Genomic DNA, 228,324 nt, shown 5'->3' with positions numbered 1-228,324 from the left:
CCGCAGCCCGCAACGGCATCGACGCCCGGCTGCACTGGCCGGGCCGCGGCCCCGGACTGAGAGAGGTGACGGCGACCGCGCTGGTGCTGGACACGTTGCTGCCGATCGCGGACGAGGGGCTGCGCCGCTGGGGCGTGGACGCCGACGTGCGGGACCGCTTCCTCGGGGTCATCGAGGCCCGCGCCAGGACCGGCCGCAACGGCGCCAGCTGGCAGGTGGCCACCGTGCGCGCGCTTCAGGACGGCGGGATGGCAAGGCCGGCCGCCCTGGCCGAGATGCTGCGCCGGTACTGCGCGCACATGCACGCCAACGAGCCGGTGCACACCTGGGAGTCCTGAGCGCGGGTACGTTGAAGTCATGACGGGTGATCAGGTCATGGACTGGGACAGCGCATACCGCGAGCGGGCGCACTTCGAGGGCCCGCCACCGTGGAACATCGGTGAGCCGCAGCCCGAGTTGGCCGCGCTGGTGGCGGCGGGGAAATTCCGCAGCGACGTGCTGGACGCCGGGTGCGGGGTCGCCGAACTGTCGTTGGCGCTGGCCGCCCAGGGCTACACGGTGGTCGGGGTCGACATCACGCCGACCGCCGTCGCGGCGGCCACCGAGGCCGCCCGGGAACGCGGCCTGACGACGGCCAGCTTCGCACAGGCCGACATCACGTCGCTGGGTGGCTACGACGGACGGTTCTCCACCGTGGTCGATTCCACGCTGTTCCACTCGCTGCCGGTCGAGGGCCGCGACGGCTACCTGAGCTCCATCCATCGCGCGGCGGCACCGGGGGCCAGCCTGTTCGTGCTGGTGTTCGCCAAGGGCGCGTTTCCCGCCGAGATGCAACCGAAGCCCAACGAGGTCGACGAGGACGAACTTCGCGCCGCGGTCAGCAAGTATTGGGAGATCGACGAGATCCGGCCGGCCTTCATCCTGTCCAACGTCGTCGAAATCCCCGATGCGCCTTTCGAATTCCCGCCACACGAGCGCGACGAGAAGGGGCGGATGAAGATGCCGGCCTATCTGCTGACGGCGCACAAAGCTAACTAGTGGCAGCGCGCTAAACAGACGTCGCCGCGGTCGCGGCGATCAGCGCCTCGGCGAAGGTCTCCAGATCGTCGGCCGTGGTGTCGACGTGCGGCGAGATCCGCAGGCGTGGCCCGGCCAGCTCCAGGGGTGCCCGCTGCACGCCGACGAAGGTGGTCAGGATCCGCCGCTCGGCGAGCAGCCAGGACCGCACCGCTTGCGGATCGGCGCCGTCGACCGGGGCCAGCGTGGTGATGGCGCTGGGCTCGTCGACCTCTTCGACCACAGCCCAGCCGGCCACATCGGCCAACAGCCGCCGGCTGGTGGCGCCCAGCTCGGCCAGCCGCGCCCGCACGGCCTGCGGCCCATACGCCAGATACTCGCCCAACGCCAGCGAAAAACCCACGCGCGCAGCAATATTGGCCTCGCCGAACTCCAGCTGCTGGGCGACCGTGAACGAGCCGGCGAGCCAGTCGGGGGCGGCCAGCCTCGGGCGCAACCCCTCCAGCAGCTCGCGGCCGGCGGCCAGCGCCCCGACACCGCGCGGCCCGGCGATCCACTTGCGCGACGACGCGTAGGTCACGTCGGCGCCGACCGCGCAATCCACCTGGCCCAGCGCCTGGGCGGCGTCGACGACCAGCGGCAGCCCCAGCTCGCGGCACAGCTGCGCGATCATCGCCAACGGTTGCACCACCCCGCTGTGACTGCCGACCGCGGTCAGGTGGACCAGGCCGGGCGGATCGGCCTCCAGCTCCAGCGCGGCGTCGTCGAGCGCGACCCGGCCGTCCTCGAGCGTCGGCAGCAGCCGGCGGTCGAATCCGTGGGCGTTCAGCAGCGCCAGGTTGGGGCCGTATTCGCCGGGTAGACACGCCACCGTGCGCCGGTCTGCCGGCCACGCGCCCAGCAGCAGATCCAGTGCGTTCAGCGAGCCGGTGGTGAACACCACCTCGGCGTCGGGCATGCCGGCCAGCGCGGCGAACGCCACCCGCCCGGCGTCCAGCGCGGGCGCGGCCGCCTCCGCCGCGACGTAGCCGCCGACCTCGGCTTCGTTGCGGGCGTGCAGGGCGGCGGCCTCGATCACCGCGAGGCTCTGCCGCGAGCAGGCGGCGCTGTCCAGGTGCAGCCCGGCCACCGGCGGGCGCACCGCCCGCCAACGTGCGGCCAGCGAGTCCCCGACCGTCACTTCACGGCCAGCGACAGCCCGAAGTCGCCCGCGGCGTCCGTCCACCACCGGGTGCGGCGCAGTCCCGCTGCGGCCAGCTCGGCGCTCACCCCGTCCGGGTGGAACTTGCACGACACCTCGGTGAGCATCTCCTCGCCCGCCGCGAAATCGACGGTCAGGTCGAGCGCATCGACGCGGACCCGTTGGGGCCGGCCGGACCGCAACCACATCTCGATGCGCTCCTCCCCGGCGTTCCAGCGCGCGACGTGCTGATAGGCCTCGACGTCGAAGTCGGCGTCGAGTTGCCGGTTGATCACCGCCAGCACGTTGCGGTTGAACGCCGCCGTCACCCCGGTCGGGTCGTCGTAGGCGCGCACCAGCCGGCCGGTGTCCTTGATCAGGTCCGTGCCCAGCAGCAGGCTGTCCCCCGGTCGCATCTGGGCGGACAGGCTCGACAGGAACTCCGCGCGCGGGCCGGCAGTGAGGTTGCCGATCGTCGCCCCCAGGAAGGCGAACAGGCGCCGCCCGCCGGTGGGGATCTCGGTCAGGTGCTCCTCGAAATCGCCGCAGACCGCGTGGATTTCGACGCCGGCGTATTCCTGCTGGATGGCCGCGGCGGCCGTCGACAGGATGCCGGCGTCGACGTCGAAGGGAACGAACCTGCGCAGCGATCCGCGTTCACGCAGCGCGTCGAGCAGCAGCCGGGTCTTCTCGGACGTTCCGCTGCCCAGCTCAACCAGGGTGTCGGCCGCGCTGGCCCCCGCGATCTCAGCCGACCGCGCGCGCAGGATCTCGGCCTCGGCGCGGGTCGGATAGTATTCGGGCAGCCGGGTGATCTGGTTGAACAGGTGGCTGCCCAGCGAATCGTAGAACCACTTGGGGGGCAACGACTTCGGCGTCCGCCGCAGGCCGTCGAGCACGTCGCGGCGCAACGCGCGGTCGGCGGAGTCGGCGGCCAGGTGGTTGGACAGGGTCAGCGTCATCGATAACCTTCCGATTGATCCAGCGGGGTCAGCGCGACACCCGTCGCGGTGACCTCGACGAGGTGGCGGTCCGGCACGTCCTCCCAACCGGAGTCGTTGTCGTAGGGCTCGCTGGCCAGGACGACGCCGTCCGGGCGGCGCAGGATCGACAGGGTGTCTCCCCAGGTGGTCGCCAGCAGGCGAGCGCCGTCGGCGGCCAGGATGTTCAGCCTGGCGTCAGGGTCGGCCGCCGCTATCCCGGTGATGGTGTCGCCGAGCGCGTCGAGGCCGCGGTCGAAGATGGCGGCCGCCAATAACGCGCTGTCACAGACCGATTCGGCCTGGGCTGTCACGGGCAGCACCGCCCTGTCGACCACCCCGTTGTGCGACAACAACCACCGGCCGTCGGTGAACGGCGCCGTCGCGCTGACGTCGATCGGCATCCCGACCGTCGCCGAGCGCACCGCGGCCACCACGCAGTGGCTGCGCAGCGCCGGGGCGACGGAGTCGAACGACACGTCACCCCACAGCGGGGCCCGGCTGCGCCAGCGCCGGGGCACCGTGCCCGCCGAAGAGACGTCGAAAAACCCGACGCCCCAACCGTCGGCGTTGAGCAGGCCGTGTTTTTGCCGGCGCGGGGCATACGACTGCACCCGTAGCCCGCACGGCGGATCCAGCACCAGCGACGAAACGGTGACGCCGGCGCCGAGCCAGCCGAGGTGACGGCACATCAGGCGAAATCCTCGACGTCCCAAGCCAACCGGACACCGGAAAAGATCTGGCGCCGGATCGGATGATCCCAGTTGCGGAAGCTCGGCCGCACGATGGCGGGCTCCACGGCCCACGAGCCGCCGCGCAGCACCCGGTAGTCGCCGTCGAAGAACGGTTGCGAGTAGCGCTCGTAGATCATCGGGACGAAACCCGGCCACGGCCGCAGCGGCGAGGAGGTCCACTCCCACACGTCGCCGAGCATCTGCTCCGCCCCGTACGCCGAGGCGCCGGCGGGATAGGCGCCGACGGGCGCCGGGCGCAGCGCGGCGCCACCCAGGTTGGCGAAGGCGTCGGTCGGCGCCTGCGCCCCCCACGGGTAGCGGCGCCGACTGTCGGTGGCCGGATCCCATGCGCAGGCCTTCTCCCATTCCGCCTCGGTGGGCAGCCGCGCGCCGGCCCAGGCGGCGTAGGCCTGTGCCTCGAAGTAGCTGACATGCTGCACGGGTTCGTCGGCGGGAATGTCCTCGACGTGGCCGAACCGGGTGCGCGTCTGCCGGTCGGAACTCCAGAATTGCGGCGCGGTCAGGCCCGCCTGCCGGCGATGCTCCCAACCGCGCTCGGACCACCAGCGCGGGTCGGAGTACCCGCCGTCCGCCATGAAGTGCCGCCATTCGCCGTTGGTGACCGGTACCCGGCCGATACGGAATGCGGGCAGGTCGACGACGTGGGCGGGGCGCTCGTTGTCCAACGAGTACGGCTCGCTTACGGCGTCCACGCCGAGCACGAACGGGCCGGCGGGCACCAGCACAGAGGTGCCGGCCAGGCCGGGCCGCCCGGTCGGCAACGCCGCGGTGTCGCGCAGCAGCGGCGCGCCGCTCCGCAGGTTCAACGCCTGCAACATCGTCTCGTCGTGCTGGTTCTCGTGGCTGATCACCATCGCGTACACGAAGCTGTCGGCGTCGTCGGGCAGGGCGTCGAGGGCGTCCAGCGCGGCGGCACGCACGGTCGCGCAGTACGACCGCGCGCGGTCCGGGGACAGCAGCGGCAGATCGACCCGGCTGGCGCGGGAGTGCACGAAGGCGTCGTAGAGGCCCTCGACCGCCGGCGGGAGCATGCCGGGCCGGCCGGGGTCACCGCCGCGCAGCAGCCAGAACTCCTCTTGCTGGCCGATGTGCGCCAGGTCCCACACCAGCGGGCTCATCAGCGGGTCGTATTGCCGGTACAGTTCGGCGTCGTCGAACTCGACCAGCCGCAGCGTGCGCGCCCGCGCCCGCGCCAGATCGTCGGCAAGACTTCCGCGGAAAGTCACAGCCCCCCTCGTGCGGGTCGCGCCGCCCTGGAGACCGTGGCCGCGATGCCGTGCCGGATCACCTGGTCGGCGAAGTCGTCGCCGGGACACCGGCCCCGCTGCACGGTGTCGACCAGCCGCTGCATCGAATCGGCGAGTTCGGGCGGTGCCAGCTCGGCGGCGATGGCCACGCACTTGTTGGCCGCGGCGTACAGCCGCCGGTCACGCAGACCAGCCTGGGCCGCGGTGTCCCAGGCGGTGGCCACCGGCTCGACCGCCTCGGCCGCGACACCCGCCGCCACCGGGTCGTCGAGGAGCGCCACCAGGGTGAACACCAGGGCCGGCCAGAAGACGTCCGGCGCGCTGTCGAGATAGCGGATTTCCAGCCACTGCCTGGGCCGCACCGGCGGAAACAGGGTGGTCAGGTGGTATTCCAGGTCGGCGATGGTGGGGCGGCGATCGCCGAGCAGCACCCGGCCGTCCACCCAGTCGGCAAACGGCACCCAGTGGGTGACCGCCGCGGCGTCCGGCGAGTTGACCAGCATCACCGGGGCCTTGAGCGCATAGCGCGCCCAGTCGGTGCCCGGGTCGTCACCGCTGACGCCCAGGATGGGACCGCACCGCGCCGAGTCCATCTGGCCCCACACCCACTGCCGGGTGGAGGCCCAGCCGGTGAACTCGCCGCGCAGCATCGGGGAGTTCGCGGCCATCGCGATCATGGTGGGCCCCAGCGCGTGCGCCAACCGCACCCGGTCCGCCCAGCCGGCCCGCGGCCCGGCGTCCAGGTTGACCTGAATGGAGGCGGTGGACGTCATCATCGCCGCACCCGCCTCACCCGAGCGGCTGGACGCGAAGAACTGCTCCATGGCGCGGTAGCGCCCGCCGGGATTGATGCGCTTGGGCGGCCGCAGCGGGTCCGCCCCGAGGAACACCAGCCCGAGCCCGGCGTCGGCGAACGCCGACCGCAGCACGGCCTGGTCGCGGCGCATCGCGTCGATGGCGGCCACCACGCCGTCGGCGGGCGGACCGGACAACTCCACCGCACCGCCGGGTTCCACCGTGACCCGGCTGCCACCGGGTAACGCCGGCAGCGACGCCAGCACTTCGGCGATCTCGTTCCAGGCGGGCCTGCGGTGCGGATCGGACGGGTCGTGGCAGTGGGCCTCCACCTCCAGCCCCACGCGGCCCAGCGGGCCGTCCGCCAGGCAGCCGTCGGCGATGTAGTGCGCGGCGGCTTTGGAATCGGCCATCTCCGAGCCTGCGGTAGTGATAGCGGCAGACGTCATATCACTATCCCTTCGGGCCTGGACCAGCCTGAGCACGCGCCAGCGGTCCACTTCCCTGCATAGCTGAGGCAACGGTAACCGCCACTACTTCATCTAACAGATGGCTCCGACATATTCCCGCTCGCGCCCAATCTCAAGCATGCCCGACCCGGCCCGACGACCCGGCTCACTGGCCCAGCGCGTTCTGCATCGCGCCTGCCAGCACGTTGACCGCAGGCCCGGCGTTGCCAGACTGGCAGACCTTGGCCTGCAGCAACACATTTTCGCGCAGCCTGGTTTGATTGAAACACCGCCGATCGGTGCCGGCCTCCTGCTTGGTCCAGTTCGCGTCGGCAGGGCCCGGCGGCCCGCCGTCGAACGACCATACCTGCGTGATGCCGTTGTCCAGGTGCATCGCGGTGGTCTGGCCCGAGCAGCCCACCGTGCGATCCACCACGCGGTGGAAGGCACGATCGGCAGCGTCGTTGGTGGCAAACACCCCGACGGCCTGCTTGACGAAGTGGGTCTGGTCGCTGGCCGACGTCTGGGTGACGGCGCCGTTGAACGACGCCAGGTCGGGGTCGTTGTACACCTCGGGCAACCCGATGTCGGCCCAGTTGTTGCACACCGGGACGTCCACCCAGTCGCCCTGCACCGGTTGGGTGAACACCGACTCCCACCCCATGGGGCCGCCGACGATGTTGCCGACCGATCCCTTGCCCAGGACCGCGTAGTTCACCACCCCGGGGTCCGACGGGTGCGCGGCGGCAACCGGAAGTGCGACCGCGCCCTCGATGGCCAGGCCGATGGCGAGCGCCACCGCGCGAACCAGCATGGTCATTCAAGCGATCATGCCAGGCACGTGTCCTGCGGTCAGCCCCCGTTTGCCCGGACGCCCTCCTCGACCAACTTGCCGAGGTCGGGGTCGACGTTGCGCCAGTACTCGAACACCCGCGACAGCACCGGCTCCTTGACGCCCTTCGAGACGTGCCCAATGATGTTGTGCGCCAATCGGTCCCGGGCCGCATCGTCGAGGACTTCGCGGACCATGGTGCCGGCCTGGCCCCAGTCGTCGTCCTCGGGGTGCAGCGTGTACGCGGCGCGGACCATGTCGCCGTCAGCGTGCCAGCGCACCTCGGCGGCGCGCGCCGGGTCGGCGTGCGGGCCGCCGTAGGAGTTGGGCGCATAAACGGGGTCGGAGACGTTCTTCATCCGCATCGCCCCGTCCTTGGAGTAGCTGTTCACCTCGACCTTCGGTTCGTTGACCGGGATCTGCCGGTAGTTGGTCCCCAGCCGGGCGCGATGCGCGTCGGAGTAGGAGAACCCGCGGGCCTGCAGCATCTTGTCGGGGCTCAGCCCGGTGCCGGGCACGGTGTTGTTCGGCTCGAAGGCGGCCTGCTCGATCTCGGTGTGATAGTCGGTGACGTTGCGGTTCAGCGTCATCTTGCCGACGTCGATCAACGGATAGTCGCCGTGCGGCCACACCTTGGTCAGGTCGAACGGGTTGAACCGGTAGTTGCGGGCCTCCTCGTACGGCATGATCTGCATCTTCAGCGTCCAGCTGGGGTGGTTGCCGCCCTCGATCGCCTCGTAGAGGTCGCGCTGGTGGTAGTCGCCGTCCTCGCCGGCCAGCCGGTCGGCGTCCTCCTGGGGCAGGAAGTCGATGCCCTGGTCGGTGATGAAGTGGTACTTCACCCAGAAGATCTCGCCCGCGGCGTTGATCCAGCTGTAGGTGTGGCTGCTGTAGCCGTTCATGTGCCGCCATGTCTTGGGGATTCCGCGGTCACCCATCAGCCAGGTCACCTGGTGCGCCGACTCCGGTGAGAGCGTCCAGAAGTCCCACTGCATGTTGTGGTCGCGCAAATTCGTTGCCTGCATGCGTTTTTGCGACCGGATGAAGTGCTGGAACTTCAACGGGTCGCGCATGAAGAAGACGGGCGTGTTGTTGCCGACCAGGTCGAAGTTGCCCTCGCTGGTGTAGAACTTCAGCGCGAAGCCGCGCGGGTCACGCCAGGTGTCCGGGCTGCCGCGCTCGCCGGCGACGGTGGAGAACCGGGCGAGCATGTCCGTCTTGGTGCCGGGCTGGAAGACCGCGGCCCTGGTGTACTTGCTGACGTCGTTGGTGACCTCGAAGGTGCCGAAGGCGCCGCCGCCCTTGGCGTGCGGCTGACGCTCGGGGATGCGCTCCCGGTTGAATTGGGCCATCTGCTCGATCAGGTAGTGGTCCTGCAGCAGGATCGGCCCGTCCGGGCCGACGGTCAACGACTGGTCGTCGCTGGGCGCAGCGATCCCGGCGTCAGTGGTGGTGAAACGCTCCGTCATGTCGCTCTCTCCTCATTTGCTGGGCTCGGCTTTGACGACGAAAATTCCCGCGCGCCAATAACTGTGCGCGCGCACCCGTTACGGACGGGGCGCGGGTGCGATCGGCGTCGGGCTGGCCGGCGGCCCACCGGGACCGCTCAGGCCGGGGCCGCCCGCCGGACCGCCGGGTCCGCCCGGGCCGCCGGGGGGCATGGGCACGATCAGACCGGGCCCGCCGGAATTCCAGGGGCCGCCAGGGCCGGGCCCGCCGGACCCCCACGGCCCGGGGCCGTATCCCGGTCCCCACGGCCCGTTGCCCGGTCCGGGGCCGCCTGGGCCACCCCCGGGTCCGAACATCTGGCCGTGGTGGTGGCAGTGGTGGTAATACCCGACGACGAAGGCGCCGGCGAAGAACACGGTGGAGATGATGAAGACGACCCCGGCGACGATGACCACCCACGCCGCGGCCAGGTAGGCACTGGTGCGGGCGGCGGGGTCGGCTGAGGTTCGGGTGTCTCGCTCATGCCTTGAATGATGCCCAGGGGCGCGGCGGGCATAACAGGTTCGGCACCACAAACTTGCTGTGAATCCCCGGCGCCGACCCGACGAAGGGCAGCCCGGTGCTCTGCTGAGCACCGGGCTGCTGGTGGTTCGGTGAACGGATTGGACTACCTGGCCGGGGCGACCGACGACGGGATCTGGCTGGGGCCGGGGGCGCCGGGGGTCGCCGACGCGGGTCCGCCCTGCTGGACGCCGGCCGGTCCGCCGGCGCCCGGGCCGCCCGGACCGCCCATGCGGTGCGGGTGCATGAACGCCGCGTGGTGCTTGTGGTGGTGGTGACCGTGGTGGCCGCCGCGGTGGCCGAGGATGAAGCCGGTGAAAAAGACGACCGCGACGATGAACACGATCCCGGCGACGATGGCGACCCATGCGGCGAACTGGAAGACCCGCGGGGCGCGGTATGCCGCCGCGGCTTCCGCGGCGACCGGTGCAGTTGCGGTGGCGGACCGCACAGTGGGGGTTTCAGGTGTTTCACTCATGAGACAAATGATGAAGCCGTTAACACTAGTTGCGGCTATGCGCTCCTTATGTAGCAGCTGTGAGGTCAAACCCGGTCTTCAGCTGGTCAAACGCGCCGATCTCACACCCGGATGCGCGTCAGCCGCCCGAGCCGGCCCGGGCCGGCTCGGACAACATGAAGCGGTGCCCTTCGGGGGACCTCAGCGCCATCTCCCGCCTGCCCCACGGCTCGGTCCGCGGGGGTTTGATGACCTCGGCGCGCTCCGCCAGGGCGCGCCGGTGGTAGTCGTCCACACCGACGACGGTCAGGTACGCCAGGTAACTGTGGTCGCCGAGCTCGGATGCGGGTAGGGCGTCTGGGCATCGGCCGAGCCGGAAGGTCACGGGTCCCGCGGTGCAGAAGATCCAATTGCCGGGGTCCGGCTCGGTGATCGTGCACCCGAGCACCTTGCGGAACCACCGGGCGGCCTGCTCGAGGTCGTGCACGGCCAGGACCGGGTCGGCGCTGACGAATTCCATGGCAGCAGTGTGACCCCACGATTGGCGTTCCGCGCCGCGGACCCACTAATTTCCCTGACGTGATGTTCTCAGCTGCCGGCGCGGTCGCGCGCTGGATCGGCCCCCTGCTCACGGTTGCCGCCATCGGCCTTCTCGCCGGCCCGCCGCACGCCGGCCCCGCGCCGGCGGTGCGCCTGGCCGACGATGCGAACCCGTTGGCCGGCATGCCGTTCTACGTCACCCCCAACTCGGCGGCGATGCGCGCCGCGCAGCACACCGACCCGCCGAGCCCGGAGTTGACCGCGATCGCCAACACGCCGCAGGCGTACTGGATCGTCCCCGGCTCCTCCGCGGCCACGATCGCGAAGTACACCGGCGACGCGCAGGCCGCCGGCGCGATCCCGGTGCTGGCGATCTACGGGATCCCGCACCGCGACTGCGGCAGCTTCGCCGCGGGTGGGCTCGCGACCGCCGACGACTACCGCGGGTGGATCAGCGGCATCGCCAACGACGTCGGCGGTACCCGAACGGCGATCATCCTGGAACCCGACGCGCTCGCCATGGCCGACTGCCTGTCCGCCGACCAGCGCCAGGAACGCTACGACCTGATCCGCTACGCCGTCGACACCCTGACGCGCAACCCGGCCACGGCCGTCTACGTCGACGCCGGCCACCTGCGCTGGCACAGCCCCGAAGACATGGCGGCCAGGCTCAACCAGGTCGACGTCGGCCACGCGCGGGGTTTCAGCGTCAACACCGCGAACTTCTACACCACTGCGGATGAAATCGGTTACGGCGAAGCGATTTCCGGGCTGACGAACGGTTCGCACTACGTGATCGACACGTCGCGCAACGGCGCCGGACCGGCGCCCGACTCCAGGCTCAACTGGTGCAACCCCAGCGGCCGAGCACTGGGCACCCCGCCCACCACGGCGACCGCGGGCGCGCACGCCGACGCCTACCTGTGGATCAAGCGTCCCGGTGAATCCGACGGAACATGCGACAACGGTGACCCGCCGGCGGGCACCTTCGTCAGTCAGTACGCCATCGACCTGGCCCAGAACTCGGGCCACTGATCACGGCTGGAACGGGTTGACCGCGAACCCGCGTTGAACGGGTAGCACTTCGTGGCACTGAGACGCGCGGGCGCAGCGCCGCCGGCGGCTCCGGCAGCATGTTGAAATTGGCGCGCAGCACCCCCCGGTCGGTGACTTAGGATGGCACTTGGTAGCGGCCGGCGCGCCACTGCACCGCCCGCATGACCGGCACGACGAGAGGGATGGTCAGTGGCTGCACCGTGTTTGGCCGCTGGTTGCCGGAGGGTCGTGTCCACCCGCGAGCATCGATACTTCGCGGCGTCACCGGTTGCCGACCCGCCGGATTGCTGTGCCGCTTCCACCAGCCGCGGAAATGCCCACGAACAGTCGCCCCCCTGGACATGACGCAACCCGCGAGAGTCGCTTCAGCACAAGGAGATTGAGCCGATATGACGCAGACGCTGAACGTCGAATATCAGGAACTCATCGCGCGCGCTGACGAACTCGAGCAACCGCTGCCGACCGTCCCGTCCACCAACCCTTCAGGGCCGTGCAACCTTTCGTTCATCCACGATACTGCTGCACGACTCGCACTCACCGCGGACACCTTTCGGACGTACCTCAAAGGGTGCGAACGGGAATGGAAGGCTTTGGCGAAATCGCTGAGGAACGCGGCAAAGGCGTATGAGGAGGTCGACACCGCGGCCGCGGAGGACATCAACAAGATCCTGACCGACGGCGCTCCCGCCGCGGGCATTGCGCCGGCGAATCTGGCCGCGGAGGAGGAGCCCTGGACGCCGCCGGGGCCAGCGGCAGCGGCGGCGCCATTCGAGTACCCCTATTACGAAGTCAGGCAGGCGGCGGCCGACATCGAGGCCGGTGATCAGGGAACCTCGTTCAGGGCGTTCGCACAGGAATGGGAAACGTTTCAACGGGCGTTTCGGGAGGAAACCAATCGGTTCCGGCTCTTCAACACCTGGGAGGGCGAAGCGACTGCGCAGGTCGAACAGAATTTCCAGCGGCAAAAAGAGTGGATCTATTCGATGGCGAAATTGTGCGGTGACCTGGCGCAGCAGGCCAACAGGGTTGTCGACGTGCACAAGAAAGCCACCGCGACCACCGGGTACAACAACCAGCACGCCCTGGATGGCGCGCATCCCACTTCATATGAAGTATCGCAATGCGATTATTGGTACCGGCGTTATGTGGAATCGAACAACCAGTACTATGTGTCTGTAGCCATTCAATGGTATGAAAAGCTGCAGGCAACTTCGGAATCAGCGTTGAAGTATTACATCCAGTATGCGAACTTACCGCTGAAAGCGCTCACCCCGGATACGCCCCCCAAGGCGACGGTCATCAAACCGCCCGACAAAACGCCGAAGCCCAACCCGGACGATCCCAACGCGGAAAATCCCAACCCGGACGGCCCCGACGCGAGTCCCAAGCCGGAGCCGACGCCCACACCGGGCGGGACGACGCCGGCGCCCATCCCGACCCCGGCGCAGATCGGTCAGCTCGCGGGAAACCTGTCGGACGGTGTGCAGGGTCTGTCACAAGGGATGCAGGGGGTGCAGGGCATGATGCAGGGCGTCCAGGGCTTCGCGCAGGGCGGCGGCTCGATGCCGGCTTCACTCGCCTCGGACACCACCGCGATCGACCCGCAAGTGGACGAGGAAAAGAAGGACGACGACAAGAAGGACGACGAGGAGACGCAGGACCCGGCGACACTCGTCGACGGCGCGGCCGCGGGCGATCAGGCGTCGGGAAGCGCCCCCACCGGGTCACCGCCTGCCGGCGGCCAATCGGGGTCGACGCCTTCAGGAGTGGTGCTCTAACCAGCCCGCGCCGCCCGGCGTCTCTGGCCCGTGATCACGGTTTGAACGGGTTCACCGCGAACTGGATCACCCGGTACGGCGCCGCGACCCGGGCCCGAGTGTCCCACTGGCTCACGAAGATTCGCAATTCGTCGAGGGTCGAGCCGGGCGAGATGTACCCGCCGTACGGTTGCGCGAGCCGGTTGTCGTAGGGCGGCGGCAGGCTCTCCGCGGGATCCGGCCACTCGTCGTGCTGCACCACCGTGGTCACCGGCGCGTCGCCGAGCCCGGTCGGGTCGTCGGCGACGCGGACCTCCATGTTGCCGGTGACGGCGTTGAAGTACGACAGCACGGCCTTGCCGTCGATCTGCCGGATGCACAGCTCGCCGACGGCGTCCGGCCACAGCGGGGTGGGCGGCTTGCCCCAGCCACCGTGCGGGCCGGCCGCCCAGCCCTGCCAGCGGGACCGGTCGGTGAACGTCTGCGGGGTGGCCCGGTACAGCACGACGGGGTCCCTGCGGGTGAAGCTGTCCGCGACGACGTACACCCACCCGGTGGGCGAGTCCGGGGTCGGGATCGGGTCGTAGTAGCCGCTGATCTGCGTCTGCGAGCCGCCCTGATACGAGGCGGCCCGTCGCGATCCGGCGATGGTCTGCCACCCCGCCCGCGCGGGCTCGGCCGTCACCAGCCGTGAGCTTTGCGGCTCAAGGTTTTTCGTCGTCGTCACCATGACGTAGTTGCGCCGGTTGATCTGGACCACCCCGGCGGGCAGCTGCGAGGCGCCCGGCGGGGTGGGATCGGCGAGCAGCGGATTGCCGATCCCGGTGACGCCGGTGTAGCGCACACCGGCCGGGTCGTCGACGGACGCGGTGTCCACGTGCAGCGCCACCGGCGCGTACCAGCCGCCGAACCCGACGCCCTGGCCGGCGAAACTGTCGCCGCAGACCTGCAACAGTTCGGTGGGGAACTCGACGAACTCACAGAGGTCGGTCGCCCCGATGCCGTAGTCGCCGGTGGGCGTGCCGGTACCCGCCGTGGGGCCGATCCGCAACACCTGACCGGGTGCCAGCGGACCCACGATGGGCTCCGGGGCCGGTGCCGGCGGGTCGGCGCGGGCAACCGAAAACCATTGCGGCGCAAACAGAGTCAGTGCAAGCGAGCACCGCGCGACCAGCCGGGTATGCGCGGTCCTCACCCGCGGATCACAGCTGGGCGGCCAGCAACTCGGCGATCTGGATGGTGTTCAGCGCCGCCCCCTTGCGCAGATTGTCCCCCGACACGAACAGGGCCAGGCCGCGCCCGTCGGGCACGCCCGGGTCGTGCCGGATGCGGCCGACCAGCGACTCGTCGACGCCGGCGGCCGCCAGCGGGGTCGGCACGTCGACCACCTTCACGCCGGGCGCGCCGTCGAGCAGTTCCCGCGCGCGCTCGGGCGACAGCGGCCGGGCGAATTCGGCGTTGATCGACAGCGAGTGGCCGGTGAACACCGGCACCCGCACGCAGGTCCCGCTGACCGCCAGCTCGGGGATGCCGAGGATCTTGCGGCTCTCGTGCCGCAGCTTCTGGTCCTCGTCGGTCTCGCCGGATCCGTCGTCCACCAGCGAGCCGGCCAGCGGCACCACGTTGAACGCGATCGGCGCGACATACGTTGTGGGAGTGGGGAACTCGACCGCGGAGCCGTCGTGCACCAACCGCTCGGCGTCGTCGATGACCGCGCGCGCCTGCGTCGCCAGCTCCGCGACCCCGGCCAGGCCGCTGCCCGACACCGCCTGATAGCTCGACACCACCAGGCGCACCAGCCCGGCCTCGTCGTGCAGCACCTTGAGCACCGGCATGGCGGCCATCGTGGTGCAGTTGGGGTTCGCGATGATGCCCTTGGGCCTGCGATGCGCGTCCCGCTCGAAATTGACCTCGGACACCACCAGCGGCACGTCCGGGTCCTTGCGCCAGGCCGACGAATTGTCGATCACCGTCACCCCGGCCGCGGCGAACCGCGGCGCCTGCACCAGCGACATCGTCTTGCCCGCGGAGAACAACGCGATGTCCAGCCCGGTCGGGTCCGCCGTCGCCGCGTCCTCGACCTCGATCTCCTGACCGCGGAACTCCAGCTTGCGCCCCTGCGAGCGCGCGGACGCGAAGAACCGCACGGACGTGGCGGGGAAGTCCCGCTCGTCGAGCAATTTGCGCATCACCTGGCCCACCTGGCCGGTGGCGCCTACAACGCCTATTGACACCCGATTAGCGCCCATATCTACCTACCGGTCCCCGCATACACCGTCGCCTTCTCGTCCCCGCCGAGCCCGAACGCCTCATGCAACGCCACGACGGCCTTGTCTAGTTCGGTGTCGCGGCACAGCACCGAGATGCGGATCTCGGAGGTGGAGATCAGTTCGATGTTCACGCCTACGGCGGCCAGGGCCTCACAGAACGTCGCGGTGACGCCCGGGTGGCTGCGCATCCCCGCGCCGATCAGCGACACCTTGCCGATGTGGTCGTCGTAGAGCAGCTGGGTGAAGCCGATCTCGTCCTTGAGCGCGTCCAGCTTGGCCACCGCGGTGGGTCCGCTGTCCCGCGAGCAGGTGAAGGTGATGTCGGTCTTGCCGTCCTCGACCTTGGAGACGTTCTGCAGCACCATGTCGATGTTCACGTCGGCGTCCGCGACGGCCCTGAACACCCGGGCCGCGTAGCCGGGGATGTCGGGGATGCCGACGACGGTCACCTTCGCCTCGCTGCGGTCGTGCGCGACTCCGGTCAGGATGGGGTCTTCCATGGCTATGTCCTTGATCGATCCGACGACGACGGTGCCCGGCTTGTCCGAGTACGACGAGCGGACGTGCACCGGGATGTTGTAGCGGCGGGCGTATTCCACGCAGCGCAGCATCAGCACCTTGGCGCCGCACGCCGCCATTTCGAGCATTTCCTCGAAGGTCACCCTGTCCAGCCGGCGCGCGTTGTGCACGATCCGCGGGTCCGCGGTGAAGATGCCGTCCACGTCGGTGTAGATCTCGCAGACGTCGGCGTGCAGCGCGGCGGCCAGGGCCACGGCGGTGGTGTCCGAGCCGCCGCGGCCCAGCGTGGTGACGTCGCGGGTGTCCTGGCTGACGCCCTGGAATCCGGCGACCAGCACGATGCGCCCCTCGTCGAGCGCCTCCTGCAACCGGCCCGGCGTGACCTCGATGATCTTGGCGTTGCCGTGGGTGCCGGTGGTGATGACGCCGGCCTGTGAACCGGTGAACGACCGCGCCTGCGCGCCCAGCGATTCGATCGCCATGGCCACCAACGCGTTGGAGATGCGCTCCCCGGCGGTCAGCAGCATGTCGAGTTCCCGCGGCGGCGGGGCCGGGCACACCTGCTGGGCGAGGTCCATCAGGTCGTCGGTGGTGTCGCCCATCGCGGAGACCACCACGACGACGTCGTTGCCCTGCTTCTTGGTCGCGACGATGCGCTCGGCGACGCGGCGGATCCGGTCGGCGTCGGCCACCGAGGATCCGCCGTACTTTTGCACGACGAGCGCCACGTTATTGTTCCCGCATTCTTCCCGCCCTTGGGCACGTTCTGGGTCCAGAACAGAATACGTGGCTGCACATAGCGGTTTACGCCGCGATACCGGCCGCCCCGACCTGCGGTTTTCGCCGAGTTGTCGCGCAATTTTCGCTCGGGGTGCCGAGCGCGGTAGAGTTTTCGGCGTGCAGCGGGTGCTCCTCCTCGGACGCCGCGACGGGGTCTGATCCAGACCGGCTTCCCGTCGCGGGTGTTCGCGATGCGCCGGTCTGAGGTTCCTTCTGACACCCCCGGAGCAACTACCGTGACTTCCAACCCCGACGCCTACACCTCGGCGCGAACCATCACCCAACCCGCGGGACCGCCCCGGCCGGGCCAGCCCGCCTGGAATCCCCAGCGGGGCTCGGCGATGCCGGTCAACCGGTACCGGTCCTTCGCCGAAGAGGTCGAACCCATCCGGCTGCCCGACCGCACCTGGCCCGACCGCGTCATCGACCGCGCGCCGCTGTGGTGCGCGGTGGACCTGCGCGACGGCAACCAGGCGCTGATCGACCCGATGAGCCCGACCCGCAAGCGGCGCATGTTCGACCTGCTGGTGCGGATGGGCTACAAGGAGATCGAGGTCGGCTTCCCGTCGGCCAGCCAGACCGACTTCGATTTCGTCCGCGAGATCATCACCGACGGCGCCATCCCCGACGACGTCACCATCCAGGTGCTGACGCAGTGCCGCCCCGAACTCATCGAGCGCACCTTCGCCGCGTGCGAGGGCGCGCCGCGGGCGATCGTGCACTTCTACAATTCGACGTCAATCCTGCAGCGCCGCGTGGTGTTTCGCGCGGACCGGGCCGCGGTGCAGGCGATCGCCACCGAGGGCGCGCGCAAGTGCGTCGAGGAAGCCGCCAAATACCCTGGCACACAATGGCGTTTCGAATATTCGCCGGAGTCCTACACCGGAACCGAGCTGGAATACGCCAGGCAGGTGTGTGACGCCGTCGGCGAGATCATCGCGCCGACCCCGGACAACCCGATCATCTTCAACCTGCCCGCCACGGTGGAGATGGCCACCCCCAACGTCTACGCCGACTCGATCGAGTGGATGAGCCGCAACCTGGCCAACCGGGAATCGGTCATCCTGAGCCTGCATCCGCACAACGACCGCGGAACGGCCGTCGCCGCAGCCGAATTGGGCTACGCCGCCGGCGCCGATCGCATCGAGGGTTGCCTGTTCGGCAACGGCGAGCGCACCGGCAACGTGTGCCTGGTGACGCTGGGGCTCAACCTGTTCTCCCGCGGCGTGGACCCGCAGATCGACTTCTCCAACATCGACGAGATCCGCCGCACCGTGGAGTACTGCAACCAGCTGCCGGTGCACGAGCGTCACCCCTACGGCGGGGACCTGGTCTACACCGCGTTCTCCGGCAGCCACCAGGACGCCATCAACAAGGGCCTGGATCAGATGAAGATCGACGCGGACGCCGCGGACTCCGACGTCGAGGACATGCTCTGGCAGGTCCCGTATCTGCCGATCGACCCCAAGGACGTCGGGCGCACCTACGAGGCCGTGATCCGGGTCAATTCGCAGTCCGGCAAGGGCGGGGTGGCCTACATCATGAAGTCCGACCACGGCCTGGCCCTGCCGCGGCGGCTGCAGATCGAGTTCTCCCAGGTGGTCCAGAAGATCACCGAGGGCGAGGGCGGCGAGGTGTCGCCCAAGGAGATGTGGGACGCGTTCTACGAGGAGTACCTGGCCCCGGTGTGGCCGCTGGAGCGGATGAAACAGCGGGTCGAGGCGTCGGAAGAGGACAGCGGCAGCACCACGATCGTGGCGACGGTGAAGGTCAACGGGGTCGAGTCCGAGATCAGCGGCACCGGCAACGGCCCGCTGGCGGCGTTCGTCCACGCGCTGGGTGACGTGGGGTTCGACGTCGCGGTCCTGGACTACTCCGAGCACGCGATGAGCGCCGGCGACGACGCGCAGGCGGCGGCTTACGTCGAGGCCTCCGTCGACGGCAAGACGGTGTGGGGCGTCGGCATCGCGCCGTCGATCACCACCGCGTCGTTGCGGGCGGTCGTGTCCGCGGTCAACCGCGCGTCGCGTTAGACCTCCGCGCCCGACGGCTGGCGCTTCCGCGGCGCGGCGGAGCGGGGCGGCCGGGCCCGCATGTGGTCGCGGGTGCGGCTCATGATGTCGCCCAGCGTGCGCACGTCCCGGTCGGACAGCGGGTCGAACAGCAGGCCGCGCACGACCTCGATGCGACGTCCGGCGGGAAGACGCTGTCGGTCAGAACAGCGCGAGCTGCTGATCCACCGCGGCGGTGTCGGTGAATTCCTCCATGCTGGTGCCGCCGACGACCGCGCGGATGGAGTCCATGAACTGGGTGTCGGAGATCACCGGGATGCCCAGCTGGCGGGCCAGGTAGGCCTTGCCCTGGTCGGGGGCCGGGTCGTTGCAGATCACCAGCGACGTCTCCCCGTCGACGGCGTCGCTGTAGGCCAGCCCGGCGTGCAGGATCCGCTCGACGAGCTCCTCGTGGGTCCGCCCGACCTCGGCCGCCAGGGCCACCCGCATGCCCTGCACCAGCGGCCTGCCACAGACGTAGTGGCCGGGGTTGAGATACGGGCAGGGCATCCGCGAGGCCAGCACCTTCAGCGGGCGCAGCTCGTCATGGGTGACGCGGCCGTTCGGCCACCGGCGCCGGGTCACCGGATGCACCGGCAGCCAGATGTCGCGCTCACGCGCCCGCTCGAGCGCCGACGCCAGCACCCCGGTGAGCACCAATGCGTCGTCGAAGGCGTCGTGCGGTCGTTCCTGGGTGACGCCCCAGTGCGCGGCGAGGGTCTCCAGCCGCAGGTTGTCGGTGCCCAGGTCCAGCCGCCGGGCCAGCTCGACCGTGCACATCACCGAGTCGACGGGGAGTTCGGCCTCAGCGAGCTCGGCCTCCGCGGCCAGGAACGCGTAGTCGAACGCGACGTTGTGGGCCACCAGCGTGCGGCCGTCCAGCACCTTGACCACGTCGTCGACGACATCGGCGAACTGCGGTTGGTCTTCCAACATGGCGGCGGTCAGACCGTGCACGTGGGTGGGGCCCGGGTCCACGCCGGGGTTGAGCAGGCTGACGACCGACTGCTCGACGCGGCCGTCGTAATCGAGGCCCAGCACCGCCAGGCTGATCACCCGCGCCTGACCCGGCCGGAAGCCCGACGTCTCGACGTCGATGACGGCCCACCCCCCGACCGGCTCGGCGGCCGGCCGACCCCAGGACATGCCGTTCATGACTTGAGAATGGCACGTCCGACCGACATCGCCGGGTCGCTTCGCGGCCGTGTCGGTCGGTAATCTGCGCGGGTGATCACCACCCGCGCACGCCTGGCCCTCGCCGCGGGAGCGAGCGCGCGCTGGGCGTCGCGGGTGACCGGACGCGGAGCCGGGGCAATGATCGGCGGACTGATCGCCATGACCCTGGACCGATCGGTGCTGCGCCAGCTCGCTGCCGGACGGCGCACCGTCGTCGTCACCGGCACCAACGGCAAGTCCACCACCACCCGGATGACCGCGGCCGCGCTCGGCACAATGGGCCCGGTGGCCACCAACGCCGAGGGCGCCAACATGGACGCCGGCCTGGTCGCGGCGCTGGCCGCCAATCGCGAGGCGGCGCTGGCGGCCCTCGAGGTCGATGAGATGCACGTGCCGCACGTGTCGGATGCCGTCGACCCCGCGGTCGTCGTGCTGCTCAACCTGTCGCGCGACCAGCTGGACCGCGTCGGCGAGATCAACGTCATCGAGCGCACGCTGCGGGCGGGGCTGGCGCGGCACCCGAAGGCGGTCGTCGTCGCCAACTGTGACGACGTGCTCATGACGTCGGCGGCCTACGACAGCCCGAACGTGGTGTGGGTGGCCGCGGGCGGCTCGTGGGCCAACGACTCGGTCAGCTGCCCGCGCAGCGGCGAGGTGATCGTCCGCGAGAAGGGCCACTGGTATTCCACCGGCGCGGACTTCAAGCGGCCCAGCCCGCAGTGGTGGTTCGACGACGAGACGCTATACGGGCCCGACGGGCTGGCCCTGCCGATGCGGTTGGCGCTGCCCGGCGCGGTGAACCGCGGCAACGCCGCCCAGGCCGTCGCCGCGGCCGTCGCGCTGGGCGCCGACCCGGCCCGGGCCGTCGCGGCCGTCAGCCGGGTCGACGAGGTCGCCGGACGCTACCGGACCGTCCACATCGGCGACCACGAAGCGCGCATCCTGCTGGCCAAGAACCCCGCCGGATGGCAGGAGGCGCTGTCGATGGTGGACAAGCACGCGGCCGGGGTGGTCATCTCGGTCAACGGCCAGGTGCCCGACGGGGAGGATCTGTCCTGGCTGTGGGACGTGCGGTTCGAACACTTCGAGAAGACCGCGGTCGTCGCCGCCGGGGAACGCGGCACCGACCTCGCGGTGCGCCTCGGCTATGCGGGCGTCGACCACACCCTGGTGCACGACACCCTGGCCGCCATCGCGTCCTGCCCGCCCGGGCGGGTCGAGGTCGTCGCCAACTACACCGCGTTCCTGCAGCTGCAACGAGCGTTGGGGCGTCATGGCTGACACATCGTCCTTTTCCAAGGTGCGCATCGGCCTGGTGCTGCCCGACGTGATGGGCACCTACGGTGACGGCGGCAACGCGCTGGTGCTGCGCCAGCGGCTGCGGTTGCGGGGCATCGCCGCCGACATCGTCGAGATCACGCTGGCCGACCCGGTGCCGGACTCGCTGGACCTCTACACCCTGGGCGGCGCCGAGGACTACGCGCAGCGGCTGGCCACCAGGCACCTGATCAAGCATCCGGGGCTGCAGCGGGCCGCGGAACGCGGCGCGCCCGTGCTGGCGATCTGCGCCGCGGTCCAGGTGCTGGGCCAGTGGTATGAGACGTCGGCGGGCGAACGGGTCGACGGCGTCGGCCTGCTCGACGCGACCACGTCGCCGCAGGAGGCCCGCACCATCGGCGAACTGATCACCAAGCCGCTGCTGCCCGGCCTGACCCACCGGCTCACCGGTTTCGAGAACCACCGGGGCGGCACCGTGCTCGGCCCCGCCGCGTCGCCGCTAGGCGCGGTGACCAGGGGCGCCGGCAACCGGGCGGGCAACGGCTACGACGGCGCGGTGCAGGGCAGCGTCGTCGCCACCTACATGCACGGGCCGTGCCTGGCCCGCAATCCCGAGCTGGCCGACCTGCTGCTCCGCAAGGTGGTCGGTGAGCTGGCGCCGCTGGAGCTCCCGGAGGTCGACCTGCTGCGCCGGGAGCGACTGGCCGCCCGCTGACGGCCGGCCACCCGTTCCCGTTGCTCCACGACGGTCCCCCGACCCCAAGGATCCTTTGAGGGCCGTCGCTCAGCCTTGGCCCATGGCAAACACCAGCACCAAGATCGCCATGGCGCTCGGCGCGGCCGCCGCGGTGGCCGTCGCGCTCGCCGGCCCCGCCCACGCCGCCCGCGACGGGATGCACGGCGACCCGGCCGCCGCCGCGCCCTACTGGCGCTACCAGCAACAGGATTTGGACTGCGGGGAGATGGCGGTGGCCGACGTGATCGGCCAGCTCAGCGACCACCAACCCACCGAGGACGAGATCACCGCCGCCGCCGGCAACATCCCCAGCGTGAGCCATTCCGGGCCGATCTACCGCCCCGGCGGCAGGACCAGCAACAGCGACCTGGCGGTGCTGCTGGCGCACTACGGCATACCGGCCACCGGGGTGCACACCGACACCGATGCCCTGGCGCAGGACCTGGACCGGGGCCAGCGGGTGATCGTCGGACTCAACGACAAGATCATCTGGGACGAACCCGGCAACCGCACCCGGGAGAACCACTTCGTCGTCGTCACCGGCATCGACACCACGGCTCGGGTGGTGCACCTCAACGACAGCGGCATCAAGGCCGGCCGGGACGAGCAGGTAGCGCTGACGACCTTCGAGCAGGCGTGGGCCACCAGCGACAACTTCGCCGTCGTGACCGCGTGACGGTCCGTGTGCGACCGCGCTCCAGGCATGTGGTCAACGCCGGATTTGATAGCGCATGCGCTATCAAATTTGACGGTCGCCTATCCCTACCGAGAGCTTCCTGACGGGCTGTGCGTCAGACCATCGCCCGGCGGCCGGCGAGGGCGCGGCCCAGCGTCAGTTCGTCGGCGAACTCCAGGTCGCCGCCCATCGGCAGGCCGGAGGCGATCCGCGTCACGGTCAGCCCGGGGATATCGCGCAGCATCCGCACCAGGTAGGTGGCGGTCGCCTCGCCCTCGGTGTTGGGGTCGGTGGCGATGATCACCTCGGCGATGTCCACGTCGTCGACCCGCTCCCCGATCCGGCTCAGCAACTCGCGGATCCGCAGCTGCTCGGGCCCCACCCCGGAGAGCGGATCCAGCGCACCGCCCAGCACGTGGTAGCGGCCGCGGAACTCGCGGGTGCGCTCGACGGCCTGGACATCCTTCGGCTCCTCGACGACGCACACCAGGGAGCCGTCGCGGCGGGGGTCTGAGCAGATCCGGCAGCGCTCGTTGTCGGAGACGTTGCCGCACACCGCGCAGAACCGCACGCCGTCGCGGACCTTACCGAGCGCCGCGGTCAGCCGGTCGATGTCCGGGGGTTCGACGGACAACAGGTGGAACGCGATGCGTTGCGCGCTCTTGGGCCCGATGCCCGGCAGCTTGCCGAGCTCGTCGATCAAATCCTGGACGGGTCCTTCAAACATGTCGGCGGAGTGTCTAGAGCTCCGGCGCCGGGGCCGGAGGCTGGCCCGGGGGCGGGCCGCCCAAGCCGCCGGCCAGCGCGCCCAGCCGTTCCTGCGCCATGCGGGTGACCTGCGTGGAGGCGTCGGCCATGGCGCCGACGATCAGGTCCTGCAGCGTCTCGACGTCCCCGGGGTCGACGACCTGGGGATCGATCCGCACCGCGACCACCTCGCCGCTGCCTTTGACCGTCACGTTGACCAGGCCCCCGCCGGCCTGCCCGTGGATCTCGGCGTTGGCGAGCTGTTGCTGGGCTTCCATCAACTTCTGCTGCATCTGCTGCGCCTGGGCCAGCAGCGCCGACATGTCGCCTCCGGGTTGCATGACAGTCCCCTCGCATCTTGGTCTCGAGTTGGTTTCGCCTGCGGGTGTCCGGCGATTCGAAACACCCAGCGTAGACCGCGCGAGGCTACCTTTGCGCCGTGGACCTACGAGTGAGCAGGCGTGTCGGCGTCAGGTTGGTCATCGGTGTGCTGGTCGCCGCTTCGACGGCGATCACCCCGGCCGCGTGGGGTGTCCCCTCCAACATCGCCGGGATGGTGGTCTTCATCGATCCCGGCCACAACGGCGCCAACGACGCGTCCATCAGCCGTCAGGTGCCCACCGGCCGCGGCGGCACCAAGGACTGCCAGGCGAGCGGGACGTCGACCAACAGCGGCTATCCGGAGCACACCTTCACCTGGGACACCGCGCTGCGGGTCCGCCAGGAGTTGAACGCCCTGGGCGTCCGGACCGCGATGGCGCGCGGGAACGACACCGGGTTGGGGCCGTGCGTCGACGAGCGCGCCAACATGGCCAACGCGCTGCACCCCAACGCGGTCCTGAGCATCCACGCCGACGGGGGGCCGGCGTCGGGCCGCGGATTCCACGTCAACTACTCGGCCCCGCCGCTCAACCAGGTGCAGGCCGGGCCGTCCGTGCAGTACGCGCGAATCATGCGCGACCAGATGCAGGCCTCCGGCATCCCGCCGGCCAACTACATCGGCCAGGGTGGGCTGTACGGGCGCTCGGACCTGACCGGCCTGAACCTGGCGCAGTACCCGTCCATCCTGGTCGAGTGCGGCAACATGAAGAACCCCGCGGATTCGGCGCTGATGGAGTCGGCCGAGGGCAGGCAGAAGTACGCCGACGCGATGGTCCGCGGCGTCGCCGGCTTCCTGGCCTCGCAGGGCCAGGCGCGCTAGTTAGGCCGAGCCTTCCAATTCGTTCTTCAGGTTGGCCAGCACCTCGCCCTGAATCCTCTTCAGCCCCAACGGCGCAAAGGTCTTCTCGAAGAACCCCTTGATGCCGCCCGCACCGGTCCAGGTGGTCTTCACGGTGACGCTGGACCCGGGTCCGGCGGGGGCCACCGTCCAGTTGATGATCATCGACGAGTTGGCGTCCTTCTCGATGACGGAGTGGCCGGCGACGTCGACGTCGACCTGCACGTCGCGGACTCGGGATTTGGTCGCCTGCAGCTTCCATTTGGCCACCGTGCCCGCGCCCTGGCCACCCTGCAACACCTGGTAGTCGCTGTACTGAGGGGACAGAATCTTCGGGCGCACCGTCTGATAGTCCGCGACGGCCGCCAGGGTGGCGGCCGGCTCGGTATTGACCAAAATCGTGCTGGCAGCACTCACCTGTCCCAAGACAAACTCCTGAAGCTATGCCGCCCGCGCGCGGGTGCACGGGCTGTGGTCGAAGACTAGGGTATATGTGGTGCCTGCCTCAGGATCTGCACTCTCGGCGCACAAGTCGGGCGTTGACCGGTTGATGGCGAGTTATCGATCCATCCCCGCAACGTCCGCCGTCCGGCTCGCCAAGCCGACCTCAAACCTGTTCCGCGCCCGCGCTAAACGCGACTCCCCTGGCCTCGACACGTCGGGGCTGACCGGCGTGCTGAGCGTCGATCCCGAATCCCGCACCGCCGACGTGGCCGGCATGTGCACCTACGAAGATCTGGTCGCGGCGACGTTGCCGTACGGCCTGTCGCCGCTGGTCGTCCCGCAACTGAAGACCATCACCCTCGGCGGTGCGGTCAGCGGCCTGGGGATCGAGTCGGCGTCGTTCCGCAACGGCCTGCCGCACGAATCGGTGCTGGAGATGGACATCCTCACCGGCGCCGGCGAATTACTCGCCGCGTCGCGCACCCAGCATCCCGACCTGTTCCGCGCCTTCCCCAATTCCTATGGCACGCTTGGTTATTCAACCCGGCTGCGCATCGAGCTGGAGCCCGTCGCACCGTTCGTGGCGTTGCGGCACATCCGGTTCCGCTCGCTGCCGGCGCTGATCGCGGCGATGGAACGCATCATCGACACCGGCGGGCAGGGCGGCACCCCGGTGGACTATCTCGACGGGGTGGTGTTCGGCGCCGACGAGAGTTACCTGTGCATCGGCCGGCGAACCACCACCCCGGGCCCGGTCAGCGACTACACCGGGAAGGACATCTACTACCAGTCGATCCGGCACGATTCCCGTGGTGTGGAAGCCACCAAGGACGACCGGCTGACGACGCACGACTACTTCTGGCGCTGGGACACCGACTGGTTCTGGTGCTCGCGCGCGTTCGGCGTGCAGAACCCCCGGATACGGCGGTGGTGGCCGCGGCGCTACCGGCGCAGCAGCGTCTACTCGAAGCTCGTCGCCATGGACCAGCGCTTCGGTGTCGCGGACCGGATCGAGAAGCGCAACGGCCGGCCGCCGCGGGAGCGGGTGGTGCAAGACGTCGAGGTTCCGGTCGAACGGACCTGCGAGTTCCTCGAGTGGTTCCTGGACAACGTGCCCATCACCCCGATCTGGCTGTGCCCGCTGCGGTTGCGCGACGACGAGGGCTGGCCGCTGTATCCGATGCGGCCGGACCACACGTACGTCAACGTCGGGTTTTGGTCCTCGGTGCCGGCGGGCGCCACGGAAGGTGAAACCAATCGGACGATCGAAGCGAAGGTGAGCGGACTCGACGGGCACAAGTCGCTGTATTCCGACTCCTACTACACCCGCGAGGAGTTCGACGAGTTGTACGGCGGCGAGGCCTACAACACCGTCAAGAAGACCTATGATCCCGATTCCCGTCTCCTCGACCTCTATGCAAAGGCGGTACAGCGGCGATGACGACCACCCAAGAACCCCACCGCGCCACCACCGGAAAAATGAGCATGGCGGAGATCCTGGCGGTCTTCGCCGCGACCGGGCGGCATCCGTTGAAGTTCACCGCCTACGACGGCAGCATCGCGGGCAACAAGGATGCCGAACTGGGCCTTGACCTTCGGACCCCGCGGGGCGCCACCTACCTGGCGACCGCTCCCGGCGAACTCGGCCTCGCCCGCGCGTACGTGGCGGGCGACCTGGACCTGTACGGCGTCCACCCCGGAGACCCGTACCAACTGCTCAAGACGTTGACCGACCGCGTCCAGTTCAAGCGGCCGCCCGCGCGGGTGCTCGCCAACGTGGTGCGTTCGATGGGTCTGGAGCGGCTGGTGCCGATCCCCCCGCCGCCGCAGGAGACCCCGCCGCGGTGGCGCCGGATCGCCGACGGGCTCATGCACACCAAGACCCGCGACGCCGAGGCCATCCATCACCACTACGACGTGTCCAACACCTTCTACGAATGGGTGCTCGGCCCGTCGATGACCTATACGTGCGCGGTCTATCCCGACGCCGACGCGACGCTGGAAGAGGCCCAGGAGAACAAGTACCGGCTGGTCTTCGAAAAGCTGCGGCTGCAACCGGGCGACCGGCTGCTCGACGTCGGCTGTGGCTGGGGCGGCATGGTGCGCTTCGCCGCGCGACACGGGGTCCGGGTGATCGGTGCCACCCTCTCGGGTGAGCAGGCGAAGTGGGCGCAGCGCGCGATCGAAGACGAAGGGCTCACCGACCTTGCCGAGGTCCGCCATTCGGACTACCGCGACATCGGCGAGCGCGGCTTCGACGCCGTGTCCTCGATCGGGTTGACAGAACACATCGGCGTCAAGAACTACCCGGCCTACTTCGGGTTCCTGAAGTCCAGGCTGCGCACCGGCGGCCTGTTGCTCAACCACTGCATCACCCGCCACGACAACAAGTCGACCTCGTTCGCGGGTGGCTTCACCGACCGGTATGTCTTCCCCGACGGGGAGCTCACCGGTTCCGGGCGCATCATCACCGAGGTGCAGGACGTCGGGTTCGAGGTGCTGCACGAGGAGAACTTCCGGCATCACTACGCGATGACGCTGCGGGACTGGTGCCGCAACCTGGTCGAGCACTGGGACGAAGCGGTCGAGGAGGTCGGGCTGGCCACCGCCAAGGTCTGGGGTCTCTACATGGCGGCCTCGCGGGTGGCGTTCGAGCAGAACAACCTGCAACTGCACCACGTGCTGGCGGCCAACGTCGATTGCCGGGGCGACGACCAGCTGCCGCTGCGGCCGTGGTGGACGCCCTAGCCCACTAGCCCCCGTCGATCCGGCGCGCGCCCAGCTCGTTCTGTAACAGCTCCAGCGCGACCTCCTCCGGATCGCGCCGCGGCCCCGACGCCTCCGTGCGTCCGGCCTCGGCGAGCATGTGTTCCTCTTCGTCGTCGCGCCGGGCCACGTCGGGCGCCGGCTCCTCGACCCGCGTGGGCGGGGGCGCCGCCTCGACGGGGGCGGCGGCGCCGCCCTCGCAGCGCACCCGCCAGTTGACGCCCAGCGCGTCCTTGAGCGCTTCGGCGATGACGTCGGCGTTGCGCTGTTCGCACAGCCGCTTGGCCAGCGGCGCCGACGAATGCGTCAACACCAGCGTGTTCTCCTCGAGGGCGCGGACGGTGGCACCCGCCAGCATGACCTCGGTGGTGCGGCTGCGCTGGCGCACCTTGTCGCGCACCGTGGGCCACATGGTTCGCACGGCGGCCGCATTGAGTTCGCCCGCGGCGGCGGCCGGTTCGGCGATCGGCGCGGCGGCCGGTTCGGGCGCCGGGGGCGCCGGGACCGGTTCGGGGACCGCCTCCGGCCTGGGAACGGGCGGAGCGGACCTGGGCGGGACGCGCTCCTTGGGCGGGGCCGGCTCCCTGCGCGGCCGCGCCGGCGTGGCCACCGCCGGGTGCGGCGGGTGCGCGGCGGCCGCCTCCGAGGCGGGGATGGACATGTCGAGGCGGGTCTCGATCCGCTCGACGCGCTGCAGCAGGGCCGACTCGGTGTCGCTGGCCGAGGGCAGCAGCAGCCGCGCGCAGACGACTTCGAGCAGCAGGCGGGGGGCCGTCGCGCCGCGCATCTCGCCGAGTCCGGCCTGCACGACCTCGGCGTAGCGGGTCAGGGTGGCCGGCCCCAGGCGGGTCGCCTGGTCACGCATGCGGTCGAGCACGTCCTCCGGCGCATCCACCACCCCGCGGCTGACCGCGTCGGGAACCGCCTGCATGAGAAGGAGGTCGCGGAACCGCTCCAGCAGGTCGGTGGCGAAGCGCCGCGGGTCGTGGCCGGAATCGATCACCGACTCCACCGCACTGAACAACGCGGCGGCGTCGCCCGCCGCGAGGGCGTCCACGGCATCGTCGATCAGCGCGACGTCGGTGGCGCCGAGCAGCCCGAGCGCCCGCGGGTACGTCACGTGGGCGCCCTCGGCACCCGCCAACAGCTGATCGAGCACCGACAGCGTGTCGCGCGGGGAGCCGCCGCCGGCGCGGATCACCAGGGGGAACACCGCGTCGTCGACCGCGACGCCCTCCTGCTCGCAGATCCGCCCGATCAGCGACCGCATGGTCTTCGGCGGCAGCAGCCGGAACGGGTAGTGGTGGGTGCGCGAGCGGATCGTCGGCAGCACCTTCTCCGGCTCGGTGGTGGCGAAGATGAAGATGAGGTGCTCGGGCGGCTCCTCCACGATCTTGAGCAGCGCGTTGAACCCCGCGGTGGTCACCATGTGCGCCTCGTCGATGATGAACACCCGGTAGCGCGACTGCGCCGGCGCGTAGAACGCGCGGTCCCGCAGCTCCCTCGTGTCGTCCACGCCGCCGTGGCTGGCTGCGTCCAGCTCCACCACGTCGATGCTGCCGGGGGCGTTCGGAGCCAGCGCCGTGCAGGACTCGCAGACGCCGCACGGGGTGGCCGTCGGCCCCTGGGCGCAGTTCAGCGACCGGGCCAGGATGCGCGCCGACGACGTCTTGCCGCAGCCGCGCGGACCGGAGAACAGGTAGGCGTGGTTGATCCGGCCGGCTTCCAGGGCGATCGACAGCGGCTCGGTGACGTGCTCCTGCCCCACCACCTCGGCGAAGGTTGCCGGTCGGTACTTGCGGTAGAGGGCCACGCTCAGCAGGCTACCGGCGCCGGCCGACCAGAGCTCGGCTGGCAGGGCCCGCTGTGGGGCACCTCCCGCTTGCGGGGAAACGTCGGACCGAAAACGTGGTGACTAAAGCGCGGCGGCTTTTGAGGGTGCATCAGCGGCTTCGAGTGTGCGGGCAAGGCTTTGGGCGTGCGTCCAGGGTGGGATTTCGCCAGATTCTCCGCCCTCAGCGCACACAGAAAGCCGTCAGCTCACGCTGGATGCGGCGGAGACGAGCAGCGACTCCGACGCCGCCAGCAGCGCGCAGGTGGCCAGCCCGTCGACCGCGTCGCGCAGGTCGGGCAGCGACGGGAAGGTGGGCGCGATCCGGATGTTCTTGTCCTCCGGGTCTTTTCGGTACGGGAAGGACGCTCCCGCCTCGGTCACGGCGATGCCGGCGTCCTTGGCCAGGGCCACGGTCCGGCGCGCCGTTCCGGGCAACACGTCGAGGCTGATGAAGTAACCGCCCTGAGGTTCGGTCCAGGACGCGATCTTGGAGTCGCTCAGCCGCTTGTCCAGGATGTCCAGCGCCAGCTCGAATTTCGGCGCCAGGATCTGCTGGTGACGCAGCATGTGCAGGCGCACCCCGTCGGCGTCGCGGAAGAAGCGCAGGTGCCGCAGCTGGTTGACCTTGTCCGGGCCGATCGACTTCTTCCCCGCGTATTGCAGGTACCACGCGATGTTGCCCAGCGAGCCGCCCAGGAAGCTCACGCCCGCACCGGCGAAGGTGATCTTGGAGGTGGACGCGAACACATAGGGCCGGTTGGGGTTGCCGGCCTTGGCCGCAAGCCCCAGCACGTCGATCTGGCGGATGAACTCGTGCGTCAGGGTGTGCACCGCGTACGCGTTGTCCCAGAACAGCCGGAAGTCGGGCGCCGCCGTGCGCATCTGGACCAGCCGGCGCACCGTCTCCCACGAGTAGGTGATGCCGGTGGGATTGCCGAAGACCGGCACGGACCACATGCCCTTGATGGCGGGGTCGACGGCGACCAGCTCCTCGATCAGGTCGACGTCGGGGCCGTCGGCCAGCATCGGCACCGGGATCATCTCGATGCCCATCGTCTCGGTGATCGCGAAGTGCCGGTCGTAGCCGGGAACGGGACACAGGAACTTGACGCTCGGTTCGTCCTTCCAGGGGCGCTGGGAGTCGACACCGCCGTAGAGCATCGAGAAGGCGACCAGGTCGTGCATCAACTCCAGGCTGGAGTTGTTGCCGGCGATCAGGTTGGGCACGCCGATGCCGAGCAGCTCGCCGAAGATGGCCCGCAGCTCGGGCAGCCCGTGCAGGCCGCCGTAGTTGCGGGTGTCGGTGCCCTCGCTGTCGCGGTAGTCCTCGCCGGGCAGGCTCAGCAGCTGGTTGGACAGGTCGAGCTGCTCCGGCGCGGGTTTGCCGCGGGTCAGGTCGAGGGCCAGCTTCTTGGCCTGCAGGTCGGCGTAGTCCTGCTGGTTGCGCGCGTGCAGGGCCGCCAACTCTTCGGGGCTGAGGGAATCGAAAGACACCACGGGCCCTTTCGCTGCTCATAGTGGCGATCGCGAGCGCGGCGGAGCCGGGCGCAGCGGGTCGCCACTGATCGAACCTAGTGCGATCGCAAGCGCGGCGGAGCCGGGCGCAGCGGGTCGCCACTGATCGAACCTAGTGCGATCGCAAGCGCGGCGGAGCCGGGCGAAGCGGGTCGCCACTCTATGGATATAGGGGACCCCGCGCACCCGACAGAGCCCATTGACCCTTGCTGCCTTCCGGCCCTGGGGGAGTTCACAGGATAGACGCCGCGCGGGGTCCATCGCGAGTGTAATACCCGGCGCGACGGTGCCGCCGAGCGCGTGGCGGCGGCTACGGCGGCCTCGGTTACCATGGCCACGGAGGATTCGCCTAGTGGCCTATGGCGCTCGCCTGGAACGCGGGTTGGGTTAACAGCCCTCGCGGGTTCAAATCCCGCATCCTCCGCAATTGGTCCGCCATGCGGACGTGCACGAATTGGTTGGGATTCGGGTTGGCCGCCTTTAGGCTGGCGTGAACTCACCAGCACGAGGAGGGGTATGGGGCGCAAGATCGCCGTGCCGTGGCACCTGCTGTTCTCCCTCGCTGCCGGCGCCCTCTACTTCTTCTTCGTGCTGCCCCGCTGGCCGGAGCTGATGGGTGACACCACGCGGACGTTGGGGACGGCGCTGCGGATCACGGCGGGTGCGCTGATCGCGCTGGCCGCCCTGCCGGTGGTGTTCAACCTGTTGCGGGTGCGCAAGCCGGAGCTGGGGACGCCGCAGATGGCGCTGAACCTCAGGGTCGCCTCGATCGTGTGCCACGTGCTGGCGGGCGTGCTGATCATCGGCACGGCGATCAGCGAGATCTGGCTGAGCCTGGACGCCGCCGGCCAGTATCTGTTCGCGATCTACGGCGCAGCCGCCGCGATCGCGCTGCTGGGATTCTTCGCGTTCTACCTGTCGTTCGTCGCCGAGTTGCCGCCGCCACCGCCGAAACCGATCAAGGCGAAGAAGCCCAAGAAGCGCCGGCGCCGCAACGAGGGCGACGAGGCAGAAGACGCCGAAGCCGAGGCCGCCGAGGAATCGGAGGCGGAAGAGGCGGAAGAGGCCGAGGAGCCTCAAGAGGCCGAGGCCGAAGAGCCGGAGGAGACCGAGACCGTCAAGGCCGAGGGCTCCGAAGCCGCGGAGGAAGAGCCGGCGGCCGCGCCGGCAGCGTCCCCCGCTGAGTCCGAGGACGCGGGAGCGGCACAGGCCGGGCTGCGCAACCGCCGCCCGACGGGCAAGGGCTCGCATCGGATGCGGCGGCGCACCCGGGGCGGCGTGGCCGTCGAAGACGCCGTCGACGAGGACTGATCAGCCGCGTCGCCGCAGTCGCTCGACGTAGGCGGCGATCCGGTGCAGCGTCTCCTCCGCGCCCCACATCCGGCGGACCTCGTCGTCGATAGCCCGGCCCTCGCGGATCCGCGCCATCGTCGGGGCCCGCAGCTGGGTTTTTGTCTGGCGGTACGCGCCGGCCGGGATGCCGGCGAGATCGGACGCCTCCGCCAGGGCCACCTCCACGAGGTCCTCGGTGACCACCCGGTGGGCGAGCCCGCGGGCCACGGCGTCGGGCCCCCGGTAGCTGAGCCCGCCCAGCAGCACTTCCTCGGCGGCGTCGCCGCAGGCGTAGCGCATCACCTCGAGCGCGGCGACCGGGAAGGGCACCCCGACGCGCACCTCGGCCGCCCCGATCTGCGCCTGCGGGCCGATCAGGCGGCGGTCGCAGGCACACGCGAGCACGCATCCCCCGGCGATGGCGGCGCCGTTGATCGCGGCGACGGTCGGGCCCGGGTAGGCGAACATCGCCTCGAACGCCGCAGACAGCGCCGGGACCAGCCGATCGGTATAGCCGGAGCCGCCCTCCACCACCCGGTTGAGGTCGACGCCCGCGCTGAACGCCCGGCCGGCTCCGGTGACGACCAGCGCGCCGGCGTCCGAACGCCCCAAGTCACGCACCGCCAGGGTCAGCTCGTCGAGCAGTTCAACGTCCTGGGCGTTGACGGGACCCGACGACAGGGTCAGCACCTGAACGGTTCCCACCGTCTTGACGTCGATCATGGTCGCCTCCCGGTCAGCGGCTCACGGCCGCGATGACGACCGGGATGTCGGTGTTCTCGTCGGTGTGATAGCTCGCGCACACGCGGTGGTAGCCGTCGGCGATCTGCAGCGGGACACCGGTCGTGAAGTCCCCGCGCACCAGCAGGATGGGCGACAGCGGTTGACCCTTCTCGATTTTGGTCAGGTCGGCGGCGACGTGGGGGTTGTCGGGCGGCAACAGTCCCAACTGCGCCGCGCGCAGGATGTCTTTGGCCTTCCTGTGCGTGACCGTTCCGGCCTTCAGCTTCTTGAGCACCTTCTTGACGGTGTTCGCGTCCGCGAGCATGGTGAGGTAGTCGGCCGCCGCCGGAAAGTCATGGGCCTCAGGCTTTTCCAGCCACTTCACGCTCAGCATCGCGTGTCTCCCTTCCTCAGCGCCGACCTCGACGCAGCCTACCGGCTCGGTGCCGCCGAATTTGGGATCGGTAGCGAATCCAACGTCCTGTACTTGCGCCATGGCGACGCCATCGGGGCGGCGCATGAAGGAAGGGAACCGGAAGTGAAACGTCTTCTCGCGGCTGCGATTGGGACACTGGGCGCCGCATCGGTGCTGGTGGGGTGCTCCAGCGGTGGCCACACGACCAGCCCGGCATCCAGCACGGCCCCCAGCGTCGCCCACGGCGGCGGCGCCCAGGTCAAGGTCGGCGGCGCCGACCTGGCGGGCCTGGACCCGGCCTCGGTGACGTGCGTCCGGACGGGCGGAAAGATCGACATCGGCAGCGGTTCCGGCGGCGGGCGGCAGGCGCTGGCGGTCGTGATGACCGACGAGGCCACCCCGAAGGTCGAGTCGCTGGCGATGGTCGTCGACGGCAACGCCCTGTCGGTCAGCAACAACATGGGCGCGAAGGTCGGTTCGGCCGACGTGGCGGTGGACGGTAAGACCTACACCATCACGGGCCAGGCGCAGGGCGCCGACCTGAAGAACCCGATGGCCGGAATGATCACCAAGGACTTCAACATCAAGGTGACCTGCGGCTGATGGTTGCGGCCGGGCGGCGGACGTCCCTGAACCACGCGTCCGCCGCTCGCCGCTTTCGCATGTCGGGACGACATCGGCGGACTTATGATGCAGCCGTGTCGATCCCCGAGGAGTTGGACAACGCGCGCCGCCTGGCGTTCGCGTCCGACGAAGCCGGGGCCCGCGACCTGTTGCTGTCCCTGATTCCGCGCATACAGCGGGAGGACCGCGGCGATCTGATGCTGGAAGTCCTCGCCCAGCTGGGCGAGATCTACCTCGGCCGCGGCGCGAATGACGGGGTGCGCGAATCCATTCGGCGCATCGAGGACTGCGTGGCGATCTACGCGGGCATGCCCGGCGACGCCGGCATCGCGCAGATGATCCGGCGGTACTCGCGGCGGGCTCGGTTCCTGCAAGCCGGCCTGGCCGCGGCGATCGGGGACCACGAGGGCGCGGCGGCCGCGCTGGCGGTGCTGAATGACGAATCCGACACGGACTTTCCGTCGCTGGCGGACGAACACGCGCGACTGCGCATCCATGCGGCGGTATTGTGCGCGACCGCGCTGTGCGACGACGACCTGCATGTCCGGTCGGTCCCGCTGTGGGACAACGTGGTTCGCGCCCTCGAAGACCATGCCGGCAAGGGTGAGGCCGCGGACCACGTTCGGGTGGTCGCCGGCATCGGCTACGGCAGGTTCTGCGTCGAGACCGGCCGGCTGTCGGAGGCCGATCCCTGGTTACGGCGCGCGGAAGCCCGCGCCCAGGCCAACGGTTGGGCACTGTCCACGGCGCGAGCGCAGTTGGAGCGGGCGACGGCGTGCTGGGCGGCGAGCGACCACGCCGGCACCGAGCGGCTGGTGTCGGAGGCCTACCCCGTGATCGCCCGCCACGCCCGCGCGCACGACGTCGCCCGCTGCTGGCTGTACCTTGGCCTCGCCCGGCTGGGGGCGGGGGCGCTGGAGGCCGCCGACGAGTGCTGGGAGCACGCCGAACGGCACTGGCGGGAATTGGGAAAGCCGCTGTACCTGCACCGTATCTTGTTGCAGCGCAGCTGGATCGCGATCTTCTGGGGCCGCTTCGCCGACGCGGTCGAACTGATCGCCCAGGCCCGCGAACTGCTCGACTCGTCGCCGCGCAGCAGCTGGCTGCAGTACGCGCTGCTGGACAACCAGCTGGGCACGGTGTGGCGCGCGGACGCGTTGGCGGACCTGGGTTTCGACAGTTCGGGCGATCCCGACGAGACGCTGCAGGAGACCGAGGCGCGGCAGGCGCAGGGACTCGGCATCCTGCACGGCGAGATCGGCACCGAAAAGTATTGGCGCGGCATGGCCAAACTGCAGCAGGCCGCCGAACTCAAGGTGCCGGCGGCCCTCGCGGTCGACTCGGTGCGGTATTCGATCGCCGACGCCGACGCGCGATCACGATGGGCGCGCAGCATCGCGGCGCCGGTCCTGGCCGGCGCCTTCGCCGTCGCCTGGGAATGGGAGAACACCGAACTGATCAGTGAGCTGGTCGAATACCACAGCGCGCGAGGGACGTTCGGTACGGGCGCCGAGCGGCCACAGTCCGGCGAATGGGCTTCGACGGCCACGGCACCAATCCCCGTCGACACCGAGCTGGAGCCGGGCCCGGCGCTGGCGGCGGCCGGCTCGTCGCCTCCCGGTGGCGCATCGCTGACCCGCCTCGGGCCGCTGCCGCCGTTGCGCATGCAGCCCGACGCCGGGCCGATCCTGAGCCACTATCGCGCGCTCGCGCAGCAGCGCTATGGCCGCGACGTCACGGCGGCCGAGCCCGCCTGGTCGACCTGGCCGTGAGCGCCGGCCGGACCACCCTGATCCTGCGGTACGCCGACGTGGGGATCGCCACCTACGCCAGCTTGCGGATCGTCGGGCAGCCGTCGCGAACCGTCAACTGGGTCATCGAAGAGCCGCTGCTGCTCGCCGCGCTGGAAGAGCTGGCGAACGCCTTGCCGGAGCCGCACGGCTCCGAGGACCGGCGGGACGCGATCGAACGCGCCCTGACCACCGGTCCGTTCGCGGCGGCGGAGGCCGAGCTGACGCTCGCCTACATCCTCGGGGTGTTGCTGATCGGCGCCCCCGGCTGGCAGCTGCTGACCGAGTGCGTCGCCACGCCGCGGGCGGTGCTGTTCGTCTCGCCCACCGCGCGGCTGGCGCGGATCCCGTGGGGGCTGCTGGCGCTGCCCAAATCGGGGCCCGGCAAGGAGGAACTGGTGCGCGCCCGTCAGGAGGCGATCACCGCCAGCGGCCGCGCCGCGGCCCGGATCCCCTGGCAGCTCGCCGACATCGCTCAGCACACCGACGGCCACCGGCTGATGGAAATGGTCGACGTCCTGATGGCGGTGCCGCCGAACATCGTCCATTCACCGCGCGTCCCGGCGGCGTGGGACGCCAGGAAGGCCGGCCCCCCGCTGCTGGTCCTCGACCCCCGGGTGCCGGGGCAGCGCCCGGACTCCGCGCTGGGTTCGGTGCTCGGCAGGCCGTCCCCCGAGACCCCGTTGGCGCGGCACTTCACCGAGTTGCTTCGGCACCGGCCCGTGCTGCCGGTGATTGAATCCCCGGCCGCCGCCATCGACCTGTTCCGCCGCCGGGACGCCGATCGCACGTGGCTGGCCAAGCTGCTCGCCCAGGCCCCGAGCCGGCTGCTCTACGTCGGGCACGCGAGTTCAGCCGACGGCCAGGCGGATCGCGCCGCGCTGCACCTCGCCGATACCGCAGAGGTCCCCGGCGACGCCGACCCGATCGGTGATCACCGCCCCCTGACCGCCTCGGATTTGATGGCCCTGCAACTGCCGATGCCGCCGCGGGTGGCCCTGCTCGCGTGCGGGTCGGGCGGGGACTATCGATTCGACGAGGCCACCGGGCTGGTGGCGGCGATGATCCTGGGCGGCGCACAGCTGGTGACGGCCACCCTCTGGTCGCTGCCCACCACCGCCGCGTATCGCCAATTCGCCCAGGCGGCCGCCGATCCGATGGCCGACATCGTGGCCGCCGTGGACCGCGCCCACGACGCCGAGACCGACGCCGGCTGCGCGGTGAACCGCTGGCAGCGCGACCGGATGCGGCGCTGGCGCGACGGCGACGCGACGGCCAGCCCGCTGTACTGGGCCGCGGTGGTCAGTTTCGCCGTGGACGGCGCGCGCTAGTGCTCACCGCGACCCCACGAACGCCGCGTGCACCGCCAGCACGTCGTCGGGCAACGAAAGCTCTTCGCGCGCAGCGGGATCGAACGCCACCAGGACGACCAGGCCGGGGCGCAGCATCGACACATCGAAATCCTCACCGCAGCGCGCCAACTTGCCGATGAACGTCTCCCCGGACACCGCGACCACCTCGATGAACACCTGACGCGCGACCGTGCGGACCGTGCCGACCCCGACCGCGGCGTCCGCCGCGCCCCGGGTCCGCGGACGGCCGAGCCGGTGCACCAGTGCCAACAGCTTCTTCATGCGCCCAGGGTGGGACGGCCGGCAGGCTACCGAACCCAAGTTTTCCGCTGCCGCGCTTCGCGCGATGCCCCTATTCTGTGCAGATGAGCGCGGATTCGCAGCTGGCCGTCGCGGTCGGCCAGCCTCGCCGGTCGGTGATCGACGCGGCCTGGCGGGCGATCGGCCCCGGCGTGGAGGTGCTCAGCAGCGACGACGGCGGGCCGTTGACCCGCACCGTCAAACGCATCATCGATCCGCTGGTGCTTCGGCTGCGCTCGAACCCGCAATACTCCGCCCCCGTCGTCGCGCCCGAGACCGCCGCGGCCATGCGTGACCTGATTGTCGCCAGTGCCGACGAATTACGTTCGGCCGCAGCATGGTTCGAGGTTCTCAAACAGGAGCGCCGCAGGCAACGCATCCGCAGCGGAAACGCCCAGGAACTGTACTTCCCCGTGTGCTTCGAGCTCGCGGTGACGAAAGGCCTACCGGCACCGCAGGATCGCGAGACGGCGGCCGCGGTTCTGGCCGACATTCACCAGGGTCGCGACCGCACCGCGATCGAGGTGCTGCACCGGTACGTGGCCGATCCCGAAGCGGTCGCCAAGCTGGCCGACCAGCTCGACCGCAGCTGGCGCGACGTGCGGGCCGCCGGTGACACCGTCATCGAGCCGTTCCTGGCGGAGCTGGCCACCGTGCTCGGACCGGCCAACAGCCACCGCACCGCGACGGCCCGGCAACGCGTCTGGTCGGCGATGATCGCCGACGCCACCCCGTACAACCTGGGGGCGTTGGCCCGGGTCCAGGCGGCGGAGCTGCCGTGGTCAATCGTGGGTCTGGGCTTGAGTGCGGTTGCACCGCAACGGCCCCCGCAGGTGGTCGGCGGCGCCGACGGCGACCGCCCGCTGGACCGCAGCGTGGTGGACCGGGTGCGTGCGACGTTGCGCCGCGCGCTGGACCGCGACGCGCTGCCCGATATCCCCTTGCTGTGCGAGGAGGAGGTCGACCGGGCCTGCGCGCCGTGGGGGTTGCTGGCCGAGGACAAGCAGGCCACTCTCGTGGCGGGCATCGAGGTCGCGGTCGAGCTGGCCCCGCTGGACCCGTCCGCCGCCGGCCGCTATGCCCTGGCGGCGCAGATCCAGGCGCGGCTGCGCAAGGAGGCCTATGTGCTGCACGCCCGGCGCTACCTCGCCGAGGGCGGCCCGATCCATCCGCGCCAACGGCAGGTGGTCGACGACCTCGCCGCGTACGCGCAGCCCTACCTGAGCCGGCTGTGGGCGCGGCTGCACGGCCGCGACGTGTGGCAGGAGCCCTGCGACGACGTCGATGACGTGCGGTCGCTGCTCGAGGGCGTGGCGCGGTCGGTGAGCCTCGATCACCGGCAGCGGATCAAGGCGATGCTGGAACTGCAGGTGGCCGGATGAGATTGGTCGCCGATTCGGGGCTGTGGAGCACCGGACCCGCCAGCGAGGCCACGCCGCTGGCCGCGGTGCTGGAGGTCAGTGGCGCGGTGCTGTCGTGGACCCTGGACGCACCGGGCGAGCCCGACGGCGCCGCCACGCACATCACGTTCACCGATGTCGGCCGCGCCGACTGGCTTTGGCGGGTGGTCGGCGAATCCGGCCATGTCGCGCTGGCTTCCGCGGTGGCGTCGGCGGACGAACCGCGCGGCGTCGACCTCGCCGGCGTGGACATCCTGCCGGGCTCGCTGGAGACGCTCCGCAGGCTGGCCGTCGGCCATTGGCTGCGGCGCTGGTGGCCGGCCAGCCGGCACGAGGGCATCGTCGGGCTGGACCGCGCACTGTTGGACCTCGAGGTCGCGGTGCTGACCGCGGGCGCGCAGGGCTTCTTCGCCGACGACACCTTCGATTCCGATGTCGCGGACCTGCTGGCGCCGCACGCCGCCGCCCTGGCCGGGCATGCCGCGGAAGGCGACCCGCGGGCGCTGGACCTGATCCGGGCCGGCGCCGCGCTGGCCGACGAGGTCGGGGTGGACGGCCCCGGCTGGCCCGAACTGTCTGCCGCCCTTGATGATTCGGAGCCGTTTTGGGTGCCGTCGAGCGGACGCCGAGACGACTACGCCTTGGCCGCCGGCGCGGGCGCGGGCCCGCGCGCCGCGGCCCCGATCGCCGACGGCGTCGCGTCCGTCAACTGGGGTGGCGTTCCGCCAGGCATCTTCGACGCCGGCGAGGACACCGTCGACTGGACGGTGGAGGCGGCCGGAACGGAGGTCGTCGCCCGCGTGCGGGTGGCGGTCATCGGCCCGGACGCGCCCACCGGCGTCGCGGTGCGGCTGACCTCCGGGAGCATCTCCGGCGCGGGCGCGCTGGACGCCGGCGGCCGCGCGACCCTCGCCCTGGCCGACGGCACCCAACGTCCGCTCACGGAATCGGCGGCATGGAACCACGATTGGTCGGCGACGTCGGTCCTTGTCGGGGCCGTGACGATGGAGTCGGCCGAAACCCGGGAGCGCGTGCGGCGCTGGGCGCGGGCACGGCTGGACCGGCCGGCCGTCGACGCCTACCTCGCCGAGATCCTGGCCGCCGAATCCGCCTACTAACGGCGGCACCCATTCCCTATGCTGAGCGAGTGCCAAACACCTATCGAGTGGTTCAGTGGAACACCGGCAACGTCGGCAAGAGTTCGCTGAAGTCGGTCGTCGCCAACCCCACGCTGGAACTGGTGGGCTGCTATGCGTGGTCGGCCGAGAAGGTCGGCCGCGACGCCGGCGACCTTGTCGGGATCGCGCCGCTGGGCGTGGCGGCCACCAACGACGTCGGCGCGCTGCTCGCGCTGAAACCCGACTGCGTGGTCTACAACCCGATGTGGATCGACGTCGACGAGCTGGTCCGCATCCTGTCCGCGGGCGTCAACGTGGTGACGACGGCGTCCTTCATCACCGGGGGCAACCTCGGCGACGGGCGGGACAAGATCGCTCAGGCCTGCGAGAAGGGCGGCGCCACCATCTTCGGGTCCGGGGTGAGCCCGGGTTTCGCCGAGCTGCTGGCCATCGTGTCGGCGATGGTGTGCAACCGGATCGACAAGGTCACGGTCAACGAGGCCGCCGACACCACGTTCTACGACTCACCGGAGACCGAGAGGCCGGTGGGCTTCGGGCAGCCGATCGACCACCCGGGGCTGCAGGCGATGGCGGCGAAGGGCACGGCCATCTTCGGCGAGGCCGTCCGGCTGGTGGGCGACGCGCTGGGCGTCGAACTCGACGACGTCAAGTGCGTGGCCGAGTTCGCCCAGACCACGGCCGACCTCGAGATGGCGTCCTGGACCATCCCCGCCGGGTGCGTGGCGGGGGTGTACATCAGCTGGCAGGGCATCGTCGGCGACACCACCCTGATCGACCTGAACGTCCGGTGGCGCAAGGGCCAGACGCTCGAGCCCGACTGGAAGATCGACCAGGACGGCTGGGTCATCCAGATCGACGGGCAGCCGACGGTCACCACCAAGGTCGGCTTCCTGCCGCCGCCTTACTTCGAGGCCACCACGATCGAGGAGTTCATGGACCTCGGCCACATCATGACCGCGATGCCCGCGATCAACGCGATCCCGGCCGTTGTCGCCGCGCCGCCGGGCATCGTCACCTACACCGACCTTCCGCTGACGCTGCCCCGTGGGAACGCCTGTGTCAGCATGAAGCGATGAGTGTGAAGCGCATCGTCGTTGCCGTTGTGGCCGTGGCGAGTTGGGTGGTGCTGGGCGGGGCGCTCAACAACCCGGCCGCTCATGCCGACCCCTGCCCCGCCGTCGAGGTGGCGTTCGCCCGCGGCACCGGCCAGCCCCCGGGGGTCGGCAGTGTGGGCCAGGCGTTCATCGACTCACTCGGGTCCCAGATTTCCGGGCGTTCGATGGGTGTCTACCCGGTCAACTACCCCGCGACCGAGGCCTTCGCCGCGAGTGCCCAGAACGGTGCCGACGACCTGGTTGCCCACGTACAGGACATGATCGGTCGCTGCCCCAACACCCGAATGGTGCTTGGCGGGTTTTCGCAGGGTGCCGGCGTGATCGACTTGGCCACGCCGGCCATGCCACCCCGGGCGGTCGACCACGTCGCGGCGATCGCCGTCTTCGGCAACCCGACAAGCGCCCTCGCGAATCGGTTGTCCGGCACCGTGTTCCCGCCGATCGCCCCGCCGTACGCCGCGAAGACCGTCGACATGTGCGCCGCCGGCGACCCGGCGTGCTCGGATGGCTCCAACATCAACGTCTTCGCCCACGCCTCGTACGTGCAGTCCGGCATGACGACCCAGGCCGCGAACTTGGTCGCCGCGCGATTGTAGGGCGGCCCGCCCCTAGCCGGGCGGCTCCGGGGGCTCGGGTCCCGGCGGTGGCGCGGTCGGCGAGTCCCTCAGGTACCTGCGCAGCCGCAGCAGCTGGTTGATCACCATGCCGATGCCGAGCAGCATCAGCCCCACCACCACTGCCACCACGATCGCGGCGCTCACAACCACCATGATGGCAGGCTCGGGGTTTCAACTGCTCCCTTTGCTGGGTAGCCACACCGGCATGAGTAACGAGGACAAGCTGAAGAACAAGATCGAGGACCTGGGCGGCCGGGCCAAGGAGGCCATCGGCAAGGCGACCGGGGACCACGAAACCAGGGACGAGGGCCGGGCGGACCAGGCGAAGTCCAGCCTGAAGGACGCCGGCGAAAAGGTGAAAGACGCCTTCAAGAAGTGAGCAAGCTTGCCCCGCTGCGTCGGCTGCCTGCGCTCGTCGGACTGGCGGCGCTGGCGGCCGGCGCGCTGGTCTCCAGTGCGCCGAGTCCGTCCGCGTCCGCGGACCCGTGTCCCGATGTCGAGGTGGTGTTCGCCCGCGGATCGGGTGAGCCGCCCGGTGTCGGCGGCATCGGCGGGTCCTTCGTCGACGCGCTGCGCTCGCAGATCGGCTCCCGATCGTTGAGCGTCTACGCGGTCAATTACCCGGCCAGCACGGACTTTTCGAACCCCAACTTCCCGCAGACGGTCGTCGACGGCATCCGTGACGCCAGTTCGCACGTCGAGGCCACCGCCAAGAACTGTCCCAACACCCGCGAGGTGCTCGGCGGGTATTCGCAGGGCGCGGCGTTGGCCGGTTACGTCACCTCGGCGGCCGTACCGTCGGGCGTGCCGGCGTCCGCCGTGCCGTCACCGATGCCGCCCGACGTGGCTAACCACGTCGCCGCGGTCACCCTGTTCGGGACGCCGTCGGGCGACTTCCTGCAGAAGTACCACGCCCCGCCGCTGGCCATCGGCCCGCTGTATCAGCCGAAGACCCTGGAGCTGTGCGCCCAGGGCGATCCGGTGTGCGGCACCGGCACCGGGAACGACTTCGCCGCGCACGTGTCCTACGGCGTGAACGGCATGACCGGCCAGGCCGCCAACTTCGCCTCCAGTCACCTGTAGGCCGGACGGCCCTGCAAAGATCGCACCATGCGCGTTCTGATCACAGGCGGTACGGGATTCGTCGGCGGGTGGACGGCAAAGGCCATCGCCGACGCGGGGCACTCCATCCGGTTCCTGGTGCGCAACCCCGGCAAGCTGCAGACTTCGGTGGCCAAACTGGGCGTCGACGTGTCCGACTTCGCCGTCGCCGACATCACCGACCGGATGGCGGTGCGCGAGGCGCTGGACGGCTGTGAAGCCGTCGTGCACAGCGCCGCCCTGGTCGCCACCGACCCGCGCCAGACCACCCAGATGCTCACCACCAACATGCAGGGCGCGCAGAACGTCCTCGGCCAGTCGGTGGAGCTGGGCCTGGATCCGATCATCCACGTGTCGAGTTTCAGCGCGCTCTTTCATGCCGGCCTGGAAGAGCTGTCGGCGGACCTGCCGGTCGTCGGTGGGGCGGACGGGTACGGCACGTCCAAGGCGCAGGTCGAGATCTATGCCCGCGGCCTGCAGGATGCGGGTGCGCCCGTGAACATCACCTACCCCGGCATGGTCATCGGCCCACCGGTGGGTGACCAGTTCGGCGAGGCCGGCGAGGGCGTCAAGGCCGCCCTGCAGATGCACGTGATCCCGGGTCGGAGCGGGGCCTGGTTGATCGTCGACGTCCGCGATTTGGCGGCGTTGCACGCGGCGCTGCTGGAGCCCGGCCACGGCCCGCGCCGCTACATGGCGGGCGGCCATCGCGTTCCGGCGGCGGAGTTGGCGAAGATGCTCGGCGAGGTGTCCGGGTCGGCGATGGTCTCGGTCCCGATTCCCGATACCGCCCTGCGCGTCGCCGGCGCGGTGATGGATCGCGCCAGCCGTTTCGTACCCTTCGATACGCCCTTCACCTGGGCCGGGATGCAGTACTACACGCAGATGCCGGCGTCCGACGATTCACCGAGCGAACGCGAACTCGGCATCAAGTACCGGGATCCACAAGAGACCCTGGCCGACACGTACGAAGCCCTTCGCGCGCTGAGCTGAGCGGGCGCCTCGCGGCTGAAAGAGCCGGCACCCGCGGGTCCGAATTCGACCACCGTGTAGGAGGATCGACGGATGAAGAGCGTGACCTGCACCAACGCAAAGCTCGAAGTAGTCGACGCCCCGACGCCGACCCCCACCAAGGGGCAGCTGTTGGTCGAAGTCCTCAGGTGTGGCATCTGCGGATCCGACCTACACGCTCGTCACCACTGCGACGAACTCGCCGACGTCATGGCCGAATCCGGCTACGACGCGTTCATGCGATCGGACCAGCACGTCGTCTTCGGTCACGAATTCTGCGGCGAGGTATTGGATTACGGGCCGGGCACGCGCAAGGCCCCGCGACCCGGCACCCGGGTCGTGGCCCTGCCGCTGCTGCGGCGCGGCAAAGAGGTGCACGGGATCGGGCTGTCGACCATGGCACCCGGGGCCTACGCCGAACAGCTCCTCGTCGAGCAGTCGCTGACGTTCGCGGTGCCGAACGGGTTGTCCCCGCAGATCGCCGCGCTGACCGAGCCGATGGCCGTCGCGTGGCATGCCGTCCGACGCGGCGAGGTGAAGAAGGGGGACGTGGCGATCGTGATCGGCTGCGGGCCAATCGGTCTGGCCGTGATCTGCATGCTCAAGGCGCACGGCGTGCGCACGGTGATCGCCAGTGACTTCTCTGCGGGCAGGCGCGCGCTGGCGACGGCCTGCGGCGCCGACATCGTCGTCGACCCCGCACACGACTCGCCCTACGCGACCCGGGCCGGCCGCAAACATCTGCAAGGGATTCTGGAGGCGTTCGACCTCGCAGTCGGCACGATCGAGAAACTGCAACGGCTGCGGCTGCCGTGGTGGCACGTGTGGCGCGCCGCCGAGGCCGCCGGCGCAGCAACCCCCAAGCACCCGGTCATCTTCGAATGCGTCGGTGTCCCAGGCATCATCGACGGCATCATCGCCGGCGCACCGCTGTTCTCGCGCGTCGTCGTCGTGGGTGTGTGCATGGGCGCCGACCACATTCGGCCCGCGATGGCGATCAACAAGGAGATCGACCTGCGGTTCGTGCTCGGCTACACCCCTCTCGAGTTCCGCGACACCCTGCACATGCTGGCCGACGGCAAGGTCGACGTCACACCGCTGATCACCGGGACGGTCGGGTTGTCCGGCGTCGAAGCCGCGTTCGATGCGCTCGGCGATCCCGAGGCGCACGCGAAGATCTTGATCGATCCCAAGAGCGACGCTAGCCAGCCGGTCTGATCTCGAGCCCCACGTGGACCTTGTCGATGCCGCCCCGGACGATCGAGTGCGCATAGAACCACCAGGCGTGGTACCAGTAGCGCCTGAGCACGGCGTTGTAGACCCGCCGCGTCTCGGCCTTCGGCAGCACCCGGGCGACGCCCTCGACCTCTTCGCTCTTGGGTTTCCCCAACGCGGCGCTCTTGGCGATCGTCACCCGGGGCGTGTTGTTGATCCGCCTGGTCTTCCACGACCCGTCGTCGGTGATGACCAGCAGTTTGTCGCCCTCGGGCACGCCCCAGATCGGCGTGGGCTTGGGGCGGCCGTCCTTGGTGAACGTCGTCAGCAGCAGGTACTTGGATTGGATGACGTCGGAGAAACTGGGAGCCATGGAAGATATTGTTCCTTCACTTTCTGAACGGTTCCCGTGAACCATTCCCCGCACCTCAATCCTCTAACCAACAGCCTTTGTTGATTCTTGGCGACCGCCCAAATTAGGGTCCGGTGATGGCCAGGGACTCGACGACCCGGGACCTGCTGATCGACGCGACGGTTCACGTCATGGTCGAGGAGGGGTACGCTGCGGCGACCTCACGCCGAGTGGCCGCCCAAGCCGGGGTCAAAGCCGCGCTGGTGCACTACTACTTCCCCACGATGGATGAGCTCTACCTCGACGTCTTCAGGCGCGGGGCGGCCGCTTACCTCGATCGCCAGAAGGCGGCGCTCGCGTCCGACCGCCCCCTGCACGCCCTGTGGGACACCCTCGTCGCACCCAAGGATGCCCGGTTGCTGCAGGAATTCATGGGACTTGCCAACCACCGCAAAAAGATCCGCGCCGAGATCGCGGCCTGGTTCCAGCGGTGGCGCGACATGCAGATCGCCGCGCTGGACGAGATCGTCCGCGAGAACGGCCTCGACGCAGCCGAATTCCCGCCGGCGGGTCTCGCGGTGGTCATCGCCGCGATCGGCCGCACCGTCATCTTGGAGGATTCCCTCGGTGCCACGCGCGGTCACGCCGATGCCATCGCGCTGGTCAACCGACTCATCGACCGATACGAGGCGCCCGCCTGACTCAGGGCAGCACCACCTGTAGCCGCTCCCAGCCCCTGACCGTCGACGTCGGCGCCAATCTCGCGGTCTCGTAGTCGATTCCCCATTCCGGCCATCGGTTGAGGATTTCGTCCAGCGCGACACGGCCCTCGAGGCGGGCGAGGTTGGCGCCGAGGCAGTAGTGCACGCCCTTCCCGAACGTGATGTGCGAGATGTTGTCACGACGGATGTCGTAGGTGTCCGGATCGGTGTAGCGGCGGTGGTCGCGGTTTGCGGCACCGAATAGCAGCAGCATGGCACTACCGGCCGGAACCGTGGTGCCGTAACACTCGAAATCCTTTGCCATCCAACGGGCCACGTGCGGTCCCGTCGGTTCGAATCGCAGCGTCTCGTCGACCGTGCGGGTCAGCAGCGACCGATCTTCGTAGACCGCGCGCCGCTGGTCGGGATGCTCGGCGAGCACCTTGGCCAGCCAGCCGATCAGCCGGCCCGTCGTCTCGTTGCCCGCCCCGGCGACCACCTGCGTGTAGTGCAGCACCTCCTTGCGGGTCAGCTTCCGGTGCACACCGTGCTCGTCGTCGAACTCGACGTTGAGCAGCGTCGTCATCAGGTCGTCGGAGGGATTCTTGGACCGCCATTCCACGTAGTCGGCGTAGATCCGGCCGTCGGCGATCGAGTCGGCGTCGGCGACCTTCAACGGTGCACCCGGTTTGGTGCGCAGGTTGGCTTCGTTGGCGTCGCGCACCGAAACCTGCTCGGACTCGGGGATTCCCAACAGCATGCCGATCACCCGCATCGGCATCATCGAGGCCAGCTCGGCAATGATGTCGAAGCCCCCGGAACCGACCAGCGGATCCAGACACCGCACGCAGTATTGGCGAATCTGGTCCTCGAGCGCGGCCATCCGGCGCGGGGTGAACACGCGCGACATCAGCCCGCGCAACCTGGTGTGCTCCGGCGGATCCTGGAACATCATCACCCCGCCGGGCATGTCGAACTTCGACTGGATGAGCTCGAGGATGTCGCTGCGCTTGTTGGAGAACGTCTCCCAGTCGGCCAGCGCCCGCTCGACGTCGGAATACCGTGACAGCGCCCAGAAGTCGTAGCGCTCGTTGTAGTAGATCGGCGCCTCTTCGCGCAGCCGCGCGTAGGTCGGGTACGGGTCGGCGATGATTCCGGTGTCATAGGGGTCGTAGTAGACGTCCGTGCCGCTGGTGGCCGTCATTTCACCTCCACTTTGGGCGATCGCCCAAATCCATGACGCACCCATGTCTAGCAGCGCGAAGCCTGGCAGTCAAGACGCCGCCGCGCCCCGACCTCACGCCCAGTGTTCCGAATCTGTGAAGATTTGCCCCCCGGGTGTGAAAGCTTCGTTAAGAGCGCGGCACGCCCGCGATCCGACCGGCACCGTGGAGGGATGACGCTCTTCGAGCTGCTGCCATCGCTGAGGCACGGGCTGAACCCGCACCTCGATCGTGCGGTGTGGCCGCTGAGCGCCTACGTCGACGACCGGGGCCGGCTGTGCGTGGGCGACGTGGCCGCCGACGATATCGCCGCCGAGTTCGGCACCCCTACCTACGTGGTGGATGAGGAGGACTTCCGGGCCCGCATCCGCTGCTACCGCGCGACGCTCCCCGACGCCGAGCTGATCTACGCGGGCAGGGCGCTGTTGAGCGTCGACGTCGCACGCTGGGCCGCGGACGAAGGGGCCGGCGTGAATGTGTGCTCGGCCGGCGAGCTGGCCACCGCGCTGGCCGCCGACGTCCCGCCGGCACAGATCATCCTGGACGGCGTGATCACCGCGGCCGAGCTCTACGACGCGGTCGCCGCCGGCGTCGGACGGATCGTCATCGACACCCCCAGCGAGGTCTCGCTGCTCGCCTGCCGGGTGCGTCAGCCTCAGCGTGTCCTGGTCGGTGTCATCCCCGATGTGGGGGCCATCGACCAGAAATTCGGGTTCGCACTGTCGGGAGGCCAGGCTGCGGGCGCCCTCAGGCGCGTCCTGGACCAGCCGTGGCTGAACCTGGTGGGGCTGCACTGCCGGCTGGGGTCACAGCTCACCGACGCCTCGCACTACGGTGAAGCGATTCGCCAGATGATCGGCGTGATGGCCGAGGTCCGCGACCGCCATCAAGTCGTGCTCACCGAACTCAACCTCGGCGGCGGACACGCGGTCCCCTACCTTTCCGGTGACCCGGAGCTCAACCTCCGCTCGCTTGCGGCCACCATCGGGGCTGCACTGGAATCCGCCTGCGCGGAGCACGAATTCCCGCGCCCGACGATCGTGATCGAACCGGGCCGGGCTATCGCCGCGCGGGCCGGGATGATGCTGTGCCGCGTGATCGCCGTCAAACGCCAGCCGGGCGGGCACACCTTCGTCGCGGTGGACGGCGGCACCGGCGACATTCACAGCCCCGAGCGGCCCGACACGAAATACACGGTGGGATTGGCCAATCGGCACGTGCCGACCGCGACCGCACCCGTCACCGTCGTGGGCCGGCATGGCGACGGCGACGAGATCGCCCGCGACGTCGAGTTGCCCGCGGACGTCCGGCCCGGAGACCTGCTGGCGGTGGCCTGCACCGGCGCCTATCAGCACTCGACGGAGTCGAGTCGCAGCCTGGTGGGCCGCCCGCCGCTGGTCGCGGTCTCCGGCGGCCGGTCCCGCGAGCTGGTGCGCCGGGAAACCGTGGCCGACCTCCTGGCCCGCGACCGCGGCTGGAACGGCCGATGACGGTATCCGACACCCCCGGTCGGCTGCGCGCCGACCGGTTGCGGGTCACGGCGGCATACGCCGTCCTGCTGCTCGCCGTCTCGGTGACCCTGACGGCCCTGGGTTCACACACCCGCGCCACGGTCGTCAGCGAGATGAGCACCAACCTGCACAACCTGGCGCACGGCCACCTGGGCACCTTGGTCGGGAGCGCATTCGTCAGCGACGGCGGTGACGTCTATCTCTGGTTGCCGGGGCTGGTGTGCTTGCTGGCGCTGGGCGAACTCATCTGGCACGGCCGGGGTTTGCTGATCACCTTCGCGGTCGGCCACATCGGCGCCACCTTGATCCTCGCGGTCGGGCTGGTCGCCGCGGTCGAGACCGGTTTGCTGCCGTTCTCGGTTGCGCGCGCCACCGACGTGGGGATCAGCTACGGCGCGGCATGCGTGCTGGGCGCCTTGACCGCGTCGATCCCGTTGCGCTGGCGGGCGGCCTGGGTGGGGTGGTGGCTCGGCATCGCGATGGTGGCGACTTTCGACGCGGACTTCACCGCGTTCGGTCACGTCCTGGCACTGCTGCTGGGCATGGGCCTGTCGTTCCGGCTGCCGTCGATCACGCGGTGGACGCCCCCGCACGCGGCGTTGCTCGCCGTCGGCGCCACGTTCGGCTATTTCGTGCTGTCGGGGTGGTCGTCGCTGGTGGCCCCCGTCGGCGGTGTGACGGGCGTGGTGATGGCACTCCTTGCCACCCGGGTGATGCGGTCCGCCGCCGTCTAGCCGGTTGAACCGGACAGTGTTTCGACCTCATAGCGGCTCGCCGTCCAGGGCGGGGAGTCGGGCGCAGGCGTCAGGGTGACCGTCAGTTGCGCTTTGCCCGCAGTTTCCGCGGGCGGCAACAGGTAGGTGTCGTCGAGCCAGCGGTGAAAAGCGTTGGCGCGCGGCTGCAGCCAGGTGCCGACCGGGACGCCGTCGATGGCGACGTCCGCCGATTGGAAGCCGTCGGCCTGATCCGACGTACGGCGCAACAGGATGCCGCGGTTGCCCGGGTCGGTGTCGACGTGGAACGTGATCGCGGCGCTGGTGGCGCGGACCGACCCGATGACCGGATGGGTGTCTTCGGCGCCCTCGTACTCGCTGATCAGCAACCGGTCCGATGCGTCGGCGTCGGCGTAGCCGTGCAGCAGCCGGCTGACCGGATCACCCGGGCGGACGTCGTCGCCGGGCGCGAGAGTCTCATTCGGTTGGGCGTAGAGGAAAGCGGTTGAGCTGTAGTCGGGTTGGACCATGTTCCGCTTTCCGTGCTCGATGCCGAAGCGGATCGCGGAGTGGTAGTCGATGGCGTCGGCCAGCATGAGCCGATAGACGGCGACGCAGTAGTCCGCGCAGCCGCCGGTGGCCGTGCGCCGATCGGGTTGTCCGGTGAGCGGGTCGCTGAAGCGGGTCCCGTCCTTGAAATACCAGCCGCCCTCGTAGAGGTCCTCGGTCCCGGTGCCATACCACTGGGGCGACGCGGCACCGTCGGTGTACACGCGCTCGGCTCCTTCGAGAAAGTACGGGGCGGCATCGCTGAACGCGGTCTTGATCCGGAAGCCGCGAATGGTGTGGCTGACACCCACGAATTTCCCGTGGCCTCGTTCTTCGGCGAAGAGCCAATCCTGGCCGGGGATGGTCGGCGCGGCATGCGAGCGAGCGGTGAAGTAGCCGGCGCGTCCGGCGGCCAGCGCGGACGCCCACCGGGCGTCGGGGGCGATCGTCACGTCGCTCTCGATCCCGCCTACCGGGTCGTCGGTGGTGTTCACGAGGGTGATGCGGACGTCGTGGGCAAATGGCATCGGCCACCACGCGTACAACGACAACGATCCGCCAGGATCGGAGACCGCGGCGAACATCAGCGATCGCACGCTATCGACGCCCAGTCCGGCGCCGAAGAACTCGCCGAGTGGGGAGTCGACGGTGGTCCGGCCATCGAACTCCATCTGCAGCCGTAGGCCGCTCAGGAGTTGGTCCGTGGGTTCGGGGAGTTGCAGGTGTACCGCCGAAACGCTGCCCGGGCCTGCCATTTCCGCGATCGTCACCCCTGCGCCGCCAGGAGGCGCGACTGTCCGCTTGTCGTGAGCGGCGGCGGGGCCGGCCGGCTTCGGATCGACCGTGCCCGCGTCGCGCAGCGTGGCGAGCACGTCGAGCGCGCGATCGGAGGGCGAGAAGGTGGCGACGCCTGCTGGTGTCGAGAACTGCCGGTAATCGACGTGATAGTACTCGAGATTCGATGTCACGCTGATGCGCATCGACTGCCGGTAGGGCATCGGCACCTTGATGTACACCCCACCTGGCGACTGAGTCGCGTTGGCCACCAAGGGCCATTCGAAGGGCGCACCCAGCGCGCCGTTGACGACCGCTTGCAGGGGAGCGTCCACTACCGTGCGCCCGTCCAGTTCGATGCGAATGTTTCCTATCCTGGTCACCTTGCCTGCGTCGCGGGTGAGCCAGATCGAATCCACCTCGCCGGCACCGCGGTCTTCCGCGATGACGCAGCCGGCACCGCCGTCGGCCAAACACCCGCCCGTGCCGTTGCGATTTCCGGTGGAGAGGTCGAAATCGCCGCCGCTGCGATCAAAGCTCGAAACCTGCAAGGCTTGGGTGTCGCTGCGCAAGTAAGGCAACAGATCGAGCCGGCGGTAGGTGTCCCAGCCGGTCAGCCGGTCACCGGCGCCGGTGCCGACCGGCTCGGCCGGTGCTTGCGCCGCCGCGGTGACGCCGACGGCTGCCGACAGCGCCAAGGCCGACACCACGCACCACGCACGAGTTGCGACCTGCACAGCGACAAAGCTTACTTTTCCCGGTCGGGTTGACCGTATTTGGAATCTCACTCCGGATCGCTGCGCCGTGGCGCTCACATGAAATGCATTCAAGCTATTGAGGTTAGGCAAAGCGAATCCGCGAGCGCGGCCGCAAGACACATACCGAGAGACGTCGCTCGCGTTATTTTCAAGACCTATAGTACGTGTCTCGGCTCTGGCGAACACGTTTCGCGCTTCGTAAGGGGGCTTTTAGATCCGGGTTGGATGGTCCGACCACCGATGGCAGACCCCGTTGTCCGCGTGGAGGTTTGCCGAGAAATGAATGCTAAGTACGCTAAAAGCCGCCCGCCGCGGCGGATTTGACCCCCGGGCGCGGGCCGGTTCAGCCGAGGCTCCGCGCCGCATCAAACTGCTGACACGTGGATCGCCGGAAATTTGGTGAATCCGATCGTGTTCCGCATTGCGCTCACGTAATATTGCTCACCTCGGGCGTACATCTTCCCTCTAACGGATGGAGTGGTTCATGTCACGCATGAAGTACAAGATTGCCCTCGGCCTGATGCTGGCCGCCACAGCGTTGGCCAGCTCCGGTTGCACGATCCCGCTGACTATCGACTGCAGCACTGCTTCCACCGGAATTACCTGCTCGCCGTAGACCTGGCCGGCGGCCGTCGGGGGTTGCGCGACTGGCACGCCCTACTTGGCATGGTCCGCTCTTAGACCTGCCCAGAGGTAACGCAGTTGCCTAAGCGTGCCAGTCAGCGTACCCGAGGTGCCACCGCGTGGGTTTGTGAAGATGCTTGGTAATCAAGCATTTTCCGCATCGGCAGGGCACCCGGCTTGTTGGTTGCCGTCCTGCTGCGGATAGGCGTAGGTGCTATTGGCGCACACATTCGAGCGTCCGCTCGCCGAGCCGAGCGGGCTCGTCGGTCACTGTGACGAATCTTCTCCAGCCTTGTGGCACAAGGGAATCCAGCCTGCGACGTTTCAGAAATAGCCGTCGCGCCGTCAAACAGTTGACGCAGATTGCCTCAATTTTGTTGAATCCCACATCATTCCGCGTTGTACTCACGTACTATGACTTTCCTCGGGCGAAACATTTCTTCATCGGCGAACGGAGTGTTCATGTCTCGTTTGAAGTACAAAGTCGTTCTCGGCGTGGTCCTGGGCTTCACCGCATTGGCAAGCTCCGGATGTACGCTGCCCACCATCTCGTGCACCAGCACCGGCACCTCAATCAGCTGCACGCCGTAGAACTGGCCGCAAGGGCGGCCAGTCACACGGCCGCCCGGTCGTGATCCACTGCTTGCATCGGGTTACCAGTTCACGTACGGTTGGCCGCCGTTGCGCTCTCGCCGTAGCGGCGGCCAACCGTCCCAGCGCGGCCCTAATACGTTGAAGTGACTTGTACCTCAAGCCTTCTCGATGGCCGGTATTCGGTTCTCGGCTGCGTCCGCGCGACGCGGGATGCCGGCGGTCCGGGCACTACCGCTGGTCACGCTGGCAGGGAACCTCCACAATCTGCCCCGATGGGTCTCGCCAGAGCAGGCAGTCAGCAGTAGAGTTGTGCTGAAAGTTGTTGCCCCAGAAGCGTCGGGTTCGCCAGGTGACTTCGAGGGGTCGTTTCTGGGGCACAACCACCATCTCCGAGCCCCTCAGCGGCCACCATCCTTCTTCCGGTCCGTATCCCGGCTGGGCTGAACGCGTTTCGGTTCGCCGGGCATTTTCGGGTAGTTCGGCGGATACGGCATGTCCCCCAGGCCGCGCTCCTCGTCGTCGTCGGCCATCTCCAGCAGCGCCGCGATCGACTGCGCCGCGCCGCCCATCGCCGCCCATGGGTCTTCGCGGCCCTTCACCAGGCCGGGAACTGAGGCGATGGTGTAGTCGTCGGGTTCCGCGCCGGCCAGCTCGTCCCAGGTGAGCGGCGTCGACACCGTCGCCATCGGGGTGGGCCGCACCGAGTAGGCCGACGCCATGGTGCGGTCCCGGGCGTTTTGATTGAAGTCGATGAAGATGCGTTCGCCGCGCTGCTCTTTCCACCATGACGTGGTGACGGCCTCGGGCGCGCGGCGCTCCACTTCGCGGGCCAGCGCGATGCCGGCGCGGCGCACCTCGGTGAAGTCCCAGTCCGTGGCGATCCGCAGGAAGACGTGGATCCCCCGGCCGCCGGAGGTCTTGGGGTAGCCCACCAGACCGAGCTCGTCGAGTAACGGCCGCAACACGTCGACGGCGACCGTACGCGCCTGCTCGAAGGCGACACCGGGCTGCGGGTCGAGGTCGATGCGCAACTCGTCGGGATGGTCGGTGTCGGGGCACCGCACCTGCCAGGGGTGCAGTGTGATGGTGCCCATCTGGGCCGCCCAGACGATCGCCGAGGGGTGTGTGACCTTGAGCGCGTCCGCGGTGCGTCCGGAGGGAAAGGTCACCCGGCAGGTCTGCAGGTAGTCGGGATGGTGGCGCGGGATGCGTTTCTGGTAGATCTCCTCGCCGTCGATGCCATCCGGGAAGCGCTGGAGATGGGTCGGCCGGTCGCGGAGCGTGGCGAGCATCGGTCCGGCAGCCACGGCGAGGTAGTACTCGACGAGTCTGCGCTTGGTGCCTTTGGAACCCAACTCGGGGAAGTAGACCTTGTCCGGGTTTGTCAGGCGCACCGCAATACCGTCGACGTCGAGCTCTTCTGCAGCAGCCATACCGATGATTCCAGCACAATCGGCCTATGGACCTACCTGTCATGCCCCCGGTGTCGCCGATGCTGGCCAAATCGGTGCGGTCGATCCCGCCAGACGCGTCGTACGAGCCCAAATGGGACGGGTTCCGGTCCATCTGTTTCCGGGACCGGGACGAAGTGGAGCTGGGCAGCCGCAACGAAAGGCCCATGACGCGCTACTTTCCCGAGCTGGTGGCCGCGGCCCGCGCGGAGCTGCCGGGGCGTTGCGTGATCGACGGGGAGATCGTCATCGCTACCGGCAACGGTCTGGATTTCGAGGCGCTACAACAACGCATCCACCCGGCGGACTCGCGCGTGCGGATGCTCGCCGAGACGACGCCGGCGTCCTTCATCGCGTTCGACCTGCTCGCCCTGGGCGACGACGACTACACGCGGCGGCCGTTCAGCGAGCGCCGCGCGGCCCTCGTCGAGGCGCTAGGGGGCTCCGGCCCGTCAATCCATGTCACGCCGGCCACCACCGACATCGACCTGGCGCGGCGCTGGTTCGACGAGTTCGAGGGTGCCGGCCTGGACGGGGTCATCGCCAAGCCGCTGACCGTCACCTATCAGCCCGACAAACGGGTCATGTTCAAGATCAAGCATGAGCGGACGGCAGACTGCGTGGTGGCCGGCTACCGCGTGCACAAGTCCGGCGGCGACTCGATCGGCTCGCTGCTGCTCGGGCTCTACCAGGACGACGGACAGCTGGCGTCCGTCGGCGTCATCGGCGCCTTCCCGATGGCCGAGCGACGGCGCCTGTTCGCCGAACTCCAGCCACTGGTCACCGATTTCGAGGATCACCCGTGGAACTGGGCCGCCCACGAGGCCGGCGAACGAACGCCGCGCAAGAACGAGTACTCACGCTGGAACGCGGGCAAGGATCTTTCGTTTGTGCCGCTGCGACCCGAGCGCGTGGTCGAGGTCCGCTACGACCATATGGAAGGCCGGCGTTTTCGGCACACCGCGCAGCTCAACCGGTGGCGGCCGGACCGCGACCCGCGCTCGTGCACATACGAACAACTCGAGGAGCCGGTCACCTTCAGCCTGGGTGACATCGTGCCCGGACTCGGACCGGGCTAGAAGGGCGGCGGCTGGTTGCGTTCGGCGATGTGGGCGGCGTTGAGCGCGCGCTCGGCATCGATGCGGCGGGCTCGGTCTTGCCGTCGGGTCCGCCGGCGCGTGGGCATCATGACGCCGCGTTCGCCGCGGGGACGATAGTTCCTCGGGACACTGGACAATTCGCCCGTCGGGGCGCACAGTGCGGGAAACAACAGCCGACTGCCCGGACGGGTGGTGTACGTCCGACCGGTCGGTGACGTCCACACCACGGTGCCGTCCGGCCGTTGCTGGTCGCGCCAACCCGTCCAGAAAGTCTTCAGCAGGTGGTGCTTCCTGCATAAGCACTTGAGGTTGGACGCGTGAGTGGGGCCCAGCGGGTAGGGCACCGTGTGGTCGATGTCGGTGAACTCGGCGGGTCGATCACAACCGGGGAACCGGCACGTCATGTCCCGGCACCGGATGAACCGCTCCAGCTCGGCCGACGGGCGGTAACCCGGCTCGGCCTCTGCGATGGCCGGATGGCGCACCGGTTGGACTTTGGCCCCGCCACGGATCAGTTCGGCGACCTGCGCCGGCGAGATCCTCTATTCGTCGGCAGCGTCAGATGAGTAAAAGACACAGGTGATGGGCCGCGACCGCCGCTCGCCCGACATGTGCGGGTCCGGGTCGGCCTGCAGCGTCGAAGCGTCGGCGACGACGTGGATGACCACGCCCGCCGCCCGCTCGTCCGTCTGGGCGCCGGCCGGACAGTCCCCGTTCCCGCAACCACAGGCGAGCCGGTCCGAGCCGGCGGCCAAGGCCCCCAACGCGTCGGCACGGCGCTGGGCGACGGTGCGCGGATCGTCTCCGCACACCTCCCCGGCCATCTGCAGCAGGCGCCGGTCCAGCATGGCCGCGTCATTCGCATAGAGCCGACCCCACACGGCGGCAGTGCCCGACTCGTCATCGGATTGATCGATGACGACGTCGCGGCTGCGGGCCGCGGCGCGAGTGCGCCGCAGGGCGCCGGGATCGTAACGGTCCACCACCACGTCGATGGCCTGCGCGGTCTTGTTGGCCGACATCGGCCCGAACCGCGCGGCGTCTTCGGCCAGCGTGGTATCGATCAATCGCAGGGTGTCGGGGTCCTTCACGAGGTCGGTGTGCCACACGATGGTCGCCGCCAAGCGGGCGCTGATGATGCCCTCGCCAAAGAGAGCCGCGACCCGAGGCAGCCGGTTGCGCAACGCCGCCGCCAGATACATCTGCCCCGAAGCCATGGCGTGGCTGATGTTTTGCGCCGCGGCGACTTCGGCTGCCATGGCATCCCAGTTGTCGCAGGACCAGTGGGCGGAGCTGGTCGGCCCGTCGGCCCGGCGGTGCACCAGCTCCGCGATGGCCGCCAGCCTGCGCGCCGAGGCCGCCGCCTCCACCCGCGCACACTGGGCGATGGCGGCCGCCAGTTCCGCATCCTCGGCGCGCGCCAGCTCCTCGACCGTCGGCAACCTGACATCGAACATGTTTTCGATAGTAGGCCCGGCCGGCGACGCGGAGCACCGCTCGACCGCCAGGCTGTGGAGAAACTTCCAACTGTGCATAACCCGCGGTCCCGGCGCGTTTAACGCCCGCTGCCGGCGGGCACGCGAACGACATGTCAGTAACAGCGTTTCAAGACCTGCCGGTGGCCGATCGCGACAGCAAGTGGGATGGTGACGCCGCCGAGAAGCGGGTCCGCAAGTGGGCCGGCGCCGAGGAGCAGCCGAACGAGAAGTACCGCGATGCCCACGTCTGGTACGACAACGGCAAGAAGGACAACTTCACGGCGTACAAGCTCCTGATCGCCGACGTCGTCGGCGGCGACCTTCAGGCGGTCCCGCGCGGGGTGATGGCCGCGGGCGCCATCATGGACGGCGCGCGCGGCGGCATCGACCTACCGAAGACGGACGTCGATCGGGTCAAAAGCCACCTGGCCAAGTACTACAAGAAGATGGGTGAAAGCCCGCCGTGGGAGCGCGGCTGAGCACAGCGCGGCTGAGGCACAGCGCGGCTGACCTAAACCGTGACTTGCAGGCGCGACAGCCCACGCAGCGTGACGTTGGCCTTGTATTGCGGCTCACCGTCCAGCCGCGCACCCGGGAATCGCGCCGTCACCGCCGACAGCGCCACGCCGGCCTCCAGCCGGGCCAGCGGCGCGCCCAGGCAGTAGTGGGCTCCCCGGCCGAAGCCCAAGTGCCGCAACCCCTTCCGGTCCGGATCGAACACATCGGGCCGCTCGAATTCCGCGGGATCACGATGGGCCGCGGCCAGCAGGAGCATCATCACGTCGCCCGCCGGTACCTCGACCCCGCCAATCGTCATGTCCGCGAGAGCGATTCGGCCGACTAACTGCACGGGCGGGTCGTAGCGCAGCGTCTCTTCCACGATCGCCGGCGCTCGACCGGGGTCGGCACCCAGGGCGCCCCACTGCACAGGGTCGCGCAGCATTGCCAGCATGGCATTCCCGATGAGGTTCACCGTCGTCTCGTGTCCGGCGATCAGGAGCAGGTTGCAGGTGGAGACGATCTCCTCCTCGCTCAGTTGATCGCCGGACTCCTCCACCGCGATCAGCCCCGACAGCAGGTCGTCTCCAGGTTGTGAACGGCGGCGGTCGATCAGCCCGTGGAAGTATTCGCGCAACCAGGCCCCGGCCTGTTGTCGTTCGTTCGCGATCTCCGCCGGCACGCCGGTGATCGTCGAAAACGGGTCGAGCGCCTGAGCCAGCGAAGCCGACGCACGGCTGAACTGCGGCTCGTCGTCGAGCGGCACACCGAGCAACCGGCAGATCACCGCCACCGGCAGCGGGTAGGCGAAATCCTCGACGACCTCGAAGTGGCCCCTCTCGGCGACCCGATCGAGCATCCCGTCGACCAGCGCACGAATGTCGGGCTCCAGCGCGCTCACCACCTTCGGCGCGAACGCCTTGCTGACCAGCCTGCGCAGGCGGGTGTGGTCGGGCGGATCGAGGAACAGGAAGCCCGGCGGTCCCTGCCGGCGCGGTGCCGTCCCGGCCTCGGCCTGGCGCTTCGCGACGGTCGAGTTGATGTTGTCGCTGCTCGACAACGGGTGCCGCAACACCTCGTCGCAGTCTCGGTAACTCAAGAACACGGCGAGGTTGACGTCGGGCAGCTGCAAGGCTCCGCCGTCGCGAAACTGCGCGCAGAGCCGATACGGGTCGGGTCGGTTGGCCGGGTCCAGCAGCTGCAGCAACAACCCCTGGGAGTCGGTCGGCGCGGTCGTCATGCGGCCATTCTGCCCGTCGGCCGACGCCCCGGCCGCAACGTCAGGTTCCTTCGTGTAAGCCCGTCAAATCCGGATGCGCCATCAATCGGTCCAGAAACCCGAGCTGGCCCTTCAACAGCTTGACTCGCGCCTGCGCCACCGGAAACCAGCCCACCCGGTCGACCTCCGGGAACTCCCGCATCGTGCCAGACCCCTTCGGCCACTCCAATTCGAAAGTGTTGCTGCGCGCGTCGGTCACATCGAGGTCGCCGCCGACGGCGAAGGCGGTGACCACCTTGCCGCCGGACTGCTTGAGTTCTCCGAGGTCCAGCCGGGTTCCATCCGGCACCGTAAGCCCGAGCTCTTCGAAGAACTCGCGTTGCGCGGCAACCCACGGATCCTCCCCGCCGGCGTACTCGCCTTTGGGAATCGACCAGGCCCCGTTGTCTTTTCGCGCCCAGAACGGGCCGCCCGGATGCGCGATCAGGACCTCGACGACGCCGTCGCGGGTCCGGTACAACAGCACACCCGCACTGAGTCTCGGCATCCGATCAGGACCCGACCGAACGTTCCAGGTCCTTGAGCGACGACTCCAGGTGCGTCAGCAGTCGCTGCAGGTGCGGCACGCTCCGCCGGCATCCCACCAGGCCGAAGTCCAGATTGCCGGCGTTGTTGGCGAGGGTGATGTTCAGCGCCTGGCCGTCCAGCGCGATGGACAGCGGGTAGTTGCCGTCGAGGCGGGCGCCCCCGTAGTAGATCGGCTGAGTGGGCCCGGGCACGTTCGAGATGATGATGTTGAACGGCGGCGACGTGGACGCCACCCAGCCCGGGACGGCCGCCAGAGCCAGCGCCGACGTGTTGGCCGCGGACAGCGCCAGTGCCTGGAAGCGGGGCAGCTGCGAGAACACCGTCTTGTTGCGGCGCATCGAATCGCTGATGGCCTGCAGTCGCTGCGCGGGATCGTCGGTATCGGTGGCGAGGTTGCACAGGATGGCGCCGACGAGGTTGCCCCCGGCGTCGGCCTCGTCCTCGGTGCGCAGGCTCACCGGGACCATCGCGATCAGCGGGGCGTCCGGCAGCGCGTTCTGCTCGAGCAGGTAGTAGCGCAGGGCGCCCGAACACATCGCCAGGACGACGTCGTTGACGGTGACCCCGGCCGCCTTCTTGACGGCTTTGATGCGGTCCAGCGACCATGACTGCGCCGCGCAGCGGCGCGCGCCGCCGATCTTGACGTTCAGCATGGTGCGCGGGGCCCCGAAGGGCAACGTCAACTGCTGCTCGAGCAGCGCCGCGCGGGCCAGCGAGACCGTCGACGGGCCAAGTGCCGCAAGCGATCCCGCCGCACGCAGGACCGACCGCAATGGGCTCACCGGGCTGCTCTTGTGCTTGCTTTTGGGCAGGCTCCACGGCGCTCGGATCTCGCGATCGTCGGGGTCGGTCGACAACGCGCGCTGCATCAGCTTCTGCGCGGAGACGCCGTCGATCAGTGCGTGGTGGATCTTCGTGTATACGGCGAACCGGCCGTCCTTGAGGCCCTCGATGATGTGCGTTTCCCACAGCGGACGGTGACGATCCAGCAGGCTGCTGTGCCACCGCGAGGTCAGCTCGAGCAGTTCCCGGATCCGACCGGGCGACGGCACCGCCGAGCGCCGGACGTGGTAGTCGACGTCGACGTCATCGTCGTAGGACCAGCCCAGGTTCGCGATTCCGCCGACGAACGTCGCCGGATGCTTGCGGAAGGTGGGCTGAAAATCCTGCTGCGCGACCAAGCGGTCATAGAGGTCCCGGACGAAGCCGGGACCGGCGCCTTCGGGCATCTCGAACAACTGCAAGCCACCGACGTGCATGGGGTGTTCCCGCGACTCCCCCAGCAGAAATATCGCGTCGGTGGGCATCATCAGGTCCATCCACCCATTAGACCCCGACCGGCGCCTGGGCGACGGCGCTCTTCAGAACATCGCCGCCGAGCCGATGTCGGGATGACTGCGCATGAATTCCACGAGTCGATCGACATAGCTGCGGAACGCGGGCGGCTCGATACTGCTGCCGGCGAGATCGGCCCGACAATGATCGGTCAAGTAGAAGGTGGGCTGGGCGAAGTAATCGACCGCCTCGGGAGGGATCCGCATCAAGCGGTAGAGCCCCGGAACGTGCGCCAGTGCAGCTTTCGTCAATTTCAGGGGCAGCCGGATCTTGAGCAGTTCGCGACCCGTCGCCTGAGCCAGCGTATCCGCCATCTCGTCGACTGTAAGCGGTCGCGGATCCGCCAGATGATAGGTGCGCCCCTCCGAGACGGAGAGGCCGCTCAGATATCCGACGGCGTCAACGATGAAGTCTCGCGGGACCACGTTGACGCGCGTCTTCACGGGATCACCCACCATCGGCAGGATCGCGTAGCGAGGCTGTCGCAGCAGCCACTGCACGACGAAGTAGGGGCCGTCGAATTTTTGTGTCTGCCCGGTACGGCTGTCGCCGACGACAATTGAGGGGCGATAGATCGTGGCAGGCATGCCCGCGGACATACGCCAACGCACCTCCGCCTCGGCGAGGTGCTTGGTCTCTTCGTAGTAGTTGTTGAACGGCGCACCGACTTCGAGGTCATCCTCGCCGAATGGGCCGGCGTAACGGCCGCTGACGTAGCAGGTGCTGAAGTAATGCAGCCGCGTCAGGCTCCGACAGCGTTCGAGCGCGTCCAGGACGTTTCGGGTGCCATTGACGTTGACCCGAACCGCCACGTCGCGCGGCACCGCCAAGTCATACACGGCGGCCAGGTGCCACGCCTCGGTGACCTCGGCGAAGGTCTCTGGTGCAACGCCGAGACCGGGTTGGGTGATGTCGCCCTCGACCAGCCGGATCCTCCCATCGAGAAACGGTTCCGCACCGCTCAGCTCGTCCACGCGTCGCCGTGCCAGCGTGCCGAACTTGGGCTGCACCAGACAGATGGCCGACTCGCCGGTGCGGCCGAGGATGCCCGGCAGCAACGCGCTACCGAGAAAGCCGGGAAACCCGGTCATCAAGACGGTCATCGCCGCACTCCCGACCCGGTGGTCTTGTTGCCAAAGTGGTTGCGGTGGGCAAGTTCTACGGTCGCGCGGCGCACCCTCAGGCGGAAACTCCACTGTGCGGCCTGATCAAACGGCACGCGCACGTGGCGTCTTTCCTCGATGAGATCGAGCAAGGCGTTCATCGCTCTTTCCCCTGCTTTAACGGGCCCGTCGAAGAGAGACGCTATCGGCTACCGGCAGCGTTGGGACGGGTCTTTTGAACCCAGCACACAAGTCATTGGTCCTCAGTTGGGCCGACTGGCAATGAGGCGGCTAAGAAGTCTTTCGGGCGACCGTAGCCGGGTGGCAGCATGGGCTGGTGACGACAACATCGCTGACGTGGGATGTGGTGGCCGTTGACAAGCCCGAGGATGTCAACGTGATCATCGGCCAGGCGCATTTCGTCAAGACCGTCGAAGACCTGCACGAGGCGCTGGCCGGAGTGAGTCCGTCGCTGCGGTTCGGGGTGGCCTTCTGCGAGGCGTCGGGACCGCGGTTGGTTCGCCGCAGCGGCAACGACGGCGAGTTGGTTGACTTGGCGATGCGCACGGCGCTGGCCATCGCGGCCGGACATAGCTTCGTGATCTTCTTGCGTGAGGGCTTTCCGGTCAACGTCCTCAATCCCGTGAAGTCGGTGCCCGAAGTCTGCGGGATCTACTGCGCCACAGCCAACCCGGTTGATGTCCTGGTTGCTGTTTCTCCGCGCGGTCGCGGCATCGTTGGCGTCATCGACGGGCAGACGCCCGTCGCGGTGGAAGGCGACCGTGAGGTGGCCGAGCGCCACGATCTGCTGCGCGCAATCGGCTACAAGCTCTGAGTGTCAGTCGCCCGCGACTGACCAAACCGACGTGGCGATCAGGTCACCGCGCTCCAGGCCGGCGGCGCGGTGCTGGTGAACCTCGGCGTACTCCGGCGTGCTCACCATGTCCATGAATGCCTGCGGCGTCGGATACTCGACGACGAGAATCGCATCCCACCAAGGCTTTTCATCGTCACCGATCACATAGGCCGGTGCGGTTCCCGCGTAACGGACGGTGGCACCCACCCGCCGCAGGTGCGGCGCCACCTCCAGGGCGTAGCGCCGGTAGGACTCCCGCCCACCCGGGTTCTTGAACTTCAACAGGTTGACCATTACCACCGGCTCGTCGGCGGGCCGGGTGGCCAGGGCCGCGAACTGTTCGGGGGTGGGCTCCAGGGAATGGCTCATGAAAACGATTACAGCAGATCGGTGATGGTCTTCAGGCCCGCTTCGTACAGGACGCCGGGCAACATGCCGCCGTCATGCTCGATGGTGGTGCCGTTGACGAAGTCGGCCTCCCCGCCGGCGAGGAATACACAGACCCGGCCCACCTCCGCCGGTTCGCCCGCCCGGCGCAGCGGGACGGCCGCGAAATACTTTGCACCGGTAGGGTCGTCTTTGGGCAGTACGAACGACCGAAAGTTCTCGGTCATGGTCGGTCCCAGTGCGATGCAGTTGACCCGGACCTTGGGCCCCCACTCCTCGGCCAGCGATCGGGTGAGATGGTTGAGCCCGCTCTTGGCGGCGCCGTAGGAGACCAACGTCGGTGACCCCGCCGGATGCCCGGCCCCGCTGGAGATGTTGATGATGCAACCGACCCCGTCCTGGGTGCGCATCTGCCGGTACGCGCGGATCGCGAACCAAAGGGGGCTGATCAGGTTCATCTGCACTGCGAACGCGTGAAAGAGCGCCGTGCGCTCATACTCGTCATCGCTCGCCGGCGCACCCTGAATGCGTTGCACCAGTTCGGGAATGCCCTCCGCGTGCGGAGCCGGAACCGTCCCGCCGGCATTGTTGACCAGGATGTCGATGCGGCCGTGCTCGGCGACGACGTCGGCGACGAACGCGTCGATCGCGCGGTAGTCCCCTTGGTCGCAGACCTGTTGTGAGGCCCGCCCCGCCCATTCGGGTTCGACACCGGGGATGGTGTCCAGGGGCGAACGGGAACACCCGACGACGGTGGCGCCGGCGCGGAGCAGCTCATGGGCGATGCCGACGCCCACACCGCGGCTGGTTCCCGTCACGATCGCGACTTTTCCGTCCAGGGCACTCATGACAGGCCTTTCCACGCGAGGCAGATGTTGACAGTGACTGTCAGCGGGTCATACTGTGCCATTCCGGTCATCGGCGTGTAAAGGCATGCGATTGGGAGGTCACCCAGATGAGCAGTCCGTCCAAGCTCCGCGTCATCCAATGGGCGACCGGGGGCGTCGGCAAGGCGGCCATCGCGTGTGTGCTCAACCATCCGCAGTTGGAGCTCGCCGGCTGCTGGGTGCACTCGGCGGACAAGAACGGGGTCGACGTCGGCCGGATCCTGGGAACCGGGGACCTCGGCGTCACCGCCACGTCCAGCGCTGAGCAGATCCTGGCGCTGGACGCCGACTGCGTCGTCTACAGCCCGTTGGTACCCAACGACGACGAGGTCATCGCGATCCTGCGATCCGGCAAGAACGTCGTCACGCCGGTCGGCTGGGTATACCCCGACCCCGCCAACCGGCGGCACCGGGCCGTCGCCGATGCCGCGGCCGAAGGCGGGGTGACCCTGCACGGTTCGGGGATCCACCCCGGCGGCATCACGGAGCGGTTCCCGCTGATGCTGTCCTCCCTCTCGTCGGCCGTCACCCACGTCCGCGCCGAGGAGTTCTCCGACATCCGCACCTACAACGCCCCGGACGTCGTGCGTCACATCATGGGATTCGGCGGTACCCCCGAGGAAGCCATGCAGGGGCCCATGGCCGGCCTGCTGGACGGGGGCTTCAAACAATCGGTCCGAATGATCGCCGACCACATGGGTTTTCGCATCGACCCGAACATCAGGACCATCCAGGACGTCGCGGTCGCGACCTCCGACATCGACTACGCCCCGTTCCCGATCACGACGGGGACCGTGGCCGCTCGCCGGTTCCGCTGGCAGGCCCTGGTGGACGGCGAACCGGTCATCACGGCGGCGGTCAACTGGCTGATGGGCGAGGAAAACCTGGACCCGGCCTGGGATTTCGGCGGACGTGGCGAACGGTTCGAGGTCGAGATCACCGGCGATCCCACCGTGAACCTCACCTTCAAGGGGCTGCAACCCGAGACGATCGCCGAAGGGCTGGTGAAGAATCCCGGCGTGGTGGCCACGGCCAACCACTGTGTCAACGCCATCCCCGACGTCTGCGCCGCAGAACCCGGGATCAAGACCTACCTCGACCTGCCCCTGTTCGCCGGCCGCCCCGCGCCAGGCCTCGCGGCGTCATGACCGGCGTCCTCGGCGACGTCTCGTTCTGCCACCTCGTCGTCGGGGTCACCGACATGGACCGCGCCCTGGCGTTCTACCGCGACCTGCTCGGCATGGAGGTCGTCTTCGAAACCCTGATCTCCGGTGAGCCTTTCGACGCCGCGCTGCACGCCACCCGCAGGCAGGAGGGCCGGGTGGTGGGCGGATTGCTCGGTGGGTTGATGGTCGAGCTGCTGTCGCTGGGTCCGAACACCCCAGAGCACCGGTCGGCACGCCGCGGCATCACCGGGATCCACAACGTCGCCCTGTCGGTGACCGACCTCGACGCCACCCACCGCCGTGTGACTGCGGCCGGCTACTCCCCCGACCAGGAGCCCTTCGAAATCGGCGGCGTGCGAATGTTTTTCGTCAAGGACCCGGACGGGACAACTCTCGAGTTCATCGAACTTCCCGGCGGCGCGCGCAGCACGTACGAGATGCACCGCGGGGTGCCGCTACACATGGGGCCCGCGACATGAGCTACACACACCCCGAGTCGATGCGCGGCCACGTCGCGATCGTCACCGGCGCGGCCCAGGGTGTGGGCAAGGGCACCGCCGCCGCCCTGCTGGAGCGCGGCGCATCGGTGCTGCTGGTCGACATCCAGGACGAACTGCTGGGCACGACCACCGAGGAGCTGTCGGCGCTGGGCCGCGTCGAGAAGCTCACCGCCGACCTGCGCGACCCGGCCAGCGCCCAGCGGATCGTGACGGCCGCCGTCGACGCCTTCGGTACGGTCCACGGCCTGGTCAACAACGCGATCGCCACCAACGAGCCCAAGGCATTCGTCGACATCACCACCGAAGACTTCGCGCTCGGCCACGACGTCGGCCCACGCGCGACCTTCCTGCTCATGCAAGCCGTACACCCCGCCATGGTCGAAGCGGGCGGCGGGTCGATCGTCAACCTCGGCTCGGGCACGGGGACCGGTGGTGAGCCGAAGTGGGGTGGCTACGCCGCCGCCAAGGAGGCCATCCGGGGCCTGTCGAAGGTCGCCGCCCTGGAGTGGGGCCGAGACAACATCCGCGTCAACGTCATCTGTCCATTCGCCGAATCGGATGGCGTCAAGTTCTGGAAGTCGTTCGCGCCCAAGGAGTACGAGAAGGTTGTCGGACGCGTACCGATGAAGCGCATCGGCGATGTCCGCACCGACGTGGGCGCGTTGGTGGCGTTCCTGCTGGGCACCGACTCGACGTTCATCACCGGACAGACCATTCACGTCGACGGTGGGATCGGCTGCTTCCGGTGAGCTCGCCCGACAGACCGGAGTCGTTGCGCGATCGGCAGCGCGCACAGATCCGGGCCGACATCAGGCGCGCGGCGTTCCGGCTGTTCGTCGAGCGGGGGTACGACGCGGTGACCACCGAGGAGATCGCCGCCGCCGCGGGCGTTTCGGCGCGCACCTTCTTCCGGCATGTGCCGACGAAGGAAGACCTGTTACTCGCCCCCGTTCGCCATGGCGGCGCCGCGATCGTCAACCTGCTCGAGCAGCGACCCGCGAACGAGCCACCGGACGTCGCGTTGATCAACGCCATCGTCACGCGGACACGCTCATTCGAGCAGGCCGACACCGACGAGTGGCGAGAAGCGCTGCTGGTGGCGCCCCACCTGCTTCCCAAGGTGACAGTCCACACGCCCGCCGACAAGGAGCGAGCGGCCAAGCTGGTCGCCGGGCGCATGGGCGTGAACCCCGACGCCGACATGCGTCCCGGCCTACTGGTCCAACTCGCCTTCGCCGCAGCCGATTTCGGCTTCCAGCAATGGGTCCGCCGGCCCGGACGCGCGTGGCCGCTCGATCGCTACGTCACCGAGGCGCTGGAAGCGGTCAAGAGTCCGCACTGGAGACGCCAGCGCGGCTGATCACCCTCGCGACGCCTCGGGGTTGGCGATCCGAATGGGGGCCCCGTCCAGCCAGGCGGCCACCGACTCCACGGTGTCGGAGTAGAAGGCACCGAGCATTTCGCGGGTGACGTACCCCAGGTGGGGCGACAGGGTGACGTTCGGGAGCACCCGCAACGGGTGAGCAGTCGGCAGCGGTTCGATGTCGTAGACGTCAAGCCCGGCGCCGGCGATGCGGCGCGCCGTGAGGGCGGCGATCATCGCGGCCTCGTCCACGATCGGCCCCCGCGACGTGTTGATCAGGTACGCGTGCGGCTTCATCAGGGCCAGCTCGGGCTCGCCGACCAGGCCGCGTGTGCGCTCGGAGAGCACCACATGGATGGACACCACGTCGGCCTCCTCGAACAGCGCCGCCTTGTCGACCCGGCGCGCGCCCACCGCCGCGGCGGCGTCCGCGGTGAGGTTCTGGCTCCACGCGATGACCTCCATCCCAAAGGCTTTCGCGTATCCGGCCATCCGCGTGCCCACCCGGCCGAGGCCGAGCAGCCCGAGCGTCTTGCCGGACAGCGTGAGACCCGTCGTCACCTGCCAGCCGCCGTCTCGCATGCGCCGGTGTTCTTCGGCCAGGTTGCGCACCGTGGCGATCAGCAGTCCCCACGCGAACTCGGGCGTGGCGTCCTGGACCGAGTGGAACCGCGGATGGGCGAAATCGGTGTTGGCGACCAGGATCCCCCGCTCGGTGGCCGCGGCCAGGTCCAGGTTGGGCAGGCTTCGGCCGACGATGGTGATCAGCCTGAGATTCGGCAACCGCTCGAGAAGCGTCCGCGGCAGTGCCATGCGCTCGCGCAGGGTACAGATGACGTCGAAGGGCCGCAGCGCCTCCGCCGCCTCCTCCTCGGACAGGTGCCGGTCGAAAACCGTCACGCGGGAACGGGTTTGCACCGGCGACCAGTCGGCAAGCCGCAGTGCCACGCCCGCGTAGTCGTCAAGGATCGCCACCTGGGGCGCGGGATTCGCCATGGCCCCATTGAACCTCAGGTCAGGAATCGTCGATGGCCCACCGTTGGTTGACGAGGTCCGCGTCCATACGCCGGGCGAACTGGAATACTCAGGCTGGATGACGTCGGCACGGGCGGCGCCACGGGCACGTTGCTTGCCAGCGTGTTCGCGCCGGCCGCGCCACCGATGGCGACGGACAGTCCGAATGCGGCGGCACCACCGAGGACCACCAGGGCTCTTTTCGCTTCAGGTTTCATGGTGGGCCGCGTACCCCTTGTTCGCATGCGCAATCTGAACTTCGGCGCAATTAGCTGAGCGCGGGCAGCACCTTGTCGGTGAGCAACTGGACCGACTTCCACGCCTCGTCGACGGGCATGCCGCCGACCAGCGGGTGCATCACGAGCGGCCCGTAGTTGGCTGTGTCGCGCACCTCGGCGATCAGCTCCTCGGGGGTCAGGAACCGGTACCGGCCCGACGCCTTGACCTCGTCCAGCGTCTGCACGCCGGGTAAATGCATGAGGGACCGCTGGTCGGTCGACCACCCGCCGTAAGTGACGGCCTCCCACAGGATGTGGTCGCCCAGCTCCGCCCAGGCCCGGTCGGGGTCCTCGTGCAGGAAGATCATTCCGCGGTTGACCGGCCCCGGCATGAGGATGAGTGGCGTCATGCCCGCGTCGGCACACAACTCGCGGTAGTAGGCCGCGATGTCGGGCAGGTGGTCGGCCAGGCTGAGCGGCAGCCGGAATCGCGCCGCCCGCCGCGCCGTGGCCCGCGCGCCGCCCCCGACATACAGCGGTGGATGCGGCCGCGTCCAGGTGCCGGTGCACATTGCCGCGTCGGCACCGCACCACACCGACAGCATGCGCTCGAGCAGCCTGTCCATCAGCGCGCCCCGTTGCGCGAAATCGGCTCCCAGAGCCTCATATTCGACCCTGCGGTAACCCAGGCCGACCGTGGTGTGCAGCCGGCCCCGGCTCATGTTGTCGACCAACGCGATGTCCTCGGCGAGGCGCACCGGATTCCAGAGCGGGCCCAGGGCACAGTCGACGCTGGCGATCAGCCTCGAGGTCCGCGCCAGGAACATCGCCGCCGCCATGATGGGGTTGCAGCTCCAGCCGTGTCCGGTCGCGTGGTGCTCGTCGACGCTGACCGAGGTGATGCCGTGCGACTCACCCCACTGCGCCAACTCGAGAGCGGCCGACAACAACGCGCTCTGCGTACGCGCTTCGCCCTGCGGGGACGCGAAGTTGAACCGCAACACCGTCAGCAACACGTCACGCCTCCCCCGGGCCCGCCATCGACTGCAGGAACGCCGGGAAGTCGGGAAACAGCGCGCGGTCGACGATCTCGATGCGCGTCCCGAAAGCGTCCGTGTAGTAGGCGAACAGGCCGAGGTCGGCGCCGGGCACGTCGGCGGTCATCTCGAGGGTGAAGCCATTGTCCTGCAGCGCCCGTCCGCTCCTGGCCAGGTCGTCGCTGAAGTAGCCGATGTGATGGACCGCGTTGCCCGGCGCGGCGGTCCACGCAGTTCCGGGCACCTCCCGGACGAGTTCGACGTGCGGGCTCTGCAACGAGTAGACGACCGTCGAGGTCAGTTCGCGGACGCCGGTCGCGGTGCGGAACGGCAGGGTGTAGCTCATCGGGGTGATCCACCGGTAGCCGGCCAGTGCGCTCAGCCGGGCCATGGCCGCATCGAGGTCGGGCACGACGATGCCGGTGTGGTAGAAGTCCTCGGGTCGCAGCGCCCCAACAAAAGAAGCCATGGTTTCCTCGTGTCTCAGACGCAATCCGACGCGGCGTCGACGACGAACACCGCGCCGCTGGTGTAGCTACTCTGCTCGGTGCACAAGAAGGCGATGGTGGGGGCGATCTCGCCGGTGGAACCGAAGCGGCGCAACGGGATATGCGCCAGCTCGGTCTCCACCAACTCGGCCGAGCCGTGCATGGGCGCGGTCATCGGGGTGTCGATGGCGCCCGGCGCCACTGCGTTCACCCGGATGCCCTTTCCGGCCCACTTGACCGCGAGATTCCTGGTGATGCAGATAATCCCGGCCTTCGCCGCGCCGTAGCCGGGCACCAACGGGACGGCCCGGAGTGCGGACATCGACGTCAGGTTCACCACGCTGGCACCGCCGGCCGCGGTCGACGCCTTCAATGCACGATAGAGCCCGACGGTCAGCCGATAAGGTCCGGACAGGTTCAGCGCGACCGACGCCTCGAACCCGTCCGGCTTCGATTCATCCAGGCCGCCCGGGAAATTGGCGCCGGCGTTGTTGACGAGCACGTCAAGGCGGGTGAACTTCCGCGCCAGCGCGTCGACCGACTCCGGGTCGCTGATCTGCAGCCGGTGATAATCCATGCCGGACAGGTCGGTCTCGTAGTCGTCCGGCGCCGGCTTGGTTCCGGTGACGGCGACGCGGGCCCCGGCGTCGCGGAACAACACCGCGGTCGCGTGCCCGATTCCGCTGGTGCCGCCGGTGATCAGCGCCGTGGTGCCCGTGAAGTCGAAGCTGACGCGCGCCGTCATGCGTTCCTCGCTATCTGGTTTCTGAGCCAGGCGCTTTCCCAGAAGTTGGAGCTGCCGGCCAGCAGTTTTTCATGGGCGTCCCGCAGTACGGACCGTGCCCCAACGTCGTCAGGCGGGACAAGCTCGGCCAGGTGAATGGCGTGCAGGGGGCGGCCGGCGGCAAGGTGTTCCCGGGCCCGATCCACCAGAGCGGCGGCCCCGGCCAGCTCGACCACGTCGGCGGCCACGGCATCGAACCCGACCGGATAGAGTTCGGTGGTCGACTCGTGGTGAAACCAGCCGGAGTAGTTTTCCCAGACGGCCCGCACGTCCCAGGCCACCTTTCCATAGCCCTGCCCCACTTCGCATTCCGCGGGCAACGTGATCTCGCGCATCAGGGTCCGGACGTCCTTGCCGGCATTCATTCCCTCGACGGTCTGGTCATGGACGTAGCGGATGGCGTCGCGCAGCCGGGTCAGTTCCGCGTGGATGCGCTCGGCGCCCGCGATCGGTTCGAAATGACCGGTCACCAGGAGTTCGGGCCTCAGGTCGCGCACTCGCTCCACCGACGCGATCGCGGTCAGCGCGTCGCGGTACCGGTCGCCGCGCATGGTGACCAGGTTGGGAATGTGCCCGAACAGCGGACCGAAGGTGTTCCCGCACAGGCAGATCCGCTCATCCGGCAGCCACACCACCAGCGAATCGGTGGTTTCGCCGCCGGGCACCGAGATCAGCTCCATCCGCCGGCCCCCGAGGTGCAGGGTCAGCGTGTCTTCGAAGTCGACGTCCACGACGGGAACGCTCTGGCCGGCCAACCGGGTGCTACCGAGGCGCCGCTGAACGGCTTGGATGCCGACCGCCAGGGTGTCCTTGAACGCGAAGGCGCTGCGGCTGGCGCGGTACGGGATGAGGCGCTCGTTGTCGTCGCGCCACAACGTCCAGTTCGCCTGCGCGACCACGGTCGTCTCGGGGTCGCGCACACTGTCCAGACCGCCGACGTGGTCGACGTGACCCTGGGTGAAGATGACGTAGCGCACCGGCGAGGGGTCGACCGCGTCGAAATTCGCGCGATGCACCGGGCCCTCGAACCCCATGCCGGTGTTGACGATCACCCGGCCCTCGTGCGTGGTGAGCAGGTAGGCGTTCGAGAGCCCCGGTGAACACCACAGGCCGGGCGCGATCTCCTCGGCCCGGTCGGCGGCCGCGGGCCGCATGGCGTCGGCCCCGGGCCTGCTGCGGTAGACCGGTTCGAAGCTCATCGTTCTCGTTCCCTTCGGGCTACGTCTCGGCCTGGACGTCGAACTTGTCGAAGTAGAAGTCGAATCGGCGGCGCAGCTCGTCGGCCGTGATGCCGAAGTGCCGATGCAGGTCGTAGCGGATGCGGCCATGTTTGCCGCGCGGATTGCCATCCAGGTACTTCTGGAACCGCGCCCGCACCTTCGGTGTCAGTTCGACGCCGCCACATTGGTAAAGCCGCTCGAGCACCGCCATTTCGCCGGCGTTCAGCTGATGGAAGTTGATGTCGACGCTGCGTTCGGCCGGCACCAGGTCGCGGTCGCGCACGCACGCGCTGAGCAGCCGGTGCACGCGGTCGGACCAGTAGTCGAGCAGCCAGTCCGGATCGATGCTCGTTCGGCGCAGCCGATCGGAGTAGGCCATCATGGTGACCGCCGACTGGATCACCGCGACGGGATCGCGGTGCGTGAAAGCCACTGTCGCGTCCGGAAACGTCGCCAGGAGCGGACCGAGTTGCTCGCAGTGCTGCGGGCTTTTCAGAACCCAGGTCCGCGGGCCGCGCAGGAAGGTCAACGCCTGGAGGACTTTCCTCAGGTATGCGTAGTGCCGGTTCTGGTCCAGGTTCAGGTAGTAGTCGCGCCAATCCGGTACGCGCGCATGCCATTCCAGGACGTAGGCGGCCATATCGAGGTCGAGCAGTTCGACCTCTTCCTCGATCGCCTCGGGGAATCGGTCGTGCATGGCCGCCACTACCGGGGCGCTGGCCATGAGCGCGTCGTGCTCGGACTTGGCCCGCGCATAGCGCGGATCCACCCCGAAGATGTCGGGGCCCTGGCCGCGAGCGGGAAGGGGCTCCTGGCTCTCCCAGTACGGCAACGCCCGCCGACGAGGGTCGGCGGCAATGAGATTCACCAGATGAGTGGTGCCCGATCGCGGCATGCCGACCACGATGAACGGGTTCTCGATCGGGATGGCTTCGATTTCGGGATACCGCCTGAGGAGATCGGTCAGCGACAACCGGTTGCGCAGCAATCGCACGACGCGTTGCCGCAGGGATGAGCGCGTGAGCTGACGCAGGCCTTCGTCGCCTTCGATGGCCGCGACGTGCGCCTCAAGTCGATCGCCGAAGCCGTCGACGTCGTCGAGATCGTCCGCCCCGGCCTGGTCGACCGCCTCCGCGAGCATCCGGCCCATGTCGAACTCGACGACTCTGGCCTCGGTGAACTCCAGGATCTGGCGTTGGACGTCGGTCAGCTTGGGCGCGGTCAGGTCGTCGAAGTCGATGTCGTCAACGGCAGAGCCCACCGGATCCTCTTTTCGACGCGTCGTCGACGGCAAATATGACACAGACGCTAGACGTCGATCCGGCGTGGTTCCCTACAGGTTCGCCAAGTCGTCGGGCACGTCGACCTTGTGTTCCTGCAACGCCTCCAGCGGCACCACCTCGAGGGTGCGCTCGTGCGTGGAGGCCAGCACCACCGGCGCGGCGCAGCCGTCCTGATGCGCCCGAAGCCAATTCAGCGCCGTGACACACCAACGGTCACCGGGAAGCAGTCCGGGGAACCGGTATTCGGGAACCGGTGTCAGCAAGTCGTTGCCGATGGAACGCTGATGCTCGAGGAATTCGGCCGTCATGACCGCGCAGATCGTGTGCCGGCCGAGGTCCTCGGGCCCCGTCGAGCAACAGCCGTCGCGGTAGTACCCGGTCAGTGGCTCTGTGCCGCACGGTTCCAGTGGACCGCCTAACACGTTTCGCTCGCGCACGGATTCAGTATCGCGCTCGGTAGGGCGAAGTTTGAAGTATCTTCGCCGTCCGCGTCCGGCGATTTTCTCCGGGCCGGTGCGGGTCGCTATCCCGCCACCCGGTAGCCGGCCAGCGGGCGAGCTCCGAGCACGCTGCCGGCCGCGGCCGCGTCGACCTCGGTGTAGATGCGAGCGATGTCGAGGATCGCGGTACCCGTCCGGGCCAGCTCTTGTTGCGCGGCCGTGTGCAGCGCCAGAAAGGCGGTGGCCTCCGCGGCGAACGCGACGGCCGCCTGCACCGACACCTCGTCAGCCCCGGCGGGAACCAGGGCCGTGGTCGACGGGACCGCGGTCATGCCGGCCTGAAGTCCCTGCGTGGCACCGCGGACGATGTCGGACCCGATGTTGGCTGCGGCCGGATCGAATGACAGTGCCTGCACGGGCCCACTCCTCAATGCACCGGATGATGTCGTGGGGCGATAGTAGCAGTATGAAACTGTTTGTGTATGCAAGACTGTTTTTGAGAAAGAGTTAAGAGGCCGCGGTGACGGAGTGATAACAATTCCCACGTCAAGCCGGCGCGACGCGCTGAGCAAATCCCGGGGAAATCGCCGGGAAAATTTATCGTCACATCGTGCATCGAAGAACGGCCCTCAAGCTGCCACTTCTGCTGGCAGCAGGCACCGCGCTGGCGCGAGCGCCCCGCGCCTCCGCGGAGGAACCCGGCCGGTGGCCCGCCGACCGGGCCAACCGCTGGTATCAGGCGCAGGGCTTCCTCGTCGGATCGAACTACATCACCTCCAACGCCATCAACCAGCTCGAGATGTTCCAGGCCGACACCTACGACCCACGGCGCATCGACACCGAGCTCGGCTGGGCCAGGTTCTACGGGCACAACACCGCGCGGGTGTTTCTGCACGATCAGCTCTGGAGCCAGGACCAGCGGGGCTTTCAGGCGCGGCTCGCGCAGTTCGTCGACATCGCCGCGCGCCACCGCATCAAGCCGCTGTTCGTGTTCTTCGACTCATGCTGGGACCCGGCGCCAAGGGCGGGTCGACAGCGCCCACCGACGCCCGGGGTGCACAACTCCGGCTGGGTGCAGAGCCCGGGCGCCGAACGCCTTGGCGACCCGCGCTACGCCGGCGTCATGCGCGACTACGTCACAGGGGTGCTGACGCAGTTCCGCAACGACGACCGCATCCTGGGCTGGGACCTGTGGAACGAGCCCGACAACCCAGCGCGCCAGTACCGCAACACCGAGCGCAGCGACAAGGAACAGCTCGTCGGAAACCTGCTCCCACAAGTGTTCCGCTGGGCGCGCGCGGTGGACCCCAGCCAGCCGCTCACCAGTGGCGTGTGGCGCGGCGACTGGGGACAACCCCAGGGCCGCAGCGCAATCAGCGATATTCAGCTGGCCAACGCCGACGTGATCACGTTCCATTCCTACGCCGACCCCGCGGGCTTCGAGTCCCGGATCGGCGAGCTCGCTCCGCTCGGCAGACCGATCCTGTGCACGGAGTACATGGCCCGCCCGCGCGGCAGCACCGTCGAGGCCATTCTGCCGGTGGCCAAGCGCCACAACGTCGGTGCCATCAACTGGGGCCTGGTCGCCGGCAAGACGCAGACCTACTTTCCCTGGGAATCGTGGGACCACCCGTACACGACGATCCCGAAAGTCTGGTTCCACGATCTGCTGGGGCCCGACGGCCGCCCCTTCAGGGACAGCGAAGCACTCACGACACGAAAGTTGGCCGGAACTCAGGCCTAGAGATTTGGCACCGGTTCGAGAACGCGGTCGAATCGCGCCCCTGCCGTCCGCGTCGCTTACGGAGCCGCGAAGTCACCCACCACGGTCATCTTGTTGCCGTCCCAGGCGGTGGCGAAGCCGGCCGCGGTGAAAGCGCAGTTCACGATGATCCCTCGGTGTGGAGGGCTTTGCATCCACGAGTCGAGGGCCTGGGTCGGATTCGCCGCTGATCCGGTACCCCAAAAGACGATCTCCCCCGTTGCGGGGGTCCTGCTGTAGCCGGCATCTGCGATGCGCGTCCGCGGCGAAGATCCATCGGACCCGATATGGCCGCTTAAACCGGTGCGCAGCATATCGTCGGCGTGCCGCTGCGCCGCCGCCCGCAACCGCGGGTCGTCACTGAGCGGAGCGCATGGCTGACGGAGTCCGTTGACGCCGCTGTACAGCACGGTGCCCGGATCGTCTGCGTGCGCGACGAATTCAGTGGCAACGCCCGGAATCGCGACGAGCGCACTGCAACACGAGAAGAGGGCGACGATCGCGATGTTCTTCGTCATGTGGCCTCTTGCCGCGCGCTTGGCAGTTCTCCGTAAGGCAATGCTATCCACCTTCGACCGAGCATGCCGAGGATCGGAAGGAAATCGGTGCACTCACAGGGAAGAACGGGCGCCAACCACGTGGACAATCCGGATTGACTCGGTTGCGTCGAATGTGATCAAAGCCGCGCCGGGATTTGCTATGCTCCGCCGATGGCGCTGCAGGGTCAACAGCGCGGCTTTCGTCGCGTGCTCCTGGACACGGTCAATCTGAAGTATGCGCAGTATATCCATGAGTATTTCTATCAGAAGTTCTTCTACCGCTACTTGACCCGCAAGCTGTCCGTCAAAGACGTGTTGTTCCTCAACTACGGCTATGAGGAAGATCCGCCGATGGGCATTCCGCTTGAGCCCTCCGACGAGCCGAACCGGTATTTCATTCAGCTTTATCACCGTACGGCGACGCAGGTGGATCTCAGTGGCAAGCAGGTCCTCGAGGTCGGTTGCGGCCACGGCGGTGGGAGCTCATACCTCATGCGGACCCTGCACCCGGCCTCATACACCGGGCTGGACTTGAACTCGGCCGGTATCGCCTTTTGCCGGGAAAGACACCATATCGCCGGCCTGAAGTTCGTCGAAGGCGACGCCGAGGACCTGCCTTTCCCGGACGAATCGTTCGACGCGGTGATCAATATCGAATCCTCGCACCTTTACGCGCAATTTCCGCGCTTCCTCTGCGAGGTTGTGCGTGTGCTGCGCCCGGGCGGGCATTTTCTCTACGCCGATTTCCGCCTCACCGAGGGGCTTGCCGTCTGGGAGGCACAATTAGCCGACGCGCCGATGCGGATCGTCTCGCAGCGGGTGATCAATTCAGAAGTCATGCGCGGGATGGAGAACAATTCACAGTGGTGGATGGCGGCGGTGAATGCGCTTGTGCCCGCCTTCGCGCGCAGCTTTGCCGTAACCCGCGGTTACCGATTCGTGTGGAACACGTACCAGGGCTTCCGAACTGGGGGACCCACCGAATACCGGATGTACTGCTTCGTCAAGGCGTGAGGCGGTCTCCCGCGCGGAGAACGCCTGGCCGCGGTGGGAACCGCGGACCGCGACCTGAGTTGCTGGACGCGGTTAAGGGCGTTGGCGGTGGCGGAGGGATTTGAACCCTCGGACGGTGTTAGCCGTCACACGCTTTCGAGGCGTGCTCCTTAGGCCGCTCGGACACGCCACCGCCGAGCAGCTTATCTGACGGCCGGCCCCTCACCCCAATCGCTGGCGAGCGAAGAAGGCCTCCAGCGGTGCGGCGCACTCTTCGGCGAGCACGCCGCCACGCACTTCCGGCCGATGGTTGAGCCGCCGATCGCGGACCACGTCCCATAGGGATCCGACCGCTCCGGTCTTCGGTTCCCACGCGCCGAACACGAGCCGGCCGATGCGGGCCAGGACCAGCGCGCCGGCGCACATGGTGCATGGTTCGACGGTGACGGCCAGTGTGGCGCCCTCCAGCCGCCAGCCGTCACCGAGGACGCCGGCTGCCGCGCGCAGCGCCAGGATCTCGGCGTGCGCCGTGGGATCGCCCAGGGCCTCTCGGGCGTTGACCGCGCGGGCCAGTTCGGTTCCGTCGGCGCCGACGACCACCGCACCGATGGGCACGTCGCGAGGACCCGCCGTCGCCGCGACCGACAACGCGGCACGGATCAGGTCTTCGTCGCCGATCACCGACGGGGCTCGGTCATTCGTGGCGACCCGCTACGCCCGGCTCCGCCGCGCTTGCGATCGCCACGACCGCGCTCGCGATCACCGACCGATGCGGTCGATCACGGCCGACAACTGGTCGGCGAAGCCCATCTCCCGGGCGATGCGGCCGAGCTGCTCGTCCGCGTACAGGTCGGCCTCGTCGAGGATGACGCCCAGCACCGCCTCGGGCAGGCCGATATCGGACAGCAGCCCCAGGTCGCCCTCCTCGAAGGGGTCCGATTCCTCGAGGTCCTCGGGGTCGATGTCGGCGTCAAGTTTGTCCAGCACTTCGGCGGCGATGTCGTAGTCCAACGCCGCGGTGGCGTCCGACAGCAGCAACCGCGTCCCGGACGGCGCCGGGCGCACGATCACGAAGAACTCGTCATCCACGTCGAGCAGCCCGAACACGGCGCCGGAGCTGCGCAGCTCCCGCAGCTCAGTCTCGGCGGCCTTCAGGCTCGTCAGCGATTTGCGCGCCATCGGGGAACACCGCCACTGACCCTCTTCGCGCACGACCGCTACGCCGAAACCGTCCGGCGTATCGGCAGACAGGCCCTGGGCTGAGGCCCGTTGTGCTCCCATGGCCGCTTACGGTAGTCGCAGACGAGGCCCCCTGACCAGATGGAGCGAAACGCGGCAACGTCTGACCACACCGCGCCGCCGGATTGTGCCAACCTTGGTCTGTGGCTAGCCCTGTTTCTCGACCACCGGTGTGCGTGCTCGGGCTGGGGCTGATCGGCGGCTCGATCATGCGGGCCGCCACGGCCGCGGGCCGGCAGGTGTTCGGCTACAACCGGTCGGTGGAGGGTGCGCACGGGGCCACCGCCGACGGTTTCGACGCCAGCACCGACCTGACCGCCATGCTGACCCGCGCCGCCGACGCCGGCGCGCTGATCGTGCTGGCGGTGCCCATGCCGGCGATGGCCGGCATGCTCGCCCACATCGGCGAACTGGCCCCGAACTGCCCGTTGACCGACGTCACCAGCGTCAAACGAGCGGTACTCGACGAGGTCGTCGCGGCCGGCCTGCGGCAGCGGTTCGTCGGCGGTCACCCGATGACCGGCACCGCTCACTCGGGTTGGGCCGCGGGCAACCCCGGCCTGTTCACCAGGGCGCCGTGGGTGGTCAGCGTGGACGACCACGTCGACCCGGTGGTGTGGTCGATGGTGATGACGCTGGCGCTGGATTGCGGCGCGGTGGTGGTGCCGGCCAAGTCCGACGATCACGACGCCGCGGCGGCCGCCATCTCCCACCTCCCGCACCTGCTGGCCGAGGCGCTGGCGGTCATCGGGGGGGAAGTCCCGCTGGCCTTCGCGCTGGCCGCCGGATCGTTCCGCGACGGGACAAGGGTGGCCGCCACCGCCCCGGACCTGGTGCGGGCGATGTGCGAGGGCAACGCCGACCAGCTGGTGCCCGCCGCCGACCGGGTCATCGAGCTGCTGAGCCGGGCCCGCGACTCACTGGTCGGGCACAAATCGGTGGCCGAACTCGTCGAGGCCGGGCACGCCGCCCGGACGCGCTACGACAGCTTCCCGCGTTCCGAGATCTTCCACGTCGTCATCGGCACCGAGAACTGGCGCGAGGAGTTGGCAGCCGCCGGCCGGGCGGGCGGGGTGATCAGATCCGCTCTGCCAAGCCTGGATAGTCGACGATGAAGCCCTCTTCGTCGACGCTCACGACGGTGTCGGCGACCGGGGAGCGCAGCTTGATGCCGTCGAGGCCGCCCGAGCTGGTGTAGCTCACGACATCGGCGGTGATGGACATGTCAGGCAAGGTGACATAGACCACCGGCAAGGTGACCGAGTCTGCCCGTTCGTGGAGGCCGAGCCTGCGGATGGGCAACGCGTTGAAGAACGGGCTGAACACCACGTCGCAGTCCAGGGCGCCGTTGTACGCCGCACGGCGCTCGCCCTGATGGTCGGTCACCAGCCACATGTTCTCTTCGTCGCGGGCGATGGAGATCACACGTTCCCGCTCGGCCAGCGTGACGGTCATGCCGAGCCGCTTGGTGGCGCCGGTCTCATCGGTCTGCAGGTCGTAGTACGCGCCGAACGCCGGATTGGTTGCCGTGGCGGCGGCAACGATGCGGCCGTTGGCCTTGATTCTCTTGCCGGACACTTGAATTCGTACCGATTCCATCCGCGATACGTCCTGTGCACGCCAGGTGAGCATCGCCTGCCATACCCGCCGAGTCGAATCCGAGGAATCTGTGTTCACTCATCTACCGTAAATCGTGCCCGCCGGCCGTGGCGTACCTGCCCGGCGCTCGCGCCTGGCGGCGGTCTTGCGCAGGCGGTCGCCGCCCGGCACCGACGCCCACACCGCCAACGCCAGCAGCCCGTCGAGCGCCAACGCCAACACGGCCACCATCAAGGCGCCGACCAGGGCGAGGTGGAACTCGCGCTCCTTGATTCCGTCGATCAGGTATCTGCCCAGTCCGCCGAGACTGGCGTAGGCCGCGACCGTCGCGGTGGCAACCACCTGCAGCGTCGCGCTGCGCAACCCGCCCAGGATCAACGGCATCGCGTTGCGCGCCTCCACCCAGAGCACCTGGGCCTCCGTCATTCCCATCGCGCGGGCGGCGTCGACCACGGTCGGGTCCACGTTGGCGATTCCCGCATACGTGCCGGCCAGCAGCGCCGGGACACCCAGCAGCATCAGGGCGACCAGTGGTGGCCCCAGGCCCAGCCCGAACAGCAGCGTTCCGAGCAACAGCACGCCCAGCGTCGGCAGTGCGCGAAGCCCGTTGACCGCGCCGACCACCAGCAGGGTGCCGCGGCCGGTGTGTCCGATGATCAGCCCCGCGGGAACGGCGATCAGGGCCGAGGCGCCCACCGCGATCGCCGTGTACTCGAGATGCTCCAGGACACGCGCCGCCAGTCCGACCGGGCCCGTCCAGTTGTCGGCGGTGAACAGGTAGGTGACGGCGCGCTGCACGAAGTTCATCGCGCGCCACCCACGATCGGGGCCACCACCGACCGTCGGCGCGGGGCGCGCCCCGCGCGCTCCCACGGTGTGACCAACCGGCCGGCCACCACGATCAACGCGTCGATGACGATCGCCAGCGCGAAGAGCGCGATGATGCCCGCGAGGATCTGGTCGCTCTTGTTGGTCTGATAGCCCTCGGTGAACCAGGCGCCCAGGCCGCCGATGCCGATCACCGAACCCACCGAGACCATCGCGATGTTGGTGACCACCACCACCCGCAACCCGGCCACCAGGACCGGAACAGACAGCGGTAGTTCGACTTTCAGTATCCGGGCGAGCGGCGAGTAGCCGACCGCGGTCGCGGCGTCGCGCACCGGGGCCGGCACCGCGTCCAGCGCCTCGAGCACCGCCCGCACCAGCAACGCCGCGGTGTAGGCGGTCAGCGCGACCATCACATTGGCCTCGTCGAGGATCCGGGTCCCGATGATCATCGGCAACACCACGAACAGCGCCAGCGACGGGATGGTGAACACGACGCTCGCGGTTGCCGTCGTCAGCCGGCGCGCAAGCGGAGCGCGCTGCACCGCCGCGCCCAGTGGGACCGCGATCGCCAACCCGATCAGCACCGGCACCAACGACAGCCGCAGATGGACGAGAGTCAGCGCCCAGGCGCCGTCGAGGTGGGTGAGCAGGTAGTGCATCGCTCAGTCCCGCCGTCGGGCTTCCACCGCGTCCAGCACGTCGCCGGCCAGCACACCGCCGATGACCCGGCCGCCGTCGTCGACGGCGACGCCCATCCCCGACGGCGACGACAGCGCCGCGTCCAGCGCCTGGCTGAGATTTCCGCGGGGACGAAACAGCGAGCCGACGCCGCTCATGCTGTCGGACAACGAGGCACCCCCGCGATGACGGCGCAGCCCTTCGGTGTCGATCCAGCCCAGCGGCGCGCCGGCGCCGTCCACCACCACCGCCCAGCCGTCTGCCGGGCAGGTATTGAGCAGGTCGCCCGCGGGGATGCGCTGCACGTCGTGGAGCGGCAGGCCGGCGGCATCGATGAGTTGCAGCCATCGGTAGCCGCGGCCCAGGCCGATGAACCTCGCCACGAAATCGTTGGCCGGGCGCGACAGCAGCCGCGCGGGGTCGTCGTACTGCTGCAACGACCCGGCCCGGAACACCGCAACCTTGTCGGCGAGCTTGAGCGCCTCGTCGATGTCGTGGGTGACGAAGACGATCGTCTTGCGCAATTCGCTTTGCAGGCGCAGGATTTCGTTCTGCAGATCGAGCCGGACGACGGGGTCGACGGCCGAGAACGGCTCGTCCATCAACAGGATGGGCGGGTCGGCCGCCAGTGCACGCGCCACGCCGACGCGTTGTTGCTCCCCGCCGGACAGCTGCGCGGGGTAGCGGCCGGCGAGCTTGGCGTCCAGCCCCACGCGTTCGAGCACCCCATAGGCGGCGGCGCGGGCCGACCGCCGGGATTGGCCCTTGAGCACCGGAACCGTTGCGACGTTGTCGATCACCCGAAGGTGCGGCATCAGTCCGGCGTGCTGGATGACGTAGCCGATGCCGAGGCGCAGCCGCACCGGGTCGAGGGTGGACACGTCCACCCCGTCGACGGTGATGGCGCCGGCCGTCGGCTCGATCATCCGGTTGATCATGCGCAGCGCCGTAGTCTTGCCGCTGCCCGACGAGCCGACGAAGACGGTCAACTTCCCAGTCGGAACGGTCAGGCTCAACCGGTCCACCGCGGTGGTCCCGTCGGCGAAGGCCTTGCTGACGTCGTCGAAAACGATCATTGCCCGACCGGGTGATTGAAGCCGTTGTCCCGCAGCCATTTCCGGGCGGCCTGATCCGGATCAACGCCGGAGTTTCCCGCCACGGCGGCGTTGAGTCCGGCCACCCCCGCGGTGGTCAGCCTCGCCGACACGGCATCCAGCACCTCCTTGAGCCGGTCCGACTTCTTCTGCGAGTTGACCAGCGGCACGATGTTACCGGCCAAGAAGTTGTGCGCGGGGTCTTCGAGCACCACCAAATGGTTCTGCGGGATGGCCGGTGACGTGGTGAAAACGTTTGCGGCGTTGACCCTTCCCTCGACCAAGGCGCGCACCGTTACCGCGCCGCCACCGTCGTCGATCGCGACGAAGTCGCCGGGGCTGATGTCGAGTCCGTACTTCTGCCGCAACCCCGGCAGGCCGGCCGGCCGCGTCGCGAACGCCGAGGGTGCGCCGAACCTCACGTCCGCCGAATAGGCCGCCAGGTCGGCGATTGTCTTCAGCTTCCAGGCATTAGCCGTCCCACCGGTCACGGTCACGGTGTCGGTGTCGGAGGCCGGCGAGGGCGTCAGGATCGCCAGATCCCCCGGAAGTTTGTGGTCGAGCTCCAACTCGACGGCGCCCAGTACGGTCGCCGTCGACTCGGGCGCGAAATAGAGCAGCAGGTTACCGATGTACTCGGGCACCAGGTCGATGGAATGGTCTTTCAGCGCGGGGATATAGCTCTCCCGGCTGCCGATCCCCATCCGCCGGCCCACCTCGAATCCGTTGGCCTGCAACGCTTGTGCGTAGATCTCGGCGATGATGTGTGATTCCGGGAAGTCGCCGGACCCCACGACGATTGACTTCGGGCTGCGGACGGCGCCGCCCAGCGGGTCGGAGCTACTGCACGCCGATAGGACGCAGATCGCCGTGAACCAGACGGTCGCTTGGATCATCGCGCGGTGCACGCGCGACGGCATCCTCATACCGCCGACACTAACGGCAGAACCGCGCGGGCGCCGGGACCAGGCGGCCCGGTTGCGCGGTTTGGTTTCATTCTTTGCCCGATGGGACAAAGATGACACCATGAGCAGCCACACCCCTGCCTCGCCCAGCCAGCCGCCCGCCAAGCCCGCCGCGGCGCCCGAACCGGGCAAGGCGCCCAGGGAACCGGCGATCGGGTTCACCCGCGCCGGTGCGCTGTGGTCATCCCTGATCGGCGGCTTCCTGATCCTGATTCTGTTGCTGATCTTCATCACTCAGAACACGGTGGAGACGCCCTTTACGTTCCTGGGCTGGCACTGGAGACTGCCGCTGGGGGTGGCCATCCTGCTGGCGGCCGTGGTGGGCGGGCTGATCACGGTGGCCGTCGGCACCGCGCGGATCCTTCAGCTACGGCGGGCGGCGAAGAAGCACCACGCGGCCTCGCGCAAGGGTTAGCGCGCCGCGGGCGCGCCTCAGCGGGGCAGCTTGGCCAGCTCCGCCAGCCCGCGGGAGATCAGCGGCGCCACGACCTCCGGTGTGTGGTCGGTGTCCAGCCCGCGCGCCTGGTCCGACATCCGTCTGCGGAAGTCGATGCCCGCGGCGATGATCGCGAGCTTGAAGTAGGCCAGCGCCATGTAGAACTCCCAATGCGCCAGCGGCAGCCCGGCCACGAGTGAATACCGGTCGGCCAACTCGTCGGCCGTCGGCAGCAGCGGCGACGTCCACGCGGCCTGGGCGTTGACGATCAGGTCCAGCGCGGGGTCGCGGTACACGCACATCAGCGCCGCGTCGGACAGCGGGTCGCCGAGGGTGGACAGCTCCCAGTCGACCACGGCGCGCACCTTCGTCGGGTCGTCGGCGTCCAGGATGGTGTTGTCGATCCGGTAGTCGCCGTGCACGATCGACGTGCGGCTCTGCTGGGGAATGGCTTCCTGCAGACCGGCATGCAGGCGCTCGACGTCGGCGTCACGGCGGTCGTCGGGCAGCCGCACCAACGCCCACTGCGAGCCCCACCGCCGCACCTGGCGCTCCAGGTACCCGCTGGGCTTGCCGAAGTCCGCCAGGCCCACGGCCGCGGGGTCGACGTTGTGCAGATCGACGAGGACCCGGATCAGCGAGTCGACGCAACCCTCGATGACGGTGTGGCTGAAGGCTTCCAGTTGGGCGCGGCGGCGCACCACCTGACCGGCGACGAATTCGACGATCTGAAACGGCGCACCCAGCACGGATTGGTCCTCGCACAGCGCGATCGCGCGCGCCACGGGGACGGGTGTGTCCCACAGCGCGGCGACCACCCGGTACTCGCGCGCCATGTCGTGCGCCGACGGGGTCAGCCCGTGCAGAGGCGGGCGCCGCACCAGCCAGCTGGTCGCGTCGTCGTAGACCCGGAACGTCAGATTGGACCGGCCACCGGAGATGAACTCCGCGCGCAACTCGCCCTCGCGTCCGATGCCCAGCGAGCGCAGGTAGGCGTCCAGCGAGGCCAGGTCGAGCCCTTCGAGTTGGTCAGCTGAAGTCACCGGACTTGTTTACCACCGCCACAGGGCGGTCCGGCTCACCACCGCTGATTTCGAGGCAGCAGGTCCCACACGTGCTCGACCCCGTTGACCCCCGCGACCGTCGCCTGGCCTGATCGCGAGAACAGCAGCCGGGTGATCGAGGCGTAGTCGACCGGAAAGGACAACAGGCGGGACGTCCCCAGGATCTGGTGCAGCAGGACGTTGATCACCCCGCCGTGGCTGAACACCGCGACGGTGTCCTCGGGGTCGGCGGCGGCGACGAGGTCGTCGACGGCCGCGCGCACCCGCGCCAGGAAGGCGTCCTCGTCGACCGCGCTCGGCAGGTGGCCTTGGGCCAGGCGCGCCCACTCCTCGGGCATCTCCTCGCGGATCTGCTCGACGGGGATGTAGAGCGGAAGGTCGCGGTCGTATTCAGCGAATCGGTCGTCGATCTCTACCGCGAGCTCCCGCGCCGCCGCGACCGGTTCGGCGGTCTGGACGGCGCGCCTCTGGGGGCTGCTCACCACCCGGGAGATGGGAAACCGGTCCAGCGCCTTGGGTAGCCGCTCGATCTGCGCCAATCCCTCGTCCGACAGGTGCGGGTCGGAGCCCTGCCCGTGTTCGCTGCGCAATGGCAGCGCGTGCCGGACCAGAAGCAATTGCATGTGTTCGTTCCTGTCTGTGGTTGGCGCGACGTGTTCATTCAAAGCACGCGGACCGGCCGCCGCAAAACGGGGCGCGGCGACGGCCGCCTCAGGGCCCCGGGGTTTCTGCTCACCGCGACAAGCCGGACTGATCCGAAAGCCCCGCGCCTACGGCGGAGAATGCTATTCTCCGCACAGAGAGCGAGGTGTGCGGATGGCGACGGTAGGCCAGGTCCAGTTGGAAGCGGGCGTTCTTGCGCGTTGGCTGGACGCGAACGATGCGCCGGGAAACGGCGAGGAGCCGCGGCTGGAGCAGCTCAAGGGCGGTTCGCAGAACACGCTGTACCTGCTCGAGCGCGGCGGCGAGCGGATGGTGTTGCGCATGCCCGGCGCCCGCGCCGACGCCGCGCGCATCGACGGCTTGCTGCGCGAGATCCGGCTGGTGCGCGCGCTGTCCGGCACCGACGTCCCGCATGCGGCGCTGATCGCCGCCGACGACACCGGTGCCGTGCTCGGCATGCCGTTCTACGTCATGCAGGCCATCGACGGGTGGAGCCCGATGGACGGCGGATGGCAGCCGCCGTTCGACACCGACCTGAATGCCCGACGCGGGCTGGCCTTCGAACTCGTCGAAGGCGCGGCCAAGCTGGGCCGGGTGGATTGGCGCGCACAAGGTCTCGAGGGTTTCGGCCGCCCGGACGGATTCCACGACCGGCAGGTGGATCGCTGGCTGGCGTTCCTCGACGCCTACAAGGTGCGCGAGCTGCCCGGCCTGGACGTGGCCGCGGACTGGCTGCGAAACAACCGGCCCGCGCACTACCGGCCCGGCATCATGCACGGCGACTACCAGTTCGCCAACGTGATGTTCGCCCACGACGCGCCGGCGCGGCTGGCCGCGATCGTGGACTGGGAGATGACGACGGTCGGCGACCCGCTGCTGGATTTGGCGTGGTGCCTGCTGGGCTACGACGGCGAAGAGCCGCGCGCCGACGGCTTCTATCTGGACATGCGCGGCATGCCCGGCCGGAGCGAATTGCTCCGGCATTACGAGACGGTCAGCGGGCTTTCCACCGAGAACATCGACTACTACCTGGTGCTGGCGAATTGGAAGCTCGGCATCGTGCTGGAAAAGACCTACGCTGCCGGGGTGCGCACCGGAAAGGTCGACCCCAAGGTCCAAGACGCCTTCGGGACGATGATCCCGCAGCTGATCGCGACGGCGGCCGAGCTGGCCCGCTCGTTGCCCTCCGGGGCCCACTGAAATGGGTTATGCCGACCAGCTTTTCGATCTCACGGACCGGGTCGTGCTGGTCACCGGGGGCAGCCGCGGGCTGGGCCGCGAGATGGCGTTCGCGGCAGCACGCTGCGGCGCCGACGTCGTGATCGCCAGCCGCAACATCGACAACTGCGTGGCCACCGCCAAGGAGATCCAGGCCGAAACCGGCCGCTCCGCTTTGCCGTATCAGGTGCACGTCGGCCGCTGGGACCAGCTCGACGGGCTGGTCGAGGCGACCTATGACCGATTCGGCAAGGTGGACACGCTGATCAACAACGCCGGCATGTCACCGCTGTACGACAAGCTGACCGACGTCACCGAGAAGTTGTTCGACGCGGTCGTCAACCTCAACCTCAAGGGCCCGTTCCGGTTGTCGGCCTTGGTGGGCGAGCGAATGGTCACGGCCGGGCGAGGATCCATCATCAACGTGAGCACGGCCGGGTCGCTGCGCCCGACGCCGGACATCGTCCCCTACGCCGCCGCCAAGGCCGGGCTCAACGCGATGACCGAGGCACTGGCGAAGGCGTTCGGGCCATCCGTGCGGGTCAACACGCTGATGGCCGGGCCCTTTCTCACCGACGTGAGCAAGGCCTGGGACCTCGAGGCGGCCCAGAGCAAGCCGTTTGGACACCTGGCGCTGCAGCGCGCCGGGGAACCGGCCGAAATCGTCGGGGCAGCATTGTTTTTGGCATCCGACGCGTCCAGTTTCACCACCGGCTCGATCCTGCGCGCCGACGGCGGTATCCCCTGACGTGGCGCGTCGCCACCTATGACCGCTGCCCAATGAACGAATAGGAGCATTCGAATGTCCTGGGACTTCTCCACCGAACCGGAATTCCAGCACAAGCTCGACTGGGTCCGCGACTTCGTCCACCACGAGGTGGAACCCCTCGAGGTGCTGTTCCCGGGTTGCGAGTTCCTGCCGCTGAACGACGAGCGCCGGCGGATCGTCGATCCGCTCAAGCAGCAGGTGCGCGACCAGGGGTTGTGGGCACCACACCTTGGCCCCGAACTCGGCGGACAGGGCTTCGGCGCGGTCAAGCTGACGTTGATCAACGAAATCCTGGGCCGCAGCCCGTGGGCGCCGATCGTGTTCGGCACGCAGGCGCCCGACACCGGCAACGCGGAGATCATCGCCCGCTTCGGAACGCAGCAGCAGAAGGACCGCTATCTCGCCGGGCTGCTGTCCGGGGAGATCTTCTCCTGCTTTTCCATGACCGAACCGCAGGGCGGCGCCGACCCGCGGGTCTTCCGGACGCGCGCCTTCCGCGACGGCTCGGAAAAAGACGGGGACTGGGTGATCACCGGGCGAAAGTACTTCTCCTCCAACGCCTCCGTCGCCTCGTTCTTCATCGTCGTCGCGATCACCGACCCCGACGTGCCGGTCCACCGCGGCGCGTCGACGTTCCTGGTGCCGGCTGGTACCGAAGGCCTGACCATCGAGGCCACCCATCATCTGGTGGGGGCGCTGCCGCACGAACCCGGGCATTCGCTGGTGCACTACGACGGGGTGCGCGTGCCGTCGGACGCGCTGCTGGGTGAACCGGGCCAGGGGTTCATGATTCTGCAGACCCGGCTGGCCGGCGGGCGGCTGCATCACGCGATGCGGTCGATCGGGGTGGCCCAACGCGCGGTGGAGATGATGGCCCGTCGCGCGAAAAGCCGTTTCACTCAAGGAAGTTCGCTGGCCGACAAGCAGCTGGTGCAGGCGTTCGTCGCCGACTCGTACACCGAGCTGATGCCGTTCCGGCTGGCGGTCCTGCACGCGGCGTGGCTGATCGACACTGCCGGCGAACACGCGGCCCGCGCCGAGATCGGCGCCTGCAAGATCCTGGCGTCACAAGTGCTCAAATCGATTGGGCTGCGGGCGATCCAGGTGCACGGCGCACTCGGCACCACCGACCAGCTTCCGCTGGTCAACGTGCTGCTCGGCGGCGTGGCGCTGGGCCTGGCCGACGGGCCGACCGAGGCCCACAAGGTCAACCTGGCCCGGCTGCTGCTCAAACACTACGAGGCCGAGGACCCCGAGTGGCCCAGTGAGCTGCTGGACATCCGCCGGGAGGCCGCGCGCACCAAGTACGGCGACCTCATCGACCGCGTTCCGGCGCTGCCCGATTCGCCGTGAGCAGCCGGGTGACCGCGGCGGTCGAGCGGGCGCTCGACGACCGCCAGCGGGAGGCCACCGAGGAGGTGGAGCGCATCCTGGCCGCCGCGGTGCGCGTCATGGAACGGGTGGCGCCGGAACCACCGCGGGTCAGCGACATCGTCGCCGAGGCCGGCACGTCGAACAAGGCGTTCTACCGCTACTTCGCCGGCAAGGACGATCTCATCCTGGCCGTCATGGAGCGCGGCGTCGGCATCGTGGTGTCCTACCTCGAGCACCAGATGGCCAAGGAGAGCGAGCCGCGCGAGCGGGTCGCTCGCTGGATCGAGGGCACGATGGCGCAGGTCGCCGACCCGCACCTGATCAGCATGAGCCGCGCGGCGGCGGGCCAGATGTCACCCCGCACCAATTGGCCGGCGGTCGATCAGGAGATGCTGCGGCCGCTGCGCGACCTGCTCGTCGAACCCGTTGCGGCGCTGGGCAGCAGCGACGTCGAGCGCGACGTCGAGGCGGTGTTCAGTTGCACGGCCGCGACCATGCGGCGATACGTGGGGTCTGCCGACCGGCCCGGGTCCGACGACATCACGCACCTGGTCGGATTCTGCCTGCGCGGTCTGGGGGTCGGCTGATGCGCGCGGTGGTCTGCCGTTCCTATGGCACACCGGAAGACCTGGTTCTCGAGGACGTCGACGAGCCGGTCCCGGCCCCCGGGCAGCTGCTGGTGCGCGTGCACGCCGCCGCCGTGAATTTCCCCGACGTGCTCTTCATCGCCGGCAAGTACCAGGTCAAGATCCCGACGCCGTTCATACCGGGCAACGAGATCGCCGGCGAGGTGATCGCCACCGGCGAGGGCGCGCCGTTCGAGCCGGGGCAGCGAGTGGCCGGAACCACCTTCGGGGCGTTCGCCGAACGCGCACTGCTGGACGCGAGCCAGGCGGCGCTCATCCCCGACGACGCGGACTTCGCGTCGGCCGCGGCCTTCGGCGTCACGTACCGCACCGCGTATCACGCGCTGCGCTCGACCGCCGCGGTGGCAGAAGGGGATTGGGTCGTCGTGCTGGGCGCCGCGGGCGGTGTGGGGCTGGCCGCGGTCGACCTGGCCGTCGCCATGAAGGCCCGGGTGCTGGCCGCGGCGTCGAGCCCCGAGAAGCTCGACCTGTGCCGGCGACGCGGCGCCGAGGCGACCGTCGACTACGACCGGGAGGACTTGAAGGCGCGCATCCGCGAGCTCACCGGCGACGCCGCCCGGGTGGTCATCGATCCGGTCGGCGGGCCGTACGCCGAGCCAGCGCTGCGCGCGCTGGCGCGCGGCGGCACCTTCGTCACTCTGGGCTACGCCGCGGGTTCCATACCGGCGATCCCGCTCAATCTCGTTCTGCTCAAGGACATCTGCGTGCGTGGCATGGAGATCCGCACCTTCATGACCGACCATCCCGACCAGGCCGTCCGCGACATGCGGGAATTGTCGGAGATGTTCGCCGCCGGCACGATCCGCCCGTACATCGGTGCGCGATTCCCGCTGTCCGAGACCGCGGCCGCGCTGCGGCACGTGGCCGACCGCAAGGTGTTGGGCAAGGTCGTCATCGACGTATGACGCGGTGTGGCGCCGAGATTGCCGCCATGGTCGTGAAATCCAGGTCCGGAGCAGCCCTCAGGGCAATCTCGACGTCAGGGCGTGACGATGTTGAAGCTCGGGTCGGGTTGGTCCAGCGCACCCAGGAGGGCCTGTAGCGCCGCCTGGTCGCCGGATATCTGCAGGCCCGGGGAGGTGAAGTCGCCCAGCGCCGCGGCCAGCAACCGGGACTTGCCGTCCAGCTGCACCGTGACGGTCGCCGTCGCGGGTTGGGCCGGAGCCTTGCGGTGGACGAGCACCCCGTTGCGCAGGGTGAGCCGGTAGTTGGCGGCCAGATCGGTGAAGGCGATGTCGACGGCGAGGTCGAGATCCCAGCTGCGTGGCCCGTCGACCCGGATGGCGAGGCTGTCGAAGATCTGTTCGGGGGTCAGCTGGGACAACATGGTGGGCGACGCGACCTGAGCCGCCGTGCCGAAGTTTCCGTTCCGCAATTCGGTTGCGCCGCTGAGGAAGAAGTTGCGCCACGTTGCGTTCTCGGCGCCGTAGGCCAGCTGCTCGAGCGTGTCGGCGTACAACGCACGAGCGTCGGCATGGTCGCTGTCGGCGAAGACGGCATGGTCGAGAAGGGTTGCCGCCCACCGGAAGTCGCCGGAGTCGAACGCCGTCCGGGCCAGCTGAACAACTCGGTCGATGCCGCCCATCGCCTCGACATAGCGGGGAGCGAGAGCCTCCGGCGGATGCGGCCACAGCCTGGCCGGGTTGCCGTCGAACCAGCCCATGTAGCGCTGGTAGACGGCCTTCACGTTATGGCTGACCGAGCCGTAATACCCGTGGGTGTGCCAGGCGCGCTCGAGCGCCGGCGGCATCCGGAACATCTCCGCGATCTCGACGCCGGTGTAACCCCGGTTGAGCAGCCGCAGCGTCTGGTCGTGCAGGTAGGCATAGAGGTCGCGCTGCAGCGAGAGAAATTCGACGATGTTCTCCCTGCCCCAGGTGGGCCAGTGATGCGACGCGAACACCACGTCGGCGCGGTCGGCGAAGGTGTCGATCGCCTCGGTGAGGTAACCCGACCAGGCGTGCGGGTCGCGCACCAGGGCGCCGCGCAGGGTCAGCAGGTTGTGCAGGTTGTGGGTGGCGTTCTCGGCCATGCACAACGCGCGGAAACGCGGGAAGTAGAAATGCATTTCGGCGGGTGCCTCGGTGCCGGGCGCCATCTGGAACTCGATCTCCACGCCGTCGATGGTGTGCCTCTCGCCGGTCTCGCGGACGTCGATGGTGGGGACGATGATCGCCACCTCGCCGGTGGACGTGGCCTGGCCCAGCCCGCAACCGACCTGGTCCTGCGGCCCGCGGGGCAGCAACGTGCCGTACATGTAGGTCGCCCGCCGCGTCATGGCCGGGCCGGCGTAGACGTTCTCCCGGACAGCGTGCTCGGCAAAGCCTTCCGGCGCCAGCACGTCGACCGCGCCGGCGTCCACGTCCGCCTGTGTGGTGACGCCCAGCACGCCGCCGAAGTGGTCGACGTGGCTGTGGGTGTAGATCACCGCGACGACGGGGCGCTCGCCGCCGCGGTGGGCGCGATACAACGCCAGCGCCGCCGCCGCGACCTCGGTGGACACCAACGGGTCGATGACGATGACGCCGGTGTCGGTCTCGACGAACGTGACGTTCGAGATGTCGAAGCCACGGACCTGGTAGATGCCGGGAACCACTTCGTAGAGGCCCTGTTTGGCGGCCAGCGTCGACTGCCGCCACAGGCTCGGGTGCACCGACGCCGGCGCCTGACCACCGAGGAAGGAGTAGGCGTCGTTGTCCCACACCACCCGGCCGTCGGCCGCCTTGATGACGCACGGGGACAGGGCGGCGATGAACCCGCGATCGGCGTTGCGGAAGTCCGCGTCGTCATCGAATGGCAGCGCGTGTGCGCGGTGCGCCGCCTCGATGACCGCGGTGGGGGGTTTGTGCTGCACGCCAATACATTGCCACCAACGCGCCATTCCGCGAAGCCGTTCCACCGCATCCTGTCCAGTGATCAACGGACACAGAAACAATTCGCCCGAATGCTAGATGTTCGGCCCAGTTAACCCGCATACTGCCCCAGACGGCCCTCAATGCCGAGGGTCGCAACTTTCGGGCAAAGGAGAACACGTGAAGCGTGGACTGACGGTCGCGGTGGCTGGAGCGGCAATTCTGGCCGCCGGAGTCTCCGGCTGTTCAAGCAGCAAGCAGCCTTCGGGCGGTTCGGGCACCAGCTCGGCCGTGAACACCTCGGCGGGCGCCGCCAGCGGAACCAAGGTCCTGATCGACGGCAAGGACCAGAACGTGAGCGGCTCGGTCGTGTGCACGTCCGCGGGCGGCACCGTCAACATCGCGATCGGTGGCGCAGCCACCGGCATCGCCGCCGTGCTCACCGACGCCAACCCGCCGCAGGTGAAATCCGTTGGCCTGGGCAACGTCAACGGCGTGACGCTCGGATACACGTCCGGAACCGGCCAGGGCAACGCCTCCGCCGAGAAGAACGGCAACAGCTACAAGATCACCGGAACGGCCACCGGGGTCGACATGGCCAACCCCATGCAGCCCGTGAACAAGCCGTTCGAGATCGACGTCACCTGCTCTAGCTAGCCGAGCTCGCGGGCGGTTGCCACCCGTTGAGTGGCAACCGCACCGTGAACTCGGTATGACCGGGTGAGCTGTTCACCCTGATCGTCCCGTTGTGGGCCTTGACCACCGCGGACACGATCGCCAGACCCAGCCCCGTGCTGCCGCCCTTGCGGGAGCGCGAGGTATCACCGCGGGCGAACCGCTCGAACACCTCCGATTGCAGCGCCGCCGGGATGCCGGGCCCGTTGTCGATCACCTGCAGCACGGTGTGTTCCGGCTCGGTACTCAACCGCGTCGTCACGACCGTGCCCGCGCCGGTGTGCAATCGGGCGTTGGCGAGCAGGTTGGTCAGCACCTGGTGGAGCCGGGCCGCGTCACCGGTGACGATCACGGGCTCCTCCGGCAGGTCGAGTTCCCACTGATGGTCGGGCCCGGCGACATGCGCGTCGTTGACCGCGTCAACGGCCACCCGTGACAAATCGACCGGCTCGCGTTCCAACGGCCGGCCGGAGTCCAGGCGGGCCAGCAGCAGCAGATCCTCGACCAGCCGCGTCATCCGTTCCGTCTCGGAGGCCACCCGGCTCATCGCGTGCGCCACCGCCTCGCGGTCGTCACCCATGCGTTGGGTGAGTTCGGTGTAGCCGCGGATCGCAGCCAGGGGCGTGCGCAGCTCGTGGCTGGCGTCGGCGACGAATTGGCGAACCCGCGTCTCGCTGGCCTGCCGCGCCGACAGGGCGGACGCGATGTGGTCCAGCATCCGGTTGAGGGCCGAGCCGAGCTGGCCCACCTCGGTGGAGGGGTTGGCATCGGACTCGCGCACCCGGACCGGCAGCTGGACCTCACCGCGGTCCAGCGGCAGGTCGGCCACCTTGCTCGCGGTCTGCGCGACCCGGCGCAGCGGTGCCAGCGCCCGGCGGATGATCACGACCCCGGCGATCGTCGCGGCGGCCAAGGCGATCACGGTGACGATCCCGAAGATGATCAGCATCCGGATCAGGGTGGCGTCGACGTTGGACATCGACAGACCGGTGACGATCGTGTCGCCCCCGTTCCGGCTCGGGGCCGCGACCACCCGATATCGGCCGAGGCCATCCAGGTCGACGGTGACCGGTGCGCGACTGGAGGCGACCTGTTCCAGTTGGTTCTGGGCCGTCGGGGTCAGCGCGGCGCGGGTGCCGCTGCTGGTCAGGTAGCCCGCGTCGACGGTCTTGCCGTGATTGACGACCGCGGCCACCATGCCCGCCGGCTGACCGGGGGCGTCGAGAAATCGCGGGCCGGGGCCCGGCCGCGGATAGAAGGAGTGCTCGTGGCGCCAACCCGGGCGGTTCGGTTCGGGATACATCAGCGCCGAGCGGAACGATGTGCCGGCGAGCTGCCCGTCGAGCTGCTTGACCAGGTGGTGGTTGAGCGCCAGTTCGGTCGCCGCGGTGATGCCGACGCACACGATGGCCAGCACCACGATCTGCCCGACCAGCAGCCGCAGCCGCAGCGACCAGGCCCGCCGCGGGTTAGCGGGCCGGCTTGAGGACATAACCCGCGCCACGCAGCGTGTGGATCATGGGGTCGCGACCGTTGTCGATCTTCTTGCGCAGATAGGAGATGTAGAGCTCGACGATGTTGGACCGGCCGCCGAAGTCATAGCTCCACACCCGGTCGAGGATCTGGGCCTTGCTCAGCACCCGCTTGGAGTTGCGCATCATGAACCGCAGCAGCTCGAACTCGGTGGAGGTCAACGCGATCGGTTCGCCGGCCCGGGTGACCTCGTGGCTGTCCTCATCGAGCACCAGGTCGCCGACGACCAGCTGGGCGCCGCTGTCCAGCGTGGTCACGCCGGTGCGCCGCAGCAGCGCGCGCAGCCGCAGCACCACCTCTTCGATGCTGAACGGCTTGGTGACGTAGTCGTCGCCGCCCGCGGTCAGCCCGGCGATGCGGTCTTCCACCGCATCCTTGGCCGTCAGCAGCAGCACCGGAAGCTGCGGGTTCTCTTCACGCAGCTTGTGCAGGACGTCGAGCCCGCTCATGTCGGGCAGCATCACATCGAGGACGACCACGTCTGGGCGCTGGGCCCGGGCGGCGGCGATAGCCGATGCCCCGTCGCCGGCGGTGGCGATGTTCCACCCCTCGTACCGCAGAGCCATGGACACCATCTCAGCCAGGACGGACTCGTCGTCCACGACCAACACGTTGATCGGATTGCCGTCCGCGCGGCACATGACAACCCGCTCGACGGAGGCTCGGGGCTGTGTCACAGGTTCCAGTATGCGCAGCGCGCTGAGCCGCCGCTATGGCCTGGCTTTGCGTGACCTGTGAACGGGATCGCGCGGCCGCCCGGCAGTCGCGCGATCCCGTTTTCCGGCGTGGTGGCTAATACCAATAGCGCCGGCCGGCGACTGGACGACCGATCGAACCCATGATCCACAACACGGCGCCGATGACCAAGACCACGACACCGATTTCCCACAGCAATGGGACACTGAATACAAACCCGAGAATAAGCAGGACTACGCCCAAGACAATCATCACAACTCCTTTTAGGTGAGGGGTAGTAGAACACCAGGCATTGAACTGGGCTGCGGAACATGGCAGTCCTTGACTTTCGGGTTGACGCCCCCGTAATTCAAAGGCCCCGCAATGACGGTCAACGCAATGTTTCCCGCCGTGACACAGCTGGTCGAGTCACCTTTGAAGTAGTCGCGTTGCCATGCCGCGAACACCCCGATGAGCAGCCATACCAGGGCAATGGTGCCGATGATTCCGCTGCCACGCATAGTGACCTCCAATGTGGTCGAGAAAAATTTCTCGTGGACGATAGTTACCCATTGGACTTATGTCTAAACATTCGCCGCGGCTGAATTCGGCAGTGCGCCAGCGGAGCCCGGGGAGCGAATCGAAGTGGTTTGACGCGCTAGCTAACGCCGCTGCGCGGAGACATACAGGGTGGGCGGCATCGCGGACTCTGCGTCCTGCGGAACGCTGCGACCGTAGCGAGCCATCAACTCGGCGAACGTCGCCGTGGCGACGTCCCAGCCACGCTCCCGCAACCAGGCGTCGACGGGGGTGCGCTCCTCGGGATACCAGAGGTCGTCGAAGTCGGTGATCTCGGAATCGACCAGCTTGGCCGCCGCGGCCCGCATGCGCCGCATGTCCTCACGCTGGCGCTGGACCAGGTCGGGGTCGGTGAACCCGGCGCCCGGCACGTTGGAGGCCAGCCAGCTGCCGTCGGCGCTGAGCGAATGGATGCGCTGGAACAACAGGTCCTGGCCCTGCGCCGGCAGGTAACGCACCAGGCCCTCGGCCGACCAGGCGGCAGGCCGCGACGCGTCAAACCCCGCCTCCTGCAACGCCTTCGGCCAGTCCTGGCGCAGGTCGATGGGCACGTTGACCAGCCGCGCCCTGGGCTGCGCGCCGTGCTCGCTCAGCGTGGTGGATTTGAAGTCGAGGACCTTGGGCTGATCGAGCTCGTAGACGACCGTGCCGTCGGGCCACGGCAGCCGCCAGGTGCGCGCGTCCAGGCCGGCGGCCAGGATCACCACCTGACGTACGCCGGAGTCGGCCGCGCCCAGGAAGAACTCATCGAAAAAGGCTGTCCGCGTGGCCATGAAGTCGATCATCAGCTGGATGCGCGTGCCGACCTCGGGCTCGAGCTCCACCGCCTTGGCCAGCAGCGCGGGATCGGCATAGATGCTCCACATGCCTTCGCCGGCCGCGTCCACGAACACGCGCGCGAACGGGTCGTTGATGAGCGGATTCTCGCTCTCCGTCTCGGCGGCCCGCGCCGCCGCGACGCCAAGTGCGGTGGCTCCCACGCTTTGGGTGATGTCCCAGGAATCGTTGTCGGTACGCGGCATCGCCAGTTCCCTTCCAGGCGCGAGATTCAGTTAGTTGCCCACACTATTGTTCCAGGCTCCGCCGCCCGGAGCCCGTTCGCGGCGGTGGCTTACGCTTTTTCCCAGACGGCCCACAGGGTTGCAGCAAAGGAGCTGGCATGGACGAGATCGGTATCGGCTGAACGTGGATGCCGTGAACCTGGACGCCGTCGCGGCCTGGATGTCCGAGCGGGGACTCGGCGAAGGGCCGCTGGAGGACGTCACCGCCGTCACCGGCGGAACCCAGAACGTCATGATCCGGTTCACCAGGGCCGGCCGGCCGTACGTGTTGCGCCGGGGACCGCGGCACCTGCGCCCCCGGAGCAACAGCGTCATCCTGCGGGAAACGAAAGTCCTTGCCGCCCTGGCCGGTTCCGACGTGCCGCACCCCCACCTGATCGCCGCTTGCGAGGACCCCGGCGTGCTGGGCGACGCGGTCTTCTACCTGATGGACCCGGTCGAGGGATTCAACGCCGGGGAGGGACTGCCGCCGTTGCATACGGGTGATCCCAGCGTGCGGCACGGCATGGGCCTTTCGATGGCCGACGCGCTGGCAAAGCTGGGCGCCGTTGACCATGTCGCCGTCGGTCTGGGCGATTTCGGCAAGCCGGAGGGCTTCCTAGAACGCCAGGTCCCGCGCTGGCTGTCCGAACTGGACTCCTACAGCGAGTACGAGGGCTACCCCGGGCCGCAGATCCCGGGAATCGGGGAAGTGTCGGCCTGGCTGGAACGCCACCGACCGGCAACGTGGACACCCGGGATCATGCACGGCGACTACCACGCCGCCAACGTGATGTTCTCCAACACCGGCCCGGATGTGGTCGCGATCGTCGACTGGGAGATGTGCACGATCGGGGACCCGCTGCTGGATCTGGGCTGGCTGCTGGCGACCTGGCGCCAGCCCGACGGGTCCAGCGTGTTCAGCCACGCCCTGGGCGGGCAGGACGGGCTGGCCAGCACCGACGAGCTTTTCCAGCGCTACGCGGCCAACACCACCCGCGACCTCTCGCACATCACCTGGTACACGGTGCTGGCGTGCTTCAAGCTGGGCATCGTCATCGAAGGCACGCTCGCCCGGGCCTGTGCAGGCAAGGCCGAGAAAGAGGTCGGCGATCAATTGCACGCGGCCACTGTTCACCTCTTCGAGCGCGCGTTGGGCCTGATCGAGAGCGTGCCCTGATCCACTAGCGTCTCCCTTCGCGCCGCCCTACCCCGACGACGCGGCCCGTTCGGGGTCCGTTCGGGGCCACTAGATCCTCGGCCTCCTCCCGAGCGGATTTGAACCCCCGAACCTACTCATCCATAAGGGCTGGTGCGTTCGCAGCCGTCTGCCGTCAACGGCTCGAGCGTTATCCGTTGCGACGCATCGGCTACCGCACGCTTTACGTTCCGTTAAATACCGCGTTCCAAATCGGCCATTGCCCTGTCAACAACAGGCCATTGGTGCAACCATCTTCTGATGGGTGAAAGCGATGCCGCCCAAGCCGTCGAGCTGATCCGGGCTCTGTGCGAGGTGCTGGACAAAATGACCCGCCAACTGACCTGGCTGGAAGCCCGCGGCGCCGGGGCCGAAGCGACCGCCCTGCACCGGGACATCGCCGAAGCGCGGGCGCACATCAACCGGCTACAAAGCCGATACCTCAAGAGCTCCCCCACGCGCCAGTTCGCTTAGCAGGCCTGGCGGGCGATGCCGCGCAGGCTCCGGAGCCGCACAGATTTTCGTCTCACTAGACCGCTTCGGCGCTCGGGAACTCCGGTCTCAAGGACCAGGCGAAGATGAAATGTCGAGCGTCAACGAACGTCATACCGGTGATGAGCGCGCCCGAAGGGATTCGAACCCCTAACCTTCTGATCCGTAGTCAGATGCTCTATCCGTTGAGCTACGGGCGCCCGTGTGTTCAGTTGTCTTGCGTGGTGTTCCTTGGCGGAGGCGAGAGGATTTGAACCTCCGGTCCCCTTTGAGGGGGACAACTCATTAGCAGTGAGCCCCATTCGGCCGCTCTGGCACGCCTCCCTTGGACTGTTCGAGGGTACCCGACCCCTTTCCGGTCTCGCCGAACCGGCCATAGCGTACACATCCGCGACATAAACTGTCGAAGTGACCGCCCGCCTGCGTCCCGAACTGGTCGGACTGCCAGTCTATGTCCCCGGCAAGAACGTGCCGGGCTCCATCAAGCTGGCCAGCAACGAGACCGTCCACGGTCCGCTGCCCAGCGTGCACGCGGCGATCGAGCGGGCCGTCGCCGTCGTCAACCGCTACCCGGACAACGCCAGCGTCGACCTCAAGGCGGCCCTGGCCATGCACCTGGGCTCCTCCGTCGCAACGGAGCACATCGCGGTCGGTAGCGGCTCGGTCAGCCTGTGCCAGCAGCTGGTGCAGATCACCTCCGCGGCCGGCGACGAAGTCATGATGGGCTGGCGCAGCTTCGAGTGTTACCTGCCGATCGTCCAGGTGTCGGGCGCGACCGCGGTGAAAGTGCCGCTGAGCGACCACACCCACGACCTCGACGCCATGCTCGCCGCGGTCACCGATCGCACCCGGCTGATCTTCGTCTGCAACCCGAACAATCCGACGTCGACGGTGGTCGATCCGGACGCCCTCGTTCGTTTCGTCGAAGCCGTGCCGCCGCACATCCTGATCGCCATCGACGAGGCCTATGTCGAATACATCCGCGACGGAATGCTGCCCAGCAGCCTGGAGCTGGCCCTATCGCGCAGCAACGTCGTTGTGCTGCGGACGTTTTCGAAGGCCTACGGGCTCGCGGGTCTGCGCGTCGGTTATGCAATCGGTCACCCGGACCTGATCACCGCGCTGGACAAGGTCGTCATGCCGTTCGCCGTGACCAACGTCGCCCAGGCGGCCGCCATCGCGTCGCTGGAGGCGTCCGACGAGCTGATGGCGCGGACCGACGCGCTGGTCGCCGAGCGCACCCGCGTCAGCGCGGGGTTGCGCGACGCCGGGTTCACCCTGCCGCCGTCGCAGGCCAACTTCATCTGGCTGCCGCTGGGTTCTCGTACCACGGACTTCACGGAGCAGGCCGCCGACGCGCGGCTGGTGGTGCGCCCGTTCGCCGGCGAGGGGGTGCGCATCACCATCGGTGCGGTGGAGGAGAATGACGCCCTGTTGCACTTCGCCCGGGATTGGATTTCCCGCACCGAACCGTAAGGAGCACTCCATTGGACTTGGCGCGCAAACAGTTCACCGAGTTCAAGGAGCGCGACGGTGACATCCCCGATGCCGAGCTCGACGACTTCTGGGCCGGCCTGGAGCCCGCGACGATCGAGGGCATGCTGGGCGAATGGCAGGGCGGCGAATTCCGCACCGGCCACCGGATGAACGGCCAGCTGGAGAAGGCCGGCTGGTTCGGCAAGACCTTCAAGTCGGCTCGGGACGTGCAGCCGCTGGTCTGCCTGGACGCCGACGGCAACAAGTTCTCGAACGTCGAGATGGGCAAGGGCGAGGCCAGCCTGTGGCTCGAAGAGTTCCGCGGCGAGGTCACCGCGACGATGGTCTACGACGGCCAGCCCGTGCACGACCACTTCAAGAAGATCGACGACAACGCCGTCATGGGCATCATGAACGGCAAGGGCGTCCGGGATAACGGCCGGTACTACTACTTCTACCTCGAGCGGGTGTAGCGCCTCGCCGAGCGTGGACTGACTGCGAAAACGCTGCCCGGATTTCGCGTTGTCTGCACGTTCGGCGGAGGCCGACGCTAACTGGCCGGTTTGCGGGCGGTGAAGGCGACCAACCGCTCGAGCGGGCCGGCGTCTCCGGGTGCTTGCGCGCGCCTCGCCCGACGAGCAGGCGGGCCTCCTTCGTGGGTTGAGGGAGGCCCGCCCGTCAGTTTGGTCAGTTCTCAGCGCCTTTCTGCCGGCGCCGTCCGATGACGCCCTCGGTCCAGGGCCGCTCCTCGGTGTAGAGCGCCTCCTCGTCCGGCTTGGCGTGCCTGCCCCTTCCGGCGTTGTTCCCCTGCACACCGGGCGACCCCACCGGGGGGACGCCCATGCCGGCACCGCCCGTCGCGGCGCCGAGGCCCGGAACGCCGCGGCCGGCCCCCGCGGTTGCCGCCGCGGGCCCGGTCGCGCCGGGTCGTCCCGGCGCCGCTTCGGCCTCCACGGCCGGCTGCAGCGGCCCCGCCGTGATCACCGCACCGCCACGGCCGATGCCGCCGCCGGACAACTTCGGTTTTTGGCCGTTCGAGGCTGCCGGCGCGCCGGTCCAGGCGTGCGGATATCCCTTGGCGCCGGCCGGAACGCCTGTGGTGGCATTTCTCGACCAGTTCGGCATGGCAGGCATCGGCGAAAAGCCGGGGTAGCGGTCATTGGGCGAGTCTGTCGGGAGGTCACCCAAGCCGTCTTCCCAATCCCCGTCCGAGGGCGGCTTCCCGTCCGGGGTGCCGGGGTCGGGAAGGTTGTTGCCCGGGTCGGGGAAACCGTCGCCGGGGTCCGGAAGACCATTGCCAGGGTCGGGAAGACCATTGCCAGGGTCGGGAAGACCGTCGCCAGAGTCCGGAAGACCATTGCCAGGCTCGGGGAAACCGTCGCCAGGGTCCGGAAGACCATTGCCAGGCTCGGGAAGACTGTCGCCCGGGTCGGGAAGACCGTTGCCGGGGTCGGGAATCAGGTCGCCGAGGTCGGGCGGCGGCGCGGGCGGCGCCCAGGCGGTCGGGGGGCTTGACGGCTTGATCGGCGGCAGCGGCAGAGCCGCCTTCTTCTCGTATTCGGGCAACACCTCCTCCGACTTCTCCTGCAACCTCGCGTACTCCTGCTGAACTTGGTGTTGGATGATCGTGGCCCCGACGCCGGAGCCGGACGCTTTCGACCAGATTTCATCGAGCTGGGCGATCTCCTCCGCCGTGGGGTGTTCGGCAAGTGCCCAGCGCTGTGTCGAGGCGACGTTGCGCGCCTGAGCCGCCATCGTGGCGCACTCGTCCGCCATTTCGTACAGCCAGGCCCGCTGCTGGTCGAAGTTGGCCTCGACCGCCTGACTCGCGTCGCCCGCCCAGTGGTCGAACGGCCGGAAGCGGCGGGCGGCCTCGAGCAAGGTCCGCTGATATGCGGTCCACGCGTCGGCGAATCGGTCGAATGATGCGCCCCGGTCGGTTGCCGCGATCTTCTGCGCCGCCTCTTTGACCGGGTAGTAGGGGGTGAAGAAATTCGCCGACATCAGCTCCTCGGCGACCGGCGGTGCCTCAACCGGCTCGACCGCGAACCCGGTGACCGCCGACAGGGAACGGCCGGTCAGGATGGACTGCCCAGCACTCTCGTCGACGTCCTCATATGCTTTGGCGACATTTCGCAGCGCCTCTGCCAGCCGCTGCCGCACCCGGTCGCCCACGCCCAAGTACAGCCGCATGTTGTCGGCGGACAGCGCGAGTTGGGCGGCGGCCGCGGTGACCATGTCCAACGCACAGGGTGCTTGGGGGTTGTCGCTCGGCGGTGCCGGGATCGGGGCCTCCAGCTCGGCGGCCCGGGCGATCAGCTCTTCGTGGTCGACCGTGAGGGTCAGCATTTGTGTCATGTCGGGTCTCTCCTTCGGGCTCGAGGGGGATAAAGTTCTTACACCTAAAGCCTCTTGCACCTGCTGACATTTGTGAAATGAATGGTTAGCATGCGACACATGCGCGAGACGCATATCGATAAGGTGGACCTGAATCTGCTTCCGCCCCTGATGGCCCTGCTCGAGGAGCGGCACGTCTCGCGCGCGGCGGAGCGAGCCCGGCTCAGCCAGCCGGCGATGAGCCGCGCGTTGCAGCGGTTGCGGCGACACTTCGGCGACGAGTTGCTGGTGCGCGGCCCGGACGGCTACTCGTTGACCCCGCGAGCCGAGCGGATCCGCGACCAGCTGGCGACGACCGTCACCCAGCTCGAGCAACTGTTTGCCAACGAATCCTTCGACCCGGCCACCGCAGCCCAATCGTTTCGCATGGCCATCACCGACTACGCGCTCTCCGCGTTCGGTCCCGCAGTCGTGCACTCCATCCTGGCGCAGTCACCGGCCTCCACGGTGCACTGCGAAGCCCTCGACTCGCGCGCGTTCGACAAGCTGGACGCTGGGACGCTTGACCTGGTGATCTACGGCCGCGCCGTGCCCGACCGGTACTGCAGCACACAGTTTTTCACCGATCAGTTCGTCTGCGTGGTGGCCGCCGACCACCCGCTCGCCGCGGAGACGGCTGTTTCGCTGTCGGCCTATCTGCGCTGGCCGCATGTGGACATCGCGCTCGACCAGCCGTGGATCGAGCGGGCGCTCGAGGCGCACGACGCCAAGCGCCGGATAGCGGTCCGGATGCCCTACTTCGCTCCGGGGCCAAACATGCTGCCCGGCACCGAGCTGATCCTGACGGTTCCGGCGCAGCTGGCCCGCGCCATCGCCGACCCGGCCCAGACCCGCGTGCTCACGGCCCCACCGGAGCTGGGCGAGCTACGGTCCGCCGCCGTCTGGCACCCGCGCCTCGACCAGGATCCGTCCCACCGCTGGCTGCGGCAGGTTGTCAGCGCCATCGCCACGGCGTCGGCGTCGCGTCCCGGCGGTTAGCCGGCCGGGTTGCGCCCGGTGAAGGCGACCAATTGCTCGAGCGCGCCGGCGTCGGCCGGGACGTCGATCGGGTCGTCGAACCCGGCACCGGCACGAATCTCCGGCCGGATGATGGTGCGCGCCAACCCCAGCACGTATTCGGACAGTGGTTCCGGGGCGTTGAGTTCGTGGCCCACCGCCGCGGCGTAATCCCAGGCGTGCACCAGGAATTCGACCGAGAAGATGCCGCACGCCGTCTTGGCGGGCATCTCGCTCTTGCCGAACGGCACCGTGCCGTCCAGGCCGCGGCGATGCCAGGCATCCAGCGCCGGCCGGGCCGCGGCGACCACCTGCCGTTCCACCGAATCGCCTTGCTCGCGCTCCGGCATAGCGGCGCCCACCATGCCCCCGAGCCCGGCGATCGACTTCAGCAGATGCTCGGTCAGCTGCGCCACGTCGAACTCGCTGCACGGCGTCCGCCGGGACAGATCGTCGGCCGGAATCGTGTGCAGCACGCGCTGCAGCACCCCGAGCGTGTCCTCGGCGCTGTGCAGTTCGTCGGTGGGCGGGGAATGTGGGCCGGGCCGCAAATCAGGAGCCATGTTTGCCACGCTACGGTCTCGATATGGCGCAAGCATACGAATCCGTCACGGTGGAAACCAAAGATCATGTCGCGCAGGTGACGCTGATCGGGCCGGGCAAGGGCAACGCGATGGGCCCGGCGTTCTGGTCGGAGATGCCGGAGCTGTTCGCGGCCCTGGACGCCGACCCCGAGGTGCGGGCCATCGTGCTGACCGGTTCGGGCAAGAACTTCAGCTACGGCCTGGACGTGCCCGCGATGGGCGGCTCGTTCACCCCGCTGCTGTCCGGCGACGCGCTGGCCGGCCCGCGCGCGGTCTTCCACCGCGAGGTCAAGCGCATGCAGGGCGCGATCACCGCCGTCGCGGACTGCCGCACCCCGACGATCGCGTCGGTACACGGCTGGTGCATCGGCGGCGGCGTCGACCTGATCTCCGCGGTCGACATCCGCTACGCCAGCGCCGACGCCAAATTCTCGGTGCGCGAGGTCAAACTGGCGATCGTCGCCGACGTCGGCAGCCTGGCCCGGCTTCCGTACATCCTGAGCGACGGGCACCTGCGTGAGCTGGCGCTGACCGGCAAGGACATCGACGCGGCCTGGGCCGCGAAGATCGGCCTGGTCAACGACGTGTACGACGACGCCGACGCCACGCTGGCCGCCGCGCACGCCACCGCGGCCGAGATCGCCGCCAACCCGCCGCTGGCGGTGCACGGCATCAAGGACGTGCTCGACCAGCAGCGCACCGCCGCCGTGTCGGAGAGCCTGCGCTACGTCGCCGCCTGGAACGCCGCCTTCCTGCCGTCGAAGGACCTGACCGAGGGCATCGCGGCGACCTTCGAGAAGCGCCCGCCGCGATTCACCGGGGAGTGATCCGGCGCCACGTACCCTCGCTGAGGTGACGACACCAGACGGCAAGATCCGCGTCCCGGCCGACCTGGACGCCGTGACGGCGATCGGCGACGAGGACTACTCCGAGATCGACGGCGCCGCCGTCGACCGGATTTGGGCGGCCGCGCGGCACTGGTATGAGGCAGGCTTCCAGCCGGCCATCCAGCTGTGCCTCCGTCGGCACGGGCGCGTCGTGCTCAACCGGGCGATCGGCCACGGCTGGGGCAACGCCCCGAGCGACCCGGCCGACGCCGAGAAGATCCCCGTCACGACGGACACGCCGTTCTGCGTCTACTCGGCAGCCAAGGGCATCGCGGCGACCGTGGTGCACATGCTCGTCGAGCGCGGCGTCTTCTCACTCGACGACCGGGTGTGCGACTACATCCCCACCTTCACCAGCCACGGCAAGCACCGGATCACCATCCGGCACGTGATGACGCACAGCGCCGGGCTGCCCTTCCCCACCGGACCCAAGCCGGACGTCAAACGCGCGGACGACCACGAATACGCGCAACAGAAGCTCGGTGAACTGCGGCCGATCTACCGCCCCGGGCTGTTCCACATGTACCACGCCCTGACCTGGGGTCCGCTGATCCGCGAGATCGTGTACGCGGCCACCGGCAAGGAAATTCGCGAAATTCTGGCCACCGAGATCCTCGACCCGCTCGGCTTCCGGTGGACGAACTTCGGTGTCGCCAAAGAAGACCTGCCACTGGTCGCGCCCAGCCACGCGACGGGGCGCCCGCTCCCGCCGATCGTGGCGCAGATCTTCCGCAAGGCGATCGGCGGAACCGTGCACGAGATGATCCCGATCACCAATACCCCGCTGTTCCTCACCACGATCATCCCGTCGTCCAACACGGTGTCGACCGCCAACGAGATGTCCCGGTTCGCCGAAATCTGGCGCCGCGGTGGCACTCTCGACGGCGTGCGGGTGCTGAGCCCGGAGACGATGTACGGCGCGGTCAAGGAATGCCGGCGACTGCGACCCGATTTCGCGGTCGGGCTGCAACCCGCCCGCTGGGGCACCGGTTTCATTCTCGGAACGGACCGGTGGGGACCGTTCGGGCTGCACGCGCCCAACGCGTTCGGCAACCTCGGCCTGGTCAACATCGCGATCTGGGCCGACCCCGCGCGCGGTCTGGCGGCCGGCGTGATCAGCAGCGGCAAGCCCGGCCGCGACCCGGAAGCCAAGCGCTACACCGCCCTGATGGACACCATCGCCGCCGAGATTCCCACCGATTGAGGGCACCCGGCGGTGGGAACACTGCCGGGATGGCTACCTACCGAGTGCTCAACCCCAAGGGCGACGTCGTCGCGACCAAGGACATCGAAAGCGCCGACAAGGCGCACGCCTGGTTCGCCGACGAGGCGGTCGAGGGCAACGAACTGGGCTGGCGTATGGAAGTCGAAGCCGACGGCCAATGGCGCTTCTTCGACAACAGCGAAGGCGACCGCAGCTACTAGGGTTTGCGGCCCGGCCCGCCGGGCACCCAAAGACATGGACTCTGAACGCTTTCGCAAGCTGCTGGATTCCCCCGGGCCGTTCGCGTCGGTCTACTTCGACGATTCGCACGACACCCACGACGCCGAAGCCCAGCTCGAGCTCAAATGGCGTGCGCTGAAAGAAGAACTCGACAGACAGGTCGCCGGCGCGGCGGTGATCGACGACATCGGGCGCGCCGTGCTGGGCCTGCGCCCGCCGATCGGCCGCAGCGGCCGCGGCGTGGTGGCGGGCTCCCAGGGCGTGCTCCTCAACGAGCACCTCACCCGGCCCACCGCCGAGACGGTCGTGCGCGTCTCCGAATTGCCTTTCGTGCTACCGATCGTCGAACTGGGCTTCGATCACCCGGACTATCTGCTGGTGGTGGCGGACCACACCGGCGCCGACATCACCGCCCACGTCAACGGCACCCTGCGCACCGAAACCGTTGACGGTGGCGGCTATCCCGTCCACAAGGCCGCCGGCGCCGAAACCGCCGGATACGGCGACCCGCAATTGCGCACCGATGAAGCCGCCCGCAAGAACGTGCGAGCCGTCGCCGACCGGGTCGGCGAGCTGGTCGACGACAAGTCGATCGAGATGATCTTCGTCGTCGGCGAGGTGCGGTCACGTTCGGACCTGCTGTCCGCCCTGCCAGATCGACTGCGCGAGCGGGTGATTCAGCTGCAGGTGGGTGCGCGACACAGCGGTCACGACGACGAAGAAGTTCGGCGGGCCATTGAAGCCGCGTTCGTCAGCCGACGGTTGCGGGTCATCGACGACGCGGCCGATCGGTTCACCGCCGAGGTAGGCCGGCAATCGGGGCTGGCCGCCGAGGGGCTGGGCGCGGTGTGCTCGGCCCTGCGCCAGGGCGCGGTGGACACGTTGATCATCGGTGACGTCGGCGACGCCACCGTGGTCGCCGACGCCGATCTGACGACCGTCGCCCCCGACGCGAACGTGTTGTCCGAGCACGGCGCGGCCGCGGACAAGACGCTGCGCGCCGACGAGGCCCTGCCGCTGTTCGCGATTGCGGTCGGGGCGTCGCTGGTGCGCACCGACGAGCGGATCGCCCCGGCCGACGGCATCGGGGCACTGCTTCGCTACGCGCCGATGCTGCACCAGCCCGTCGGGTGACACGCGCGGTGGCGGAGGGATTTGAACCCCCGGACGGTGTTAGCCGTCTCTCGCTTTCAAGGCGAGTGCATTAGGCCGCTCTGCCACGCCACCGCCGATAAGCGTAACGGGGGTCGGTAGCGTGGCCACCATGCGCGCCATCGTCGCCGAATCCCCCGATCACCTTTCCTGGCAAGACGCGCCCGACGTGTCCGCTGGACCCGGCGAGGTGTTGATCAAGGTCGCCGCCGCCGGCGTGAACCGCGCCGACCTACTGCAGGCCGCCGGTAAGTATCCGCCGCCGCCGGGCGCCAGCGACATCATCGGCATGGAGGTGTCCGGCGTGGTCGCCGACGCCGGCGAAGGTGTCACGGATTGGACTGTCGGACAAGACGTTTGCGCGCTGCTGGCGGGCGGTGGGTACGCCGAGTACGTCGCCGTTCCCGCCGGCCAGGTGATGCCGATCCCCTCTCGTGTCGACCTGATCGACGCCGCCGGGCTGCCGGAGGTGGCCTGCACGGTGTGGTCCAACCTGGTGCTCACCGCCCACCTGGGTGCGGGCCAGCTGCTGCTGCTGCACGGCGGCGCCAGCGGCATCGGAAGCCACGCGATCCAGGTCGCGCGGGCGTTGGGGGCCCGGGTGGCCGTCACGGCCGGTTCGGCGGAGAAGCTGGAATTCTGCCGTGAGCTGGGCGCCGAAATCACCATCAACTACCGCGACGAAGATTTCGTCGCGCGGCTGCAAGAAAGCGGCGGAGCCGACGTGATCCTCGACATCATGGGCGCCGCCTACCTGGACCGCAATATCGACGCCCTGGCCACCGACGGACAGCTGGTCATCATCGGCATGCAGGGCGGCATCAAGGGCGAGCTCAACATCGGCAAGCTCTTGGCGAAGCGCGCCCGGGTGATCGGCACCACGCTGCGTGCCCGCCCAGTGACCGGGCCCAACAGCAAGACCGAGATCGTGCAGGCGGTGATCGGCTCGGTCTGGCCGATGATCGCCGAGGGCCGCGTCCGGCCGATCATCGGCGCCCGCATGCCGATTCAGCAGGCCGGTGAGGCGCATCAACTGCTGACGTCGAGCAAGGTGAGCGGAAAGATCGTGCTTACGGTCTAGCGGCCCGCGGGCTGGGGTACCGCCCGCTCGCGGAACCGAAAGGCTCAGCCCAGGGACGCCAGCGCGCGCACCAACTGATCGACCTCGGCCGTCGTCGAGTAATGCGCCAGCCCGACGGTCACCGCTCCGCCGACGTCGTTGACGCCCAGCACGTCGAGCGCGCGGGAGTTCTCGTTGGTGACGGCCAGAATCCCGTTGTCCGCCAACCGCTGCACCACCCGCTCGGCGGGCACGCCGTTCAGGGCGAAGCTCACCACGGGTATCCGCACCTCCGGACGGCCGATCACCATGACCAACGGCAACGACCGCAACGACACCATCAGGTAATCGAAGATCCGGTTCAGATACGAACTGGCCGATTGCATCGACACCGACAGGCGTTCGCGCCGGCTGCCGCGGGCCGACTCGTCGAGCGCCGCCAGATACTCGATGCTGGCGACCACCCCGGCCAGCAGACCGAACTGGTGCGCGCCGATCTCGAGACGCGCCGCGCCGGTGGCCTTCGGGTCGGTCGAGATCGAGCTGAACGAATTGAGCAGTGCCGGATCGCGGAACACCACCGCGCCGATCGGCGGACCGCCCCACGCCAGGGCGTTCACCGCCACCACGTCGGCGTCGGTTTCCCGCACGTCGAGCAACCGGTACGGCGCCGCGGCGGAATGGTCGACCACCACCAGCCCGCCGACGTCGTGCACCAGCTTGGTCATCGCCCGAAGGTCAGTGACCGTGCCCAGCGTCGCGGACGCCGACGCGACGGCCACCAGCCTGGTCGATTTCCCGATCAAGCCCTCCCACTGCCAGGTCGGCAGCTCGCCGGTCTCGATGTCGATCTCGGCCCACTTCACCTTGGCGCCGTAGCGGTGCGCCGCCCGCAGCCAGGGCGCGATGTTCGCCTCGTCGTCCAGGCGGCTGACGATCACCTCGTAGCCCAGCCCCGCCCGCGAGGACGACGCCTCGGCCAGCGCCGACAGCAGGATCGCGCGGTCGGCCCCGAGCACCACGCCCGCCGGTTCCACATTGAACAGGTCGGCCACCGCCGCCCGCGCCGCCTCGAGGATGGCGGCGCTGCGCTGCGCGGACGGATGCGCGCCGACCGTGGTGGCGCTGGACCTGCGGAAGGCGGTCGAAACGGTGGTCGCGACGGAATCGGGGATGAGCATCCCGGTAGGCGCATCGAAGTGCACCCACCCGTCACCCAGCGACGGATGCAGTCCGCGCACCCGGGCGACGTCGTAAGCCATGCCAGCCACCTTAGAGCTTGCGCATTTCCGCGAAACTGTGACGGTAGCGGGTGCCCGGAACGCTCGAGCCGTTGAGGCCAGCCAGTGGCTTCGCAGGGGCAGGACACCCGGCCAGCCATACTAGTCGAGTGGGGCTCTGGTTCGGAACGCTGATCGCATTGTTTTTGCTGATAGCGCCCGGAGCGATCATCGCGCGTATCAGTCAGCTGAGTTGGCCCGTCGCGGTCGCGGTGGGCCCGGCGCTGACCTACGGCGCCGTCGCGCTGGCGATCATCCCGTTCGGCGCGGTCGGAATCCCGTGGAACGGTTGGACGGCGCTGGCCACTCTGGTCGCGGTGTGCCTGGTGATGACGGCCCTGCAGCTGCTGCTCGGCCGCTACCGCGACACCGAGGCCGAGGCGCGGGGGATCGGCCGCTGGCCCGCAATCCTCGTCGCGGCCGGGGTGCTGCTGGGGTCCCTGCTCATCATGTGGGCGGCCTACCGCGGCCTGGCCACCCGGTGGCAGACCATCCCCAGCACCTGGGACGCCGTCTGGCACGCCAACGAGGTGCGGTTCATCCTCGACACCGGGCAGGCGTCGTCCACCCACATGGGCGAGCTGCGCAACGTCGAAACGCACCAGACGCTGTACTACCCGTCGGTGTTCCACGCGTGGGTGGCGGTGTTCTGTCAGCTCACCGGGGCCGCGCCCACCACCGGCTACACGCTGAGCTCGGTGGCGGCCTCGATCTGGCTGTTCCCCAGCAGCGCGGCGATGCTGACCTGGCGGCTGCTGCGCCCGCACTGGGGGCAATGGCGCACCGCCGGCGCGGCCGCCACCACCGCCGCACTGTCGGTGTCGTTCACGGCCCTCCCCTACGTCGAGTTCGGTGTCGCCGCGATGCCCAACCTGGCGGCCTACGGGGTCGTCGTCCCCACGTTCGTGCTGATCGCCTCGACGCTGCGCCACCGCGACCGCATCCCGGCCGCCGTGCTGGCCGTCGTGGGGGTGATGTCGGTCCATCTGACCGGCGGGTTCATCGTCGTGCTGTTCGTCGTCGCCTGGTGGATGTTCGACGTGCTGTGGCACCCCGTCCGCGCCCGCGTCGCCGACGCCGTGACGCTCGCCGGCGTGGCCGTGGCGACCGCGCTGATCCTGTTGCCGCAATTCATCAGCGTCCGCCAACAGGAAGACATCATCGCCGGGCACTCGTTTTTGACCAAGCTCAGCAAGAAGCGGGGGGTGTGGGACGCCGTCTTCCAGCACTCGCGTCACCTCAACGACTTCCCGTACCAGTACGGCCTGATGTCGCTGGCGATCCTCGGCGGGATCATCTTCGCCTACAAGAGGATCTGGTGGCCGCTGGCGCTGTGGCTGTTGCTCGTGGTGGTCGACGTCGACGCCGGAACGCCGCTCGGCGGCCCGGTCGGTGCGATTGCCGGTGCGTTCGGGGAGTTCTTCTACAAGGACCCGCGCCGGATCTCGGCCGCGATCACCCTGCTGCTGGAACCGATGGCCGGGGTCGCATTGTTTCTGACCGTCATGGTGGTGGTGGCCGGCGCCCAACGAGTCGCCGGCCGATTCAAACCCTTACCCGCGCCGGCGTGGACCGCGGCGACGGCGGTCCTGCTGGTGGCGACGACCGTCTTCACCGCCCGCCACTACTTCTATCGACACCTGGTGCTGTTCGGCGACAAGTACGACTCGGTGATGATCGACCAGCGCGACCTGATGGCCATGGCCTACCTGGCCACGCTGCCCGAGGCGCACAGCACCGTGATCGGCAACGCCAACACCGACGGCACTGCATGGATGTATGCCGTCGCCGACCTGCACCCGCTGTGGACCCATTACGACTACCCGCAGCAGATGGGACCCGGCCCCAACCGCTACATCTTCTGGGCCTACGCCCGCAGGGGGGATTCCGACCCACGGGTGGTCGAGGCGATCAAAGCGCTCAACATCCGGTACATCTACACCAGCCAGCCGACGGTCCGCGGGTTCGCCGTACCCGACGGACTAGTGTCACTGGATAAATCGCAGTCGTGGACGCTGATCTACGACAATGGTGGAGCCCGAATCTACGAATGGCGCGGAAGCGGCGCGGCGCCGCACTCTTAGTCCGCAAAGGATGGTGATGGATTGACTACCCGCAACGACGACGATGGCATCGAGATCATCGGCGACGTGGATCCGCGGCTGACGTCGGCGCCGGAGGAAGACGCCGACGAGCACTCCCTGACCGATCTGGTTGAGCAGCCCGCGAAGGTGATGCGCATCGGGACGATGATCAAGCAACTGCTCGAGGAGGTGCGCGCCGCACCGCTCGACGAGGCCAGCCGCAACCGCCTACGCGAGATCCACGAGACCAGCATCCGCGAACTCGAGGAGGGGCTGGCTCCGGAACTGCGCGAAGAGCTCGACCGCCTCACCCTGCCGTTCAACGAGGACTCGGCGCCGTCGGACGCCGAATTGCGCATCGCCCAGGCCCAATTGGTCGGGTGGCTGGAAGGGCTGTTCCACGGCATCCAGACGGCGCTGTTCGCCCAGCAGATGGCCGCCCGCGCGCAGCTGGAGAACATGCGCCAGGGCGCGCTTCCCCCGGGTGTCAGCAAGCCGGGCGGGTCCGGGCACGGCCAGTACCTGTAAAGCGCAGCACGGTGGCGGGTCCTCACATCGAGACGCACAACGCGTGGGTGGAATTTCCCATTTTCGACGCGAAGTCGCGCTCCCTGAAGAAAGCCTTCCTGGGCAAGGCGGGCGGCACGATCGGGCGCAACAGCTCCAACGTGGTCGTCGTCGAGGCGCTACGGGACATCACCCTGTCCCTCGAGCTGGGCGACCGGGTCGGTCTGGTCGGCCACAACGGCGCCGGGAAATCGACTCTGCTGCGGCTGCTTTCGGGCATCTACGAACCCACCCGCGGATGGGCGGAGGTCACCGGCCGGGTCGCACCCATCTTCGACCTGGGGGTCGGGATGGACCCCGAGATCTCCGGTTACGAGAACATCATCATCCGCGGGCTGTTTTTGGGGCAGACCCGAAAGCAGATGATGGCCAAGGTGGACGAGATCGCCGAGTTCACCGAGCTGGGCGACTACCTGTCGATGCCGCTGCGCACGTACTCCACCGGGATGCGGGTGCGGCTGGCGATGGGCGTGGTCACCAGCATCGACCCCGAGATCCTGCTGCTCGACGAAGGTCTGGGTGCGGTGGACGCCGACTTCATGAAGAAGGCACAGTCCCGGCTGCAGAGCCTGGTGGAGCGATCCGGAATCCTGGTGTTCGCCAGCCATTCCAACGAATTCCTCGCGCGGCTGTGCAAGACCGCGATGTGGATCGACCACGGGGTGATCCGGATGGCCGGCGGGATCGAAGAGGTGGTGCGCGCCTACGAGGGGGAGGACGCCGCCCGGCACGTGCACGAGGTGCTGGCCGAAACGCGCAACGAGATATGAGCGGAACCGTCATCGCCGTCGTCGTCACCCACCGGCGACCCGACGAGCTGGCCAAGTCGCTTGGCACGCTGAGCAGCCAGACGCGGCTACCCGACCACCTGATCGTCATCGACAACGACGGCCCCGGTTCCGGCCGGGTCAGCGATCTGGTTGCCGGCCAGCCGATCCCGACCACCTACCTGGCCTCCCGCCGAAACCTCGGCGGCGCAGGCGGTTTCGCCCTGGGAATGTTGCACGCACTGGCCCTGGGGGCCGACTGGGTGTGGCTGGCCGACGACGACGGGCGCCCACAGGACTCGCACGTGCTGGCCACCCTGCTAGCGTGCGCCGAAAGGCACGCCTTGGCCGAAGTGTCGCCGATGGTGTGCAACGCCGACGACCCGGAGCGGCTCGCGTTCCCGTTGCGCCGCGGCCTGGTATGGCGCAGGCGTGCAAGCGAATTGCGGACCGAAGCGGGACAGGACCTGCTGCCCGGGATAGCGTCGCTGTTCAACGGCGCGCTGTTCCGGGCGGAAACCCTGGAAGCGATCGGCGTCCCCGACTTGCGGCTGTTCATCCGGGGCGACGAGGTCGAGATGCACCGGCGCCTGGTGCGATCGGGCCTGCCGTTCGGCACCTGCCTGGACGCGATCTACCTGCACCCCTGCGGTTCCGCGGAATTCCGCCCGATCCTGGGCGGTCGCATGCACACCCAATACCCCGACGACCCCAACAAGCGGTTCTACACCTACCGCAACCGCGGCTACCTGTTGGCCCAACCGGGCCTGCGCAAGCTGCTGATCCAGGAATGGGTTCGGTTCGGCTGGTACTTCCTGGTGACGCGGCGCGACCCCAGGGGCCTGGCCGAGTGGATCCGGTTGCGCCGCTTGGGACGCCACGAGCAATTCGGGTCGCCACCATCGGACCCCCGTGGCGATCGCGAGCGCGGCGAAGCCGGGCGAAGCGGGTCGCCACCATCGGACCCCCGTGGCGATCGCGAGCGCGGCGAAGCCGGGCGAAGCGGGTCGCCACCATCGGACCCGGGAGGACCCAGGTGACGTTTCTCGACGCGGCGGCCCAGTCGCGGACCTTCACCCGCGCCAGGGGCGATCTGGTGGCCGGTTTCCGCCGGCACGAGCTGTGGCTGCACCTGGGCTGGCAGGACATCAAGCAGCGCTACCGCCGCTCGGTGCTGGGACCGTTCTGGATCACCATCGCAACCGGCACCACGGCCGTCGCGATGGGCGGCCTGTACTCCAAGCTGTTTCACCTCCAGCTCTCCGTGCACCTGCCGTACGTCACGCTGGGTTTGATCATCTGGAACCTGATCAACGCGGCCATCCTCGAGGGGGCCGACGTCTTCGTCGCCAACGAGGGACTGATCAAGCAGCTGCCGACACCCCTGAGCGTGCACGTCTACCGGCTGGTGTGGCGGCAGATGATCCTGTTCGCGCACAACATCGTCATCTACGTCGTCATCGCGATCATCTTCCCCAAGCCGTGGTCGTGGGCGGATCTGTCGGTGATCCCGGCGCTGGGGCTGATCGTGCTCAATTGCATCTGGGTGTCACTGTGTTTCGGCATCCTGGCGACCCGCTACCGCGACATCGGCCCGCTGCTGTTCTCGGTTGTGCAGCTGCTGTTCTTCATGACGCCGATCATCTGGAACGACGACACCTTGCGGCAGCAGGGGGCGGGGCGCTGGTCGAGCATCGTCGAGCTCAACCCACTGCTGCACTACCTCGACATCGTTCGGGCCCCGCTGCTGGGCGCCCACCAGGAGCTGCGGCACTGGGCCGTGGTGGCGGTGCTGACCGTCGTCGGCTGGGTGCTGGCGGCGTTCGCGATGCGGCAGTACCGCGCCCGGGTGCCCTACTGGGTGTAGCCGGGCACCGGCTCACATCAGTGGCGGCAGTGGATTGAGCCAGTCCAACGAGCCGTCGGTCTGCCCTTTGTATTGCGGGCAGTAGGCGGAGACGGAGAGCCCGACGAAGAACCCCGCTTGCCGGGCCGAGAGGTTGGCGTCCTTCATCACCTTCATCGCCAGGACACTCGACTTCTGGTTCCTGTCCAGCCCGGCGCAGACGGTGTGGGCCATTGAGATCGCGGTGCCGGGGTCTTGCATGGTGATCCCGTTGTCCGCCAAGGCCCCCAGGAAGGCGTCGTCCGGCGGATCCGCCGCCGCCGGGGCGGAGCACAACACCGCGGCGAACAGCAGGCCCGCACCGAGTGCCGACCACGTCCGCAGACCGACGTTCATACTTACCAAGATAGGCACCCGCAGCGTCGGGAGGACGGCTTCGAGAAGCCGTTCTGGATCCCGCAAAGCGATGGGATATCGGTTCCGCAACGCGGTCAGGCGCTTCCCCGATAATGGTGGCGGCCGCCTCGCCGTGGTGTAACACTGGAACGCCACCCGAGCAAACTGGGCGAAAGGTCCATCGACGTGAGCAAGAAGGTCCAATCAGCGGCGGACGCGGCACGGGAGAACCTGGCCGCGGAGCTGGAGCGGCTGCGGCAGCGGCGCGACCGCCTCGAGGTCGAGGTCAGGAACGACCGCGGCATGGTGGGTGATCACGGCGACGCGGCCGAGGCGATCCAGCGCGCCGAGGAGCTGGTAGGGCTCAGCGACCGGATCAACGAGCTGGACCGCCGGCTGCGGACCGGGCCGTCGCAACCCGACGAGTCGGAGACCCTGCCCGGTGGCACCGAGGTGACCCTGCGGTTCTCCGACGGTGAGGTGGTCACGATGAACGTGATCTCGATCGTCGAGGAGACGCCCGTCGGCCGGGAAGGCGAGACGTTGACCGCGCGCAGCCCGCTGGCGCAGGCCCTGGCCGGGCACAAGGCGGGCGACACGGTGACCTACTCGACGCCCCAGGGCGAGGATCAGGTCGAGCTGATAGCGGTCAAACTCCCCCGCTAACGCCTTCCGCCGCGTCCCCGGCCGTTCCGGCGGCCCCGATAGACTCCCCCCAATGGTTGCCCCGCTGCCCGATGCCGCCCCGCCGAGCCCGCAGCTCAGTCTGACGACACAGGTGACGCGGTTCGTCGTCACCGGCGGCCTGGCGGGGATCGTGGACTTCGGCCTGTATCTGACCCTGTACAAGGCGGTGGGCGTCCAGGTCGACCTGGCCAAGGCCACCAGCTTCGTCGTCGGCACCATCACCGCCTACCTGATCAACCGCCGGTGGACGTTCCAGGCGGCCCCGAGCACCGCACGCTTCGTCGCGGTCATGGTCCTTTACGGCATCACCTTCGCCGTCCAGGTCGGGCTCAACCATCTGTGCCTGGCGCTTCTGCACTATCGCGGGTGGGCGATCCCGGTCGCGTTCGTGATCGCGCAGGGCACCGCGACGGTGATCAACTTCATCGTCCAGCGGGCGGTAATCTTCCGCATCCGCTGAGCCGACGCCCGCAGGCGGTACCCTCTTTGACGATGTTGAGCCCCGACGTTGTAACCACCACCACCCGGCTGACCGGCTTTGGCCGCACCGCGCCGTCGGTGGCCGAGGTGCTCTCCACCCGCGATCCCGAGCTGATCGCCAAGGCCGTCGCCCGGGTCGCCGAATCCGGCGGGCCGCACGGACGGGGCGTGATCGCCCGCGGGCTGGGCCGGTCCTACGGCGACAACGCCCAAAACGGCGGCGGCCTGGTGATCGACATGACCGGGCTGGACCGCATCCACTCGATCAGCGCCGACACCAGGCTGGTCGACGTCGACGCCGGCGTCAGCCTGGACCAGCTGATGAAGGCGGCGCTGCCGTTCGGCCTGTGGGTTCCGGTGCTGCCGGGCACCCGGCAGGTCACGGTCGGCGGCGCGATCGCCTGCGACATCCACGGCAAGAACCACCACAGCGCGGGCAGCTTCGGCAACCACGTGCGCTCGATGGACCTGCTGATGGCCGACGGCACCGTCCGCACCATCACCCCCGACGGCCCGGACGCTTCCGACGCCGAGCTGTTCTGGGTCACCGTCGGCGGCAACGGCCTGACCGGGATCGTCCTGCGCGCGACCATCGAGATGACGCCGACGGAGACGGCGTACTTCATCGCCGACGGGGTGGCTACCAAGGACCTCGACGAGACGGTCGCGGCCCACCTCGACGGCAGCGAGGCCAACTACACCTACTCCAGCGCGTGGTTCGACCTGATCAGCCCGCCGCCCAAGCTCGGCCGCGCCGCCGTCAGCCGCGGCAGCCTGGCCAAGCTGGACCAACTGCCCAAGAAACTCGCCAAGAATCCACTGAAATTCGATGCGCCGCAACTGATGACGGTGCCGGACATCTTTCCGGTCAGCGCGATGAACAAGCTGTCCTTCATGGCCATCGGCGAGGTGTACTACCGGCTGGGCGGAAACTACACCGGCAAGATCATGAACCTGTCGCAGTTCTACCACATGCTCGACCTGGTCAGCGGCTGGAACAACGCTTACGGCCCAATGGGTTTCGCGCAGCACCAGTTCCTGGTGCCACCGGATGCGATGGACGAGTTCAAGGCCATCATCCGCTGGATCCAGACCCGCGGCCACTACTCGGCGCTGAACGTGTTCAAGCTGTTCGGCCCGGGCAACCGCGCGCCGCTGAGTTTCCCGATGGCCGGCTGGAACGTCGCGATGGACTTCCCGAACAAGCCGGGCATCAACGAGTTCCTCAACGAACTCGACCGGCGCGTCCTGGAATTCGGGGGCCGGGTCTACACCGCCAAGGATTCCCGGGTGAGCGCCGAGACCTTCCATGCCATGTACCCGCGGATCGACGAATGGATCGCCGTGCGCCGCAAGGTCGATCCCGCCGGGGTGTTCGCGTCCGACATGGCCCGACGTTTGGAGCTGCTGTAAATGGTGCGTCAATGGTTTTAGATGCCGTGGGGAACCCGCAGGCCATCCTGCTGCTCGGCGGTACGTCCGAGATCGGGCTGGCCATCTGTGAGCGCTACCTGCAGAACGCGCACGCCCGAATTGTGCTGGCCGCCATGCCCAATGACCCGGGACGCGACGCCGCCGTCGCCCAGATGAAGGCGGCGGGCGCGCGGTCGGTGGAGCTGATCGACTTCGAGGCCACCGACCCCGACAGCCACCCCAAGATGATGGATGAGGCGTTCGCCCACGGAGACATTGACGTGGCGATCGTCGCGTTCGGCATCCTCGGCGACGCCGAAGAGCTCTGGCAGGACCAGCACAAGGCCGTGCTGGCCGCCGAGATCAACTACACGGCAGCGGTTTCGGTGGGGGTGCTGCTCGGCGAGAAGATGCGCGCCCAGGGATTCGGCCAGATCATCGCGATGAGCTCGGCAGCCGGCGAGCGGGTCCGGCGGTCCAACTTCGTTTACGGCTCGACCAAGGCGGGGTTGGACGGCTTCTATCTGGGACTCGGGGAAGCGCTGCGCGAGTATGGGGTTCGCGTTCTGGTGATCCGCCCCGGTCAGGTGCGTACCCGGATGAGCGCCCACGTCAAGGAGGCCCCGCTCACCGTGGACAAGGAGTATGTCGCCAACCTGGCGGTGACCGCGGCCGCAAAGGGTAAGGAATTGGTTTGGGCGCCGGCAGCATTCCGTTACGTGATGATGGTGTTGCGACACATTCCGCGGAGCGTCTTCCGCAGGCTGCCAATCTGATCATGCGTAACGCGCTGGCCGCCCTGGGCCAGATGGCGCTGGCGGCCGCGGTGGCCGTCGTCGTCGCGGTCGTGTCGCTGGCCGCCATCTCCCGCGTGCAGTGGCCGGCCTTCCCGTCGTCCAACCAGCTGCACGCGCTGACCACGGTGGGGCAGGTCGGCTGCCTGGCCGGCCTGGTGGCCGTCGGGTGGGCGTGGGGACGGTCCGGCCGGTATCGGTGGGCGGCCCAACTGGGCGGGCTGGCGTTCGTGTCCGCGTTCACCGTCGTGACCCTGGGCATGCCGCTCGGCGCGACCAAGCTCTATCTGTTCGGCATCTCCGTCGACCAGCAATTCCGAACCGAATCCCTGACCCGACTCACCGACAGCCCCGCCCTGCGCGACATGACCTACCTCGGGCTGCCGCCGTTCTACCCGCCCGGCTGGTTCTGGATCGGCGGGCGCGCCGCGGCGCTGAGCGGAACGCCGGCCTGGGAGATCTACAAGCCGTGGGCCGTCACCTCGATCACCATCGCGGCCGCGGTCGCCCTGGTGCTGTGGTGGCGGATGGTCCGCTTCGAGTACGCGCTGATCGTCACCACCGCGACCGCGGCGGCGACGCTCGCCTACGGCTCGCCCGAGCCCTACGCGGCGATGATCACCGTGCTCCTGCCGCCGGTGCTGGTGTTGACCTGGTCGGGTCTGCGCGGCGGCGAGCGTGGGGGCGGCTGGGCGGCGGTGGTCGCCGAGCGTGAAGTTAACAGCACACTCGAGGCCCAGCGTGAAACTAACTTCACGGTCGCGTCGGCGGAGCCGAGCGCGAGAAGCGGATGGGCCGCCGTCATCGCCGCCGGGCTCTTCCTGGGGTTCACCGCTACCTGGTACACACTGCTGTTCGGCTTCAGCGCGTTCACGGTCCTGTTGATGGCCCTGTGGCTGTCCGGCCTGCGCTGGCGGCAAGGGGGTTTCCGGGCCGCCCTCGACCCGCTGCGCAGGCTGGCCGTCATTGCCGTCATCGCCGCGGCCATCGCGAGCACCACCTGGCTGCCGTTCGTGGTCCGGGCGGCCCGCAGTCCGGTCAGTAACTCCGGCAGCGCCCAGCACTACCTGCCGGCCGACGGCGCCGTCCTGACCTTCCCGATGCTGCAGTTCTCGCTGCTCGGGGCGGTCTGCCTGCTCGGCGCCCTGTGGCTGGTGGTGCGTGCCCGATCGTCAGTGCGGGCCGGCGCCCTTGCCGTCGGTGTGCTGGCCGTCTACCTGTGGTCGGTGCTGTCGATGCTGACCACGCTCGCGCGCACCACGCTGCTGTCGTTCCGGCTCCAGCCCACCCTGACCGTGCTGCTGGTGGCCGCGGGGGCGTTCGGCTTCGTCGAGGCCGTCCGGGCGCTGTCCGCGCGCGGCCCGGCCTGGGAAAAAGCGACCCTTCCCGTCGCCGCGGCCATCGGCCTGGCCGCCGCGATCGCGTTCAGTCAGGACATTCCCGACGTGCTGCGCCCGGACCTCACCATCGCCTACACCGACACCGACGGCAACGGCCAGCGCGGCGACCGGCGGCCCCCGAGCTCGGAGAAGTTCTACCCCGACATCGACCACACCATTGCGACCGTCACCGGCAGGCCGCGCGACCAGACCGTGGTGATGACCGCCGACTACAGCTTCCTGTCCTTCTATCCCTATTGGGGATTCCAGGGACTGACGTCGCACTACGCCAACCCGCTGGCCCAATTCGACCTGCGGGCCGCTCAGATCAAGAAGTGGTCCAAGCTCAAATCCGCCGACGAGCTCATCCACGCGCTCGACACCTGTCCCTGGCCGCCGCCCACGGTCTTCCTCATGCGGCGCGGCGCGAACGGCAACTACACGCTGCGGCTGGCCGAGGACGTGTATCCCAACCAGCCCAACGTCCGTCGCTACACCGTCGACCTGCGGGCCGCCCTCTTCGACAGCCCGCAGTTCGTGGTGCACAGCGCCGGTCCGTTCGTGGTGGCCATCCGCAAGCCCGCGATAAGCCGCTCATGAGCACCGACACCTCGCCGCACAGCGTCGAAGAACTAGCATCTAGCACCGTGACCGACACGGGAGCCAACCACCGGATCACTCGGTTGGTTGCCACCGTCGCCGGGCTGCTCGGGGCGCTGCTCGCCATCGCCACCCCGCTGCTGCCGGTCAACCAGACCACCGCTTCGCTGAACTGGCCGCAGAACGGCAGCTTCGAGAGTGTCGACGCGCCGCTGATCGGGTACGTCGCCACCGACCTCAACATCGCGGTGCCGTGCCAGGCCGCCGCCGGGCTGGCCGGCCCGGCGAATGCGGCGAAGACGGTGCTGTTGTCGACGGTGCCCAAGCAGGCCCCCAAGGCCGTCGACCGCGGGCTGCTCATCCAACGGGCCAACGACTACCTGGTGGTGGTGGTGCGCAACGTCGCGGTGGTGACCGCCCCGCTGAGCCAGGTGCTCAGCCCCGCCTGCCAGCGGTTGACCTTCACCGCGCACGCCGACCGCGTCACCGCCGAGTTCGTCGGGCTGACCCAGGGACCCAACGCCGAGCATCCCGGCTCGCCGCTGCGCGGCGAGAAGAGCGGCTACGACTTCCGGCCCCAAATCGTCGGCGTCTTCACCGACCTGAGCGGGCCGGCGCCGCCCGGCCTGAGCTTCTCGGCGACCGTCGACACCCGCTACAGCAGCAGCCCCACCACGCTGAAGATGGCGGCGATGATCCTCGGGGTGGTGCTGACCGCCGCCGCCCTGGTCGCGCTGCACGTCCTCGACACCGCCTTCGAAACCGCTGGGGCCGCCCGGCACCGCCGCTTCCTGCCGTCGCGCTGGTGGTCGGTCGGCGGCCTGGACGCCCTGGTGATCGCCGTGCTGGTGTGGTGGCAGTTCGTCGGGGCCAACACGTCCGACGACGGCTACATCCTGACCATGGCCCGGGTCTCCGAGCACGCCGGCTACATGGCCAACTACTACCGCTGGTTCGGCACGCCGGAGGCCCCCTTCGGCTGGTACTACGACCTGCTGGCGTTGTGGGCCCACGTCAGCACCGCCAGCATCTGGATGCGGTTGCCCACCTTGGCCATGGCGCTGACGTGCTGGTGGGTGATCAGCCGTGAAGTCATGCCGCGCCTCGGTCACGCCGTGAAGCTGAGCCGCGGCGCGGCGTGGACGGCGGCCGGCATGTTCCTGGCCGTGTGGCTGCCGCTCAACAACGGCCTGCGGCCCGAGCCGATCATCGCGTTGGGCATCCTGCTGACCTGGTGCTCGGTGGAACGCGCGGTGGCCACCAGCCGCCTGCTCCCGGTGGCGGTCGCCTGCATCATCGGTGCGCTGACGCTGTTCTCCGGGCCGACGGGTATCGCCTCGATCGGCGCGTTGCTCGTCGCGATCGGGCCGCTGCGGACCATCCTGCATCGCCGGTCCAAGCGGTTCGGCGCGCTGCCCTTGGTGGCACCCCTGTTCGCCGCGGTCACCGTCACCGCCATCCTCATCTTCCGCGACCAGACCCTGGCCGGCGAGGTTCAGGCCAGCATGCTCAAGCGCGCCGTCGGCCCCAGCCTGAGCTGGTTCGACGAACACATCCGCTACGAGCGGCTGTTCATGGCCAGTCCCGACGGGTCGGTCGCCCGCCGCTTCGCCGTGCTGGCGCTGGTCCTGGCGCTCGCGATCACGGTCGCAATGTCGTTGCGCAAGGGCCGGATTCCGGGCACGGCCGCCGGGCCCAGCCGCCGCATCGTCGGGATCACCATCATCTCGTTCATCGCGATGATGTTCACTCCCACCAAGTGGACCCACCACTTCGGGGTGTTCGCTGGGCTGGCCGGGCCGCTGGGCGCGCTGGCCGCGATCGCCGTGACCTCCGTGGCGATGCGATCCCGGCGCAACCGCACCATGTTCGCCGCCGCGGTGCTGTTCCTGGTGGCGTTGTCGTTCGCCAGCGTCAACGGCTGGTGGTACGTGTCCAATTTCGGTGTGCCATGGTCGAATTCGTTCCCGGCATGGCACTATGCCTTCGCCACCGCGCTGCTCGGGCTGACCGTCGTGGTGCTGCTGCTGGCGGCCTGGTTCCACTTCGTTTCGCTGAACGACGGGCCGCCCAAGACCCGGCACGGGGTGCGTGTGGCCGGAATCGTCCAGTCGCCGTTGGCAATTGCGACCTGGGTGCTGGTGGTGTTCGAGGTGGCGTCGCTCACCCTGGCGATGACCGACCAGTACCCCGCGTGGTCGGTGGGTCGCTCCAACCTCGAGGCGCTTACCGGCAAGTCCTGCGGCCTGGCCGAGGACGTGCTGGTGGAACAGGATCCCAACGCCGGCATGCTGTCCCCGGTGAGGGCCACGGCGGGCCCTGTAGTAGCACAAGCACTGGGGGCGGGCCTGTCGGAAGCCTTCACGCCCAACGGCATTCCGGCCGACGTCCGGGCCGACCCGGTGATGGAGCGGCCCGGTGACCGCAGCTTCATCAACGACGACAAGCTGGTCACCGGCGCGGAGGCCGGCACCGAGGGCGGCACCACCCCGGCGCCCGGAATCAACGGATCGGTCGCGCAGCTGCCCTACAACCTGGACCCGGCACGCACGCCCGTGCTCGGCAGCTGGCGCCCGGGCATCCAGGTGCCCGCCCACCTGCGATCGGGCTGGTACCGGCTGCCCGCCCGCGACGGTGCGCGGCCGCTGCTGGTGGTGAGCGCGGCCGGCCGTTTCGACCCCCGCGAGGTACAGGTCCAGTGGGCCACCGACGACGAAGCGGCGGGCGGACACCCCGGCGGGTCGTTCCAGTTCGCCGACGTGGGGGCGTCGCCGGCGTGGCGCAACCTGCGGCTGCCGCTGTCGGCCATCCCCGCCAACGCCACCCAGATCCGGTTGGTCGCCGACGACGAAGACCTGGCCCCGCAGCACTGGATCGCGCTCACACCGCCGCGGATTCCGCAGCTGCGCACGCTGCAGGACGTGGTCGGCTCCAAAGACCCGGTGTTCTTGGACTGGCTGGTCGGCCTGGCGTTCCCCTGCCAGCGGCCGTTCGGCCACCAGAACGGCGTCGACGAGACCCCGAAATGGCGCATCCTGCCGGACCGTTTCGGTGCCGAAGCCAACTCGCCGGTGATGGACAACAACGGCGGCGGCCCACTGGGTGTCACCGAGCTGCTGGTGAAGGCGACGACCATGGCCACCTATCTGAAGGACGACTGGTCGCGCGACTGGGGCTCGCTGCAGCGGCTGACGCCGTACTACGCCGACGCGCAGCCCGCCCGTCTGCAGCTGGGGACGGCCACCCGCAGCGGCCTGTGGAATCCCGCGCCGCTGCGCAAGACCTAGGCAGGGGGGGCCGATGACGACCGACCTGATGAGCATGGCCCGCGCCGAGCGGGCCGACCTGGCGGACTTTCTCGCCACGCTGACGCCGCAGCAGTGGGACGCACCCAGCCTGTGCGCGGGCTGGACGGTCAAAGACGTTGTGGCGCACATGATCAGCTACGAAGAGCTCGGCGCGCTGGGGCTGCTCGAGCGTTTCGCGAAGGGCCGGATCGTGCGGGCCAACCAGGTGGGCGTCGACGAGTTCGCCCACCTCAGCGCCCAACAGCTGCTCGACTATCTGCGCACTCACCTCCAACCACGCGGGCTGACAGCCGGTTTCGGCGGAATGATCGCACTCGTCGACGGCACCATCCACCACCAAGACATCCGCCGCGCGCTGGGAAGGCCGCGCACCGTCCCCGCCGATCGGCTCGAGCGGGTCCTCGCCCTGGTGCCCGGCAACCCCCGGCTCGGCGCCGGCCGCCGCATCCGGGGCCTGCGCCTGCGCGCCACCGACGTCGACTGGAAACACGGCCGGGGATCGGAGGTCACCGGGCCCGGCGAGGCGCTCCTCATGGCGATGACCGGACGGACCGCGGCCCTCGCCGACCTCGCCGGCCCCGGGCTGCAGACGCTGGCCGCGCGGCTCGCCCGCTGAGCCTGCGCGGGCCGCCGCACGGCCCCGCGTCCTCAGCGGACCAAGCAGCTTCGCTTACCATCGAGCCTCGTGTCCCCCGACGGTAATCAGCAATCGCAGCGGATCCCACGGTTGGTGGCCGCCGTCGCCGGGATCGTCGGACTGCTGTTGTGCGCGCTCGTCCCGCTGCTCCCGGTCAGACAAACCACCGCGACGGTGCTGTGGCCCCAGGGCGTCGTAGACGGGCACGTCACCCAGGTCACCGCTCCCCTGGTATCTGGCGCGCCGCGCGCGCTGGACATCTCCGTCCCGTGCGCGGCGATCGCCACCCTGCCCGCCGGCGGCGGCCTGGTGATCTCGACGCTGCCCACCGGAGGCGTCGACGCCGGCAAGAACGGCCTGTTCGTGCGCGCCGACAAGGACTCGGTGGTGGTCGCATTCCGCGACACCGTCGCCGCCGTGGCGCCGCGGCCCGCCGTCGCCGGCGGTGCCTGCAGCGTGCTGCACGCCTGGGCCGACGCCGGCGGCACGGGAGCGGAGTTCGTCGGCATCCCCGGCGCCTCGGGAAGACTCTCCACGGACAAGAAGCCGCAGGTCGGCGGGATCTTCACCGACCTGAAAGTGCCCGCCCAGCCCGGGCTGTCGGCCCGGGTCGACATCGACACCCGGTTCATCACCTCCCCCACCGCCGTCAAGCTGCTGGCCATGGCCGTGGGCGCCCTGGCCGTCCTGACGGCCGTCATCGCGCTGGCCGCGCTCGACCGGCGCAGCCGCGGCGGGGGCACGCTGGTGAACTGGCGGTCGCCGATCGCTTGGCTCTCCCGTTACCGCCCCCGGGCGCGGTGGAGTTCGTGGCGCCGCGTCGGGGTCGCAACCTGGATCGCCGACGCCGGGGTGATCGCGACGCTACTGCTCTGGCACGTCATCGGCGCCACGTCGTCCGACGACGGCTACAACCTGACCATCGCCCGCGTCGCCCCGAAGGCCGGCTACATCGCCAACTACTACCGCTACTTCGGCGCGACGGACGCGCCGTTCGACTGGTACCTGGGGCTGCTGTCCAGGTTGGCGTCGGTGAGCACCGCCGGCGTGTGGATGCGGTTGCCCGCCACGCTGGCCGGCATCGCCTGCTGGTTGGTGATCAGCCATTGCGTCCTGCGCAGGCTGGGCCCGGGGAGGGGCGGCCTGGCCGCGAACCGGGTGGCGGTCTTCACCGCGGGTGCGGTGTTCCTGGCCGCCTGGTTGCCGTTCAACAACGGGCTGCGGCCCGAGCCGCTGATCGCGCTCGGCGTGTTGACCACCTGGATGCTGGTCGAACGCGCCATCGCGCTGCAACGCCTGGCCCCGGCCGCGGTCGCCATCTTCGTCGCGATGCTCACCGCGACGCTCGCGCCGCAGGGCCTGATCGCCGTCGCCGCGCTGCTGACCGGGTCGAGGGCGATCGCCCAGACGATCCGGCGACGCCGGGCGACCGACGGGCTCCTTGCACCGCTGGCCGTGCTGGCGGCGTCGCTGTCCCTGATCACCGTCGTGGTCTTCCGCAGTCAGACGCTGGCAGCAGTCGCGGAGTCGGCGCGCATCAAGTACAAGGTCGGGCCGACGATCGCCTGGTACCAGGACTGGCTTCGGTACTACTTCCTCACGGTGGAGTCCAACCCCGACGGGTCCATGTCCAGGCGATTCGCGGTGCTGGTTCTTTTCCTGTGCCTGTTCGGGATGCTGGTCATCCTGCTGCGCCGCGGCGGGGTCCCAGGAGTGGCCAGCGGCCCGGCGTGGCGGTTGATCGGCACGACGGCCCTCGGCCTGTTGCTGTTGACGTTCACCCCAACCAAGTGGGCCGTTCAGTTCGGCGCCTTCGCCGGACTGGCCGGCGCGCTGGGCGCGGTCACCGCGTTCGCACTCGCCCGGATCGGCCTGCACAACCGACGCAACCTGACGCTGTACGTGACCGCGCTGCTGTTCGTGCTGGCGTGGGCCACCTCCGGCATCAACGGCTGGTTCTACGTCGGCAACTACGGGGTGCCGTGGTACGACATCCAGCCGGTGATCGCGAGCCATCCGGTGACGTCGATGTTCCTGACCTTGTCCATCCTCACCGGGCTGCTGGCCGCATGGCAGCACTTCCGCATGGACTACACCGGCCACACCGAGGTCGAGGACAACCGGCGCAACCGCGTGCTGGCGTCGACCCCGCTGCTGGTGGTCGCGAGCATCATGGTGGTCGGCGAAGTCGCCTCGCTGACCAAGGGCGCGGTGTTCCGCTACCCGCTTTACACCACCGCCAAGGCCAACCTCGCCGCGATCACCTCCGGGCTCTCCCCGCAGAGCTGCGCCATGGCCGACGACGTGCTGACCGAGCCCGACCCCAATGCCGGCATGCTGCAGCCTGCGCCCGGGCAGACCTTCGGCCCCGACGGCCCGCTCGGCGGTCTCACCCCGGTCGGCTTCAAACCAGACGGCGTCGGCGATGACCTGAGGTCGTATCCGGTGGTGACCAAGCCGGGCGTGGTGAATTCCGACGCATCACCCAACAAGCCCAACGCGGCGATGAGCGACTCGGCGGGCACGGCCGGCGGGAGAGGCCCGGCCGGCGTCAACGGCTCGCACGCGGCGCTGCCGTTCGGCCTCGACCCGGCCCGCACCCCGGTGATGGGCAGCTACGGCGAGAACTCGCTGGCCGCCACGGCCACCTCCGCGTGGTATCAGCTGCCCCCGCGCACGCCGGACCGCCCGATCGTCGTGGTGTCGGCGTCCGGCGCGATCTGGTCCTACAAAGAGGACGGCACCTTCACCTACGGGCAGTCGCTGAAATTGCAGTGGGGCGCCACCCGTCCCGACGGCACCACGCAGCCGCTGGGCGAGGTGCAGCCGATCGACATCGGGCCCGAGCCGGCGTGGCGCAATCTCCGGTTCCCGCTGACGTGGGCGCCGCCCGAGGCCAACGTGGCGCGCATCGTCGCCTACGACCCGAACCTGAGTTCGGATCAGTGGTTCGCGTTCACGCCGCCGCGGGTGCCGGTGCTGGAAACCCTGCAGCAGCTGATGGGGTCGCGCACGCCCGTGCTGATGGACATCGCGACGGCGGCGAACTTCCCGTGCCAGCGGCCGTTCTCCGAACACCTCGGCGTTGCCGAACTTCCGCAGTACCGCATCCTGCCCGATCACAAGCAGACGGCGTCGTCGTCGAACGGGTGGGAGGCCAGCGAGGCCGGTGGCCCGTTCCTGGTCACCCAGGCGATGCTGCGTACCTCGACGGTCTCGACGTATCTGCGTGGCGACTGGTATCGCGACTGGGGATCCGTGGAGCAGTACTTCCGGCTGGTGCCGGCTGACCAGGCGCCGGACGCCGTGATCGAACAGGGTGTGATGACAGTGCACGGCTGGAGCCGGCAGGGACCGATTCGGGCACTCCCATGAGCGTGACGACGGCCGGTAAGGACGTGCGGACGACGCGCTGGGTGGCGACCATCGCCGGCCTGATCGGGTTCGTGTTGTCGGTGGCGACCCCGCTGTTACCGGTCGTGCAGACCACCGCGACCCTCAACTGGCCGCAGAACGGCGGACTGAATAGCGTTACCGCGCCGCTGATTTCGCTGACCCCGGTCGACGTCACCGCAACCGTGCCCTGCGCTGCGGTGCGCGCCCTGCCACCCGAGGGCGGCGTGGTGTTGAGCACGGCGCCCAAGAAGGGCAAGGACGCCGCGCTCAACGCGCTGTTCGTCGTCGTCAACGGCAAGCGTGTGGACGTCACCGACCGCAACGTGGTGATCGCCAGCGCGCCTCGCGATCAGGTCGAAGGAGCCGCAGGTGCCCCCGGCTGTTCCAGAATCGAGATCAGCTCGACGAAGGCGGGCGCCTTCGCCACCTTTGTCGGACTGAAGGATTCGGCGGGCAGACCGATCAGCGGCGGTTTCCCGGACCCGAACCTGCGGCCGCAGATCGTGGGGGTGTTCACCGATCTCAGCGGCCCGGCCCCGCCGGGTCTGAAGTTCTCGGCGACCATCGACACCCGCTTCTCCACCACACCGACGACGCTGAAGCTGGCCGCGATGGTGCTGGCGATCGTGTCGACCATCGTCGCGCTGGTCGCGCTGTGGCGCCTCGACCAGTTGGACGGCCACCGCATGCGCCGCCTCATCCCCGCGAACTGGCGCACGTTCACCCTGGCAGACGTCGTGGTGATCTTCGGCTTTGTGCTCTGGCACGTGATCGGAGCGAACTCGTCGGACGACGGCTACATCCTGGGCATGGCCCGGGTCGCCGACCATGCGGGCTACATGTCGAACTACTTCCGCTGGTTCGGCAGCCCCGAGGACCCCTTCGGCTGGTACTACAACTTGCTGGCGCTGATGACCCACGTCAGCGACGCCAGCCTGTGGATGCGGCTGCCCGACCTCATCGCGGGCATTCTGTGCTGGCTGCTGCTCTCGCGTGAGGTGCTCCCCCGGTTGGGTCCGGCCGTGGCCGGCAGCAAGGCCGCGAACTGGGCCGCCGGGATGGTGCTGCTGACCGCATGGATGCCCTTCGACAACGGCCTGCGCCCCGAGCCGATCATCGCCCTCGGTTCGCTGGTCACTTATGTGCTGATCGAGCGCTCGATGCGTTACAGCAGGCTGACGCCCGCCGCGCTGGCGGTCATCACCGCGGCATTCACGCTCGGCGTCCAGCCCACCGGGTTGATCGCGGTCGCCGCGCTGGTCGCCGGTGGTCGCCCGATCCTGCGCATCCTGGTGCGCCGCCACCGGCTGGTCGGCACGCTGCCCCTGGTGGCCCCGATGCTGGCGGCAGGCACCGTGATCCTGACCGTGGTGTTCGCCGACCAGACGCTGGCAACGGTGTTGGAGGCCACCAGGATTCGCACCGCCATCGGGCCCAGCCAGGCCTGGTACACCGAGAACCTGCGCTACTACTACCTGATCCTGCCCACAGTGGACGGCTCGCTCTCGCGCCGCTTCGGCTTCCTGATCACGGCGCTGTGCCTCTTCACCACCCTGTTCATCATGTTGCGGCGCAAGCGAGTTCCCGGCGTCGCCCGCGGACCGGCCTGGCGTTTGATGGGCGTCATCTTCGGCACCATGTTCTTCCTGATGTTCACCCCGACCAAGTGGGTGCACCATTTCGGCCTGTTCGCGGCGGTGGGCGCCGCGATGGCCGCGCTGACGACGGTGCTGGTGTCGCATGAGGTGCTGCGCTGGTCGCGCAACCGGATGGCGTTCCTGGCGGCGGTGTTGTTCATCCTGGCGCTGTGTTTCGCCACCACCAACGGCTGGTGGTACGTCTCCAGCTACGGCGTGCCGTTCAACAGCAGCATGCCGAAGGTCGGCGGAATCACAATCAGCACAATATTTTTCGCGCTGTTCGCGATCGCCGCGGTGTACGCGGCGTGGCTGCACTTCGCCGACACCGGCCATGGCGAGGGCCGGTTGGCGCGTGCAGCGACGGCGGCGCCCATCCCCATTGCCGCGGGCTTCATGGCGCTGGTGTTCGTCGCGTCCATGGTGGCCGGCATCGTGCGTCAGTACCCCACCTACTCCAACGCCTGGGACAACCTGCGCGAGTTCAGCGGGGGATGCGGGCTGGCCGACGACATTCTCGTCGAGCCCGACAGCAACGCGGGCTTCATGGCGGCCCTGCCCGGCAACTGGGGTCCGCTGGGCCCCCTGGGTGGCGTCAATCCCACCGGCTTCACCCCCAACGGCGTGCCGGACCGCACCCTGGCCGAGTCGGTCAAGGAGACGTCAGTGCCGCAGCCCGGCACCGACTACGACTGGGACGCGCCGCTCAAGCTCACGGCGCCGGGCATCAACGGGTCCACCGTGCCGCTGCCCTACGGGCTCAACCCCGATCAGGTTCCGCTGGCCGGCAGCTACACCACCGGCGCACAGCAGCAGAGCAAGCTGACCTCGGCGTGGTATCAGCTGCCGAAGCCCGACGCCGCGCACCCGCTGGTGGTGGTGACCGCCGCGGGCACCATCTCCGGCAACAGCATCCTGCATCACCACACCAACGGGCAGACCGTGGAATTGGAAATCGGCAGGCCCGGCCCCGGCGGCGCCGTGCTGCCCGCCGGACGGCTGGTGCCCTACGACCTCTACGGCGAGCAGCCGAAGGTATGGCGCAACCTGCGCTTCCCCCGCGCCCAGATCCCCGCCGACGCGGTCGCGGTGCGGGTGGTCGCCGAGGACCTGTCCCTGACGCCGGATGACTGGATCGCGCTGACCCCGCCGCGGGTGCCGGAGCTGCGCTCGTTGCAGGAGTACGTCGGCTCGACACAGCCGGTGCTGATGGACTGGGCGGTCGGGCTGGCCTTCCCGTGCCAGCAGCCGATGCTGCACGTCAACGGCGTCACCGAGATCCCCAAGTTCCGCATCACGCCGGACTACAACGCCAAGAAGCAGGACACCGACACCTGGCAGGACGGCGTGAACGGCGGCCTGCTGGGCATCACCGACCTGCTGCTACGGGCCCACGTGATGTCGACCTACCTGTCCCACGACTGGGGGCGGGACTGGGGATCGCTGCGCAAGTTCGACACCGTCGCCGACGCCACGCCCGCGACGCTCGACCTGGGCACCGCGACCCGCAGCGGGTGGTGGTCCCCGGGACCGATCCGAATTAAGCCCTAGCGGCCTTTATCGGATTCGAGCCGTAATTCGTCAGCCGCCAAATAGAGCGCGGAAATTGACGATCCAGTAATTGTTTGCAAAAAACGTTTGATTTCACCGCGCCCGGGTTAATACCTATTCCGCTGTGATCCACTTCACACCGGAACAATAGGTGGCCCCATGAGCGCGCTGAGAAGGCTGGGAACATGTGCGGCGGTGACCATCGCGGCGAGCGCCCCGGCGGTGACGTTCGAAATCACCGCGGCGGCCGCCGACGGCGGCACCACGGTGGCCCTGGACAACTATTTGCGGCGTTGCGATTTCAGCCGCGTCGGAGTGGCGCCGAAGGTGCCCAGCCCAATGCTCGGCACCGGTTCCGCCCTGATCAATACCTCCGGGTCGAGGGCGGTCGCGGAGGTGCATCTGTACGACGAGCCCGAGCCCGGAACCCACTTCGACGTCGGGCTCATCCAGATGCCGCGACCGGCGTCGAGCACCTGCGGACCGGGCGACCCCGGCACCGCGTTCTCCGGCATGGACATCGACGGGGCGGGCAACGGCACGGCGACCGTGCAAGACACCATTCGGCCCGGCACGACGGGCGTGTGGGTGATTATCGAGCGGCGAAACGGAAACTCGCAGAATCCGGCGGAGTTTTACACCTCCGAGTTCGTCGCGCCGGTATAGCCGCCGTCCCGCCATCACTTCGGTCCCGCCGACGCAGGCCAAAAGTCCCTATCTCGGCGCCTCGGTCAAGTGCTCCGATAATGGGGATCGCCGAATGACCGGCGGAGGATGAGAGGCACGGCCATGAACGACTCACCACAATCACAGACCGCGACGCGCTTTTTCTCGCGCGTGCTCGGCCCCTTCCTCGTCATCGTCGACGTGACGGCGGTGGCGCGCGCCTCGGACATGCAGTCGCTGCTGTCACAGTTCGAGGCGAATTCGATGTGGACCTTCGTGACGGGCGCCTTCATCTTGCTGGTCGGCCTGAGCATCGTTGCCGCGCACCGAAGCTGGAAAGGCGCCGCGGCCGCCATCGTTTCCCTGCTCGGCTGGCTGATCGTGCTGCGCGGGGTGCTGCTGGTGGCCTTTCCCCGGTTCTTCGCGTCGCTGGCGGATGACATGATCGGCGCGCAGGCCTGGTGGATCACGCTCTGCGTGATCTTCGCCCTCGTCGGCCTGTACCTCACCTACGTCGGCTGGGCACCCGCACCGCAGCGGCCGACATCGCAAGCGGCAGCGGCGAATCCGGATCTGCCGCGAGCCGCGTGAACAACGAAGGATCGCCGCCGCACCGGCCAACCGCGGGGGAGGGCTCGGAGGAGCTGACCGGTGACATGGGCGCCGCCGTAACCGCCGAGTTCGACGCGCCGGTAACCGCCGCTGCCGAAGCGGCGGTCGAGAATAGGCCAGCGTTGAGCCCGGGCTCCGCGATGCTGGTCGTCACGCGCGGGCCCAACACCGGGTCACGGTTCGCCTTGACCCAGCCCGTCATGTCGGCGGGCCGGCACCCGGAAAGCGACATCTACCTCGACGACATCACGGTCAGCCGTCGGCACGCCGAATTCCTCAGCGAGGGCGGCCAATTCCGCATCGTCGACGTGGGCAGCATGAACCACACGTATCTCAACCGCGAGGCCGTCGACTCCGCCGTGCTGGCCGACGGCGACGAAATCCAGCTCGGCAGGGTGCGTCTGCTTTTCCTCGCCAACGCGTAGCGTCTGTGCCATGAGCGACTACGCCGTTGAGGCGGTGGATCGGTTGCCCTTCGCCACCGAGGAAAAGGCCCAGCGCTACCGGACCGAGAGCTACCGCGGGGCCGTGGGTCTCAACTGGTACCTCACCGACCCCACCCTGCAGTTCACCATGGCGTACTACCTGCAGCCCGACGAGCTGAGGGTCATAGAGCCGCACCTGGCGCGCATGGGCGAGCTGATGGGCGGACCGATCGCGAGATGGGCCGAGGAGACCGACCGCAACCCGCCCCGGCTCGAGCGGTACGACCGCTGGGGCCACGACATCAGCCAGGTCGTCATGCCGGCCTCCTTCACCCAGTCCAAGCGCGCCGTCCTGGACGCCCAGCAGGCCCTGCGCAACGATGCGCGGGCCGCCAAAGTCAGCTCGGGTCTGGGCCTGTTCGCGTCGAACTATCTGCTCAACCAGGCCGATATCGGGATGGGCTGCGCGCTCGGCACGGGCGGCGGCATGGTCCAGTCGCTGGTGGCCGCCTACGCGCCCGCCGACGTACGCGAGCACGTGCTGGCCAAATTCGCCTCCGGCGAGTGGGCGGGCGAGACGGCGCAACTACTGACCGAACGCACCGGCGGCTCGGACCTGGGCGCGTTGGAGACCACCGCGACCCGCGCAGGTGACGCCTGGATTCTCAACGGCTTCAAGTGGTTTGCCTCCAACTGCGCCGGCGAGGCGTTCGTCGTGCTGGCCAAACCGGAGGGAGCGCCCGACTCGACGCGCGGCGTGGCCAACTTCCTGGTGCTGCGCACCCGCCGCGACGGGTCGCGCAACGGGGTGCGGGTGCGCCGCCTCAAGGACAAGCTCGGCACCCGCTCGGTGGCCTCCGGCGAGGTGGAATTCGTTGACGCCGAGGCGTTTCTGCTGTCCGGCGAACCCACCGGGGAGGCGGGCCCGTCCGACGGCAAGGGGCTGGGCCGCATGATGGAGCTGACCAACGCCGCGCGCCTGGGCATCGCCCTGTTCGGGCTCGGCAACGCGCGGCGCGCCCTGGTCGAGTCGTTGTGTTACGCCCGGCGGCGGCACGCGTTCGGCGGCGCGCTCATCGACAAGCCGCTGATGCGGCGCAAGCTGGCCGAGATGATCGTCGATGTCGAAGCCGCGCAGGCAATGGTTTTCGACGGCACCGGCGCCACCAACCACCGCCAGCCGCGCGGCATGCGGCAGCGCATCGCGGTCCCGGTCACCAAGCTCAAGGCCTGCCGGCTCGGGATCACCGCGGCGTCCGATGCCATCGAAATCCATGGCGGCAACGGCTATATCGAGACCTGGCCGGTGGCCCGGCTGCTGCGCGACGCGCAGGTCAACACCATCTGGGAGGGACCCGACAACATCCTCTGCCTGGACGTGCGGCGCGGCATCGAGCAGACCCGCGCGCACGAGGCGTTGCTGGCGCGGCTGCGCGACGCGGTCTCGGTGTCCGACGACGACGACACCACCCGGCTGGTCGCCGGGCGCATCGAGGACCTGGACGCAGCGATCAGCGCCTGGTCCAAACTGGACCGCGACGTGGCCGAGGCGCGGCTCTTCCCGCTGGCCCAATTCATGGGTGACGTCTACGCGGGCGCGCTGCTCACCGAGCAGGCCGCCTGGGAACGCGCGACCCGCGGCGGGGAGCGCAAGGCGCTGGTCGCCCGGCTCCACGCGCAGCAGTATCTCGCCGACCGCGGAGCGCTGCGCGGCATCGACGCCGACCGTGACGAGGCGCTCGAGCGCTTCGACGAACTGGCCGACGGCGCGCTGACGGGTTACGCGCTCACTTGACGGCGTCGAGCAGTTCGGTGGTGGCCTCCCACAGCCGCGCTTCACGCTGACGATCCTGCGCGAACGGTTTCACCTGGCGCTCTTGGGTTTTGACGACGAACGCGCCGTCGCGCAGATGCGCCCACCGGCCGTCGAGCACGATCGATGCCAGCGCGGGGCCAGACCGGCGCGGGGCAGACACCCCAGGGATTCGCTCGATGACGCGCCCCACCCGCTGCATGGCGGGACCATGGGCCCTGCTCAGCCCGGTGCCCGGCATGAATCCCGGCTCGAACACCGTCACGTTGACTCCGTCGGGGGCGCGCCGTTGCAGTTCGTGCGCGTAATACAGGAGGGCGAGTTTCGAGTTGGAATAGGCGATCCCAGATTGCTCGAACGTCGACGGTGTGTCCGCGGGGCTGGGCCGGGCCAGCTCCAGCGGATCGCGCCAGCGCGCCGGCGGGACGCGCAGCCACCGGCGAAACACGTTCTGGTGGTAGGTGTTCGAGCCGACGAGCACCACGCGGGCCGGCACGGAGAACGAGCCCAGCAGGTCCCCGATGAGCTGCGCATGCGCCAGGTAGTTGACGGCGAAGGTGAGCTCGAATCCGTCGGCTGACGCGTTGCGCGTGTCAGCAAACCCGATCCCGGCGTTCGCCACCAATCCCCGCAACGGGCGCACCGCGCCGGACAGCAGCAGATCCTTGGCCATCCGGCCCGCGCTGCGCACGTCGGAAAGCCGCGCAAGGTCACAGGCGATTTCATGTACCGTCGCGCCCGCCGACCTGGCCTCCTCGGCCACCGCGGTCAGCGCCTGACCCGGCCTGCCCACCAGTAGCAGATCGGGACGATCGGACGGGGGGCGACGGGCAATGGCCAGCGTCGCAGCCTTTCCCAGGCCGCCGGTCGGCCCGGTCAGCAAGACGGTTCCGGAAGCGATCTCGTTCATGGTTGCAGTCTTGGCCGTCGCCGGATGTTCAGGCAGTCGTCCGGTTTTCGTAGGACTGGCAGGGCCAGGACAACCCCTTTCCCCTGACGCCGGCGTCGCGCACAGTGAAGGGATGGAAACGTGGGGGTTCGGGCGAACGGTGCGGCATTGGCGCGACCGGGTTACCCCCGCCGCGGTCGGCGCCCCGGTCGGCGGGCGCCGGCGAGCGGCGGGGCTGCGCCGCGAAGAGCTCGCGGCGCTGGCCGGAATCTCGGTGGACTACCTGACCAGGCTCGAACAGGGCCGGGCCACGTCCCCCTCGATTCAGGTCGTCGAAGCCCTCGCCCGCGCCTTGCGGGTCTCCGACTCGGAGCGCGAGTTGCTCTTCCGGCTGTCCGGGCACGTTACGCCCGGGCAGCACATGGTGTCGTCGCGGGTAACGCCCAGCGTCCAGCGAATCCTGGACCGCCTGGCGAATACGCCGGTCGCCGTCTACGACGCCACCTGGACCCTCCTGGTCGCCAACCCCCCGTACGACGCGCTGATGGGACCGACCACTGCGTGGCGGGGAAATGAGCGAAACAGCCTCTGGCGCAACCTGATCGGCCCCGGCACCCGAGCCGTCCACACGCCCGCTGAGAGAGCCGAGTTCGAGGCGGGCTTGGTCGCCGACCTGCGGTTGACCACCGCCCGCTATCCCGCCGACCAGCGGTTGAAGTCGCTGATCCGCGAGCTTGCCGCGCACAGCCCGCGGTTCGTCGAACTCTGGGAGACCGGCGCGCCGCAGCCGCACCACGACTTCGGCCGGCACAAGGTGATCGACCACCCCGAGGTCGGCCACATCGCGCTCGCCTGCGACACGTTCATCGTCGCCGCCGACGACATCCGCATCATGATCTACACCGCCGAACCCGGCACCGAGGATGCCGAGCGGCTCGCCCTCGCCATCGTGCTGGGGACCCAGTCGCTGGTCGACTAGGACTCGCGCTCAGACCGGGATCAGCCCGTGCTTGCGCGCGGTGCGGAACCACAACTGCTTGTCCCGCAACAGCTTCAGCGACTTGCGCAGCAGCAGCCGGGTCTCGTGCGGGTCGATGACCGCGTCGATGAACCCGCGCTCGGCGGCGGTCCACGGGATCGCCATGTTGAGGTTGTAACCCTCGATGAAGTCCTTCTTGATCTGCTGCGCCTCGGGCGTGGTCGGGTCGGGGAAGCGCTTCATCAGCAGCTGCGCGGCCCCCTCGGCACCGATCACCGCGATCCGCGCGGTGGGCCAGGCGAAGTTGAAGTCGGCGGTCAGCTGCCGGGACCCCATCACCGCGTAGGCGCCGCCGTAGGACTTGCGGACGGTGATGGTCACCTTCGGCACGTCGGCCTCGACCACCGAGTAGAGGAACCGGCCGCCGCGCTTGATGATGCCCCGCTTCTCCTCCTCGGCGCCCGGCAGGAAGCCAGGGGTGTCCACCACGAAGACCAGCGGGATGTTGAACGCGTCGCAGAACCGGACGAACCGCGCCGCCTTGTCGGACGCCTCGTTGTCGATCGCCCCCGACATGTACATGGGCTGGTTGGCGATGACCCCCACGGGGTGGCCGTCGACGCGCGCGTATCCGGTGATGATGGCCGGGCCGTGCTGCGCGGCGACGTCGAGGAAGTCGCCGTCGTCGAAGATGCGCAGCAGGATCTCGTGCATGTCATAGGCCGCGTTGTCGGAGTCCGGCACGATCGCGTCGAGCTCGAGGTCGGTCGGGGTGATCTCCGGTTCCAGCCCGGGATTGACGATCGGCGGCTGGCCGAAGGTGCTCGACGGCAGGAATGACAGGAAGTCGCGCACGTACTGGAACGCCTCGGCCTCGGAGTCGACCACCTGGTGGATGTTGCCGTAGCGGGCCTGCGCGTCGGAGCCGCCGAGCTCGTCGAGCGTGACCTCCTCGCCGGTGACCTCCTTGATCACGTCGGGGCCGGTGACGAAGAAATAGCCCTGGTCACGCACCGAGACCAGCAGGTCGTCCTGGATCGGCGAATAGACCGCTCCCCCGGCGCATTTGCCGAAGATCAGGGAGATCTGCGGCACCAGGCCGGACAGCGCCTCGTGCCGGCGGCCCAGCTCGGCGTACCACGCCAGCGAGGTGACGGCGTCCTGGATGCGGGCCCCGCCGGAGTCCTGGATGCCGATGATCGGGCAGGCGACCATCGCGCACCACTCCATCAGGCGGGCCACCTTGCGGCCGAACATCTCGCCGACCGTGCCCTGGAACACCGTCTGGTCGTGGGAGAACACCCCGACCGGACGGCCGTCGATCATGGCGTGCCCGGTGACGCACCCGTCGCCGTAGAGCGCGTTCGGGTCGTTCGGCGTCTTGGCCAACGCGCCGACCTCCATGAAGGTGCCCGGGTCGACCAGCGCGTGGATGCGGGCGCGGGCGCTGGGGATGCCCTTCTTCTCGCGCTTGGCGACGGCCTTCTCGCCGCCGGGCTCTTTGGCCAGTTCCAGGCGAGCGTAGAGCTCGGCCAGCTTCTCGGCGGTGGTGTGCTGAATGGGAGCTGGCGCCATCTCCGTCACTACTTGCCCACCTCACTCGTCTGACTGGTTTCGGCCTCCACCTTATTCAGCACATCCGAGAGGTGAGCACCGACCTTGCCGATGATCGGTTCGTCGATGGCCTGGATGTGCTCGCCGCCGATGGGTACCACCTCGAGGTCGGCCACGTACTCGCCCCAGCCGCCGTCGGGCTGGCGGACCGCATATCGCGGCTCGAACTCGATCACGTCGTCGTGGTAGCGATCGGCCATGTACAGGGTCACGTGGCCGTCGTACGGCTCGATGTGTACGGTCTCGAGCGCCCGGTTGTCCAGGTAGGACGTCCGCTGGTGCTCGACGATGCCGCCCGGGATCTGCACGCCGCTCTGCTGGACGATGTCCAGCACGAACTGGACCTGGCCCTCGTCGTCGAGCTCTTCGAGCTGCTCGTAGGGGATCGCCGGAATCTCGACGTTGAAGGTGCGCTCGGCGAACTTCGCGTACCGGTCCCAGCGCTTGCGGGTCTCCTCCTGTGTCTGGGGGATCTCCTCGCCGGCGCGCACGGTGTCGATCATCCCGACGAAGCGCACGTCTTCACCCGCGCGCTTCAAGCCGATCGCGCACGCGTACGCCAGCGCGCCGCCGAGCGACCAGCCGGCCAGGATGAACGGCTTGCCCGCGTTCATCTCCAACAGCTTCGGCACGTACTGGGCGGCCCGCTCCTGGACGGTGCCCTCCACGCGCTCGAACCCGTACATCGGCGTGTCCGCGGGCAACCGATTCAGCAGCGGCTCGTAGACCACCGTTGAACCGCCGGCGGGATGGAAGACGAACACCGCGGGTTTCGAGCTGCCCTCGGGGCGCGCCCGCAGGGTGCGGACGAAGCCGTCGATGTGGCCGGCCTCCAGGTACTGGCGGACCTTCTCGGCCAGCGCCTCGATGGTGTCCGACGTCAGGACGTCCTCGGCGCTGACGGGGCCGTCGGCGCGCTCGGAAAGCCGCTGCGCCATCTTGGCCGCGGTGTCCTCGTCGAGCTTGGGCAGCGGGTTGAAGATGCCGCCCGGCGACTTGCCCGTGACGATCGCCCAGGTGGCGAAGGTGACCCGCTCAGCCGCATCACGCGGCGGCACATCGGAATTCAGCGCCTTGGACACCGCCTCCTGGCTGAGCGCCCCCGCGAGATCGGGCTTCGCGCCGTTGGTCGCCGCCCCCTTCGGGCCGGACGGATCCGTCGGCGGCGGCGGGATCGACGCGTCCGACGCCGGCGGTGCCGGCTGCGTCTCCGGCTCCGCTTGCGGGTCCGGCGCGGGTGCGGCCACCGTCGTCGGCGTTGCCCCGCTCAGCAGCTGCGCCTGCTCTTTGGCGATCTCCTCGGGCGTGAGCGTCTTCTGGTGCTCGTGCAGCTGCTCGACCTCGTCGCGGTGCTCGACCGCGTACTCGATCAACTTCTCGATGGCGTAGAGGTTGGCGTCGCGCACCGCCGTCAACTGGATCGGCGGCAGGTCGAAGTCGTACTCGACGCGGTTCTTGATCCGCACCGCCATCAGCGAGTCCAGGCCGAGCTCGATCAGCGGCACCTCCCACGGCAGGTCCTCGGGTTCGTAACCCATGGCCGAGCCGACGATCAGGCCCAGCCGCTCGCCGATGGTCTCGCCGGAATCCGGCGACCATTTGCCCATGCTGGCCGAGAAGTACCGGTTGGTCAGGCTGTCCGTCAGGGTCTCGGCCTCGGGTTCGTCGGCGGGTGCCTCAAGCGCGGCCGCCGCCCCGTTGGAGGCGGCCGTGATGGCCGCGCCCGCACCGACCGCGGCCGGCAGGGCGACGCCCGCCTCGCCGCCGCGGGTCACCAGCGCGTCGTACACCAGCGTGAAGGACTTGTCGATGCGGGCGTGTACCTGCACCGAGGCGCCGCCGGGGTGCCGGGTCAGCGTCGTCACCAGACGTGCGCCTTCACCCGGAACCGCACGCTGCTCGGCCGCGGCCAGCTGCGCGTCCGGAAGCACCTCGGCCGCGGCGGCTTTCACCAGTGCGGGCAGGTCCGTCAGGCCGCGGGGGTTGTACTCCCACACGTGGCGGCCGTCCGGCAGCGCGACGTGGTTACCCGGCATCAGCACCGAGCTGCTGCCGTGCGCGAAGTGCACGTCCAGCCAGTGCTCCTTGCGCTTGAACCTCGTCGGCGGGATGTTCGCAAAATCTTCGGGGCCTGCCGGCCCCGAAGAAGCGCGGCTGAACAGCGTGCGGATGTCCAGGTCGTGGCCGTAGACGTAGAGCTGGGCCATCGCCGAGATCATCGACTCGACGTCGTCCTGCTTGCGGGCCAGCGTCGGAATCAGTTGGGCGTCATGCAGACCCGCGGCGGCAGTGGTCAGGCCGATCTGCATCAGCGCCACCGGGTTGGGCGCGAGCTCCAGGAAGGTGGTGTGGCCGCTGTCGACGGCGTTGCGCACGCCGTGGGTGAAGTACACCGAGTGCCGCATGCCCTTGACCCAGTAGTCGACATCGTGCACCGGCTCGCCGCCGGGCTTGATGTAGCTGCCCTCGTGCACCGTCGAGAAGATCCCGACCGTCGGGCTCAGCGGGTGAATTCCCTGCAGCTCCGCGGAGAACTCGCCCAGCAGCGGGTCCATCTGCGAGGTGTGGCCGGCGCCCTTGGTCTGCAGCTTGCGGGCGAAGCGGCCCTCCGATTCCGCCCGGGCGACGATCGCGTCGATCTGCTCGGGCGGGCCGCCGATGACGGTCTGGCTGGGCGCGGCGTAGACGCACACCTCCAGGCCGGGGAAGTCGGCGAACACGGTCTTGAGCTCGTCGGCGGAGTACTCGACGAGCGCCATGAACCGGATGTACTCGCCGAACAGCATCGCCTCGCCCTCACCCATCAGGTGCGAGCGCGACGCGATCACGCGGGCGGCGTCCGCCAGTGACAGGCCGCCGGCGAAGTAGGCCGACGCGGGCTCGCCGAGCGACTGGCCAACCACCGCAGCGGGTTTGGCGCCGTGGTGCTTGAGCAGCTCACCCAGCGCGATCTGGATCGCGAAGATGACGACGTTGCTGGTCTCGATGCCGTAGTCCTGCGAGTCGTCGAGGATCAGCTCGAGAATCGAGTAGCCGCGCTCGTCCTGGATCAGCGCGTCGACCTTCTCGATCCACTCGGCGAAGACCTCGTTGCGCAGGTACAGGCTCTTGCCCATCTTCCGGTGCTGCGCACCGAAACCGGCCATCGCCCACACCGGGCCGTTGGTGACCGGCCCGTCGACGCTGAACACGCCCGGCCGCTGCTTGCCCTCGGCCACCGCGCGCAGGCCCTTGACGGCCTCCTCGTGGTCGTGGGCCAGCACCACCGCGCGGGAGCGGCCGTGGTTGCGCCGCGACAGCGACCGCCCGATCGATTCCAGCGACGCCGCCTGCCCCTCGGGGCTTTCCATCCAGTCCGCGAGCTCGGCGGCCGCCGCCTTCTTGCGCGAGGTGAGGAACGCCGACACGACGAGGGGGATCAGGGGCTTGGTGGGCTCCGCGACCTCCTGCGCCGCGAGCTCTTCCAGCGCGATCTCCTTGAGCCGCAGCGCCTCGTCGGTGACGCCCGGCAGCTCGTACTCGTCCTCCTCGGGCGCTTCCTGGTCCGGGATGATGTTGCCGAAGTCGTCGAAGCGCAGCGCGTGGGCTTCCATGACGGGCGGCTCGGCGGCTTCGGACGCCGCCTCGGCGGTGGTCTTCGGTTCGGGCTCGGGCTCGCGTTCGATCACGTCACGGGGCAGGACCTCGCGCACCACCAGGTGCGCGTTGGCGCCGCCGAAGCCGAAGCTGGACACCCCGGCCAGCGCGTAGCCGCCGTACCGCGGCCAGTCCGTGGGTTGGTCGATCACCTTCAGCCGCATCGCGTCGAAGTCGATGTAGGGGCTGGGCCCGGCGAAGTTGATCGACGGCGGCAGCTTGTCGTGCTGCAGGGCGAGCACCACCTTGGCCATGCTGGCCGCGCCGGCCGCCGACTCCAGGTGGCCCACATTGGTTTTCACCGCACCCAGAAGGGCGGGGCGGTCGGCGGGGCGGCCACGGCCGACGACGCGGCCCAGCGCCTCGGCCTCGATCGGGTCGCCCAGGACGGTCCCGGTGCCGTGCGCCTCGATGTAGTCGACGGTGCGCGGGTCGATGCCGGCGTCCTTGTAGGCGCGGCGCAGCACGTCGGCCTGCGCGTCCTGGTTGGGGGCGATCAGGCCGTTGGACCGGCCGTCGTGGTTGACCGCGCTGCCGGCGATCACGGCCAGGATCTGGTCGCCGTCGCGGCGGGCGTCGTCGACCCGCTTGAGCACCAGCATGCCGCCGCCCTCGGAGCGGGTGTAGCCGTCGGCGTCCGAGGAGAACGACTTGATCCGGCCGTCGGGCGACAACACCTGCCCGATCTCATCGAAACCGAGCGTCACCACGGGCGTGACCAGCGCGTTGACGCCGCCGGCGACCGCGACGTCGGCTTCCCTGTTGCGCAGCGCTTGGACGGCCTGGTGGATGGCCACCAGCGAGCTCGAGCACGCGGTGTCGACCGCGACCGACGGACCGCGGAAGTCGTAGAAGTAGGAGACCCGGTTGGCGATGATCGACGTCGCGGTGCCGGTGATCGCGTACGGGTGCGCGACCGTCGGGTCGGACACCGCCAGGAAGCTGTAGTCGTTGTTGGAGACGCCGACGTAGACGCCGACGGACTCGCCGCGCAGGCTGGACGCCGGGATGCGGGCGTGTTCGAGTGCCTCCCAGGTGAGCTCCAGCGCCATCCGCTGCTGCGGGTCGATGTTGTCGGCCTCGGTCTTGGCGACCGCGAAGAACTCGGAGTCGAAGCCCTTGATGTCCTTCAGATAGCCGCCGCGGGTGCGGGCCTTCGCCATCCGCTCGGCCAGCCTCGGCTCCTCGAGGAACTCCTCCCACCGGCCCTCGGGCAGGTCGGTGATGGCGTCGCGGCCCTCCATCAGCGCCTGCCACGTCTCGTCGGGGGTGTTCATGTCCCCGGGCAACCGGGTGGACAGGCCGACGATCGCGATGTCGACCCGCTCGGCGGGGCCGTTGCGCGTCCAGTCCGAGACGTCGTCGGAGCTGGGGTCCACTTCCGGCTCGCCCTCGATGATCCGCGTGGCCAGCGACTCGATGGTCGGATGCTGGAAGGCCACCGCGACCGACAGGGTGACACCGGTCATGTCCTCGATGTCGGCGGCCATCGCCACGGCGTCACGCGACGACAAGCCCAGTTCCACCATCGGCACCGACTCGTCGACGTCGTCCGGCGACTTGCCGACGGCCCGGCCCACCCAGTTGCGCAGCCACTCGCGCATCTCGGGGACCGTCATGTCGGTTTTGCTGGCGGGCAGGTTCTCCTGCTGATTCTGGGAGTCGTCTAATTCAGCCATGGTTCCTGGGTTCAGTCGTTAGCGCCGGCGAAGGCGGTCGGCGAACCGACGCCGCTGCGCAGGCTGCCGTCGAGGTAGGCGGCGCGGCACGCGCGGCGCCCGATCTTGCCGCTCGAGGTGCGCGGAATGGTTCCGGCCTGCACCAGAAGCAGGTCGCGGATGGTGACCCCGTGCCGCACGGCGATGGCCGCGCGGATCTCGTCGGCGATGGGCTGGTACTCGAGCTTGTGCGTGCCGGGGGCACGCTCGGCGACGATCACCAGCTGCTCGGAGCTGTCCTCGGGGTCGTACTTGAGGCCGGTGTGCGGGTTGTCGAACACCACCTTCGGCAGCTCGTTGGCCGGGACCGAGAACGCGGCCACGTAGCCCGTACGCAGGGCCCTGCTGGCTTCCTGCGCCGAGTACTCGAGGTCCTGCGGGTAGTGATTGCGGCCGTCGATGATGACCAGGTCCTTGATCCGGCCGGCGATATAGAGGTGGCCCTTGTGGTAGGTGCCGTAGTCGCCGGTGCGCACCCACATGCCGTCGTCCGGGGCGCCCTCGGCGTGTGACTGGCTGACGCGCGACTTGAGCAGGTTGCGGAAGGTCTCGGTGGTCTCGTCTTCCTTGCCCCAGTAGCCGGTGCCCATGTTGTTGCCGTGCAACCAGATCTCGCCGATCTGCCCGTCGGGCAGCTCGCTGGCGGTGTCGGGGTCGACGATGACGGCCCACTCGTCGACGCCGATGATGCCGGCGGAGACCTGCGCGACGGCGTTCGGCGCGTCGGCGGGTACCTCGACGAAGCGCTGCTTGTTGAGCTCGTCGCGGTCCACGTGGATGACCGTCGGCGCCTCGTCCATGGGCGTGGTGGAGACGAACAGCGTCGCCTCGGCCAGGCCGTAGGACGGCTTGATCGCGGTCTCCCGCAGGCCGTACGGCTTGAACGCCTCGTAGAACTTGCGCATCGACGCCGGGGACACCGGCTCGCTGCCGTTGAGGATCGCCTTGACGTTGCTCAGGTCCAGCGGCGGCTCGCCGTCCTTCGGCACCCCGCGCACCGCGGCGTGCTCGAACGCGAAGTTCGGCGCGACGGTGATGACCTCGCTATCCGGGGCGTCTTCGGGCTTGCGTGCCATCTCCCGAATCCAGCGGCCGGGCCGGCGCACGAACGCGGCCGGGGTCATGAACGTGAAGTTGTAGCCGAGCACCGGCGACAGCAGCGCCGTGATCAGGCCCATGTCGTGGAAGAACGGCAGCCAGGACAGGCCGCGGTCGCCTTCCTTGCCCTCGAGGCCGTTGAGCACCTGCAGCACGTTGGTGGGCAGGTTCAGATGGGTGATCTGCACGCCGGTCGGGGTACGAGTGGAGCCGGAGGTGTACTGCAGGTAGGCGATCGTGTTCGCGTCGGCCTCGGGCTCGACCCAGGTGGACGCCACCTCGTTGGGCACCGCGTCGACGGCGATCACGCGGGGCCGTTCCTTGGCCGAACGGGCGCGGATGAACTTGCGGACGCCTTCAGCGGCCTCGGTGGTGGTCAGGATCGTCGAAGGGGTGCAGTCGTCGAGCACGGCGTGCAGACGGCCGACGTGTCCCGGCTCGCCCGGGTCGAACAGCGGCACCGCGATGCGGCCCGCGTACAGCGCGCCGAAGAACGCGATCAGGTAGTCCAGGTTCTGCGGGCACAGGATGGCGATGCGGTCACCGGGCTGGGTGACCTGCTGCAGCCGGGCTCCGACGGCCCGGTTGCGGGCGCTGAAGTCGCGCCAGACGATGTCGCGGTACACCCCGTCGCGCTCGGTGGAGTAGTCGATGAAACGGTAGGACAGCGCGTCGCCGCGAACCCTCGCCCACTTCTCAACGTGCTTGACCAGGTTGGTGTTGTCGGGGAACCTGATCTTTCCATTCACGATGAACGGGTTGTGGTACGGCATTCCGCTCTCCTGTCACACCTGTTTTAGGCCGGCGCTGCGCCGGCATTTTGTTCTGGTCGGCCACGCCGACGTTTCCATCTCTACGCGGGCCAGTCCTCGCGCGGCGCCACCGGCGCCGGCCTCCTGCTCATCCCAGGGCGGCTGCTACCAGGACCGGATCCGCAACAAAGTGTTATAGCTCTTAAATTCCTCTTAATGTTAAGGGGCGGCCCGCGGCACACCAAATCACAAGGTACCGCTGATCTGCACCGGCAACGGGCTCCTGACGGCTGTGTCCTGCGGCCGGGTCATCCATGTTTGGGATGCGGGGCATTGGCAATCAGCCCCTGCGCCCAGTTCAACGTCCAATCGGTTGCCGCCTGGCCGTCCAGGTTCCAGAACTGCGTCGTCGCGTACAGCGCGTGGACGGGTTGCCCGGCACCGCCGGCGAGGGTGTTCAGCGTGCTGGGCAGGTTGGCCACGCTGAACGCCTCTTGCGGAGCGGCGCAGATGAGGTCGCCCGGCGCGCAGATCTCGTTGGTCTTACTGTCGAGCGCGCCGAACCCGCCGGGCCGCGCGCCGGTCATGGTCAGGCCCAGCCCGGACAGCACCGGCACCTCGTGCAGCGTCACCTCGGCGCCCTCCCCCGGCGGGTTGGGCCCGACGTCCTGGCCCACCCCGGGCTGGCGGCGGCCGTCGGCGATCAACGTCACACCGAGCACAAGGTCGTCGTCCACGGGCCCGCGGCCGTTGCCGATGTCACTGGCGATGTCACCGGCGATCACCGCGCCCTGCGAGAAGCCCATCACCACGTAACTGGTCAGCGGGCACTTGGCGTTCATGTCGGTCATCGCCTGGACCGTCGCGCGGGTGCCCTCGGCGCGGCTTTCGTTGTACGACATCTGGGTGTCACCGGCCAGCGGGTTGTGGAACTGCGCGGTGTAGGGCGTGGTGTACTCCTGCACCCGGGACGCGGGGAACTGTTGGGTTATCGCCGTGGTCACCCTGTGCAGCAGTGCGTTGGGGAACTGCATCGGGTTGACCGGATCGTCCTGCGGGGCCGACTCCCACGTGCCGGGGATGTTGACCAGCTGGACGTCGGGGCACGACGCGTCCTGCGAAGCGGGCCGGGGCTTGTGGGGGTGGGTGGTCGTCGACGGCGGAGGCAGCACGCCGGGTGGCACCGCGCTGGGCGGCGACTCGTGGCCGCGTAGCAAGACCACCACGAGCACGATCACCAACAGCACCACGCCCGCCATTGCCAAGGCGGCGGTCCAGGCGAGGGCTCGGTGGCGCTTACGCCGGGCGTTGGTAGCCATGTTCTCCCGCTAGCAGTCGGTGGATCGCAGCCAAGCGGTCCTCCCGACGCCTGCTGCACCCCCTACACGGTACCGGCTCCCGCGACCCGGCCAGGGCGGCAGCGGATGGCGCCGCCCTCGCGATCAAAGGCCGCGCTCGCGATCGCCGCTACCGAATGGCGCCGACGATGTCGCCCGACATGGCTCCCAGTTGGCCCGACCACGAGCCCCAGCCGTTGTCGCCGCCACCGGGAAAGTCGAAGTGACCGTTGTGCCCGCCGTTGCTGCGGTACTGCTGGTAGAACTCGCGGGAGCTGCCCATGGCCGCGCCCGCCTGGCCGATCATGGCGGCGTCGTCACCGCCCATGTTCGTCGGGCTGTAGACCCACACCCGGGTGTTGTTCTGCGCCAGCAGCGAGGCGTGCACGTACGGGTCGTGCCACTTCCACCGGCCCAGCTGCGGGGCGCCCCACATCCCGTTGCCGTCCACGCCGCCGTACTGCTGCAGGCCGGCCAGGATCGCGCCGTTGTAGTTGGTGCTCGACGGGTACAAGAACCCCGACAGGGAACCGGCGAAGCCGAAGCGATCAGGGTGGAAGGCGGCCAGCGCCATCGCGCCGTATCCACCCTGGGAGGCGCCGACGGCCGCGTGGCCGCCCGGCGCCAGGCCCTTGTTGGCCGCCAGCCAGTTGGGCAGCTCGCTGGACAAGAAGGTGTCCCACTGCTTGCTGCCGTCCTGTTCCCAGTTGGTGTACATGCTCCACGCCCCACCCGCGGGCGCCACCACCGAGATCCCCTTGCCGCCGAGCGTGTTCATCGCGTTGCCCGCGGTGACCCAATTGCTGACGTCCGGGGCGGCGTTGAAGGCGTCCAGCAGATAGACCGCGTGCGGACCGCCCGCCAGGAAGGCCACCGGGATGTCGCGGCCCATCGCCGCCGACGGCACCATCAGGCTCTCGTAACCGGCCGCCCGCGCCTTTCCGGTCGGCCCGCCCGCCACCGTCACACCGATCAGCCCGATCGCCAGCGCCGCTACGGAGAACACCCGAAGAAGCGCCGACGCACCCCGCACGACCCTCATGTCACCCTCCATCGTCTAGTCCTGACGAGCACATTAGCCAGCGCCGTAGTTCCCCCGCCCGCGGGGTAGTGAAACAAGTCACACACCGAAACGACTAGCGGCGGAAACCCCGAGGGGTTCCCGCCGCTAGTGGCGATCTGTTGGGTTTAGGTGCCCTGGCCGGTCTGGCCGTTCCCGGCAGCCGCAGCGGCCGTGGCCGGGCCGGCACCCGGGGTGGCTCCCAGCACCGACTGCAGGTCAGGCTTCATCGCCTGCAGCTGCGCGCCCCAGTAGGGCCAGTCGTGGGTGCCGTTGGCGTCGAAGTTCCACACCGCGTTGTGGCCACCGGCCTGGTTGTACGCGTCCTGGAACTTCAGGTTGCTGGTGCGCACGAAGCCCTCGAGGAACTTCGCCGGCAGGTTGTCTCCACCGAGGTCGGACGGCTTGCCGTTACCGCAGTACACCCAGATGCGGGTGTTGTTGGCGACGAGCTTGCTGACCTGAAGCGACGGGTCGTTGCGGGCCCACGCCGGGTCCTCCTTCGGACCCCACATGTCGGCGGCCTTGTAACCACCGGCGTCACCCATGGCCAGCCCGATCAGCGACGGGCCCATTCCCTGGGACGGGTCCAGCAGCGCGGACAGCGAGCCGGCGTAGACGAACTGCTGCGGGTGGTAGGCGGCGAGGATCAGCGCGGACGACCCGGCCATCGACAGACCGACCACGGCGCTGCCGGTCGGCTTGACCTGCTTCTGCGCCGACAGGTACTGCGGCAGCTCGCTGGTCAGGAAGGTCTCCCACTTGTAGGTGGTGCAGCCGGCCTTACCGCAGGCGGGCTTGTACCAGTCGGAGTAGAAGCTGGACTGCCCACCGACCGGCATGGCGACCGAGATGCCGGACTGGTTGTACCACTCGAACGCCGGGGTGTTGATGTCCCAGCCGTTGAAGTCGTCCTGCGCGCGCATCCCGTCGAGCAGGTACAGCGCGGGTGAGTTGGCGCCACCGCTTTGGAACTGAATCTTGATATCGCGGCCCATCCCGGCGGAAGGAACCTGCAGGTATTCCACGGGGAGACCGGGGCGCGAGAAGGCACCAGCGGTCGCCGAGCCCCCCACGGCGCCAATCAGGCCCGAGAGCAGCGCCGCGCCAGCGGCCGCCACCACGAGCCGCCGCGGCATACCTGCCACGGCGCCGCGAAACCTGTCGACAAGCGTCATCCTTGCTTCCTCATCCTTCTCGGCGCGCCCATCATCCGGACGCGTCCTTGATTTGGGTCGTACTGCATACGATCTCCGCGCAGCAGTGCTCGTGTAGTCAACCACACCTTCCGCCGCCCGGTCGCATCGAGGCGGGCCCGCAAAGCGCCGTCCGGCCTTCGCTACCCGGCGATTTTCAGGCAAAACACCGACCACTTGCACGGTGTTTTCGCACGTGCTTGAGCCCCACTGCCAGCTGGTTAATGCCCAAATGTGAAGTTGCTGGCAATTTTTCACCCTCACGGCGCGCGTGCATATGGAAATTCGTCGAAAATTCTTCTGCGCGGGGCTTACTCGCGGGGTGGTGGCGGTACCTCTTCGGGTAAGGGCAAGCCGCATCTGGCGAGCTCGTAGCGCGGAACGCGGTCAATCCGATACTTGGTGAATTCATACGAATGCAGCAGGTTGGAGAGGAATCGGTGCGGGGTCATCGGCGCGCGCACCGAGCTCAGCACCGCCTTGGTCTCCGGGCATTGCAGGGCTGCGACCGCCTCCGCGACCCACTGCTGATCCAGATAACCCGGGATCCCGGGATACACCTTCACCCAGGGCCCGTCGGCGATCGCCCAATCCGGGAACAGGTTCTTGTCGTGTCCGATGCGGCCGTGCTTCAACCGTTCCGTATGTTGCGCAAGCGGATTCGCCAATCCGATCTGGTCGATCACCCTGACGTCGAGCCCAACGTTCATGCCCACCATGCCGAGGTTGGTGAAAAACACTGCGTGCTGCGGTTTTTCGAGTGACTTGTCGGCGCTGCCCGGGGGTGGCTTGACCATCGGCACCAGGTCCCACTGGATGTAATTGCCCGAGGGCAGCAGCAACGCGCCGTCCGGGGTGTTGTCGAGTGCGGTCAGGATGGCCGCCATCCGCGGGTAGCCGAGGTAGTCGGCGGCGGTCAGGGGATGGGCGTGCCCGGTGGCCTGTGCATAGAAGCGGCGCTCGTCGACGATCCCGGTGTAGGTGACGTGAGTGGCGTCGTCGCCCATCCCCGGCGAGTTCGCCGCCCACAACGACCAGCCGGCCACGCTCAGCCACAGCGCGCTGGCCGCGCCGGCCACCCAATACCCCGTCTCCCGCGAATAGTCCTGGCCGTCCGGTATGGCCACCGGGATGACCGCCACCGGGGCCAGCAAGCAAAACAGCGGCGCGAGCAGCACCCGCCCGTGCATGAAGTCGCCGCCCTGCCTGATCCAGTAAAGGGCCTGCACCAGCCCGCTCACCAGCACGAAGGCGACGATGGCCGGCGGGCTTTGGACCGCGCGGGCCACCCGGCCGTAGTCGGGTGCCAACGCGGGCCGCAGGAACGACGGGCGACGGCGTGCCGCCAGCAGCAGGATGCCCAGTGGGACGAGCAGCATCACCGGTACCCAGACCGCGTAGGGCGCGTCGAAGTTGGAGAGGTAGATCATGCCCTGGGACCACTTGTCCCCGGCGGCATCCTTGGCCAGGGCGGTACCGGGCACCAGCAGGCCGTAGTAGCCCATGCGGAAGATCTCGTAGGCGACCGGAAGCAATCCGCCCGCGACCACGATCAGCACCCGGCGGCGCCAGGTCCGCGCGGCGATCAGCATCATGATCAGCGCCAGCCCGCCCATCAGCGCCAGATCGGGCCGGACCAGGACGCTGAAGCCGGCCACGAAAGCCAACGCGCCGAGGAAGAGCCTGTGGTCCGGGCGGTTCCGCACCGGCTGACCCCAGCAGACCATCATCCACCACAGCAACCCGAGGTAGGCCAGCGTCAGCCCGCTCTCCAGACCCGAGGTGGCGAAGTCGCGCGCGGGCGGCAAGGCGATGTAGACCAGCGCGCCGGCGGGCAGCATCAGGGCCCTGCGGCCCCGCAAACTGGGTGCATACAGCCGGGCTGCCCCCAGCATGAGCAGCGCCACGCCCGCCACCGAGAGCGTCAGGGCCAGCGCCAGCGCCACGTATTCCATGCGCATCGGCCCGCCCACCCAGCTGCCGACGTACATCAGGTAGGTCCAGGCCGTCGACGTGTTGGCCTCGACCCGCTCGCCCTGGTTGAAGACGGGGCCGTTGCCGGCGAGCAGGTTACGCACCGTGCGCAACACGATCAGGCCGTCGTCGGCGATCCAGCGCCGCTGCCAGGCGCCCCACGCGAACAGAATGGAGACCACCGCCACGCTGATCCACAGGCTGATCCGCACCATCGAGGAGTACGGGAACACCGGCCAGCCCAATCGCCTGATGACCGGCCGGGTGCGCATCATGCGCGCTTTGAGGGCCTGCAGTTCGGGGCTAGCCGAAGGCAACGGCGGCTCCAAGCGTCGCGATCCACGCCAGGAAAAGCAGCTGCAGCACTCGGTCGCGCAGTGCGATGTCTTCGGGCTCGCCGGCCAGCCCGCCGTCGACGTCGACGGCGTAGCGCAGGATCGCGATGGTGAACGGGACCATCGAGACCGCGAACCACGATCCCGAGTGGCGGTCGCGCTCGAACGCCCACAACCCGTAGCAGAGCACCACCGCGGTGGCCGACATCGTCCAGACGAACCGCAGATAGGTGCTGGTGTAGCTCTCCAACGACTTGCGGATCGCGGCACCGGTGCGCTCCGCGACCTGCAGCTCGGCGTAGCGCTTGCCGGCCACCATGAACAGCGACGCGAACGCCGCCGACAGCAGGAACCACTGCGAAAGCGGGATGCCCGTCGCGGCGCCGCCGGCGATTGCCCGCAGCAAGTACGCCGAGGACACGATGCAAATGTCCATGACCGCCTGGTGTTTGAGGCCGAAGCAGTACGCCAGCTGCATGCTGAGGTAGACGGCCATCACCACCGCCAAGTCGGGCGTCAGCCACCAAGCGAGCGCCAGCGATGCCGCCCCGAGAACCACCGCGAGGGTGTAGGCCAGCCATTCGGGCACGACGCCGGCCGCGATAGGACGGAACCTCTTGGTGGGGTGCTCGCGGTCGGCGTCGACGTCGCGGACGTCGTTCACCAGGTATATCGACGAAGCCGCCAGGCAGAACACCACGAACGCCACCGACACCTTGGTCAGCACGTCGGCGTAGTTGTAGTGCACCGGGCCGCCCAACGCGGCCAGCGGCGCGGCCAGCACCAGGACGTTCTTGACCCATTGCCGGGGGCGGATCGCCTTGACCACGCCCACCACCACGTTGCCCGAGGGCCCGGTCACCACGTCCTCACTCATTCGCCCAGACCTCCCGTGCCCGGCCCTGCAGCCGTATGGTTGTTCGCGCGACGACGGCGCCGAGGGCGATGCCGCAGGCCACGTCGCTGGGATAGTGCACCCCCAGCAGCATCCGCGACAACGCCATCGGGGGAATCAGCAGGGCGGGCAGCGGCAGGCCGGTGATCCGGCCCATCAGGATGGCCGCGGCCGTCGTCGAAGTGGCATGCGCCGACGGGAAACTCAGCTGGCTGGGAGTCCCGACGTTCACCACGACCGCCGGGTCGTGCGGCCGCTTGCGCCGCACCACCCGCTTGACCAGGACGGCGGCGGCGTGGGCGGCGAACGCGCCGGCCCCGGCCACCAGCCAGTCCCAGCGGCGCTTCGGCATCAGTAGCGCGCCAACCGCCGCGACGGCCAGCCAGCCGATGCTGTGCTCGCCGAAATGGGACAGCCCGCGCGCTGTCGCCAGCACTCCGGGGCGGCCGGCCAACGCGGACTGCACAGCCACCAGCGCGGCCACCTCCCCGGTAGGGGGCGCTGAAGGAGATGCGTCAGGCATGCTCGCGTTCGGCGTGCGCGGGTAACAGCGCCGTCTCCCACTTCTGCTTGCTGGACAGCACCGGCAACGCGCCCCGGTACGTCTTGCGCATCTCGTCGAACCGGCTCACCAGCCGGCGCTGCCGGCGCAGCGAGGCGAACAGCAGCTGGAACATCTTGCGCCGATCGCGCTGCCGGTAGACCACCCCGCACCCGTCGGCCGTCGTCACGGTGACGCCGTCGACCGTGCACAGCCGGAACCAGCGGGCGTCCTGGGTCGGCACGTTGAACTCCGGGCGCTGGTGGGCTTCGGGGTCGGCCTTGGTCGCGTTGTGCATGATGCCGCGGGCCAGCCGGTACCCGATCGACACCGGGTTCACCGGCGGCTTCATCGCCTTGGTCTTGTGCGACGGCGGCGGCAGCTCGCTCGCCGCGGGCAGCACGACGGCGTCCGGATATTCCTTGCGCAGCCTATGCACCTCGGGCAGCGCGGATTCCAGGATCGAGAAGATGTGCTCCGGGCCGGCCAGGAAGTCATCGATGGCCCTGTTCTGGATCGCCACCGTCGAATACTCAAGGCAGGCAAGGTGTTTCAGCGTGGCCTTGAGGTGACTGCGGACCAGACCGGTGATATCGCCGTCCCAGTGCATCGCGGCGACCACCAGCCGATTGCGCAGATGGTAATAGGCCTGCCAGTCGATCGCATCGTCCTTGTCGCTCCAGGCCATGTGCCAGATCGCCGCGCCGGGCAGCGTGACGGTCGGGTACCCGTGTTCGCCGGCGCGCAGACCGTATTCCGCGTCGTCCCACTTGATGAACAAGGGCAGCGGCTGACCCAGCTCCTCGGCGACCTGCCGCGGGATCATGCACGTCCACCACCCGTTGAAGTCGACGTCGATGCGGCGGTGCAGTAGGGCGCTGCGAGAGTTCTTGTCGTTCAACGGGAATTCCGCGAAGTCATGGTCGTACTCGGCGTGTGGCGCGGCGGTCCACATGAAGTTCGCCTGGTTGACCACCTCGCCCATGATGTGCAGGTGCGACGGCTCCTGCAGGTTGAGCATCTGTCCGCCGATCAGCATCGGCGTCTTGGCGAAGCGGTGCAGCGCCAGCACCCGCAGGATGGTGTCGGGCTCGATGCGGATGTCGTCATCCATGAACAAGATCTGTTGGCAGTCAGTGTTTTTCAGCGCTTCATACATCACCCGGCTGTAGCCGCCGGAACCGCCGAGGTTGGGCTGGTCGTGAATGGAGAGCCGGTTGCCCAGGCCGGCCGACGCGGCCGCGAAGTCGGGGTGGTCGCGCACCTTGCGGACGCCCTGGTCCGGGACGATCACCGCGCCGATCACCTCATCCACCAAGGGGTCTGCGGTGAGGTCGGCCAGCGCGTTGACGCAGTCCGCCGGTCGATTGAACGTGGGGATGCCGACGGCGACGTTGGCCGTGCCCGGGGCGGGCTCGGTCGCATACCAGCCACCGCTCACCAGGGTGACCGCGGTGTCGGTGGTGATGTCGAACCAGATCCAGCCGCCGTCCTCGAACGGCTTCAGCGCCACCTCGATCTCGACGACGGCCGGCTGATCGTCGGTGCCGACGAATTGGCGCCCCTCCACGGAGATTCGTACCCCGGTGGACTTGGTGCGGTAGACGTCGACGCGCCCGGTCCCGGTCAGCTCGACCCGCAGCACGACCGCCGTGCAGATCGACCAGCGGCGCCAGTAGCTGGCCGGGAAAGCGTTGAAGTACGTGGCGAACGACACCTCGGACTCTTTGCCGATCTCCAACGAGGTGCGGCTCGTCGCGTGGGCCCGCCTTGCGTTGGTGGTCGATTCCTCCAGATACAGCTTGCGCACGTCGAGGGGCTCCCCCGGACGCGGCAGAATGATTCTGGAAAGCAGGCTTACAGCAGTCATCCCCCCGCGCCTTCCTCCACTAGAGCTTTGCCGTCGCGCAGGTGCGGCGCGAGGGCGTTGTCGTACATGTTCAGTGCGCTGGCAATCGCCATGTGCATGTCCAGGTATTGGTAGGTCCCCAGGCGGCCACCGAAAAGCACCTTGGCCGAGGCGGTTTCGGCCTTCGCTCGCGCTCGGTAGGCGGCCAGCAGGGCGCGGTCGGCCTCGGTGTTGATCGGATAGTAGGGCTCGTCGTCGTCTTCGGCGAACCGCGAGAACTCCCGCATGATCACGGTCTTGTCGGTTGGGTAGTCGCGCTCGAGGTGGAAATGGCGGAACTCGTGGATGCGGGTGTAGGGGACGTCGAGGTCGTTGTAGTTCATCACCGGCGTGCCCTGAAAATCCCCGATCGGCAGCACCTCCAGCTCGAAATCCAATGTGCGCCAGCCCAGCCGACCCTCGGCGTAGTCGAAGTAGCGGTCCAGCGGGCCGGTATAAACCACCGGCGCGTCGGGACTGTCCGCGCGCAGTTGGTCGCGGACGTCGAACCAGTCGGTGTTCAGCCTGACTTCGATGCGGTCGTCGGCGGCCATGTTCTGCAGCCAGGCGGTGTACCCGTCGACCGGCAGGCCCTCGTAGGTGTCGCTGAAGTACCGGTTGTCGAAGGTGTACCGCACGGGGAGGCGGGTGATGTTGGCGGCCGGCAGTTCCTTGGGATCGGTCTGCCATTGCTTGGCGGTGTAGCCCTTGACGAATGCCTCGTACAACGGCCGGCCGATCAGCGAGATCGCCTTCTCCTCGAGGTTCTGCGCGTCCTCGGTCTTGATCTCGGCGGCCTGCTCGGCGATCAGCCGACGGGCTTCGTCCGGGGAGAAGTACCTGCCGAAGAACTGCGACACCAGCCCCAGGCCCATCGGGAATTGATACGCCTGCCCGTTGTGCATGGCGAACACCCGGTGCCGGTAGTCGGTGAAGTCGGTGAACTGCCGCACGTAGTCCCAGACCCTCTTGTTAGAGGTGTGGAACAGGTGGGCGCCGTATTTGTGGACCTCGATGCCCGTCTGCGGCTCGGCCTCCGAATAGGCGTTGCCACCGATGTGCGGACGGCGTTCCACGACGAGCACGCGCTTACCCAGTTGGGTAGCCACGCGCTCGGCAATGGTCAGGCCGAAAAATCCAGAGCCGACGACGAGGAGGTCGAAACGAGCGGTCATCGGTTGCTTAGGGTATCCGACCGCGTGGGCCTAACCCATTTGGCGAGGCCAGCAATCCGCGTTCGGGCCGATGACGCGGCGTCGGGAGGCTACGGCCCCGGCGATCACGGTCGGGGGCGCAATTGCCTCACGATTCAATATCACCACTCTAGTCACAGCAATCTCACTCGTACCATCGACTCTGTGTGGATCTCGCCAGGAAAGACAAAGGACGGCGGACCACACCGACACAACAAGTTGAGATTGAGTTGTCCAGATTGAGGAGACTTCCGTGCCGAACCGACGCCGACGCAAGCTTTCGACAGCCATGAGCGCGGTCGCCGCTGTGGCAGTGGCGAGTCCTTGCGCATACTTCCTTGTCTACGAATCGACGGCCGGCAACAAGCAGCCCGAACACCACGACTTCAAGCAGGCGGCCGTGATGGCCGACCTGCCCGGCGAGCTGATGGGCGCGCTGTCGCAGGGGTTGTCGCAGTTCGGCATCAACCTGCCGCCGGTTCCCGCGCTCGGCGGGGGTGCGGCCAGCACGCCGGGCCTGACCAGCCCCGGCTTGGGCACGCCGGGCCTGACCAGCCCCGGCTTGGGCACGCCGGGCCTGGGAACGCCGGGGCTCACCAGCCCTGGCCTGACCAGCCCCGGGTTGACCAGCCCCGGACTCACCAGCCCGGGACTCACCAGCCCAGGTTTGACCAGCCCCGGTCTGGCCAGCCCTGGCCTGGCACCCACAACGCCGGGGCTCACCGCGCCCGGCGCGCTGCCGACCACACCGGGCGCCGGAGTGGCAACCCCGGGCGCCGGGCTCAACCCGGCGCTCTCCAACCCCGGGCTGACCAGCCCGGCCGGCGTGGCACCGGGCCTCGGTAGCCCGACCGCGGCGGGCGAAGTGCCGATCACCGCACCGGCCAGCCTGGACCCCGGCGCCGACGGCACCTACCCGATCCTCGGTGACCCGTCCTCCTTCGGTAACGGTTCGCCGGTCGGCGGCGGGACCGGCCTCGGCGGCGGCAGCGGGAGCTCCGGCGGCGGTGGTGGCCTGGTCAACGACATCATGCAGGCGGCCAACCAGCTGGGCGCGGGCCAGGCCATCGACCTGCTCAAGGGCTTGGTGATGCCGGCCATCACGCAAGGCATGCAACAAGGCGCCGCGGGCGCGCTCCCGGGTGCGGCCGGTGCGCTGCCGGGCGCGGCCGGTGCCTTGCCGGCCGCCGCGGGGGCCTTGCCCGGCGCCGCGGGGGCCCTGCCGGGCGCCGCGGGCGCTCTGCCGGGTGCCGCCGCGGGTGCCCTGCCGGCCGCGGCCGGCGCTGCCGGTGCGTTGCCGGCCGCCGCGGGCGCGGCGCCGGTCCTGCCTCCCGTCTAGACCTCCGGGGAACCCTTCAACCAGACGGCACCGCAGAATTTTTCTGCGGTGCCGTCGATTTTGTCCAGATTCCCACCGCCCAGTTCGTGTCGTCTCATCATTAACATCAGAAACACAAGTAACATCGCCTGGTGTCTCCTAGTCGCGGGCCGACGACGCTGCTCACCGCCATCGCGGCGACCGTGGTCATCGTCTCCTGGGTGGCGGACACGACGCGCGATCGCGGCACCGCCGACCCGCCGCCCGCCCACGGCACCCAGCTGGCCGAACAGCCGCTGATCGGGCTGGGCGGCGGCGTCACAGTTCGCGACATCAGCCAGGCCACCCCGTTTTCACTCGTCGCGCTCACCGGCGACCTGGCCGGCACGTCGACCCGGGTGCGGGCGAAACACCCCGACGGTTCGTGGGGGCCCTGGTATCAGACCGAGTACGAGACCGCGGCGCCCGACGGGGCGACGGCGGCCGGGTCACTCGAGGGGCCCCGGGGCACCGATCCGGTGTTCGTCGGCACCACCACGACCGTCCAGATCGCGGTCACCCGGCCGATCGATGCGCCGGTGACCCAGGGGCCGCCCGCGCCCGCCACCGGCACCGGCCTCGGCTACAAGCCAGCGTCGCGGGAACAACCCTTCGGGCAGAACATCTCCGCCATCCTCATCTCCCCGCCGCAAGCGCCGCCGAAGAAGCAATGGACGCCGCCGTCGGGAGTCTTGATGCCCGGCCAGGCGCCCGCCATCATCAGCCGGGCGGAGTGGGGCGCCGACGAGTCGCTGCGATGCGGTAGTCCGCAGTACGACAACGGGATTCGCGCCGCCGTCGTGCACCACACCGCGGGCAGCAACGACTATTCGCCGCTGGAATCGGCCGGGATCGTCAAAGCCATCTACACCTATCACAGCAAGACCCTGGGCTGGTGCGACATCGCCTACAACGCCCTGGTCGACAAATACGGCCAGGTCTTCGAGGGCAGCGCCGGTGGGCTCACCAAAGCGGTCGAGGCCTTCCACACCGGCGGGTTCAACCGCAACACCTGGGGTGTGGCGATGATCGGCAATTTCGACGACGTGCCGCCGACGCCGATCCAGCTGCGCACGCTGGGCCGGCTGCTCGGCTGGCGGCTGGGCCTCGACGGCGTCGACCCCAAGGGCACGGTGGCATTGGAGTCGGCGGGCAGCCACTACACCACCTTCGCGGCCGGTTCGATCGCGACGCTGCCGACGATCTTCACCCACCGCGATGTCGGCAACACCGATTGCCCGGGCAACGCCGCCTACGCGCTCATGGACGAAGTGCGCGACGTCGCGTCGCATTTCAACGACCCCCCGGAGGAACTGATCAAGGCGCTACAGGGCGGCGCGATCTATGACCATTGGCAGGCGATCGGTGCCATGAACAGCGTGCTGGGCGCGCCGACGTCGCCGGAAGACAGCGCGGAGGGTGACGCGCGGTACGTGACGTTCGCCCGGGGTGCGATGTACTGGTCGCCCGAAACCGGCGCCCAACCCGTCACCGGCGCGATCTACGACGCCTGGGCCTCGCTGAGCTACGAACGCGGCCCGCTCGGCTTGCCGACCAGCGCCGAAATTCAAGAGCCGCTGCAGATCACGCAGAACTTCCAACACGGCACGCTGAACTACGAGCGGCTCACCGGAAACGTCACCGAGGTCGCGGAGGGGATCACGACCCCGCTCACAACGCAATCACCGAGCGGACCGACCGTCGCGCCAGAACATTTCTCGCTGCCCGCGCACCCCTCCGCCACCTAGTGGCGAGACGCTAGAGCCACCAGCGTTCCAGCACCCGGCCCACCCCGTCATCGTTGTTGGCGGCGGTGACCTCGTCCGCCGCGGCGAGCACCTCGGGGTGGGCATTCCCCATCGCTACCCCATGGCCGGCCCAGCGCAGCATCGGCAGATCGTTGGGCATGTCGCCGAACGCCACCACCTCCCCGCTGGTGATCTGCAGGGGCCTGGCGATTTCGTCGACACCGGTGGCCTTGCTGGTGCCCAGCGGCACGATCTCCACGAGTCCGTTGTTGGTGGAGTAGGTGATGTCGCCCTCGAGGCCGACATGCTTGGCCAGTTCGGCCGCCATGTCGGCGCTGCGGGCCCCGCTGCGGCGGATCAGCAGTTTGATCGCCGGCGCGCTGAGCAGGTCTTCGATCGACACCTCGGTGTTGTCCGGGTTCAGCCAGGCGTGCTCGTAGCCGGGCGAACTGATGAACTGGGGGGTCGCCGTGTCGTGGGCGCGCTCGCCGATGCGCTCCACGGCCAGGCCCGCGCCCGGGATGACGCGCGCCGCCAGCTCCGCCAGCTCCGCCAGGGTGTCGACCGGCAGCGTGCGCGTCGACACCACCCGGTCGGCCGAAGGGTCGTAGATGACGGCACCGTTGGCGCACACCGCGATCGGCGCGAAGCCGAGCGCGTCGACGACGGGGCGTATCCACCGGGGTGGCCGGCCGGTCGCCACGACGAACGTCGCGCCGGCGGCGACGGCCGCGCGCACGGCATCGCGGGTGCGCGGGGTGATGGTCTCGTTGTCGTCGAACAGGGTGCCGTCGACGTCGCAGGCTATGAGCGCCGGCAGGGTCATCGGGACGGCCCGCCTTCGCAGCTCACCGGTCTGATCAATGGACGCCGCTCTGGTTCTGTCCCGGTCGGGTCACGCCGTCGGTGCCGTACTTCTGCATCCGGGCCTGCAACTCCGACAGGCGGATCGCCCGCGAATCCTCCTGGGTGGGCGCGGCGCCGCCGAGCCGTCGCGGCACCCAGAACTCTCCTTCGGGATGCGGGTACTCCTCCTGCACCCGGTACAGCAACTCGTTCATCGCCCCGCGCAGCACCGCGTTGAGCTGCTCGGGCGTGCCCTGCGGCGGCAGCGGCCGCCCCGCGGCGACGGTGATCGGAACCTTGTTGCGCCACACCTTCTTCGGATGATCCTTGGGCCAGATCCGATGGGCACCCCAGACGACGATCGGAACGATCGGCACCTGCGCGTCCAGCGCCATCCGGGCCGCGCCGGTCTTGAACTCGCGAAGCTCGAAGCTACGGCTGATCGTGGCTTCGGGGTGCATCCCGATGAGCTCGCCCTCCCGCAGGCGCTGTACGGCCACCTCGAGCGCGTCGTGCCCGCTCCTGCGGTCCACCGGGATCAGCCGAGCGTGGTTGATCACGTAGTTGACCGCCTTCACCTCTGCCATCTCCGCCTTGATCATGAAGTAGGCGCGCCGGCGCCGTTCCCGCACGGCGAGGAGCGTCGGCAGCCAGTCGAGGTAGCTGGTGTGGTTCTGGGCCAACAGCGCGCCGCCGCGCTCGGGGATGTTCTCCAGGCCTCGATAGGTGAACGTCGTCCCCTGCGCCGCGACCATCGGCGGAACGATCCACTCGCACAACCGGTAAAACCCCTCGGGCATGTCTTCTCCTTCGCCTACCGCGACGGCCGTCCACTGCGACCGGCGGCCCGTGCCGCGGCCTCGTCTGCCTCCATCCGGGCGGCCTCCGCGATGGTCGGTGCTCCTCCGCCCAGCCGGCGCGGCGTCCAATACGCCCCGGGTTCGTGCGGGTAGCCCCGTTGCACCTGGTGCAGCAGCGTGGTCATCGATTCGCGCAGCGCGGCGTCGGTCCGCGCGATGTCTTCGGCCGCCCACACCGGCGCGCCCACCTGCACACTAATCGGTACCTTGGCGCGGCCCACGTTGCGCGGGTGGTCCTTGGTCCAGATCCGGTGCGCACCCCAGACGATCAGCGGAACGATCGGGACGTCCGCTTCGATCGCCATTCGGGCGGCGCCCGACTTGAATTCCTTGAGCTCGAAGCTGCGGCTGATGGTGGCCTCCGGGTACACCCCGACCAGCTCGCCCTCGCGCAGCCGCCGCACGGCCACCGCGTACGCGCCGGCCCCCGCTCCCCGGTCCACCGGAATGGTCCGGGTGTGCTTGATCAGGAAGTTGACGATCTTCACCTGCTGCATCTCGGCCTTGATCATGAACCTGAGCCGGCGACCCCGGCGATGGACGGCCAGCGCGGCGGGCAGGAAGTCGACATAGCTGGTGTGGTTGATCGCGATCACGGCGCCACCGGTGCCGGGGATGTGTTCCTCGCCTCCGTACGAGATCTGGGTGTCGGTGGCGACGACCACCAGCCGAGCCAGGATCTCGAGCGTGCGGAAGACGGGCTCCACCATCGATTGCTACTCCGGCGCTCCCGCGGGTCGAGCGCGGCGAGCCGCGCGAGCGGCCGCCTCCTCGGCGTCCATCCGGGCGGCTTCGGCCAGCGACGGGGCGCTGCCGCCCAGCCGGCGCGGCACCCAGAACTCCCCGGCCGGATGCGGCCCGTACATTTCCTGGGCCCGCTCCAGCAGGTGTTGCATCCGCGAGTGCAACGGCCCCTTCAATTCCTCGACGCCCAGCGTCGGTGCGATCGGCTCACCGACGAGCACGATGATCGGCACCTTCGGGCGCAGCAACTTCTTGGGGTGGCCCTTGGTCCAGATGCGCTGCGCGCCCCAAACGATCACCGGAACGATCGGCACCCCCGCCTCGACCGCCATCCTGGCGGCCCCCGACTTGAATTCCTTGATCTCGAAGCTGCGGCTGATGGTGGCTTCCGGATAGACGCCGACCAGCTCGCCGTCCTTGAGATTCCTCACCGCCTCCTCGTAGGAGGCGGCGCCGTCCTGCCGGTTCACGGAGATGTGCCGCAGGCTGCGCATGATCGGCCCGGTGATCTTGTGGTCGAACACTTCCTGCTTGGCCATGAACCGCACCTTGCGGCCCAGACCCTGCCGGTAGGCGGGCAGGCCCGCGAACGTGAAGTCGAGGTAGCCGGTGTGGTTGATGGCGATGACCGCCCCACCGCTCTTGGGCAGGTTTTCGACGCCCGCGACGGTGATCTTGAGACCCTGTAATCGCCAAGTCAAGCGGGCAAGTTGAATGACAGTCCCGTATACCGGTTCCACAGCTGATCAGCCTAGTGCTCCCGGCTGTGAGTCACCCGACATGCCGAAAAGAGGCGGTCCCTTGACCTTCCCGGCGTCACCCGTTCCGCCACCCGCGATCGTCCGCCAGTTTGCCGCCGGCCGAGCGGTGCGCGCCGTCTGGGTCAACGAAATCGGCGGTGTGACTTTCCGGATCGGCACTGACGACGCCGAAGCCGAGTTCGTCAAGGTCGCCGACGCCCGCGCCGCCGACTTTGCCGGCGAAGCGGCCCGCCTGCGCTGGGCGGGCAAGTACGTGACGGTGCCGCCGGTGCTGGGCGCCGGCGTCGACGGGCGCAGCGCCTGGCTGCGCACCCGGGGACTAGCCGGCGTATCGGCCGTGCATCCCCGCCTTCGCGCCACACCCGAACTCGCGGTGCGGGCGATCGGCGTCGGCCTGCGCACGTTGCACGACCGGCTGCCGGTGTCGTCCTGCCCCTTCGACTGGTCCGTGGCCACCCGACTGGCCACGTTGCCACCCGCCGCGGCTTCGGGCTTGGGCGGCCAACCGCCCATCGACCGACTGGTGGTCTGCCACGGCGATGCGTGCGCACCCAACATCCTGATCGACGAGCGCGGCCGCTACTGCGGATACGTCGACCTCGGCGACCTCGGTGTGGCCGACCGGTGGGCCGACCTCGCGGTCGCGACCCTGTCACTGGGCTGGAATTTCCCAGGCCGGGCCTGGGACACGGAATTCTTCGCCGCCTACGGAGTCGAGCCGGATCCCGAACGCATCGACTTCTACCGACGGCTGTGGCAGGCCGGCGATGCCACCTCGCGCTAAGCTCGGGGGCTGGAAAACCGTTACCCGGCCATGGGGCCGCTACGGACCCAGGAAGGTGTTTGTGCAGGTCACCAGCGTAGGTCACGCCGGATTTCTGATCGAGACCCCCGCGGGCCGCATCCTCTGCGACCCCTGGGTCAATCCCGCGTACTTCGCGTCGTGGTTCCCGTTCCCCGACAACAGCGGGCTGGACTGGGACAGGCTCGGCGACTGCGACTATCTCTATGTCTCGCACCTGCACAAGGATCACTTCGACCCCAAGAACCTGGCCGAGCACGTAAACAAGGACGCGGTGGTGCTGCTGCCCGACTTCCCGGTCCCCGACCTGCGAAACGCGCTGCAAGAGCTGGGTTTCCACCGGTTCTTCGAGACCACCACCTCGGTCAAGCACCGGATCAGCGGCCCGAAGGGCGACCTCGACGTCATGATCATCGCCCTGCGGGCGCCGGCCGACGGTCCGCTCGGTGATTCCGCTCTGGTGGTTTCCGACGGCGAGACAACGGCTTTCAACATGAACGATGCCCGGCCGGTCGACCTGGACGTGCTGGAGTCGGCGTTCGGTCGCATCGACGTGCACATGCTGCAGTACTCCGGCGCGATCTGGTACCCGATGGTCTACGACATGCCGGCCCGCGCCAAGGAGTCGTTCGGTGTCCAGAAGCGGCAGCGGCAGATGGACCGGGCCCGCCAGTACATCGCCCAGGTGGGCGCGACGTGGGTCATCCCGTCGGCGGGGCCGCCCTGCTTCCTGGACCCCGAGCTGCGTCATCTCAACGACGACCACGACGATGCGGCCAACATCTTTCCGGACCAGATGGTGTTCCTCGACCAGATGCGCGGCCACGGGCACGACGGTGGCCTGCTGATGATCCCCGGCTCCACCGCGGACTTCGCCGGCACCGCCTTGAACTCGCTGCGCCACCCGCTGCCCGATGACCAGGTCGAGGCGATCTTCACCACCGGGAAACAGGGCTACATCGCCGACTACGCCGAGCGGATGGCGCCCGTCGTCGCCGCGGAGCGGGCGAGCTGGGCCCCCGCCGCCGGAGAGCCGCTGCTCGAGCAGCTGCGCGCGCTGTTCGAGCCGATCATGTCGCAGAGCGACGAGATCTGCGACGGGATCGGCTATCCCGTCGAACTCGTGATCGGGCCGGAGACCGTCGTCCTCGACTTCCCGAAACGTGCGGTGCGCGAACCCGTTCCCGACGAGAAGTTCCGCTACGGGTTCGCCATCGCGCCGGAGCTGGTCCGCACCGTGCTGCGCGACCGGGAACCGGACTGGGTCAACACCATCTTCTTGTCCACCCGGTTCCGGGCGTGGCGCGTCGGCGGCTACAACGAATACCTGTACACGTTCTTCAAGTGCCTGACCGACGAACGGATCGCCTACGCCGACGGTTGGTTCGCCGAGACGCACGACGATTCGTCGTCGGTCACGCTGGACGGCTGGGAAATCCAGCGGCGCTGCCCACATCTGAAGGCCGACCTCTCGAAATTCGGTGTGGTCGAGGGCAACACGTTGACCTGCAACCTGCATGGCTGGCAGTGGCGATTGGACGACGGGCACTGCCTGACCGCGCGGGGCCACCAGCTGCGAAGTTCACGGGCATGAGCGGCCAGTCCTACGACGACGGCCTGGTCCAGCTGGACCGTGCGGCGATCACGTTGCGCCGCTACCACTTTCCTTCGGGAACCTCGAAAGTCATTGCGCTGGAAACCGTCCGGGGATACAAGGCCGAGTGGCTGGGATTGTTCACCCAACGGTTCCGGATCTGGGGCAGCTCCGACTTCCGTCGCTGGCTGCCACTGGACGTCGGCAGACCGTTCAAATCGACGTTGATCACCTTGGACGTGCCGGGGATTCGGCCCCGGCCCGCCTTCACGCCGGCACGGCCGGAAGAGTTCACCGCACTCCTGGACGCGTTGCTAAGTCAGCGCGGATAGCGGCGCGCGTGTGTGCGCAAAGGGCTGGCTGCGCCCGCCGTCGGCGACCCGGACGTAAGCCGACCTCATCGCGTCGATGTAGCGGCCCACCGATTCGCGGGCGGCCGGGTTGTCGGGGAACAGCACCGTCACCTTGGTCTCGTGCTGGAGGCGAATCACCCACAAGGAGACCTGGTGGGAGACCCTGCCCTCGTCGTAGATCCGAAAGTTCAAGTCCGAGTTGGCAACTGACGACAGTGGGGCGATGCTCGCGTCCAGGAAAGACATCACGAAGTTGCCGGGCCGTGGCCTGCCCAGCCCGGCCTCCGGGGGCGCCAGCTCCAGCACCCGGTCGAACGGCACGATCGCCAATTCGATGCCAGAGTCGAAGGACGTCTGCGCGGAGCGCGCCGCGTCCTCGAACAGGCCCGCACCGACGCCGACGGTGACCGGAACCAAGCCGGTGAACCAGCCCGTCGTCATCAATTCCGTCGGCGTCCTGCGCGTGTCGGTGGTGGTCACCACGGAAAACGAATCAGCGCCGGTCAAGTGACGGTGCGTGAGGCCGGCGCAACCGAACACCCCGCCGCTGAACCGAGCGCCCGCGGCGACGCAGGCCCGCTCGAACCGCTCCGTCTGCCGCTCGTCCAGCAGCGTCTCGGTGACGAGCTTTCCGGCGTAGGGCACCGCGAGGTCGCCGAGGGGTAGCGGAAAGTACGGCAGCGTGCCACCGTTGCCGGAGGCGAAATCCATCCATGCGCGCACCTCGGGGGAGTCGGCCGTCAACGCGTCCATCTCCTCCCGCTGCCGGACGCAGTAATCCCCGTACCGGCCGGCCTCCGGGAGGTCGACCGGTGCGTCGCCGCCGACCAGGGCCGCGTACATCAGGTGGATCTCCGTGAAGAGGACGCCGACGATCATCGGGTCGACGCACAGGTGGGCGATGCTCGCGTAGAAGGTGAAGTGATCGTCGCCCTGCACCACCCCGAAGAAGAAGCAGTCCCACTGCAGCGGTTGCGGGGTGGAGATGTGCTCGCGCAACTCCTCCGGCGTCAGTCGCCCGTGCTCCATCGGGACCAGTTCGATGTCTGCCGGGTCGGCGATCGTGTGCCGCACGATATGGCGCGCATCGCGGTACTCGAACCAGCTGTGGTACGTGTCGTGTCGACGGATGTGCGCGTTGACCGCGTAATTCATCGCGCGGATGTCACAGCGGCCCGGGACGTCCCAGGTGAAGATCATCAAGCGCGACATGTCCAGGCCCCGGGCGGCGTGATCGCGGTAGCGCCGAAGATGTTGCGTTTGCTGATAGCTGGGTGGCACCGGGCTGACCGGCGCTTCTGCGGCTTTCGCCTTCGCTGCGGGGGAAGCATGCCAGCAGACGACGGGGCTTGCTTGCGGTGTCCAGTCCCGGAGTGTCGTTATGCCAAACACTGAAAACCCTGCACCTCCGCGCTATTCGGCTCGGCATAGCCCAAGCTGAGCGGCCCACCAAGCGATGCTTCCGGCAACCTACCGTCCGCGCCGATGCCACGGAGCCGAGCTGCCGGCGCGCCCGCTGCTGGCCGCGGCTGAACGTGGTCACGCTCCTCCACGAAACCCTTTGGTGGACACCAAATAACGGCGGGCACCGAACCGGCAGGTCCGGCCGCCCCCAGGATTTCTCCAGCCGCAGGTTCAGCTGCGGGAAACTTCAGCATAACCGCTCTGGCTGGGAGCCGCGCTGTGAAACCCCGTGGGGCGTTACGCCTGAATTACGCCCGACTGAACACAAGGTACCGAGATTTGCCGTCCCCGCGGGAGTTCAGCGGCTGACGGTGTCGGCCGGGCGGGTTTCCGGACGGGCCCGGGCCGCGTCCGGTACGGTTGCCCAGCATGTGGATCACCGTGCTGGTGTTGGCCGGCTCGGTGATCTTCGAACCGATACGGCTCGGCTTGGTGATCCTGCTGCTCAGCAGGCGGCGCCCGCTCTTGCAGCTGCTGGTGTTCTTGTGCGGGGGATTCGCCCTGGGGGTCGGCGCTGGTCTCGTGGTGCTCTTCGTCCTGCGGGCCGCGCCGGTCGTGGGCCATCTGAGCGTCGCGGAGGTCCAGATCGCTTCCGGGGTGGTCGCTTTGCTGATCGCGCTGGTGTTGTTCACGAGTTGGTCACTGCGCAGGGTCGCCCGCCCCGTCGACGCGGCGGCCGGCGGTGGCGGAGGCCTTGTCCTGCTGGATCGGGCGGCGCCGAACGCCCGGCAGCGGCTGGCCGACCGCGCACGCGTGTTCTTGCGCGGCGACTCCCTCACCGTGGCGGCGGTCAGCGGGATGGGCGCGTCGCTGCCGTCGGCGAACTACATGGGCTCGATGGCGGCCATCCTGGCCTCGCATGCCGCCCCGGTCGCCCAGGTTCAGGCCCTGCTGGCCTTCAACCTGGTGGCATTCACCGTGGCCGAGATCCCCCTGATCGGTTACCTGGCCGCGCCGCAGAAGACGCGGGCCGCCATGGCCGCGCTGCAAACCTGGCTGCGATCCCGCGGCCACCGCGACGTCGCCGTCCTGGTCGCGGCAGGCGGCTGCTTCATGCTCGTCCTCGGACTGACCGGCGCCGGCGCGGGGTAGCATCCCTGCTATAGCTCGACCGACAGGCCCGAGGAGAGTTCGTGAACAAACTGCTCGTCGGGGCCGTCGCCGTGGGAATGCTGACGTGCACAACGGTTTTCGATGACGGCGTCGCCGGCGCCGACACCGCGCTGATAGTGCCCGGAACGGAGCCCTCCCCGTATGGCCCGCTCAGGTCGCTGTATCACTTCGACCCGTCGATGCAGCCGCAGATCGACGAGAACTATTACAGTCCCGCCGCCGTCCGGCGCGTCGTGCCCTATCCCGGCAGCTTCTGGCCGGTCACCGGGCTGAATTCGCCGACCGTCAACAGCTCCGTGAACACCGGGGCGAACAACCTCGACGCCGCGATCCGCAACACCGAAGGTCCCATCTCGGTGGCCGGCCTGTCCCAGGGCACGCTGGCGCTCGACCGCGAGCAGGCGCGCCTGGCGCACGATCCGACCGCACCGCCGCCGAATCAGCTCACGTTCATCAAGGCCGGCAACCCCAACAACCTGCTCTATCAGGCGTTCGGGCCGGGGACGCATGTGCCGATCATCGACTACACGGTCCCGGCTCCGGTGGAGAGCCAGTACGACACGATCAACATCGTCGGCCAGTACGACCCGTTCTCCGACCCACCCAACCACCCCGGCAATCTGCTGGCCGACCTGAATGCCGTTGCGGCCGGGGGATATTACGGCCACACCGCCACGGCGTTCTCCGACCCCTCCCGCGTCGCGCCGTGGGACGTCAAGAGGACGACCAACAGCCTGGGCGCCACGTCGACGACGTATTTCATCCGTAACGCCGAGCTGCCGCTGGCCCGGGCGCTGGTCGACGGGGCGGGCATGCCCCCCGAGGCGGTCGGCCCGATCGACGCGGCGCTGCGGCCGTTGATCGACAGGGCCTACGACCCGGGCCCCGCGCACGACCCCGTCCAGATGATCAACGGCCTCGCCCACATCCCGACGATCATCTCCGCCGTCTCCTGGCCCGTCCGCGGTGCGAGCGCCGGAATCAACCTGGCCACCAACTCGTTCGCGGTCGCCAACCTGGCCCGAACCATCACCCCGGGGCCCGGGCTCGGCAGGGGCGGCAAGGGTCTGCTGCCGAAGCTCGTCCGCGCCGTGGTCAAAGCCAAGAAGTAGTGCCGGCTAGAGCCTGAGCCCGTCGTGCGGCGAAAAGCCGACCAGCTGCTCGGCCGTCCACGCCGGTGACTTCGCTTCGTCGGGCAGCAGCGGCTTGCGTTTGACCGGGCCGCGGTGCTGCCGCAACGACCATCGTCCCGCGGCCGCCCGCAGCGATGGCCGCCACCAGTTCGCCCGCCCGACCAGGACGGCGATCGCGGGCACCGTCACCGTCCGCAGCAAAAACGTATCCAGCAGCAGACCCGTGCCCAGCACGAAACCGCCCTGGACCACGGTGGACAGGCTGGCGAACACCAGGCCGTACATCGACGCGGCCATGATCAGGCCCGCCGCGGTGATCACCCCGCCCGTCGAGGACACGGTTCGGATGACACCCGAGCGCATTCCCGATGCGGACTCCTCCCGCAGCCGGGAGATGAGCAGCATGTTGTAGTCGGCCCCGACCGCCACCAGAATGACGAACGTCAAACCCGGCACGCTCCAATGCAATTCCTGGCCCAAGATCAGTTGGAAGACGATGACGCCGATGCCGAGGGCCGACATGTACGAGACGATCACCGTCCCGATCAGATACAGCGGCGCGACGACCGCGCGCAGCAGGGCGATCAGGATCAGCAGCACCACGCAGACGGTCATCGCGATGATGAATCGCAGATCGTGATCGTAGTAGTCGCGCGTCTCCTTGAGCACGACGGGCAACCCCACCACCGATACCCTGGCATCGGCCAGCGTGGTATTGGGCTGGGCGCCCTGCGCGGCGGCCCTGATCGCGTCCACCTGGTCCATCGCCGCGGTGCTGAACGGATCGAGGTTGGTCTGGATCAAGTACCGCATCGCATGGCCGTCGGGCGAAACGAACGCGCCGGCAAGCCTTTTCAGCTGGTCGGCGCTCATGCCCCCGAGCAGGCCCTGCACTCCGCCCGGCAACGCCCCGGGCTTGCCGCCCTCACCGGTGGCATACGACAACGCCTGCGCCGGGATGTAGAAGCCGGCCATCGCCGGCGTCGTCGCCTCGTTCTTCATGGACAGCAGGAACGCGGACGCCTCGCCCATCCCGAAGCCCATCTTCTTGACCTGGTCGACCAATTGCTGCACACCGTCGGCCAATTGGCGGCTGCCGTCCGCGAGTGTGTTGGTCCCCTGCTGCAGGAAGGTGATCTTCGCCCGCATGCCGCCCGGGCCGCCCATCCCCAGCGAGCCCATCGCGCCGATGACGGTGGACAACGCCCGGCGCAACCCGGAAACCGTTGCCGCGAGGGTCTGCACGGCCTGGGTCGCCCGCAACTGGCGGGCCAGCTCCGAAATCTTGCCCAGTGTTCCGTCGTCGCGCGCCGTCACCAGCCGCTGTAATTCGTCGCGCGCGTTGACGCAGGCGGGCTCGGCGCTGCACATGGGGCTGTTGTCCAGCGCCCCCAGCACCGGATGGGCCCAATCAGAGTTGTCGGCAACGAAGTTGGCGTTGGCGCCGATGGCATCGCCGAGCGAACGCATGCCGTTGACGAGCCGTTCGGCGCCATCGAGTTCGGCCAGCGCCCGGTTCCCGCCGAAGATGTTCTGCAAGGCCGCCAGGGCGTCGACCATGCCGCCGACCGCTGACACGGCCTGATTGACCTGGGTCCGTACGTCGCCGAGCCGGCCCGCCATCAGGTTGGCGCCACCCGCGAGCCGATCGAGATCGCCGGTATGGTCGACGATTTGCCTGGAACCCGCGTCCAGCTTGTCGCCGACTTCGCCGGCCTGCCATGAGGTTTTGGCCTGCTCCAGCGATTGCCCGGTGGGCCGGGTGATGCCCCGGACCATCGCGACGCCCGGCACCTGGCTGACCCGTTGCGCCATCTGCTCGAGGTCGGCGAGGGCCTTCGCCGTGCGCAGGTCCTGCGGCGAGGAGATGAACAAGTACTCGGGGACGATCAGGTTGGTCGAGAAGTGTTTTTCCAGCGCGGCGTAGCCGACCGAACTTTCCACGTTGCCCGGTAGGGCCTTGCGGTCGTCGTAGTTGTACCGGGCCAGCCCCGCGCACCCGGCCAGGATCACCAGCACCAGCGCGCTGGCCAGTAGGTGGGCCTTGGGCCGCCGCACGATGTTGATGCCCGACCGCCGCCAGAAGCTACGGCTGAGATCGCCGCGCGGCGCGATCCAGCCGCGGCGCCCGGCGAGCACCAGCAGCGCGGGCAGCAGCGTGATTGCGGCGAAGAAGACGACGGCCACCGAGATGCCCAGCACCGGCCCGACCGTCCGCAGAATTCCCAACTGGGTGAAGATCATTCCGAGAAACGTGACCGCGACGGTGGCCGCCGAGGCGGCGATCACCTTGCCGATGGACGCCAACGCCTTGACGACCGCCTGGTCGGAGTCCACGCCCTGGCGCACGTAGTCGTGGTAGCGGCTGATCAGGAAGACGGCGTAATCCGTTCCGGCGCCGACCATCATCCCGCTCATGAAGATGACGGTCTGGTTGGCGATGCCCAGGCCGGCCAGCCCGACCAGGGCCACCAACCGCTGGGCCACCACCGCGGACATGCCTATGGTCAGCAACGGCAGCACCATCGTGACCGGGTTGCGGTAGATGACGAACAGGATGACGAACAAGAGCACGACGATCGCGAGCTCGATCCGCGTCCTGTCCCGCTGGCCGGTGACGTTCAGGTCGGCGACGGTGGACGCGGGCCCGGTCAGGTTGGCCGTCAGCGTAGACCCGGCCACGGTCTGCCGCACGATCTCGGCCACCCGCGCGTACGCCCGCTTGGATTGCGGGGAGCCCAGATCGCCGGGCAGGCCGACGGGCAGCATCCAGGCCTGGTGGTCCTTGCTGGTCAGCAGTTCACGCAGCGGCGGCGTGGCCAGGAAATCCTGCAGCATCGCCACGTCTCGGGTGTCGCGGCGCAGGGCCTCGGTGAGTTTGCGGTAGGTGCCTTCGTCGGCCGCGGTCAAGCCTTTGGCGTCGCTGAGCACCACCACGGCGATGCTCTGCAACCCGGCCTCGCCGAAAGCGGCGTTCATGGTGCGGGTGGCGGCCAGCACCGGCGCGTCGGACGGCAGGATGGCGACCGGGTGTTGCTGGGAGATCTCTTCCAGCGACGGCGCGGTCAGCGCGAGGATGCCCGCAAGCGCGATCCAGACGCCGATCACCAGCCACGGCCTTCGCCCGACGAGGCGCCCGAGGCGGGGGAAGACGCCCACCGGGTCGTCCCGGCCAGTCTTCGCTAGTGACATTGAAAACCGCATTCTGCTTCGAGCGTCAATGCGTCGCCTGCCGGTCGCGGCCGGCGACGTTACGCGCACGCTCCGCCGCCCCGCCGTCGGCGATGCGGACGCACACGGATTTTATGGCACCCAGATACCGGGTGACGTTATTTCGGGCCACCGGATGGTCGGGAAACAACACGCTCGCCCCGGTCTCGTCGAACCGCCCCACCATGGTGCTGAGCGGGTAGGTGACCCTGCCGTCACTGTGTGCGCCGACGGTCAGGCCCTCGAACAACTTGGTCATCATCGACAGCGGATTGGCTTGCGCGTCAAAGAAGTTCACCAGCGAGAACAACGGCGGGGGCCTGCGCAGCGAGGGCTGTAGTTCCACGACCCGTTCGAACGGGACCCTCGCGAGGTCCGCGCCGGAGTCGAAGGACGCCTGGGCGCTTCGTGCCATGGCGTTGAACGATGATCCGGCGACGGGAACGGTGACCGGGATCTGCCCGGTGAACCACCCCTGCGTCGTGAAGTCGGCCTGCGTGCTGCGGGTGTCTTTCGGGGTGATGGCGAAATACGTTCCGGCTCCGGTCAACTCGTGAACGGCGAGAGCCAGGCACGCGAACATCCCGCCGACGAACCGGGCGCCGGCCGCCACACAGGCGGTTTCGAATCGATGCGTCTGTTCCTCGTCCAACAGGGTCACGCCCAACAGGTCACCGGCGCAGGGCGCGGAGGGGTCGCCGAGGGCAAGCGGGAACGCCGGGAACGTCCCGCCGTTGAGTTCGGCGAAGTCGATCCACTCCCGCACCTCGGGCGAGTCGACGGTCAGGCCCGCGGTGTAGTCGCGTTGCCGTAGGCAGTAGTCGGCATAGCTGCCGGCCGGCGGCAGCTCGACCGGCGGATTTCCCGCGGTCAGCTCGGCGTACATGGTCCGGAACTCCAGGAGTCCCATCCCGACGAACTGGCCGTCGGCGTGCAGGTGATCGATGCTGGCGTAGAAGGTGAAGCGGTCCGGGCGCTGAATCACCCCGAAGCTGAAGCAATCCCACTGCAGCGAATCGGGGGTGGACACTATGTGCTCCCGCAGCCGCGCGCCGGTCACCTCGCCGTGTTCGGTGGGGACGAACTCGATGTCCGCCGGGTCGTCGAGGGTGTGCCGCACGATGTGGTCGGCGTCGTGGTACTCGAACCAGCTCCGGTAGGTCTCGTGCCTGCGCAGGTGCGCATTGATGACGTAGGTCATGGCCCGCAGGTCGCAGCGGCCCGACACCTCGACCGACGCGATCAGCAGCCGCGAATGGTCCAGGCCGCGGGCGGCCTGTTCGCGCAGGCTCCGCAGGTGCCGGGCCTGCACGTAGCTGGGCGGCACGGCGCTCGCCGGTGCCGCGACGGCCCTCTCGCGCGCGGCGGGCGACGGGTGCCACGAGAACAATGTGCCGGGAGCCGGCGCCCACTCGTCGACCGTGGAGACGTCCAAGGGGCCGATCCGCACTGCTACCTCCCGTGCTTCAGCACCGACGGCTCTGCGCGGAGAACGGCAGCTGACTGCGTATCGGGGGGATCCGCCGAACACCGGTGTGCTGAGGTTCGGTGGGTAGCCTAGCCCGCGTCGTCGTGGGCCGCTTGGTACGGCGTGCCGCCGGCTGCGCCGGCCCGACCGTCAGGCCGTGCGGTCGGCGAGCGCCTGTCGGGCCGCATTGTAGCCGGGGATGAACGTGATGCCCGGTCCGCCGTGGCAGCCCGCGCTGCCCAGGTACAACCCCTCGATCGGTATCGGCTGGCCGCGAAAGCCCTTCGGGCCGGGCCGGTTCGGCCCGATCTGGTCGGGGTTGAGCAGTCCGTGGCAGTAGTCGCCCCCGGGCGCGCCGAACATCACGCCCATGTGCTTGGGCGTGAAGGTGGTGTGCCGGATGATGCTGCGCTCGAAGTTCGGCGCCAACCGGGTGATCTTGTCGATCACCCGCTGACCCATTTCGACCTTCGCCTCGCCGTAATCGGCGTCGCCCTCGATCGGGAACCACAAGGCGAACGCCGAGGCGGCGTGCTTGCCCGCGGGCGCCAGGTCGGGGTCGTTCTGGGTGGGGATCTGCAGCACGACGGTCGGGTCGGCCGGGACGATCCCGCGCCGCGCGTCCTCCCACTGCCGCTGGACCTCCTCGGGCGTGCAGAACAGGCCGATCGACGCCTGCATGGCCGGATCGTTGAGCGCCTCGTAGGGCGCGGCGAACGCAGGCGCTTCTTCGAGCGCGAAGTGCATCTGCAGGTAACTGCCCCGGTGGTCGGTCTTGGCGTACCGCTCGCGGATGTCACCGGGCAGCAGGGCGGGGTCGATCAGCTCGTTGAGGGTGAAATCGGGCGCGATACCGGAGACGACGATCGGGGCGGTCAGCTCCTCACCGCCCTCGGTGCGCACCCCGGCCACCCGCCCGTCGGTGACCACGATCTCGGTCACCTTGGTCCGCAGCCGGACTTCGCCGCCGTGGCTTTCCAGCAGTTCGCCCAGGTGCGCGGTGAGCGCCCCGATGCCGCCGCGCAACTTCTTCATCTGCATGGTGTCGCCGTCGGGGACGCCCAACCCGAAGGCCAGCGCGGCGGCGCTGCCCGGGGTTTCCGGCCCGCGATAGAGGGTGTTGACCGCCAGCACGGTCATCGAGCCGCGCAGCGCACCGTGCTTCTCGCGGTCGGGCAGATAGCGGTCCAGCACGTCGGTGACCGACCCGAACAGCATGTCGTCGATCGCCGAGCGTTCGAATTCGTTTGTCGCGCAGGCATACATCTCGTCATACGTCTTGGGCTGCGTCCCCGCCTCGAACCGGCCCAGCGCCCGCGTCGGAGCCTGGCTCCAGGCCATCAGGCCCGCCATCCCGTTGACCGCGTCCGCCCCGTGCACCTCGTTGAGGTGGGTGAACAGCTTGACGGGGTCGCTGTACTGGATCAGCGGGTCGTCACCGACGCCGCGCACCGCCACCGACATCACGTCCAGGTCGATCGTCGGCAGGGTGTCCAGGCCGAGTTCGTCGACCACCACCTTCGAGGTGGGGAACTGCACCGAACCGGCGATCTCGAACCGATACCCGTCGAAAAGCTCCACCGTTGACGCCATCCCGCCGGCGTAGAGCTTGGAATCCAGGCACACCGTGCGCAAGCCCGCCTTCTGCAGCAGCACCGCCGCCGCCAGGCCGTTGTGTCCCGCACCGATAACTATCGCGTCATACCGTGTCATGTTCCTGCCCTCCACGAGAGGAGGCTGACACGGCGCCGAAGTTTTGTCAATTATGACGAAACTTTTATCCGCGGTCGGTGGTCCAGGCGTCGGTGATGCCCGCGCGCAACGACTCCAGCGCCGCGTGACACATCCGCGCCAGTTCGCCCAGCGACCGGTCGTCGCCCAGCATCCAGAACTCCATCGCACCGAAGACGCCCGCCGCGATGCAGCGCGCGATCACCGCGGCACGCAATCGCCCGTCCAGCGTCCCGGCGGTCGTACAGCTACGCCGATGCAACTGCGTCTCGATGACACCCGCGAAGTCGGCCTGGACCTCCTGCATGTGGCGCACGATGCGGCCGGGGTCGAGCTCGCCGCCCCGCAGTGCGGCGATTTTCGTCACGGCCTCAACGTCATAGGGGAACGAGAAGATGGCCGACTGCACCGAATCGATGATCGCCTCGTCGGCGGGCCGGGCGTCCAGTGCGGCCCGAAACCAGTTCAGCCCGGTGTAGTCGGCAAACAGCAGATCGTGCTTGGACTTGAAGTGCCGATAGAACGTCCGCAGCGACACCCCGGCGTCCGCCGCGATCTGCTCGGCCGACGTCTCCTCGACGCCCTGGGCGAGGAACCGGACCATGGCCGCCTGGACCAACGCCTCCCGCGTGCGCTCGCTGCGCACCGTCTGCGCCGGCCTGACCATGCAAGTAAGGTACCGCAACCACCTTTTGTCAGTATTGACAAAACTTTGGCTTCGGGGTGAGACTGCGCCCATGGTCTCGCTTCTTGTGCATGCAGTGCTCGGGTTCGGTGTCATCGGCTGGATCGTCGCCTCGAACTCGAAGGTGTTCGCCCGGCCGGCCGGCGGGCCGCTGTTCACCCCGCTGGAATGCCTGTACTACGTCATCGGCATCGGCTCGGTGGTCCTGGGCTGGTACTTCAACATCACCTACGTCCAGCAGTACTCGCACGGGTCCACCAATCCGTTGTGGGGCGAGCACGGCAGCTGGGCCGAATACATCAGGCTGATGTTCACCAATCCCGCCGCGGACTCCGCCAGCCAGGATTACACGATCGCGAATGTCATTCTGCTGCCGCTGTTTACCATCGTGGACGGTTACCGCCGCGGGCTGAAGCACCCGTGGCTGTTCTTTGTGTCGAGCCTTTTCACCAGCTTCACGTTCGGGTTCGCCTTCTATTTCGCCACCATGGAGCGGCAGCGCCGGCACCAACAAGCCCGCGAGACGGTGGACGCCTAGTTTCCGTCCGCCCAGCGCCGGGCCCACCGGTCGAGGGGATCGAGCGCCTCGCCCAACGACCGGCCGGCTTCGCTGAGCTCGTAAGACTGATCGTCGCGCTGGACGACCAGGCCCGCGTCCGACAGTTCGCCGAGACGGTCATACAAGACGCTGGGAGACATCCCGTCGCAGCGCTCCCGCAACGACCTCGCCCCCAGCGGTCCGTCGCGAAGCTCCCACAGGATCCGCAGCGACCAGCGCCGCCCGAGGAGGTCGAGGGCCGCCATGAGTGGCCGCCCGGTTGTCGACCCCCGCACGGGGCGCCCCGGTCGAGCCACCGATTGACGTTTCGGATTCCGTAACGTAGCTTTCCTGTCCATGGTTACGGAAATAGTAACGCCTCGCATCGACGCCCTCGACCCGCCATACGAGGCCGCGGTGGCGGCCCTACTGCAGAAGATGATGCCGCCGGACGTGCCGCCCATCGCCCTGTTTCGCGTCGTGGTGCGCAACATGCCGATGGCCGAGGCCATGACGCGCTGGGGCGGTTACGAGCTGAGCCGCGCGTTGTCGCTGTCCCTTCGCGACCGCGAGATCGTGATCGATCGCACCTGCGCTCGCTGCGGCTGCGAGTACGAATGGGGCGTGCACGTCGCGTTTTCGCGGACAAGGCCCGCCTCGATCGCACGCAGATCCACTCCCTGACCCACGGCGACGCCGACGATCCGTGCTGGACGGCCGAGCGAGATCGCCTACTCGTCCGTGCCGTGGATTCGCTCTACGACCGTCGAGACATCGACGATGCCCTCTGGATGGCGCTGCGCGCCGAATTCGACGAAAGCCAGATCCTCGACCTCACGATGCTGTGCGGCTGGTATCACGCGATCAGCTTCACCGCGCGTGCCGCCCGGGTCCCGCTCGAGGCGGGCAGCCCCACCTTCAGGTCGGTTTGACGGCACGCCACCGTTGCCGCCCACCTGAGGGGTGGATCTGGACATCGACGAATCCCGCGTTGCGCAACCGCGCGCCCAGATCAGCGGGCGCGATCGGGTTGTAGGTGTCGGCGATGTGCAGCAGCCGGAAGGACAGCGAAGGTACACCGTCGCTGCCGGCGAACACCCCACCCGGCCGCAGCACCCGGGACGCCTCGGCGAAGAGCCGGTTCTGCAGTTCGGCGCTCGGCACGTGGTGCAGCATGGTGAAGCACACGACCGAGGTGAAGTGATCGGCGGGCAGCCCGGTGTCCGCGCCGTCGCCGTGGATGATGCGGGCCCGGTCGCCGTAGCGGCGCTCGAGGCGGTCGGCCATCGCGGCGTCGACCTCGACGGCGGTGAGCGAATCGGCCCTGTCCAGCAAGGCGCGCGTCGTCGCCCCATAACCCGGGCCGATTTCCAAAGTCCGCGAACCTAATTCGACGCCGTCCAACGCCCAGGGCAACAGCCGCCCCGCCACCGCTTTCTGCCAGGCCGCCGAGCTACATCGGCGCCGGTGCAAAAGATTCATTCCCATAACCACGACGTTAGGCGCACCTGAGGAAGGCGCACTTCCGATATCTTGCCGACTTATGTCGGAAATCAGCCATCACGGGTCGGCGACATCGTCGCTGGCTCTGCCGCCGGGTGCCCGGATCGAGCGGCACCGCCATCCCTTGCACCAGATCGTCTACCCGTCCTCGGGTGCGGTCTCGGTCACCACACCGGCGGGAACCTGGATCACGCCTGCGAATCGGGCCATCTGGATACCGGCGGGGTGCTGGCATGAGCACAAGTTCCACGGCCACACGCAATTTCACGGCGTCGCACTGGATCCCGGTCGCTATCGCCGCGGCCCCGGCGCACCGGCCGTGCTGGCGGTCAACCCGTTGATGCGCGAACTCATCATCGCCTGCTCGCGAACCGGCGCAACCGACACCGGCGAGCACCACCGGATGCTGGCCGTGCTGCACGATCAGTTGCAGGCGACGAGCGCCGTTGAGCCACTGTGGATTCCCACCCCCGTCGACGGCCGGCTGCGGGACGCGTGCGCGCTGATCGCCGATCATCTGCGCGAACCGTTGACGTTGCGGCAGATCGGCGATCGGATCGGCGTGGGCCAGCGCACGCTGAGCCGCCTGTTCCGCGAGGAGCTGGCGATGACGTTTCCGCAGTGGCGTACCCAGCTGCGGCTGCAGCACGCCCTGGTGCTGCTCACCGAGCGCCGCGATGTGACATCGGTGGCCTCCGAATGCGGTTGGGCCACACCGAGCGCCTTCATCGACACCTATCGGCGGGCATTCGGGCACACCCCGGGCGCCCGGCGTCTCTAGCCAATGATGGCGACCCGTCCCCCAGCTCCGCGGGGGCACCCCCAGCGCCCGGCTACGCCGCGCTTGCGATCGCCACTAGCCAATGATGGCGACCCGCCGCGCCCGGCTACGCCGCGCTTGCGATCGCCACTAGCCAATGATGGCGACCCGCTGCGCCCGGCTACGCCGCGCTTGCGATCGCCACTAGCCGGCCGGCTCCAACAGCTCGGTGCCCACGAACGGCACCAGCGCGTCGGGCACCCGCACGCTGCCGTCGGGCTGCTGGTGGTTCTCCAGGATCGCGACCAGCCACCGGGTGGTGCCCAGCGTGCCGTTGAGCGTGGCCGCGGTCTGCGGCTTGCCGCCCTCGTCGCGGTAGCGCGTCGCCAGCCGGCGCGCCTGGAAGGTGGTGCAGTTCGACGTCGACGTCAGCTCGCGGTAGGTGCCCTGCGTCGGAACCCAGGCCTCGCAGTCGAACTTGCGCGCGGCCGACGAGCCGAGATCGCCCGCGGCGACATCGATCACCCGATACGGCACCCCGATGCGGGCCAGCATCTCGCGTTGCCAGCCGAGCAGCCGTTCGTGTTCGGCCTCGGCCTCGGCGGGGGTGCAGTAGACGAACCCCTCGACCTTGTCGAACTGATGCACCCGGATGATGCCGCGGGTGTCCTTGCCGTAGCTGCCCGCCTCCCGCCGGAAGCACGACGACCAGCCCGCGTAGCGCAGCGGCCCGTCGGACAGGTCCAGGATCTCGTCGGCGTGGTAGCCCGCCAGCGGCACCTCGGAGGTGCCGACCAGATAGAGGTCGTCGACCTCCACCCGGTAGATCTCGTCGGCGTGGGCGCCCAGGAAACCGGTGCCGGCCATCACCTCCGGGCGCACCAACACCGGCGGGATCATCGGGATGAAGCCGTTGTCGACGGCCAGGCGCAGCGCCAGCTGCAGCAGCCCCAGCTGCAGCAGCGCGCCCCGGCCGGTCAGGAAGTAGAAGCGCGATCCCGACACCTTGGCGCCCCGCTGCATGTCGATGAGTCCCAGGGATTCGCCGAGCTCGAGGTGGTCTTTCGGGTTGTCGATGGCCGCTGGTTCGCCCACGACGTCGAGGACGCGATAGTCGTCTTCCCCGCCGGCGGGCACCCCCTCGATGACGACGTTGGAGATCGCCATGTGCGCCGCGGTGAACGCCGCCTCGGCCTCGGCCTGCTCGGCTTCGGCGGCCTTGACCTGCTCGGCCAGCTCCTTGGCGCGCGCCAGCCTGGCCGGGCGCTCCTCGGGCGACGCGGAGCCGACGCTCTTGCTGGCGGATTTCTGTTCCGCGCGCAGCGCGTCCGCCGACGAGATCGCCGCCCGGCGGGCGGTGTCGGCCTGCAGCAGGGCGTCGACCAGCGCCGGGTCCTCCCCACGGCTGAGCTGGGAGCGGCGCACGGCGTCGGGGTCTTCCCGGAGCAGCTTCAGGTCGATCACGGCCCTGAGACTACTTTTTCACTTCCGGGCCGGTGGCACAGCGTCCCACCCGCAACATCCCAGGACTCACATCAGTAACTTTTGTCACGTGGCACAAGCGCTCCTGTCAGAATGGAGCCGATGTCGCAAGCGCCCGAGACGGAGGCCCCGCAGGCCTCCACCGCCGCGCCGGAACAGCCGCAGGCCGGCTTCCGGTGGCCGCGGAGTCTGCAGGCCCAGGCGACCAGGCGTGCTCTGTTGCTCACCGCGCTGGGTGCCCTGCTGATCGCCGGCCTGGTCACGGCGCTGCCGGTTGGCGGCACCGGGGCGGGCCGGTTCTCCGGCTACCTCGACGGCAACCCGGTGCCCACCACCGGAACCAAGAGCGACGCCGCCTTCAACAAGGCGGCCAGCGGTGACTGCCTGACGTGGCCGGACGCCACCCCGGAGTCGGCGAAGATCGTCAACTGCACCGACGATCACAAGTTCGAGGTCGCCGAATCGATCGACATGCGGACGTTCCCAGGCTCCGAGTACGGCCCTAACGCGGCTCCCCCGTCGCCCGCTCGCATTCAGCAGATCACCCAGGAACAGTGCGAGTCCGCCGTGCGCAACTACCTGGGTCCCAAGTTCGATCCCAACAGCAAGTTCACCGTCAGCCTGCTGTGGCCAGGCGACCGGGCCTGGCGCCAGTCCGGCGAGCGCCGCATGCTCTGCGGTCTGCAGCTGCCGGGGACCAACAACCAGCAACAGGCCTTCAAGGGCAAGGTCGCCGACGTCGACCAGTCCAAGGTCTGGCCGGCCGGCACGTGCCTGGGCATCGACTCGACCACCAACCAGCCGATCGACGCCCCGGTGGAGTGTGGCGCGCCGCACGCGATGGAGGTGACGGGCACGGTCAACCTGGCCGAGAAGTTCCCCGGCGCGCTGCCGGCGGAGCCCGACCAGGACGGCTTCATCAAGGATCAGTGCACCAAGATGACTGATGCCTACCTGGCTCCGGTCAAGTTGCGCACCACCACTTTGACGCTGATCTACCCCACCGTGCCGCTGGCCAGCTGGACGGCCGGGAGCCGCGAGGTCGCCTGCAGCATCGGCGCGACGCTGGGCAACGGCGGCTGGGCCACGCTGGTCAACAGCGCCAAGGGGCAGTTGCTGATCAACGGCCAGCCGCCAGTGCCGCCGCCCGACATTCCCGAAGAGCGGCTCACGATGCCACCGATTCCGCTGCAGGTGCCGGCCCAGTCGCCGTCGACCCAGACCGGCTCCGCCCCGGAGATCCCGCCGAACAATCAACATCTTCCCGGGCAGCAGCCCGTGGTGACGCCCTCCCAGGCGCCCGCATCGGATTCCCCGGCCCCCCAGGCGCCGCCGCCCGCGGATGCCGGGGCGCCGCCCCAGGCGCCTCCTCCTCCCCAGGACGCCGGAGCGCCCCCCGCGGCGGGGGAGGCACCGCCTCCAGGGCCGGCACCCGGGGGCTGACCGAGTGCCCGCGCGGATGGACCCGCAGCGGTTCGACGAACTGGTTTCCGACGCGCTCGACCTGATCCCGCCCGAGCTGGCGGCGGCGATGGACAACGTCGTCGTCCTGGTCGAAGATCGCCACCCCGAGGACGGCGAACTGCTCGGGCTGTACGAAGGGGTCGCCCTGACCGAGCGCGACTCCGACTACGCCGGGTCCCTGCCCGACGCGATCACCATCTACCGCGAGGCGCTGCTGGACGTCTGCGAATCCGACGACGAGGTCGTCGAGGAGGTGGCGATCACGGTGATCCACGAGATCGCCCACCACTTCGGCATCGACGACGACCGGCTGGAAGAGCTGGGCTGGGCCTGACACCTAAGCCGCGCCGGCTTTCCGGGCGCGGCATCCCGGATTTGTCCGCGCCCGGTGCTATGAACGGCTCATGAGTGCTGACTGCCGCGACTGCCGGGCGGGTCTAGATCACTGTCACGGCACCATCATTCGCCATGCCCTGCGCCGCTCGGAATGCACGGAGCCGGACTGCTTCAGCCCCGAGCTGTTGCCGCACGCCTTCGTCGTCGACTGCGACGCGGTCGGCTGCGATTGCTTCGAATCCGTCGCGCTGGCCGTTTGATCGACCGTCAGCCCATCGGGTCGGTGCTCGAGTGCACCGCGTCCGCGACGGGGGTCGCCTCGGTCTCGGGGTAGAACGGGGGTGTCAGGCTGCCCCACCGCACGCAGCTCCAGCGCCCGTCGGTGATGGGAGCCAGCACCACCGATTCGGCGTTGTCCAGGTGGTTGTCCAGCGCGAAGCCGGCGTCCACCCCGGCCAGCACCGCGGCGGCCAGCCGGATGGCGGCGCCATGGCTGACGACGACAATGTCGCCGGTCCAGTCATGGTTGTCGAGGTAGCGCAGCCGCAGGTCGGTCAGCACCGGCACGTAGCGGTCCAGGACGTCGTTGCCGGTTTCCCCGCCGGGCAGCGGGACATCGAGGTCACCGCGGTGCCACTGCTCGTAGATCGCGTTGAACTCCGCGACCGCGTCGTCGTCGCTGCGGTTCTCCAGCCCGCCGACCTGGACCTCGTGGATCCCGGCGACCTCGGTGGCGGCCATCTGCAGTTCGCCGCCGATGACCCCCGCCGTCTGCGACGCGCGGATCGCCACCGAGTGAGCCAGCAGCGCCGGGCGTCCCGCACCGCGGGCGAAGGCGCGGGCCTGGTCGCGGCCCAGCGGCGTCAGCTCGGCCCCCGGGGGGCGGGTGTCCAGCCTGCGCTCGACGTTGCCGTAGGACTGGCCGTGTCGCAGTAACACCAGCCGGCCGGTCATAGCTCGATCCCCCCGGCAGCGGTTTCCGGTTTGCCCTCTCGGAGCCGCGACAGCCAGCGGGCCGCCTCGTCGGCGGGCGGCGGCAGCACACCCGCGGGCGAGCCCGTCGGCCAAGATCCCAGGTATCGCACATCTGCACAACGCCGGTGCAGCGCTTTGAGTGCCTCGGCCACCGCGTCGTCGTCGATGTGGCCCACGCAGTCGGCGAAGAACACGTAGGTGCCCAGTGCCGTCCGGGTCGGGCGGGATTCGATCCGGGTCAGGTCGATGCCTCGGATCCCGAATTCGGTCAGCGCGCCCAGCAGCGCACCGGGCGCGTTGTCGATGCGCAGCACCACCGACGTCCGGTCGGCGCCGGTGCGGGCCGGCGGCGGGCCCGGCGGGCCGACCAGGAGGAAGCGGGTGCACGCGTTGGCCTCGTCGACCACGCCGCTGGCCAGTGCGGCCAGCCCCCAATGGGTCGCGGCCAGCGGCGAGGTCACCGCGGCGTCGGCCTGACCTTCGGCCACCTGACGAGCCGCGTCAGCGTTGGAGTAGGCGGGCCGCAGCTCGGCGTCGGGCAGGTGGGTCGCGACCCAATGCCGCACCTGCGCCGCCGCCACGGAAAACGCCGCCAGCGTGCGCACATCGGCGGCGGCGCGACCGGGCTCGACGACGATCGTGAAGGCGACGTCCAGGGTGGTCTCGGCGAACACCTGCAGGGGCGAGCCGATGGCCAGGCTGTCGAGCGTGGGGGTCACCGAGCCGTCGATCGAGTTCTCGATGGGCACGCAGGCGTATTCGGCACCGCCATCACGGACGGTGTCCAGCGCCGCGGCGGTGCTGTCGATCGGCAGGCGCCGGACCTCGCCGGGCGGCTGGCCCGGGATCAGGCCGGTGGCCGTGATCTGCGCCAGCGCCGCCTCGGTGAAGGTCCCTTCCGGACCGAGATAAGCGATGCGGACCACGCCCCAACCCTAGCGGCGACCGTCGCCAAACCGCTCCTTGCGGCATCCCCCGACTTAAGTTAACTTAGGCTTACCTAATTTGAGGAGAATGGTGTTACCGCTGACGTGCCCCGCCCCGACAACGGCCGAACGGATCCGCAGCGCGTGCGTGCGCGCCGGCGGAGCCCTCCTGGCGCTGGAAACCGCGCACCCGCGCCAGGACCCGGTCGTGACGCCCATCCATCACCTCCTGCCCGACGGGTCGTTCGCGCTGGCGCTCCCGAGTGAGAGCGACGGCCACCCCCAACGCGGGGTCGCAGGATCGCAGGCGCTGCTCGAGTTGACCGACTACGCGCCGCTGCCGCTGCGGGAGCCGGTGCGCTCACTGGTGTGGGTGCGCGGGCGTCTGCACGAATTCCACCCGGCCGAGGTCGCCGAGACGGTCGACCTGATCGCCGCCGAGTGGCCACACCCGGCGTTGCTCCAGGTCGACACCCCGAGGTGCGCGCCATCGGACGGGCAGGAACCCCGGTACACGCTGGTCCGGCTGGAGATCGCGTCCGTCGTCGTCACCGACGCCACCGGCGCCGAGCCGGTCAGCGTCGAGGATCTCCTGGCGGCCCGGCCCGACCCGTTCTGTGAGATCGAGTCGAACCTGCTGTGGCACTTGGACACCGCCCACAGCGACGTGGTTGCGCGGCTGGTGTCCCGGCTCCCGGCGCCGTTGCGTCGCGGGCAGGTCCGCCCCCTCGGCCTCGACCGCTACGGCGTGCGGTTCCGCGTCGAAGGCAAGGACCGCGACCACGACGTCCGGCTGCCCTTCCACAAGCCGGTGGACGACATGACCGGATTGAGCCAGGCCATCCGGGTGCTGATGGGGTGTCCGTTCATCAACGGCCTGCACGCCCGCCGGTAGCCCAACCGGTCGTGTCGGGCCGACCCGGCCGCGTACGTTAACCAGGTGAACGGCGATCGACCAGCGCAGCGGCCCGAGCCGCGTACCGAACCGTCGCCGGTGATTCGCCGCGGGGCCCACCCCACGACACCGGCCGAACAGACCACGCCGCTGCGTCGGCCGACGCCACCCCCTCCAGCACCCCAGACGCCGCGCCCTGTCCCATCGGCGCCGCGCACCCGACAACCGCCCGGCCCGCCGCCCCGGCCCACCGCGCCGGGGCCACGTCGCAGGCGCGGCTGGCGCCGCTGGACGCGGGCGTTCGCCTCGACCCTGGTGATCGGCGTCCTGCTGGTCGGCATAGGTGCGGTATGCGGGGCCGTGTGGTTCGACAGCAGGCTGCACCGCGACGACGTTCTCACCGACTATCCGGGACGCCCCGGACCAGGCCGGGGGACGAACTGGCTGCTCGTCGGCTCCGACAGCCGCCAAGGCCTCAGCCCCGAGCAGCAGGAGAACCTGGCCACCGGCGGTGACATCGGCAGCAGCCGGACCGACACCATCCTGCTGGTACACCTGCCCGAGCTGTGGTCCGGCGGGCGGGTGACGATGGTGTCGATACCGCGGGACTCCTACGTCCCCATTCCCGGCCACGGCAAGGACAAGATCAACGCCGCCTTCGCGATGGGCGGGGCCGGCTTGCTGGTTCAGACGGTGGAACAGGCCACGGGGTTGCGCCTCGACCACTACGCCGAGATCGGATTCGGCGGGTTCGCCGGCGTGGTCGACGCGCTGGGCGGGGTGACGGTGTGTCCGACGGCTCCGCTTGACGACCCCTTGGCCGGGATCAACCTGCCCGCCGGCTGCCAGAAGCTCAACGGCCGCAACGCCCTCGGATACGTCCGGACGCGCGACACCCCGCGGGCCGACCTGGACCGGATGGTCAACCAGCGGCAATTCGTCGCGGCGCTGCTGCGCGCAGCCGGCAGCCCCGCGGTGTGGCTGAACCCGTGGCGCTGGTACTCGGTGCCGCGCGCGGTCGCCGACGCCCTGACCGTTGACCGCGGCGACCATGTCTGGGACCTGGCCCGCCTCGGCTGGGGACTGCACGGCTCCCCCACCGCCATGACCGTCCCGATCGGGGAGTTCACCAACGGCGACGCCGGATCGGTAGTGGTGTGGAACCACGACGAGGCCAGCCGGTTGTTCGAGGCGCTGGCCTCCGACGCGCCCGTGCCGACGGCTCCGCCGGACTAGTCGCACCCCTCGCCGCCGCGGCCGTTCTGCAGATAGGCCTTCGTCCGGCCCGGGTGGTGGGTGGCGAGCCACGCCACCCCGACATCGCGGCAGAAGTCGAGATCGTCATACTCGTCGACATTCCAGCAGTACACGGCCCGGCCCTGGGCGATCGCGCGGTCCGCGAGCTGGGGATATTCCTTCAACGTCGCCAGCGACGGCCCGACGGCGGTGGCGCCGACGGCGGTGGCCGCGCCGCTGGTCAAGTAGCGCGCGGTCCTGCCGAGCAGCACGGTCGGCAGCAGCGGGGCGGCCCGCCGGATCCGCCAGACCGCGGCCGCCGAGAACGACATCACCACCGCGCGGGACCGGTCGGCGGAGGGAGGGGCGGCGATGCCGAACCGGTGCAGCAGCGCCAGCAGCTTGGTTTCCACCAGCGAGCCGTAGCGGACCGGGTGCTTGGTCTCGATGAACAGCTTGACCGGCCGCCGCCAGTCCAGAACGAGCGAGACCAGGGCGTCCAGTGTCAGCAGGCTGGTGTCACCGTGGGTGCCGTCTTCGCGCCAGCTGTCGTGCCACGCCCCGTACTCGAGCTCGCGCAGCTCGGCAAGGGTCATCGTGCTGACCAAGCCGGCCCCGGTCGAGGTCCGGTCCAGCCGGCGATCGTGGACACACACCAGGTGGCCGTCGCGGGTCAGGCGCACGTCGCATTCCACGCCGTCGGCGCCTTCCTTGAGCGCGAGGTCATAGGCGGCCAGCGTGTGTTCGGGCCTGGCGGCCGACGCGCCGCGGTGGGCTACCACAAAGGGGTGCCCGGCGAGCACCTCCTCGGCCCACGTCATACGCCTAATGCTGCCGCTTCCTGACCCTCCAGCTCAACCGGGCGCGATGTCGGCGCCGAGTCGTTGGAGACCACGACCCAGCGGTGCGCGGGCCGCTCGACCGGTTTGCGCTCGAAGTCCTCGAAGACCCGGGCCGCGGCGGCCACGGTGAGTGCGGCGAGCAGGTAGGCGAAAACCATCGTCATCGTGTTGTTGGCGATGCCCTGGGCATCCCTGGCGAAGCTGGTCGCCATGGCGAAGACGGAGACCAGGTAGCTGGCGACCCACGCGATCCACCACTGGACGATGGGTCGACGTATCCGGCCGTAGTGCTCTTCCAGGATCGCCAGCTCGATGACGTAGACCGGCGCCCACAACAGATTGGCCAGCGGCACGATGCACCCCGCCCACAGCGTTCGGGTGGACCGCGGCTCGGGCAGACCGTGGTGCGCGAACACGGCGGCGCGGCGGGCGATCAGCCAGCGGATCAGCATCACGCCGGAAGTAAACACCGCCGCGATCGCGGCGACGCTGGCCAGGATGCCGAGCCAGTCCGCCCCGGCGGCGACCCAGGAGTTCAACAAGGTGTTCCGATTGATGATCAACAGCACGTACCGCACCGCGTAGACCAGGGCGGCTATGCCGAGGGTGAGGACGCTGACGAACAGCGTGGTGCGGATCCTCGGCGCCGACGGCGCGTGCGCCCCGGTTTGGGCGGCCGCCGGCGTTGGCTCGATGCGGTCGGCCAGGCCCCAGCGCGGGATCACGGCATAACGCGGCGTGGGGCCGAGCGGACGCCGTCCGCGCCTGGTGGGCGGAGCGGCGCCCGGGCGCACCGCTATCCAGCGGAAGCCCGGGGGCAGCCGCGGCGGGGTGCGCTGCCAACTCGGCGGCGCGGACGGCCGTGGCGCCGGCGCGGCGTTGGTTGCGCCCCACCGCGGGTCGGGCGCCGGCGCGTCCGCCAAGGGCGCCATCAGCGCTCCCCGACAGCGGGGACACCACTCGCGTTGCCGCTCGCGCACGTTCCACCGCGTGCCGCATTGGGAGCACACCTGGATCACCGGACTAGCCTAGCCTCGCGACGATGCGCGCCGCGGGACGCGGCGGCCCGGCCGAGCTGAGCCCAGTCGGCTATCTACCCAACGCCCGTGGCTATCCACAGTTTCCACAGGTTTATCCACACGCGGACGGTGGGTAAGGGAAGCATTACTACAGCACTACCGGCTAGCCGTGGTTCGACATGTGGATAACACCGCGGTCTTTTTGTCTTGCCATGGACAGCCCGCCACCGCCGTCGAGCGAAATGGGTTGCCTTGCTAAGCACCCGAAGCGCAGCGCGAGTGACCGCCGGTCACATTCTGCGGCCGATCACCTGCGCCAACCCGCAGTTCAGTGCGTCGTTTTCCAAGCCCGCCCTGAGGCGTTATGATCGCGTTCGCGAAAAATTGTTTGTGACTCACCTCACTGTCGCGGGGTGAGGAGCGGGTGAAAGGCGATTGATGGCCACGCATTCGTTCGGTCCGGGTTCACCGGCCCCCTCGAGGTCGTACTCCGGCTCGCCCGCGTGGAACCACAGCTACAGCGTCGCCGCCTTACGTGCCGGGCTGATCGCCCTCGCGCTGCTGGCGGTCCTCGCCCTCATCGTTTTGTCTTGATCCCAACTGTCTTGATTCGCCGCCGAGCGGGTATCCGCCTTCGGGGCTGATAGCCATTCTTGCGGTCCGTGCAGTCATGGAGCAGGGTTGTCTACGGCTGGCCGCCGCGTGGCAGGCCCGCGCGAATGAGCGTTAGTAGACAATCGAAGAAAGGAACGCCGTGGCTGAATACACCCTGCCCGATTTGGACTGGGACTATGCAGCGTTGGAACCGCACATCTCGGGTCAGATCAACGAGATCCATCACACTAAGCACCACGCCACGTACGTCAAGGGCGTGAACGACGCCGTTGCCAAACTCGAAGAGGCGCGCGCCAACGACGACCACGCCGCGATCTTCCTGAACGAAAAGAACCTTGCGTTTCATCTCGGCGGCCACGTCAACCACTCGATCTGGTGGAAGAATCTGTCGCCGGACGGCGGCGACAAGCCCACCGGCGACCTGGCCGCCGCGATCGACGACCAGTTCGGGTCGTTCGACAAGTTCCGCGCCCAGTTCAGCGCGGCCGCCAATGGCCTTCAGGGTTCGGGCTGGGCGGTGCTGGGCTATGACACGCTCGGCGATCGACTGCTCACCTTCCAGCTGTATGACCAGCAGGCCAATGTCCCGCTCGGCATCATTCCGCTGTTGCAGGTCGACATGTGGGAGCACGCCTTCTACCTGCAGTACAAGAACGTCAAGGCGGACTACGTCAAGGCGTTCTGGAACGTCGTCAACTGGGCCGACGTGCAGAAGCGGTACGCGGCGGCCACGTCGAAGACCGGCGGGTTGATCTTCGGCTGAGTCCACCTCGATCGGCAGGGGCGTCGCGCGGCATGCGCGGCGCCCCTGTCGTTTGTCCGGCGAGAAATCGGGCATTCCGAGAACATGTGCGCCACTGGCCGTGTCGGGTTGCACGGCGCCGAACCCGCAGGCATGCTTAATCATTCGAGCTACCAGTGTGGTTAATCGGATGGAGGCGTCGCGCGGAGGTCGAAAATGGAGACTGGGTCTGACCGCCCGATAGGGGTTTCCCCTTTCCATGCTCGTGGTGCCCTGAAAGGGTTTGTGATCTCCGGGCGTTGGCCCGATTCGACCAAAGAGTGGGCCCAGTTGCTGATGGTCGCGGTCAGGGTGGCGTCACTTCCCGGATTGCTCTCCACGACAACGGTGTTCGGCGCCCGGGAGGAGTTACCCGACGCCCCCGAGCCGGGCACCGTCGGCCTGGTGCTCGCCGAGGGCACCGTCTTCGGTGAATCGGCAATCCAGCCAGGCTATTTCGCCGATCACCAGCCCCCGGCGCTGCTGATGTTGCATCCCCCCTCGGAGACCACCCCTTCCCTGCCGGAATGCAGCGGCGCGGCGTCGGGATGCGTCCTGCTGCCCGGGTTGCCGTATCTGGGACTCGAGCATCGGGCGGCCTGGGTGGAGGCCGAGGCGGACGGGACCATCACGTCCATGGTGAGCCGAGTCGGCGTGGACCCCATCTCCCACCCGGACACCGCGATTCTGGCGATGCTGCTTGCCGCGTAATCGTTCGACCCGGTGCTCGCACTACCGCCCGTCCCGCGTGCCGGTCCGGTCGGTCTGAAGGGGTCGCGGTCAGGTCGGCCGCTTCGCGCACGCCACCCCGCGTGGCCCGGCCGGCAGTCGGCGGCTGATACCGCGCGACGAACGCCGATTCACATCCCCGACACGGCCACACGCGCCGAATTCCGGGCGCGGTAAGGACCCGACAGCAAATAAGGCGTTAAGCAAGCATAAATTGCTGCCCCGTTGCGGTGCGCCTGCCCAGCACGTCCGCATTCTACACTTCGCCGAGCGCGGCGCCGCCGCCCCGCCACCTTGGCCGGAAGGCCGGATTCTGCGGATAACCTGTGAGTTTCGCAGATTTAGTGGACACCCCAGCGAATCAGTTAGACGCTCGTCAAGTGTGGCACCGGCAAGCTACAGCTACGCCCGGCCCGAATACGTGGGGGTTTGCACCTGGTTAGGTACACCAACCCTCGCTACCATGATCAGCAAATACACCTAGGTAATAGTTCACTTCTACAGCCAAGTGGAGGTCATATCCAATGAGCACGACGTTCGCTGCTCGCCTGAACCGCCTGTTCGACACGGTGTATCCGCCCGGACGCGGGCCGCACACCTCCGCGGAAGTGATCGCGGCGCTCAAGGCTGAGGGCGTCACGATGTCGGCTCCGTACCTCTCGCAGTTGCGGTCGGGCAACCGCACCAACCCGTCGGCGGCGACGATGGCCGCATTGGCCAACTTCTTCCGCATCAAGCCGGCTTACTTCACCGACGACGAGTACTACGAGAAGCTCGACAAGGAGCTGTCGTTCCTGGCCACGATTCGCGATGACGGGGTGCGCCGCATTGCCCTGCGCGCATCCGAGTTATCCCCCGAGGCCCAGCACGAGGTCATGCAGCGGGTCAACGAGCTGCGCCGCGCGGAGCACTTGGACGCATAGCGCGAGCCCGCGCCCGCACTCGGCTGGCCAGCCCCTACCTGGAGGGCTCCCGCCCGCCCATTCCGATTAGGGTTGGCTCACGGATCGCGCACGCGCGAAAGCGATAGTCCACGAGAGACCGGGGAGGCGGCCGGGTATGGGCCTGTTCCGCAAGCGAAAGAGTCGCGCGACGCGTCGCGCCGAAGCCCGTGCGATCAAGGCCCGCGCGAAGCTGGAGGCCAAGCTCGCCGCCAGGAACGAGACCCGCCGTTACAAGGCGGCCCAACGTGCGGAGGCCAAGGCCCTCAGGGCGCAGATCAAGGCCCAACGGGACAGCGACCGGACCGCGTTGAAGGTCGCCGAGGCCGAACTCAAAGCGGCGCGCGAGGGCAAGATCTTTTCGCCGGCGCGCATCAGGCGGGCGCTGACCGTGTCCCGGTTGCTTGCGCCGGTCCTCACGCCGGTCATCTATCGCGGCGCGGTCTCGGCGCGTGCGCTGATCGATCAGCGCCGCGCGGATCGACTCGGGATACCTCTCGCCCAGATCGGGCAGTTCTCCGGCCACGGCGCGCAGCTGTCCGCCCGGATCGCCGGAGCGGAGAAGTCGCTGCGGGCCGTGCAGGACAAGAAGCCCAAGGACGCCGAAACCAAACAGTTCGTAGCGGCCATCACCGAGCGGCTCACCGACCTGTCGGCGGCCGTCACCGCCGCGGAGAACATGCCGGCCGCGCGACGCCGGGCGGCCCACGCCGCGATCTCGTCGCAGCTCGACGGCATCGAGGCGGACCTGATGGCCCGGCTCGGGCTGAGCTGACGCACGGATGCGCCCGCGCAGACTGTCGAGGCTGGCCCGCCTCCCGATCGCGGTGGCCGCCGCCGTCGCCCTCTACCTGGCCTCTGCGGCCCACCTTCCGGCGGCCGGGGCACACGTCCACGCCAGCAGCGACGACGCGGTGCGCGGCGCCATGGCAGTCGTCACCTTTCAGGTCCCCAACGAATCCAACACGGGCGCGCTAACCACCGCTCTGAGTGTCGCCCTGCCCGACGTGGCCTCGGCGCGGGCCGAGAGCATGCCGGGGTGGACGATCAAGCTCGACCGCGACGCGGCATCGGGCGCCGTGCACTCGGTGACGTGGACGGCCGCGCCGGGCGGCGGGATCGCGGCCGATCAATTCGCGCTGTTCCGGATCTCGGTGAAGCTGCCCGACACCGAGACCGCCAGCTTCCCGGCCACGCAGACCTATTCGGACGGAGCCGTCGTGAAGTGGGACCAGCCGCCGCAGCCCGGCGGCGGCGAACCCGAACACCCCGTGCCCACGCTGGCACTCGCCGCCGGACCCGTGGCGCCGCACGACCACCACCCGGCGCCCGGGCAGCCGACCGAGCAGGCGACCGCGCCGCCGCAGCCCAGATCCGCGGACGACACCGCCCGACTGTTGGGCGGCGCGGCCCTGGTCCTCGCCGCGCTGGGAGTCTGCATTGCGCTGATCCGCCGACGGACATGAGGCGGTTGGCGGCCGCCGCCGCATGCGTCGGCGCCCTGCTGATGATCGCCACCCTGACGGCGCCGGCGGCATCGGCGCACGCCGCTCGCGTCTCCACCGATCCGGCCGACAAAGCGATCCTCACGACCGGTCCCGAGCAGGTCAGCGCTACCTTCAACGAACAGCTGCAGACCACGTTCGCGGCCATGACCGTCGTCGGGCCCGACGGCAACGTGTGGTCCGCCGGCGACCCCACGGTGCGGGGCGCGGTGGTCGGCATCGGCCTGCGGCCGCTGGGGCCGGCCGGGACCTACACCGTCAATTACCGGGTGACCTCCGCCGACGGTCACGTGGTCTCCGGATCCTGGTCGTTCCGGCTGACCGTGCCGGGCACCGGCACTCCGGGGCCTCCGGCGGGCGGGGACCACGCCGGAGGCCGGGACTCGGCGGTCCCGGTGTGGCCGTTCGTCGTGGTGGCGGCGGTGCTCGTCGCCGGAGGCGCTGTGTGGGCGCTGCGGCGCCGACCGTGACCGGCGGCCGAGGCGCCCGCACCCGTGCTGGCATGATGGGTTCGAAGAACCCGCGTCGGCTAGAGAACTACTGAAAGATTGCTCAAGGAGCGGCCGCATGGCAGACCCGCAGGACCAACCCAACAGCGAACCCGACGGCGCATCGACCCCGCCGCCGGAAAAGAAGCCTCCGGCCAAGGCGGTCAAGAAGGCCGCGAAAGCTCCCGCCAAGAAAGCTCCTGCGAAAAAGGCGCCCGCCAAAAAGGCACCGGCGAAGAAGGCACCGGCGAAGAAGGCACCCGCCAAAGCCGTCCAGCCCCCCGCGAAGGCCGCCGAGCCACCGCTTGAGGTGCAGCAGCGAATCGAAAGCAACGGCGATCTCACCGCGGCCGCCAAAGACGCTGCGGCACAAGCAAAATCCACAGTCGATGCCGCCAACAACCCGGTTTCCCCCGACGTTCGCGGTTCGGTCCTGAGCCAGTCGCCGGTGCCGTTGATCGTCGCCCTGGCCGTCAGCCTGCTGGCGATCCTGTTGATCCGGCAGCTGCGGCGCCACTGAGCGCCCGCGTAGCCGCTACCGTGTCAGGCGTGACCGTGTCATTCCAGCCGACCGCCGACCTCGTCGACGACATCGGACCCGACGTACGCAGTTGCGACGTCCAATTCCGCCAGTTCGGTGGCCGCCACCAATTCGCCGGGCCGATCAGCACGGTGCGCTGCTTCGAAGACAACGCGCTGCTGAAATCCGTGCTGTCCCAGCCGAGTGCGGGCGGCGTGCTGGTGATCGACGGCGGCGGCTCGCTGCACTCGGCGCTGGTCGGCGACGTCATCGCCGAGCTGGCCCGCGCCAACGGCTGGGCCGGCCTCATCGTCAACGGCGCGGTGCGTGACGCCGCCGCGCTGCGTGGCCTCGACATCGGCATCAAGGCGCTGGGCACCAACCCCCGCAAGAGCAGCAAGACCGGAGCCGGCGAGCGCGACGTCGAGGTCACGCTGGGTGGGGTGACGTTCGTCCCGGGTGAGATCGCCTACAGCGACGACGACGGCATCGTCGCCGTCAAGCCCTAAACCGCAACCGGCGCACGCTTTTTCGCGAATCGCAGGCCCTCGTCGTCAACCTTGCCGCGCCGGATGGTGCGCATGTCGAAGAGGTAGTTCTGCTTGAGCCGCCATGGGGCGCGCGACCCCGACTTGGGCAGCAGGTGCATCGAGCGCTGGAAATAGCCAGGGTTGAAGTCCATGAACGGCAGTTCGTCGACGTCGGCGCCGGGGTGCTGCGGCTCAACGAAGTCAAATCCCTTGTCGTCCATGTAGTTCAGCAGCCGGCAGACGAACTCGGAGACCAGGTCGGCCTTGAGGGTCCACGACGCGTTGGTGTAGCCGAAGGTGATCGCGAAGTTGGGCACGCCGGAGAACATCAGGCCCTTGTAGGTCATCAACGATGTCAGCTCGATCGGCTCCCCGTTTCGGGTGGGCCGCACCCCGCCCAGTAACTGCATGTTCAATCCCGTTGCGGTGATGATGATGTCGGCCTGCAGTTCCTCGCCCGAGGTGAGCCTGATCCCCGTCTTGGTGAACCGGTCGATGGTGTCGGTGACGACGTCGGCCTTGCCGTGCCGGATGGTGCGGAAGAAATCGCCGTCGGGGGCCAGGCACAGCCGCTGATCCCACACGTTGTACCGCGGACCGAAGTGCTTTTCGACGTCGTAGCCCTCCGGCAGGCGCCGCTTGGCCATGGTCATCAACGTCTTGCGCATGTAGGCCGGGCGCTTCCTCGACAGCTGGTACTGGAAGGTGCTGAACGCGATGGCCTTCCAGCGATTCGCGATGTGCGCCAGCCGGCCCGGCAGCAACCGGTTGGCCTGCTCGGCGAACGGGTCGATCCCGGGCAGCGAGCCGATGTACGTCGGCGAGCGCTGCAGCATCGTGACGTGGCCAGAGCCGGTGTTCACCAGCGCCGGGATCAGCGTGATCGCGGTGGCTCCGGAGCCGATGACGATGATCTTCTTGCCGGTGTAGTCGAGGTCCTCCGGCCAGTGCTGCGGGTGGACGATCCTGCCCTCGAAGTCCTCGGCGCCGGGGAAGATCGGCGAATATCCCTCGTCGTAGTTGTAGTAGCCGGTGCAGGCGAACAGGAACGAACACGTCAGCTCGCGCTGGTCGCCATCGGATTCGACGATCAGGGTCCAGCGGTTCTCGGCGTCGGACCAATCGGCGGCGACGACGCGCTGGCGGTAGCGGATGTGCCGGTCGATCTTGTTCTCGACCGCGGCCTCCTTGATGTAGTTCTTGATGTCGGCGCCCTCGGCGATCGACTGCGCCGAGCGCCAGGGCTTGAACCGGAACCCGAGGGTGAACATGTCAGAGTCCGACCGGATGCCCGGGTATTTGAACAGGTCCCAGGTGCCGCCCAGGTCGTCGCGGCGTTCGAGGATCGCGTAGCTCTTGGTCGGGCAGCGCTCCTGCAGGTGCCACGCCGCGCTGATCCCGGAGATGCCGGCGCCCACGATGATCACGTCAAGGTGCTCACTCATGCGGCCACGCTATCAACGTGCTGTCGATTGAGTCAACGCTGTGTCGAAACTTTCGACGCTGTGTAAAGTAACGGGCGTGACTACCGCCGGCCAGACCCGTGCCCTGCGTGGCCGCCGCGCCATCCGCCCCTCCGGCGACGACCGTGAACAGGCGATCCTGGCGACCGCCGAACGGCTGCTGGAGCAGCGCTCGTTCACCGACATCTCCGTCGACGACCTGGCCAAAGGGGCGGGGTTGTCGCGCCCGACGTTCTACTTCTATTTCAAGTCCAAGGAAGCAGTGCTGCTCTCCCTGCTGGAGCCGGTGATCGCGCGCGCCGACTCCGAGTTCGACGGGGCCGTCCAACGGCTGCCGGAGGATCCGCGCCGGGTGTGGCGTAACGGCATCAAGGCGTTCTACAAGGCGTTCAGTTCGCACCGCCGGCTGGCCCGCGCCGCCACCGAGGCCTTGGCGACGAGCTCCGAGTTGCGGGTCGTGTGGTTGGGGTTCATGCAGAAGTGGATCGATCAGACGGCGGCCATGATCACCGCGGAACGCGCTCGCGGCGCCGCCCCGGAGACGATTCCGGCGGCGGACCTGGCGACCTCACTGAACCAGATGAACGAGCGCACGATGATGGCCGCGTTGTCCGCCGAGACGCCGGCGGTCGACGAGGACCGGGTCGTCGACACCCTCACCCACATCTGGGTGACGAGCATCTACGGCGAAACCGGCTAGGTGGCGATCGCAAGCGCGGCGTAGCCGGGCGAAGCGGGTCGCCACCATCGGAACGTGGCGATCGCAAGCGCGGCGTAGCCGGGCGAAGCGGGTCGCCACCATCGGAACGTGGCGATCGCAAGCGCGGCGTAGCCGGGCGAAGCGGGTCGCCACCATTGGATGGCGTCACCCACCCGTGCGAACATATGTTCGTGCGGTGCGACGCGTCCATCCTGCACGCGGACCTGGATTCCTTCTACGCGTCCGTCGAACAGCGCGACGACCCGACGTTGCGGGGCCGCCCCGTGATCGTCGGGGGTGGGGTGGTGCTCGCCGCCAGCTACGAGGCGAAGGCCTACGGTGTGCGCACCGCGATGGGCGGCGGCCAGGCGCGACGGCTGTGCCCGCACGCCGTGGTGGTGCCGCCGCGGATGCGGGCTTACAGCCGCGCCAGCGAGGCGGTCTTCGAGGTGTTCCGCGACTGCACACCGATCGTTGAGCCGCTCTCGGTGGACGAGGCGTTCCTCGACGTCGGCGGGCTGCGCCGGGTTTCGGGGACACCGGTCCAGATCGCCGCACGGCTGCGTGCCGACGTGCGAGAGCGGGTCGGGCTGCCCATCACCGTGGGCGTCGCCCGGACCAAGTTCCTCGCCAAGGTCGCCAGCCAGGAGGCCAAGCCGGACGGGCTGTTGCTGGTCCCGCCCGACCGGGAGCTGGCCTTCCTGCACCCGCTGCCGGTGCGGCGGCTGTGGGGTGTGGGCGCCAAGACGGCAGACAAACTCCACGCCCACGGGCTGGTGACGGTCGCCGACGTCGCCGAGCTGAGCGAATCGACGCTGGCGTCGCTGCTGGGCTGCGCGATGGGCCGCCAGCTGTTCGCCCTGTCCCGCAACATCGACCGCCGGCGGGTGACCACCGGAGCGCGTCGCCGGTCGGTGGGCGCGCAGCGCGCGCTGGGCCGCGCCGGCAACACGATGTCACCCGCCGAGGTCGACGCGGTGGTGGTCAACCTGATCGACCGCATCACCAGCCGGATGCGCGTCGCCGGACGCACCGGGCGCACGGTGACGCTGCGCCTACGGTTCGACAACTTCGGCCGGGTGACGCGGTCGCGGACGCTGCCGTGGGCGACGTCCTCGACGCAGCCGGTCCTGGCCGCCGCGCGCCAGCTGGTAGCGGCGGCCGCGCCACTGATCGCCCAGCGCGGGCTCACGCTGGTCGGCTTCGCGGTGTCGGGCATCGACCGAAGCGGCGCCCAGCAGCTGACGCTCCCCTTCGACAACGACGAGCACCGGCTCGCGATCGATGCGGCGATCGACCGGGTGCGCGATCGCTACGGCAAATCCGCGCTGACGCCCGCGGTGCTCGTGGGCCGCGACCCCGGGCTGGAGATGCCGCACCTACCCGACTGAGCGGTTTGCACCTCGTTTCGAATTCTCCTACGCCGCAAATGTTTTCAATGATTTGAGGTTGATGTGAGACGGTCTTCGCCCGTGGCGCGTCCGAAGCCCCGCTAACTAGGCTGGGGAAAACCCGACCTCGAAAGTGAGTAACTGAACACGATGCCGCCGGACAAGGCCCGCGCAAGCGGCCCGCCCCGCGAAGGCATCCTGCTCGGTTACAGCGCTGTATTGGCGTTGTCAGCGGGTTTCGTCAACGCGGTCGCGCTCCTGATCCTGGCCTTGCCGGTCGGTAACCTCACCGCGATCACCACGCAGTTGGGCATGAACACGGCCAACCCGTGGCTCTATGAAGGCCACGTGCTCGGTGCGATCTTTCTGGGCTTCCTGATGGGCGCGACGGTGGCCGGGGCGGTTCTCGCGCCCACCGAAGCCCTCGCGGGCCGCCGGCACGCCTTCGTGCTGCTCACCGAGGCAGCCCTCCTGGTGCTGGCCGCCGCCGGCGTGGAGGAAACCTTTGTCAGGCGGCAGATCAATGCGCTAGGAGTCGAGCTAACCGCGGTGCAGGCGCTGCTGGCCGCCGCGGCCCTCGGTCTCCAGAACGGGATGACCTCGAGCTTCCGCGGGATGGCGATCCGCACCACCCACTTCACCGGGACGGTCACCGACCTCGGGCTGATGCTCGGCCGCAGTCGGCAACACGGCATCAAGAAATGGAATGCCGCGATTCTGGTGACGACGCTCCTATTGTTTCTGGGAGGGGGCGTGGCCGGGATCGTGTTTGGCGCCGAGTTGGGCGGTTACGCGTTGCTCATTCCGGCCGCGACCTGCGCGGCCGTCGCCGGGGCCAACGTGCTGCATGGTGCTGGCCGCAAAGACGAACCGGTTCCCGATGCCGAGGAAGCCGTGCGGGTCTGAGCCGGCTCAATTCGAGCCCGCCCACTCCAGCAGCTTGTCGGCCGGCCAGGCGTTGACGATCCGGTCGACGGGCACGCCGTTGTCCACGGCACGCTGAGCGCCGTAGCCCAGAAAGTCGAGCTGGCCGGGCGCGTGTGCGTCGGTGTTGATGCTGAACACGCAGCCGATGTCCAGTGCCAACTTGAGCAGGCGGGTCGGCGGGTCGCGCCGTTCGGGCCGCGAATTGATCTCCACCGCGGTCCCGTGCTCGCGGCAGGCGGTGAACACCGCTTCCGCGTCGAACTTCGACTCCGGCCGGATGCCCCGGTTTCCGGAGACCAGCCGGCCGGTGCAGTGGCCCAAGACGTCGGCATGGGGATTGGACACGGCCCGCACCATGCGCCGCGTCATCGCCGCGGCATCCATCGACAGCTTCGAATGCACGCTGGCCACGACGACGTCGAGGCGCTCGAGCAGCTCGGGCTCCTGGTCGAGGCTGCCGTCTTCGAGGATGTCCACCTCGATCCCGGTCAGGATGCGCATCGGGGCGAACTGGTCACGCAGCCTGTCGATCACGTCGAGCTGGGCGCGCAGCCGTTCCGGCGACAGCCCGTTGGCGATCGTCAGCCGCGGCGAATGGTCGGTCAGCGCACAGTACTCATGCCCCAGCGCGGACGCGGTCGCCATCATCTCGTCGATCGGAGCGGACCCGTCGGACCAGTTCGAATGCAGATGCAGGTCGCCGCGCAACGCGGCACGGATGTCACCGCCGCCGAGATCCTCTGCGGTGGAACGCAATTCGACGAGGACATCGGGCTCGCGGCCCGACCAGGCCTGGTCGATCACCTTCGCGGTTTTGGGCCCGATCCCGGGCAACGACTGCCAGCTGTTGGCCTGGCCGTGCCGCTCCCGCGCCGCGTCGTCGAGACCCTCGATGATGTCGGCGGCGTTGCGATACGCCATAACCCGCCGGGGATCGTGGCGGCTGCGGTCCTTGTAGTAGGCGATCTGCCGCAAAGCGTCAACGGGATCCATGGTTCCAGTGTGCCCGCGCGGTGACTGCAAGCGGGGCGCAGCCGGGCGGCGCAGGCGACCGCCACAATCCCCTAGACGAGCGTCACCCGCTTGCTCGGGGTCGCCCTCGGACTTCTGCATGGCCGATGCTGTTGCGCCACAGATGATTCCGGTGCCAAGAAACTTCAGCGAGCTGTCGCTCACAGTTAATCCGACATGCGTATAACTAGCTGAGCTAAACGTACGTTCGGCTAAGGATCGCGCCGAGGGAACGGAGACGTCGTCGTGGATTATGGGTTGCTGCCCCCTGAGGTGAATTCCGGGCGGATGTATGCCGGGCCGGGCTCGGGACCGATGCTGGCGGCCGCGGTGGCCTGGGATGCGTTGGCTGCGCAGTTGGAGTCCGCCGCCAGCGGCTACTCGGCGGAGGTGTCGGGGCTTACCGGGCGGTGGTTTGGTCCGTCGGCGACGAGGATGGCGGCCGCGGCCACACCGTTCGTGGCGTGGTTGCAGGCCAGTGGGATTGCGGCAGCGCGCACCGCGGCCCAAGCGTACGAGGCGGCGGCGGCCTACGAGGCCGCGTTCGCGATGACGGTGCCCCCGCCGGTGATTGCGGCCAACCGGGCGCAGTTGATGGCGTTGATCGCGACCAACTTTCTCGGGCAGAACACCCCGGCGATCGCAGCCACCGAAGCCCAGTACATGGAGATGTGGGCCCAAGACGCTACCGCGATGTATGCCTATGCCGCTGCATCGGCGCCCGCGAGCACCCTGACCCCGATTCACGAACCGCCCCAGACCACCAACGAGTCCGGGCGCGACGCGCAGGCCCGTTCGGTTGCCCAGACCGCGGGCAACACAACCGGCGCCCGCACCCAGTCACTGACCCAGCAACTCAGCACCAACGCGACCCGCCAGCTAGCCTCCCCCAACACCGCCGTCACCGGCGAGATCACCGGGCCCGGCACATACGGCCCCGGCACCTACACGACGTCGCAAGGGGGCATCGTCAATATCGGCGCCGGCAGTTCCCTCATCATCGACGCTGGCACTTTCAACGTAAATTACAGCTGCACCATCAACATCGAGTCCGGCAGCACATTGATCCTCACCAACGGCGGCTGGATGCAAATGATCGGCAATGGCGCGACGTTGACCATCCAGAACGGCAGCAGCTTGACGCTCACTGCGCAAAGTATCTGCGGCATGGGGGCCTTTTCCGGCGATAGCGTCACGATCTCTGACAGCATCGTCACGGTCGGGGTCGGGTCCACCGGAGGAGCATTGGAAACCTACGGTGGAACTCTCAACATCGTCAGCGGAGTGGTCTCCACGACCGGCAACGTCGTCCTCGCGCAGCCATACACCATCAGCGCGGCCGCCGCCGTACCGTCGGCGTCAACCGGGGCGGGCGCACTCCCCGGGGCGGGCGTGCTCAGCAGCTCACCTGGCCTGGCGGGAACCGCGGGAATTCAACCTCAGCTCGACGCACCCAGTCTCCTGCAATGGGCGCAGAGCCTATCCGGGGCCGAGGCGGCGGCGGGAGCGGTCTGAGCATGACCGCCCACAAGCACACCGGGAGGCTCGAGCGGCCGGTTCACATCAGTTGGCCGACCACGAAACCGGCGAGCAGAACGCAAAAGCCCCCGATCTCGCCGGCGATAAGCAACGCCATCGCCAACCCCGTGCCCGTTGCGGGGTCCGCGAATTGGTTGACGGTGTCGCGCCGCGCCCCGTGCCCGATGTAGCTCAGGATGGCGCCGACGAAGAAGAAGACGACCACACCGGCCGCGCTCAGGTTGACCCACGTCGGCCACGCGCTGAGCTCGACGAAGACCGCCAGCAGCAGCGTCGCGAACGAGTAGAGCAACGCCGCCCGGTGTGCGATGTCGACGTAGGGATGGGCGCGATGGTCAGGCGCGGCCATGATCTGCCGGTACTTCCACACCCCGAGCACCAGCGCCAGCAGAAAGATCAGGCCGGCCGCCAGCAGCGTGACCTTGGTGTCGAGTCCGAGGGAGTAGCTCATCGCTCCGCTGAGTTTAGTTGCCCTTCATAAAGATCGACTAGCGTGGATTCCATGCGATTCGCGTTCAAGACCTCACCCCAAGACACCACCTGGGCGGACATGCTCGCCGTCTGGCAGACCGCCGACGATATCGACGTCTTCGAGTCCGGGTGGACCTTCGACCACTTCTATCCGATCTTCTCCGACAGCACCGGGCCCTGCCTGGAGGGTTGGACGACGCTGACCGCGCTGGCGCAGGCCACCAAACGACTGCGGCTGGGCACCCTGGTCACCGGGATCCATTACCGGCACCCGGCATTGCTGGCCAACATGGCCGCCGCGCTCGACATCATCTCCGGCGGCCGGCTCGAGCTGGGCATCGGCGCCGGGTGGAACGAGGAGGAGTCGGGCGCCTACGGCATCGAATTAGGCAGCCTGAGGGAACGCTTCGATCGGTTCGAGGAGGCGTGTCAGGTGCTGATCAGCCTGCTCAGCCAGGAGACCACCGACTTCGACGGCAAGTTCTACCAGCTCAAGGGCGCCCGCAACGAGCCCAAGGGCGTGCAGCGCCCCCACCCCCCGATCTGCATCGGTGGCAGCGGGGAGAAACGAACGCTGCCCCTGACCGCCCGCTACGCGCAGCACTGGAATTTCGTCGGCGGCCCGCCGGAGGAGTTCGCGCGCAAGCGCGACGTGCTGGCCGCGGAGTGCGAGAAGATCGGCCGCGACCCCAAGGAGATCACGCTGTCGGCCCACCTGCGCCTGGACGAGGAGCGAAATTACCAGCAGGTCCTCGAGCAGGCGGCGGGACTGGCGGCCGAAGGGCTCGACCTGGGCATCCTGTACATCAACCCACCGCACGACCCGGCCGTTCTAGAACCGCTGGCCGAGGCCATCCGCGATTCGGGGCTGTTGGACGGCTGATCGCGGGCCGGCCGCCATGAGCGGCTTTGAGCAAACCCCCGAGTGTTTTACGCGGCCGCGTCGGCTGTTCACACGCCGAAGAGCAGCAGATCCTCGGCCGTAACCAGACGTTCGTGCTTGGCGGGAAACTCGCGACTTTTGACCGGGTGGCGCAGCCATGACCAGGCCATTCGCCCCACCCGCGATCGAGGTAATGGATTCATATGCACAGTGACCACTCCTGCGACGGTCTGTTCAGCCGGGGCCTCTGTGGCATGAAGCCCACAGCGGTCCATTAGACACCCCCGCCCTGGCAAACTAGGGCAGGCTCGCCCAACGATTGTCGGCGTGTTTCTGGTGTGACTGGTGTGATTACTGCAGCGGCACGGCCGTCGGCTTGACCGGCGCGGGCAGCGCGGTCGCGCCCATCAGGTACCGGTCCACGGCGGCGGCCGCGGCCCTGCCTTCAGCAATCGCCCAGACGATCAACGACTGGCCGCGACCCATGTCCCCGGCCACGAACACGCCGGGCACCGACGTGTCGAAGTCGGCTCCGCGCGCCACGTTGCCGCGATCGGTCAGTTTCACCTCGAGGTCGGTGAGCAGCCCCTCGCGTTCCGGGCCGACGAACCCCATGGCCAGCAACACCAGGTCGGCCTCGAGCTCGAAGTCCGAACCCTCGACCTTGACGAACTTGCCGTCCTGCATGGTGACCTCGTGCGCCTTGAGCGCGGTCACGTGACCGTCCTCGCCGATGAACTGCTCGGTGTTCACCGAGAACACCCGCTCACCGCCCTCTTCGTGCGCCGACGACACCCGGTACATCAGCGGATAGGTCGGCCACGGGGTCGATTCGGCGCGAGTGTCCGGCGGGCGCGGCATGATCTCGAACTGGTGCACTATGGTCGCGCCCTGCCGGTGCGCGGTGCCGAGGCAGTCCGCGCCGGTGTCACCGCCCCCGATGATGACGACCTTCTTGCCCTTCGCGGTGATGGGAGGTTGCCCGTCGGGCCCCAGGACGTCGTCGCCCTCCTGCACCCGGTTCCCCCAGGGCAGGTACTCCATCGCCTGGTGGATGCCGTCGAGGTCGCGTCCCGGGATGGGCAGGTCCCGCCCAGCCGTGGCGCCGCCGGCCAGCACCACCGCATCGAAGTCGGCGCGCAACTGCTCGGCGGTGATGTCCACCCCGACATTGACGCCCGCCCGGAATTCGGTTCCCTCGGCGCGCATCTGGTCCAGGCGGCGATCGAGGACCCGCTTCTCCATCTTGAATTCCGGAATGCCGTAGCGCAGCAGCCCACCGATGCGGTCCGCCCGCTCGAAAACAGTGACCGTGTGGCCGGCGCGGGTCAGCTGCTGGGCTGCGGCCAAACCGGCCGGGCCCGAGCCCACCACCGCGACCTTCTTCCCCGTCAGCTTGTCCGGGGGCAGCGGCACGACGAAGCCTTCGTCGAAGGCGTGGTCGATGATCTCCAGCTCGATCTGCTTGATCGTCACCGGGTCCTGGTTGATGCCGAGCACACACGCCGGTTCACACGGCGCCGGGCACAGCCGCCCTGTGAAGTCCGGGAAGTTGTTGGTGGCGTGCAGCCGTTCGATCGCGTCGCGCCAACGGCCCCTGCGTACCAGGTCGTTCCACTCCGGGATGAGGTTGCCCAGCGGACACCCGTTGTGGCAGAACGGGATCCCGCAATCCATGCAACGGGTCGCCTGCTCGCGCAGGGTGTCCTCGTCGAAGTCCTCGTAGACCTCGTGCCAGTCCTTCAACCGCAGCGGGACGGGCCGACGCTTCGGCAGTTCCCGGTGGGTGTACTTGAGAAAGCCGCTCGGATCAGCCATGTGCTGCCGCCATGATCGCCTTGTCCACGTCGGTGCCGTCGCGCTCGGCCTGGGCGATCGCCTGCAACACCTTCTTGTAGTCGCGCGGCATCACCTTGACGAAGTGGCGCTGTTGGGAGCGCCAGTCGGCCAGGATCCGCTGGCCGACCGCGGAATCGGTGGCGTCGACGTGCGCCTGGATGATGCCGTGCAGGAATTCGGCGTCATCGGAGTCCAGGCTCTCCGTGTCGACCATCTCGATGTTGAGGTTGTCCGGAAGTTCCTCGTCCGGGTCGTACACGTAAGCCACACCGCCTGACATTCCCGCCGCAAAGTTGCGGCCGGTCGGACCGAGGATCACGACCCGACCACCCGTCATGTATTCGCATCCATGGTCACCCACGCCCTCGACGACGGCGTGGGCGCCGGAGTTGCGGACCGCGAACCGTTCGCCGACCACTCCGCGCAGGAACGCCTCGCCGCTGGTCGCACCGAACAGGATCACGTTGCCGCCGATGATGTTGTTCTCGGCCACGTAGTCCTGCGGGACGTTGTCGGAAGGACGCACCACGATCCGGCCACCGGACAGACCCTTGCCGACGTAGTCGTTGGCGTCGCCGTAGACCCGCAAGGTGATTCCCTTCGGCACGAAGGCCCCGAAGCTGTTGCCCGCGGACCCCTCGAAGGTGATGTCGATGGTCCCATCCGGAAGCCCCTGGCCGCCATAGGCTTTCGTCACCTCGTGGCCGAGCATGGTGCCCACCGTGCGGTTGACGTTGCTGATCGTGGTGGAGAACCGCACCGGCTTGCCGGAATCGAGTGCCTCACGGCTCATCACGATCAACTGCTGGTCCAGCGCCTTGTCCAGGCCGTGGTCCTGCCGGGAGCTGCAGTAGAGGTCCTGGTTCATGAACGCCGACTCCGGCTCGTGCAGCACCGGCGCGAGATCCAGCTTGTGCGCCTTCCAGTGCGCCCGAGCCAGGGTGGTGTCCAGCGCCCCCACCTGGCCGACCGCCTCGTTGAGGGTACGGAAACCCAACTGCGCCATGTACTCCCGTACCTCTTCGGCGATGAACATGAAGAAGTTCTCGACGAATTCGGGCTTGCCGGTGAACCGCTCACGCAGCACCGGGTTCTGGGTGGCCACGCCTACCGGGCAGGTGTCCAGGTGACACACCCGCATCATGATGCAGCCGGCCACCACCAGCGGTGCGGTGGCGAAGCCGAATTCCTCGGCGCCGAGCAGCGCGGCGATCATCACGTCCCGGCCCGTCTTGAGCTGGCCGTCCACCTGGACCACGATCCGATCACGTAAACCGTTGAGCAGCAACGTCTGCTGCGTCTCGGCCAGGCCCAACTCCCACGGCGCACCGGCGTGTTTCATCGACGTCAGCGGCGTCGCGCCGGTGCCACCGTCGTGACCGGAGATCAACACCACGTCCGCGTGCGCCTTGGAGACACCGGCGGCAACCGTGCCGACGCCGTTCTCGGAGACCAGCTTGACGTGCACCCGCGCGGACGGGTTGGCGTTCTTCAGGTCGTGGATCAGCTGTGCGAGATCCTCGATGGAGTAGATGTCGTGGTGCGGCGGCGGCGAGATGAGCCCGACACCGGGCGTGGAATGCCGCACCTCGGCAACCCACGGGTAGACCTTGTGGCCGGGAAGTTGGCCTCCCTCACCGGGTTTCGCGCCCTGCGCCATTTTGATCTGGATGTCGGTGCAGTTGGTCAGGTAGTGCGACGTGACGCCGAAGCGCGCGGAGGCGACCTGCTTGATCGCGCTGCGCCGCCAGTCCCCGTTGGGGTCGCGGTCGAAACGCTTGACGTCCTCGCCGCCCTCGCCACTGTTGGATCGCCCGCCCAGACGGTTCATCGCGATCGCGAGCGTCTCGTGCGCTTCGGCGGAGATCGAGCCGTAGCTCATCGCACCGGTGGAGAAGCGCTTGACGATCTCGCTGGCCGGCTCGACTTCTTCCAGCGGAATCGGGGGACGCACTCCGCCACGGAATTTGAGCAGGCCGCGCAACGAGGCCATCCGCTCGCTCTGGTCGTCGACCAGGCGGGTGTAGTCCTTGAAGATCTTGTACTGGCCGGTGCGCGTCGAGTGCTGCAGCTTGAACACGGTCTCCGGGTTGAACAGGTGGTACTCACCCTCGCGGCGCCACTGGTACTCGCCGCCCACCTCGAGCTCGCGGTGCGCGCGCTCGTCCCGGCGGTCCAGGTAGGCCAGCCGGTGGCGGGTGGCGACGTCGGCGGCGATGTCCTCCAGGGTGATCCCGCCGATCGGGCAGCTCAGCCCGGTGAAGTACTCGTCGAGCACGTCCTCGGAAACGCCGACGGCCTGGAACAGCTGCGCGCCGGTGTAGGAGGCCAGCGTCGAGATGCCCATCTTGGACATCACTTTGAGCACGCCCTTGCCCGCGGCCTTGACGTAGTTGTTCAAAGCCTTCTCGCGCTCCTGCCGGTCGGCGAAGCCGTCGATCGCGCCGCGGTCGAGCATGTCCTCGATCGACTCGAACGCCAGGTAGGGGTTGATCGCCGCCGCCCCGCAACCGATCAGCATCGCCATGTGGTGCACCTCGCGGGCGTCACCGCTCTCGACGACCAGGCCCACCTGGGTGCGCGTCCGGTCGCGCACCAGGTGGTGGTGCACACCGGCAACGGCGAGCAGCGACGGGATGGGCGCCATCCGCTCGTCGGACTCGCGGTCCGACAGGATGATCAGGCGCGCGCCGTCGGTGATCGCGGCCGACGCCTGGGCGCGCACGTCATCGAGCGCCGCGGCCAATCCTGCGCCGCCCTCGGCGACCGGGTACAGGCAGCGAATCACCTTGGACCGCATGCCATGCGGACGCCCGTTGACCTCATCGTCGGGATTGAGGTTGATCAGCTTGGCCAGCTCGTGATTACGCAGAATCGGTTGCTGCAACATGATCTGGTGACAGGAGTTCTCGGTCGGCGTCAGCAGGTCACACTCGCCGCCGGTGGTGCCCTGCAGGCTGGTCACCACCTCCTCGCGGATGGCGTCCAACGGGGGGTTGGTCACCTGCGCGAAGAGCTGCTGGAAGTAGTCGTAGAGCATCCGCGGCCGCTGCGACAGGACCGCGACCGGGGTGTCGGTGCCCATCGAGCCGATCGGCTCGGCGCCGGTGCGCACCATCGGCGCAACCAACAGGTTGAGCTCTTCATAGGTGTAGCCGAATGTCAACTGCCGCTTGATGAGTCGATCATGCGGCATCCGCACGTAGTCGCCCTGCGGCAACTTCTCGAGGGGAACCAGGTTCCGGTCGAGCCATTCCTGGTACGGGTGCTCGGCCGCGAGTTCGACCTTGATCTCCTCGTCGGAGACGATGCGCCCCTGCGTCGTGTCCACCAGGAACATCCGGCCGGGCTGCAGCCGCATCCGGCGCACCACCGTGGCGGGGTCCAAGTCCAGGACGCCGGCCTCGGAGGCCATCACCACCAGACCGTCTTCGGTCACCCAGATCCGCGACGGGCGCAGGCCGTTTCGGTCGAGCACGGCGCCCACGATCGTGCCGTCGGTGAAGGTGATCGACGCGGGCCCGTCCCAGGGCTCCATCAACGAGGCGTGGTACTGGTAGAAGGCCCGCCGCGCCGGATCCATGGACTCGTTGCGTTCCCATGCCTCGGGAATCATCATCAGCACCGCGTGGGCCAGGCTGCGGCCACCGAGGTGCAGCAGTTCGAGCGCCTCGTCGAACCGCGCGGTGTCGGAGGCGCCCGGGGTACAGATCGGGAACAGCTTTTCCACGTCGGCTTCCGAGCCGAAGACGTCGGTCTTGATCAACGCCTCGCGGGCCCGCATCCAGTTCTCGTTGCCGGTGACGGTGTTGATCTCACCGTTGTGCGCGACCCGACGGAACGGGTGGGCCAGCGGCCAGGACGGGAAGGTGTTGGTGGAGAACCGGGAGTGCACGATGCCCAGCGCACTGGTCAGCCGATCGTCCTGCAGGTCAAGGTAGAACGCCTTCAGCTGCGGGGTGGTCAGCATGCCCTTGTAGACCAGGGTCTGACCGGAAAGGCTTGGGAAGTAAACGGTTTCGCGCCCGGGACCGTCCTGACCGGGGCCCTTGGTGCCGAGTTCGTGTTCGGCACGCTTGCGGACCAGATAGCACCGGCGCTCCAGCGTCATGTCCGACGCGCCGGCCAGGAACACCTGCCGGAACGTCGGCATCGCGTCACGCGACAGCGCGCCCAGTGAGGAGTCGTCGATGGGCACGTTGCGCCAGCCCAGCACCGTCAGGCCCTCGGCTTCGGCGATCTTCTCCACCGCATCGCAGGCCGCCGCGGCGTCCTTGGACGACTGCGGCAGGAAGGCGATGCCGGTGGCGTAGCTGCCCGCCGGGGGCAGCTCGAAGTCGACGACGGCACGCAGGAACTCATCCGGTACCTGAATCAGGATGCCGGCGCCGTCACCGCTGCGAGGCTCGGCGCCCTGAGCACCGCGATGTTCGAGGTTGAGCAGCGCGGTGATTGCCTTGTCCACAATGTCGCGGCTACGACGGCCGTGCATATCGACGACCATGGCTACCCCGCACGAATCGTGCTCGAACGCGGGGTTGTATAACCCGACGCGCTTGGGCGTCATATGCACCTGACCCTTCACCTGAACGTTTCGAGCGGCGTTAACGGCTGCTTCGATGAGGTCGTACCCGGAGGTTGCGGGCTACGGACCCCTCGGTCTTGTCTCGATAGGCTGTCCCCCAGGCGGAGACGATCCCGTTAGGGATGCGTCCGTGCAGCGCTGAACGGTGGCCTGGAAACCGGTCTCGACAAGTCGTAAAACGATATGACAATACCCGCCTGACATGCCAACTTCGTCAAGTCTAACCGCCAGCTGGCAGCGCCGTAAATTTCGCGAAGGCCGACGGGCGGCAACCCGGCCGACGTGCGGTTCGATCGCTGCTCGATGGCTGCAATGTTCGTCACAACCGCGCCGCTGGAAGCGCTCCGGCGCGCCGCCCCCATGGCCGTAAGGAGTTTGCTGTCCCCGCCTGCGGGCGCGGTCACCGCCCCGGCATCGGCTCCCCTGGCCGTGCTCAGCGCGCAGGGCGAGCCACCCCGGCCGCACGGCGGTAAGCGCTGCTAAGTTTGCACCGTAGCGATGCGAGGCGCGCAGGACATACTGGACGGGTACCGGTCCGCATCCGGCGACGGTGGTGGGGCCGTGGTACTTATCACTGGTCCCGGACGAACCACCTGACCCGCCGATGGATCGCCTGGCAGCCGAGGAGCCCATGAACGAGCGCGACGAATTCCTGCGGGACCGTCTGGGCGGAGGGGGACAGTGGCGTATAACAAATAGGCCGGAGAGGTATTATTTTTTTTTTCAAGCAAAAGACGGCATACGATGAAGGGTTCCGCCTCGTGGGCTCGGAGATGTGTATAGGAAACAGCCTTTGGCCTGGTCAAGCTGGGGCCCTCGCCGGCCCAACAGCAGGACGCCCAGTTCGAGGCGGCCATCAGGACCCGCCTGCTCGGCAACTTCAAGGTCGGCGTCCTGGGCAAAGGCGGCGTGGGGAAGACGTCGGTGGCCGCCAGCGTCGGATCCCTGTTCGCCGAGCTCCGAAGGCAGGACCACGTCGTGGCGATCGACGCCGACACCGCGTTCGGCCGGCTCAGCAGCCGCATCGACCCGAGTTCGACCGGGTCGTTCTGGGAGCTCACCGCGGACAAGAACCTGCAGTCCTTCAGCGACATGGTTGCCCGGGTGGGCCGCAATTCCGCCGGGCTGCACGTGCTCGGCGGCGAACCGGCGTCCGGCCCGCGCCGGGTGCTCGACCCCGCGATCTACCGGGAGGCCGCGTTGCGCCTGGACCGCCATTTCGCGATCTCGGTGATCGACTGCGGCTCGACCATGGACGCGCCGGTCACCCAGGAGGTGCTGCGCGACTTGGACGCGCTGATCGTGGTGTCCTCGCCGTGGGCGGACGGCGCGAACGCCGCCGCCAGGACCATGGAGTGGCTGGCCGACCAGGGCTTCGACAGCCTGCTGGAGAACAGCATCGTCGTGCTCAACGATTCGGACGGCCACGCCGACAAGCGCACCCGAACGTTGCTGGCGCGCGAGTTCATCGATCACGGCCGGCCGGTGATCGAAGTGCCCTTCGACCCGCACCTACGGCCCGGCGGCGTCATCGACGTGAGCCACGAGATGGCCGCGGCGACCCGGCGGAAGTTTCTCGAGGTCACCGCGACGATCGCGGAGTACTTCGCGGCTCGCGCCGAGGACCGACGGACGGGCTAGGCCCGCTCGGCAACCTGACCCGCCCGTGCCGACGGGTCGGCGATGGCCTCGATCTTGACCACACGGGACCCGCGGACGGTGAGCACGATGACGGCGAACAGGCGGCGGCCGCTGAAGGCCAACAGGGCCGGCCCCCCGGCGGGGCCGCTGACCAGTGTCACGTCCGGCCACAGGTAGCGCAGCAGGTTGGTGGCCACCGCCTGCGGACCGTGGTTGATCTGTGGCGGCGGCGCCGGGTCGGCCAGGATCGTGCCCACGCCCCACACCGTCGGATCCAGCACGGCGGCCAGCCCGGCGAGGTCACCGTTGGCGCACGCGGTGATGAATTTGTCGGTGACGAGCTGATGCTCGGCGGACGCGATCGCGTTGGTTTTGGGTTGCGCGGCAAGGAATTTGGCCCGCGCGCGCCGTGCCAGCTGACGGCAGGTGCCGACCGGGCGGCCCACCGTTTCCGAGATCGAGTCGAAGGGGACGCCGAACACGTCGTGCAACACGAAGGCGACCCGTTCCGCGGGGCTGAGCCTGCGCAAGACCTCCAGCAAAGCGGAGCGGATCTCGTCGTCGAGGGTGATCCGGTCCGCCGGGTCACAGCGGTGCGGCGCGGGCAGCTCTTGGACCTCGCCCGGACGTTCGTAACGCGCGCGGGCCGAGCGCACCTGGTCGAGGCAGAGCCGACTTGCGACCACCGTCAGCCAGCCCCGGACGTCCTCGACCTCGCCGACCTCGGTCCGTGAGAGGCGCAGAAAGGTTTCCTGCACAACGTCTTCCGCGTCACCGACGTCCCCAAGCATCTGGTAGGCGAGGTTGACCAGATACGGGCGGTGACGACGCCAGGCCTCGGCGACCTGGTCGTCCGCTGACTGCGACTGGTTCATGACTCTTCGACGATCTGCTGAGGCAAAAAGTTACTGGTTCTCGCGGGTAACTTTTCCACCTTTCGCCCCGTCCTTGGAGCAGCACAGAAAATTCCGAAAGGAGCCATGCCATGACCATCGTGGTAACCGGGGCGACCGGCAACGTCGGGCGCCCTCTCGTCGCCGCGCTCGCCGGCGCGGGAGCGTCGGTGCGGGCGGTGACCCGCACGCCGGAGACCGCCGGGCTTGCGCCCGGCGTCGAACTCGCACACTCGGCGGCCGAGGCGCTGCCGGGCGCGTCGGCGGTGTTCCTCAACTCCCGTGCGCTGGGCGCCGACTTGGAAGCAGTGGTGTCCCAGTGCGTGCGCGCCGGCGTCACCAAACTGGTGGCGCTCTCGGCGATCAACGCCGACGACGACTTCGCCCGCCAGCCGTCCCGCTTCCGAGGGGACCGCAACAGAGAGGTCGAACAGCTCGCCGTCGACTCCGGCCTGGCGTGGGTGAGCCTGCGGCCCACCGTCTTCGCGACGAACTTCGCCGGCATGTGGTCAGCGCAGATCCGCGCGGGCGATGTGGTTTTCGGGCCATACGCCACGGCATCGACGGCACCGATCGTCGAGACCGACATCGCGGAGGTCGCGGCGCGGGCGTTGCTCACCGATGAGCTTGTCGGCCAGCGGATCCCGCTGACCGGTCCCCAGGCGTTCACCAACGTGGAGCTCGTCGAGGTCATCGGCGCCGAGCTGGGTCGCCCGCTGCAATATCGGGAGATTCCCACCAGCGCGGTGCGCGAGCGGTTCCTCGCGTTGGGCTTCACCGCGGGCTTCGCCGATGCCTACATCGCCATGCTGGCCGCGACGCTCGATGCACCGGCACTCATCACCCACGACGTGGAGAAGCTCCTCGGGCGCCCGGCGCGGCCGTTCGCCCAGTGGGTCGCCGAGCACCGAGCCGTCTTCGCCGTCGCGAAATGAATAAGGAGAACGACATGTCACAACCGCGTCCGCCGCGCTACCTCAAACCCATGAACAAGGTGATGATGGCCGTCCAACGGCTCGGGATTCCCACCGGTCCGGCGATGGTGTTGACGGTGCCCGGCCGCAAGTCGGGCCGGCCCCGCAGCACCCCGATGACGCCGTTCGAATTCGAGGGCGACATGTACGTAGTAGCGGGCTATCCCGGCGCCGACTGGGCGGCGAACGCCCGGGCGGCGGGCACCGGCGTTCTCAGCCGCGGCCTGCGGTCACAGGAAGTCCGGATCGTCGAACTCTCCGCCGGAGAAGCCCGGCCGGTGCTGCGGGAATTCCCCGCCAAAGTCCCCGTCGGAGTGGCGTTCGCCAAACGGTCCGGGATGGTGCGTGATGGAACGGCCGACGAATTCGAAGCACTGGCGGGACGGCTCGCCGTCTTCCGCTTCGAGCCGGCTTGACGGCCGCCTGCTCGGTCGCCCCAAAGAGAAAGCGCCGCAGCGGTTTCGGCGACCACCGGTCGCCGAAGGTTCACAATCGGCGGCCATGGGCCGGGCCTAGGCCGACTTCGCGGTCTCGCGCACCGGATATCCGTTGCGCTCGGCCAGGGACCGAAGTTGGCGCAACGCGAACGCGCGTGGGCGGCCGCCTTCGGGGATCACCACTCCGGCCCACAAGCCTTCCGCGCCGGCCGACTCCACGGCATCCCGCGCGCACATCCAGCGGCGCGGGCAGGCCCGGCACAGGGCGATCGCCTCGGCGTCGGGGGCGGTGGTCCAGCGGTCGGGATCCTGCGTGCAGGCGCCGAGCGGGATGTTGTACGAAACTGCTGCGGTCATGTCGCGCGCCCTTCTGGCATAGCGGGGTCCTGCATTACACTCACCAAACTATAGCGCTAACCGTTTCAATGCAACAGTTTTCTGTCCGCAACTGAAGTGATCCCTCGCAGATGGCGCTTCGGTATGTCGCTGCCGCCGAAGCCGCGCGTGTCGGCGAATCGCCCACGCGACGGCCGATACGGTGCGTGAACTGGGTCTTCAGCTGACGGCGGGCACGTGGAGCCGCGCCGGGCCAACCGTAGCGGGCACGCCGTTACGCCGACCTCGTCGAAGCGCTGTGTTCGCGCACCGGATACCCGTGCAGCTCGGCAAGCGAGCGCAGCTGGCGCAACGCGAAGGTCCGGGCCCGCCCCCCTTCGGGAATCACTACACCGGCCCACAAGCCCTCGGCCCCAGGCAGCTCACACGCCTCCCGGGCGCACGCCCACCGGCGTGGACACCTTCGGCAGAGCGCTTTGGCCTCGGCGTCAGGCGTCGTCGTCCAACGCTCAGGATCCTGCGTGCACGCCCCCTGCCAAAAGCCGTGCTCGGGCGCGGTCATTCTCCCGTCCCGGCACGAATCATCGCGGCAGTGCCCGCCGTGCAACACAGGCCGCAGCGCACGAAGCGCTGCAACGCCACAGTTAAGCCTCCGAACACGTGACTCCTGCGCGACCTACCTTATTTGATACATGCGTAGTTAAGCACTCGAAAGCGGCAACCGCATGACCGGTAAGTAAAAATGTCGGAGAGGTCGAACCCGCGCGGCCGGCCGCAGATATCCCACCCTCGGCCGTCGCGTGCGGCGGCCGTCGTTGCGCGCCCAACCGTAGCGTGGGCCGGCTTCTCGGAGATCCGCCGCCTGACCATTTCACAGTTCTGACGGCCGAGAAACGTAGCATCTGCGATAGGAATGCCGGGGTGCAACGGTTAGAATCGGCAGGACGGAGAGTCCGCCGCGCTGTTCTCAAGCGAGGAATCACCGGGGATGCAGGCGGCTCGGCGCCGGGCGACAGTCCGTCGGCTCGGCGAACAGGGAAACGATCGTGCGGAGTTCGCCGGTCCAGCGGGGGGAATGTCGAATCGATATGACCGGGCCATCGGAGACACTGGGGCGACAAGGCCTCGGCGAGTCGAATGAGCGCCACACCGGCTCCCAGACCAGCGATATGGACCCGGGCCTGGTTCGTGCCGGGGCCGCCGCCGCCGCCCGCCGCCGCGAACTCGACATCAGCCAGCGCAGCCTGGCGGCCGACGGAATCATCAACGCGGGCGCTCTCATCGCTTTCGAGAAGGGACGCAGCTGGCCCCGCGAGCGGACCCGCGCGAAGCTCGAGGAAGTGTTGCAGTGGCCCACGGGAACGATCGCGCGAATCCGCCAGGAGGGCACCATGCCCGCGGCCTCCCCTCGGCAGGACAGCGTTCCCGATGGGCGGTCGGCCGCCGGCCCCGGACCCGAGAGCGCGGAGTCGCTGATCGCGCAGGCGGTCGTCGCCGCCGTCGACGGCTGCAGCCTGGCCATCGCCGCGTTGCCGGCGGTCCACGATCCGGAGTTCATCGAGCGGGTCGAGCCCATCCTGTTCGATCTGCGTCAGCTGGAGACGATCGCGGTCCGGGCGGCCCGCATCAGCACGATGACCCCTGAACTGATCAAGGCGCTCGCCCGGGTTCGCCGGCATTACGACGAACTCATGACACTCGCCGCCGGCGCCGCGGATGCCCCATTGGCCCCGCGCCTCTACGCGATGCGGCGGCAGGCCAACCTGTCCGCCCAGGAGACAGCACAGGCGGCCGGCGTGCGCGAGGAGGATGTTGTCCGCGCCGAAGCGGGCGACCCATTAACCGACGACGCCGCCGCAGCGCTGGAAAGGTTGATCGGCGAAATTCATTAAGGCCGGACGCGCCCTTTATTTCGCCGCGACTTTGCGGCGCTTCGCAGCCCTCATGATCGCCGGCCATGTGGCGCGTCCAACCCGCGTCGCTGAGGCCGGGAATACGCGATGCGACAGAGTCGGCCCGGGCGTCGGACCACACGCAGCCGTAGGCCGTGTCTGGCCGTGGCTCGTTGCTTCCGGGGCACCCGCACGAAACGGAGCGGCGTGCGAGCGGACGCACTTGCGACGCGGACGCAGGAACGGGCCATCGCCTCTCTTGTGCCAGGTTGATTCGCATGCCAAGTGGTCGCCGTGCTGGGACCGTCAAACCCGTTCGGGTAAACCAATCCGCCTGGGGCTCAGGCCATCTCGCGATCGCACTGCGCGGTCCTCCGGCAGCCAGCGAAGGCCCGATTACGACCGCCAGGCAAGTGCCGCAAGGAACCGCGGATACGTGGTGTCCGATACGATCGGGCGTTCGTCGCCCAGATCCGCTGTGGCCGTGGGACTGGCCTGATCCAATCGTTCACCGCCCGGCAACCGTGCCGCAATCTTCGCCGCGGACCGCACCAGCCGACCGCTTCGAAACCGCTGGCTTATTACAAAATTCGTGCATCGAGGGGGGTTGGTGCGCTGTTACGCTCGACTCACCGTGCGCACGACCAGCATGGGAGCAACCAGCGTGAAGGGAAATCGACGTGGCTTGGCTTGCAGGTGGAAGTTCTCTGGCGACCGTGGTGCAACGACTTCAAGGCGCGGGCGGGGCCGCCTACAGCGGAGACTGGGTCAGCGCGGCAGCGGGCGGCGCCGCCGCCGCGGGCAAGGCTGTCGAATACTTCGCCAAGACGAAAACCGGACTCAAGGACGCGTTGGATAAAGTCGGGAAAAAGGTGCTGCCGACGCCGACGGCGATTATCGACGGCGCTATGTTGGCGATCTTCCTCGTGGACTTACTTAATGGGCTCTCGTCCCCGGACACGGGATCCGCATTCAGCACCGCCAAAGACAAGTACGAGAACGTCAAGCTCAATCTGGAAGCGGCCAATCCGGACGAACTTCGCTGGACCGGTGAGGCAGCCGACGCCTATAAGGCCATGAACGACACGCTGAGATCACTTGTGCAGCAGATGGAAGAACTGGACAAGCAGATGAAGACCCTGGTGGCCGATCAGGCCGGCAAGGTCAAGCAGGCGCACATGTGCGTAACGGTATCGACCCTGGTACTTACCGCGTGCCTCGGCGTTGCGATGGCCCTGTACCTGATCCCCATCACCGGCCCGGAAATATCGTGCGCGTTCCAGATCGTGGCCGCCTTCGGGGCATGCGCATCGGTCTTCGCGTTCGAGATGTTCACGCTGTCCAATTCGATGTCGATTTCCCACTCGGTCGACGCGCTGTCCATCAGCTATGGCGAGCTCGCCGGCAGGGCGCAAACCGAGATGGCAGGCACGTTCGGCGAGATCAAGGGCGAGGTGGCGGCGAAGACCGCGTCCCAGCTTTCCAGCTTCACGGCCGTTTCCGACGGGCTGTCGGCCTTCGCCGCCGCCCCGACGATCCAATCGTTGGCCAACACCAGCTTGGGCCGCGAGTCCGCTTCGCCGGCGCAACGCGTTTTGCTGGACGCCGCCAGTGAAGCTCACGCGACAAGCTCGACTGACGCGGCGGCGCAGGCTCCGAGTCAAACGGCGCCGGCGGCACCGGCGTTCGCGCCACCCAGCCCCGCGCAGACGGCGCAGATGGCCCAAGCCTCGTCGGCGTTGTCCCAGCCGGTGAACCAGGTAAGCCAGACGGTAAGCCAGACAGTGGGACAGGCACAGCAGCTCGCGGCCTCCGCAAGAGGCCAAGGGGCGGCCGGCGACGCACCCGCCGCGAAGGCCGCCGACGAGGCCGGCGCCGCCTCGGGCGCAGCCGGTGCCGAACGAGCTCCCGTAGAAGTCGCGGAGGCCGGTGCCGAGGCTGGGGCCGACAGGCCCGGCCGCGTCCTGTGATGTCCCTGACGCATCAAAACCAATGCAAGCCAACGCCATAGCGATAGAACAGGAGAAACATCAATGGCCGCATTGAATGTCACACCGGACTACTTGGAGACGCTGGCGGGCAAGCAGGATGCAGCGAAGGGCGTCGCGGGGGAGGCAGCCGGTGCAACCTCCAATCTCACCGTCGCGGTGTGGGTGACCCACGGTGTTATCAGCGGATGCTCCAACGGTGCGTTCAGCAGCGCCGAAGGTGCGCGCCGCACAGCCGGGCAAAACCTTTCGGCCGCCGCCAACGAACTCGCCGCGAAACTGCGCGGCGCCAAAGCGGCGTACAAGGGCGTCGACAGCGAGTTGAGCGGCAACCTCAAAAGCCAAATGCTCGACAACTAATCATGTCCGGTCCCCTCACTGGCGGTCGCGCCGGCCTCGTCGATGACGTCGTCGGCGTGGAGGTGACCATCGACGGGATGTTGGTCATCGCCGACCGGTTACACCTGGTCGATTTCCCTACCGCGCTTGGGATCCGGCAAAACATCCCACAAGAGGACCTGCGCAACCTGGTCTGGAGCCAGGTGCAGCATGACCTCACCGCGCAGGGGGTGCTCGATCAAAACGGTGAGCCTCACCCGACAGTGGCGGCGATGGTCGACACCCTCAGCAGGCCCGACCGGACGCTGGAGGGCCGATGGTGGCGGCGCGATGTCGGCGGTGTCATGGTGCGATTCGCGGTGTGCCGCAAGGACGAACGTCACGTCATCGCGGCGCGAGACGGCGACCTGTTGGTGCTGCAGCTGGTGGCTCCTCAGGTGGGCCTGGCGGGCATGGTGACCACGGTTCTAAGCACTGCCGAACCCGCCAATGTCGAACCGCTGACGGGCCTCGCCGGCGAACTCGCCAAATGCACCACCGCGGCGCAGTTGACCGCACACGGCCTCGAGGCACCGTCGGCCCGTATCTACGCCGAGATCATCACCAACCCGAGCAGCTGGGTGGAAATCACCGCCGGCCAACGCCACCCAGGCGGCACGTCTACGCAGACCGACGTGGCCGCCGGTGTCCTCGACTCGGCATTGGGCCGGCTGGTGTCGCTGCCCCGTCGCGTCGGCGGCGAGCTGTACGGAAGTTTCCTTCCCGGCACGCAGGAGAATCTGCAGCGCGCCTTGGAGGCGCTGCTCGAGTTCCTCCCCGTGGGCAGCTGGTTCGATCACGTCGGAGCCGCCGAAGCCTCGTACCGGGGTTGATTCTGCCGTTATCTATTCAGTACGGAAACCAGAAAGAAGAACCTTCATGCCCCAGCACGACGACCATGATGACCTCTCCGCCCTCGACTTCTCCGCGCACCATTCCGACTCCGACGATCACGGCCTACATCACTCCGATGCCCTGGATTTTTCCTTCACCGAAGACGGCTTCGAGGAAACGCCCGCCGACGCGTTCGATGAGTACGCACCCACAGAACCCGATGACAGCGAAACGGAGCTGGCGGCCATCGCCTCGGTGACCGAGGCCGAGGCCGAAGAAGAAGACGAAGAAGAAGGTCTTGCGCTCTTCACGGTGACCAATCCCCCCGATACGGTGTCGGTGTCGGCGCTCATCGACGGGAGGACGCAGCGGGTCACCCTGTCGCCGAAGGTGACCAACATGACCGAATCGGAACTCGCAGAAGAGGTTCTCGTCCTTGCAGACCTGGCCCGGCAAAAAGGGCTTGCAGGCCAACGCACGTTCTTGCAGGAAGATCAAACCGTGACGGAAAGCCTCGACCAGCTCGGGATAGCCGACACCGACGTCATCCGAGAGTTCATGGACGCGGTGTATCCGTTGCCGACGGCCGAGCAGGCCGATATGGCACAGGCAGAGGTCTTCGCCGCCCGATACACGAATGACGAAACCGACAAATGAGCGCACAGCTGGCCGGTCTGTTCGAGAGTGCGGTCGGCATGCTGCCCATCTCGGAGGCACGGGCGCTGGACCTGTTCACCGAGATCACCAATTACGACGAGTCGGCCTGCGATGCGTGGATCGGCCGCATCCGTTGCGGTGACACCGATCGGGTGACACTGTTCCGCGCCTGGTATTCGCGCACGAATTTCGGACAACTGGCCGGGGCCGCCCAGATATCGATGAACGCCGTCAACGCCCGGATCGCGATCGGTGGCCTATACGGCGACATCACTTACCCGGTCAACTCGCCGCTGGCGATCACCCTGGGTTTCGCTGTAAGTGAAGCGGCCCAAGGCAATTACGCCGACGCCATGGAGGCCTTGGAGGCAAGTCCGGCGACCGGCGCCGAGCACCTGCTGTCCTGGGTCAAGGCGGTGGTCTACGGCGAGGCGCAACGTTGGACGGAAGTGATCGAAGAGGTACGCGGCGCCGGCAAATGGCCGGACGCGTTCCTGGCGGCCGCGGCCGGCGTCGCGCACGGGGTCGCCGCGGCGAACCTCGGTCTGTTTACCGAAGCCGAGCGCCGGCTCACGGAGGCTAACGCGTCGCCTGCCGGCGAGGCATGTGCGCGCGCCATCGCCTGGTATCTGGCGATGACGCGCCGCGGACAGGGAAATGAAGAGGCCGCGGTGGCGCTGCTGGAGTGGCTGCAGACCACCCACCCGGAGCCTAAAGTCACTGCTGCCCTAAAGGATCCGTCGTATCGGTTGAAAACCACCAGCGCCGAACAGATCGCCGCGCGCACCGACCCCTGGGACGCGTCCACTGTCGTAGCCGACACCTCGGGACGGGAGAAGCTGCTCGCCGAGGCGGAAGCCGAGCTGGAGCGGCAGATCGGGCTCAGCCGCGTCAAGGACCAAGTCGAGCGGTACCGCGCCGCCACGCAGATGGCGCGGGTTCGGGCCGCCCGTGGCATGAAGGTGGCACAGCCGAGCAAGCACATGATCTTCACCGGACCGCCCGGTACGGGCAAGACGACGATCGCGCGGGTGGTGGCCAACATCCTGGCGGGGCTGGGCGTCATCCCGGAACCGAAACTCGTCGAGACGGCACGCAAAGATTTCGTCGCCGAATACGAAGGACAGTCGGCGGTGAAGACCACCAAGACCATCGATCGCGCCCTGGGCGGCGTCCTGTTCATCGACGAGGCCTATGCCCTCGTACAGGAACGGGATGGGCGGACGGACCCGTTCGGCCAGGAGGCGCTGGACACCCTCCTGGCCCGGATGGAGAACGACCGGGACCGACTGGCGGTGATCATCGCCGGTTACAGCTCCGATATCGACCGGCTACTGGAGACGAACGAGGGGTTGCGGTCCCGGTTCGCCACCCGTATCGAATTCGACTCCTACTCCCCGGAGGAGATCCTGGAAATCGCGAAAGTCATTGCGGCCGGGAACGACTCCGCCCTGAGCGCGGAAGCCGAGGACAACCTGCTGGCGGCGGCCAAGCTGCTCAGTCAGCGGACGGTACGCGGCAAGCCTGCGCTCGACATTGCCGGCAACGGCCGCTACGCGCGACAGCTCGTGGAGGCGGGGGAACAATACCGTGACATCCGCCTGACCCGGGCGGTCGATTTCGAGAGCCTCGACGAGGATCGCCTAAGGGAGATCAACGGCGAGGACATGGCCGAGGCGATCGAGGCCGTGCACGGACGCCTCAACCTCGTCGAGTGACGTATGGCGAGTTTCCGGCTTACGACCAAGGTGCAAGTCAGTGGCTGGCGCTTTTTGCTCCGGCGTCTAGAACACGCGATCGTCCGGCGCGACACCCGCATGTTCGACGACCCGTTGCAGTTCTACAGCCGGTCGGTGTCGCTCGGCGTCGTCGTCTCGGTGTTGATCGTGGTCGGTGCGTTGGCGATGGCCTACTTCAAACCGCAGGGCAAGCTGGGTAACGGCAACCTGTTCGTGGACCGCGGGACGAACCAGCTTTACCTCAAGGTCGGAAGCGAACTCCATCCCGTCTACAACCTGACCTCGGCGCGGCTGGTGCTGGGCAACCCGGCCGAACCCGCGACGGTCAAGTCCGCCGAGCTGAACCGCCTACCGAAGGGCCAGTCCATCGGGATCCCCGGCGCCCCCTATGCCACCCCCGTGTCGTCAGATTCCTCCTCGGCCTGGACGTTGTGCGATACCGTCGTGCGGGCCGAAAGTGCCAATCCCACAGTGCAAACCGGAATCATCGCGATGCCGGTGGTAATCGAGCATCCCGCGATCGACCCGATCCTGCCCAGCGAGGCGCTGTTGGCGTCGTATCAAGGCAAGGACTGGGTCATCACCGCCAAGGGCCGGCACGCCACCAACCTCAGCGACCGCCCCATGACGTTCGCGGTGGGCATCCGCGGCACCGCCAAGCCCAGCCCCCTCTCCACCGCTATGTTCAACGCGCTGCCCGATGCCGGCTCCTGGCAGTTACCTCCCGTCCCCAACGCGGGTGCCCCGAACACCCTGGGCCTGCCCGATGAGCTGGTGATCGGTTCGGTGCTACAGCTGCACACGACCCTCGGCCTGAGATACTTCGTCGTGATGCAGGACGGGGTCGCGCCCGTGAATGCCAACACGGCGGCTGCGTTGCGCGCGAATCAATCGTACGGGCTGGTGGTTCCTCCGTCGCTGCCTCCGAACCTGATCGTCAACATCCCCGAGTTGGTGTACAACTCGCCCTTGCCCGACGAGCCGATCAAGATCGTCTCGCGGCCGGACGACCCCACGCTGTGCTGGATGTGGGAACGCAAGCCCGGTGAGCAGGCGCCGAGAACCGCGGTGTTGACCGGCCGCCATCTGCCCATACCCGCGTCAGCGATGACCACCGGGATCAAGCAGATTCAAGGCTCCGCAACGGTTTACATAGATGGCGGGAAATTCGTGCAGCTACAGTCACCGGATCCTCGGTACGGTGAATCTTTGTATTACGTTGACCCACAAGGGGTTCGCTACGGTGTGCCCGATCAGCAGACCGCGTCGTCGCTCGGCCTCCCGTCGCCCAAGACCGCTCCGTGGGAAATCGTTCGCCTGCTCGTGGACGGGCCGGTGCTCTCGAAAGACGCGGCTCTGCTGGAGCACGACACGCTGCCGACTGACCCCAGCCCCCGCAAATTGCCCGGCGCAGCCCCAGGAGCGGCCTCATGACGACCAAGAAGTTCACCCCTACGGTCGCCCGCGGTCCTCGGCTGACGCCCGGCGAAATCAGCCTCACCCCACCGGAAGACCTCGGCGTCGACATCCCGCCGTCGGGCATTCAAAAAGCGCTTCCGTACGTCATGGGCGTCTGCATGCTCGGCATGATCGCGATCATGGTGCTCACCGGCACCCGGGCGCTCTCGCCGTACATGCTAATGATGCCGCTGATGATGATCATGATGTCGTTGAGCATGGTGGCCGGCGGTGGCGGCGGTGGCGGGAAAAAGGTGCCCGAAATCAATGCCGACCGGAAGGAATACCTTCGGTACCTGGCGGGGCTGCGTCCCAGGGTGACCTCTTCGGCGAGTGCGCAAGTGGCGTTCTTCAGCTTCCACGCACCCCATCCAGACGATCTGCTGTCCATCGTCGGTACGCCGCGTCAGTGGTCACGCCCGGCCAACGCCGACTTCTACGCCGCCACGCGGATCGGAATCGGCGACCAGCCGGCTGTGGACCGGCTCATGAAGCCGTCCGCCGGAGGCGAGCTGGCCGGCCCCACCGCGGCGCCGCAGCCATACCTCGAACCGGTTGCCAACATGTGGGCGGTCAAGTTCTTGCGCACCCATGGCCTGATCCACGACTGCCCGAAACTCGTGCAGTTGCGCACCTTTCCGACGATCGCCGTGGGCGGCGATCCGGGGGGGTCGGCTGCCTTGCTGGCGGCGATGGTGTGCCATCTCGCCGTCTTTCATCCCCCGGACCTGTTGCAACTGCGGGTGCTCACCGAGGAACCCGACGATCCGGACTGGTCGTGGCTGAAATGGCTACCGCACCTTCAGCATCCGACCGACACCGACAGTGCCGGCCCGGCAAGGATGATCTACACCCGACCCGACGGGCTGTCCGATCTCGCTGCGCGTGGCCCACACTCACCCGATGCGCTGCCCGGCGGCCCGTACGTCGTCGTGGTGGACCTGACCGGCGGGAAGGCCGGCTTCCCGCCGGACGGCAGGGCCGGCGTCACGGTCATCACTTTGGGCAACCACCGTGGTTCGAACTACCGCATCCGGGTGGCCGACGACGGCACCGCCGACGACCGCCTGCCCAGCCAGTCGTTCCGCCAGGTGACGGCGCGCACCGACGGCCTGTCCCCGCGGCAAGCCGCCCGCATCGCGCGCAAGCTGGCCGGTTGGTCCATCACCGGCACCATCATCGACAAGAAGAACATTGGCACCCAGAAGAAGGTCGCCACGGAGTGGCATCAACTGGTGGGAGCCCACAGCGTCGAGGAGGTGACGCCCGCGCGCTGGCGGATGTACACCGACAAGGACCGCGATCGCCTCAAGATCCCGTTCGGTCACGAGCTCAAGACCGGCAACATCATGTACCTCGACATCAAAGAGGGCGCCGAATTCGGCGGCGGACCACACGGCATGCTCATCGGGACGACCGGGTCGGGGAAGTCGGAATTCCTTCGCACGCTGATCCTGTCCCTCGTGGCGATGCACCATCCGGATCAGGTCAACCTCCTGCTCACCGACTTCAAAGGCGGGTCGACGTTCCTGGGCATGGAGAAGCTTCCGCACACCGCCGCGGTGATTACCAACATGGCCGAGGAAGCCGAGCTCGTGAGCCGGATGGGTGAGGTGCTGACCGGGGAACTCGACCGGCGCCAGTCGCTGCTGCGACAGGCCGGCATACAGGTGGGTGCGACCGGTGCGCTGTCCGGTGTGGCCGAATATGAGAAGTATCGCGAACGCGGTGCCGATTTAGCCCCGTTACCAACGCTTTTCGTCGTCGTCGACGAGTTCGCCGAGTTGTTGCAGAGCCACCCCGACTTCATCAATCTCTTCGACCGGATCTGCCGCGTGGGCCGCTCGTTGCGCGTGCACCTGTTGCTGGCCACCCAGTCACTGCAAACCGGAGGGGCCCGCATCGACAAGCTCGAGCCCAACCTCACATACCGCATCGCGTTGCGCACCACCAGCTCTCACGAGTCAAAGATGGTGATCGGCACCCCGGAGGCGCAGTACATCACCAATAAAGAGAGTGGCGTCGGCTTTCTGCGGGTGGGTATGGAGGATCCGGTCAAGTTCAGCACCCTCTACACCGGCGCTCCCTACATTCCGCCGAAACGGGACGAGCCTGACGGCGACGGCAACGGGGCCAGCCCGCAGGCCGGATCCAAGAACCTGCGGATTCACCAATTCACCGCCGCGCCCGTCCTCGACGAGGTGATGACGCCGTGACAGTCGAACCCAAGGTACGGGCGCTCAGCGAAGTGGTGCTGGACCAACTCAGCACTACGGAGTCGCGGGCGTACAAGATGTGGCTGCCGCCCCTGAAGGATCCGACGCCGCTCAACGAGCTTGTCGCGCACGATGACCAGCGCCACACGTTGCGCTTCGCCCTGGGCATCATGGACGAGCCGCGCCGGCACCTGCAGGGCGTGTGGGGCGTCGACGTCTCTGGAGCCGGCGGCAACATCGCCATCGGCGGCGCGCCGCAGACGGGAAAGTCGACCCTGCTGCAAACCATGATCATGTCGGCCGCCGCCACCCACACGCCGCGGCAGGTTCAGTTCTATTGCATCGACCTCGGGGGCGGCGGCCTGATCTATCTGGACGACCTCCCCCATGTCGGCGGGGTGGCGACCCGGTCGGAGCCCGACAGGGTCATGCGGGTGGTGGCGGAGGTGCAGGCCGTTTTGCGCCAACGCGAGGCCACCTTCAAGGAACACCGGGTGGGCTCCATCGCGATGTACCGGCAGCTGCGCGAAGACCCTAACCAGCCCGTCGCGGACGACCCGTTCGGCGACGTTTTCTTGGTCATCGACGGGTGGCCGGCTTTCGTCGCCGAATTCCCCGACCTCGAAGCTCCAGTCCAGGAGTTGGCTTCACAGGGCTTGTCGTTCGGCGTCCACACCGTGATCACCACACCGCGATGGACGGAGTTGAAGTCACGCGTCCGCGACTATCTGGGGACCAAGATCGAGTTCCGGCTCGGCGACGTCAATGACACCCAGATCGACCGCACGGTGCGCGAGATCCCAGCGAATCGACCGGGCCGCGCGATGTCGGTGGAAAAGCACCACCTGATGATCGGCGTGCCGAGGTTGGACGGCGTGCACAGCGCGGACAACCTGGTCGAGGCGATGACGGCGGCCGTGAACGAGATTGCTTCCCATCACACCGACGTGGCGCCCCGCGTCCGGGTGTTGCCGGAGCGGATCTACCTTCACGAACTCGACCCGAACCCTCCCGGTCCGGAGTCTGATTACCGCACGCGCTGGACGATTCCGATCGGCTTGCGCGAAGCGGACCTGTCGGTGGCCTACGCCAACATGTACACGACCCCGCACCTGTTGATCTTCGGTGCGGCCAAGTCGGGCAAGACACGGACGGCGCACGCAATCGCACGGGCCATCTGCGCGCGCAACAGTCCACAACAAGTGCGGTTCATGTTGGCCGACTACCGCTCCGGGCTGCTGGACGCGGTGCCGGACAGCCATCTGCTCGACGCGGGGGCGATCAACCGCAACAGCACCACGCTCGACGAGGCCATCAAAGCGTTGGCGACCAACCTGAAGAAGCGGTTACCGCCGGCCGATCTCACCACCGCCCAGCTGCGGGCACGCTCGTGGTGGACCGGATTCGACGTGGTTCTCTTGGTCGACGACTGGCACATGATCGTGGCCGCCGCCGGCGGCATGCCCCCGATGGGACCGCTGGCGCCGTTATTGCCCGCAGCCACGGATATCGGGCTGCACATCATTGTCACCTGCCAAATGAGCTACGCATACAAATCGACTATGGACAAGTTCGTCGGCGCAGCTTACGGCGCCGGGTCCCCGACCTTGTTCCTCTCGGGCGACAAGCAGGATTTCCCGTCGCGGGAAATTCAGGTCAAACGCCGCCCCCCGGGGCAAGCATTCTTGGTCGCTCCAGACGGGAAAGAGGTCATCCAGGCGGTCTACATCGATCCGCCAGAAGAAGTGCATCCACCAGCACCATAGGGCGGTTAGGATTATCCCGTCGCCTGCTAAAGAAGCCGTGAACCAAAGGGCGACAACCGAATCGGGGCGCCTAGCACCTGTTGCTTGTCGCCATGAGCCGAATTGGTATGCGTTCACATGGATTTTTGTTTGTGTTCACTTGATTTAGGGATGGCGCGAACCCGAATGCAAAGCGGAATGAATTAGCGACCCCAAAGTCAACCAGAAGATAACCGCAAACGACACTTCGTAAACAAGGAGACCGGTAGACATGTTGTGGCACGCAATGCCACCGGAGCTGAACACCGCTCGGTTGATGGCCGGAGCGGGTCCAGCGCCGATGCTGCAGGCCGCCGCGGGGTGGGAAGCGCTGGGAGCCGCGTTGGAGGCTCAGGCCGTGGAATTGGGCGCCGCCCTGGTAGCCCTCAAAGCCGCCTGGACGGGGCCCGGCAGCGAGCGTGCGATCGCCGCGGCCACACCGATGGTTGCCTGGCTGAACACAGCGGCCGAGCACGCCCAGCAACGAGGGATGCGGGCAATGGCCCAGGCCGCGTCCTACACGAAGGCGTTGGCGATGACGCCTTCGCTGCCCGAGATTGCGACCAACCACATCACACATGGCGTGCTGACGGCCACCAACTTCCTCGGCATCAACATGGTGCCGATCGGTTTGAACGAGACCGACTACTTCGTCCGCATGTGGAATCAGGCCGCCGTCTCTATGGACGTCTACCTCGCCGAAACGATGGCGAACACCACATTCGAGCCGCTTCCCCCCGTGAAACCCATCGTGCAACCCGGGGTGGGCGAGGTCGTGGCGGCCCAGGCGTTGGCCCGGCTCTCGAGCACGGCGGCCGACGAGGCTGCAGGGACGCTGCGCGCCCTCGCCGAGGAAGTAGCGGAGGACATTCCGTCCGACACCCCGGACGTCCCCACTCCCGATGTCCCTACGCCGGACGCGACCGTTCCGCCCGCACAACAAGTTCCGCAGTACACGGGACAACTGGGGCAACTGGGTGGGCCGATGCAGCAGCTCATGCAGCCGTTGCAACAGATGACGTCACTGGCCGGCCAGACCGGCGGAATGGGCGGTCCCGGCGGCAATCTGCCGGGCGCGGGCGGGGCCGCTGACCGCGCACCCGGCCAGGTCGGCCTGCTCGGTGCCAGTCCCCTGTCGAGTCACCCCTTGGCCGGTGGCTCGGGCCCCAAAGCGGGGCTGGGTCTGATGCATTCGGAAGCGCTGCCCGGAGCGGGCGGTACCTCGGCCCGCACGTCGCTGATGAGCCAATTGATCGACAAGCCCACGGCGGGGGCGATGGCGCCCGCCGCGGCAGGAGCGGGCGCCGGGTCCTCGGCGATGGGCGGCACGGCCCCGATGGGCGCGATGGGCCACGGCGCGCAAGCCGGATCCGGGAGCACTCGACCCAGCCTGGCGGCCCCCGCGACGCTGACCGCCGAACACCACGACGACGACGGTGACGACCACGACGACGACTGGTGACGGCACCGTACGAAACAGACTTCCCGGCCGCCCGGGCCGGAAGACTTGCCATCAATTGGTGAGGAAGAGCAACACAGAAAGTAGCGAACATGGCAGAGATGAGAACCGACGCCGCTACCCTCAGCGCGGAGGCCAGCAACTTTGACCGAATCTCGAGCGAGCTCCAGCAGGTCATCGGACAGGTGGAGTCGACCGGCGGCGAGTTGGCCGGCCACTGGCGCGGTCAGGCCGGCGCGGCGGCCCAGCAGGCGTTGGCACGCTTCCACGAAGCCGGCCAGGCGCAGATCAAGGCACTGAGCGACATTTCGCAGAACATCCACGGTGCCGGCATCGAGTACTCCAAGGCCGACGACGAGCAGGCCAGCTCGCTTTCGTCACAAATGAACTTCTGACCCTGACAACCCCTCACCGAATAGACAGAACGGAGCAAACAACATGAGCGAACAGTCATGGAATTTCGCGGGCATCGAAGGCGGCGCGAGCCAGATCCAGGGGGCCGTGGCGGCCACCCAGGGCCTGCTCGACGAGGGCAAGAGCTCGCTGCAGAAGCTCGCCGCGGCCTGGGGCGGTAGCGGTTCGGAGGCCTACCAGGCCGTGCAGCAGCGCTGGGACCAGAGCTCCGCGGAGCTGAACGACTCGTTGAAAAACTTGGCGGCCCGCATCACGGAAGCCAGCCAGACGATGGCCCAAACCGAGTCCGGCGTCACGGGAATGTTCTCATAAGCCAGCAACCACGACGAAGCACGAGACTGGGCGAGTTCGACCCCGTGGGAGATCTCGCCTCTTCTCGTGCTTTCGCGGCTGCGAGTGTCTGAGAGGTTCTGATGGCGGCCGACTACGACCGGCTCTTTCCGCCGTCCGACGAGGCTGATGCGGCCCAGGACGCCGGCGGGTACGGGGACTTCGACGTGGACGGTCCGTCCCCGACGCCGCCGGGGCCGCCCAACACACCCCCGGCCCTTATACACAACTCCGAGCCCCCGCGAGGGGCTCTTCTCCTGTATGTCGCATTGTGTTTGAGAAAAAAACTTCTCGAGCGGCGTCATGGCGTCGTCCGCCTCTTCGGTGGCATCGTCGCACGGCG

Annotated in this window: 217 protein-coding genes, 5 tRNA genes, 1 other RNA gene and 5 pseudogenes (1 of these 228 only partly in view); 119 read left to right on the top strand and 109 right to left on the bottom strand. The window is 68.5% G+C overall.

Features of this window, described 5'->3' with window-relative positions; all coding sequences use genetic code 11:
- Both C1737_RS21220 and C1737_RS21215 read left to right on the top strand, forming a co-directional pair.
- Positions 1-338, top strand: the 3' end of a protein-coding gene (locus C1737_RS21220; RefSeq protein WP_102419396.1) for a glutamate--cysteine ligase. The gene continues 1,147 nt to the left of window position 1, outside the view; the window shows 338 of its 1,485 coding nt (coding positions 1,148-1,485); its start codon lies off the left edge, out of view; it ends in the stop codon at positions 336-338.
- 19 nt (positions 339-357) lie between these two features.
- On the top strand, positions 358-1,038 hold the full coding sequence (locus tag C1737_RS21215) for a class I SAM-dependent methyltransferase (protein WP_102419395.1): 681 nt from the start codon (positions 358-360) through the stop codon (positions 1,036-1,038).
- A gap of 10 nt (positions 1,039-1,048) precedes the next feature.
- Here the strand turns inward: C1737_RS21215 and egtE are convergent, their stop codons facing one another.
- The 10 genes and pseudogenes from egtE to C1737_RS21165 all read right to left on the bottom strand — a co-directional run bounded on the left by egtE (position 1,049) and on the right by C1737_RS21165 (position 10,242).
- Positions 1,049-2,197 carry an ergothioneine biosynthesis PLP-dependent enzyme EgtE gene (gene egtE / locus C1737_RS21210; protein WP_102419394.1) on the bottom strand — a complete coding sequence of 383 codons (1,149 nt, stop codon included), beginning with the start codon at positions 2,195-2,197 and terminating at the stop codon, positions 1,049-1,051.
- The gene (gene egtD / locus C1737_RS21205; RefSeq protein WP_102419393.1) at positions 2,194-3,159 is read right to left on the bottom strand and encodes an L-histidine N(alpha)-methyltransferase; all 966 of its coding nucleotides are present in this window, start codon (positions 3,157-3,159) and stop codon (positions 2,194-2,196) included. Before egtD ends, egtE begins: the two co-directional genes overlap by 4 nt.
- Complete coding sequence (egtC, locus tag C1737_RS21200) at positions 3,156-3,869, bottom strand: ergothioneine biosynthesis protein EgtC (RefSeq protein ID WP_067922323.1); 714 nt, start codon at positions 3,867-3,869, stop codon at positions 3,156-3,158. The genes egtD and egtC overlap by 4 nt, the downstream gene beginning before the upstream one ends.
- Positions 3,869-5,158 (bottom strand): ergothioneine biosynthesis protein EgtB, encoded by a 1,290-nt coding sequence (gene egtB, locus C1737_RS21195; protein WP_102419392.1) that lies wholly within the window; start codon positions 5,156-5,158, stop codon positions 3,869-3,871. Before egtB ends, egtC begins: the two co-directional genes overlap by 1 nt.
- A complete protein-coding gene (egtA, locus tag C1737_RS21190) occupies positions 5,155-6,423 on the bottom strand; it encodes an ergothioneine biosynthesis glutamate--cysteine ligase EgtA (RefSeq protein WP_102419391.1) in 1,269 nt (422 codons plus the stop codon). The genes egtB and egtA overlap by 4 nt, the downstream gene beginning before the upstream one ends.
- A gap of 166 nt (positions 6,424-6,589) precedes the next feature.
- The gene (locus C1737_RS21185) at positions 6,590-7,237 is read right to left on the bottom strand and encodes a sensor domain-containing protein (RefSeq protein ID WP_102420056.1); all 648 of its coding nucleotides are present in this window, start codon (positions 7,235-7,237) and stop codon (positions 6,590-6,592) included.
- A 38-nt stretch (positions 7,238-7,275) separates the two neighbouring features.
- Positions 7,276-8,724 carry a catalase gene (locus C1737_RS21180; protein ID WP_067922312.1) on the bottom strand — a complete coding sequence of 483 codons (1,449 nt, stop codon included), beginning with the start codon at positions 8,722-8,724 and terminating at the stop codon, positions 7,276-7,278.
- Between the two features lie 78 nt (positions 8,725-8,802).
- Positions 8,803-9,227: pseudogene (locus C1737_RS21175) on the bottom strand (hypothetical protein).
- Between the two features lie 144 nt (positions 9,228-9,371).
- The gene (locus tag C1737_RS21170; RefSeq protein WP_231980368.1) at positions 9,372-9,743 is read right to left on the bottom strand and encodes a hypothetical protein; all 372 of its coding nucleotides are present in this window, start codon (positions 9,741-9,743) and stop codon (positions 9,372-9,374) included.
- 118 nt (positions 9,744-9,861) lie between these two features.
- Positions 9,862-10,242: a VOC family protein gene (locus C1737_RS21165; RefSeq protein WP_102419390.1), complete on the bottom strand. Its 381-nt coding sequence runs from the start codon at positions 10,240-10,242 to the stop codon at positions 9,862-9,864.
- A 59-nt stretch (positions 10,243-10,301) separates the two neighbouring features.
- Here C1737_RS21165 and C1737_RS21160 point away from each other — a divergent pair, with 59 nt between their 5' ends.
- Complete coding sequence (locus tag C1737_RS21160) at positions 10,302-11,297, top strand: glycoside hydrolase family 6 protein (protein WP_102419389.1); 996 nt, start codon at positions 10,302-10,304, stop codon at positions 11,295-11,297.
- Positions 11,298-11,707: 410 nt separating this feature from the next.
- Positions 11,708-13,096, top strand: a complete 1,389-nt coding sequence (locus C1737_RS21155) for a hypothetical protein (RefSeq protein WP_102419388.1) — start codon at positions 11,708-11,710, stop codon at positions 13,094-13,096.
- A 34-nt stretch (positions 13,097-13,130) separates the two neighbouring features.
- Here the strand turns inward: C1737_RS21155 and C1737_RS21150 are convergent, their stop codons facing one another.
- Genes C1737_RS21150 through C1737_RS21140 form a run of 3 tightly spaced genes read right to left on the bottom strand, consistent with a single transcriptional unit; the run spans position 13,131 to position 16,592 of the window.
- Complete coding sequence (locus C1737_RS21150) at positions 13,131-14,270, bottom strand: DUF4185 domain-containing protein (RefSeq protein WP_067922296.1); 1,140 nt, start codon at positions 14,268-14,270, stop codon at positions 13,131-13,133.
- A gap of 7 nt (positions 14,271-14,277) precedes the next feature.
- Positions 14,278-15,324 carry an aspartate-semialdehyde dehydrogenase gene (locus tag C1737_RS21145; RefSeq protein ID WP_102419387.1) on the bottom strand — a complete coding sequence of 349 codons (1,047 nt, stop codon included), beginning with the start codon at positions 15,322-15,324 and terminating at the stop codon, positions 14,278-14,280.
- A gap of 2 nt (positions 15,325-15,326) precedes the next feature.
- On the bottom strand, positions 15,327-16,592 hold the full coding sequence (locus C1737_RS21140; protein ID WP_067922291.1) for an aspartate kinase: 1,266 nt from the start codon (positions 16,590-16,592) through the stop codon (positions 15,327-15,329).
- 243 nt (positions 16,593-16,835) lie between these two features.
- Here C1737_RS21140 and leuA point away from each other — a divergent pair, with 243 nt between their 5' ends.
- Positions 16,836-18,677, top strand: a complete 1,842-nt coding sequence (gene leuA, locus C1737_RS21135; RefSeq protein WP_197516356.1) for a 2-isopropylmalate synthase — start codon at positions 16,836-16,838, stop codon at positions 18,675-18,677.
- Here the strand turns inward: leuA and C1737_RS26780 are convergent.
- Together C1737_RS26780 and C1737_RS21130 are read right to left on the bottom strand one after the other, a co-directional pair.
- Complete coding sequence (locus C1737_RS26780) at positions 18,674-18,820, bottom strand: hypothetical protein (RefSeq protein ID WP_158243989.1); 147 nt, start codon at positions 18,818-18,820, stop codon at positions 18,674-18,676. The two genes, leuA and C1737_RS26780, sit on opposite strands and share 4 nt — an antisense overlap.
- Positions 18,821-18,857: 37 nt before the next feature.
- Positions 18,858-19,850, bottom strand: a complete 993-nt coding sequence (locus C1737_RS21130; protein ID WP_102419386.1) for a DEDDh family exonuclease — start codon at positions 19,848-19,850, stop codon at positions 18,858-18,860.
- A 72-nt stretch (positions 19,851-19,922) separates the two neighbouring features.
- Here C1737_RS21130 and C1737_RS21125 point away from each other — a divergent pair, with 72 nt between their 5' ends.
- The 3 genes from C1737_RS21125 (at position 19,923) to C1737_RS21115 (ending at position 22,561) form a co-directional block, all read left to right on the top strand.
- The gene (locus C1737_RS21125) at positions 19,923-21,152 is read left to right on the top strand and encodes a Mur ligase family protein (RefSeq protein WP_102419385.1); all 1,230 of its coding nucleotides are present in this window, start codon (positions 19,923-19,925) and stop codon (positions 21,150-21,152) included.
- Complete coding sequence (locus C1737_RS21120; RefSeq protein ID WP_102419384.1) at positions 21,145-21,864, top strand: type 1 glutamine amidotransferase; 720 nt, start codon at positions 21,145-21,147, stop codon at positions 21,862-21,864. The genes C1737_RS21125 and C1737_RS21120 overlap by 8 nt, the downstream gene beginning before the upstream one ends.
- Before the next feature lie 82 nt (positions 21,865-21,946).
- Positions 21,947-22,561: a C39 family peptidase gene (locus C1737_RS21115; protein ID WP_102419383.1), complete on the top strand. Its 615-nt coding sequence runs from the start codon at positions 21,947-21,949 to the stop codon at positions 22,559-22,561.
- Positions 22,562-22,676: 115 nt separating this feature from the next.
- On the opposite strand, the gene recR is transcribed toward C1737_RS21115, so the two are convergent.
- Entirely contained in the window at positions 22,677-23,288 is a 612-nt protein-coding gene (gene recR / locus C1737_RS21110) for a recombination mediator RecR (RefSeq protein ID WP_067922274.1), read from the bottom strand.
- Positions 23,289-23,301: 13 nt separating this feature from the next.
- Entirely contained in the window at positions 23,302-23,649 is a 348-nt protein-coding gene (locus tag C1737_RS21105) for a YbaB/EbfC family nucleoid-associated protein (protein ID WP_067922271.1), read from the bottom strand.
- Positions 23,650-23,747: 98 nt separating this feature from the next.
- On the opposite strand from C1737_RS21105, the gene C1737_RS21100 reads away from it, so the two are divergent.
- A complete protein-coding gene (locus C1737_RS21100) occupies positions 23,748-24,509 on the top strand; it encodes an Rv3717 family N-acetylmuramoyl-L-alanine amidase (protein ID WP_067922268.1) in 762 nt (253 codons plus the stop codon).
- Here the strand turns inward: C1737_RS21100 and C1737_RS21095 are convergent, their stop codons facing one another.
- Entirely contained in the window at positions 24,510-24,953 is a 444-nt protein-coding gene (locus C1737_RS21095; protein ID WP_068060588.1) for an SRPBCC family protein, read from the bottom strand.
- Between the two features lie 124 nt (positions 24,954-25,077).
- Between C1737_RS21095 and C1737_RS21090 the strand changes: the two genes are divergently transcribed.
- Together C1737_RS21090 and C1737_RS21085 are read left to right on the top strand one after the other, a co-directional pair.
- The gene (locus tag C1737_RS21090) at positions 25,078-26,412 is read left to right on the top strand and encodes an FAD-binding oxidoreductase (RefSeq protein ID WP_369807568.1); all 1,335 of its coding nucleotides are present in this window, start codon (positions 25,078-25,080) and stop codon (positions 26,410-26,412) included.
- Positions 26,409-27,719: a class I SAM-dependent methyltransferase gene (locus C1737_RS21085; protein WP_199182890.1), complete on the top strand. Its 1,311-nt coding sequence runs from the start codon at positions 26,409-26,411 to the stop codon at positions 27,717-27,719. The genes C1737_RS21090 and C1737_RS21085 overlap by 4 nt, the downstream gene beginning before the upstream one ends.
- 4 nt (positions 27,720-27,723) lie before the next feature.
- On the opposite strand, the gene C1737_RS21080 is transcribed toward C1737_RS21085, so the two are convergent.
- The 3 genes from C1737_RS21080 to ffs all read right to left on the bottom strand — a co-directional run bounded on the left by C1737_RS21080 (position 27,724) and on the right by ffs (position 31,348).
- Positions 27,724-29,550, bottom strand: coding sequence for a DNA polymerase III subunits gamma/tau (locus tag C1737_RS21080; RefSeq protein ID WP_102419380.1), 1,827 nt, complete (start codon positions 29,548-29,550; stop codon positions 27,724-27,726).
- Between the two features lie 222 nt (positions 29,551-29,772).
- On the bottom strand, positions 29,773-31,065 hold the full coding sequence (locus C1737_RS21075; RefSeq protein ID WP_102420053.1) for an aminotransferase class I/II-fold pyridoxal phosphate-dependent enzyme: 1,293 nt from the start codon (positions 31,063-31,065) through the stop codon (positions 29,773-29,775).
- Between the two features lie 188 nt (positions 31,066-31,253).
- Positions 31,254-31,348, bottom strand: an RNA gene (ffs, locus tag C1737_RS21065) — signal recognition particle sRNA small type.
- 76 nt (positions 31,349-31,424) lie between these two features.
- Here ffs and C1737_RS21060 point away from each other — a divergent pair.
- A tRNA-Ser gene (locus C1737_RS21060) sits at positions 31,425-31,510 on the top strand.
- A gap of 92 nt (positions 31,511-31,602) precedes the next feature.
- Entirely contained in the window at positions 31,603-32,397 is a 795-nt protein-coding gene (locus C1737_RS21055; RefSeq protein WP_102419379.1) for a hypothetical protein, read from the top strand.
- On the opposite strand, the gene C1737_RS21050 is transcribed toward C1737_RS21055, so the two are convergent.
- Positions 32,398-33,141: an enoyl-CoA hydratase/isomerase family protein gene (locus C1737_RS21050; RefSeq protein WP_102419378.1), complete on the bottom strand. Its 744-nt coding sequence runs from the start codon at positions 33,139-33,141 to the stop codon at positions 32,398-32,400. It abuts the gene before it with no gap.
- 13 nt (positions 33,142-33,154) lie between these two features.
- Positions 33,155-33,535 (bottom strand): hypothetical protein, encoded by a 381-nt coding sequence (locus C1737_RS21045; RefSeq protein ID WP_102419377.1) that lies wholly within the window; start codon positions 33,533-33,535, stop codon positions 33,155-33,157.
- Between the two features lie 144 nt (positions 33,536-33,679).
- On the opposite strand from C1737_RS21045, the gene C1737_RS21040 reads away from it, so the two are divergent.
- The 3 genes from C1737_RS21040 (at position 33,680) to C1737_RS21030 (ending at position 37,301) form a co-directional block, all read left to right on the top strand.
- The gene (locus tag C1737_RS21040; protein WP_067919302.1) at positions 33,680-34,159 is read left to right on the top strand and encodes a lipoprotein LpqH; all 480 of its coding nucleotides are present in this window, start codon (positions 33,680-33,682) and stop codon (positions 34,157-34,159) included.
- Between the two features lie 95 nt (positions 34,160-34,254).
- Entirely contained in the window at positions 34,255-35,952 is a 1,698-nt protein-coding gene (locus tag C1737_RS21035) for a hypothetical protein (RefSeq protein ID WP_102419376.1), read from the top strand.
- Positions 35,943-37,301 carry a CHAT domain-containing protein gene (locus C1737_RS21030; RefSeq protein ID WP_102420052.1) on the top strand — a complete coding sequence of 453 codons (1,359 nt, stop codon included), beginning with the start codon at positions 35,943-35,945 and terminating at the stop codon, positions 37,299-37,301. Before C1737_RS21035 ends, C1737_RS21030 begins: the two co-directional genes overlap by 10 nt.
- Before the next feature lie 3 nt (positions 37,302-37,304).
- Here the strand turns inward: C1737_RS21030 and C1737_RS21025 are convergent, their stop codons facing one another.
- The gene (locus C1737_RS21025; protein WP_067919287.1) at positions 37,305-37,643 is read right to left on the bottom strand and encodes a hypothetical protein; all 339 of its coding nucleotides are present in this window, start codon (positions 37,641-37,643) and stop codon (positions 37,305-37,307) included.
- Positions 37,644-37,687: 44 nt separating this feature from the next.
- Here C1737_RS21025 and C1737_RS21020 point away from each other — a divergent pair, with 44 nt between their 5' ends.
- The 4 genes from C1737_RS21020 to C1737_RS21005 are packed head-to-tail and all read left to right on the top strand — an operon-like array spanning position 37,688 to position 41,872.
- On the top strand, positions 37,688-39,004 hold the full coding sequence (locus tag C1737_RS21020; protein WP_102419375.1) for a hypothetical protein: 1,317 nt from the start codon (positions 37,688-37,690) through the stop codon (positions 39,002-39,004).
- Entirely contained in the window at positions 39,001-40,140 is a 1,140-nt protein-coding gene (locus tag C1737_RS21015; RefSeq protein WP_102419374.1) for a hypothetical protein, read from the top strand. Before C1737_RS21020 ends, C1737_RS21015 begins: the two co-directional genes overlap by 4 nt.
- Positions 40,141-40,169: 29 nt before the next feature.
- The gene (locus C1737_RS21010; RefSeq protein WP_067919281.1) at positions 40,170-41,237 is read left to right on the top strand and encodes a dihydrodipicolinate reductase; all 1,068 of its coding nucleotides are present in this window, start codon (positions 40,170-40,172) and stop codon (positions 41,235-41,237) included.
- Positions 41,234-41,872: a cutinase family protein gene (locus C1737_RS21005; RefSeq protein WP_082974876.1), complete on the top strand. Its 639-nt coding sequence runs from the start codon at positions 41,234-41,236 to the stop codon at positions 41,870-41,872. The genes C1737_RS21010 and C1737_RS21005 overlap by 4 nt, the downstream gene beginning before the upstream one ends.
- Positions 41,873-41,884: 12 nt before the next feature.
- Here C1737_RS21005 and C1737_RS26940 read toward each other — a convergent pair whose 3' ends face one another.
- Entirely contained in the window at positions 41,885-42,046 is a 162-nt protein-coding gene (locus C1737_RS26940) for a hypothetical protein (RefSeq protein WP_197509096.1), read from the bottom strand.
- Positions 42,047-42,098: 52 nt separating this feature from the next.
- On the opposite strand from C1737_RS26940, the gene C1737_RS21000 reads away from it, so the two are divergent.
- From C1737_RS21000 to C1737_RS20985, 4 genes are all read left to right on the top strand, one after another.
- Entirely contained in the window at positions 42,099-42,272 is a 174-nt protein-coding gene (locus C1737_RS21000) for a CsbD family protein (protein ID WP_055403166.1), read from the top strand.
- On the top strand, positions 42,269-42,976 hold the full coding sequence (locus C1737_RS20995; RefSeq protein WP_369807544.1) for a cutinase family protein: 708 nt from the start codon (positions 42,269-42,271) through the stop codon (positions 42,974-42,976). Before C1737_RS21000 ends, C1737_RS20995 begins: the two co-directional genes overlap by 4 nt.
- Before the next feature lie 27 nt (positions 42,977-43,003).
- Positions 43,004-43,987, top strand: a complete 984-nt coding sequence (locus tag C1737_RS20990) for an NAD-dependent epimerase/dehydratase family protein (RefSeq protein ID WP_067919277.1) — start codon at positions 43,004-43,006, stop codon at positions 43,985-43,987.
- 72 nt (positions 43,988-44,059) lie between these two features.
- Complete coding sequence (locus tag C1737_RS20985; RefSeq protein WP_102419373.1) at positions 44,060-45,223, top strand: zinc-binding dehydrogenase; 1,164 nt, start codon at positions 44,060-44,062, stop codon at positions 45,221-45,223.
- Here C1737_RS20985 and C1737_RS20980 read toward each other — a convergent pair.
- A complete protein-coding gene (locus C1737_RS20980) occupies positions 45,207-45,593 on the bottom strand; it encodes a PPOX class F420-dependent oxidoreductase (protein WP_067919273.1) in 387 nt (128 codons plus the stop codon). The genes C1737_RS20985 and C1737_RS20980 overlap by 17 nt on opposite strands.
- Positions 45,594-45,709: 116 nt before the next feature.
- Here C1737_RS20980 and C1737_RS20975 point away from each other — a divergent pair, with 116 nt between their 5' ends.
- Complete coding sequence (locus C1737_RS20975) at positions 45,710-46,273, top strand: TetR/AcrR family transcriptional regulator (protein WP_067919271.1); 564 nt, start codon at positions 45,710-45,712, stop codon at positions 46,271-46,273.
- 1 nt (position 46,274) lies between these two features.
- Here the strand turns inward: C1737_RS20975 and C1737_RS20970 are convergent, their stop codons facing one another.
- A complete protein-coding gene (locus C1737_RS20970) occupies positions 46,275-47,477 on the bottom strand; it encodes a cytochrome P450 (RefSeq protein ID WP_102419372.1) in 1,203 nt (400 codons plus the stop codon).
- Positions 47,478-47,669: 192 nt separating this feature from the next.
- Between C1737_RS20970 and C1737_RS20965 the strand changes: the two genes are divergently transcribed.
- A complete protein-coding gene (locus C1737_RS20965) occupies positions 47,670-48,986 on the top strand; it encodes a diaminopimelate decarboxylase (RefSeq protein ID WP_102419371.1) in 1,317 nt (438 codons plus the stop codon).
- A complete protein-coding gene (locus C1737_RS20960; RefSeq protein ID WP_102419370.1) occupies positions 48,983-49,741 on the top strand; it encodes a rhomboid-like protein in 759 nt (252 codons plus the stop codon). The genes C1737_RS20965 and C1737_RS20960 overlap by 4 nt, the downstream gene beginning before the upstream one ends.
- On the opposite strand, the gene C1737_RS20955 is transcribed toward C1737_RS20960, so the two are convergent.
- The 4 genes from C1737_RS20955 to ligD form a co-directional block, all read right to left on the bottom strand.
- On the bottom strand, positions 49,738-51,780 hold the full coding sequence (locus C1737_RS20955; RefSeq protein ID WP_102419369.1) for a glycoside hydrolase family 172 protein: 2,043 nt from the start codon (positions 51,778-51,780) through the stop codon (positions 49,738-49,740). The genes C1737_RS20960 and C1737_RS20955 overlap by 4 nt on opposite strands.
- Before the next feature lie 486 nt (positions 51,781-52,266).
- A complete protein-coding gene (locus tag C1737_RS26935; protein ID WP_199183019.1) occupies positions 52,267-52,455 on the bottom strand; it encodes a hypothetical protein in 189 nt (62 codons plus the stop codon).
- Between the two features lie 359 nt (positions 52,456-52,814).
- Positions 52,815-53,042 (bottom strand): hypothetical protein, encoded by a 228-nt coding sequence (locus tag C1737_RS26930; RefSeq protein WP_199183018.1) that lies wholly within the window; start codon positions 53,040-53,042, stop codon positions 52,815-52,817.
- 375 nt (positions 53,043-53,417) lie between these two features.
- Positions 53,418-54,452, bottom strand: a complete 1,035-nt coding sequence (ligD, locus tag C1737_RS20950) for a non-homologous end-joining DNA ligase (RefSeq protein WP_102419368.1) — start codon at positions 54,450-54,452, stop codon at positions 53,418-53,420.
- Positions 54,453-54,478: 26 nt separating this feature from the next.
- Here ligD and C1737_RS20945 point away from each other — a divergent pair, with 26 nt between their 5' ends.
- On the top strand, positions 54,479-55,549 hold the full coding sequence (locus C1737_RS20945) for an ATP-dependent DNA ligase (RefSeq protein ID WP_102419367.1): 1,071 nt from the start codon (positions 54,479-54,481) through the stop codon (positions 55,547-55,549).
- Here the strand turns inward: C1737_RS20945 and C1737_RS27545 are convergent.
- Positions 55,546-56,055, bottom strand: coding sequence for an HNH endonuclease signature motif containing protein (locus C1737_RS27545; RefSeq protein WP_369807543.1), 510 nt, complete (start codon positions 56,053-56,055; stop codon positions 55,546-55,548). The genes C1737_RS20945 and C1737_RS27545 overlap by 4 nt on opposite strands.
- A gap of 57 nt (positions 56,056-56,112) precedes the next feature.
- The gene (locus C1737_RS27540) at positions 56,113-57,027 is read right to left on the bottom strand and encodes a DUF222 domain-containing protein (RefSeq protein ID WP_369807542.1); all 915 of its coding nucleotides are present in this window, start codon (positions 57,025-57,027) and stop codon (positions 56,113-56,115) included.
- 131 nt (positions 57,028-57,158) lie between these two features.
- Between C1737_RS27540 and C1737_RS20935 the strand changes: the two genes are divergently transcribed.
- Positions 57,159-57,527, top strand: a complete 369-nt coding sequence (locus C1737_RS20935; protein WP_102419366.1) for a hypothetical protein — start codon at positions 57,159-57,161, stop codon at positions 57,525-57,527.
- A gap of 32 nt (positions 57,528-57,559) precedes the next feature.
- Here the strand turns inward: C1737_RS20935 and C1737_RS20930 are convergent, their stop codons facing one another.
- The 5 genes from C1737_RS20930 to C1737_RS26775 are packed head-to-tail and all read right to left on the bottom strand — an operon-like array spanning position 57,560 to position 61,952.
- On the bottom strand, positions 57,560-58,786 hold the full coding sequence (locus tag C1737_RS20930; protein WP_102419365.1) for a cytochrome P450: 1,227 nt from the start codon (positions 58,784-58,786) through the stop codon (positions 57,560-57,562).
- 40 nt (positions 58,787-58,826) lie between these two features.
- Positions 58,827-59,312, bottom strand: coding sequence for an NUDIX domain-containing protein (locus C1737_RS20925; RefSeq protein ID WP_068095624.1), 486 nt, complete (start codon positions 59,310-59,312; stop codon positions 58,827-58,829).
- A 4-nt stretch (positions 59,313-59,316) separates the two neighbouring features.
- Positions 59,317-60,672: a wax ester/triacylglycerol synthase family O-acyltransferase gene (locus C1737_RS20920; RefSeq protein WP_102419364.1), complete on the bottom strand. Its 1,356-nt coding sequence runs from the start codon at positions 60,670-60,672 to the stop codon at positions 59,317-59,319.
- A gap of 42 nt (positions 60,673-60,714) precedes the next feature.
- Entirely contained in the window at positions 60,715-61,791 is a 1,077-nt protein-coding gene (locus tag C1737_RS20915) for an SDR family oxidoreductase (RefSeq protein WP_102419363.1), read from the bottom strand.
- The gene (locus C1737_RS26775) at positions 61,788-61,952 is read right to left on the bottom strand and encodes a hypothetical protein (protein ID WP_156751854.1); all 165 of its coding nucleotides are present in this window, start codon (positions 61,950-61,952) and stop codon (positions 61,788-61,790) included. The genes C1737_RS20915 and C1737_RS26775 overlap by 4 nt, the downstream gene beginning before the upstream one ends.
- 176 nt (positions 61,953-62,128) lie before the next feature.
- Between C1737_RS26775 and C1737_RS20910 the strand changes: the two genes are divergently transcribed.
- Positions 62,129-62,626, top strand: a complete 498-nt coding sequence (locus C1737_RS20910) for an adenosine-specific kinase (RefSeq protein ID WP_102419362.1) — start codon at positions 62,129-62,131, stop codon at positions 62,624-62,626.
- Between the two features lie 3 nt (positions 62,627-62,629).
- On the opposite strand, the gene C1737_RS20905 is transcribed toward C1737_RS20910, so the two are convergent.
- A complete protein-coding gene (locus tag C1737_RS20905) occupies positions 62,630-63,016 on the bottom strand; it encodes a DUF1330 domain-containing protein (protein ID WP_067919241.1) in 387 nt (128 codons plus the stop codon).
- Between the two features lie 8 nt (positions 63,017-63,024).
- Positions 63,025-63,882 (bottom strand): SDR family NAD(P)-dependent oxidoreductase, encoded by an 858-nt coding sequence (locus C1737_RS20900; RefSeq protein ID WP_102419361.1) that lies wholly within the window; start codon positions 63,880-63,882, stop codon positions 63,025-63,027.
- A 107-nt stretch (positions 63,883-63,989) separates the two neighbouring features.
- Between C1737_RS20900 and C1737_RS20895 the strand changes: the two genes are divergently transcribed.
- From C1737_RS20895 to C1737_RS20880, 4 genes are read left to right on the top strand one after another with little or no spacing between them, the layout of a single operon-like run.
- On the top strand, positions 63,990-65,069 hold the full coding sequence (locus C1737_RS20895) for a dihydrodipicolinate reductase (protein WP_102419360.1): 1,080 nt from the start codon (positions 63,990-63,992) through the stop codon (positions 65,067-65,069).
- Positions 65,066-65,566 (top strand): VOC family protein, encoded by a 501-nt coding sequence (locus tag C1737_RS20890; protein WP_102419359.1) that lies wholly within the window; start codon positions 65,066-65,068, stop codon positions 65,564-65,566. Before C1737_RS20895 ends, C1737_RS20890 begins: the two co-directional genes overlap by 4 nt.
- Entirely contained in the window at positions 65,563-66,336 is a 774-nt protein-coding gene (locus C1737_RS20885) for an SDR family NAD(P)-dependent oxidoreductase (protein ID WP_102419358.1), read from the top strand. The genes C1737_RS20890 and C1737_RS20885 overlap by 4 nt, the downstream gene beginning before the upstream one ends.
- Positions 66,333-66,947: a TetR/AcrR family transcriptional regulator gene (locus C1737_RS20880; protein WP_068095642.1), complete on the top strand. Its 615-nt coding sequence runs from the start codon at positions 66,333-66,335 to the stop codon at positions 66,945-66,947. The genes C1737_RS20885 and C1737_RS20880 overlap by 4 nt, the downstream gene beginning before the upstream one ends.
- On the opposite strand, the gene C1737_RS20875 is transcribed toward C1737_RS20880, so the two are convergent.
- The 8 genes from C1737_RS20875 to C1737_RS20840 form a co-directional block, all read right to left on the bottom strand.
- On the bottom strand, positions 66,948-67,946 hold the full coding sequence (locus C1737_RS20875) for a D-2-hydroxyacid dehydrogenase family protein (protein ID WP_102419357.1): 999 nt from the start codon (positions 67,944-67,946) through the stop codon (positions 66,948-66,950).
- 286 nt (positions 67,947-68,232) lie between these two features.
- Complete coding sequence (locus tag C1737_RS20870) at positions 68,233-69,198, bottom strand: LLM class flavin-dependent oxidoreductase (protein WP_102419356.1); 966 nt, start codon at positions 69,196-69,198, stop codon at positions 68,233-68,235.
- Position 69,199: 1 nt separating this feature from the next.
- Positions 69,200-69,688 carry a VOC family protein gene (locus C1737_RS20865; protein ID WP_068095654.1) on the bottom strand — a complete coding sequence of 163 codons (489 nt, stop codon included), beginning with the start codon at positions 69,686-69,688 and terminating at the stop codon, positions 69,200-69,202.
- 14 nt (positions 69,689-69,702) lie between these two features.
- Positions 69,703-70,452 (bottom strand): SDR family NAD(P)-dependent oxidoreductase, encoded by a 750-nt coding sequence (locus tag C1737_RS20860; protein WP_102419355.1) that lies wholly within the window; start codon positions 70,450-70,452, stop codon positions 69,703-69,705.
- On the bottom strand, positions 70,449-71,690 hold the full coding sequence (locus tag C1737_RS20855) for an MBL fold metallo-hydrolase (RefSeq protein ID WP_102419354.1): 1,242 nt from the start codon (positions 71,688-71,690) through the stop codon (positions 70,449-70,451). Before C1737_RS20855 ends, C1737_RS20860 begins: the two co-directional genes overlap by 4 nt.
- A gap of 19 nt (positions 71,691-71,709) precedes the next feature.
- On the bottom strand, positions 71,710-72,972 hold the full coding sequence (locus C1737_RS20850) for a sulfotransferase (protein ID WP_102419353.1): 1,263 nt from the start codon (positions 72,970-72,972) through the stop codon (positions 71,710-71,712).
- A gap of 72 nt (positions 72,973-73,044) precedes the next feature.
- Positions 73,045-73,431 carry a DUF2237 family protein gene (locus tag C1737_RS20845; protein ID WP_067920174.1) on the bottom strand — a complete coding sequence of 129 codons (387 nt, stop codon included), beginning with the start codon at positions 73,429-73,431 and terminating at the stop codon, positions 73,045-73,047.
- 86 nt (positions 73,432-73,517) lie between these two features.
- Positions 73,518-73,850, bottom strand: a complete 333-nt coding sequence (locus C1737_RS20840; protein ID WP_067920176.1) for a PE domain-containing protein — start codon at positions 73,848-73,850, stop codon at positions 73,518-73,520.
- 194 nt (positions 73,851-74,044) lie between these two features.
- On the opposite strand from C1737_RS20840, the gene C1737_RS20835 reads away from it, so the two are divergent.
- On the top strand, positions 74,045-75,178 hold the full coding sequence (locus C1737_RS20835; protein WP_102419352.1) for a 1,4-beta-xylanase: 1,134 nt from the start codon (positions 74,045-74,047) through the stop codon (positions 75,176-75,178).
- A gap of 56 nt (positions 75,179-75,234) precedes the next feature.
- Here the strand turns inward: C1737_RS20835 and C1737_RS20830 are convergent, their stop codons facing one another.
- Positions 75,235-75,714, bottom strand: a complete 480-nt coding sequence (locus C1737_RS20830) for a CAP domain-containing protein (protein ID WP_197509126.1) — start codon at positions 75,712-75,714, stop codon at positions 75,235-75,237.
- A gap of 192 nt (positions 75,715-75,906) precedes the next feature.
- Here C1737_RS20830 and mtf2 point away from each other — a divergent pair, with 192 nt between their 5' ends.
- The gene (mtf2, locus tag C1737_RS20825; RefSeq protein ID WP_082974930.1) at positions 75,907-76,749 is read left to right on the top strand and encodes a fatty-acid O-methyltransferase Mtf2; all 843 of its coding nucleotides are present in this window, start codon (positions 75,907-75,909) and stop codon (positions 76,747-76,749) included.
- Between the two features lie 82 nt (positions 76,750-76,831).
- On the opposite strand, the gene C1737_RS20820 is transcribed toward mtf2, so the two are convergent.
- The 3 genes from C1737_RS20820 to C1737_RS20810 all read right to left on the bottom strand — a co-directional run bounded on the left by C1737_RS20820 (position 76,832) and on the right by C1737_RS20810 (position 78,009).
- Positions 76,832-76,921, bottom strand: a tRNA-Ser gene (locus C1737_RS20820).
- 29 nt (positions 76,922-76,950) lie between these two features.
- Complete coding sequence (locus tag C1737_RS20815) at positions 76,951-77,409, bottom strand: nucleoside deaminase (protein ID WP_067920184.1); 459 nt, start codon at positions 77,407-77,409, stop codon at positions 76,951-76,953.
- Positions 77,410-77,487: 78 nt separating this feature from the next.
- Complete coding sequence (locus tag C1737_RS20810) at positions 77,488-78,009, bottom strand: tRNA adenosine deaminase-associated protein (RefSeq protein ID WP_067920185.1); 522 nt, start codon at positions 78,007-78,009, stop codon at positions 77,488-77,490.
- Between the two features lie 128 nt (positions 78,010-78,137).
- Between C1737_RS20810 and C1737_RS20805 the strand changes: the two genes are divergently transcribed.
- Positions 78,138-79,082: a prephenate dehydrogenase gene (locus tag C1737_RS20805; protein WP_082974931.1), complete on the top strand. Its 945-nt coding sequence runs from the start codon at positions 78,138-78,140 to the stop codon at positions 79,080-79,082.
- Here C1737_RS20805 and C1737_RS20800 read toward each other — a convergent pair.
- The 5 genes and pseudogenes from C1737_RS20800 to C1737_RS20780 form a co-directional block, all read right to left on the bottom strand.
- Entirely contained in the window at positions 79,045-79,644 is a 600-nt protein-coding gene (locus C1737_RS20800; RefSeq protein WP_068095670.1) for a putative glycolipid-binding domain-containing protein, read from the bottom strand. The genes C1737_RS20805 and C1737_RS20800 overlap by 38 nt on opposite strands.
- Positions 79,645-79,648: 4 nt before the next feature.
- Positions 79,649-80,373 (bottom strand): annotated as a pseudogene (locus C1737_RS20795) (ABC transporter permease).
- A complete protein-coding gene (locus C1737_RS20790) occupies positions 80,370-81,056 on the bottom strand; it encodes an ABC transporter permease (protein WP_102419351.1) in 687 nt (228 codons plus the stop codon). The pseudogene C1737_RS20795 and the gene C1737_RS20790 overlap by 4 nt, the downstream one beginning before the upstream one ends.
- Positions 81,057-81,059: 3 nt before the next feature.
- Positions 81,060-82,151, bottom strand: coding sequence for an ABC transporter ATP-binding protein (locus C1737_RS20785; protein ID WP_102419350.1), 1,092 nt, complete (start codon positions 82,149-82,151; stop codon positions 81,060-81,062).
- A complete protein-coding gene (locus C1737_RS20780; RefSeq protein ID WP_102419349.1) occupies positions 82,148-83,095 on the bottom strand; it encodes an ABC transporter substrate-binding protein in 948 nt (315 codons plus the stop codon). The genes C1737_RS20785 and C1737_RS20780 overlap by 4 nt, the downstream gene beginning before the upstream one ends.
- A gap of 100 nt (positions 83,096-83,195) precedes the next feature.
- On the opposite strand from C1737_RS20780, the gene C1737_RS20775 reads away from it, so the two are divergent.
- Complete coding sequence (locus C1737_RS20775; RefSeq protein WP_067920270.1) at positions 83,196-83,549, top strand: lipopolysaccharide assembly LapA domain-containing protein; 354 nt, start codon at positions 83,196-83,198, stop codon at positions 83,547-83,549.
- A gap of 17 nt (positions 83,550-83,566) precedes the next feature.
- Here C1737_RS20775 and C1737_RS20770 read toward each other — a convergent pair whose 3' ends face one another.
- Both C1737_RS20770 and C1737_RS20765 read right to left on the bottom strand, forming a co-directional pair.
- Positions 83,567-84,613 carry a phosphotransferase family protein gene (locus tag C1737_RS20770; protein ID WP_067920196.1) on the bottom strand — a complete coding sequence of 349 codons (1,047 nt, stop codon included), beginning with the start codon at positions 84,611-84,613 and terminating at the stop codon, positions 83,567-83,569.
- Positions 84,614-84,648: 35 nt separating this feature from the next.
- Positions 84,649-85,257, bottom strand: a complete 609-nt coding sequence (locus tag C1737_RS20765; RefSeq protein ID WP_102419348.1) for a histidine phosphatase family protein — start codon at positions 85,255-85,257, stop codon at positions 84,649-84,651.
- 193 nt (positions 85,258-85,450) lie between these two features.
- Here C1737_RS20765 and C1737_RS20760 point away from each other — a divergent pair, with 193 nt between their 5' ends.
- From C1737_RS20760 to C1737_RS20740, 5 genes are read left to right on the top strand one after another with little or no spacing between them, the layout of a single operon-like run.
- Positions 85,451-86,497: a phosphotransferase family protein gene (locus C1737_RS20760; RefSeq protein WP_102419347.1), complete on the top strand. Its 1,047-nt coding sequence runs from the start codon at positions 85,451-85,453 to the stop codon at positions 86,495-86,497.
- Between the two features lies 1 nt (position 86,498).
- Positions 86,499-87,263 (top strand): SDR family NAD(P)-dependent oxidoreductase, encoded by a 765-nt coding sequence (locus tag C1737_RS20755; protein WP_102419346.1) that lies wholly within the window; start codon positions 86,499-86,501, stop codon positions 87,261-87,263.
- 54 nt (positions 87,264-87,317) lie between these two features.
- Positions 87,318-88,637 carry an acyl-CoA dehydrogenase family protein gene (locus C1737_RS20750; protein WP_067920204.1) on the top strand — a complete coding sequence of 440 codons (1,320 nt, stop codon included), beginning with the start codon at positions 87,318-87,320 and terminating at the stop codon, positions 88,635-88,637.
- The gene (locus C1737_RS20745; RefSeq protein ID WP_068095699.1) at positions 88,634-89,245 is read left to right on the top strand and encodes a TetR/AcrR family transcriptional regulator; all 612 of its coding nucleotides are present in this window, start codon (positions 88,634-88,636) and stop codon (positions 89,243-89,245) included. Before C1737_RS20750 ends, C1737_RS20745 begins: the two co-directional genes overlap by 4 nt.
- Positions 89,245-90,210: an NADPH:quinone oxidoreductase family protein gene (locus C1737_RS20740; RefSeq protein WP_102419345.1), complete on the top strand. Its 966-nt coding sequence runs from the start codon at positions 89,245-89,247 to the stop codon at positions 90,208-90,210. The genes C1737_RS20745 and C1737_RS20740 overlap by 1 nt, the downstream gene beginning before the upstream one ends.
- A gap of 74 nt (positions 90,211-90,284) precedes the next feature.
- Here the strand turns inward: C1737_RS20740 and C1737_RS20735 are convergent, their stop codons facing one another.
- Complete coding sequence (locus tag C1737_RS20735; protein ID WP_199182998.1) at positions 90,285-92,165, bottom strand: alkyl/aryl-sulfatase; 1,881 nt, start codon at positions 92,163-92,165, stop codon at positions 90,285-90,287.
- Between the two features lie 172 nt (positions 92,166-92,337).
- Between C1737_RS20735 and C1737_RS20730 the strand changes: the two genes are divergently transcribed.
- Positions 92,338-92,814: a lipoprotein LpqH gene (locus C1737_RS20730; RefSeq protein WP_067920212.1), complete on the top strand. Its 477-nt coding sequence runs from the start codon at positions 92,338-92,340 to the stop codon at positions 92,812-92,814.
- On the opposite strand, the gene C1737_RS20725 is transcribed toward C1737_RS20730, so the two are convergent.
- From C1737_RS20725 to C1737_RS20710, 5 genes are all read right to left on the bottom strand, one after another.
- A complete protein-coding gene (locus tag C1737_RS20725; RefSeq protein ID WP_067920272.1) occupies positions 92,807-94,324 on the bottom strand; it encodes a cell wall metabolism sensor histidine kinase WalK in 1,518 nt (505 codons plus the stop codon). The two genes, C1737_RS20730 and C1737_RS20725, sit on opposite strands and share 8 nt — an antisense overlap.
- A complete protein-coding gene (locus C1737_RS20720) occupies positions 94,302-95,006 on the bottom strand; it encodes a response regulator transcription factor (protein WP_067920214.1) in 705 nt (234 codons plus the stop codon). Before C1737_RS20720 ends, C1737_RS20725 begins: the two co-directional genes overlap by 23 nt.
- A 151-nt stretch (positions 95,007-95,157) precedes the next feature.
- Entirely contained in the window at positions 95,158-95,313 is a 156-nt protein-coding gene (locus tag C1737_RS26925) for a DUF6131 family protein (RefSeq protein WP_090419013.1), read from the bottom strand.
- A gap of 11 nt (positions 95,314-95,324) precedes the next feature.
- Positions 95,325-95,573, bottom strand: a complete 249-nt coding sequence (locus tag C1737_RS20715) for a hypothetical protein (protein ID WP_082972912.1) — start codon at positions 95,571-95,573, stop codon at positions 95,325-95,327.
- Between the two features lie 129 nt (positions 95,574-95,702).
- On the bottom strand, positions 95,703-96,641 hold the full coding sequence (locus C1737_RS20710; RefSeq protein WP_068095717.1) for a class I SAM-dependent methyltransferase: 939 nt from the start codon (positions 96,639-96,641) through the stop codon (positions 95,703-95,705).
- Positions 96,642-96,840: 199 nt separating this feature from the next.
- On the opposite strand from C1737_RS20710, the gene C1737_RS20705 reads away from it, so the two are divergent.
- Together C1737_RS20705 and C1737_RS20700 are read left to right on the top strand one after the other, a co-directional pair.
- The gene (locus C1737_RS20705; protein ID WP_233214843.1) at positions 96,841-97,839 is read left to right on the top strand and encodes a phosphotransferase family protein; all 999 of its coding nucleotides are present in this window, start codon (positions 96,841-96,843) and stop codon (positions 97,837-97,839) included.
- A 279-nt stretch (positions 97,840-98,118) separates the two neighbouring features.
- Positions 98,119-98,331: a hypothetical protein gene (locus C1737_RS20700; RefSeq protein ID WP_068095719.1), complete on the top strand. Its 213-nt coding sequence runs from the start codon at positions 98,119-98,121 to the stop codon at positions 98,329-98,331.
- Positions 98,332-98,476: 145 nt separating this feature from the next.
- On the opposite strand, the gene C1737_RS20695 is transcribed toward C1737_RS20700, so the two are convergent.
- Together C1737_RS20695 and C1737_RS20690 are read right to left on the bottom strand one after the other, a co-directional pair.
- Positions 98,477-98,549, bottom strand: a tRNA-Arg gene (locus C1737_RS20695).
- Between the two features lie 32 nt (positions 98,550-98,581).
- Positions 98,582-98,673: transfer RNA gene (locus tag C1737_RS20690), tRNA-Ser, on the bottom strand.
- 84 nt (positions 98,674-98,757) lie between these two features.
- On the opposite strand from C1737_RS20690, the gene hisC reads away from it, so the two are divergent.
- The gene (gene hisC, locus C1737_RS20685; protein ID WP_068095724.1) at positions 98,758-99,825 is read left to right on the top strand and encodes a histidinol-phosphate transaminase; all 1,068 of its coding nucleotides are present in this window, start codon (positions 98,758-98,760) and stop codon (positions 99,823-99,825) included.
- A gap of 11 nt (positions 99,826-99,836) precedes the next feature.
- Positions 99,837-100,298 (top strand): DUF4334 domain-containing protein, encoded by a 462-nt coding sequence (locus tag C1737_RS20680; RefSeq protein WP_068095730.1) that lies wholly within the window; start codon positions 99,837-99,839, stop codon positions 100,296-100,298.
- A gap of 214 nt (positions 100,299-100,512) precedes the next feature.
- Here the strand turns inward: C1737_RS20680 and C1737_RS27450 are convergent, their stop codons facing one another.
- Complete coding sequence (locus C1737_RS27450) at positions 100,513-102,183, bottom strand: hypothetical protein (protein ID WP_142393478.1); 1,671 nt, start codon at positions 102,181-102,183, stop codon at positions 100,513-100,515.
- Between the two features lie 99 nt (positions 102,184-102,282).
- On the opposite strand from C1737_RS27450, the gene C1737_RS20670 reads away from it, so the two are divergent.
- Positions 102,283-103,200 carry a LysR family transcriptional regulator gene (locus tag C1737_RS20670; protein WP_102419341.1) on the top strand — a complete coding sequence of 306 codons (918 nt, stop codon included), beginning with the start codon at positions 102,283-102,285 and terminating at the stop codon, positions 103,198-103,200.
- Here the strand turns inward: C1737_RS20670 and C1737_RS20665 are convergent.
- Positions 103,197-103,781, bottom strand: a complete 585-nt coding sequence (locus C1737_RS20665; RefSeq protein WP_197509127.1) for a TIGR03086 family metal-binding protein — start codon at positions 103,779-103,781, stop codon at positions 103,197-103,199. The genes C1737_RS20670 and C1737_RS20665 overlap by 4 nt on opposite strands.
- A gap of 23 nt (positions 103,782-103,804) precedes the next feature.
- On the opposite strand from C1737_RS20665, the gene C1737_RS20660 reads away from it, so the two are divergent.
- From C1737_RS20660 to C1737_RS20645, 4 genes are read left to right on the top strand one after another with little or no spacing between them, the layout of a single operon-like run.
- Complete coding sequence (locus tag C1737_RS20660; RefSeq protein ID WP_102419340.1) at positions 103,805-104,629, top strand: crotonase/enoyl-CoA hydratase family protein; 825 nt, start codon at positions 103,805-103,807, stop codon at positions 104,627-104,629.
- Positions 104,630-104,654: 25 nt separating this feature from the next.
- Positions 104,655-105,893 (top strand): lipase LipE, encoded by a 1,239-nt coding sequence (gene lipE, locus C1737_RS20655; RefSeq protein ID WP_067920234.1) that lies wholly within the window; start codon positions 104,655-104,657, stop codon positions 105,891-105,893.
- Positions 105,894-105,922: 29 nt separating this feature from the next.
- Positions 105,923-106,114, top strand: coding sequence for a hypothetical protein (locus tag C1737_RS20650; RefSeq protein WP_067920236.1), 192 nt, complete (start codon positions 105,923-105,925; stop codon positions 106,112-106,114).
- A gap of 34 nt (positions 106,115-106,148) precedes the next feature.
- Complete coding sequence (locus tag C1737_RS20645) at positions 106,149-107,267, top strand: hypothetical protein (protein ID WP_102419339.1); 1,119 nt, start codon at positions 106,149-106,151, stop codon at positions 107,265-107,267.
- Positions 107,268-107,273: 6 nt separating this feature from the next.
- On the opposite strand, the gene C1737_RS20640 is transcribed toward C1737_RS20645, so the two are convergent.
- A tRNA-Ser gene (locus tag C1737_RS20640) sits at positions 107,274-107,360 on the bottom strand.
- 37 nt (positions 107,361-107,397) lie between these two features.
- On the opposite strand from C1737_RS20640, the gene C1737_RS20635 reads away from it, so the two are divergent.
- Positions 107,398-108,366, top strand: a complete 969-nt coding sequence (locus C1737_RS20635) for an NAD(P)H-quinone oxidoreductase (RefSeq protein ID WP_102420049.1) — start codon at positions 107,398-107,400, stop codon at positions 108,364-108,366.
- Positions 108,367-108,410: 44 nt separating this feature from the next.
- Here C1737_RS20635 and C1737_RS20630 read toward each other — a convergent pair whose 3' ends face one another.
- On the bottom strand, positions 108,411-109,607 hold the full coding sequence (locus C1737_RS20630) for a cysteine desulfurase-like protein (RefSeq protein WP_102419338.1): 1,197 nt from the start codon (positions 109,605-109,607) through the stop codon (positions 108,411-108,413).
- 128 nt (positions 109,608-109,735) lie between these two features.
- Between C1737_RS20630 and C1737_RS20625 the strand changes: the two genes are divergently transcribed.
- The 5 genes from C1737_RS20625 to C1737_RS20605 are packed head-to-tail and all read left to right on the top strand — an operon-like array spanning position 109,736 to position 114,910.
- Positions 109,736-111,709: a DUF6541 family protein gene (locus C1737_RS20625; protein ID WP_199182888.1), complete on the top strand. Its 1,974-nt coding sequence runs from the start codon at positions 109,736-109,738 to the stop codon at positions 111,707-111,709.
- Between the two features lie 21 nt (positions 111,710-111,730).
- Positions 111,731-112,237, top strand: coding sequence for a bacterial proteasome activator family protein (locus C1737_RS20620; RefSeq protein WP_067920243.1), 507 nt, complete (start codon positions 111,731-111,733; stop codon positions 112,235-112,237).
- Positions 112,238-112,248: 11 nt separating this feature from the next.
- Positions 112,249-113,046: an ABC transporter ATP-binding protein gene (locus C1737_RS20615; RefSeq protein ID WP_102419337.1), complete on the top strand. Its 798-nt coding sequence runs from the start codon at positions 112,249-112,251 to the stop codon at positions 113,044-113,046.
- Entirely contained in the window at positions 113,043-114,083 is a 1,041-nt protein-coding gene (locus C1737_RS20610; protein ID WP_102419336.1) for a glycosyltransferase, read from the top strand. The genes C1737_RS20615 and C1737_RS20610 overlap by 4 nt, the downstream gene beginning before the upstream one ends.
- Entirely contained in the window at positions 114,080-114,910 is an 831-nt protein-coding gene (locus tag C1737_RS20605; RefSeq protein ID WP_067920249.1) for an ABC transporter permease, read from the top strand. Before C1737_RS20610 ends, C1737_RS20605 begins: the two co-directional genes overlap by 4 nt.
- A gap of 12 nt (positions 114,911-114,922) precedes the next feature.
- On the opposite strand, the gene C1737_RS20600 is transcribed toward C1737_RS20605, so the two are convergent.
- Entirely contained in the window at positions 114,923-115,285 is a 363-nt protein-coding gene (locus tag C1737_RS20600) for a DUF732 domain-containing protein (protein ID WP_067920251.1), read from the bottom strand.
- Positions 115,286-115,471: 186 nt separating this feature from the next.
- Between C1737_RS20600 and C1737_RS20595 the strand changes: the two genes are divergently transcribed.
- The 13 genes from C1737_RS20595 to C1737_RS20535 all read left to right on the top strand — a co-directional run bounded on the left by C1737_RS20595 (position 115,472) and on the right by C1737_RS20535 (position 134,665).
- A complete protein-coding gene (locus C1737_RS20595; RefSeq protein ID WP_067920253.1) occupies positions 115,472-115,951 on the top strand; it encodes a GreA/GreB family elongation factor in 480 nt (159 codons plus the stop codon).
- A 52-nt stretch (positions 115,952-116,003) separates the two neighbouring features.
- Complete coding sequence (locus tag C1737_RS20590) at positions 116,004-116,432, top strand: GtrA family protein (RefSeq protein ID WP_068096209.1); 429 nt, start codon at positions 116,004-116,006, stop codon at positions 116,430-116,432.
- A gap of 32 nt (positions 116,433-116,464) precedes the next feature.
- Positions 116,465-117,865: an FAD-binding oxidoreductase gene (locus tag C1737_RS20585; RefSeq protein WP_068096207.1), complete on the top strand. Its 1,401-nt coding sequence runs from the start codon at positions 116,465-116,467 to the stop codon at positions 117,863-117,865.
- 11 nt (positions 117,866-117,876) lie between these two features.
- Positions 117,877-118,641 carry a decaprenylphospho-beta-D-erythro-pentofuranosid-2-ulose 2-reductase gene (locus tag C1737_RS20580; RefSeq protein WP_067920259.1) on the top strand — a complete coding sequence of 255 codons (765 nt, stop codon included), beginning with the start codon at positions 117,877-117,879 and terminating at the stop codon, positions 118,639-118,641.
- Between the two features lie 2 nt (positions 118,642-118,643).
- Entirely contained in the window at positions 118,644-120,638 is a 1,995-nt protein-coding gene (locus tag C1737_RS20575) for a galactan 5-O-arabinofuranosyltransferase (protein ID WP_102419335.1), read from the top strand.
- Positions 120,635-123,925 carry an arabinosyltransferase domain-containing protein gene (locus C1737_RS20570; RefSeq protein ID WP_102419334.1) on the top strand — a complete coding sequence of 1,097 codons (3,291 nt, stop codon included), beginning with the start codon at positions 120,635-120,637 and terminating at the stop codon, positions 123,923-123,925. The genes C1737_RS20575 and C1737_RS20570 overlap by 4 nt, the downstream gene beginning before the upstream one ends.
- Positions 123,926-123,938: 13 nt before the next feature.
- A complete protein-coding gene (locus tag C1737_RS20565) occupies positions 123,939-124,562 on the top strand; it encodes a maleylpyruvate isomerase family mycothiol-dependent enzyme (RefSeq protein WP_068096199.1) in 624 nt (207 codons plus the stop codon).
- A gap of 69 nt (positions 124,563-124,631) precedes the next feature.
- Entirely contained in the window at positions 124,632-127,958 is a 3,327-nt protein-coding gene (locus C1737_RS20560; protein WP_102419333.1) for an arabinosyltransferase domain-containing protein, read from the top strand.
- Positions 127,955-131,167 (top strand): arabinosyltransferase domain-containing protein, encoded by a 3,213-nt coding sequence (locus tag C1737_RS20555; protein ID WP_068096197.1) that lies wholly within the window; start codon positions 127,955-127,957, stop codon positions 131,165-131,167. The genes C1737_RS20560 and C1737_RS20555 overlap by 4 nt, the downstream gene beginning before the upstream one ends.
- A 159-nt stretch (positions 131,168-131,326) precedes the next feature.
- Positions 131,327-131,833, top strand: a complete 507-nt coding sequence (locus C1737_RS20550; RefSeq protein ID WP_067917641.1) for a hypothetical protein — start codon at positions 131,327-131,329, stop codon at positions 131,831-131,833.
- Positions 131,834-131,956: 123 nt separating this feature from the next.
- Positions 131,957-132,424: a hypothetical protein gene (locus C1737_RS20545; RefSeq protein ID WP_067917644.1), complete on the top strand. Its 468-nt coding sequence runs from the start codon at positions 131,957-131,959 to the stop codon at positions 132,422-132,424.
- Positions 132,425-132,489: 65 nt separating this feature from the next.
- Positions 132,490-132,870 (top strand): FHA domain-containing protein, encoded by a 381-nt coding sequence (locus C1737_RS20540; RefSeq protein ID WP_068096211.1) that lies wholly within the window; start codon positions 132,490-132,492, stop codon positions 132,868-132,870.
- Positions 132,871-132,880: 10 nt separating this feature from the next.
- Positions 132,881-134,665: an acyl-CoA dehydrogenase family protein gene (locus tag C1737_RS20535; RefSeq protein ID WP_102419332.1), complete on the top strand. Its 1,785-nt coding sequence runs from the start codon at positions 132,881-132,883 to the stop codon at positions 134,663-134,665.
- Here C1737_RS20535 and C1737_RS20530 read toward each other — a convergent pair.
- Positions 134,658-135,593: an SDR family NAD(P)-dependent oxidoreductase gene (locus tag C1737_RS20530; protein ID WP_102419331.1), complete on the bottom strand. Its 936-nt coding sequence runs from the start codon at positions 135,591-135,593 to the stop codon at positions 134,658-134,660. The two genes, C1737_RS20535 and C1737_RS20530, sit on opposite strands and share 8 nt — an antisense overlap.
- Positions 135,594-135,705: 112 nt before the next feature.
- Between C1737_RS20530 and C1737_RS20525 the strand changes: the two genes are divergently transcribed.
- Positions 135,706-136,551 carry a helix-turn-helix transcriptional regulator gene (locus tag C1737_RS20525; protein ID WP_102419330.1) on the top strand — a complete coding sequence of 282 codons (846 nt, stop codon included), beginning with the start codon at positions 135,706-135,708 and terminating at the stop codon, positions 136,549-136,551.
- Positions 136,552-136,560: 9 nt separating this feature from the next.
- Here the strand turns inward: C1737_RS20525 and C1737_RS20520 are convergent, their stop codons facing one another.
- From C1737_RS20520 to glf, 11 genes are all read right to left on the bottom strand, one after another.
- Complete coding sequence (locus C1737_RS20520; RefSeq protein ID WP_102420046.1) at positions 136,561-138,126, bottom strand: acyl-CoA carboxylase subunit beta; 1,566 nt, start codon at positions 138,124-138,126, stop codon at positions 136,561-136,563.
- Positions 138,127-138,134: 8 nt separating this feature from the next.
- A complete protein-coding gene (gene pks13, locus C1737_RS20515) occupies positions 138,135-143,480 on the bottom strand; it encodes a polyketide synthase Pks13 (RefSeq protein WP_102419329.1) in 5,346 nt (1,781 codons plus the stop codon).
- A gap of 11 nt (positions 143,481-143,491) precedes the next feature.
- Positions 143,492-145,390: a long-chain-fatty-acid--AMP ligase FadD32 gene (gene fadD32, locus C1737_RS20510; protein ID WP_102419328.1), complete on the bottom strand. Its 1,899-nt coding sequence runs from the start codon at positions 145,388-145,390 to the stop codon at positions 143,492-143,494.
- Between the two features lie 287 nt (positions 145,391-145,677).
- Positions 145,678-146,688, bottom strand: a complete 1,011-nt coding sequence (locus C1737_RS20505) for a cutinase family protein (protein ID WP_067925175.1) — start codon at positions 146,686-146,688, stop codon at positions 145,678-145,680.
- Positions 146,689-146,836: 148 nt separating this feature from the next.
- Positions 146,837-147,739, bottom strand: coding sequence for an esterase family protein (locus tag C1737_RS20500; RefSeq protein ID WP_067925181.1), 903 nt, complete (start codon positions 147,737-147,739; stop codon positions 146,837-146,839).
- A gap of 155 nt (positions 147,740-147,894) precedes the next feature.
- Positions 147,895-148,944 (bottom strand): diacylglycerol acyltransferase/mycolyltransferase Ag85A, encoded by a 1,050-nt coding sequence (gene ag85A, locus C1737_RS20495; RefSeq protein WP_067925172.1) that lies wholly within the window; start codon positions 148,942-148,944, stop codon positions 147,895-147,897.
- Positions 148,945-149,273: 329 nt separating this feature from the next.
- Complete coding sequence (aftB, locus tag C1737_RS20490) at positions 149,274-151,253, bottom strand: terminal beta-(1->2)-arabinofuranosyltransferase (protein WP_304442232.1); 1,980 nt, start codon at positions 151,251-151,253, stop codon at positions 149,274-149,276.
- Complete coding sequence (locus C1737_RS20485; protein ID WP_067925166.1) at positions 151,240-152,148, bottom strand: decaprenyl-phosphate phosphoribosyltransferase; 909 nt, start codon at positions 152,146-152,148, stop codon at positions 151,240-151,242. The genes aftB and C1737_RS20485 overlap by 14 nt, the downstream gene beginning before the upstream one ends.
- Entirely contained in the window at positions 152,141-152,689 is a 549-nt protein-coding gene (locus C1737_RS20480) for a phosphatase PAP2 family protein (RefSeq protein WP_067925163.1), read from the bottom strand. Before C1737_RS20480 ends, C1737_RS20485 begins: the two co-directional genes overlap by 8 nt.
- Positions 152,682-154,577: a glycosyltransferase gene (locus tag C1737_RS20475; protein ID WP_102419326.1), complete on the bottom strand. Its 1,896-nt coding sequence runs from the start codon at positions 154,575-154,577 to the stop codon at positions 152,682-152,684. The genes C1737_RS20480 and C1737_RS20475 overlap by 8 nt, the downstream gene beginning before the upstream one ends.
- Entirely contained in the window at positions 154,574-155,770 is a 1,197-nt protein-coding gene (gene glf / locus C1737_RS20470; RefSeq protein ID WP_102419325.1) for a UDP-galactopyranose mutase, read from the bottom strand. Before glf ends, C1737_RS20475 begins: the two co-directional genes overlap by 4 nt.
- A 271-nt stretch (positions 155,771-156,041) precedes the next feature.
- On the opposite strand from glf, the gene C1737_RS20465 reads away from it, so the two are divergent.
- Together C1737_RS20465 and C1737_RS20460 are read left to right on the top strand one after the other, a co-directional pair.
- Entirely contained in the window at positions 156,042-157,127 is a 1,086-nt protein-coding gene (locus tag C1737_RS20465; RefSeq protein ID WP_199182886.1) for a PirG, read from the top strand.
- A gap of 131 nt (positions 157,128-157,258) precedes the next feature.
- Complete coding sequence (locus tag C1737_RS20460; protein WP_199182885.1) at positions 157,259-158,893, top strand: LGFP repeat-containing protein; 1,635 nt, start codon at positions 157,259-157,261, stop codon at positions 158,891-158,893.
- A gap of 10 nt (positions 158,894-158,903) precedes the next feature.
- Here C1737_RS20460 and C1737_RS20455 read toward each other — a convergent pair whose 3' ends face one another.
- From C1737_RS20455 to C1737_RS20440, 4 genes are read right to left on the bottom strand one after another with little or no spacing between them, the layout of a single operon-like run.
- Positions 158,904-159,719 (bottom strand): HAD family hydrolase, encoded by an 816-nt coding sequence (locus C1737_RS20455; protein ID WP_102419323.1) that lies wholly within the window; start codon positions 159,717-159,719, stop codon positions 158,904-158,906.
- Between the two features lie 34 nt (positions 159,720-159,753).
- Positions 159,754-160,539, bottom strand: coding sequence for a 1-acyl-sn-glycerol-3-phosphate acyltransferase (locus C1737_RS20450; RefSeq protein WP_102419322.1), 786 nt, complete (start codon positions 160,537-160,539; stop codon positions 159,754-159,756).
- 14 nt (positions 160,540-160,553) lie between these two features.
- Positions 160,554-161,309 (bottom strand): 1-acyl-sn-glycerol-3-phosphate acyltransferase, encoded by a 756-nt coding sequence (locus C1737_RS20445; protein ID WP_102419321.1) that lies wholly within the window; start codon positions 161,307-161,309, stop codon positions 160,554-160,556.
- A 6-nt stretch (positions 161,310-161,315) separates the two neighbouring features.
- A complete protein-coding gene (locus C1737_RS20440; RefSeq protein ID WP_102419320.1) occupies positions 161,316-162,083 on the bottom strand; it encodes a 1-acyl-sn-glycerol-3-phosphate acyltransferase in 768 nt (255 codons plus the stop codon).
- A gap of 61 nt (positions 162,084-162,144) precedes the next feature.
- On the opposite strand from C1737_RS20440, the gene C1737_RS20435 reads away from it, so the two are divergent.
- The 3 genes from C1737_RS20435 (at position 162,145) to C1737_RS20425 (ending at position 164,832) form a co-directional block, all read left to right on the top strand.
- A complete protein-coding gene (locus C1737_RS20435; RefSeq protein WP_102419319.1) occupies positions 162,145-162,888 on the top strand; it encodes a phosphotransferase in 744 nt (247 codons plus the stop codon).
- 61 nt (positions 162,889-162,949) lie between these two features.
- On the top strand, positions 162,950-164,500 hold the full coding sequence (locus C1737_RS20430) for an MBL fold metallo-hydrolase (protein WP_067922075.1): 1,551 nt from the start codon (positions 162,950-162,952) through the stop codon (positions 164,498-164,500).
- The gene (locus tag C1737_RS20425) at positions 164,497-164,832 is read left to right on the top strand and encodes a hypothetical protein (protein WP_067922066.1); all 336 of its coding nucleotides are present in this window, start codon (positions 164,497-164,499) and stop codon (positions 164,830-164,832) included. Before C1737_RS20430 ends, C1737_RS20425 begins: the two co-directional genes overlap by 4 nt.
- Here C1737_RS20425 and C1737_RS20420 read toward each other — a convergent pair.
- Positions 164,815-166,245, bottom strand: coding sequence for a condensation domain-containing protein (locus tag C1737_RS20420; protein WP_102419318.1), 1,431 nt, complete (start codon positions 166,243-166,245; stop codon positions 164,815-164,817). The two genes, C1737_RS20425 and C1737_RS20420, sit on opposite strands and share 18 nt — an antisense overlap.
- Positions 166,246-166,686: 441 nt before the next feature.
- Between C1737_RS20420 and C1737_RS20415 the strand changes: the two genes are divergently transcribed.
- Both C1737_RS20415 and C1737_RS20410 read left to right on the top strand, forming a co-directional pair.
- A complete protein-coding gene (locus tag C1737_RS20415) occupies positions 166,687-167,409 on the top strand; it encodes a GAP family protein (protein WP_102419317.1) in 723 nt (240 codons plus the stop codon).
- Between the two features lie 41 nt (positions 167,410-167,450).
- Complete coding sequence (locus C1737_RS20410; RefSeq protein WP_369807541.1) at positions 167,451-168,542, top strand: PE-PPE domain-containing protein; 1,092 nt, start codon at positions 167,451-167,453, stop codon at positions 168,540-168,542.
- Between the two features lie 6 nt (positions 168,543-168,548).
- On the opposite strand, the gene C1737_RS20405 is transcribed toward C1737_RS20410, so the two are convergent.
- The 4 genes from C1737_RS20405 to C1737_RS20390 all read right to left on the bottom strand — a co-directional run bounded on the left by C1737_RS20405 (position 168,549) and on the right by C1737_RS20390 (position 175,639).
- On the bottom strand, positions 168,549-171,767 hold the full coding sequence (locus C1737_RS20405) for an RND family transporter (RefSeq protein ID WP_102419316.1): 3,219 nt from the start codon (positions 171,765-171,767) through the stop codon (positions 168,549-168,551).
- 13 nt (positions 171,768-171,780) lie between these two features.
- On the bottom strand, positions 171,781-173,223 hold the full coding sequence (locus tag C1737_RS20400; protein WP_068096607.1) for a condensation domain-containing protein: 1,443 nt from the start codon (positions 173,221-173,223) through the stop codon (positions 171,781-171,783).
- Between the two features lie 168 nt (positions 173,224-173,391).
- A complete protein-coding gene (locus C1737_RS20395; RefSeq protein ID WP_102420043.1) occupies positions 173,392-174,954 on the bottom strand; it encodes an NAD(P)/FAD-dependent oxidoreductase in 1,563 nt (520 codons plus the stop codon).
- Positions 174,955-175,018: 64 nt separating this feature from the next.
- A complete protein-coding gene (locus C1737_RS20390) occupies positions 175,019-175,639 on the bottom strand; it encodes a TetR/AcrR family transcriptional regulator (RefSeq protein ID WP_102419315.1) in 621 nt (206 codons plus the stop codon).
- Between the two features lie 70 nt (positions 175,640-175,709).
- Between C1737_RS20390 and C1737_RS20385 the strand changes: the two genes are divergently transcribed.
- The gene (locus tag C1737_RS20385) at positions 175,710-176,195 is read left to right on the top strand and encodes a DUF2834 domain-containing protein (protein ID WP_068056562.1); all 486 of its coding nucleotides are present in this window, start codon (positions 175,710-175,712) and stop codon (positions 176,193-176,195) included.
- Here the strand turns inward: C1737_RS20385 and C1737_RS20380 are convergent.
- Entirely contained in the window at positions 176,192-176,461 is a 270-nt protein-coding gene (locus C1737_RS20380; RefSeq protein ID WP_067925844.1) for a helix-turn-helix domain-containing protein, read from the bottom strand. The genes C1737_RS20385 and C1737_RS20380 overlap by 4 nt on opposite strands.
- Before the next feature lie 91 nt (positions 176,462-176,552).
- Between C1737_RS20380 and C1737_RS26920 the strand changes: the two genes are divergently transcribed.
- Both C1737_RS26920 and C1737_RS26915 read left to right on the top strand, forming a co-directional pair.
- Complete coding sequence (locus tag C1737_RS26920) at positions 176,553-176,879, top strand: carboxymuconolactone decarboxylase family protein (RefSeq protein ID WP_199182883.1); 327 nt, start codon at positions 176,553-176,555, stop codon at positions 176,877-176,879.
- Positions 176,880-176,941: 62 nt separating this feature from the next.
- Positions 176,942-177,127 (top strand): hypothetical protein, encoded by a 186-nt coding sequence (locus C1737_RS26915; RefSeq protein WP_199182881.1) that lies wholly within the window; start codon positions 176,942-176,944, stop codon positions 177,125-177,127.
- On the opposite strand, the gene C1737_RS20370 is transcribed toward C1737_RS26915, so the two are convergent.
- On the bottom strand, positions 177,114-177,683 hold the full coding sequence (locus C1737_RS20370; RefSeq protein WP_102419314.1) for a class I SAM-dependent methyltransferase: 570 nt from the start codon (positions 177,681-177,683) through the stop codon (positions 177,114-177,116). The genes C1737_RS26915 and C1737_RS20370 overlap by 14 nt on opposite strands.
- A gap of 55 nt (positions 177,684-177,738) precedes the next feature.
- Between C1737_RS20370 and C1737_RS20365 the strand changes: the two genes are divergently transcribed.
- Complete coding sequence (locus C1737_RS20365; RefSeq protein ID WP_102419313.1) at positions 177,739-178,479, top strand: helix-turn-helix domain-containing protein; 741 nt, start codon at positions 177,739-177,741, stop codon at positions 178,477-178,479.
- A 183-nt stretch (positions 178,480-178,662) separates the two neighbouring features.
- Here the strand turns inward: C1737_RS20365 and serS are convergent, their stop codons facing one another.
- Positions 178,663-179,922, bottom strand: coding sequence for a serine--tRNA ligase (serS, locus tag C1737_RS20360; protein WP_102419312.1), 1,260 nt, complete (start codon positions 179,920-179,922; stop codon positions 178,663-178,665).
- A 111-nt stretch (positions 179,923-180,033) separates the two neighbouring features.
- Between serS and C1737_RS20355 the strand changes: the two genes are divergently transcribed.
- From C1737_RS20355 to C1737_RS20345, 3 genes and pseudogenes are all read left to right on the top strand, one after another.
- Positions 180,034-181,383 (top strand): septum formation family protein, encoded by a 1,350-nt coding sequence (locus C1737_RS20355; RefSeq protein ID WP_067925830.1) that lies wholly within the window; start codon positions 180,034-180,036, stop codon positions 181,381-181,383.
- A 4-nt stretch (positions 181,384-181,387) separates the two neighbouring features.
- Positions 181,388-181,812 (top strand): annotated as a pseudogene (locus C1737_RS20350) (metallopeptidase family protein).
- The gene (locus tag C1737_RS20345; RefSeq protein ID WP_068056628.1) at positions 181,809-182,000 is read left to right on the top strand and encodes a hypothetical protein; all 192 of its coding nucleotides are present in this window, start codon (positions 181,809-181,811) and stop codon (positions 181,998-182,000) included. The pseudogene C1737_RS20350 and the gene C1737_RS20345 overlap by 4 nt, the downstream one beginning before the upstream one ends.
- 7 nt (positions 182,001-182,007) lie before the next feature.
- On the opposite strand, the gene C1737_RS20340 is transcribed toward C1737_RS20345, so the two are convergent.
- Together C1737_RS20340 and pheA are read right to left on the bottom strand one after the other, a co-directional pair.
- On the bottom strand, positions 182,008-182,694 hold the full coding sequence (locus C1737_RS20340; RefSeq protein WP_067925820.1) for a histidine phosphatase family protein: 687 nt from the start codon (positions 182,692-182,694) through the stop codon (positions 182,008-182,010).
- Positions 182,691-183,641: a prephenate dehydratase gene (pheA, locus tag C1737_RS20335; RefSeq protein WP_102419310.1), complete on the bottom strand. Its 951-nt coding sequence runs from the start codon at positions 183,639-183,641 to the stop codon at positions 182,691-182,693. Before pheA ends, C1737_RS20340 begins: the two co-directional genes overlap by 4 nt.
- Before the next feature lie 91 nt (positions 183,642-183,732).
- Here pheA and C1737_RS20330 point away from each other — a divergent pair, with 91 nt between their 5' ends.
- Together C1737_RS20330 and C1737_RS20325 are read left to right on the top strand one after the other, a co-directional pair.
- Complete coding sequence (locus C1737_RS20330) at positions 183,733-184,536, top strand: DUF2470 domain-containing protein (protein WP_102420042.1); 804 nt, start codon at positions 183,733-183,735, stop codon at positions 184,534-184,536.
- A gap of 45 nt (positions 184,537-184,581) precedes the next feature.
- Positions 184,582-185,772 carry an LCP family protein gene (locus C1737_RS20325; RefSeq protein ID WP_068096587.1) on the top strand — a complete coding sequence of 397 codons (1,191 nt, stop codon included), beginning with the start codon at positions 184,582-184,584 and terminating at the stop codon, positions 185,770-185,772.
- Here the strand turns inward: C1737_RS20325 and C1737_RS20320 are convergent.
- Both C1737_RS20320 and C1737_RS20315 read right to left on the bottom strand, forming a co-directional pair.
- Positions 185,769-186,593 (bottom strand): glycerophosphodiester phosphodiesterase, encoded by an 825-nt coding sequence (locus tag C1737_RS20320; RefSeq protein ID WP_067925810.1) that lies wholly within the window; start codon positions 186,591-186,593, stop codon positions 185,769-185,771. The two genes, C1737_RS20325 and C1737_RS20320, sit on opposite strands and share 4 nt — an antisense overlap.
- On the bottom strand, positions 186,590-187,633 hold the full coding sequence (locus C1737_RS20315) for a DUF4328 domain-containing protein (protein WP_102419309.1): 1,044 nt from the start codon (positions 187,631-187,633) through the stop codon (positions 186,590-186,592). The genes C1737_RS20320 and C1737_RS20315 overlap by 4 nt, the downstream gene beginning before the upstream one ends.
- A gap of 438 nt (positions 187,634-188,071) precedes the next feature.
- Between C1737_RS20315 and C1737_RS26910 the strand changes: the two genes are divergently transcribed.
- The 9 genes from C1737_RS26910 to rraA all read left to right on the top strand — a co-directional run bounded on the left by C1737_RS26910 (position 188,072) and on the right by rraA (position 193,721).
- Entirely contained in the window at positions 188,072-188,227 is a 156-nt protein-coding gene (locus tag C1737_RS26910) for a hypothetical protein (protein WP_197509347.1), read from the top strand.
- Positions 188,228-188,387: 160 nt separating this feature from the next.
- Entirely contained in the window at positions 188,388-189,011 is a 624-nt protein-coding gene (locus tag C1737_RS20310) for a superoxide dismutase (RefSeq protein WP_067925807.1), read from the top strand.
- Between the two features lie 195 nt (positions 189,012-189,206).
- Complete coding sequence (locus C1737_RS20305; protein WP_067925804.1) at positions 189,207-189,740, top strand: peptidase; 534 nt, start codon at positions 189,207-189,209, stop codon at positions 189,738-189,740.
- A 542-nt stretch (positions 189,741-190,282) separates the two neighbouring features.
- Complete coding sequence (locus C1737_RS20300) at positions 190,283-190,681, top strand: helix-turn-helix transcriptional regulator (RefSeq protein WP_102419308.1); 399 nt, start codon at positions 190,283-190,285, stop codon at positions 190,679-190,681.
- A 136-nt stretch (positions 190,682-190,817) separates the two neighbouring features.
- Positions 190,818-191,474, top strand: a complete 657-nt coding sequence (locus C1737_RS20295) for a DUF6474 family protein (RefSeq protein ID WP_067925798.1) — start codon at positions 190,818-190,820, stop codon at positions 191,472-191,474.
- 7 nt (positions 191,475-191,481) lie between these two features.
- Positions 191,482-192,165 (top strand): YcnI family protein, encoded by a 684-nt coding sequence (locus C1737_RS20290; RefSeq protein ID WP_102419307.1) that lies wholly within the window; start codon positions 191,482-191,484, stop codon positions 192,163-192,165.
- On the top strand, positions 192,162-192,674 hold the full coding sequence (locus C1737_RS20285; protein WP_102419306.1) for a copper resistance CopC family protein: 513 nt from the start codon (positions 192,162-192,164) through the stop codon (positions 192,672-192,674). Before C1737_RS20290 ends, C1737_RS20285 begins: the two co-directional genes overlap by 4 nt.
- Positions 192,675-192,771: 97 nt before the next feature.
- Positions 192,772-193,212: a nucleoid-structuring protein H-NS gene (locus tag C1737_RS27445; RefSeq protein WP_067925789.1), complete on the top strand. Its 441-nt coding sequence runs from the start codon at positions 192,772-192,774 to the stop codon at positions 193,210-193,212.
- A 29-nt stretch (positions 193,213-193,241) separates the two neighbouring features.
- Positions 193,242-193,721 (top strand): ribonuclease E activity regulator RraA, encoded by a 480-nt coding sequence (rraA, locus tag C1737_RS20275; RefSeq protein ID WP_102419305.1) that lies wholly within the window; start codon positions 193,242-193,244, stop codon positions 193,719-193,721.
- Here the strand turns inward: rraA and C1737_RS20270 are convergent.
- Complete coding sequence (locus C1737_RS20270; protein WP_102419304.1) at positions 193,718-195,187, bottom strand: NAD(P)/FAD-dependent oxidoreductase; 1,470 nt, start codon at positions 195,185-195,187, stop codon at positions 193,718-193,720. The genes rraA and C1737_RS20270 overlap by 4 nt on opposite strands.
- Before the next feature lie 76 nt (positions 195,188-195,263).
- Here C1737_RS20270 and C1737_RS20265 point away from each other — a divergent pair, with 76 nt between their 5' ends.
- On the top strand, positions 195,264-195,905 hold the full coding sequence (locus tag C1737_RS20265) for a TetR/AcrR family transcriptional regulator (RefSeq protein WP_102419303.1): 642 nt from the start codon (positions 195,264-195,266) through the stop codon (positions 195,903-195,905).
- Here C1737_RS20265 and C1737_RS20260 read toward each other — a convergent pair.
- On the bottom strand, positions 195,902-196,078 hold the full coding sequence (locus C1737_RS20260) for a hypothetical protein (protein ID WP_304442231.1): 177 nt from the start codon (positions 196,076-196,078) through the stop codon (positions 195,902-195,904). The two genes, C1737_RS20265 and C1737_RS20260, sit on opposite strands and share 4 nt — an antisense overlap.
- 12 nt (positions 196,079-196,090) lie before the next feature.
- Between C1737_RS20260 and dinB the strand changes: the two genes are divergently transcribed.
- Entirely contained in the window at positions 196,091-197,296 is a 1,206-nt protein-coding gene (gene dinB, locus C1737_RS20255) for a DNA polymerase IV (RefSeq protein WP_102419302.1), read from the top strand.
- 150 nt (positions 197,297-197,446) lie between these two features.
- Entirely contained in the window at positions 197,447-198,202 is a 756-nt protein-coding gene (locus C1737_RS20250; RefSeq protein WP_102419301.1) for a YoaK family protein, read from the top strand.
- Positions 198,203-198,208: 6 nt separating this feature from the next.
- On the opposite strand, the gene C1737_RS20245 is transcribed toward C1737_RS20250, so the two are convergent.
- A complete protein-coding gene (locus C1737_RS20245) occupies positions 198,209-199,216 on the bottom strand; it encodes a PHP domain-containing protein (protein WP_067925770.1) in 1,008 nt (335 codons plus the stop codon).
- A gap of 264 nt (positions 199,217-199,480) precedes the next feature.
- Between C1737_RS20245 and C1737_RS27440 the strand changes: the two genes are divergently transcribed.
- Positions 199,481-200,749 carry a PPE family protein gene (locus C1737_RS27440; RefSeq protein WP_142393477.1) on the top strand — a complete coding sequence of 423 codons (1,269 nt, stop codon included), beginning with the start codon at positions 199,481-199,483 and terminating at the stop codon, positions 200,747-200,749.
- Between the two features lie 43 nt (positions 200,750-200,792).
- Here the strand turns inward: C1737_RS27440 and C1737_RS20235 are convergent, their stop codons facing one another.
- A complete protein-coding gene (locus tag C1737_RS20235) occupies positions 200,793-201,224 on the bottom strand; it encodes a hypothetical protein (RefSeq protein ID WP_102419299.1) in 432 nt (143 codons plus the stop codon).
- A gap of 51 nt (positions 201,225-201,275) precedes the next feature.
- Between C1737_RS20235 and C1737_RS20230 the strand changes: the two genes are divergently transcribed.
- Complete coding sequence (locus C1737_RS20230; protein WP_067919016.1) at positions 201,276-202,127, top strand: LLM class F420-dependent oxidoreductase; 852 nt, start codon at positions 201,276-201,278, stop codon at positions 202,125-202,127.
- 351 nt (positions 202,128-202,478) lie between these two features.
- Here the strand turns inward: C1737_RS20230 and C1737_RS20225 are convergent, their stop codons facing one another.
- Together C1737_RS20225 and gltB are read right to left on the bottom strand one after the other, a co-directional pair.
- Complete coding sequence (locus tag C1737_RS20225; protein WP_102419298.1) at positions 202,479-203,945, bottom strand: glutamate synthase subunit beta; 1,467 nt, start codon at positions 203,943-203,945, stop codon at positions 202,479-202,481.
- Positions 203,938-208,533, bottom strand: a complete 4,596-nt coding sequence (gene gltB, locus C1737_RS20220) for a glutamate synthase large subunit (protein ID WP_102420041.1) — start codon at positions 208,531-208,533, stop codon at positions 203,938-203,940. Before gltB ends, C1737_RS20225 begins: the two co-directional genes overlap by 8 nt.
- A gap of 810 nt (positions 208,534-209,343) precedes the next feature.
- On the opposite strand from gltB, the pseudogene C1737_RS20215 reads away from it, so the two are divergent.
- Positions 209,344-210,192, top strand: a pseudogene (locus tag C1737_RS20215) (MinD/ParA family protein); the annotation flags it as partial.
- Here C1737_RS20215 and sigI read toward each other — a convergent pair.
- The gene (sigI, locus tag C1737_RS20210; RefSeq protein WP_102419296.1) at positions 210,189-211,067 is read right to left on the bottom strand and encodes an RNA polymerase sigma factor SigI; all 879 of its coding nucleotides are present in this window, start codon (positions 211,065-211,067) and stop codon (positions 210,189-210,191) included. The pseudogene C1737_RS20215 and the gene sigI overlap by 4 nt on opposite strands.
- A 110-nt stretch (positions 211,068-211,177) precedes the next feature.
- Here sigI and C1737_RS20205 point away from each other — a divergent pair, with 110 nt between their 5' ends.
- Positions 211,178-212,020, top strand: coding sequence for an NAD(P)H-binding protein (locus tag C1737_RS20205; RefSeq protein WP_102419295.1), 843 nt, complete (start codon positions 211,178-211,180; stop codon positions 212,018-212,020).
- A 14-nt stretch (positions 212,021-212,034) separates the two neighbouring features.
- Complete coding sequence (locus C1737_RS20200) at positions 212,035-212,475, top strand: nitroreductase/quinone reductase family protein (RefSeq protein WP_067917034.1); 441 nt, start codon at positions 212,035-212,037, stop codon at positions 212,473-212,475.
- Positions 212,476-212,571: 96 nt separating this feature from the next.
- Here the strand turns inward: C1737_RS20200 and C1737_RS20195 are convergent, their stop codons facing one another.
- Complete coding sequence (locus tag C1737_RS20195) at positions 212,572-212,853, bottom strand: WhiB family transcriptional regulator (protein WP_067917026.1); 282 nt, start codon at positions 212,851-212,853, stop codon at positions 212,572-212,574.
- A gap of 253 nt (positions 212,854-213,106) precedes the next feature.
- On the bottom strand, positions 213,107-213,394 hold the full coding sequence (locus C1737_RS20190) for a WhiB family transcriptional regulator (RefSeq protein WP_082972736.1): 288 nt from the start codon (positions 213,392-213,394) through the stop codon (positions 213,107-213,109).
- Positions 213,395-213,983: 589 nt separating this feature from the next.
- On the opposite strand from C1737_RS20190, the pseudogene C1737_RS20185 reads away from it, so the two are divergent.
- From C1737_RS20185 to C1737_RS27265, 13 genes and pseudogenes are all read left to right on the top strand, one after another.
- Positions 213,984-214,724: pseudogene (locus C1737_RS20185) on the top strand (FHA domain-containing protein); the annotation flags it as partial.
- Positions 214,725-215,440: 716 nt separating this feature from the next.
- On the top strand, positions 215,441-216,694 hold the full coding sequence (locus C1737_RS20180; RefSeq protein WP_102419294.1) for an EspA/EspE family type VII secretion system effector: 1,254 nt from the start codon (positions 215,441-215,443) through the stop codon (positions 216,692-216,694).
- 63 nt (positions 216,695-216,757) lie between these two features.
- Positions 216,758-217,072 carry an ESX-1 secretion-associated protein gene (locus C1737_RS20175; RefSeq protein ID WP_068092271.1) on the top strand — a complete coding sequence of 105 codons (315 nt, stop codon included), beginning with the start codon at positions 216,758-216,760 and terminating at the stop codon, positions 217,070-217,072.
- A 2-nt stretch (positions 217,073-217,074) separates the two neighbouring features.
- Positions 217,075-217,923: an ESX secretion-associated protein EspG gene (locus C1737_RS20170; RefSeq protein WP_102419293.1), complete on the top strand. Its 849-nt coding sequence runs from the start codon at positions 217,075-217,077 to the stop codon at positions 217,921-217,923.
- Between the two features lie 46 nt (positions 217,924-217,969).
- Positions 217,970-218,581 (top strand): hypothetical protein, encoded by a 612-nt coding sequence (locus C1737_RS20165; protein WP_102419292.1) that lies wholly within the window; start codon positions 217,970-217,972, stop codon positions 218,579-218,581.
- Positions 218,578-220,299, top strand: a complete 1,722-nt coding sequence (eccA, locus tag C1737_RS20160) for a type VII secretion AAA-ATPase EccA (RefSeq protein WP_067917013.1) — start codon at positions 218,578-218,580, stop codon at positions 220,297-220,299. The genes C1737_RS20165 and eccA overlap by 4 nt, the downstream gene beginning before the upstream one ends.
- A gap of 3 nt (positions 220,300-220,302) precedes the next feature.
- Positions 220,303-221,754 carry a type VII secretion protein EccB gene (gene eccB, locus C1737_RS20155; protein ID WP_067917011.1) on the top strand — a complete coding sequence of 484 codons (1,452 nt, stop codon included), beginning with the start codon at positions 220,303-220,305 and terminating at the stop codon, positions 221,752-221,754.
- Positions 221,751-223,994, top strand: a complete 2,244-nt coding sequence (eccCa, locus tag C1737_RS20150; RefSeq protein ID WP_102419291.1) for a type VII secretion protein EccCa — start codon at positions 221,751-221,753, stop codon at positions 223,992-223,994. The genes eccB and eccCa overlap by 4 nt, the downstream gene beginning before the upstream one ends.
- A complete protein-coding gene (gene eccCb / locus C1737_RS20145) occupies positions 223,991-225,760 on the top strand; it encodes a type VII secretion protein EccCb (protein WP_067917008.1) in 1,770 nt (589 codons plus the stop codon). The genes eccCa and eccCb overlap by 4 nt, the downstream gene beginning before the upstream one ends.
- 250 nt (positions 225,761-226,010) lie before the next feature.
- A complete protein-coding gene (locus C1737_RS20140; protein ID WP_102419290.1) occupies positions 226,011-227,240 on the top strand; it encodes a PPE family protein in 1,230 nt (409 codons plus the stop codon).
- Between the two features lie 89 nt (positions 227,241-227,329).
- Complete coding sequence (locus tag C1737_RS20135) at positions 227,330-227,632, top strand: WXG100 family type VII secretion target (RefSeq protein ID WP_067917004.1); 303 nt, start codon at positions 227,330-227,332, stop codon at positions 227,630-227,632.
- 43 nt (positions 227,633-227,675) lie between these two features.
- Positions 227,676-227,963 carry a WXG100 family type VII secretion target gene (locus tag C1737_RS20130; protein ID WP_067917001.1) on the top strand — a complete coding sequence of 96 codons (288 nt, stop codon included), beginning with the start codon at positions 227,676-227,678 and terminating at the stop codon, positions 227,961-227,963.
- Between the two features lie 101 nt (positions 227,964-228,064).
- Positions 228,065-228,324 (top strand): hypothetical protein (locus tag C1737_RS27265; protein ID WP_233214800.1); only part of this gene is annotated, 260 nt, incomplete at its 3' end.

The organism is Mycobacterium sp. 4858, from assembly GCF_900240975.1.
Taxonomy (GTDB): Bacteria; Actinomycetota; Actinomycetes; order Mycobacteriales; family Mycobacteriaceae; genus Mycobacterium.
Note: the sequence above shows the minus strand (reverse complement) of the source record. Positions and strands in the feature narration are given on the sequence as shown.

Coding starts and splice junctions, on each gene's coding strand:
- C1737_RS21215 (WP_102419395.1), top strand. CDS start 358: ATGACGGGTGATCAGGTCATGGACTGGGACAGCGCATACCGCGAGCGG.
- egtD (WP_102419393.1), bottom strand. CDS start 3,159: ATGACGCTGACCCTGTCCAACCACCTGGCCGCCGACTCCGCCGACCGC.
- egtC (WP_067922323.1), bottom strand. CDS start 3,869: ATGTGCCGTCACCTCGGCTGGCTCGGCGCCGGCGTCACCGTTTCGTCG.
- egtA (WP_102419391.1), bottom strand. CDS start 6,423: ATGACGTCTGCCGCTATCACTACCGCAGGCTCGGAGATGGCCGATTCC.
- C1737_RS21185 (WP_102420056.1), bottom strand. CDS start 7,237: ATGCTGGTTCGCGCGGTGGCGCTCGCCATCGGCCTGGCCATCGAGGGC.
- C1737_RS21180 (WP_067922312.1), bottom strand. CDS start 8,724: ATGACGGAGCGTTTCACCACCACTGACGCCGGGATCGCTGCGCCCAGC.
- C1737_RS21170 (WP_231980368.1), bottom strand. CDS start 9,743: ATGAGTGAAACACCTGAAACCCCCACTGTGCGGTCCGCCACCGCAACT.
- C1737_RS21165 (WP_102419390.1), bottom strand. CDS start 10,242: ATGGAATTCGTCAGCGCCGACCCGGTCCTGGCCGTGCACGACCTCGAG.
- C1737_RS21155 (WP_102419388.1), top strand. CDS start 11,708: ATGACGCAGACGCTGAACGTCGAATATCAGGAACTCATCGCGCGCGCT.
- C1737_RS21145 (WP_102419387.1), bottom strand. CDS start 15,324: ATGGGCGCTAATCGGGTGTCAATAGGCGTTGTAGGCGCCACCGGCCAG.
- leuA (WP_197516356.1), top strand. CDS start 16,836: ATGCGCCGGTCTGAGGTTCCTTCTGACACCCCCGGAGCAACTACCGTG.
- C1737_RS21130 (WP_102419386.1), bottom strand. CDS start 19,850: ATGAACGGCATGTCCTGGGGTCGGCCGGCCGCCGAGCCGGTCGGGGGG.
- C1737_RS21120 (WP_102419384.1), top strand. CDS start 21,145: ATGGCTGACACATCGTCCTTTTCCAAGGTGCGCATCGGCCTGGTGCTG.
- C1737_RS21115 (WP_102419383.1), top strand. CDS start 21,947: ATGGCAAACACCAGCACCAAGATCGCCATGGCGCTCGGCGCGGCCGCC.
- recR (WP_067922274.1), bottom strand. CDS start 23,288: ATGTTTGAAGGACCCGTCCAGGATTTGATCGACGAGCTCGGCAAGCTG.
- C1737_RS21105 (WP_067922271.1), bottom strand. CDS start 23,649: ATGCAACCCGGAGGCGACATGTCGGCGCTGCTGGCCCAGGCGCAGCAG.
- C1737_RS21090 (WP_369807568.1), top strand. CDS start 25,078: ATGGCGAGTTATCGATCCATCCCCGCAACGTCCGCCGTCCGGCTCGCC.
- C1737_RS21085 (WP_199182890.1), top strand. CDS start 26,409: ATGACGACCACCCAAGAACCCCACCGCGCCACCACCGGAAAAATGAGC.
- C1737_RS21055 (WP_102419379.1), top strand. CDS start 31,603: ATGGGGCGCAAGATCGCCGTGCCGTGGCACCTGCTGTTCTCCCTCGCT.
- C1737_RS21050 (WP_102419378.1), bottom strand. CDS start 33,141: ATGATCGACGTCAAGACGGTGGGAACCGTTCAGGTGCTGACCCTGTCG.
- C1737_RS21045 (WP_102419377.1), bottom strand. CDS start 33,535: ATGCTGAGCGTGAAGTGGCTGGAAAAGCCTGAGGCCCATGACTTTCCG.
- C1737_RS21020 (WP_102419375.1), top strand. CDS start 37,688: ATGAGCGCGGATTCGCAGCTGGCCGTCGCGGTCGGCCAGCCTCGCCGG.
- C1737_RS21015 (WP_102419374.1), top strand. CDS start 39,001: ATGAGATTGGTCGCCGATTCGGGGCTGTGGAGCACCGGACCCGCCAGC.
- C1737_RS21005 (WP_082974876.1), top strand. CDS start 41,234: ATGAGTGTGAAGCGCATCGTCGTTGCCGTTGTGGCCGTGGCGAGTTGG.
- C1737_RS26940 (WP_197509096.1), bottom strand. CDS start 42,046: ATGGTGGTTGTGAGCGCCGCGATCGTGGTGGCAGTGGTGGTGGGGCTG.
- C1737_RS21000 (WP_055403166.1), top strand. CDS start 42,099: ATGAGTAACGAGGACAAGCTGAAGAACAAGATCGAGGACCTGGGCGGC.
- C1737_RS20990 (WP_067919277.1), top strand. CDS start 43,004: ATGCGCGTTCTGATCACAGGCGGTACGGGATTCGTCGGCGGGTGGACG.
- C1737_RS20985 (WP_102419373.1), top strand. CDS start 44,060: ATGAAGAGCGTGACCTGCACCAACGCAAAGCTCGAAGTAGTCGACGCC.
- C1737_RS20980 (WP_067919273.1), bottom strand. CDS start 45,593: ATGGCTCCCAGTTTCTCCGACGTCATCCAATCCAAGTACCTGCTGCTG.
- C1737_RS20975 (WP_067919271.1), top strand. CDS start 45,710: ATGGCCAGGGACTCGACGACCCGGGACCTGCTGATCGACGCGACGGTT.
- C1737_RS20970 (WP_102419372.1), bottom strand. CDS start 47,477: ATGACGGCCACCAGCGGCACGGACGTCTACTACGACCCCTATGACACC.
- C1737_RS20965 (WP_102419371.1), top strand. CDS start 47,670: ATGACGCTCTTCGAGCTGCTGCCATCGCTGAGGCACGGGCTGAACCCG.
- C1737_RS20960 (WP_102419370.1), top strand. CDS start 48,983: ATGACGGTATCCGACACCCCCGGTCGGCTGCGCGCCGACCGGTTGCGG.
- ligD (WP_102419368.1), bottom strand. CDS start 54,452: ATGGCTGCTGCAGAAGAGCTCGACGTCGACGGTATTGCGGTGCGCCTG.
- C1737_RS20945 (WP_102419367.1), top strand. CDS start 54,479: ATGGACCTACCTGTCATGCCCCCGGTGTCGCCGATGCTGGCCAAATCG.
- C1737_RS27540 (WP_369807542.1), bottom strand. CDS start 57,027: ATGTTCGATGTCAGGTTGCCGACGGTCGAGGAGCTGGCGCGCGCCGAG.
- C1737_RS20935 (WP_102419366.1), top strand. CDS start 57,159: ATGTCAGTAACAGCGTTTCAAGACCTGCCGGTGGCCGATCGCGACAGC.
- C1737_RS20930 (WP_102419365.1), bottom strand. CDS start 58,786: ATGACGACCGCGCCGACCGACTCCCAGGGGTTGTTGCTGCAGCTGCTG.
- C1737_RS20925 (WP_068095624.1), bottom strand. CDS start 59,312: ATGCCGAGACTCAGTGCGGGTGTGCTGTTGTACCGGACCCGCGACGGC.
- C1737_RS20920 (WP_102419364.1), bottom strand. CDS start 60,672: ATGGACCTGATGATGCCCACCGACGCGATATTTCTGCTGGGGGAGTCG.
- C1737_RS20915 (WP_102419363.1), bottom strand. CDS start 61,791: ATGACCGTCTTGATGACCGGGTTTCCCGGCTTTCTCGGTAGCGCGTTG.
- C1737_RS26775 (WP_156751854.1), bottom strand. CDS start 61,952: ATGAACGCCTTGCTCGATCTCATCGAGGAAAGACGCCACGTGCGCGTG.
- C1737_RS20905 (WP_067919241.1), bottom strand. CDS start 63,016: ATGAGCCATTCCCTGGAGCCCACCCCCGAACAGTTCGCGGCCCTGGCC.
- C1737_RS20900 (WP_102419361.1), bottom strand. CDS start 63,882: ATGAGTGCCCTGGACGGAAAAGTCGCGATCGTGACGGGAACCAGCCGC.
- C1737_RS20895 (WP_102419360.1), top strand. CDS start 63,990: ATGAGCAGTCCGTCCAAGCTCCGCGTCATCCAATGGGCGACCGGGGGC.
- C1737_RS20890 (WP_102419359.1), top strand. CDS start 65,066: ATGACCGGCGTCCTCGGCGACGTCTCGTTCTGCCACCTCGTCGTCGGG.
- C1737_RS20885 (WP_102419358.1), top strand. CDS start 65,563: ATGAGCTACACACACCCCGAGTCGATGCGCGGCCACGTCGCGATCGTC.
- C1737_RS20875 (WP_102419357.1), bottom strand. CDS start 67,946: ATGGCGAATCCCGCGCCCCAGGTGGCGATCCTTGACGACTACGCGGGC.
- C1737_RS20865 (WP_068095654.1), bottom strand. CDS start 69,688: ATGGCTTCTTTTGTTGGGGCGCTGCGACCCGAGGACTTCTACCACACC.
- C1737_RS20860 (WP_102419355.1), bottom strand. CDS start 70,452: ATGACGGCGCGCGTCAGCTTCGACTTCACGGGCACCACGGCGCTGATC.
- C1737_RS20855 (WP_102419354.1), bottom strand. CDS start 71,690: ATGAGCTTCGAACCGGTCTACCGCAGCAGGCCCGGGGCCGACGCCATG.
- C1737_RS20830 (WP_197509126.1), bottom strand. CDS start 75,714: ATGACGAAGAACATCGCGATCGTCGCCCTCTTCTCGTGTTGCAGTGCG.
- mtf2 (WP_082974930.1), top strand. CDS start 75,907: ATGGCGCTGCAGGGTCAACAGCGCGGCTTTCGTCGCGTGCTCCTGGAC.
- C1737_RS20810 (WP_067920185.1), bottom strand. CDS start 78,009: ATGGGAGCACAACGGGCCTCAGCCCAGGGCCTGTCTGCCGATACGCCG.
- C1737_RS20790 (WP_102419351.1), bottom strand. CDS start 81,056: ATGCACTACCTGCTCACCCACCTCGACGGCGCCTGGGCGCTGACTCTC.
- C1737_RS20785 (WP_102419350.1), bottom strand. CDS start 82,151: ATGATCGTTTTCGACGACGTCAGCAAGGCCTTCGCCGACGGGACCACC.
- C1737_RS20780 (WP_102419349.1), bottom strand. CDS start 83,095: ATGAGGATGCCGTCGCGCGTGCACCGCGCGATGATCCAAGCGACCGTC.
- C1737_RS20775 (WP_067920270.1), top strand. CDS start 83,196: ATGAGCAGCCACACCCCTGCCTCGCCCAGCCAGCCGCCCGCCAAGCCC.
- C1737_RS20765 (WP_102419348.1), bottom strand. CDS start 85,257: ATGCAATTGCTTCTGGTCCGGCACGCGCTGCCATTGCGCAGCGAACAC.
- C1737_RS20760 (WP_102419347.1), top strand. CDS start 85,451: ATGGCGACGGTAGGCCAGGTCCAGTTGGAAGCGGGCGTTCTTGCGCGT.
- C1737_RS20755 (WP_102419346.1), top strand. CDS start 86,499: ATGGGTTATGCCGACCAGCTTTTCGATCTCACGGACCGGGTCGTGCTG.
- C1737_RS20750 (WP_067920204.1), top strand. CDS start 87,318: ATGTCCTGGGACTTCTCCACCGAACCGGAATTCCAGCACAAGCTCGAC.
- C1737_RS20740 (WP_102419345.1), top strand. CDS start 89,245: ATGCGCGCGGTGGTCTGCCGTTCCTATGGCACACCGGAAGACCTGGTT.
- C1737_RS20725 (WP_067920272.1), bottom strand. CDS start 94,324: ATGTCCTCAAGCCGGCCCGCTAACCCGCGGCGGGCCTGGTCGCTGCGG.
- C1737_RS20720 (WP_067920214.1), bottom strand. CDS start 95,006: ATGTGCCGCGCGGACGGCAATCCGATCAACGTGTTGGTCGTGGACGAC.
- C1737_RS26925 (WP_090419013.1), bottom strand. CDS start 95,313: ATGATTGTCTTGGGCGTAGTCCTGCTTATTCTCGGGTTTGTATTCAGT.
- C1737_RS20710 (WP_068095717.1), bottom strand. CDS start 96,641: ATGCCGCGTACCGACAACGATTCCTGGGACATCACCCAAAGCGTGGGA.
- C1737_RS20705 (WP_233214843.1), top strand. CDS start 96,841: ATGTCCGAGCGGGGACTCGGCGAAGGGCCGCTGGAGGACGTCACCGCC.
- C1737_RS20700 (WP_068095719.1), top strand. CDS start 98,119: ATGGGTGAAAGCGATGCCGCCCAAGCCGTCGAGCTGATCCGGGCTCTG.
- C1737_RS27450 (WP_142393478.1), bottom strand. CDS start 102,183: ATGACACAAATGCTGACCCTCACGGTCGACCACGAAGAGCTGATCGCC.
- C1737_RS20670 (WP_102419341.1), top strand. CDS start 102,283: ATGCGCGAGACGCATATCGATAAGGTGGACCTGAATCTGCTTCCGCCC.
- C1737_RS20665 (WP_197509127.1), bottom strand. CDS start 103,781: ATGGCTCCTGATTTGCGGCCCGGCCCACATTCCCCGCCCACCGACGAA.
- C1737_RS20660 (WP_102419340.1), top strand. CDS start 103,805: ATGGCGCAAGCATACGAATCCGTCACGGTGGAAACCAAAGATCATGTC.
- C1737_RS20650 (WP_067920236.1), top strand. CDS start 105,923: ATGGCTACCTACCGAGTGCTCAACCCCAAGGGCGACGTCGTCGCGACC.
- C1737_RS20645 (WP_102419339.1), top strand. CDS start 106,149: ATGGACTCTGAACGCTTTCGCAAGCTGCTGGATTCCCCCGGGCCGTTC.
- C1737_RS20635 (WP_102420049.1), top strand. CDS start 107,398: ATGCGCGCCATCGTCGCCGAATCCCCCGATCACCTTTCCTGGCAAGAC.
- C1737_RS20630 (WP_102419338.1), bottom strand. CDS start 109,607: ATGGCTTACGACGTCGCCCGGGTGCGCGGACTGCATCCGTCGCTGGGT.
- C1737_RS20610 (WP_102419336.1), top strand. CDS start 113,043: ATGAGCGGAACCGTCATCGCCGTCGTCGTCACCCACCGGCGACCCGAC.
- C1737_RS20600 (WP_067920251.1), bottom strand. CDS start 115,285: ATGAACGTCGGTCTGCGGACGTGGTCGGCACTCGGTGCGGGCCTGCTG.
- C1737_RS20590 (WP_068096209.1), top strand. CDS start 116,004: ATGGTTGCCCCGCTGCCCGATGCCGCCCCGCCGAGCCCGCAGCTCAGT.
- C1737_RS20585 (WP_068096207.1), top strand. CDS start 116,465: ATGTTGAGCCCCGACGTTGTAACCACCACCACCCGGCTGACCGGCTTT.
- C1737_RS20580 (WP_067920259.1), top strand. CDS start 117,877: ATGGTTTTAGATGCCGTGGGGAACCCGCAGGCCATCCTGCTGCTCGGC.
- C1737_RS20575 (WP_102419335.1), top strand. CDS start 118,644: ATGCGTAACGCGCTGGCCGCCCTGGGCCAGATGGCGCTGGCGGCCGCG.
- C1737_RS20570 (WP_102419334.1), top strand. CDS start 120,635: ATGAGCACCGACACCTCGCCGCACAGCGTCGAAGAACTAGCATCTAGC.
- C1737_RS20565 (WP_068096199.1), top strand. CDS start 123,939: ATGACGACCGACCTGATGAGCATGGCCCGCGCCGAGCGGGCCGACCTG.
- C1737_RS20555 (WP_068096197.1), top strand. CDS start 127,955: ATGAGCGTGACGACGGCCGGTAAGGACGTGCGGACGACGCGCTGGGTG.
- C1737_RS20550 (WP_067917641.1), top strand. CDS start 131,327: ATGAGCGCGCTGAGAAGGCTGGGAACATGTGCGGCGGTGACCATCGCG.
- C1737_RS20545 (WP_067917644.1), top strand. CDS start 131,957: ATGAACGACTCACCACAATCACAGACCGCGACGCGCTTTTTCTCGCGC.
- C1737_RS20540 (WP_068096211.1), top strand. CDS start 132,490: ATGGGCGCCGCCGTAACCGCCGAGTTCGACGCGCCGGTAACCGCCGCT.
- C1737_RS20535 (WP_102419332.1), top strand. CDS start 132,881: ATGAGCGACTACGCCGTTGAGGCGGTGGATCGGTTGCCCTTCGCCACC.
- C1737_RS20530 (WP_102419331.1), bottom strand. CDS start 135,593: ATGAACGAGATCGCTTCCGGAACCGTCTTGCTGACCGGGCCGACCGGC.
- C1737_RS20525 (WP_102419330.1), top strand. CDS start 135,706: ATGGAAACGTGGGGGTTCGGGCGAACGGTGCGGCATTGGCGCGACCGG.
- C1737_RS20520 (WP_102420046.1), bottom strand. CDS start 138,126: ATGGCGCCAGCTCCCATTCAGCACACCACCGCCGAGAAGCTGGCCGAG.
- pks13 (WP_102419329.1), bottom strand. CDS start 143,480: ATGGCTGAATTAGACGACTCCCAGAATCAGCAGGAGAACCTGCCCGCC.
- fadD32 (WP_102419328.1), bottom strand. CDS start 145,390: ATGCCGTACCACAACCCGTTCATCGTGAATGGAAAGATCAGGTTCCCC.
- C1737_RS20505 (WP_067925175.1), bottom strand. CDS start 146,688: ATGGCTACCAACGCCCGGCGTAAGCGCCACCGAGCCCTCGCCTGGACC.
- ag85A (WP_067925172.1), bottom strand. CDS start 148,944: ATGACGCTTGTCGACAGGTTTCGCGGCGCCGTGGCAGGTATGCCGCGG.
- C1737_RS20485 (WP_067925166.1), bottom strand. CDS start 152,148: ATGAGTGAGGACGTGGTGACCGGGCCCTCGGGCAACGTGGTGGTGGGC.
- C1737_RS20480 (WP_067925163.1), bottom strand. CDS start 152,689: ATGCCTGACGCATCTCCTTCAGCGCCCCCTACCGGGGAGGTGGCCGCG.
- C1737_RS20475 (WP_102419326.1), bottom strand. CDS start 154,577: ATGACTGCTGTAAGCCTGCTTTCCAGAATCATTCTGCCGCGTCCGGGG.
- glf (WP_102419325.1), bottom strand. CDS start 155,770: ATGACCGCTCGTTTCGACCTCCTCGTCGTCGGCTCTGGATTTTTCGGC.
- C1737_RS20455 (WP_102419323.1), bottom strand. CDS start 159,719: ATGACCCTGCCGGCGCTCATAGCCTGCGACGTCGACGGCACCCTGTTC.
- C1737_RS20450 (WP_102419322.1), bottom strand. CDS start 160,539: ATGCCCGAGGGGTTTTACCGGTTGTGCGAGTGGATCGTTCCGCCGATG.
- C1737_RS20445 (WP_102419321.1), bottom strand. CDS start 161,309: ATGGTGGAGCCCGTCTTCCGCACGCTCGAGATCCTGGCTCGGCTGGTG.
- C1737_RS20425 (WP_067922066.1), top strand. CDS start 164,497: ATGAGCGGCCAGTCCTACGACGACGGCCTGGTCCAGCTGGACCGTGCG.
- C1737_RS20415 (WP_102419317.1), top strand. CDS start 166,687: ATGTGGATCACCGTGCTGGTGTTGGCCGGCTCGGTGATCTTCGAACCG.
- C1737_RS20405 (WP_102419316.1), bottom strand. CDS start 171,767: ATGCGGTTTTCAATGTCACTAGCGAAGACTGGCCGGGACGACCCGGTG.
- C1737_RS20395 (WP_102420043.1), bottom strand. CDS start 174,954: ATGACACGGTATGACGCGATAGTTATCGGTGCGGGACACAACGGCCTG.
- C1737_RS20390 (WP_102419315.1), bottom strand. CDS start 175,639: ATGGTCAGGCCGGCGCAGACGGTGCGCAGCGAGCGCACGCGGGAGGCG.
- C1737_RS20385 (WP_068056562.1), top strand. CDS start 175,710: ATGGTCTCGCTTCTTGTGCATGCAGTGCTCGGGTTCGGTGTCATCGGC.
- C1737_RS20380 (WP_067925844.1), bottom strand. CDS start 176,461: ATGGCGGCCCTCGACCTCCTCGGGCGGCGCTGGTCGCTGCGGATCCTG.
- C1737_RS26920 (WP_199182883.1), top strand. CDS start 176,553: ATGGTTACGGAAATAGTAACGCCTCGCATCGACGCCCTCGACCCGCCA.
- C1737_RS20370 (WP_102419314.1), bottom strand. CDS start 177,683: ATGGGAATGAATCTTTTGCACCGGCGCCGATGTAGCTCGGCGGCCTGG.
- C1737_RS20365 (WP_102419313.1), top strand. CDS start 177,739: ATGTCGGAAATCAGCCATCACGGGTCGGCGACATCGTCGCTGGCTCTG.
- C1737_RS20355 (WP_067925830.1), top strand. CDS start 180,034: ATGGAGCCGATGTCGCAAGCGCCCGAGACGGAGGCCCCGCAGGCCTCC.
- C1737_RS20345 (WP_068056628.1), top strand. CDS start 181,809: ATGAGTGCTGACTGCCGCGACTGCCGGGCGGGTCTAGATCACTGTCAC.
- C1737_RS20340 (WP_067925820.1), bottom strand. CDS start 182,694: ATGACCGGCCGGCTGGTGTTACTGCGACACGGCCAGTCCTACGGCAAC.
- C1737_RS20320 (WP_067925810.1), bottom strand. CDS start 186,593: ATGACGTGGGCCGAGGAGGTGCTCGCCGGGCACCCCTTTGTGGTAGCC.
- C1737_RS26910 (WP_197509347.1), top strand. CDS start 188,072: ATGGCCACGCATTCGTTCGGTCCGGGTTCACCGGCCCCCTCGAGGTCG.
- C1737_RS20305 (WP_067925804.1), top strand. CDS start 189,207: ATGGAGACTGGGTCTGACCGCCCGATAGGGGTTTCCCCTTTCCATGCT.
- C1737_RS20300 (WP_102419308.1), top strand. CDS start 190,283: ATGAGCACGACGTTCGCTGCTCGCCTGAACCGCCTGTTCGACACGGTG.
- C1737_RS20295 (WP_067925798.1), top strand. CDS start 190,818: ATGGGCCTGTTCCGCAAGCGAAAGAGTCGCGCGACGCGTCGCGCCGAA.
- C1737_RS20290 (WP_102419307.1), top strand. CDS start 191,482: ATGCGCCCGCGCAGACTGTCGAGGCTGGCCCGCCTCCCGATCGCGGTG.
- C1737_RS20285 (WP_102419306.1), top strand. CDS start 192,162: ATGAGGCGGTTGGCGGCCGCCGCCGCATGCGTCGGCGCCCTGCTGATG.
- C1737_RS27445 (WP_067925789.1), top strand. CDS start 192,772: ATGGCAGACCCGCAGGACCAACCCAACAGCGAACCCGACGGCGCATCG.
- C1737_RS20270 (WP_102419304.1), bottom strand. CDS start 195,187: ATGAGTGAGCACCTTGACGTGATCATCGTGGGCGCCGGCATCTCCGGG.
- dinB (WP_102419302.1), top strand. CDS start 196,091: ATGTTCGTGCGGTGCGACGCGTCCATCCTGCACGCGGACCTGGATTCC.
- C1737_RS20250 (WP_102419301.1), top strand. CDS start 197,447: ATGCCGCCGGACAAGGCCCGCGCAAGCGGCCCGCCCCGCGAAGGCATC.
- C1737_RS20245 (WP_067925770.1), bottom strand. CDS start 199,216: ATGGATCCCGTTGACGCTTTGCGGCAGATCGCCTACTACAAGGACCGC.
- C1737_RS20235 (WP_102419299.1), bottom strand. CDS start 201,224: ATGAGCTACTCCCTCGGACTCGACACCAAGGTCACGCTGCTGGCGGCC.
- C1737_RS20230 (WP_067919016.1), top strand. CDS start 201,276: ATGCGATTCGCGTTCAAGACCTCACCCCAAGACACCACCTGGGCGGAC.
- C1737_RS20225 (WP_102419298.1), bottom strand. CDS start 203,945: ATGGCTGATCCGAGCGGCTTTCTCAAGTACACCCACCGGGAACTGCCG.
- gltB (WP_102420041.1), bottom strand. CDS start 208,533: ATGACGCCCAAGCGCGTCGGGTTATACAACCCCGCGTTCGAGCACGAT.
- sigI (WP_102419296.1), bottom strand. CDS start 211,067: ATGAACCAGTCGCAGTCAGCGGACGACCAGGTCGCCGAGGCCTGGCGT.
- C1737_RS20205 (WP_102419295.1), top strand. CDS start 211,178: ATGACCATCGTGGTAACCGGGGCGACCGGCAACGTCGGGCGCCCTCTC.
- C1737_RS20200 (WP_067917034.1), top strand. CDS start 212,035: ATGTCACAACCGCGTCCGCCGCGCTACCTCAAACCCATGAACAAGGTG.
- C1737_RS20195 (WP_067917026.1), bottom strand. CDS start 212,853: ATGACCGCAGCAGTTTCGTACAACATCCCGCTCGGCGCCTGCACGCAG.
- C1737_RS20190 (WP_082972736.1), bottom strand. CDS start 213,394: ATGACCGCGCCCGAGCACGGCTTTTGGCAGGGGGCGTGCACGCAGGAT.
- C1737_RS20175 (WP_068092271.1), top strand. CDS start 216,758: ATGGCCGCATTGAATGTCACACCGGACTACTTGGAGACGCTGGCGGGC.
- C1737_RS20170 (WP_102419293.1), top strand. CDS start 217,075: ATGTCCGGTCCCCTCACTGGCGGTCGCGCCGGCCTCGTCGATGACGTC.
- C1737_RS20165 (WP_102419292.1), top strand. CDS start 217,970: ATGCCCCAGCACGACGACCATGATGACCTCTCCGCCCTCGACTTCTCC.
- eccA (WP_067917013.1), top strand. CDS start 218,578: ATGAGCGCACAGCTGGCCGGTCTGTTCGAGAGTGCGGTCGGCATGCTG.
- eccB (WP_067917011.1), top strand. CDS start 220,303: ATGGCGAGTTTCCGGCTTACGACCAAGGTGCAAGTCAGTGGCTGGCGC.
- eccCa (WP_102419291.1), top strand. CDS start 221,751: ATGACGACCAAGAAGTTCACCCCTACGGTCGCCCGCGGTCCTCGGCTG.
- C1737_RS20140 (WP_102419290.1), top strand. CDS start 226,011: ATGTTGTGGCACGCAATGCCACCGGAGCTGAACACCGCTCGGTTGATG.
- C1737_RS20135 (WP_067917004.1), top strand. CDS start 227,330: ATGGCAGAGATGAGAACCGACGCCGCTACCCTCAGCGCGGAGGCCAGC.
- C1737_RS20130 (WP_067917001.1), top strand. CDS start 227,676: ATGAGCGAACAGTCATGGAATTTCGCGGGCATCGAAGGCGGCGCGAGC.